Here is a 230686-nt window from a genome sequence, read left to right on the forward strand (position 1 = left end):
GCGCGTATGACCCGCTTCGTCAGTGATCTCTGGGATGCTGAAATCGTCCCGCAACTGATGGATTACATCCGGATTCCCAACCAATCGCCGATGTTCGATAAAGATTGGGTGGCGCATGGTCACATGGATGCGGCCGTGAAGCTGATGGAAACCTGGGTGCGCACCAAGTTGCCGTTGCTGCCCGGTGCCACGCTCGAGGTGGTGCGGCTGGAGGGCCGCACACCGCTGATCTATATGGAAGTGCCGGGTCAGAGCGACGATACGGTGGTGCTTTATGGCCATCTCGACAAGCAGCCTGAAATGACGGGTTGGTCAGAGGGCTTGGGCCCATGGACACCGGTATTGAAGGGCGACAAGCTCTACGGTCGCGGAGGTGCGGACGATGGTTACGCGATCTTCGGTTCGCTGGCCGCACTGCTGGCGCTGCAGGAGCAAGGCATTGCGCACGCGCGCTGCGTGATCATGATTGAAGCCTGTGAGGAATCGGGCAGCTACGACTTGCCGTATTACGTGGATCACCTCGCTTCCCGTATTGGCAATCCATCGCTGGTGGTTTGCCTTGATTCCGGTTGCGGCAACTACGACCAGCTTTGGCTGACCACGTCGTTGCGTGGCCTGACTGGTGGGGAGTTGACGGTGCAGGTGCTGGAAGAGGGTGTGCACTCGGGCGATGCGTCCGGTGTGGTGCCGTCCAGCTTTCGTATCCTGCGTGAGTTGCTCTCGCGCCTGGAAGATCCGGAAACCGGTCGTATCAAGCCGAAAGAGCTGTACGTGGAGATTCCGCCGCAGCGCATCGAGCAGGCCAAGGCGGCGGCTGGCGTACTGGGCAAGGAGATCTACAGCAAATTCCCGCTCGTCAATGGGATGCACCCGGTGACGGACGATCTCCCCGAACTGGTGCTCAACCGCACCTGGCGTCCGCAGCTTGCGGTAACCGGCGTGGAGGGCATTCCGCCGCTGGAAAGCGCTGGCAACGTGCTGCGCCCCCAAACCTCGGTAAAACTCAGCCTGCGTGTGCCGCCGACGCTTGATGGGGCGAAGGCGGGTGAATTCGTGAAGCAGTTGTTAGAGAAAGATCCGCCGTACGGCGCCAAGGTCAGCTTTAAGCTGGAAAAAGATAGCAGTGGCTGGCATGCGCCGCAGTTGTCGCCGTGGTTGGAAAAAGCGGTGTCTGGCGCATCTGAGCAGTATTTCGGCAGGCAGGCAGCCTACATGGGCGAGGGCGGCTCGATTCCGTTCATGGGCATGCTGGGCAGCAAGTTCCCGCAGGCGCAGTTCTTGATCACCGGGGTGCTCGGTCCGCATTCCAACGCGCATGGTCCTAACGAATTCATCCATATTCCCACTGGCAAGAAGGTTTCGATGGTGGTGGCCGATGTGGTGGCTCGCCACTTCGAACAGGGCAAGGGCTGATCTGCTGATGGATGTCGCGCAACTGGCTGCGAACTGGATAGCCGTGCGCCGTCGGGTCGACGAGGCATGCCGCGCCGCCGGACGTGATCCGGCGGCGGTGACCATCCTGCCGGTCAGCAAAACCTTTGGCGTGGACACGATTCGTGCTGCCATGGCCGTGGGACTGCGGCGCTTTGGTGAGAACAAAGTGCAGGAGGTTCGGAACAAGGCTGGGGCACTGGCCGGCGAGCCGGTCGAATGGGTCGTGATCGGCCATCTGCAGACCAACAAGGCCAAGGACGTCGCCCGATTGGCCAGCGAGGTGCAATCGCTGGACCGACTGGAACTGGCCCAGATCCTGGATCGCCGCTTGCAGCTTGAGGGCCGTAGCCTGGATGTGCTGGTGCAGGTGAAGACAGCGCGCGAGGACACTAAGTCTGGCCTGCCGGGCGAGGCGTTGCCAGCCTTCCTGCACCAGTTACGCGCCTACCCCACGCTGCGTGTGCGTGGTTTGATGACGCTGGCGACCCTGTCCGAGGAGATGGACGAGGTGCGGGCCTGCTTCCGAACCCTGCGCGAGCTGCGCGACAGTTGTGTGGCTGAGGGACACGAGTTGCCTCGGTTGTCGATGGGCATGAGCTCTGATTTCGCTCTCGCGATTGCCGAGGGCGCGACTGAGGTGAGGATCGGAACCGCCATTTTTGGTAGCCGTTCCTACACATGAGTGTGATTTTCATCACGCTTTCGGTCTTAAAGATTGCCTGAAAATTTCAGAGGCATTCGCTTAAACTTGTTGTCAGTCATGAATTATTTGTTAATTAATTCATATAGTTAGCCTTTGTCACGACTTTCGCATGTTTTTCGAACGACAGGGTTCAGTTAACGCGATTCGAACATGCTGACGGTTTTGCTTTGATATCGTCACAACTTTGTCATGGTCGCCGCAGGGGGTGGTGACCGGATAAGCAACCGCCCAGAGATCCACGCATGTCTAAAACGCGACTTGTACTCGCCGCGCTTGTCTCTGCTATGTGCTTTTCAAGCTCGGTCTTGGCCGCTACCGTCTATCATGGTGTGCAGGCACAGATTTCCGGAAAGATCTCCAGCTCTTTGCTGAATCCACTGGCAGCTTTCTCCGCAGCCCCCTCGCTGGCCCAGTCCACGATTCCTACCCAGCTTCCGATTGCCGCGCTGGCCCCCGCCAAGGCGGACGATGCAGCCGCTGTGGAAGGCGATGACGCTGCCCAGTTCAGCGACGTCAAAACCTCGGAAGGCCTGCGCGACATACTGGTCGGTTTAGCCATGCAGCTTCGCCATGTTCGCTACGTGCGCGGTGGTCGCGATCCTTCCACCGGTTTCGATTGCAGCGGCTTCGTGCGCTACGTGTTCGAGCATGCACTAGGTCTGCAGTTGCCGACCAATTCCGCTTCCCAGTATCTGATCGGCCACATCGTTCGCCGCAATGACATGCAGCCGGGCGACTTGGTATTCTTCCGCACCGCCGACCGCCATGGCAAGGGCCGCATCTCGCACGTTGGCATCTACCTTAGCGACGGCCAGTTCATCCATTCGCCGCGTCGTGGCGAGTCGGTGCGCGTGGACAACCTTGCTGACAGCTATTGGTCCAAGCGCTTCGCGGGCGCCCGTCGTCCGGATGCGATGGCTCAGATTGATTCGACCACGCATAACGGCTGATCGTCTCGTGCGATCGAAAAAAAGGCCACCTAAAAGGTGGCCTTTTTGTTGGGTGGGGCGTGCCTGATACTGGTGCGGTGTCTCACAAATACCATCCAATCATTCCGGTGTCTTTCGCCACGATCCTGCGATCCTGTGTTGCTCGTCGTCATAGTGCCACTACGACTCCTCTTTGCGCCTTGTCTGGCGGCGAAATCCAAGCGGAATGTCTTCGCGTTACTTGTGAGACACCATACTAGCGCCTGTCCATTGAGGTTGCCCATGCCTACCAACCTGCCGTCCGTTACCCGTAACTTGCTTATCGCTAATGTCGCCGTGTTCCTGTTGCAACAGGTGATGGGCGACTACCTGATAGCGCATTTTGCGTTGTGGCCGCTCGGTCCCGACCAGATGGCGCAGGGTGACGATGGCAGCGTGGTATTCGTGGGTTTTCGCCTGTGGCAACTGGTGACGTATGCCTTCATGCACGGTGGCTTCACGCATATTTTCTTCAATATGTTTGCGCTGTATATGTTTGGCGGCACGATCGAGCGTACGTTCGGTTCGCGCAATTTCACGGTGTACTACTTCGTATGCTTGCTGGGCGCAGCACTCGCGCAATTGATGGTGGTGAAGTACTACACCCATGGTTTCGAGCCGACACTGGGCGCATCCGGTGCCATTTTCGGCTTGCTGTTGGCGTTCGGTATGCTTTATCCGCAGGAAAAACTGATGCTGATCTTTTTGCCGATTCCAATTCCCGCATGGCTTTTCGTGATGGGCTATGGTGCGATCGAGTTGGCGCTGGGCGTGACGGGTCGGCAGGCGGATGTTGCGCATTTCGCCCACCTCGGCGGTATGCTAGGTGGCTTTTTGATGATCGAGTACTGGCGCGGCAAGTTGCCCATCAAACCCAAGCGCCGCTTGATGCGCTGATACAACGACGTTCCATTAACAGGCTAATTCCATGACCGAACATCTGCAGCGCCGACTGACGTCGCGCCTGATCACCTTCATGGCGCTGGGCATGGCCATTGGCACGGGCTTGTTTCTGGGCTCGGCCAGCTCCATCCAGATGGCGGGGCCATCGGTCATCTTCGCTTATCTGTTTGGTGGCCTGATGATCTTCATCATCATGCGCGCACTGGGCGAAATGGCGGTAAACGATCCGGTGGCCGGTTCCTTCAGTAGTTATGCGCATCGTTACCTCGGGCCGTTCGCAGGTTACCTCACTGGCTGGAATTACTGGCTGCTGATGGTGGGCGTAGGTATGGCCGAGAGCACCGGCGTAGGCATCTATATGAAGGAGTGGTTCCCTGATCTGCCGCAATGGATCTGGGTGTTCGGCAGCGTGGTGATGATCGGTACGCTCAACCTGATGGCCGTGCGCGTGTACGGGGAGATGGAATTCTGGTTCACCATGATCAAAGTGGTGACCGTAGTGCTGATGATTATCGGCGGCGCATGCATCATCTGGTTCGGTTGGGGCAATAGCGGTCACCCCATGGGCCTGAGCAATTTGTGGAGCCATGGCGGTTGGTTTCCCAATGGCTTCGAAGGCATGGTGTTGGCGTTGCCGATCGTGGTATTTGCCTTCGGTGGCATTGAGACCATCGGCATGGCGGCGGGCGAGGCGGCCGATCCGGCGAAGAACATTCCCCGTGCCGTGAATTCAGTGCTGTGGCGTATCCTGATTTTCTATGTGGGCGCGCTGATCGTGATCATGGCGATCTACCCGTGGAACCAGCTCGGCACACAAGGCAGTCCGTTTGTCACCACGTTTGCCAAGCTAGGCATCCAGCAGGCGGCGGGCATCATCAACTTTGTAGTGATTACTGCGGCGCTGTCGGGCTTCAACAGCACCACTTTCAGTGGCAGCCGCATGCTATACAGCCTGTCGCACAAGGGGCAGGCACCTGCGTTCCTGGGTAAGGTCAGCGAACAAGGCGTGCCCATACGCAGCGTGCTGGCGTGCATGGCATGCCTGGTGATCAGCGTGCTACTCAACTACATGCTGCCCGGTCGCATCTTCGCCATGATGATGTCGATCCTGTCGTTCAACACCGTGTGGACCTGGATGATGGTGCTGATTGCACACTTCAGCTTCCGCCGCCGTCACGGAGCTACGGCTTTCCCGTTGCGCGTGTGGCCGCTGAGCAGTGTGATCTGCCTGGCGTTCCTCACCTTTGTGCTGGTGATGCTGGGCTATAGCCCGGATACGCGCGTGGCGCTATATGTGGGGGGCGCGTGGGTGGCATTGCTAAGTATTGCGTACGTAGTCTTTGGCATCGGGCGGCGCATGAGTTTGACTGCCGGCGATGCGGATGCGGTGTGATGAGGTGATTTGACGTCGATCGAAACCGCGTAGGGTTATCTGACGGCACACTGTTTTGATCGATTCGAGCGAGGCCCCTTCACGGGCTTCGCTTTTTAATTTGCACTTACTGCTGCTGGTGCACTATATGCAGGTCATGCGTCAATCAGAGCTTTCTAAAGTTTTGTGGGTTGTTTCTTACATGACAGTCTTAGCTTGAGCACATGAGTTTCGAATATGGCCGACTTTCTCTTTTTGAGTTCAGTGCTAGCGTTTATCCATCCGCACAAAAAAGGGGAAGGCGCTAGCACACGGTACGATGGCTGCTGGGGTTGGCCATATCTTCGCTTCGATAGCCAAGTGTCGAGTAAAAGGCATGAAGTTCGGGCGTCGAAGCGAGCGGCTCATGGGGCAGCCCGGCATTAGTTTTCATTTGAACATACCGCCCAGCAAAGATGCTGTTGGCATGGATGTGTTCAAGTCACAGAGCTGGAATCATTCTATGAAAAAAGCCTTGTTGTTTCTCTCGCTGACTCTGGCGGTCTCCACGACAGTAAATGCTGATGAGGTTACGCGATGTTCAACCGTCGACCCTTCTCCGGATGTGATGGCGGCCATCACAGCTAAAGCTTTGGCTACGCCCCATAGCAACCCGCCAGCAGTAATTAAGATTGCTTGGCATGAAATTATAAAAAGCGACGGGACAGGCGCTATCAGTACAGAAAGGATGAGAGAGCAGATCAGTGATCTCAACCGGAGCATGCAGGCAAACGGTATACCTATCACTTTTCAGCTCGCAAGTTGGAGCGAGTACACCTCCGATTCGTGGTTTTCTTCATGCGAAGACAATCAGGATATGCGCGATATCCTTGCGATAGCGCCGCAAAATTACATCAATGTTTACAGTTGCAGTGATGCATCTGGCTCGCTTGGCAAGGCTAGTATTCCCTACTTCCTCCAAGGCGATGAGGGATCAAAGGAAAATTTCGTATACGTCAATTTCAATACACTTCCTGGCGGGGAAGGACCTTATGCGGAAGGCGCTACGCTAGTGCATGAAATCGGTCACTATCTCGGTCTGGTGCATGTATTCGAGATCGGGTACGGAGTGTGCGCAGCGGGTAATAACCCTTTGACGGGTACAGGAAACTGGTCGGGTGACTTCATCATGGATACGCCACCTCAGAGTATGCCTACTGCAGGCTGCCCGATGGTTGCGCCTAGCACATGTCCGGGTTCGCAGAATTCGATCCATAACTACATGGATTACTCCAATGACATTTGCTTGACGACATTTACGCCTGGTCAGCGTGATCTTATGTATGCTGCTACCAGTTTGTTGCGTCCTACACTATGGGCTGGTGGTGGTGGGGCTGCACGCGCGTCTGTTCTGGCACCTATCAAAATTCCCTGACACTCGTAGCATGACTTTTTGCTCGTAGCGCCCCGTAAGGGGCGTTACGAATTTGGGAAGTCCTCACTATTGCCAAGATTGTTCAGCGCAATGCCAGAAAATCCGGACTCACCACAAACCGCACCGCATCCAGTCGCAGCCGTGCTTGCGGCAAGGCATGGAGCAAAGCTGCGCGCTCTTCTTCCACGCGGGTCACTTCCGCTTCGCTGATCGACAGGTTGATGGCTTGCAACGCACGCAGGCGCGCCAATTCTGCATCCAGCAGCTCTCTGGCTTCCGTCACGGCTTCGGCAATGTTGGCCTGCGCACGCAACGCAGCAGCGGCTTCGGCTTTCTCCAGCATTGGCGGTACCAGTTTGGTGAGGAATTTGCGATAACGCGGTACTTCGATGTTGCGATCGCCGGCTTTGCGGATCGATGTATCGCTAGGCTGGAAATTCGCGCGTTCGGTAAGCTTGGTGTCGATGGTGACGACGATGGGTTGGGGGGGCAGGAAGCGTTCTGCATCAAGGCTGCGATCAGCCACGCACTCCAACACGTACACAGCCTGCAGCAGCGCGCTACGTGCGGACAGTCCATCGTCGACCATGAAAGCGGCGTTGCCACGCTCGCTGGAAAGCGCCAGATCCATCGCTCCGACGATCATGGGGTGATCGAGTCGCAGCAACGGTAGGTCTTCACGCGCCAGTGCTACATCGCGCGAGAAGGTGATGGACATCGGGCCCTCGGCGAAACCGGGCAGGGCGTCGGTGGACAGGTATTGCGGATCGAGCAGGACCACCTTGCCGCCGAGTTCTTCCGCCTGAATACCGAAGGACTCGAGCAGGCGCTGCTGGAACGCGTCGCGCGAAGGATTGTCGTCTTCCCGGCGGAAAGCCTGGGCCAGTTCGTCCGCATGCGGATCGCGGCTGGCGGCAAGCTCAAGCAGATGATCGCGGCCGGCGCGGATCAGTTCGGCCATTTGTTCGTGGCTGGCGCGCGTTTCGGTCAGCAGCACATCCAGTTCCTGGTCGCGCTGGTCATCGCCGCGCGCGTGTTCGTCAGCAAGCCTGGCCAGTGGCTCGCCAAAACGGCGCAGCAGTTCACGACCATCGGCGGGGCTGGTGCGGAAAGCATCCACTCCTTCGTGATACCAGCGTGCGAGCACGTGTTGCGCACTGTCGGTGGCAGTGATGATGTGGATGCCGATGTCGTGCTTTTGCCCGATGCGATCCAAGCGGCCGATGCGTTGCTCCAGCAGGTCCGGATCGAGCGGCAGGTCCCACAGCACCAGGCGATGTGCAAATTGGAAGTTACGGCCCTCCGAGCCGATCTCCGAGCAGATCAGCAATCGCGCACCATCCGCCTGCGCGAAATACGCCGCATTGCGATCGCGCTGCACAATGCCCAAGCCTTCGTGGAAGCGGGCAATGCCTGCGCCGGTGCGCGTGCGCAGGGCTTCTTCCAGCGCCAGCACCTTGGCCTGGCTGCGGCAGATCAGCAGGAATTTGTCTTGCGGATGGCGTTCCAGCAACGCGACTAGTGTGTCGACGCGTGGATCGTCGGTGTAGTCCACTTCGATGACCGGCACCGGTTGCTGGATATCGGCGTGGAATTCGGCGAGCAAGGCCTGACGTGTGTTGTCGTCCAATGGGGTGGCGTCGATCAGTTCCCATTCGGGCATGCGCTTGGGGAAACCGCCGATGCTGGCGCGACGATTGCGGAACATCGAACGGCCAGTGCCATGGCGATCAATCAACGCAGCGACCAGGTCGCGGCTGTGCTCAGGCTTGGTGGTATCGGCCAGACAGACTTGCAGCACCGCATCGCCTTCGAAGGCGTTGCGAAGCTGTTCCAGCTCGGCGGGTTCCAGCGGCGTACGCTCCAGCAGTTTGTCTGCGATATGTGAAAGCAACTTGAAGCGTTCGGACTCGGCCAGATAGAGATCCAGGTCGTGATAGCGCTGCGGATCGAGCAGACGCAGGCGCGCGAAGTGGCCGCTGCGACCCAACTGCTCCGGCGTGGCAGTCAGCAGGAGCACGCCTGGTGTGGTCGCGGCGAGCTGCTCTACCAACGTGTAGCGTGGGCTGGCTGCCTCAGGTGTCCAGGCAAGGTGATGGGCCTCGTCCACCACCAGCAGATCCCAGTGCGCGTCCAGCAACTGACTGGCACGCTTGGGGCTGTGTTCGAGGAAGCTGAAATCGGCGATGATCAACTGTTCGTCGTCGAACGGGTTGTGGTCGCCATCGGATGGCTCGACGGCTTCGCAGCGTTCTTCGTCGTAGATCGCAAAGCTCAGGTTGAAGCGCCGCAGCAATTCCACGAACCATTGATAGACCAGCGTATCCGGCAGCAGCACCAGTACGCGCGAGACACGGCCCGTGGCAATCTGGCGGGCGATGATTATGCCGGCCTCGATGGTCTTGCCCAGGCCCACTTCATCGGCGAGCAAGATGCGCGGCGGATGACGCGATGCGGCAATACTGGCCACGCGAAGCTGATGCGGCACCAGCCCGATGCGCGCCGCGCCAAGGCCCCAACTGGGTGAACAGCGCGCTTGGGCACGGCGCTTCAGACCTTCCAGGCGCAGTTCGAAATGGTGCACTGGATCGGTGCGGCCGCCGATCAGCCGATCATCGGCCTGGCTGACGCTCTGTTCGTCATCAAGCTGCCCTTCGTGCAGCTCGCGACCTTCGCCGCGATAGACCAGCAACCCCTCGCGCTCCTCGATCCGTTCCACCAGAAAGGCGATGCCCTTGCCGGCTACCCGCTGCCCGGCGCGGAATTCCGCGCGTACCAACGGGGCGGAATCCACCGCGTAAGGGCGCAACACGCCCGACTTGGCGAACAACACCTGCACCCCACGTCCTTCGACGCGCAGCACAGTACCGAGGCCGAGTTCAGGCTCGGCGGTAGAAATCCAGCGTTGACCGGGTAGGAACATTGCCTGCAGCGTGCGTGGTTTGGAGGGGTGTCGATTATCCGCTCAGCGACAGTGATTGCCTAGGCGGGTCCCTAGAACAAGGTAAGTCAGCGACGCCATGTATCAGTCCGTGGGCTTGTGGTAATCCATGTCCGATCGCAATGATTGACTGGTAAAGCATGCCTTTCAGCGCCTTGGCGTGAGTTCTTCGATCCGCTTGTTTGGGTGCTGGCCGATACGTTGCAGCACGTCAGCCAGGCAGGTGTAGGGATCGACATAGGGAAAACGCCGATACTTATTCAGCATTGCCCTTAAAACGAAACCCCGCAGCTTAAGTCTGCAGGGCTGGTATTCATATGTTCCATACCTGGTGTGGGTGGAGCATCAGCGCCGCTTGACCCTCCTGCGCGTGGCCTTCTTGGAGGCTTTCTTCGCGGGCGCTGCCTTGGTCCTTCTACCGCCAGTAATCAGAAGGCTTTCCGCGGTGACGCCGCGGCGCTTGAGTGCGGCCGCAAACCATAGTGGGCGCTTGCCGCGACCCGTCCAGGTCTGGCTGGGGTCTTCCGGGTTGCGATACTTCGGCGCTACGGCACCACGCTTGCCACCTTTGCCACCTTTGCCACCATGAGCAGGATAGACATCTGCGAGCGTGAGGCCGGAGGTGCTGAGTATTGCGTCAATCTTCTTTCTGACTTCTTGGACCTGGCTAGCCCTCGCTTCCTGCATCTTTGATTCGGCGTTTGCGATGAGTGCCTTGAGTTCTTTGGGAGAAAGGGATGTGAGATCAATCGCCATGGATGGCCTTTGTTGTTGGGATGTCTGGATGCCTAGGTTATAAACAACGGCCACAAAAATGCAATAAAAAGGAGCTTATTTAATGAACATGGTGTTTATTTTTCTGAGCGGATTTGAGAAGTTTTCGAACGTTGAGAAAATATGTCCTGGTTAACCGCCCCATCCGGGTAATCGGGAGTGGACGCTCTTCGCATTATGGGAACGCTATCCGGTGTTAGATTTTTTTTGCGGCAATAGGTGCCGCAACTCGAATAGGAAAGGGGGTTTTATGTTACACATACCAAGCAAATTTGGTTCGCGCCACGCTGTCATTACCACGCTTTTGGCAGCGATGCTATCCACATCTGCCCTGGCTTTTCAGGCGCCGTCTACCGGTCTTGGGCAGGCATGGCCCAATGCTATCGATGTAAGTGCAAGCCCTCATTACCATGTCTACGTGTTTGTTCGTGATGGTATTCGTTATGTCCAGGTCAATGACTTGAATGGAACGGTCCGTGCAGCGGTGGCTATCGGTGATCACGAGGTGTTGGTGTTGCCGGTGGGTGTGGATGCGCAGTATGTCTCCACATCGCAAGTTGGTGACCAAACGGCAAAGATCGCCGGTAATGCGGAGACTATCTACAGCGATGGTTCTACGCAAATTACAGCCGAACCTTCAAGCAATGGCACCGTGCAACTCAACATTGTCAAACCCAATCTGTGCAAGGATCCTAGTGATTGCACCGGAAGTGTGATTAGGCGCATTGGAAGCTGAAAAGTAAAGGGTTGGATGTCAGCGGATATAGAGTTCGAGTGCGGGAGACGTCGCGTGCGAATCCCGCACTTGCTGGCTTGCATCGTGTAGCAGTGCGGTCATCAGGTAGTTGTCCTGTGATGTACGGATGTGCAGTTCGCCGTCATAGAGGCGAACGTGGTCCCGCATGGCAGCTACGCCAAGCCCATTTGCCCCCAGCTTCAATGCCAACTGCTGGTGCTTCGATTTTTTATGCGCGAGGTCGTCCAGGTCATCCGCGCAATCCATGCCTGTCATGCGTAACACGGCCCAGCGCTGTCCATGAGTCAAGCCACCACGCAGGGATATCGTGATGGTTGTCCAGGAACTCTGCTCGCAGATGTAGACCACCGCTTCGCACACCAGGCGGTAAATAGCGGCATGCACGCCTGGTGAGAGCAGGCTCAGTCCGCGCCCTTTCATTTCGAAGCGATACGCCAGGCCGGCTTCATCCAGGCTACGGCCGATCGTTTCACGCAGTGCGGCGGGTAATCCGCGTTCCCGCCAGGCCGTCGGGTGCATGGATTCCGCGAGCCGATACATCTGATGTTGTGTCGCTGCGGCTTGCCGGTAGTAATTTTGCCCTTCGGTCATCGGCAGCATGTGCTTGAAACGGTTGAGTAGGCGCGTTTGTGTCAATTGCACGGTGCCGCCGATCTGCTCCAGTGCCTGGGCAGCCTGTCGCATGCGTACTTCACACTGATACAGGCCTTGTTGCGCTAGCTTCACGGCGGCTTTGGCGTCGAGATGTTCCTGTTCCTCGGCGGCGTTTTGTACCGTGATGCGTGCGCCCAGCGCAAACAGGCATGTCGCGGCGAAAGCAATGAAGGCTTGCGCGCCGATTACGCCGATGACGTTGTGCTCTACGGTCATTTCGACAAAGATGCAAGCCATGACCAGCGTTATGCCTACCGCCGCAGCACGCCAGCCATGCTTCATGGTGAGCCAGGCGACAGGCAGGAACATCGCCATGCGAATGACTTGTTGAGCATCTGCGGAGGCTCGATAGTTGGTCCACACCAGCATGGCCAGCGTAGGAAGCAACAACATGGTTGTTTCCAGGGTCAGGCGACTGTGGGCAAGGCGAAGCAGATGGGCATGCAGCGACGCCGGTTTCTGCAGCTTGATGGCCAGGGCCAGCGGCACGAAGGTGAGGATGCCTGTGTATTTGCCCAGGAATATCTGCACGACATCGAGGGGGCGAAAGGCATAGGGATGAGGCGTATGGACGGGTTGTACGACAGTTATCAATACCGTAAAGGTGGCGATGGTCCACATGGCAGATGCCGCGACGACACAGGTGAGCAATGCATTGACTTTCACGATCCGTTTTGAAGGGAAAAGTGAAAGTTTGTCTTTGCACCACCAAACCACGGGCATGGCGTACAGAATCGGTGGAATCGAGTTGAGCGCCATCCAGGTAGCGCCAAACTGATCCCGGTATTCGTCATTTTGATAGACGAGCGGACCTACTTCCGCGAGGGCCAGCGTCGGCCAATAGCGATATGGCAATAGCAACAGGCTGGCTAGGCGAAGCCCGCAAGTTACCATCCAGAGGCTGTTTGCATATGGTCGAAGGAATGCAAAGGCCACCCCATACCCCACAAAGACTACAACTTGCAGTAGCCATCTGTTCGCAGTGATTGACTTCAGCATCTGCGTTGCCCCCCAAGCCCGATATAACCGCACGCTAACTGTTCGTGGTCGGTCATGACATCCGGCGAAGCATCTAGGTACTGCTGGTAAAGCTAAGACTGTGCCATCGTGGGTTAAAACAGTATTCGATGGGACGTCTTAATGGTGTTATGACTACAAAGATCGGGACCCTGCGCGTTGTAGGTAATCATACTCGTCGCCGCATTTGGAAACGTGAAGATCGAGCCCGACGGTAGTGGGGCATCTTTGGTGCCCTACAACCTTCAGCAGTTCTTGCGCCGGAGACCGAGATGGGCGGCTAAGACCTTGCCGTGTGTGAGATAATTGTTGTTCCAGCAACACCCCATCGTGCCATGACCCTCCCTAAAGATGCCTTTCGTCGCTTCCAGGAAGAACTCGCAGCCCTGGACAAGCAGATCGAACAACGTGCTTCCAAGAAACAGGCCGCAAAACAGGCGGCTGTATCTGCGATGGAAAGGGCGAAGGAAGAGTTCCTGGCGCTCCGTCAGCGTCACAATCTGACCGTGGCGGACGTAGTGTCCTTTTTTCCGGAGGAAGAGGGTATTGCTTACCTGCAGAGCTTGATTACCCAGCAGGCCGAGGCAAAGCCACGCCGTGGCCGCAAGCCCAGGGTAGTCAGCGCAGACTGATCGAATCAGTGTTTCCGGTGGCAGCATTGCCGCGGGTGTGTGGCTTATTTATCTGGTGAAGCACCGCGATATCGATCATTAATATTCGCTAATGGGAATTATTCTCATTAATGCGGCGCTTATGTCAATCCGGAAGGGTGCAAATTTGCGACTGCCCTACCTCTTAGGCTTATCCAAGCGGATGCCGGAGCAGCAGAGGGAGGGCTGAAGTCGCGTAGCGGGTTTCGCGTAAACGGCTGACTTCAGTGGTGCCTGGAGCGGGAATCGAACCCGCATGACCTTTCGGTCGAGAGATTTTAAGCCAGAGCATGGCATCCGCACCGGGCTAACGCCTGACTTGGATGTGGCTTGCTGTAGCAGGTTTTCCTTCGGGCCAGAGCCTTCGATCATATCCCGGTGCGCGATGCAAACCGCCCCGGTTCCCTTTCGCTTGGCTCTTGGCCGGCTCCTGGAAATCGGGCCTTTCAGGAGCAGCACATGGCGAAGATCAAACTCACCAAGACCGTCGTTGACGCGGCGCAACCGCAGACCTGCGACCTCGAACTCCGGGACACGCTCGTTCCGGGCTTCTTGTGCAAGGTTACACCAACCGGCCACAAGGTTTTCATGCTTCAGTACCGCACGAACTCCGGCGTGCGGCGCAAACCCAAGCTCGGACAGTTCGGCGAACTGACCGTCGAGCAGGCCCGGTCGCTGGCGCAGGACTGGCTCGCCGAAATCCGGCGCGGCGGCGACCCCGGACAGGACAAGACCGAGGCCCGCAAGGCGCCAACAGTCAAGGAGCTGTGCGGACGGTTCATGGAGGATCACTCCAAGCTGCACAACAAGCCGAGCACGCAGAAAAGCTACCAGTACCAGATCGACAACTTCATCGTTCCGGCCTTTGGTAGCAAGAAGGCCCACGAGGTCACGCGCCACGACATCACCGCGCTGATGAAGCGCATGGAGAAGTGCCCCACCCAGGCCAACCGCGTGCTGTCGCTCGCCCGCAAGATGTTCAACCTGGCCGAGCTTTGGGGCTATCGGCCTGACGGATCAAATCCTTGCCGCCACGTACCGAAGTACCCGGAGAAAGGCTCGACCCGCCTCATTACCGACGAGCAAATGGTCAGTCTGTTCGCCTACCTGGACAAAGCCGAGGCCGAGAGCCTGGAACATCCCATCCACCTGTTGGCCGTCCGGCTGCAATTCGAGTTCGCCGCGCGCATGTCGGAAGTCCTGCTGTTGCAGTGGGACTGGCTCGACCTGCCGAACGGCCGCGTCGTCTGGCCGGACAGCAAGACAGGCGATATGTCCAAGCCGTTGAGCGCCGAGGCTCGCCGGCTGCTGGAGAACGCGCCGCACTACGGCGATTCGCCTTACGTCTGTCCGGCCATCCTCGACCACAGCAAGCCGCTCAGTTCCGGTTCCTACTACCACGCATGGCGGCGCATCCTCGATCGGGCCGGCGTGCCGAAGGTCGGCACCCACGGCATCCGTCACCGCTCGACGACCGACATTGCCAACTCAGGCATCCCGGTCAAGGTCGGCATGGCGCTGACCGCCCACAAGACCGTGGCGATGTTCATGCGCTACGTCCACACCGAGGACGACCCGGTGCGCAAGGCGGCCGAGCTGGTGGCGACCCGGCGCAAGTCGGTGATCGGCCGCCGCAGGGAACCGGAAAAGGTGGTCGCGTGACCGGCCGCCGGATACCCGCTGCATCCGCCCCGGTGGTCGTGTCGTCGGGACGCCACTTTCAGTCATGGCAAAGTGTACCCGTTTCGGGTATAGTTTGGAGGTCGAGATGACGCCCATCCTCAAGCGGAGGGACTTTGCGAAGTGGCAGGCGCGCGAAAGGTTGCCCGACGCCGCCTTGTGCAAGGCAGTCAAGGAGATGGAAAGCGGTCTGATCGACGCGGACTTGGGCGGCCTGCTCTACAAAAAGCGGGTAGCCCGTCCCGGCGGCGGCAAGAGCGGCGGCTATCGGACGCTTCTGTCGGCCCGGATCGGTAACCGCTACGTGTTCCTGCATGGGTTCGCCAAGAACGACAAGGCGAACATCACGGAGGACGAGAGGAAGGCGCTGCAATTCGCCGGCAAGGTGTTCCTGGACCTGACCGGGGAAGCGTTGACGAAGGCGTTGCAGTCGGGTGTTTTGGTGGAGGTGCATTGTGAGCAAGATCATTGAATCGCTGCGCGGCGACTTGGCTGCGCTCCACGAAGCGGGAGCGATCAGCAAGGTGACGATGCGCGAGTTCGACGCGATCTGCCCGCCGCCGGTGCGGGAGTTCAGCGCCATCGACATCAAGCGTCTGCGCGAAGGCTTGAAGTTCAGCCAGCCGGTGTTCGCGCACCACCTGCACACGTCGGCCTCGACCGTGCGCAAGTGGGAGCAAGGCGAAACCCGCCCCACCGGCCCGGCGCTCAAGCTGCTCAACGTCATCGCCGACAAGGGCCTGCAGGCCATCATCTGATGCCCTGCAACGACGGAGACAGAGGCGGTGGCGACGCGGATTGACCCTTTCAGTTCACAACACCTTGAAGCCGCCTGTCGCGTCCTAGCCGATACCGAACGCGGTCTGAGCGGCACGCAGATCGAGCGGTTGCTGCAAGAGATCCAGGTTGCCGACACGTCGCCCGGCATGACCAAGTGGAAGCGATTGTTCAATGCGCTGGCCGGCGCACAGAACCAGCACCAAGTCGGCAACCATCTCATCATGTTCATCAACCGCGCGATGAACCCGGTGAACTACGCCCGCGAAGCTGCGGCGTTTGCATGGCGACGCGACGAACTCAATGTCGTTCTGGCGTTCTCCGGCTTCTATGTGCGGGAAGATGGCAAGGTCGCGCACGCTGATAAAGCAACGACGCTCGATGCAGCCCGCGCCCGCGCGGGACGGCTCAAGGCGGCGCTGGAAAGCCGCGCCGTCCATGTGGAAGTGCTGAACTACTGCCGCGCCGAGCTGCTTGACGAAAACTATTTCCATGCCGTCTTCGAGGCGACAAAAGGCGTTGCCGAACGGATACGCCTGCTGTCGGGTTTAAGTGGCGATGGCGCCGACTTGGTGAACAAGGCATTTGCGGGTCAGCAGCCAGTCTTGGCCTTGGGGCCGCTCACCACCGAATCCGAAAAGAGCGAGCAAAAAGGCTTTGCCAATCTGCTGATCGGCCTGTTCGGTGCCGTGCGCAATCCGCTGGCCCATGCGCCCAAGACGAATTGGCCCATGTCCGAGCAGGACGCGCTCGACATTCTGACGCTGGTATCGCTGATTCATCGCAAGCTAGATGGTACGCAGAAGACAGCGGATGGCACGGCGTAGCAATAAACGCCCCACACCGCCGGCGTTCAACTAAGTCGGATTGCGTCTGTCGTAGACAAGGCGCTTCTCGGCTTCCGCGGCGACTAGATCGAACTCGTCGTGAAAGCTCAGGTAGCCCGAAATCTTGATCGCCTCGGTCACGGCGTCTTGCTCATCCATGTCTTCGGGTTCGCAATCCTCGGGCAACGGCATTTCGATCAGCAAGTCGATGTCGCCCACCGTTTCGGCACCGGCAAGGTAACTACCGAACACATGGACGCGTTCGATCAGCACGCGCGCGCCCGGCTTCGCATTGACCTGCCTTCCGGCGTCAAGGAACTCGTCGAGGATGTTCTTCGCTTCGTTCCACGGCAATCTATCGCGGTCCTCGGCTTGAGCTAACGCCATACCTTGATAAGTCGGCGTCAACTTTTCTTTGTCGATATAGCCATCAGCAATCAAACCGGCGAGAAGTCTTGCGCCTTCTGCCTCTGCCAAACCTAGTTCTTTGGCGAGGAAATCAGCTTTGAGTGTCTTGCGCTCGATCTTCACCTCGCCGTCCTCGAACGACATTGGCGTTTTCACGTCCAGGAAGGCGCGGAGCGCGTCGCGCACTTGCACGGCATCCAGTCCACATATTTTCTTGCCACGTATTTCCATCGTTTCCCCTCGTTCACTCGGCCAATTCGCCAGGCGATGTCTGGCGAATCTGCCCCAACGCCACTGCCAGTCCGCGCTTCGCGCCTAAAACCGTGTCGCGGTCACGTTATACGAGTTTTGTTGTACCAGCCACGCGAGCGATTGACCACGCGCACGACCAGCAGCATCACCGGCACCTCGATCAGCACGCCGACCACGGTGGCCAGCGCCGCGCCGGAGTGGAAGCCGAACAGGCTGATAGCCGCAGCCACGGCCAACTCGAAGAAGTTGCTCGCGCCGATCAGCGCGGAGGGACAGGCGATGTTGTGCTGTTCGCCGGCGCGGCGGTTGAGCCAGTAGGCAAAGCCGGAATTGAAGAACACTTGAATCAGGATCGGCGCGGCCAGCATGGCGATGACCAGCGGCTGTTGCAGGATGGCCTGGCCCTGGAAGGCGAACAGCAGCACCAGCGTCAGCAGCAGCGCCGCGATCGACAGCGGGCCGATGCGTGCCAGCGCAGCGTCGAACGCGGCCTGGCCGCGGCGCAACAGCGCACGGCGCCAGAGTTGCGCGACGATGACCGGAATGACGATGTAGAGCACCACCGAGGTCAACAGCGTGGCCCACGGCACGGTGATCGACGACAGACCCAACAGCAGGCCGACGATGGGCGCGAAGGCGAACACCATGATGGTGTCGTTCAAGGCCACCTGCGACAGCGTGAAGATCGGATCGCCGCCGGTCAGCCGGCTCCAGACGAACACCATTGCCGTGCAGGGTGCGGCGGCGAGCAGAATCAGGCCCGCCACGTAGCTGTCCAGTTGCTCGGCCGGGAGCCACGCCGCGAAGACGTGGCGAATGAAGACCCACGCCAGCAGCGCCATCGAGAACGGCTTGACCGCCCAATTTACGAATAGCGTCACACCGATGCCGCGCCAATGCTGGCGCACCTGGCCGAGCGCGCTGAAGTCCACCTTGAGCAGCATCGGGATCACCATGACCCAAATCAGCGCGCCGACCGGCAGGTTGACCTGGGCCACTTCCATACGGCCGATGGCTTGGAACCCGCTCGGCGCGAACTGGCCCAACGCGATACCGGCGACGATGCACAACAACACCCAAACCGTCAGGTATCGCTCGAAGGTGCTCATCGCGCCCGCCGGCGCGACGGTTTCCGCCCGTACGGCCATGTGCGATCTCACCGCTGGCCGATGGCGCGCAGCTCACGCTGCAAGGACATGGCATCGAGGCGCGGGAGCGGCAACGACAGGAACAGCTCGATGCGCCGGCGCAGCGTCACCGCGGCGTCCATGAACGCCTTGCGCTGCTGTTCCTCGCTGCCTTCGACGGCCGCCGGATCGGGCACGCCCCAATGCGCCGACACCGGCTTGCCTGGCCAGAACGGACAGGCTTCGCCGGCGGCGTTGTCGCAGACGGTGAAGATGAAGTCGAACACCGGCGCGCCCGGCGCCACGAACTCATCCCAGCTCTTGCTGCGATAGCCCGTCGTCGGCAGATGCAGGCGTTCCAGTGTGGCGAGTGCCAGCGGATGCACTTCGCCCTTCGGGTGACTGCCCGCCGAATAGGCATGGAAGCGGCCCTTGCCTAAGTCGTTGAGGATGCCTTCGGCAAGGATCGAACGGGCCGAGTTGCCCGTACAGATGAACAGCGCGTTATAGGTGGTGTTGGTGGTCACGGAAGGCTCGCGTCAGCAGCAGGAACGGGATGTGGGCGCACAGCAGGCCGTGGCTGGCGCAATCGCTTCGTGGAAGACGGGGATGTTGCCGAGCGTGTGGAAGTGCTCCCAGGCCACGCCCTGAGGATCAGTAATCCAGTGCTTCTCGCTGCGTGCGTAGCAGCAGGTCGTGGTGCCTTCGTCGAGCAGCGTCATGTCGGCGGCCTGCGCCCGCGCCTTCAAGGCCGCCAGCTCGTCGGCGTCATCGGTCTGAATGCCCAGGTGGTCGATACCTGGCTGGCTGCCGCGCGTGGAGATGGCGAAGTTCACCGGCGGGTCTTCGAGCATCCACTTCGCGTAGTCGCTCTCGATGCGCGTCGGCTGCACGGCGAACAGTTGGGAATAGAAGCCGATGCTGCGGTTCAGATCATCGACGTGCAGGTGGACGTGAAAACGCTTCATGGGAAGCTCCTTTCAGCAGGTGGTGCAGGCGCGGGAAGTGGCGTTGACCTCGCACACACCGCCTTGGCAGCAGTGCTCGGTCAGGTAGCCGATCAGGCCGTTCATGTGGCCGTACTCGGCGCGATAGATCAGGTTGCGGCCCTGTTGTTCGACCGTGATGAGGCCGGCGTGGGCCAGTTCTTTCAGGTGGAAGGACAAGGTGTTGCGGGCCACGTCGAGCTGGTCGGCCAGGACGCTCGGCATTAGTCCTTCCGGGCCGGCGACGACTAGGGCGCGGAACACGCGCAGTCGCTGGGTGTGGGCCAAGGCGCTCAAAGCGGAAACGGCTTGATCTTCGTTCATGGTTCGATAATACAACAATTATTGAACCAATGAGCAAGAGGCCAAGGAACAAGACTTCGGGGCGTCCCGGCGTTCCGCCGTCGGGCTCGCGGGCTGCGCCCCGCGCCTCGTGCCGAGTCGCGGCCATCCGGCTTTGATCCCTGACGCCTTCGGCCCTCGCGGGCCTGCGCGCTCCGCTTGCCGCCTGTGCCTACTTTGGAGATGGATTGGCGGTCTTGCTGGTCCCTTCACCGTATCACGGCGGTCTCGCCGTCAAGGGCTGCGCGCGCCATGCGCGCTGGCGTCCTGGCGGCCGGCTTCGCCCCCTGACTGCTGCGCTGCGCCGTGTTGGCGACGGTTCCGGGCAATTCCGCCCGTCAACCGGAGCACGATCATGTCGCAACTGTGCTTTCCCTCGTTCGGGTCCGCGCTGTTGGTACGCGATGCGCACGGGCGCTACTTGCCAGCGTCCGCCGACGACATCCTTGAAGCCGCGCGCCAGGTCATCGACCAGAAGATGCAACGCGGCGCGCTGTTTGATTCGCCGACGACGGTGAAGACGTACCTGCGCACGAAGCTCGCTGGCTTCGAGCACGAGGTCTTCGCGGTGTTGTTCCTCGATACGCACCATCGGCTGATCGACTACATGGAAATGTTCCGCGGCACCATCGACGGCGCTTCGGTGCATCCGCGCGAAGTGGTCAAGGAAGCTCTGCGATGCAACGCGGCGGCGCTAATCCTGTCGCATAACCATCCGAGCGGGAACCCGGAGCCGAGCGCGGCCGATCGGGCGTTAACCACACGGCTTAAAGAGGCGCTGGCCTTGGTGGACGTGCGCGTGCTTGATCACGTCATCGTCGCGGGCGACACCACGACGTCATTTGCCGAACGTGGCCTGCTCTGACATCGGGAACTGCAATCCCGCTCGAACCCTCTTTCAAGATTCGTGGCCGCGGCCACGAATCCAATCGTGATCTGGGACGATCAGTGACCCGACAAGGCCATCTGTCCGTTGCGCCAAGCCTCGCTCGTGTTGCGAGATCGAGAGCGCAAGCATTTGGATAGCCGACCTGGCGACGCGCAAAGCGCGCAACACTTCTTGAGTAAATTGTTCCCGCCGGTGGCGTTCAATTTCAGGCGCCTGTCGGCTATTTGCAGGGTCGCCAATGTCGTGCAATACAACAAAGCGATGCGTGCCTGCATTGCGAAGGTCTTTTTGAGAGCGCAGGATGCCCGCGCTACCGTCGTAGTCGTCGGCAAGTTCTACAAGACCATAGAGAGCACTGACATGCAAACGAATTGTCTTCTCGATTTTCTCGGCAAGCGGGCGCACGCCTGTCACCTTGTCAGGGCTTCCGCGCCATAGCTTTCCAAAATAGACCCTATCCGGCGGTTGCCCGAACTCGAAATAATGATTCGCTGTGACAGCAACCTTATCGAGCAGGTCGAGCGCCGTGCGATGCGCCAAGACGAGCGCAGACGTATCTGGGCCGTAGGTCGCATAGTCAAGCGTGTCTCCAAATCGCCCCGTCGCGGGCCACTTGCTTTCATCGAGCGCGCGCCATGCCAGATCGCGCGCGAGAATAAAATCGCTCTTGAGTACGTTGAACATGGCGAATACCGGCGGCGGCATCCCGCTTGCGCCTGATTCTCGCTCCAGAATCCCCGGAAGCATGAGCCAATCGAGCTTACCCAGGGAAGGATCGACGAGTTCAACGACTGGTGCGAGCGTCAGGCGTTCATGCTCGGCCCATTCGATGAAAGGATCAGTGTGCGGTGATCGTGGTGGTACATCTCCTAACGCACTGGCAAACGCGGCGATCTGTTCCGCGGCCTGCGTGCCAGCGTACTGGATAACTCGGTCCCGATGCCGATGCGCAATCTTGGCCAGCAAGATTGCCTCTACGCGCGTCAGGTCAGAGCAGCCGCCTCGCTCATAGAGCCACAACAAATTACGCGCTGCGGAACCTGCCGCAACGCCATTTTCTGGATCGACTTCCAGTGCGGCAAGCCAAGCATCATGAGCTTCGCCAAGTCGATAACTGCTGTTGAATTGATTGGCGAGGTTCGTCCAGGCTTGGGTTCGCAGTGGCAGGTCGGCGTCCGGGTCTTGAGCGACTTTCCAGAAACATCGCCGTGCTTCGGCGCGAAGCTCTCTGGTGCGTTCCTGGTGATCCAGCCAACTCGGGTCACGGGGCGGAGTACCTACGACAGCGACCAATCCGTTCGCAAGGTTGTAGGTAATGTCCGCAGTTGGAAAGAGGCCATGAAGCTCACGAAACAGCGTGAGACCTTCTTCAATCGCATCCTGCTGCTGGGCCAATGCGCCGCCATCTACCAAGGTGGCTGCCCGCAAGACCATCATGTTATAGCGATCAGGTGTGTCGAGACTGATATTCCGTGCCTGCACCACCGCTTCGGCGGGATTAGTGTTCAACAGAGTCTTCAGGTGAGCGGATCGCTCGTAGAACGCATCCAAGGTTGACGACATAACTGAGAGTTCCTGAGCCCCGGCATATTTGCCCGCACAGGAGCGATTTTCGCCGAATCGACTCTCGAATACCTGCTATCCACACTTTGGGCGTCCCCGGCCTGAAGACCTGGCCGGTCGCGCTGTCGTGCTGCGCATCGAGCCTCGCTGCGCGAGTCTCGCCCCAGACGGGCTTCCATCGTTCCCTCGCTCTGCTCGGCTGACGCCTTCGGCCCGGCTCCAAGATCCGGGCCTGCGCGCTTCGCTTGCGTGGGGTCTGCGCCAACGCAGCGGCCGCTGCCTGTCAATCCGACTTTTCTGACTTCATCACCTTGTCCGCGACTGTAGCCCGCGGCCGTGTGCCGTCAAGGCGCGCAGGGCCGTGTCCTCGGCTGCGCCTGCGGGCCGCACCAACCCTGCGCTTGTCTCCTTGACAGCTCCCGTCCGCGCGCTCCTGACCGTCGCGGGCGATGAACTCAGGAAAGACGGTGGCAACGAGGCCGGCCCAGGTCTCCGCGCCAACCCCACCGGAGAAGCCGAAAGGCGGGCTCCGAATCTAGGAATCCGGTGGTGGCTTTTTCGACAGCAACCCTTGTCAGGAGAACGACCATGCAACTTGCTTCCCGCTTCGCATCCCGCTCCCCGGTGCTGCGCTCGGAACATCCCTTGTCGGATGACCAAATCCGCGCCGTAGCCCCGTCCATCTTCGCGGACGCCCCGCACGAAAGCCGCTCGGAACGGTACAGCTACATCCCCACCGCCACCGTGCTGCGCGAACTGCGCAGCGAAGGCTTCGAGCCTTTCATGGTGACGCAGACCCGCGTGCGGCAGGACGACCGCCGCGACTACACCAAGCACATGATTCGGCTGCGCCACGCCAGCCAGATCAACGGCCGCGAGGCCAACGAAATCATCCTGCTGAACTCCCATGACGGGACGAGCAGCTATCAGATGCTCGCCGGCATGTTCCGGTTCGTTTGCAAGAACGGATTGGTATGCGGCGACACCGTGGCCGACGTGCGCGTGCCGCACAAGGGCGACATAGCCGGACACGTCATCGAAGGCGCTTACGAAGTCTTGCACGGCTTCGACCGGGCGCAGGAATCCCGCGATGCCATGCAGGCCGTCACGCTGGACAGCGGCGAAGCCGAAGTGTTCGCCCGCGCCGCGCTGGCGTTGAAGTACGACGCCCCCGACAAGCCCGCACCCGTCACCGAAACGCAGGTGCTCGCGCCGCGCCGATTCGACGACGACCACCGCGACCTGTGGAGCGTGTTCAACCGCACGCAGGAAAACCTCCTGCGCGGCGGCTTGCACGGTCGCAGCGCCAACGGTCGCCGCCAGACCACCCGCCCCGTGCAGGGCATCGACCAAGACCTGCGCCTGAACCGCGCCCTGTGGCTGCTGGCCGATGGCCTGCGCCAGTTGAAAGCCTGAACCTCACGGCGGCAGGGGCAGGCAGCAGCCCTTGCCGCTTTTCTCCGCGCTGCGTCCCTCAACTGATTGGAGTTATCACCATGAACGCCGTTACCAAAGCCGAAGTCCATGCCATCGAAACCGCCGCGCCGCTGGAAGCCGCCGACCCGACCAAGAACCTGATCTTGGTTGCGCTCTCGCAATTGCAGCCGCGCCGCTCCAAGCGAAACGCCCGCACGACGCCGCGCCTGTCCATCCCCGAACTGGCCGCGAGCATTTCCCGCGTCGGGCTGCTGCAAAACCTCATCGTGATTGCCGCCGCCGATGGCGAGCAGTACGAAGTGGTTGCCGGCGACCGCCGCCTGACCGCGATGAAGCTGCTGGCGAAGAAGAAGCGCATCCCCACCGACTACGAAGTGCCGTGCCTGCTGGTGCCCGATGCCTCGGCACGTACCGTCAGCCTCGCGGAAAACCTGCTGCGCGAGCAGATGCACCCCGCCGACCAGTTCGAGGCATTCGCCGCGCTGGCGAAGGAAGGCCGCCCCATCGAGGACATTGCCGCCGACTTCGGTGTGTCCCCGCTGGTGGTGCACCGTCGCTTGAAACTCGCCAACGTCTCGCCGCGCCTGCTGGCCGACTACCGCGCCGGTAGCGTGACGCTGGAGCAGTTGATGGCCTTGACCATCACCGACGACCACGACGCGCAGGAAGCCGCGTTCTACGCTGCGCCGGACTGGCAACGCGGCGCGTCCGCGCTGCGCGAGCGCCTGACCGAGCGCGAAATCAGCGCCAGTCATCCGCTGGTGCGTTTCGTCGGACTGGACGCCTACACCGAGGCAGGCGGCGGTATTCGCCGCGACCTGTTCGCGGAAGGCGATGCCGGAACCTACCTGACCGACGCCGCGCTGCTGGAATCGCTGGTGCGTGGCAAGCTGGACGCGCAGGCCGAGGAAGTGCGCGCCGAGGGTTGGGCGTGGGTCGAAGCCGTGCCGCAGATGAGCCATGCCGACCGGCAGACGTTCCAGAACGCGCCGCGCCAGCGCCGCGAGCCGACGACGCGCGAAGCCCGCCGCATCGCTTCGCTGCAAGGCCGTCTCGACAAGATCGACACGACGCTGGAAGAAGCCTACGACGCCGAGGACGAGGACAAGGTGGCGACGCTGGAAGAACGGCGCGAGCAGGTGGCCGGGGAACTGCAAGCCATCGAGGACGCCTTGCAGGACTACGCGCCGGACGTGCGTGCCGTGGCCGGTGCCATCGTCACCATCGACCGCGAAGGCGAAACCGTGATCTATCGCGGGCTGCTGCGCGAGGCCGAGGCGAAGGCGCTGCGCACGCTGCACCGGCTGCGGCAGGGTTTCGCGGAAGGCGGAGCCACGAACGAGGACGAAGGCGATGCCGACGAAGCGCCCAAGGCCGCGAACGTCTCCGACCGGCTGGCGCAGCGGTTGACCGCCCACCGCACGGCGGCGCTGCAAATCGAAGTCGCGCAGCATCCGCACGTCGCGCTGGCCGCGCTGGTGCATGTCATGGTGCAGACCGTCTTGCAGCCCAACGCCTACCGCGACGGCCTGTCGCTCGGCGTGCGCCTGACCGTGAAAGACCGGCTGGAAAGCCTTGCCCCGGACGTGTCGGAATCGTCTGCCGCCGTGGCGCTGCGCGCTTTGCAGGAAGTCGCGGGCGAAGCCTTGCCGGAGGACAGCGCCGAACTGTTCGCGGTGCTGTTGGCGAAGTCGCAAGACGAACTGGTGCGGCTGTTGGCCGTCTGCGTCGCGGCCACGGTGGACGTGGTGACGCCGCGCGCCACGCAGCGCCAGCCCGGTGCGGAACTGGCGCAGGCCGTGGGGCTGGACATGGCCGCATGGTGGAAGCCGACTGCGGAAGGCTATTTCCAGCACGTACCGAAGGCCGCGATTCTGGAAGCGGTCGGGCAGTACGCCCCGGATCACGTCACCCGCCTGTCGAAGCTCAAGAAGGGCGACATTGCCAGCGAAGCCGAACGGCTGGCCGAGGGTAGCGGCTGGATGCCTGCCGTGTTCCAGACCGGGCACCACACGGAGCCGGAAGGCGTACCGGATGCGGTGAGCGATGACGACGCGGTGGAAGATGCCGCCGACGAGGTGGAGGACCACGCGCTGGCAGCGTGATTCCTCAGCATGGCCCCGGCGCGCTGCGCCGGGGCTTTTCCCCGAACCAGGCGCGGCACGTCTGCCGCGCCCGGTTTCAACGTCCACAGCAAAATCGCCCCGTCGCCGCCTTCGGCCAGGCGGCGACGGGGCGGGCGCGCAACGGCCTTGCGCACGGCACGGCGATCGGTGCCCGCTGGCGCGCGCGAGGTTTCGATGGCGCCCCGCCGCAGTGGGCGGGGCTTGTGGGGCTACGCCCCGGCTTGCTGCGGGAGGTTGTGCCAAAGCGTGCCGTCCTCGACGCTGGCGGTTCGCCGCCTGTACGTCACGAAGGACGGTTCACCGACACACCGCCAACCTCGCTTATGGAGCTTCCACGCCACGCCTCAAGCACGTTGCCGCAAGCTGCGGCAAGGGGCGTTCTCGCCTGTCGTTGGGGTGTTGGCCTTGCCCGCGTCAGGGCACAAGCCGGTGAAGCCGTCGCGCGGGGATGCCGAGCCGGCCATGTCTCCTTTCGGGACAGGCGGCCTGTGCGTCCTTGGTTTGTTGTGAATCCTGGCGAGGGCATGGCTTCGCCTTGGGCTTCATGGCCGCAACCTTCCAGCGAAAACAATTTCCCCGCCGCTGCGCGGCTTCCTCGCGCAGCAAATTCTTTTCGCTTCCAGGTTCTCCACGCTATTGCGACCGCTGCGCGGTGCGGCCCGCCCATCCCCCGCCGGCCGGATCACAACAAGGACGCACTGGCGCGACCTTGTTCAACCCGAAAGGAGAAACATCATGGCTAACATCGGCACCTTCACCGCAGAGAAAGACGGCTTCACCGGCACGCTCCGCACCCTGACGCTCAACGTCAAGGTCAAGCTGGTTCCCAACGACAAGGGCGACAAGGAGAACGCCCCCGACTTCCGCCTTCAGGCGGCCGGCCACGACATCGGCGCGGCGTGGAAGAAGACCAGCGAGGCCGGGCGGGATTACCTGTCCGTGACCCTCGACGATCCTTCGTTCCCGGCGACGGTCTATGCCCGCCTGATCGAAGGCGAGGAAGGCACGCACGACCTGATCTGGTCGCGCAGCAAGCCGCAGGCGGCCTGACGGCCACCCACCGCGCCCCGCCCACTGCGGAGGGGCGCCGTGCTGCTGACGCAGCATGTCACGCACGCGCCTATGGCGCGTCGCGTTCCTTCAACACTTCCTCAAGCTCCTGGCGCACCTGCGCCAGAAGCTGATCGGCCTTGCGCGTGCTGTCGCCGGCATAGGCCAGCGTCAGCAGCGTGAGCGGATGCACTTCCATGACCTCGCACAGCTCGGTCAGCTTGTGCATAGTCGGGCTTTTCTGGTCGCGCTCCAGCGAACTCATGTAGGTACGGCTGGACACGTCGGAAAACGCTTCCTGGCTCAAGCCGCGCGCTTTCCTGACCGTCCGTATTGCCGTTGCCAGTGAGTGCTTAGCTGCCACCGATGGTTTCCCTTAGAAAACCAAGATGACAGCCGATTGCCCCCTATAGGACTACAATCTATAGTGTTCATTTGGTGATGTTGACTTCCGTATTCGTCCTTTACGGAAATCCGCATCGGCGGATTCCGACAGAATCGGGGAACCGCATTCGTGTCTTTCCTGACCTGCACAATGCCGCTTCTGCGTTTCCGTGCATGTACGGATTCGACGGCTTGTGCCTTCGTGCTTCCGCACGAAAACACGCATCCGCTTCGACGAATCCGCATCTTGGCGGCAAAGCGCATACACGCATCGTCGGTTTAGTGGGAATCCCGGCCATGACCCAGCCGCTCGTCACCGTCGAACAGCGCGCGCAACTGCTCGCCAACGGCGAGGCACGCGCGGCCGGTCAAGGCATCGACCCGTTGCCAGTCGTGCGACTGTTCACCCCGGACGCGCACGCGACCTGGTTGCTGGCCGCGCTCGATCCGGCCGATGGGGACACCGCTTGGGGGCTGATCGACCTCGGCATCGGGATGCCGGCGCTGGGGACGGTCAAGCTGTCCGACCTGGCCGGCATTGTCGGGCCGCAGCAGCGGCCCGTCCTGCGCGACCTGTATTTCCATGCGGCACGGCCGCTATCGGAGTACATGCAACTTGCGCAGCGCGATGGTTCCATCCCCGATTGATCGGGGCAGATTGTGCCGTTCTCGATCTGGGGCCAGACCGTGGCGGTCTGAATTGGCACTCTCGCACCAAACAAGTGCGAGCCAGACCGAAAAAGACATGATGCGCGGCGGGGCTTGCGGCAGGGTGTCCGATGCCACGCGCCATTCGCGTGCCGCGCAGTCGCCGCACTCGGACGACTCATGCAAGGCATCGGAGCTAATCGGTCTTGACAACCCGTTACAGCTTGATTCTACGACTTACTTGATGGCGCTTTGATGTCGCTGACGCCGTAGCTCCTGTGTTTATCGCCCGTGGCGACGTTCCTGTTGAACAGGAGGCTGCGTCATGGCTGATCGAAGTACCGATACTTGGTATCCCACCGCCGCGTATCTCTATGTGCTGTATCTGGACGGCCCGGCGCTGGCATGGGAATACCTGCGCAGGCATCCCGACTACCAGCGCGACTGGCTGCACCGTCGCCGTCAGCCAGAGGCGGCGCGGGCTTGGGGCCTGCGCCTGCTGGAAGACCCGGCGCTGGATGCGCGCGACGCGAATCCGGTCTGGTTTCCCGACCCTGACGCCGTGCTCCAGCTCTACCCGGATGCCGACCCACCGCCGGAGGCGGACGCCTTCGAGTTCTGGCGCATTCCCGGCCACAAGCACCTGATCCACGACGGCAAGCGTTTGGTGCTGGTGTCGCGCTGGCCCGGCTGCTGCGTGCGACTCGCACTGGCGCCGGGCTTGGCCGATGGCATGGCCTACCTGTATGCCATCCGCGCGTGCGCCGCGCCTTGCGCGAGCTACCGCACGATCACGGCCGAGCTGGACAAACTGGCGACGGCGGACGGAACCGCGCCTGCGGCAGCGGCCCGCTCCCGGCCCACGCCGGCCGCGCTGCTGGAGCTGCACACCTTGCAGGCGCTCGACGCAGCCCTTGCGGGCGCGTCCTTGCGCGAAACCGCCGAAGGGATGTTTGGCACCGAAGCCGTGGCCGCCGGCTGGCACGCCGACGGCGGCCTGCGCTCGCGCGTGCGCCGCCTCGTTCGGCGCGGTCGATCGCTGATGCGCGGCGGCTATCGCCGCCTTGCACAGCTCGATTGACCGGCACAGGGTCGTTTTGCCTGCACTGCAAAACGACCCTCCGCACAAAGCATCGCTATCTTGAGACTGCCTCCATCCGGCTGCGCTGGTGCCGCCGGCGCTTCTCACCGATGGAGGTTCACTCGATGCGACCCGCACCCTTGCGGCCTGCTGCCGCTGCCGCCACCACGCCCGCACAACCCCAACGCTACCTCACCAACGACGAAGCCGCCGAGTACCTGCGGCTGTCGCCGCGCACACTCGAAAAGCAGCGCGTGATCGGCGGCGGGCCGAAGTTCCGCAAGTTCGGCCGCCGCGTCATGTACGCGGTGGCCGACCTCGATGCCTGGGCCGACCAGCGCAGTTTCGAGGCTACGTCCGACCCCGAATATGCCGAGCATCACTCGGCCGACAGCCGTGCGCGCTGATCGGTGGCTCGCCGGTGGCCGTCGTCACGTCCAGCCCATCGCGGGAGCGGGAACAGCTCGACCTGTTCCGCGCGCTGCCGGGCGACGGCATGGCGCCGCGCGACAGCCAGGACTTGATGGCCTTTCCGTTCTTCTCGCTGGCGAAGTCGCGGCGCACGGCGCCGATCGACTTCCGCACCGGTGGCGTCACCGTGCGCGTGGAGGGCACGCAAGAGCACGGCATCGCCACGATTTGGGATGCGGACGTGCTGATATGGGCGGCCTCGCAGATCGTCGAAGCGCGCGACGCGGGCCTGCGGCCGTCGCGCCTGATGCAGGCCACGCCCTACGAGATCCTGCGCTTCATCGGGCGCGGTGTGTCGCTACGCGACTACCAGCGCCTCAAGGCCGCGCTCGACCGGCTGCAATCGACCACGGTGGCGACTTCCATCCGCGAAACGACCGGGCGGCGTCTGCATCGCTTCTCGTGGATCAACGAGTGGAAGGAATTGGCCGACGCCCGCGGCACGCCGCTGGGCATCGAGCTGATCCTGCCGGACTGGTTCTATGCCGGCGTGCTCGACGCCGCGCTGGTACTGACCATCGACCCGGCGTATTTCCGGCTGACCGGCGGCATCGAGCGGTGGCTGTACCGCCTGGTGCGCAAGCACGGCGGCAAACAGCCCGGTGGATGGCAATTCGACTTCCGGCACCTGCATCGCAAGTCGGGGAGCACGGCGAAGCCCTACGACTTCGCCTGCGACCTGCGCGCGCTGGTCGCGCGGCAGTCGCTGCCCGGCTATGTGCTCGGCATCGAGCGGATGCCGGACAGCAACGCCGAGCTGCTGACCTTCCGGCCGGTGCCGTTCACGGCACGGGGATAACTCGGGGACAACGTGTGGACGGCCTCGTGCTATCAGGCGTGCCGGGTATCGTGCTATCAGGCGTGTCCCTATCGTGCTATCAGGCGTGCGAAATCGCCGCAAAGCCAATAACGGCGCGGGTTTGCGCTCCCTCTAACTTCTCTAACTTAAAAGCTCTAACTGGTAGTAAGAGCGCGCCGTTCCGGCGGACAACCGAGAAACGGCACCACGCGCAACAGCCAAAGCCCGGCTTTCCGACGCGGAGGGCCGCGCCATGATCGTTGCGCTGCTCAACCAGAAAGGCGGCGTCGGCAAGACCACGCTCGCCACGCACGTCGCCGGCGAACTGGCGATGCGCGGCCAGTCGGTCATCCTACTGGATGCCGACCCGCAAGGCTCGGCGCTGGACTGGACGCAGCGCAGAAGCCAGCAGGGCTTGCCGCGCTTGTTCAGTGCCGTGGGCCTCGCCCGCGAGACGCTGCACCAGGAAGCGCCGGAGCTGGCCCGTCGCGCCGATCACGTCGTCATCGACGGCCCACCGCGCATTGCCGCCTTGGCGCGCTCCGCGCTGCTGGCGGCCGAGCGTGTGCTGATCCCCGTACAACCGAGTCCCTACGACTTGTGGGCGTCGGCCGAGATGGTGTCACTGACCCGCGAGGCACAGGTGTTCCGGCCTGCGCTGCGCGCGGCCTTCGTCGTCAACCGTCGCGTCAGCACCACCGTCATCGGACGCGAGGCGCGCAGCGCGCTCGCCGAGCAGCCGCTGCCGGCGCTGCGCTCGGAAGTGCATCAGCGCATCGTCTTTGCCGATAGCGTGACCGCGGGCCGGCTTGCACGCGAAATGGCGCCTGACAGCACCGCCGCGCGCGAGATCGCCGCGCTCACCGACGAGCTGCTGCGGTGGCCAGCATGAGTGAGCATAACGGCAAGCGCATCGCTATCGGCGCGCGTCCGCCGGCGAATCCACACGCCGAGGCGTGGATTCGCCAGGGCGACGCTGACGGCATCCAGAAAGGCGACCTCTACACCGCGCGCCTGACCCTCGACATCACGCCTGCGATGCGCGCCCGCATCAAGGTATCGGCGTTCACGCAAGGCGTGACTGTCGCCGAACTGCTACGCGCGCTGCTCGAACGCGAGTTCCCGGAGAAGACCTCATGAACGCATCTGCTCTGGCGGCCACGGCCGCCCCGCCGCCATCGCCCGCAGTGCTCGCCGGCCAGGCCGGCGCCGCGCCGCTGACCCGCGTATCGCTCGCCTACGTCGAGCAACGCATCGACCTCTATCTGCGCTTCGGCGAACCCTCGCGCATCGTCCGGCTTGACCGCTGGCGACGTGTCGCGGTGTTCCAGCCGGGCGCGATGTTCTGCCGCATCCGCTGGCACGCCAACGATTACGGCACGATCCGCTGGCAGCTCATGGTCATGCAGGCATGCACGCCGCTGGATGCGGCGCAGCGCATCCCCGGCGTGTTGCCGGGCGCGCGTCTGCTGCTGCACGCCGAGGGTGAACCCGCCGTGCGCGCGGTGCTGGCGCAGCTCGACGCCATCGAGGCACAGAGCATCGCGCCCGCCGACGTGTCGCCCGCGTACTGGCGCACGCTCGGCAACCGGCTCGCTGCTCGCTTGCCGTTGCCCGCATACACCGCCGAACGGCACGCCGCTTGGCTGGCCGGGAGGGCGCTGCCATGACGGCCATTTCTCCAACCGGCAGCACGCCACATCCTCGCTCGCGCCTGCGCGCTCGCCTCGTGTTGGCGGCCGTGTCCGCCTGCGGCTTCGCTGCGCTGGCCTGGGCGTCCTTCGTGTCGCCGCTGCCGCGCCTGACCTACAACCCGTCCGACAGCGTGGCGGTCGGCTGGTATCGCATCGACCCGTTCGATCCGCGCACCGCCTCGCTGCCACGTCCGCTGTCCGTGGACAGCATCGTGCTGGTGCCGCTGCCGGCCAAGGCTGCCGTGCTGGCTGCGCAGCGCGGCTACCTGCCGACGCGGGTGCCGCTGCTCAAACGCATTGGAGCGGTTGCGCCGCAGGAGGTGTGCATCGTCGGTCGCAGCGTGCGCATTGACGGCGTGCCGGTGGCCGCCTTGCTGACCGCCGACCGCGTGGGCCGTCCGCTGCCATCATGGCGGCAATGCCGCCGTCTCGTGCCGGGCGAGCTGTTCCTGTTGAGCGTGACCAACCCGGCGTCGTTCGACAGCCGGTATTTCGGCCCGGTCAGCACATCCACCGTGATCGGTGTCGCGCACCCGGTCTGGCTGGAGACACGTCGATGATGGCCGCCGATTCGCTGCGCTTCATCGTGCCATCCGGGGTGTCGTCCTGCGGGCCGTCGCCGTATCGTCGCGCGTGTCGTGCGGGCGCATCCGCGCCGCACTTCGCGCAACATCCGGCGTGGCGTCCCCACGTGCAGGCATCTTGCCTTGAACGCGCCCGGCCGAGGGCCGTGGCGGCGTTCCCCGGCGCGCTGGCTGCGAGCAGCGCAGCGTCGCCGGGGCGCCGATGCCCGGAGCGTCAGCGCAGGGCGAAGGCGGAAGGCAAGATAAAAGGTCGCGGCACGTGGCCGCTTGAAAACCTTGTCTGCACATGGGGCTGGCGCGGCACGCGCCAAGGAGCGGCAGCGTGCCGCGAAGGTGCGCAACGCCGCATCGGCATGGGCGAAAGCGCGTGCTTCGCGCGCCGGAGTGCGATGGTCTTGGATGGAACCGCCCCATGAGCCAGCGCGACGACGACCACTTCCGTGTCCGCCCTGGTGCGCCGAAACAGCGCGGCGATGCCTTCATCAACAAGGTGCTGCGGCAGACGAACAAAGCCGGCGCGAAGCTCGGCAAGGCGGCTGGCAAGGTCGGTCAGCGACCCGGTTCCCGGTTGGGGCGCGGCCACGTTGCTGCTCGCTTTGCTGGTCGTGAACTTGGGGCGAACGCCCGGCGCGTGACGATCAAGGCCCGGCTAGTGAATCTGGCACAGGCCGGGCCACGCTCGACCTCCGCGCACCTGCGCTACATCGAGCGCGAAGGCGTCGATCGCCAAGGCGGGCCGGGCCACGCCTACGGGCCGACGACCGACAATTCCGACCTCGAAGCGTTCAAGGAGCGCGGCGAAGGCGACCGGCACCAGTTCCGGTTCATCGTCTCACCGGAGGACGCCGAACAGCTCGACGACCTGCGCACCTACACCCGACACCTAATGGCGCGCATGGAGGCCGACCTGGGCACGCGGCTGGAATGGGTGGCCGTCGATCACTGGAACACCGACAACCCACATACGCACGTCGTTCTGCGAGGTAAGGACGACAGCGGCAAAGACCTCATCATTTCGCGTGACTACATCGCCGAAGGGATGCGTCGGCGTGCGTCGGAGCTGGCGACCGAATGGCTGGGGCCGCGCACCGAGTTGGAGATGCAGCAGGCCATGCTGCGCGAAGTCGAACAGGAGCGATGGACAGGTCTGGATCGCATCTTGCAGCGCGAGGCTGGCGACGACGGCCTGGTGCGCGTCGAACGCTTCGCCGAACCCCGACTGCAACGCCAGCGGCAAGCATTGATCGGCCGCCTGCAGCGCTTGCAGCGCATGGGGCTGGCGACCGAGCAGCAGCCGGGCGCATGGGCCGTCCATGCCGAGGCCGAGCCGACCCTGCGGGCAATGGGAGAGCGCGGCGACATCATCCGCACTATGCAGCGAGCCATGAGCGGCAAGCAGCGCGAGCTGGCCGTGTTCCAGCCCGGCGAGGATAGCCGCACCATCGTCGGCCGCGTCGTCGGCAAGGGACTGGCCGATGAGTTGTACGACAAGGGCTATCTGATCGTCGATGGCACGGACGGCAAGGCGCACTACGCCGCACTGCCGCCGCGCGCCGAACTGGAGCAGTATCCAGCCGGTTCCATCGTGGAGGTGAGAAGCACAGCCGAGGTGCGCGCTGCCGACCGCAACATCGCCGCGCTGGCCGTCGATGGTGTGTATCGCACCGATCATCACCTAGCCGTCGCCCGCGGTCAGGCGACGCCCGACCGCGACCCGCGCGAAGTGGTGGCCGCCCATGTGCGCCGGCTCGAAACTCTGCGTCGCGCAGGCATCGTGGAGCGCGAGGCCGAAGGCGTCTGGCGCGTGCCCGGCGACTTGGCCGAGCGTGGCCGCCAATACGACGCGCAGCGGCTCGGCGGCGGCGTGGCGGCAGAACTGAAATCACACATGCCCATCGAGCGGCAGGCCCGCGTGATCGGCGCCACCTGGCTCGACCAGCAATTGATCGGCGGCGGCAAGGGGTTAGGCGACCTGGGCTTTGGGGCCGAGGTCAAGGACGCGCTGCGTCAGCGCGCCGACTTCTTGGTCGAACAGGGGCTGGCCGAGCATCGGGGGCAGCACGTCGTCCTTGCACGGAACCTGTTGGCGACGCTGCGCGCGCGCGAACTGGCCCAGGCCGCGAAGGACATTGCGGCCGCCACTGGCCTTGAGCATCGCCCGGTGGCTGACGGGCAGCGAGTGGCCGGCATCTACCGGCGTTCCGTCATGCTCGCCAGCGGTCGCTACGCGATGCTTGATGACGGCATGGGATTCAGCTTGGTGCCGTGGAAACCGGTGATCGAGCAACGGCTCGGGCAAAGCGTTACTGCCAGCCTCAAGAAACATGAGGTGTCGTGGCAGGTCGACAAAAAGCAAGGCTTGTCAATTGGCTGACTCTTGGCTCTACCTCGCGATAGCGTCCGGAGGCGCGTCCACGGTCAGTTCGATTCCTTGCGGCACAGGCAATAAATGAATTTCTGGACTGTGCCGAAGGGCGTTTGATGCTCTTCGTGCTCCTGCTGCAGGAGGGTGAATGGTGTACCGAACTGCGCATGCAGGCTGTCGGCGCTGTATCGCATGACCGACAACCCGCTGCACTTCTCAGGGCCGTCTTCAGCGAACGTCGCCACGATAACGTGACCACCCGGCTTGACAGCGCGAAGAACTGCATTGACGTAGGCCTCTCGCTTTTCGCGCGCCGTGAGGAAATGGAAAACGGCGCGGTCGTGCCAGATGTCATATGCGTGCCGCGGAAGCTCAAGCATGGTGATGTCGCCCGTAAGCCAACTCACCCCGAGCGCTCGTTCCGCGAGACGAACTCGTGAAGCTTCTAGCGCGGCCTCGGACAAGTCCAGGACGGTGACATGCTGATATCCGTGGACTAGCAGATCATCGACTAACGTCGAGGTGCCGCCACCGACGTCGATGATGCTAGAGCCCTTCGAGATACCCGTACGCTTGATAAGCTCGATCGATTGGCGCGCGTGCTCCTGGAACCAGCTCACGTCTTTCTCGGACTTCGTCGTGTAGATCTGCTCCCAATGTTCCTTGGATTGCATCTGGCCTCCTGAACTCGATGCGCCGCGAACCGGTGCGCCGAACAACTATAGCGGCAAATTCCTTCCGTTGTCGTCAGGAAAAATGGTCGGATGCCTACGCTACGCGTAGCAAACAAACGTTCTTATGATCTATATACCAGGACTCGCGTGCTTGACATGACATCGATATCGAAATACGATATCGTACATAGATATCGTGGCGCAGTAATAGCTCCGCGAAGCTAACCGTTAACTGAGTACATCCATTGAGGGTCGGCCCTTATCCCTTCTCATTAAGGACCGCTTCCTATACGGCAAGTCTCTTTGCATATGACGATTGGATTTACGTATGGACGATCGCGATCTTTACGCCGGGCTCATACGCCTTCACATACTCCATCATGCGGCAGAGATGTCTATCTATGGGCAGGAGATGATTAATGAGCTCGCGCACCATGGATATCAATTAAGCCCCGGGACGCTGTATCCAATATTGCATGGGCTTGAAAAAAAAGGGTACTTGACGTCTAAGCAGGTTCAGCAAGGAAAGATCGGCCGCCGCGTCTATGAGATCACCCCAATGGGAAGGCGAGCGTTGGAGGCCGCCAAGAAAAAAGTTCGAGAGTTGTTTGGTGAACTCTTCCACGAGCACAAGAGGAAATCGTGATGATTGAGTGGAGGCTGTGGTTAAGAACGAATATTGGTGCTTCATCGATATTAATAAGACTTCTGGTTGGCCTGGTGGTTTTCTTTCCAGAGGGTCTTCAAAAATTACTTTTCCCCTCCATCCTCGGGGCCGGCAGATTCGCCAAAATTGGCATTCCTTGGCCCGATGTAATGGGTTCATTCGTCGGCATAGTCGAAACAGTGTGTGGCTTGCTGATCATTTTTGGGCTCCTGACAAGATTGGCGGCAATACCGCTAATCATCGTGATGATCGTGGCATTGGTCTCCACCAAGCTGCCACTGATGCTTGGCCATGATGTCTGGATCTTCCATGCACCGGCTGAGGCCCGCTACGGATTCTGGGGTATGGCGCATGAGGCACGCACCGACTTCTGCATGCTCCTTGGCGCGCTGTTCCTGCTGATCAATGGCGGAGGCAGTTGGTCATTGGATGCGTGGCTGACGCGGCATTTAAATGCTCGTTCGGCTGGACAATTCGAGAAGGCGGAGAACTGATTGTGACAATTGATCGGCGTGAGTTCTTGAAAATCGGTGGCATGGCCGCTTTAACAAGCGCCATCCCCATAGCTTCGTTGGGCGATGCAGTTCAAGCAAATTCAAACTCAATACCCGACGCGGTAAATGGAAATGCGGACTATACCCTTCGCATAGCTCGAAGCCTGGTCGAGTTGGCGCCCGATCATGTGGTTTCTACTACGACTTACAACGATCAGTTTCCCGGCCCCTTGCTTCGCTTCAAGGAGGGCCAAAAAGTTGTTGTTGATATCCACAACGATACGGATATCCCAGAACAGTTGCACTGGCATGGGCAATTCGTCCCCGTCGACGTCGATGGCGCCGCAGAGGAAGGAACCCCCTATATCCCGGCTCGCGGAATGCGTCGCATTGCATTTATACCGGGCCCTTCTGGCTTTCGCTTCTATCACACCCATTTGGTTGCCGGCAGCGACCTTTCCATAGGGCAATACAGCGGCTTAGTTGGGCCTGTGTATATCGAGCCTCGGCATGATCCGGGTGGTTACGATCGGGAAGTCTTTCTCACGCTAAAGGAGTTCGATCCGTTTTTCAGCAAGGGGGGCGATATGGCGATGGATTTCCTCGTTCCCGGAGATCGAGAGCACAGTCTCGAAGAATTTGGTGAGAGCGCGATGATGGCATCGCTGGCGAAAGGGGCGCCACATGGCTATGAGGTGGGATACCAAACGTTCTCGATCAACGGGCGCATGCTGGGACATGGTGATCCCATTCGCGTGAAGGAGGGGGAACGTGTCCTATTTCACATCCTCAACGGGAGCGCAACCGAAATCCGTAGCCTGGCCTTGCCAGGCCATGTCTTCAGAGTTATTGCGCTCGACGGAAATCCCGTTCCGAATCCGGCAGAGGTTCCGGTGCTATGGATTGGGACTGCCGAACGGATTAGTGCAACTGTTGAAATGAAATCCCCCGGAGTTTGGATACTTGGTGACTTGGCCGACGACGATCGGCAACGCGGCATGGGAGTGGTGATCGAATATGCCGGCCATAAAGGGAAGCCAAGATGGATCACGCCAAAGGCATTTCCCTGGGACTATCGCCTATTTTCCGAAAAAGGAACGGCGACACTCGCTCCACCAGAAGAAGTCATTGAAATGACGTTCCGGAAGCTCAATGCGGCCGACAAAGGATTTAATGTTTGGACCATCAATAACGTCGCCTTTGATATGAAGAAGATGGAGCCGATGTATCACCTGAGGCGCGGGAAGCGCTATCGGCTACGCATGCGTAACGCAACAGACGACGTTCATCCAATGCATTTACATCGACATAGTTTCCAAATTTCTAACATCGCTGGCAGGCCAGTCTCCGGCGTCACCAAGGACGTCGCAATGCTGGGCGGCTATCAAACAATGGATATAGATTTTACGGCGGACCAACCAGGGTTATCACTTTTTCACTGCCATATGCAATTGCATATGGATTTTGGCTTCATGGCTCTATTTGACTGCAAATGACAATGCTTCAAAATTCAAGCGACATAACCTCGATTACAAATAAGCCCACAAAAAAACATGGCGGCAGTGCCGCGGAAGTTTTTTTGGTGTTTCTCAAACTAGGGGTGACTTCGTTCGGGGGGCCGATTGCGCACCTTGGATACTTTCGACAGGAGTTCGTGGAAAAACGCCGTTGGCTGGACGATGAGCATTTTGTGCATTTGCTGGCTCTGTGTCAGTTCCTGCCCGGGCCGGCCAGCAGCCAACTCGGCTTTTCGATTGGTCTGCTCAGGGCGGGATGGCGTGGTGCGATTGCGGCGTTCGTGGCGTTCACGATGCCATCGGCACTGATTCTTTTTGCATTGGCCATGCTAAGCGACCAATTGGTAGGACCTTGGGGGCAAGGCGCGCTGCATGGATTGAAGTTGGTCGCCGTAGCCGTCGTAGCCCAAGGCGTCTTGGGCATGGCGCGCACCTTAACTCCAGATCGGCCGCGGGCGTTGATTGCTGCGGTAGCGGCAGGCGTCATCGCTGTCGGCAACAACGCATGGCTTCAGCTTCTCATCGTCATCGCCGGCGGATTATTGGGGCTCGTCCTGTGTCATGGAGTGACGAGGCCGACCCAGAGTTCTTTTGATCTCAGGTATGGGCGTCGCACTGGTATCGCACTATTCGCATTGTTCTCCATCCTCTTGGTGACAACGCTGATGCCGTTGCAAGGATTCCCTCCTCTCGTGCACGTAGCCGGCGCCTTTTATCAAGCAGGCGCTTTGGTCTTCGGCGGTGGACATGTGGTACTGCCGTTACTCAAGCAAACTGTTGTGGATACCGGCTGGATCAGCAACGACACCTTTCTCGCCGGATATGGCGCAGCGCAAGCAGTGCCAGGCCCCATGTTTACTCTTTCGGCATTCCTTGGAGATAGATTGCATGGAGGAGATGGAGGATTTCTTGGTGCAACCACCAGCTTGATATCGATCTTTCTACCTGGCCTGTTGCTGGTTGCCGCTGCGCTTCCCTTCTGGCGTGTCGTTGGTGGAGGGCCGATCGCAGCGAGAGTTCTTGCGGGTGTGAATGCAGCAGTGGTGGGACTGCTGGCTGCTGCACTCTACGACCCTGTATGGATTAGTGCGGTGCTAAATGCAAAGGATTTTGCAATCGCATTGATTGCCTTTGTTCTACTGGTTGCGGGGCGGGCTCCCGTATTGTTGGTCGTTACGTGGTGTGTTGTGGCTGCGACTTTCGCACATGTCGTCGGGTAGATATCGGCTGGAGCATGGCCTATATCGATTCCGAATTAACAGTAGTGGCTTGGAAGAGCGGATATCTGATCAATGGAGCTTCGTCATCTACGTTGTTTTCTAGCCGTGGCGGAGGAGCTTCACTTCGCTCGTGCAGCAGAGCGACTGCATATTGAGCAGTCTCCGCTATCGCGAGCGATTAAAGAACTTGAAGAAGATCTTGGTACCCAGCTTTTTGTGCGAACCACGCGCAGCACACGCTTGACACGTGCAGGACAACTATTTCTGGACCATGTGCAGCGTGTGTTCGCAGCCCTCCAGCAAGCACGAGACAGCGTAAAGGCTGCCACCAATGGCTTTCACAGTCAGTTGCGCGTAGCGCTCTCGGATGGCATCCCGCCGTCGCGCTTCTCGACCTTTCTGGCGTTGTGCCGTCAAGAGGAGCCGGAGATCGAGATACGTCTGACCGAAGTCCCATTGGTACAGCAGATCAAAGGACTGCACGAAGACTTGTACGATGTGGGGTTCGCACGATCGGATGAAGTTGGCGATGGCATCCTTGCCGAAGCCGTCTGGACCGACCCATTGGTGGTAGCGGTTCCTGCTCGCCATCCTCTGCTGACATACAAGCGCATCCCTCTGAAGGAATTGCTGCGCTACCCGTTGGTACTTGGAGATCCGCAGATATGCGAAGGTTATGTGCGACAGATAGAGCGAGTGCTGCGGAAGGCCGACCAAGAGCCATTGATCGCCGAACGGGTAGTTTCCACCGATCTGATGATGGCGCTGGTAGCAGCAGGCTTCGCCTTGGGACTGGCTGGTGCTTCGCAAATCGTCAACAGCCGCGAGTCAGGCGTGGTGGCTCGGCCTCTTGCTGGCTTCCGAATGCCGGTGCTGACCACGTATCTGCTGCGCTTGAACAACAAACCAACTGAGGCACTGGCTCGCTTTGTCGCAAGAATAAGCGCCATCGACTCGCCTCCTGCAATGAACCCTGCTGAACTATCCGACCTCGATGCTTCGGAGGAAATCGAACCGTGAACAGGATCATGTTGTTTACACTTGCCGTAGCGCTGACTGCTTGCGGCAAGTCTCCACCAGCCGAAACGGTGGAGGCTCTTGCAGCCAACCCCACACGGTTGAAGGAATTGCGCGAACAGTGCAAGACGGATCGCGCCAAGGTGGGCGATGAACTCTGCAATCGTGCGGCCGAGGCAACGAATCGGCGCTTCTTCGGGGATGGCAAGACGCCGTACACCCCGCCGAAGGAGCAGCCGAAGTTCTGATCGTTGCCTATTCGTAAGAAACTTCGATCCCCCAACTCGATACGCCGCAATGCGCCGCCGCACGCGGCGTTTCTCCAATATTCGCCACTGCGCGAAATCTTGCTTTTTCCGCGACTTTTCTTCCGATAACGGTCTTTGACCGGCCCTCGACCTGACTCCGATCCTCGCGTGTACGGCACGCCCTTGTGCCGCGTGTCGCACAGGAGAAAACGGAGGCGGAGATGCAAGGTCAAGGCGTGCTGTTCGGGCAGATCGCCGTGGTATTCGGCATTGTGTTCGCCGGCGTGTGGGCCGCCACACAATGGACAGCCGCCGCCTTGGGCTACCAGCTACGCCTTGGCTCGCCCTGGTTCGATTTCTTCCACACGCCGGTCTACCACCCTTGGCGGCTGTTCGAGTGGTGGTTCCTCTACGACGGCTATGCACGGCACGTCTTCGACGTAGGCGGCGCGATCGCTGGGGGCAGCGGCCTCATGTCCGTGCTGGTCGCAATCGCCATGTCAGTGTGGCGGTCGCGGCAATCGAAGCTGGTCACGACCTACGGTTCGGCGCGCTGGGCTGATGCTGCCGATATTCGCAAGGCCAAACTCGACAAGCCCGTCGGCGTTTTTCTCGGCCTACATCGCGGCCAATACCTGCGGCATGAAGGCCCGGAACACGTCCTGACCTTCGCGCCGACGCGCTCCGGCAAGGGTGTCGGCCTGGTGGTGCCGACGCTGTTGAGCTGGCCGGCGTCCGCCGTCATCCACGACATCAAGGGCGAGAACTGGCAGATCACCGCCGGCTGGCGCTCGCGCTTCTCGCACTGCCTGCTGTTCAACCCCACCGATGCCAAATCGGCGGCCTACAACCCGCTGCTCGAAGTCCGGCGCGGCGCGCATGAAGTGCGCGACGTGCAGAACATCGCGGACATCCTGGTCGATCCCGAAGGCGCGCTCGAACGCCGCAATCATTGGGAGAAGACTTCGCACGCGCTGCTGGTCGGCGCCATCCTGCACGTGCTCTACGCCGGCGAGGACAAAACGCTGCGCGGCGTCGCCAACTTCCTCTCCGACCCGGCTTGCCCGTTCGAGCTGACGCTGCATCGGATGATGACGACGTGTCACCTGGGCGACGTGCCGCATCCCGTCGTCGCATCCGCTGCGCGCGAGGTGTTGAACAAGTCGGACAACGAGCGGTCGGGCGTGCTGTCCACCGCCATGTCGTTCCTCGGCCTGTACCGCGATCCCACAGTGGCCGAAGTCACGTCGCGCTGCGACTGGCGCATCGCCGACCTGATCGCATCCAAGTATCCCGTCTCGCTGTACCTCGTCGTGCCGCCGTCGGACATCAGCCGCACGAAGCCGCTGGTGCGCTTGATCCTCAACCAGATCGGTCGGCGCCTCACCGAATCGCTCGATGGCAGCGACGGCATCGCACGCCGCCACAAGTTGCTGCTGATGCTCGACGAGTTCCCGGCGCTGGGCCGCCTCGACTTCTTCGAGACGGCGCTGGCGTTCATGGCTGGCTATGGCATCCGCAGCTTCCTCATCGCGCAGTCGCTCAACCAGATCGACAAAGCCTACGGCCAAAACCATTCCATCCTTGACAACTGCCATGTGCGCGTGACGTTCGCCACCAACGACGAACGCACCGCCAAGCGCATCTCGGAAACGCTCGGCACCGCCACCGAACTGCGCGCGCAGCGCAACTACGCCGGCCATCGTCTCTCGCCGTGGCTGGGCCACCTGATGGTGTCGCGCCAGGAAACCGCGCGTCCGCTGCTGACGCCCGGCGAAGTGATGCAGCTCCCGCCCGACGACGCCGTGGTGATGGTGTCCAGTGTCGCGCCGATCAGAGCCAAGAAGCTGCGCTACTACGCCGACGCGAATTTCAAGCGCCGCGTGCTGCCGCCACCGGCGCTTGCCGCCGGGCGCTATGCCGACGCACCACCGCTGCGGCCGGACGACTGGAGCGGGCTGGCTATTCCTGCCGTTCCAACCGCGCCCGCAGTCGTGGGCCTGGCTGCCATCGACACGGGCTCGACCGATGACGGCGGCCCGCGCCGGCAGCCGGAGCTATCCGAAGTCGCCGCCTATAGCCCCGAGCAGCAGCCGGCCGATAACGACCTGGCGCTGCTCGATGACGACGACCTGCCGTTGCCGCTTCCTCGCCAACTCGATCCGGCCATGCAACGCACGGCTCGGCTCGCGTCCCTCGACCAACAGGACGGGATCGAGCTATGAGCCAGTACCGCCTCAACTTGTTCATTCCGCACGAGCATGCCAAGCGCCTCGACGAACTGGCCGCGAAGAAAGGCGTATCGAAGTCATCCATCGTCGCGGCGGCGCTGGCGTCATGGCTGTCACCCGATGCGGGCGACCAGCGTGAGGCTGCCATCGCCAAGCGGCTCGACCGGCTGACGCGCCAGTTCGAGAAGTTGGAGCGCGACCAGAACATCGAGATCGAGACGCTGGCGCTGTTCGTTCGCTACTTCCTGACGGTCAGCACGCCGATTCCCGAGGCCCACCAGGATGCGGCCCGAGCGCAGGGCAAGGCACGTTTTGAGCAGTTCGTCGAACAGCTCGGCCGCCACTTGATGCGCGGTCGCAGCCTCGTGCGTGACGTGGTGGAGGAACTGAATCCCGACACCGCGCGACTGGACGACGCGGCGGCGCTGGCCACAGCCCAGGAGCGTGCGACATGAGCGCGCAACCGCAGTCCTTCGCCGTTACGTCGCTCGACCGGCGCATCCGCATGTTGCGCACGGCGATGGGGCCGCTGATCGCCGCCGCGTTGGAAGACCCGGACGTGGTGGAAATCATGCTCAACCCCGACCGCACGCTGTGGGTCGATCGCCTGTCGTCGGGTCGAGCACCGATGGGTGCAGAGCTGTCCGAGGAAGATGGCGAACGCATCATCCGCCTGGTCGCCGCGCACGTCGGCGCGGAAGTGCATCGCGGCCAGCCGCTGCTGACCGCCGAGCTGCCCGAAACCGGCGAACGCTTCGAGGGCATCCTGCCACCGGCAGCGCCAGGACCGGCCTTCGCGCTGCGCAAGCGCGCGGTTGGCGTCATTCCGCTGGATCGCTACATCACCGATGGAATGATGAGCGTCGAGCAGGCCGCGTTCCTGCGCGACGCTGTACGCGAGCGCCAGAACATCCTCATCGCCGGCGGCACCAGCACCGGCAAGACCACGCTCGCCAATGCCTTGCTCGCAGAGATCGCCGCTACCGGCGACCGCGTGCTGGTGCTCGAAGACACGGTGGAACTGCAATGCGCGGCACGCGACCACGTACCTCTGCGCACGCGCGCTGGCGTCGTGTCGATGACCGAGCTGGTGCGCGCCACGATGCGTTTGCGCCCTGACCGGGTGATCGTCGGCGAGGTGCGCGGCGGCGAGGCGCTGGATCTCATCAAGGTGTGGGGCACCGGCCATCCCGGAGGCATCGCCACGATCCACGCCGGTTCCGCACCGGGCGCGCTGCTGCGCCTGGAGCAACTGATCCTCGAAGTCGCGGTGAACCCGCCGCGGGCGCTGGTCGCCGAAGCGGTCAACGTCGTCATTCACATCGCCGGCCGCGGCCGGCGCCGTCGCATCGAAAGCATCGCCCGCGTCCTCGGTTTCGACGGCGTGGGCTACCGCCTCGCGGACGCGCTGGAGCCACCGCCGCATCCAGAGCTGCCGCTCCCTTTCCCGAACCCCAACCACCTTGGAGAACTGCCATGACGCAGATGCACGCCGCTGCTTTCCGCTTTTCCGTAAATCCGGCTTCCATCCCCGTGCGTCTGCGCCGCCTAGCGGCACCGGCGCACCGCGGCCTGCTGTCGGCGGCCGTCATGCTGATGACGGCTGGCACGGCGCAGGCCGCCGGCTCCTCGATGCCGTGGGAAGGCCCGCTGCAATCCATCCTCGAATCCATCCAGGGGCCGGTCGCGCGCATCGTCGCCGTCATCATCATCATCGCCACTGGCCTTGCGCTGGCCTTCGGCGACACGTCGGGCGGCTTCCGCAAGCTCATCCAGATCGTGTTCGGCCTGTCCATCGCATTCGCGGCGTCGAGCTTCTTCCTGTCGTTCTTCAGCTTCTCCGGCGGTGCCGTCGTATGAGTACGGCCACCGATCTGCCGGGTTTCGAGGTGCCGCTGCATCGCTCGCTGACCGAGCCGATCCTGCTGGGCGGCGCACCGCGCACCGTGGCGATCGCCAACGGCACGCTCGCCGCCGCCGTGGGCCTGGGCCTGCAACTGTGGATTCCCGGCGTCGTGCTCTGGGTCGTTGGTCATTCGCTGGCCGTGTGGGGCGCGCGTGTCGATCCGCAGTTCATGCAGGTGTTCGCCAAGCACCTCAAGCACAAGCCGCTGCTGGACGTGTGACGGGAGGCCGCCGCGATGCTCAACCTCGCCGAATACCGCCAGCGACCGGCCTTGCTTGCCGACTGGCTGCCGTGGGCTGGCCTTGTCGCGCCCGGCCTCGTGCTGAACAAGGATGGTTCGTTCCAGCGCACGGCACGGTTCCGTGGCCCCGACCTCGACAGCGCGACGCAAGGCGAGCTGATCGCCACCACCGCGCGACTGAACAACGCGCTGCGCCGGCTTGACGCCGGCTGGGCGCTGTTCGTCGAAGCCGAGCGCCGGCCGGCAGCCGACTATCCGCGCTCGGATTTCCCAGAGCCGCTGTCGTGGCTGGTGGACGAGGAACGCCGCGCGACCTTCGAGGAATCGGGAAACCACTTCGAGAGCGGCTATCACCTCACGCTGCAATACCTGCCGCCGGAGGAATCCCGCGCCCGCGCGGCCAAGCTGTTGTACGAGAACACGCCGACCGCTGGCGTGGACTGGCGCGAACGCCTGACCGCATTCGTCGCGGAAACCGGCCGCATCTTCGATCTGCTCGACGGCGTGATGCCGGAAATCGACTGGCTCGACGACGCCGAAACGCTGACCTACCTGCATGCGACCGTTTCGACGCAACGCTATCGCGTCGGCGTGCCGGCAGTGCCGTTCCATCTCGACGCGCTGCTGGCCGACGTGCCGCTGATCGGTGGGCTCGCGCCAATACTCGGTGATGCACACCTGCGCGTCGTGACGGTGCGCGGATTCCCGACCTCGACCTGGCCGGGGATTCTGGACGACCTCAATCGGCTCGGTTTCGCGTATCGCTGGAGCACGCGCTTCCTCTGCATGGACAAGGCCGAAGCCGAAAAGGAACTCGGCCGCCTGCGCCGGCAGTGGTTCGCCAAGCGCAAGAACGTCCTCGCACTGCTGCGCGAAACGATCTTCCAGCAGGAAAGCCCATTGGTCGATACCGACGCGAGCAACAAGGCCACCGACGCCGACGCCGCGATGCAGGAGCTGGGCAGCGATCAAGTCGCCTTCGGTTTCGTCACCGCGACCGTGACGGTGCTTGATACCGACGCCGACACGGCCGACGAGAAGCTGCGCATGGTGGAGCGCGCGATTCAGAGCCGGGGCTTCGTGACCATCCACGAAACCCTTAATTCCGTAGAGGCGTGGCTGTCGTCGATCCCCGGCAACGCTTACGCCAATGTGCGTCAGCCCATCATCTCCACGCTGAACCTCGCGCACCTGACGCCGGTGTCGGCGGTCTGGGCTGGGCCGGAAAAGAATGAGCATCTCGACGGCCCGCCGCTGATCGTTACCCGCACCGATGGCGCGACGCCGTTCCGGCTGGTGACGCACATCGGCGACGTCGGCCACACGCTGATTGCCGGTCCGACCGGCATGGGCAAGTCCGTGCTGCTCGCCACGCTGGCGATGCAGTTCCGGCGTTATCCCGGTTCGCGCATCTTTGCATTCGACATGGGCCGCTCGATGCGCGCAACGGCGCTAGGCCTGGGCGGAGAGTATTACGACCTCGGCGCCGATGGCGCGATCGCGTTCCAGCCGCTCGCGCGCATCGACCACGAGGGTTATCGCACATGGGCCGCCGAATGGGTCGAAGGCCGCCTGTCGCACGAAGGCGTCGCCCTCGGACCCGACGAGAAGGCGGCCGTATGGTCGGCGCTTGGCAGCCTCGCCAGCGCGCCGGTCGAACAGCGCACGCTCACCGGCCTGTCGGTACTGCTGCAATCGAATGCACTGCGTCAGGCGCTCGCGCCGTATGTGCTCGGCGGTGCACACGGCAAGCTGCTCGATGCTGATCACGACCGGCTCGGCGCGGCCGACGTGCAGTGCTTCGAGATGGAGGAGTTGATGCACAGCAAGGCCGCAGTGCTGGCCGTGCTGGGCTACCTGTTCGCGCGCTTCGATGAGCGTTTCGACGGGGCACCGACCCTGCTGATCCTCGACGAGTCGTGGCTGTTCCTCGATGACCCGGTGTTCGCGGCGCGCATTCGCCAGTGGCTCAAGACGCTGCGCAAGAAGAACGTCAGCGTCATCTTCGCCACGCAGTCGCTCGCGGACATCAAGGATTCGACCATCGCGCCGGCGATCATCGAGAGCTGCGCCAGCCGCATCTTCCTGCCGAACCCGCAGGCCACCGAACCGCAGATCCGCACGATCTACGAAGGCTTCGGCCTCAACAGCCGGCAAATCGAGATCGTCGCCACCGCGCAGCCCAAGCGCGACTACTACTACCAATCCCGCGCAGGCAATCGCCTGTTCGACCTCGACCTGGGGCCGGTCGCGCTCGCGTTCGCGGGTGCCTCGACGCCCCAAGACCAGCGCGCCATCGACGACGTGCTGACCGACGCCGGAGCACCGGGGTTCGCCGGCGCCTGGCTGCGTCACCGCGGCCTCGATTGGGCGGCCGACCTGCTGCCGTCCGCGCCATCCGCCGCGTCCTTCCTCGCTCCCCAACCACAGGAGATTTCGCCATGAAGATTCGCCTTCTCGCCCTTGCGGTCGCGGCGTTCGTCGGCGTCATGCCGGCCGCACACGCGCAATGGGCCGTCATCGACGCGACCAACCTCGTGCAGAACACGATGACCGCCGCGCGCACGCTGGAGCAGATCAACAACCAGGTCCGGCAACTCCAGAACCAGGCGCAGTCGCTGATCAATCAGGCGCGCAACTTGGCGAACCTGCCGTTTAACGTGGTCAGCCAGTTGCGCACGAACCTGGCGACTACGCAGCAACTCATCGCGCAGGCGCAAGGACTGGCGTTCCAGGTGCAGAGCATGGACCAGCAGTTCGCGCAGTTGTATCCGCAGCAGTACGCCGCGACCGTGAGCAGCAATCAGATGTATCAGGACGCCCACCAGCGTTGGCAGAACACGCTCAACGGCTTGCAGACCGCGATGCAAATGCAGGCGCAGGTGTCGCAGAACATCAGTGTTGACGCGGGCACCATGTCCGACCTCGTGGGCCAGAGCCAATCGGCCACCGGCGCCCTGCAGGCTATGCAGGCGACCAATCAGCTTTTGGCCCTGCAAGCGAAACAGACCAGCGAGTCGCAGCAACTCCAGCTCACACAGAGCCGCGCGGCGGCGCTGGAACTGGCGCGACAGGCCGCCGCCGTCGAACAAGGCCGCGTCATCACGCAACGCTTCCTCGGCACCGGCACGCCGTACACGCCGCAGTCCGTGAACTTCTACGGCAACTGACGGACACGGCCATGAAACCCGCGCTTGCCCTGTTCGCCTTCGCGTGCTTGCTAGTCGGCTGCGACCGGCCGCAGGCGTTGTCGGTCGATGCACTAGCCGCCGACCCGACGCGGCTGCACGCGCTGCGTGCGCAGTGCCAGCGCGGCGAACTTGACGGCGCTTTCTGCGCGCAGGTCGGCCAGGCCGACTTGCGCCGTTTCCTCTCTGGGGTAGCCGGCCCGGACGAATACCAGACGCTCGCCGACCTGCCGCCGATCCCGGCCAGTTTCGACGGCCCTGATGTGCAGACGGAGCAGCGTCCATGAATGACGTTTCGATCATCGATCATTTCCTCAACGTCTTTTCCGCCTACATCGACTCCGGTTTCGGCCTGCTGCGCGGCGAAGTCGGATTCCTGACCGCAACGCTGGTGGTGATCGACATGACGCTCGCCGGGTTGTATTGGGCGCTCGGCCACGCCACCGGCCAGGGCGAAGACGTAATGGCCAAGCTCATCCGCAAGGTGCTCTACGTCGGCACCTTCGCCTACATCATCGGCAACTTCAACATGCTGGCCGGCATCGTATTCCGGTCGTTCGCGGGCCTCGGCCTCACGGCCACCGGCTCGGCCGTGAGCATGGAAACGTTCCTGCAGCCGGGCCATCTCGCCAAGACCGGCATCGACGCCGGTATGCCGATCCTCGACCAGATCAGCGACATGGCGGGCTTCCCCGAGGTATTCATCAACATCACGCCCATCGTCGTGATGTTCCTCGCGTGGTTCACCGTCATCGTCTGCTTCTTCGTGCTGGCGGTGCAGCTTTTCATCACGCTGATCGAGTTCAAGCTGACCACGCTGGCCGGCTTCGTGCTGGTGCCGTTCGCGCTCTGGAACAAGACCGCGTTCCTCGCCGAAAAGGTGCTCGGCAACGTGGTGTCGTCCGGCATCAAGGTGCTGGTGCTGGCCGTCATCGTCGGCATCGGCACGGGCCTGCTCGCAGAGTTCCAGACGACGCCCACCGAGCCGTCCATCGACCATGCGCTGGTCGTGATGCTGGCTTCGCTCGCCATGCTCGCGCTCGGCATCTACGGGCCGGGCATCGCCACCGGCCTCGTGTCCGGCGCGCCGCAGCTCGGCGCGGGCGCGATGGCTGGTGCGGCGCTGGGCGCCGCCGGAACCGCTGTTGCTATCGGCGCAGCCGCAACCGGCGTGGGTGGTGCCGTGGCCGCTGGTGCACGCATGGCGCCGGCGGCGGCCAGTGCGATCGGCAGCGGCGCGCGGGCCGCCGCTTCGACGGCCAGCAGCGCACGGACGGCATTCCAAGCGGGTTCCGCTGCGGCGGGCGGCGGCTTCAAGGGCGCAGCCGCTGGCGTGGGCAACGTCGCACGGGCGGGCGCGCAGGCCGCCGGGCAGAGAGTCGCCGCCGGCGCGCGCGCATTCGGCGGGCGGGTGGCTGGTGCATTCCGCGGCGAGGGTGGTGCGACTGCCGGCGCGTCCACCGAAGCAGGCGCATCCAGCACTGGTTCGGCCTCGGCCGCCGCCGATCAAAAGCAACCCGCTTGGGCCAAGCGCCTGCATCGGCGCCAGCAGATCGCCCACGCCGCGACCACCACCGCGCACACCTTGCGCGGCGGGGACGGCGGCGGCTCGGCACAAGGCCCAAGCCTGGGCCAATCCGACGAATGAAGCGATTCTTGAGGAGAACGAGCCATGCGATTCAAGCGACCGCAGGTGCGCTACGCCGACACGCCGCAGCCTGCCACTCCGTACCAAGCCGCCGCGCAGGCGTGGGACGAGCGAATCGGCTCGGCCCGCGTGCAGGCGAAGAACTGGCGCTTCATGGCCTTCGGCTGTCTCGCGCTCGCGCTGTTGATGGCTGGCGGCCTGGCGTGGCGTTCGGCGCAGTCCATCGTCACGCCCTACGTCGTGGAGGTGGACAAGACCGGCGAAGTGCGCGCGGTCGGCGAAGCCGCCACGCCGTACCGGCCAGCGGATGCGCAGATCGCTTTCCACCTCGCGCACTTCATCACGCTGGTTCGCTCGCTGTCCATCGACCCGATCGTGGTTCGGCAGAACTGGCTCGACGCCTACGACTACACCACGGACAAGGGCGCCGTCGTGCTCAACGACTACGCCAGCAAGAACGATCCCTTCGCCCGCATCGGCAAAGAATCGGTGACGGTGCAGATCACCAGCGTCACGCGCGCCAGCGATTCGTCGTTCAACGTGCGCTGGACGGAGCAGCGGTTCGCCAACGGCGCGCCCACCGGCACTGAACACTGGAACGCCGTGGTGTCCATCGTCCTGCAAACCCCGCGCACCGAGCAGCGGCTGCGCAAGAACCCGCTGGGCATCTACGTCAACGGCCTGTCGTGGAGCCGCGAACTCGATGCGTCAGAAGGAGCCAAGCCATGAACCAGTCTTTCCGCTTTTACGCTTTCGTGCTGACCGTGGCGGCCCTGTCGGGATGCGCCACGCAGGGCAAGCCACCGCGCATTTCGCTCGACGAGCCGGTGCAGGCGCAGGCGCTGCCCGAACCACCTAAGCCGGTCGAAGTGGTGGAGGTGCCGAAGGTGCTGCCGATGCCGGCGCAGATGAAGCCGTTGCCGGAGGTGGATGATGCGAAGCCCGCGCCTGAGCCTGCCGACGAAACCGTGCGCGTGTCGCGTGCCAACGCCGAGGCACGCATCGCGCCCACGCGCGAGGGCTACGTCAACGCGATCCAGGTCTGGCCCTTCACCGATGGCGCGCTGTATCAGGTCTATGCGGCACCGGGGCGCGTGACCGTGATTTCGCTCCAGCCGGGCGAAGAACTGGTGACGGTCGCCGCCGGCGACACGGTGCGCTGGATCGTCGGAGACACGTCAAGCGGCGCCGGCGACGCGCTGCGCGTCAACGTGCTTGTCAAGCCCATCCGCTCCGGCCTCAAGACGAACGTGGTCATCACCACCAGCCGACGCACTTATCTGATCGAGCTGACCTCGACCGACAAGGCATGGATGGCGTCGGTGTCGTGGGAGTATCCGAAGGACCAGATGCTTGCCTTGCAGCGTCAGGATCGGGCGGCGCAAGCGGCCGCGCCGATCGACGCCGGCCTGTCGCTGGAGAAGATCCGCTTCCGCTACGCGGTCAGCGGCAGCAATCCGCCGTGGAAGCCGCTGCGCGCCTTCGACGATGGCGAGAAGGTCTATATCCAGTTCCCGCCCGGCATCGCCCAAGGCGAACTGCCGCCGCTGTTCGTCATCGGCGCACAGGGTGACGGGCAACTCGTCAACTACCGTTTCCGCTCGCCGTACTACATCGTGGATCGGCTGTTCGGCGCGGCCGAACTGCGCCTGGGCGGCGACAAGGGCGACGTGGTGCGCATCGAGCGCACGGATGGCACGCGGGGGAACTGACCATGAGCCAGGACGAAACCCCGGACGTGCCCATTCCCGAAGCGGTGCCCAAGGTCGCACCGGAGAATGTGGCGCTGCGCGCGCAGCCGCGCCCGGTGACGCGCCTCAACCGTCGCACGCTGGCGTTGTTGACGGGTGGCCTCGGCATCGTCGTGCTGGGCGCAACCCTGTGGTCGTTGCAGCCGAAGCACCCGCGCGGCAACAACGATGCGACCGAGCTTTACAACGTCGATCGCGTGTCGAAGTCCGAAGAACTCAACCGGCTTCCCGCCGACTACTCCAAGCTGCCGCCGAAGGTGCCGGAACTGGGGCCGCCGCTGCCGGGCGACCTCGGCCCGGCCATCGTCAAGTCGCAGCCACCGGTGGTGGCCAGCTACACGCCGCCCGGCCAGGATGCGGCGGCGGCCGAGCGCGACGCACTGCGCAAGGAGGCGGAAGCGGCGGCGGGTTCATCGGTGTTCTTCCGTTCCAGCAACCAGCGCGCTGCGGCTGCACCGGCGCAGACCGCTGCGGTCGCGCCGGCATCCGGCCTGGCGGGCTTCGACCCACAGGCCGCAGGCCCGGCTTCGACGGCGGCACAGCCGGCCGACCCGACCGCCGTGCAGAACCGGCAAGACCAGAAAGAGGCGTTCCAGAAAGCCGGAACCACGGAAACCCGTAATTCCGGCAACCTGCAAATGCCAACCTCGCCGTATCAGGTGATGGCCGGCACGGCGATCGCGGCGGCGCTGGTGACGGGCATCAAGTCCGACCTCCCAGGCGACGTGATCGGCACGGTGACGGAGCCGGTGTACGACACCGCGACCGGCCGCTATCTGCTGATCCCGCAGGGATCGCGCATCTTCGGCAAATACAACAGCCAGGTCGCCTACGGGCAGAGCCGCGTGCAGGTGGTGTGGAATCGCATCATCCTGCCGGACACGTCTTCGCTCACGCTCGACAACCTGGTCGGTGCCGATCCGGCCGGCTATGCCGGCCTGGAGGATGGCGTCGATTGGCATTGGGGACGCATCCTGGCCGGTGCAGCACTGTCCACCGTGTTGGGTGTGGGTTCCGAGTTGGCGGTCTCCAACCAGGGCAACACCAATGGCAACACCGTCATCGCGCTTCGGGACAGCGCGCAGGACACGGCCAATCAGGTCGGCCAGGAGTTCACACGCCGCAACCTCAACATCCAGCCGACGCTGACCGAACGACCGGGCTTGCCGGTCAGCATCATCGTCAACCGCGACTTGGTGCTGCGGCCATACCAGCCGATGTTCTTCAACCGGGGGACTTCGCAATGAGCACGACACGCAAGCTGCGTCTGGGGCCACTGCCCAAGACCGAAAGCATCAAGCTGACGTTCGCGTGCCCGGCCACGCTCAAGGCCGACCTCGACCGCTACGCGGCCATGCACGCGCAGACCTACGGTGAAGCGGTCGATGCGACGACGCTGATCCCGCACATGCTGGAGGCGTTCATTGCGGGGGATCGGGGGTTTCGCAGGAAACGGTCCGGGCAACAGTAGTCCCACTGCTGCGGCTCCAAGACCCTGGTGACGTCGTTCCTAGAGTTGATGCCCTTGCAGTAAGACGGTTGGAGTGAACATATCGCAAAGCATCAGCACATGATGCCTGGCACGGGTGATACCAACTCGCGCCAGTTTGCGACAACGAGGGTGAGGCGCAGCCTCTTGAGTGAAAAGCAGAGGACTGCTGTTCGGGTCATCGAAGATGATTGCTGCGTCGAACTCCTTGCCTTTCGACTTGTGAATGGTCATGACGTGGATGCCCCTCAAGTCATTGCCACCCGACAAGAGCTGATCTTCGGCTATGGCCGCATCAAGTGCGCCACGCGCATTTCGATATGCTCCCTGCGTTTGCCAGAGTTCGGTCAGTGCTGCTGAGATACGGCGGCCACGCTGGAACGCGACAAGCTGTTCGGCATCTTCTGCTATGGCTTGAAACGAGTTGGCACCAGCATTGCGAAGGATGCTGCGCGCATCCAGCCAATCCCGCTTCGGGTCGCCAGTGAACTCGTGGGTGCGCAATAGACGTACCGCAGCTAGGAGCTTGGATGCCACTCCATTAGCGCGTGGGGAAGTACCGCCGCGGCTTTGTACGGCGCTTGCTACCAACCGCTGTGCGGTGGCTAGATTGGTATTTCCGCCGCGTGCTCGGAAAACCGTCGCAGCAAGATCGAGTCCATCGGCCAAGTCCAGCAATTCCTCCGCTACGGGCCTGCGCGGTTCCAGCATAAACGCGACCATGCGACTCGAAAGCAGAACAGATGCTTCGTCGATCATCACCCGATGCGGGATCAAGTTCGTGCCGTCGCCAGTCAGAGCACGGGAGATGACATTGACTCCGCGCCCCCATGTTGCCAGTACCGCAAGACTCTCGATGTCGCCTTGGGCGGCTTCCTTTGCACGTTGAATGGCGATGCCGATTGCTTGGCGGATCGCCCGATCACGGTACTCCCGGTTGGCGCGATAGTTCATCCGTGATACACCCCGGTACGCCGCACCTCTTGGCGTGTTCAATAGCACGTCGTTGGCGAAGGCGACGATTTCCGAATTTGGACTTCGGTGATTCTCGCCGGCCAGATCCACCCGCAGCGGTTGCAACGCGGCCATGATGTGCGTCACTCGGTCTGAGCTAACGCCAGGCCGGAAGTCGTAAATCTGTTGGTCCAAGTCGGCGAGGCACATCATTTGCGTGCCAGCGGATAGCAGTCGAACACATTGCCACTGATCTTCAGCGGTGTCTTGCGCCTCATCTACAACGATCAACGGATAGCACGACGAAAACAACTCGCGCAGGCGTGCGCTTCGAGACAGTAGTTCGTGAGCCTTCGGAGCAAACAGGTCGAATGCGACTCTCCCTGTTTCCTGAAATAACCGTTCGCGCTCGATGTCCCAATCACCGCCATTGCTCTCGAACTCGTGCCGCATTGCCGCCTCGTCGTGGGGCATCAGAAGACGCAACGACCGCGGTGCGCCCAGCAGGTATCCATAAGCCTGCAAGATGCGCCAGAAGAACGAGTGGAAAGTCTGGATTGAGAGCTTTCCTTGCAAGGCGGCAGGCAACTGCGTCTTGCTCGCTTCAGCGACGCGCGCTACAGCGGCACGCGAGAAGCTGAGAAACAGAACAGACTGACCAGGTGACAGGCCCCGTTCGATGACGAGTCTGGCCTTAGCCAAAGCGATGGTCGTCTTGCCGCTGCCTGGGCCACCCGTAACGAGGATCGCGCCGTTCTCGTCGAGAATGCTCTGTCGCTGCGCGCAGATGACCAGGGCCACGGCTTACAGCCCCTCGGGGGCACCGGCCGGGGCTGTGTTGTCACCGGCCGCGTCTGCCCCGGCGTCGGCCTGCGCAGCAGGTGCTTCCTTGCGCTTCGGCTTTGGGTAGCGTTGATAGATGTCAGCGAGGAAGTCGGTAATGGTTTTTGGCAGCTCTGCCACAGCACACAGTTGCAACAGCTTTGCCGCGCCGCCTTCGCCTTTCAGGCCCTTCAACGTGGAAATGGTCAACTTGCGTAATTCGTCGTCAGCAGGGCGGGCTACTGGAATCCCAAACCGGCCATCGGCGTCCTCCGCGCGCAGGGCCTCTAAATACTGCCATTGCCGATCCAAGGGGGCTTCCTCGGCCATCAGCACTTCGGCGCCTTTTTGCTGGATTTCTTTGGCTACCACGTAGTTGCCCTGCAAGGTGGCAATTTCCGCGTCCGTACGCTTCTTGCGATCGAAGAAGGCAAAGGCCGGTGTCCCGATTTCCTTGAAGAAGGCCCCCAACTTTTCCAGATTTCCGTCGCCGTCGGCATTGATGACAGACAGACCGGCTACGTCCAACGCGAACAGGGCCGGGTCACTGTCTTCCATCTTCTGCGCGACCACCAACAAGGCATCCTGTTCGGTGATGCCTTCACCGACGATCACGCCTTGGCCAAGCATGGCTTCGGCGATGGCTCGACGAAAGTTCTGTCGGTAGTTCTTGGCCTTCATACCGGCCGGCAGCTTGATCGCCGTGCCGCTCAGCGTGCCGTGTTCGTCGCGGTTGAGCTTCAGTATCCCGTCAGGCTCGAAACGCTCGATGACGTAGGGAGAATGCGATGTAACGAAGCACTGCGAAGTTTCTTCGAGCAGATAGTTCGCAATCCGCCGCTGTGTATGGGGAGGAAGGGCAATCTCGGGTTCTTCCATCGCAAAGATGACGTTGTCTTTCTTGAGGTCGGCGATGAACGTCAGCAGCGCAAGCAGGAGCGTGTTTAATGTTCCGCTACCGGCCTGTTGGAACGGGACGGCTTCCTCCCCACGCCCCATCGTCAGAAAGAAAGCGATGGTCTTCCGCAGGTGCTCGCGCGTGAGCTGGGAGACGAACAGACGGGTCGAGCGCCCCTCGCTACCGGGCGCGATGTATTCCGCCAGCCGTGTCTCGATTTCATCAAGGATCGGCCCCAGCTCAGTAGCGTCGGCGTCTATGGGTGGATCAAGGGCGGCCAGGCGCTGGCGAATGCTCTCCCACATTCCCTTGCGGGCTTCTTTCATGCGCAGGATGTTGTCGAGCAGCGTGCCGCGCTCCAGGCTCAACGCACGCGAGCCGGTGCGGATGGTACGCAGGTAAAGGAAGCCTATCGCTCGCTTGACCTTGGTGGGAATGGACCTGGGATCAGCGTCGTCATCGTCGTCGCTTCGGCCATAGATCGTCTTGGCGAAAAACTGGTCTTCTTCGATGTCGTATTGGGCGACGGTAATCAAGCGAAGGCAGAGTTCCACGTTGGGATCATCGGCGTTGCCAATCTCGCCTTCGCCGAGAACCCGCTTGTCGGTCTTGTGCCAGAACTCTAGGTTGGCGGCGCAGAGCTTCTTGATATCGTCGGTGAGATCGACGAGGACGACTTCGATGCGGATAGGAACGGGCGTTTCGCCATCTTCGTTCAGATAGCCGGCATTGCGGAAATCGAACTCCTCAACGGGAGGTGTTCGATTCAGGCGGTCCGGTCCAAGAACGAGATCGAGTGCTTCGCAGATCGTGCTCTTGCCGACGTTGTTGCCGCCGATCAGGAGCGTATGCCCTGAGAAGTGAAGTTCCGCTTTCTTGATGCCGCGGAAGTTCTCTATCCCCAACCGTGAGACGCGCATGATGCCCCCAAGAGTCCTTGCTGTTGTTGTTACGGCTACATGGTCGCCTTGCTTCCTTCATCTTCCAGACTGCTGCACGCTCCCGGTAGCTTGTCGAAAGATAAAGCATCGTCGAGCATTCACAACAAAAGCCGCCGCTGCGTGAGCAGCGGCGGCTTGCAAACTGGTGCCCGAGGCCGGAATCGAACCGGCACGCCTTTCGGCGAGGGATTTTCTTCCCACTTCGGCTTTCGCCGCCGTCCTGACAGTCGCAGGACGTTCGTGGTCTGGAGCACGCCTTCACCATAGCCTTGCGGCCGTAGGTGCCCGCCGTCTGCTCTCTACACCTTCCCAAGCGAGAGCTTGGGCTTGGCTCGGCGTTGGCTCGGACACCGAGGCATCCAGGGCTTTCGCCGACTTTGACGGGCTTCACTTCGGGCGTTTCCCCCCGAAGGCTCAAATTGTTCAAGTCCCTTGTGTCTACCGATTTCACCACTCGGGCGTAGTGCGATGCGCTGGAAGCTCCTATCTCAAGTTCTGGTGGCGCCTAGCTGGCCCCTGACCACCAAGCCAAGCCGTGAAGCTGCGCCTTGGATGCCAGCAAGCCGTTGTCACTATTAGCGTTCTGGCAGGTTAGCGCAAGCAGGAAAGACTTGACAAAACTGATTTTAAGTCTCTTGCGTCTACCAATTTCGCCATCCAGGCAAGGCAGCTACCACGGTGACGAGAGCTGCGCGCGTGATCGTAACATGCGTTTAGCTTTTCGCGGAGCAGCACGCACTGCTTTAATGCGGCAAGATCCCGGAATAATGACATCGAAATTAGTACTTTTATGTATGTAATTTCCTATTTTCAGTGTGAGTTTTGGAGCTATATAGAAAATCCTTGCTAATCTGGGGGTTGCGGGCTTGCAATGTGTCGGCTGCCCGCCTACTTTGCAGGTGCACATCACCTAACCAGGGAGGGCGCAAGATGATTGACGTTGTACTCGTGGATGATCACGAGCTAGTCCGCACCGGCTTCAGGATGATCCTACAGCAGCCGGACATTCGTATCTGTGGCGAGGCGGGCACGGCCGAAGAGGGTCTGCGCCTGATCCGGGCTGCCAAACCGCATATTGCATTGGTCGATGTGCACATGCCCGGTATGAGCGGCATCGAGCTGACGGAACGGGTAGCTCGCGCGAATCTGCCTACTCACGTAATCGTTGTAACGGTAGTAGACGATGCCCGTTTTCCGAAGCGGCTATTGGATGCTGGCGCACATGGTTATCTAACTAAGAGTTGCGCTGCCGAAGAATTGCTCAATGCCGTGCGCCAAGTGGCCGGCGGCCGGCGTTATCTGGCTCCTGCAGTAGCACAGCAGTTGGCGCTGGCCACCTTGGATGGCGAAGGTTCGCCATTCGACGTGCTCTCTAGCCGCGAGCTGGAGGTGGCGATGATGTTGGTGCGTGGCAAGGCGCTTACGGCAATCGGCGAGCAGCTCAACCTGAGTCCCAAAACGGTCTCTACCTATAAACAGCGGCTTATGGAAAAGTTGCAGGTAGACCACGTGATCAGCCTTGCGCACTTGATGACAGTGCATGGTCTGCTGGATACGCATAACAACCAGGTCGGAGGCTGAGCAAGTTTCCGCAATAGAAAAGGGCCGGACATTGTCCGGCCCTTTCTGTTTTGGGTTGTTGTGCGCGCCAAGTGCATCAGGACGACTGGTTATTGCGCTGTGTCTGGAGCGTGTCATCTTTATCGGGCGAAGACGGTTCTTTAGCGTCTTCAACGCCATGCTCTGGCGCGGCTGCTGCGTGTTGGCGCATGGGCTGGGAAAGCAGATCACCTTGCTCAGGCTGATGAAACAGCGGTGTTGGTGTGATCACAATTGGAGCGGGTGTTTGCACAGGCACGGCTTGCTCGCTGGCCGGCTCGGTGGACTGCGATGTTACTGTGGCTGCTATTGAGACGGAGTCGATGGGTGCAGCGACATTCGTTTCATTGGTGGCGGGTGCGACGTCATGGGAGACCGTAACCGTCACGGTCTCAGCCGGAGCAACAGGCACTTCGGTTTTTGGCTCATCGACAGCATTGCTTTCAGGAGCGCGGCTGGCTTGGGCAGCTTCGCGCATCGGAATCGGTGGCAACACAGGCAGGTTGAACGATGCCGCCACAGGTGCGGGGGCGATAATCAGCGGTATCGCAGCTTGCTCATCCGCTACGGATACTTGGTGGATTTCACTGGATGCGACATCGGTCCTGGTTATCTCGACCGGAACGACAGGCGGCTTGACTGCTGCCTGCTCTGCCGTTTCATTGGCGCTGGGCGAAACGGCCTCGATCGGGGCGGGTGCTTTGGGCGCCGGCTTCTGTGCTTGCATTTCAGTCGATGGAGCGTGCTGTGTTAGCGCAGCGATGGCTTCGGACTTGGCTTGCGGCGCCTGGGTGAGTTCGGATGCAACGTCTTCGTCGCGATCCTCGTCATCCAATGTCTCGCTCACCTGCTCGTTCGAGACCGCGCCTGTGGCGGTACCGTCATTACGGCGACGACGACGGCCACCGCGGCGACCACGGCGGCGACGCGACTGGTTGCTCTCTGCGGTTTCATTGGCAGCTGCGTCGACCCCTTCAGCGACTACGCCTGCGAGGTTGCTGGCAGGTTTGTTGACTGACTTTGGCGCTTCCACGGGCTTGGCGGCCGTCGGTGCGTCGGCGGCTGGCTGCCGCTGAGGAGGTTCGGTCTGCGGCTGGCGCTGCTGGCGTTCCTGCGACGGCAGTTGCTTGGCGACCGGCGCACTCTGCTGCTTGTTACGCTGTTCATTAGCCACGGCTTCACTGGTTTGAGCTGCCGGCTTGGGTTGGCGTTGTTCCTGCTTGTTACTTTGCTGTTGCGACGGTTGCGGCTGGCGGTTCTGCGCCTGCTGCTGCTCGTTACGTTGCCGTTGCTGCTGATTCGGGTTCTTGCCTTGCTGTTGAGGCTGATTGCTGCGTGTCTCGCGCTGCTGACTCTGGCGCTGTTGGCCGTCTGTGCGATGGCGCTCGTTGCGACGATCTTGCTGCGGCTTGCCGCGCGATGCTTCCTGGCGCGCTGCTGGAGCTGGAGCCGGAGCTGGCTCGGCGGCACTGTTGCCGCGGAAGAAACCGACGATGCGAGAGAAGAAACCAACATTGCTGACCGGCGTAGCCATGGGAGCTGCCATCGGTTGGCGCTTTGCGACCTGGGCTGGAGCCGTCGTGGCGGCAGGTTCTTCCTCCCGCACTGGTGCTGGGCTGGCCGGCACGATACCGCTGACGGCAGGCTGTTCGCTGCTACCCAGCACCTGGCCCATCTTGCGGATGGCGCTGGGTTCTTCGGCGGTGATGCGCTCGTAACTGGGTTTGCTGTGCTCACCCATATCCGCTTCGCGGATGCGCTGGATCTCGATGTGCGGTGTTTCGAGCTTGTCGTCCGCCACAATCACCACGTGCACCTTGTTGCGCAGTTCTATCTCAACCACGCTGGCGCGCTTTTCGTTGAGCATGAAGTTGGCCACGCTGGGCGGGGTCTGCACCAGCACCTGGCCAGTGTTGTCCTTCATAGCGTGCTCTTCGATCAGGCGCAGGGTCGAGAGCGATAGCGATTCTACGCTGCGGATATGGCCGTGGCCTTCACAGCGCGGGCAGACGATCTGGGTGGCTTCGCCCAGTGACGGGCGCAGGCGCTGGCGCGACATCTCCAGTAGGCCGAAGCGTGAAAGGCGACCGATCTGGATGCGTGCGCGGTCTAGCTTGGAGGCATCCTTCAGGCGCTCTTCGACTTCCCGCTGATGCTTGGGGCTGTCCATGTCGATGAAGTCGATCACGATCAGGCCGCCAGCATCGCGGATGCGCAACTGGCGGGCGATCTCGGCCGCTGCTTCCAAGTTGGTGTTGAACGCGGTCTCCTCGATGTCGCCGCCCTTGGTGGCCTTGGAGGAGTTGATGTCGATGGCGGTTAGCGCTTCGGTCTGATCGATCACGATCGAACCGCCGGAGGGCAGGCGCACGCTGCGATCGAAAGCGCTCTCGATCTGGGTTTCGATCTGGTAGCGCGAGAACAGCGGGGTATCGTCTTTATAGAGCTTGAGCTTGCGCAGGGCGTTGGGCATCACCTGCTGCATGAACTCGCGGGCGTCGTGGTAGAGCGACTCCTCGTCGATCAGGATCTCGCCGATGTCGTTGCGCAGGTAGTCGCGCAGGGCACGGATGAACAGCTTCGATTCCTGGTAAATCAGGAACGGCGCCTTCTGCGCCTGGGCCGCACCGGAGATCGCCTTCCATAACTGGATCAGGTAATCGAGGTCCCACTGCAGCTCTTCGGCGTCGCGGCCCATGCCGGCGGTACGCACGATCAGGCCCATGTCGTCCGGAACGGTGAGGTGCTCCAGCGCTTCCTTCAGCGCCTGCCGATCTTCACCCTCGATGCGACGGGACACGCCGCCGGCTTTCGGGTTGTTCGGCATCAGCACCATGTAGCGGCCGGCCAGGCTGATGAAGGTGGTGAGGGCAGCGCCCTTGTTGCCGCGTTCTTCTTTCTCGACCTGGACAACGACTTCTTGGCCTTCCCTCAGCAGTTCGCGAATATTGGACTTGTAAGGATCAAGCCCCGACGTGAAATATTCGCGGGCGATTTCCTTCAGGGGGAGGAAGCCATGGCGTTCGGCGCCATAGTCGACAAAGCAGGCTTCCAGGGATTGCTCAACGCGCGTGATACGGCCTTTGTAGATGTTGGCCTTTTTCTGTTCGCGGGAGGGAATTTCGATATCGAGATCGTAAAGGGTTTGACCATCCACGATAGCCACACGCAACTCTTCACGCTGAGTTGCGTTGATCAACATTCTTTTCATTGTGATTCCTCGGCTTGGCCGTGCGTCGCGCGCCGCGGTGGCGCCTGGTGTGGCGGCCTGTCCTTCGGAGCGCGCCGCTGCGGTAAAGCGGCAAAATAAACGGTAACGTTCCCGATACCGGGATGATTCTTGGGCACGCAAGCCGCGTTGTCTGTCTGCATGTGAGAGCGGACAAGTGGCTGCCCGAACCGTTACGATGACAGGGTGTTTGCAACGGGCTGCCGTGATGGCGACCGAGCCAAACCTCACCAGTGTCACGGGACGGGCACCCGGCCTTCACAAACGTCGGCCGACCGGGTCAAGCGCTGTACGAGTATCCTCTCAACCCAGGTTTTTTTCAATGCAGACGGCAACTTCCCCTGATGCACCTCAAGGGGTGCGTCAACTCGAGATCGGTCCGGAGCGGGACGGTCAGCGCATCGACAATGCCTTGATGACCCTGCTCAAGGGTGTGCCCAAGAGCATGATCTACCGTCTGTTACGTACCGGGCAGGTGCGCGTAAACGGTAAGCGCACCAAGCCCGACACCCGTCTCAGTCAGGGTGACATGCTGCGCATCCCACCGGTTCGGGTAGCGGAAAGGGCGGCAGGGCAGAAGGCATCCCTGGGGGCGATCGAGGCGGCGGCCAACGCCATCCTCTTCGAGGACAAGCACTTCCTAGTGATCGACAAGCCCTCCGGCATGGCCAGCCATGGGGGCAGTGGGGTCAGTCATGGGGCAATCGAGCTGCTGCGCCAGGCCCGCCTCAAGGATCATCTGGAGCTGGCTCATCGACTGGATCGCGACACCAGTGGCGTGCTGGTCTTTGCCCGCACTCGCGCCGGTTTGACTGGTCTGCAAGCGGCGATCCGTGCCGGCGAGGTGACCAAACAATACCTATGTCTGATGGTGGGCCATCCGTCCAAGGCGCGCTTCGACGTCAACGCACCGCTACAAAAGTCGATCCTGCAGGGCGGCGAGCGGATGGTGCGGGTATTGGAAGGTGGCAAACCCTCGCTCACCTTTTTTCGTGAGATGGAGCAGTACCCCGGCGCCCGCCTGATGCAGGCGACCCTGGGCACCGGGCGCACCCATCAGATTCGTGTCCATGCGGCCCATATCGGCCATCCGCTGGCGGGTGACACGAAGTACGGCGATCGTGACGCCAACAAGCGCTTTCGTGACAAGGGGCTGCATCGATTATTCCTGCATGCTTCCCATATGTCCTTCGAGCTGGACGGGAGAGCGTACGGATTCTCTGCGCCGTTGCCCGACGATCTGAAAAGCTTCCTTGATACCCTGGCCGCTAAAGGAAAAAGCGGGCGCTGACTTCCAGCGACCGCACCAGGCCGCCGACCAGTCCTGATTGGACCAGCAGCGCGCAAGTAGCGTGCGCCAGCCCGACTGTCAGCACGCTGCGCGAGCGCAGGAAGCACCATGCCCACCACAGCTCCGCCACCAGGCAAAGCTGCATCAACATGCCATTCGGGGCGTGGAGCAGGGCGAAGATCAGGGCCACGGCCAGGATTGCCAACTTGGGACGATGTCCCGTGATCTGCTCGAGGCGCCGCAACAGCACCACCAGCATCAACCACTGCTGCAGCCATGCCCAGCCGAAATAAGTCAGTACATGGACCGGCGGCAGTGGTTGCAGCTTGTGACCAGCTAGAACAATCAGCCAGAGCGTGACCGGTATGGTGATCAGCGGCCACAGCCAGTCGCGCCCATTCGACGGCCAGCGCCACAGGCACGGCAGATGGTGTCGCTCGATAAACAGCGCGTAGGCCAGGCCACCACTGAAGGCAAGCACCGCAAGCGGTGTCGCGTACAAACCCCAGTGAAGGCCCATCACCAGCCACAACGGCCCCAGCAGGCAGCCTGCCATCTCCAGCCAGGGACGCCATAGACCATGGGGTGGATGCGCTGCAAGCCATGCCAGCGCCATGAGATAAAACATGCAACCAACCCAGTTGGCGATAGTGTGAGACGTCGGTATGGCGGCCTGCGGCGTGGCGCCGGCAGGAACAATCAGCGCGGCGGGCCAGTGCGCACGCAACTCATCGCGCAAGGCCAGCATGGTTTCCGCGCTGATGCCATGGGGCAGCCGGAACTGCGGCATGGCGATGTTTTGCACAGACGCGCTGACTTGCTCGATATCGCTGTTGGGTAGATCAATCAGTACATCATGGGCATGCGAAGTTGGCTCCGTGGTCCATAACGCGATGGAAGACAGATGCAGCACCGCATGGGCAGGAATCTGCACGCGCAACCGTAGCATCTGCGCTACATCAGGTGGCTGGCAGGTGCCGCCATTGACGGATTGCCATGCCAGGCCACGCAAATCGATATGCAAGCTGCGAGTGTCCGGTGTCAGTGCGATGGCCGTGGGGGTCAGGCAGGTTGGCACGTGGCCGGTGCCCCACATCAATCCGAGCGTACCCGCTGCACTGCTTTGCAGTTGCGCTTGCAGGATCGGCCAGTGTGCGAGATCCAGCGCCCCATCTATCGGCAGGCCAAGTTCGAACAGCGTGCCATCCGTGCTGATGATACTTAGTGCTCCAGCATCACGCACCACTGTGGCATGCCCAAACGCGCGTCCGGCGATCAGGTCGCGCGGCTTGCGCAGATGCCATTGCCACAAAGGTTGATGGGATTGGAGCAGGGCGAACTGTTCGTTGGCTTGTTCAAGCAGCCGGATGGCTATCATGCGCGCCGCCACCCAACCCAGTGCGATGCATAGGATCACCGCGGCTAGCACGTAGCCGGCGAGTATTCCTACCCCTTGCAAGCGGCGCCGCTCGTCCAATGGGGGCGTCAGCGGGCGAGCAGGGCGTCGACGCGCGCAGCGCAGATGAAATCGTTCAACGACAGCCCACCCACGTCGTGCGTGGACCAGCGCAGCTTGCAATGGCCGTAGCCCGCCTCGATATCCGGGTGGTGATCTTCGTGATTGGCCATGAAGCCCACTGCATTGATAAAGCCCAGCGTATGGTGGAAGTTCTCAAAGCGGTAATCCTTCACCAAGGCATCACCTTGTCCGCTGACTTTCCAGCCATTCACCATCGACAGCAGTGCGGCAACAGCCGCTTCGTCCAACGCATGTTCCTTGCCTTTGCGCGGTTGGCAGTGTTGGGCGGCGAGCGGTAGGGTGGTCATAGCGATCTCCAAAGTCATTCGCTGAAGCGCCGAAACTGTACGCGAAAAATGCGAAATCGGATATTCAACGCGAAACAGGACTAAAATAGTGCTGTATGGCCCGACCATCCCGGGTCCAAAGAAAGATGATTCCGGAGCAGGCATGATCGAGATTTCCGAGCGCGCGCAGCAGCATTTCCTGCGCCTTCTCTCGCAACAGGGCATCGAAGGATTGGGTATTCGCCTGCGCGTCACCGCGTCGGGCACGCCCGCGGCCGATTGCGAACTGGAATTCTGTGAGCCGCAGGAACTCACCGGCGCTGAATGGACGGTGGAATGCAAGGGTTTTGATTTCCATATCGAAGGCGACAGCGCACCCTGGTTGGAAGGTGCCACCATCGACTTCGAGCCGAACCAGACCGGCGGTCAGTTGAATATTCGCGCTCCAAAGATCAAGGGCGAACTGCCGGGCTTGGAAGCGGGTCTGGTCGAGCGCGTGCGTTATGTGCTAGAGGCCGAAGTGAATCCACGCATCGCCGCACATGGCGGTCGCGTAAGCTTGCTGGAGATCGATGCCAACGGCGTGGTGTTGCTGCAATTTGGCGGTGGTTGCCATGGTTGCGGCATGGTCGACGTCACACTCAAGCATGGTGTGGAAAAAACCTTGCGCGAGCGCGTGCCGGAAATTACCGAAGTGCGTGATGCGACGGACCACAAAGGTGGCAGCCATCCGTATTACCGCAAGAAGGAGGGGCAGTCAGCGATGGGCTGAACGCTAGCGGTGTCGCTGACATGTCTTACCGAGTTGCTGGTCAATGACGGTGGAGGGGCTTTGGGTTTTACGAAAATTTGCCGCTCACCTTTCCAATCATGCAAAAAGCAAAAGCCCGCGACCTATGTCGTGGGCTTTTGTATTTCATCGATGCATGTCAAAGGCGCAATCGCCCTGAATATGCCCCTTCAACGTATCCAGCTTGGTCGGCATGGACGAGAAGTAAGCAGCGATGTCCTCGATATCCTGATCCGAAAGGTTGCTCACGAAACCCTTCATGATCGCATTGTCACGGCGGCCATCCTTGTACTCGTGCAAGGCTTGCTGGATGTATTCGTTGTATTGGCCGGCAAGGCGGGGATATTGCGGATCCACCGAGTTGCCGTCGGCGCCATGGCAGGCCATGCAGGCAGCCGCCCTGGTCTTGCCGTTATCCACGTTGCCGCTGGCTGGCCTTGGCGCCGAAGCCAGCGCAAGGGCCATACCGAACGAGAGCAGCGTAAGCGCGCGTTTCATGCAATGAAGTCCTCGGATCCCTTACTTCGGAGAAATGCTGGAGAGATAGGCGGCGATGTCCTCGATCTCCTGGTCGGAGAGGCTCTGCGCTTGCGCCATCATGGTCGGATGCGTGCGATCGCCTGATTTGTACTCGTGCAGTGCATTGATAAGGTATTGCTGGTTCTGGCCGGCAATCTTCGGCACCGGATATTGTGGATAGGCGTTGTTGGTGCCGGGAACTCCATGGCAACCATTGCAGGTGTAGATCAACGTGCGGCCATTGGCTTTGTCGCCATTGGCGTAGGCGGTGCTCGAGACGAGAACAGCGGCAGCAGTTAGGCCAAACAATTGCAATCGAGTCATCAAGAGGATCCCTACGGTTCCAGCGAATGCGCGCAACGCATTTGGCCGAGTATAGAGGCTGCCCCAGAGCGGTCAATGGGATGCAGCAACGACTGGATCGCGACAAAAAGCCGCGCTCTGTGCGATCACTCGGATGTTGGCGGGGTGTTCCAGGGGTTAGAACAGGCTCTTCAGAATATGAATGCCGGCGGCATATTCGCCAATGATTGTGCCCAGGCAGACCAGGAAGAAATTGAGCAAAGTGCGTGCGACGCGGTTGGTCCACCAGCCGCTCCAATGCACAATGTCATCGCGCAAGGTTTCGAAATCCGCCACGCGTGGGCGACGCACCCAGGCTTCGACCATCGCGCTGATCCCGCCAGAAGGAATGCCGGGGCGGAATGGCTTGATCGGTGCGGCAATAAAGGCCGCCAGGATACTCAGCGGATGCGCACGTGCCGCAAGCGCGCCCAGCGTGGCAAAACCGCCGGTGAACAGCACCCAGTCGCGCAGTGCCTGTGCACCGAGTGCGGTATTGCGATGGAAGGCATAACCAATCGCCGCAAACACCAGCAGCACCAGGCCGATGGCCAGCCATTTCGGCCATTGCGCCTTGGGTGGCGTTTGCGCCAGTTCGGCCACCGTTGCAGTCGGATCGGACTGTTGAATGCGCAGGTGTTCGCACATGCCCTTGAGGTGCCCGGCACCGATCACCACGAGCACCCGACACGGATTGGCAGTGATCGAGCTTCCTGCTTCTGCGCGCAGGCGCGCGGCCATGAAGGAATCGCGTTCGGTGATCAGGCTGCGATACAGCGGCGCCGATTCGCTGGCGAATTCGCTGAAGGCACTTTCCAGCATGTCACCCTGTTTGAGCTTTTCGATTTCTTTTTCGTCGATCGTTTCGCGTTCGAACACGCTGGCCAGCAGGCCACCAAGCAAGCCAAAACGCTGCCAAAAATTGACACTGTGCCAGGCACGCTTGAGCGTGGTGCCGACTTCGCGATCGATCAGCCACAGCGGAATATCGCGCTCGGCTGCACCATCCATCGCCGCTTTCATCTCGGCGCCGGGCTGAATGCCGTATTGGTCGGCCAGCCGTTTCTGGAAGGTGGAAAGGACCAAGCTCGCGGCCACCATGCCGGCCTTGCCCTGGCGGATCACGCGGAACAGATCCATTTGCTTGAAAGCTTCCGGATCGCGCATGCCCTGGGCGCGGCTTTCGCACAGCTCCACCGCGATGGCGTCGAACTTTTCGTTCGCCAGCAGCGCCTGCACTGCCTCCAAGCTACTGCGAGACACATGTGCCGTACCGAGCACCACATATTCCACCCCGTCGCGTTGCACGCGCTCGATCGGCTGGCCGTGCAGGCCGGGGTTAGGAAGAACGTCAGTCTCGGTGACACTCATGCGGTCGATGCAATCAGGGAAGGGGATGAGTCAAGCATGGGGATGCGGGAAACGCGGTGCAAGTCGGACATCTCCGACTTGCCAAACCTAACGCGCTGAAACGTCCTTAACTGCAACGTAATCAATCGCGGAAGCGGCGCAGCAGGTCGTCATAGGCGTCGATCCGGCGATCGCGCAGGAACGGCCAGATCCGGCGGACATGCTCGCTTCGCGCCATATCCACCTCCACCACCAACAGTTGGCGCTGGTCCGTGCCCGCCTGCGCCAGGAACTCGCCCTGCGGGCCGGCCACGAAGCTGCTGCCCCAGAACTGGATGCCAGCGCCCACGCCGGACACGTCCGGCTCATACCCGGTGCGGTTGCAGGACAGCAACGGCACCCCATTGGCGACCGCGTGGCCGCGCTGCACGGTGATCCAGGCATCGCGCTGGCGGTCTTTTTCGGCTTGTTCGTCGTTCGGATCCCAGCCGATGGCCGTGGGGTAGAGCAACAGTTTTGCATCGGCCAGGGCCATCAGACGTGCGGCTTCCGGATACCACTGGTCCCAGCAAACCAGCACGCCAAGACGGCCTACCGAGGTATCGATCGGCTCAAAGCCCAGGTCGCCTGGAGTGAAATAGAACTTCTCGTAGAACGCCGGATCATCCGGAATATGCATCTTGCGATACTTGCCGGCGATGTTGGTCGAGCGATCGAATACCACGGCGGTATTGTGATACAGCCCGGCGGCGCGTTTTTCGAACAGCGAAGCTACCACCACCAACTTCAGTTCTTCAGCCAACTTGCCCAGGCGCGTTGTGCTGTGACCAGGAATGGTTTCAGCCAGATCGAACTCGTTCACGGATTCGTGCTGACAGAAATACGGCCCGTTGTGTAGCTCTTGCAGCAGTACCAGTTCGGCGCCCGCTGCGGCGGCTTCGCGCAGACCGGCTTCAATAGCATCGAGATTCGCATCACGGTTGCCGCGGTGAGTCTCCTGCAGCAGCGCGACCTTGAGTGTCTGGCGGGTCATGCTCGTGTCCTGTTCGCACGCTAGCGAAAGGCCGTAGTGTAGCGGGCCAGGCCGTTACCGTCTTGCGACATGGCTCGAATCCATGCGCGGAAATCTTCAGATGGTAGTCGGTGCTGAGGAGGAGATAGTGCCCCGCATCTGGGTATCCACCACCGTGGCCGTAACGATATCGCTGCCCACGTTCACCGTGGTGCGCAACATGTCCAGGATGCGATCCACGCCCAGCACAATGCCAATGCCTTCCGGTGGCACACCGAACATCGCCAGCAGGCCGGCGATCAAGGGTAGAGAGCCACCAGGAATGCCCGCCACCGCCACCGCGCTCAGCACCGACAACAACATCAACACACATTGCTGGCCCACCGCCAGCTCCACACCGAAGGTTTGTGCCACAAACAGCACCACGCAGCCTTCAAACAGTGCCGTGCCGCTCATATTCATCGTGGCGCCGAGCGGCAACACGAAACCTACCGTGCTCGGTGTTAGCTTCAGGTCATCACGTGCCATGGCAATCGACGCCGGCAGCGAAGCGCTGCTGGAGCTGGTAGAAAATGCAGTGACGAGCAATGGGCGGATCTGGCGGAAATAACTGAACGGCGAACGTTTCGCCAGCAGGCGCAGCCACACCGACATGGTGCCGAACAAGTGCAAAGCCAGCGCAACGGTGCAACCGACCACGAATACGGAAAGCGTCAGCAGGATGCCGGCGCCTACTTTCACAATCACGCTGTAGATCATCGCCGGCACAGCATAGGGTGCGAGTTTCAGGGCGAAACCGACGATGCCGGTCATCACATCGCAGATAAGGTCCAGGCTTGCTTGCAGTTTCTGCCTCTTTTCATCATCCAATTGCGTGCCCGCGGCACCAACCAGAATCGCGAATACGATCAAGGGCAGCACATCGCCCAATACCGCCCGATGGTTGCCGACGAATGCGCCGAACAGATTGCGCGGCATGAACATATCCACCAGCAGAGCAAAGCTCATTGCCGGGCGCTCTTGGGAGCGTTCCACTGTTTGCCCGGCGCTGACGCCGTATTGCTGCATCAGCAGGTCTTTGGATGCAGGGTCAAGATGATGACCTGGCTGCAGTACATTCATCATGATCAGGCCGATGATCACGGCGATCACCATGTTGGCGGCAAACAACGCAAACGTACGCCATGCCAGCGGGCCCAGCCGATTCAGTTGGCCCAGTTGCACCACGCCAGAAGCGAGCGAGGCAAACACTAGCGGGATCACCACGAAGAACAACATGCGCAGAAAGATCTGTCCGAGCGGATCGAATACCGCGATCGATATCGACTGCATAGTCTTCAACACGCCTGGAAAAAATTGCCCCAGTCCCAGGGTGATGATGGCGGCGACCACACCGATGACCAGGCCCCAGAGAATGCGTGTGGCAAGTGAAGCGGATACGCTGCTCATTGGACGAATCCCTAACCAAAGTGGCGTAATGGCAAGTCAGCCTATGGACGGCGCCATTATGAAGGCGTGAACTCTCTTGCGCACGAAACAGCCCCTCTTTGCGGCGTAGGGGAGGGCTGGCGCGGGTCAGGCCATCCTGCCTTATGGCGAGTGCGAGCCGCCTCTCTGAAATGTCGAATCAGCCAGTCAGCCCCGCCGGTAGCTGCATCGTGATGCAATGCAGGCTGCCGTTCTGCCAAATCAGCGGACGGCAGGGTATTTGCACCATCACGCGCCCCGGGTGCGCCTCACCGATAATGCGTGCCGCTTCATTATCCATGGCATCACTGTAGGCTGGCACTAGCACAGCGCCATTGACGATCAGGTAATTCGCATACGACGCGGCCAGGCGACGGCCTTCGTCGATGATCGGTTGGCCCCAGGGCAGCGGATGCAGCGAGTACGGCTTGCCATCCGCCGTGCGCAACGCAGCGAGTTCTTCGCCCATGCGTTGCAATTCGTCATGATGCGTATCGCGGGTATCACTGCAGGCCTGGTAAACGATGCGATCACCCGGCGCAAAACGTGCCAGCGTGTCGATGTGGGCGTCGGTATCGTCACCTTCCAGGTAACCGTAATCGAGCCAGAGCACACGCTGGGCATGCAGGCCACGACGCAGGATCGCGCTCATTTCCTCGCGCGATTGCTCCGGGTGACGCTGCGTCAGGCAACGCCAGGTGGTGAGGATGGTGCCAGCGCCATCGCTTTCGATACCGCCGCCCTCCAGTGCCCAATCGATGCGCAGGTGCGCCGCCAAACCGAACACGCCGGCTTCGACCAGTCCGGCGATCAGTGCATCGTCCTGCGCGGCGTCGAACTTTCCACCCCAGCCGGTGAAGCGGAAATCGGTAAGTTGGAAGCGATTGCCGTCGCGCAAGGTGATCGGGCCGGAATCGCGCAACCAGGTGTCGTCATAAGGCAATTCGACGAAGCGGATGCGTGACAACTCCGCATCGGTACCTTGCAGCTTGGTCGTGACGTGGGCGCGCAGCGTCGCATCGGCCACCACGATGATCAGCGGCTGGAAGCGTGTCACCGCCGCGGCCAGTGCGACATAGGTGATCTCAACCTGATCAAGTCGCTCGGCCCAATCGGTATTGGCATGCGGCCAGGCAATCAGGACGGCAGCCTGCGGCTCCCATTCGGCCGGCAGGCGCAAGGTGGATTCGGTCATGGGGCGCACTCGCATAGGAAGGAATGCCCCGGAGCTGCACCCCGGCAGGCAAGCGCATCAGTTTACAGGCAGGGACGAGAGGCGAGTAGCGAGGGCTCAGTGCTTAACATCGAGGGAACGTCTAGGCTTGCGCCCTCGCAACTGCCCCTGGACTCTTGGGTCGATCAGTTCACCGCGTCAGGATTCCGATTATTGCCGGTCGGCGTATTCAGCACCGAATGGATGATGTGGCTGTTTTCGAAATACACGATGAAAGTGGCGTATTCCCAGCGATTGATCGTCGGATGCTTGGCCGAATCGCCGCCGCGTGGTGAAAGTTTGCGCAACGGGGCGCCGTATTTCTTCTCGACCTGGGCCATGGACAAGCCACGGGCCGGCAGATTCATGCTTTTCTCTTCCTGCACGCGTTGGGTCAGTGTCTGTTCGGCGTAGGCTGCCTGTGTCGCGGCAAGGCCGCTGGCGCTGGCGATCGCGGCCAGCAAGGGCAGGCGGTAACAGTGCTTGAACATGGTCCCCTCTCCGCGAAAAGCGTTGCCGCGTCGTTGTATCAGAACTGTCTGCACCATGCCATGAGCAAAACCGGCAGATGTGACTCAGGCATGCCCAGCAACCGTTATCATGTGTTGCTGCGGGCGCTCAGGCCCGGCCCGAGTCTGTTCCCATGATTGCGTTTCGCCACTTCGCCTTGCGCCGCGGCAGCCGATTGCTGCTTTCCGATATCGACCTGGTGATTCAGAGCGGTTGGCGCCTGGGGGTGATCGGCCGTAACGGTTGTGGCAAATCCAGCCTGTTTGCCGCCTTGCAAGGGCAATTGGAAGCCGATTCCGGCGAGCTCGACATGCCGACCCGGTTGCGTCTGGCCTCGGTGGCACAGGAAACGCCGGCCCTGCCCGATCCTGCTATTGAATATGTGATGGGCGGCGATGTGGAATTGGCCTCAGCCCTGCGCGACGAGCTCGACGCCCAAGCGCGCGGTGACACTGAAACCATGGCGCGTGCGCATCACCGTATCGAAGAACTGCATGGTTATGATGCACGGGCCCGCGCCGGACGCCTGCTGCACGGACTCGGCTTCAGTCCCGACACACACGAACGTGCCGTGTGCGAGTTCTCTGGCGGTTGGCGCGTACGCCTGAACCTGGCGCGTGCGCTGATGGCACCCTCGGACCTGTTGTTGCTCGACGAGCCGACCAACCACTTGGACTTGGATGCCGTACTGTGGCTGGAAGAATGGCTGCGCCGTTACCAGGGCACCTTGCTGGTGATTTCGCATGATCGCGAATTCCTCGACGGCGTGATCACGCATACGCTGCATTTGAACGAGGACAGGGCGAAGCTCTACACCGGCAACTACAGTGCGTTCGAATTGCAACGTTCCGAGCAATTGCGCTTGCAGCAGATAGCTCATGAGCGCGAGCAGTTCGAGCGCGCGCATCTGCAATCCTTTATCGATCGCTTCAAGGCCAAGGCCAGCAAAGCCAAGCAGGCGCAGTCGCGCATGAAACGGTTGGAAAAAATGGCCGGCACCGAGGCGGTGCGTGCGGAGCGTCCATTCCGTTTCCAGTTCGCTGTGCCGGACCGACTGCCCGATTCCATGTTGCAGTTGGAAGAGGTGGTCGCGGGTTACGTTTTGCCCCCTCTCCCCTCCGGGGAGAGGGCTGGGGTGAGGGGACATTCTGGCGATGAGCCGACATCAGCGCACCACAAAAATGTAGATGGCCGCGAGGTTGACCCCTCACCCCAACCCTCTCCCCAAGAGGTAGAGGGAGTAAGTGTGATCCTGCGCAACGTTCGTTTTCGTCTGGAGGCGGGCGAACGCATCGGTCTGCTCGGTCCGAATGGTGCCGGTAAATCGACCATGGTCAAAACCCTGGTGGGTGAACTGGCGGTACTGCGCGGCGAGCGCAAGGCGCACAAAGATCTGAAGATCGGTTACTTCGCCCAGCACACCGTGGAGAGTCTGCGCGAAGGCGCCAGTCCATTCGATCATCTGCAGGACAAGGCGCCAGGTGTGGCGGCGCAGATGCTGCGCGATTTTCTCGGTGGTTGGAATTTCGCTGGTGATCGCGCGTTCGAATCGGTGGACGGTTTTTCCGGTGGCGAACGCGCACGTCTGGCGTTGGCGTTGATCGCGTGGGACAAGCCCAATCTGCTGCTGCTCGACGAGCCCACCAACCATCTTGACCTGGACATGCGCGAAGCGCTGGCCGATGCATTGGCCGATTTCGACGGTGCATTAGTGCTGGTCTCGCATGATCGCCATCTGCTTGGCATGGTTTGCGACAGTTTCTGGCGTGTGGCCGATGGCAAGGTTGAGTCGTTCGACGGCGATTTGAATGATTATGCTCGCTGGCTGCGCGCACGTGGCAACGCACCCAGGAAAAACGTCGAAGCCGAAACCAGGCCGGTCGAATCCGCCGCCGATCGTCGTCGTGCCGCCGCGGCGCAGCGCGAGAATGAGAAGACCGCCCGCCAGCGCGTCAAGAAAATCGAAACGCGCGTCGCCGCGATTGATGCCGACCTCACTGCGCTGGAGCAGAAGCTGGCCGATCCGGAAACCTACAACGGTCCAACGACCGAACTGATGAAGCTCGGTCAGCGCCAGGCCGAACTGCGCAAAGAAAAGGAAACACTCGAAGCCGAATGGCTTGAGCTTTACGAGCTACTCGAAGCCTGAGCCGATGACAAATCTTTCGCCCTGTCCGCTGGAATGCTGGCTGCCCGATTTGCGGCGCTTCGGTCCGGTCCACCCATTGCGTGCGCTCTTGCAACGCGCCGATCGTCTCGAAGATGGCGCGAGCGGTTATCTGGACGGTCTTGCTGCTTATTTTCAATGCCGCGACGGCATGCCTGCTGCCGCACTCACGCGCGAACATCTGGCGGGCGACGCAGGTGATGCCAGTTGGCTCAACGCAGATCCTGCGTGGGTACAACCGGATCTCGGTGGTGCACGGTTGTTGGCCTGCGGCCAATTGCAGCTACACATGGACGAAGCACTAGCACTTGCCGAGCCCTTGAAGCCCGTATTCGACGACGCCGGCATCACGCTCGAAATCTCATCACCGGATCGCTGGCACCTGCGCTTGCCATCATCCATGTCTTTGCCGGATTTCGCTGCGCCGGAACAGGCGCTGGGCGAAGATCTATACGAACATCTACCGCGGGGACAGGAAGGCCGTCGCTGGCGCATTCTATTGAATGAAGTGCAGGTACTGCTGCATCAGCATCCTGTGAATGCAGCACGTCGCGCCCGTGGTTTGCCGCCGGTCAACAGTGTGTGGCTGTGGGGCGGTGGTGCCTTACCCTTGCAGGTAACGACGGCGTTGGCTGGTGTTATCAGCGAAGACCTGTTGCTGCTCGCCTTGGCCAATCGCGCCGGCATTAAGGTACAGCCACGCAGTGCGCATACGGTCAGTGGCGCGCAGGCGGGTTGGTTGATTGATCTTCAAGATCTTGGCGTTGATGACATTGCCATCACCTGGTGGCCGTTGTTACAGATGCAATGCAAACGCCAATCGCTGAGATGCAGCTTCGCCAGTGGCGAGCGCTGGCTCTATCGTTCATGGCACCGTCTGCGTTTCTGGCGGTGGGTCGCAACATGAGCAAACTGCAATTACGCCAGCGCCTTTTGCTGAGTGAACCGGCAGGATGGGGTGATAGCTTGCACCCGTTGCTGCAGCGTATCTATGCCGCGCGTGGCGTCTTCAGCCCCGATCAGGCGGAACACCGTTTGAATCGTATGTTGCCGCCGCGGCAGTTGGGCGGCATGCAGCCTGCGGTCGCATTGCTGGCGCAAGCCATTCGCGACGATGCCTCGATCATGATCACCGGCGATTACGATTGCGACGGTGCCACTGGCACGGCGGTGGCTGTGCGCGGGCTACGCCTGCTCGGCGCGCGCAAGGTGGATTACGCGGTGCCGAACCGCTTTGTCCACGGCTACGGCCTGACGCCGGAATTGGTGGCTTCGCTGCCCGATCACGTACAGCTTGTGGTAACCGTTGATAACGGTGTCGCCAGCGTAGCTGGCGTCGCCGCTGCGCGGGCGCGTGGCATGCGCGTCATCGTTACGGATCATCACTTGCCCGGCGAGCTCCTCCCGGCTGCGGATGCCATCGTCAATCCCAACCTGCATGGCGATGATTTCCCTAGCAAGGCATTGGCTGGTGTAGGTGTCATGTTTTACGTACTGCTCGCACTGCGAGCGCATTTGCGCGAACAGGGGCATTTCAGCGTCGGCGCCGAGCCCGATCTCTCAGTGCTGCTCGATCTGGTTGCGCTGGGTACGGTGGCCGATCTGGTGCCGCTGGATTTCAACAATCGCGTGTTAGTGGAAGCCGGCATGAAACGCTTGCGCAGCCGCCGTGGCTGCGCCGGTATCACGGCGCTGATCGAAGCCAGCCAACGCAGCGTGTTCACGCTGTGCACTAGCGATCTTGGTTATGCCGTCGGGCCACGCCTGAACGCAGCGGGCCGACTGGAAGATATGCGGCTGGGCGTGGAGTGCCTGCTTACTGATGATGCCCGCCAGGCGCGTTATTACGCCGAGATGCTCAGCTCGATCAACCAGGAACGCCGCGACCTGCAAGCGACGATGGTGGCCGAGGCCGAGCTGATGGTGGCGCAGACCACCGGCGTGGATGAAAACAAGGTTGGCGTGAGCTTGTTCGAGCCGAGCTGGCATGCAGGCGTGGTGGGTTTGGTGGCTGCCAAGCTGAAGGAGCGACTGCATCGTCCGGTCATTGCGTTTGCGCCGGCAGGTGAAGACGATCCGGATCACCTACGTGGTTCGGCGCGCTCGATTTCCGGTTTCCACATTCGTGATGCACTGGCGGCCATCGATGCGCGCCATCCGGGATTGATCGAACGCTTCGGCGGGCACGCCATGGCGGCTGGCCTGAGTTTGCGCACGCAGGACTACCTGCGTTTCGCTGCCGCTTTCGATGCTGTGGCCCGCGAGTGGTTGAGCGAAGAGCAACTGCAAGCGGTGCTTTACACCGATGGCGAAATGCCGGCCGGCATGTTCACGTTGGAGATGGCCCGCCTGCTGCGTTTTGCGGGGCCATGGGGCCAGGCATTTCCCGAGCCGGTGTTCGAGAATTGCTTCGAGTGTTTCCGTTGGCGCCAGATGGGCGAAAAACATCTGCGCATGAGCTTACGCGATCCGCGTGACGATGCGCTCTATGATGCCGTGATGTTCAACGCCTACGATGGGCATCCTCCGCCTACCATGTTGCGCGCGGCCTATGAGCTGACTATTAACGATTGGCAGGGGCGCGCATCGCCGCGCCTGCTATTGCGGCACATCGAGGCCACCTGACGCGCCTGAACGATAAGACACTTGCGCGTGCATGCAAATCGCGTTTGGATAAGCAAAACCGCTGCAAGGAGTGATCGCCATGATCGAACAACTCCCCAGTCTGCCTGCCGGTATTCTGGGTTTTCGCCTGCGCGGCATCGTTACTGCGGATGACTACGAGAGCGTGATGGTGCCGGACATCGAAGCGGCCTTTGCGCTCAATCGCAAAGTGCGCTCCATCATCCACCTGGGCGACGATTTCACCGGTTTCGCCCCGGGCGCCATGTGGGACGACGTCAAACTCGGCTTCCGTCACATATCTGGTTGGGAGCGTACCGCCGTGGTCACGGATGTGGGTTGGGTGCGCGTGATGTCTAGCGTATTCGGCTTTGCTATCCCTTCGCATTTCAAACTTTTCAGCAATGCCCAGATGGACGATGCTATGCGCTGGATCGCGGAGCCCAGATAGCCTGTCAGCAGTGTGCGGCAGTATCATGCAGATGGGAGAGGACGCAGCGGGACGGCGATGGCACAAATTTGGCACACACGATGTGCCAAAGCTTGTATCCAAATGCAAAACAACGCACTACATCGCAAGACACAGTGCGTTGTTTTTATTGAAACTAATGGTGGAGCGGAGGAGGATCGAACTCCCGACCTTCGCATTGCGAACGCGACGCTCTCCCAGCTGAGCTACCGCCCCACTCGAACTTTGCATGGTAGCAGTGGACCCTTGATCGAGCCAAGCCCTCGGTCTAGTCCGGCAACAGGCTGCCCAGGCGACCGTAAAGCACGCCGCAGCGCCATCCTTCCAGGGCTTCCGGCCATGCCTGCGTGACCACGTACTCCTCCAGCACCTTGCGCGAGCAGAGCAGGCCGGCGGGCAGGTCAAGTTCGATGGCCAAGGTGTTGACGGCTTCTTTCATCGCATTCAGGGCCTGCTTGGTCTTGCCTTGCGGAAGGGAAGGGATGGCTTGGGTGGTGGCGATTTCTTCGTCTGTTACGGGTTGGGCGAGCAGCTCGAGCAGCTCGGCGCGCTGCTGGGAGCGTAGGGCACGCTGTCCGCTGCTGCGCTGCTCCAGTTCGTCGGAGCGTTTGGGCGGTTGCTGGGCCAGGCTCATGGTGAGTGCATCTTCCAGCAGCCAAGGGCGTGGGCGATCGAGTCGGCGTGCGGCAGCATCGCGCCATAGCAGGATGCGGCGCAGCAATGCCTGTTGCTCGCGCGGCCATTCGGCGGCGCTGCGCAGGGCCAGTTGTGGTTGCTGGTCGCCCAAGCGCTGGCAGCTTTTGCGCTTGAGCCGCGCGCAATCTTCCGCGTGCCACGCGTTGCGGTCGCGTTGCGCAAGGCGCTCGGCCAGTTGTTGGTGGATGGTGTGCAAGTACACCACGTCCAGCGTGGCGTAAGCCCTTTGCGAGGCAGTGAGCGGTCGCTGCATCCAGTCCGAGCGTGTTTCGCCCTTATCGAGTTCGGCGCCAGCGAGTTCGGCGACCAGCGCACGGTAGCTGATCCCCAGGCCCATGCCGATGAATGCCGCGGCAATCTGCGTGTCGAACAATACGCGCGGACCTTCCGGCAGCCAGGGCGCTAGCGTTTCCAGATCTTCGCTGGCGCTGTGCATTAGTGTGATCACGTTCGCGCTTTCGAGTGGTTGCAGTGCCGTGGCGATGTCGAAAGCAAGTGGATCGACCAGCGTATAGCGTCCATCCAAGCCAAGCTGCAGCAAGGCAAGCTGAGGATAGAAGGTATTTCGGCGCATGAACTCAGTGTCTAGCGCCAGTACCGTGCCGGATGCGGGGGCGTCCAGCCACTGTTCAAGTTTGTCGCGTTGATCGATCCAGTCCGCCAGGGGCGGCTGCACAGGAAGAGGCATGCATGTTCCTTGGAGCGACAGGACACGCAATTGGCGATTGCCCCATCAGCGGTGGTGCCATATGTTAAACATTGAACCATAGCAGGACAGCCACGGAACGCCCACCATGCCAAGCAAGGAAACCGTACAACGCCAACGCGCATTCGGCGGGGCGCTTGGCGTGCTTGTGCTGGCCTTTGGCCTCACATATCACTTTTTTCCGGAAATCTTCCACGTCAGCCCTGAGGAAGTGGCTAACCCGCCTTCGCCGGTAGTCGGCGGCCCGATGCGCTCACAGCCTGCCCGTGTGGGCAGCGTGTTGCCCTCGCCGCAGGAGGAATTCAGCGCCGGTCCGCCGTTGACACTGGCGCCGACAGCGGTGATTGCCGCGCGCCTCAGCCGTAGCCATGCGGTACTGCCCGAACAGCTCACGGCGGATCCGCCGGCGGTACGGGCCTTGATCGAGCGTGCGAACAAAGCTTTCCTGGCAGGGCAGGTGGCGGGGAACAAGAACAGCGCGGCAGCCTTGTATGAGCAGGCCGTGAAGCTTAAGCCCGATAGCCGTGCCGCGGTACAGGGCTTGGAGCAGGTGCGCACCCATTTGATTGCAGAGATCACCCAGGACATTGCTATCGGCGATTCCGAAGCGGCGGGTACGCTGCTGGATAACCTCAAGGCCATGCCCAACACGGCCACCGACATCGCTCCGCTGGAAGCCAGCATGAAGACCCTGATGACGGTGCGGCCGATATTGGCCAAAGCGGCGGACTTGTTGCAACAAGGCAAGGGCGACAAACCCAGCGGCGACGATGCACTGGAGTTGTATCGCCTGGTGCAGAAGCTTGATCCGGAGAACGCCGTGGCCGCGCAGGGCATCTTGCGCGTGCAGCGTGTGGTACTCGACCGCGCACTGGCAGCCGTCGCGCAGAACGACTTTGCCGGCGCCGAAACCGAGATTGCCGAGGCGCAGTCGATCCAGCCCGATTCACCACAAATGCAGGATGTGCGCAGCCAGGTCGACAGTATCCGCCAGCAGCGTGCGACGGGCGTGCTGGCGCAGGCACGCTCCGCGCTGGACGCCGGCAATATCGCGCTGGCCAAACAACTGGCGGGACAGGCGCAGTCGATCAGTCCGCAACTGACTGGCATCGCGGAGTTTGAGGAGCAGATCACCAATGCGCGCCTCTACGCCAGCTATCGGCCCGGCCAGGTATTTACCGACCGTTTTGTGGATATGAACGGACAATCGCCCACCATGCTGGTAGTGCCCACCGGCAACTTCATGATGGGTGCGCCGGATGGTGAGCAAGGCCGTACCGATGCGCAGACGCCGCAGCATCGGGTCACCATCAGCAAGGGCTTTGCGCTGTCGCAAACCGATATCACAGTGGGCCAGTTCCGTGAGTTCGTGCGTGCCAGCGGTTACAAGCCCGATTCGGTGACCCATGGCGGTGCCAGCGTCTACGACGAGCGCACCGGCGTGATGCGCGATGATTCCGGCGCCACTTGGGAAGACGATTATGCCGGTCATTCGGCCGCCAACAATCTACCTGTGGTGAATATTTCCTGGAAGGATGCCAACGCCTACGTGCAATGGCTAAGTCAGCGCACGGGCAAGATATTCCGCCTGCCTAGCGAAGCAGAGTTTGAATATGCCCTGCGTGCAGGCAGCGCCGCGCGTTACTGGTGGGGCGCTGGCACACCCAAGAGTAAGGTGGAAAACCTCACGGGTTCGCTCGACCGTTCACCCAGTGGGCGTCGCTGGAGTCATGCATTCCAGGACTACGGCGATGGCTATTGGGGCCCTGCGCCAGTGATGAGTTTTGCGCCCAATGCATTTGGCCTGTACGACATGGATGGCAACGTTTCCGAATGGATGACCGACTGCTGGCACGACAATTACATTCGTGCACCCATGGATGGCAGTGCATGGGTGAACCCCGGATGCTCGATACGCGTGGTGCGTGGCGGCTCCTGGGGCAGTTCGCCGGAGCAGGCGAATTCGGCGTATCGGCAGGGGGCGGATGCGAATGTTCGCAGCGGGCGTGTTGGGTTCCGTATTTTGCGCGAGTTGTGAGTCTTGCCGTGCACGTACGCACCTTGAGATACATCGAGAAGTGGACATCTCCTACGTTTGTCCGTCACAACGGTCTCAGAATAGGACATGGCCGGTTCATGCTACTGTGCGATTGCAAGACAATTCATCGCACTGTCGCGTCTTCGCCGCAGTTTTCCTCTGTTTTTCGATGACGGAGCATCGATCCTGATGTCGTTTGACCGTTTGATCCCTGACATCCTATTCGGCTTTACCGGTTTGATCAGCATCATCAACCCGGTCGGCATGGCGTTTGTCTTCCTGGAGCGCACGCGATCGCTCACGGATGCGGAACGCTCGCAGCTCGCGAAGAAAGTGGCGGCCAATATTTTTTTACGCTGCTTGCGATTTTCTTCGTGGGTGCTCCGGTGCTGAATTTTTTCGGGATATCCATAGAAGCGTTGCGCATCGGTGGTGGTTTTGCGGTTGCGGCGGCCGGCTGGTACATGTTGAACGAGCCTCACGTGCCGGCAAGCGAGGCGCCCCAGCCAGGAGGCGATCTGCCCAGCCTTATGGCCAGTGCTTTCTTCCCGCTTGCCGTGCCGTTGACGGTTGGGCCAGGCACGATTGCAGCCGGCATTGCGCTGTATGCGAATCGCCCAAGTGGAGCGCGTGAGTATGTGCTTACCACCGTCGTTTCTTTTGCCGTCGCTGCACTGGTGGCGTGCGTGATATGGCAAACCTATAGTCGCGCGACGTTGTTGGCTCGCTCTCTGGGCGCGGAAGGCACCAAGGTTGCCGTGCGTATCTCTGCCTTTCTGCTGCTCTGTATTGGCGTGCAGATCATGTTGACTGGATTCTCCGAGTTCCTGCAGTCGATCGCTGCACGGGGCAGGTGAGGCCGTTGCGTATTTGCTTGTCGTCCAAGCGCATCATGGTCCACTGCAGGCTATACCACGGGTCGTTCGTGCCTGCCGTCACCACGCACCTCACCCTGGATCTACGCGAGGCAGGCCATTGAATAATCCGAATAACGAACCTCAGCGCGTCCTGCGGTTTTGGCGCGACCTGGAAATCTTCAACATCCCCAATCCACCCACGACGAAGGACAACACGCCGCAAACCAAGGTCACCACGTTGCGACGTAGCGACGTTCTTTCGACCTTGCCGTGGCACCTGCCCGAATGGGCGGCCACCGAGCACCACACCGCCGTGCACGTGGTGTACATCGGTGTCGCGGACATCGAAGACCTGGCCCGTTTGACGCTGCGGGCACTCCTGCCCGATGAAAGCCTGAGCGAGCGAGAGATCCAGCGCCTCAAAGGCCTAGGCTGGCTGGCCGCGTTCGTGGTCAACGAGCAGGGCATCCCGAAGCCTGACAGCTACCTGCCCGCGAGTTTCGCGCACGGCGTGGACGCCTTCCGAAAAACCGGCACCCTGGACAACATCAACGCCCGCCTGCAAAGCGCCCAGGAGGAATTCGCGCAGCGCTGCCATCGCGCCGCCTCCGCGCCGCCTCCGCGCAGGACAACGCCGATGCACCCGCGGTGTTTGCGGGCCTGCCGATGGACTGGGACACGCTCGATGCCGAGCGCGAGATCGTGCGCGCGCTGATGGGGGATGCGGCCCAAACCGCGAAGCTGCGTTGGCGTGTGGTCGTGCGGTCCAGTCACATCAAGAAAAGTCGAGAGAAGGACGCGCTCGAAGCCGCGGCCGATTACCTCAATTCGTTTTATCTGGACGATCTCGATCGGCTGATCAAGCAGGCGGACCAGCAAAGGCCGTTCGGCAGCGCGCTGACCCGTTATCTGGGCGAGGCGATTCATCCGCAGGGACGGGTCGACATCCTCACCACGCACACCTCGATGGCGGAGCTGGTCAGCGCGCAGCACCTGCCCAGCGCGCGCTGGGCAGCGCCGTCGAAGTACCCGCTGGTACTGGCTCAGCAGGCCGCGGTTGCCTACGTGTTGCGTACCTTGCAGCAAGGCTCGGGCATGATCGGCATCAATGGGCCGCCGGGCACGGGCAAGACCACGTTGCTGTGCGACGTGATCGCCGAGATCGTTACCGAACGCGCCCGGCGCATCGCGGCGCTCGACCGCCCCGTGAGCCTGTTCGACGAAGCCATCACCCTGGCGGGCAAACGCTTTACGCCGCTCAAAGCGTCAGTGATGGAAGGCACCGCCATCGTCGTCACCAGCAACAACAACAACGCGGTCAAGAACATCACGCAAGAGTTGCCCGCCCGCGCCAAGATCAGCCATGACGAATTCCCCTCCGCGGCGTATTTCGAGGAGGTCATCCGCGAGGTCTTCCACTACCAGAAAGTGTTCGACGACGAGAAACAGCCCGTGGACGGCAAGAAGCAGCCGATCGACGCCTGGGGTCTCATTGCCGCCGCACTTGGCAATGTCGGCAATCGCCGTTCCTTCGCAGCGGGATTCTTTCGCGACGAGTATGCGGCCAAGCCTGCGCCCGAACAGACGGAATCGTCCGGCGAAGCGGACGACGTGGATGCGGATGCCGATATCGAAGCCACCCATGATCCCGTCGCGATCAATGCGGGCGATCAAGAGCCCCCCAGCATGAAGCAGTTGCTGGAAGCCGCCACCAACGAGTACAGGCGCTATCAGGACGAGTGGTTACAGGCCAAGCGCAGCTTCCTCGATCTGTACGCGGAGTGGGAGTGCCAGCGCGACGTCCTCATCCAAGCCGAGAACGCGGCTCGCGAACTGGATCGAAGCCAAGCGCAGCTCGACCAGCTCCAAGCCGATTGCCAAGCGGCCGACAAGGCCGCAGCCTCGCAGGAACGAGCACTGACGGCCTGCCGCGAACGACAGGCGGATCAGCGCACCCTCGTCCAGGCGAATCAAGCGGCGCTGGCCCACTGCCAGGCAACACATTTGCCCAACCTATGGGATCGTCTGATGCAATGGCTGGGCCAGGAAACACCGCGCATGGCGACACGGCGGCACGCGTTGGAAGCGCCTACACGCACCCTGCACGAGGCCAGCGCCTTGCTGGCCACCCTGGCACGCGAGGCGGTGGAAGTGGAAGCGGCCTTGCGGCGCGAGCGCGAAAAGCAGCAAACCGCCTCACGCGATCTGGCAACGTTGCAGCGGCAACGCCAGATGCATCAGCAAGCCGTCGACGCCGGGTTTGCCGCGGGCGCGAAACACTTCCCCAATACCGCGTTCGCGTCGCTACCGACCGAACTGCGCCATCGCGCCAGCATCGCGGTCCATCCCGCACTGGACCAGCTCCGTGCGAAGCTGTTTCTACAGGCGGTCGAACTGCATCGCGTGTCCATTCTCGCCAACGCCGGCAAGTTCATTGGCAACCTGTGGGTCGTGAACGGGATGCTCACCAACGGCTTGCAAGACAAGCTGCCCCTCGATCAACGTCACTGGCTGTGGAATGTGTTCTTCTTCGTCGTGCCTGTCGTGTCCACCACGCTGGCCTCGTTCGATCGGCTGTTCGCCGGCATGGAGCAGGACAGTCTCGGCTGGCTGTTAATCGACGAAGCAGGACAGGCTACGCCGCAGTCGGCCGCCGGTGCCATCTGGCGCAGCCGGCGCGCCGTCATCGTGGGCGATCCGTTGCAGATCGAGCCGGTCTTCACCGTGCCCTTGCGCTTGACCGAGCAGTTGCGTCGCCAGCATGAGGTCGATCCCATCTGGTCGCCCGCCGACGAATCCGTGCAGACGCTCGCCGACCGCATCACCCCGTTCGGCTCGTGGGTCGAGCAGGCGGCCGACTGCGACGATGACGCCTCCCGCATCTGGACCGGCATGCCGCTGCGCACGCACCGACGCTGCGACGATCCGATGTTCTCGGTTGCCAATCGCATCGCCTATGCCGATCAGATGGTGCACGGGAACGTCGATGAGGCCGGCGTACCGAAGCCCACGCTGTTTTTCTCCGTCCTGGGCGAGAGTGCCTGGTTTCAGGTGGCGTCGACGCGCGTGAGGCATCCGGTCTCGCAGGATGAATTCGACGTGCTGCGCCAATGCCTCGCCGACCTGCGACGCGAACCCGCCCGACTCGTGAATGACTCAGGCAAGCCCGTTCGCACCTACGTCATCTCGCCATTCCGCAAGGTGAAGAACGCCTGCCAGAAGGTCGTGAACGATGGCGCGTTCAAGGGCGTCGAGTGTGGCACCGTGCACACGTTCCAGGGCAAGGAAGCCGAGATCGTGTTTCTGGTGCTCGGCACGGCCCCCGGAGCGCAAGGCGTCGGCGCGCGCGAGTGGGCCAAGAGTAAGCCCAACTTGCTCAACGTCGCGATCACGCGCGCGAAATACCGGCTGTATGTGATCGGCGATGCGCAACAATGGGGCGGCCTCACTTATTTCCGCGCGTTGCATGCCGCGCTAACGTGCTAGAGCCTGTCGTCATGAGGTGTTGAAATATGGTTAACTACCCGCCATCGAATCTTGCTGGATGGAATCCTCTGTGACTGCAGCCTATCGACGCCATGACATTTCCGATGAAAAATGGGGTTTGCTTGAACCCCATTTGCCGGGTCAAGCGGGCCGATGGGGGCGTGTAGCCAAAGATAATCGGCAATTCATCAACGCAGTGTTCTGGATACTTCGCACCGGAGCGCCGTGGCGAGATTTACCACCCGAGTACGGCGATTGGAAGAATACCCATCGGCGCTTTTGTCGCTGGCGCGATAACGGCACATGGGAAGGTCTGTTGGAACGTGTGATGGATGAGCCGGACTTTGAGTGGCTGATGATCGATGCCAGTCACTGCAAGGTTCATCCTCATGCAGCGGGAGCTCGTGGCGGCAATCAGGGCATAGGTCTCACAAAAGGGGGCGCAACACCAAGATACATTTGGCCGTGGATGCGCATGGTATGCCAGTCCGAATTCTTGTTACAGAGGGTACCCGGGCAGATTGTTCGCAGGCTGCGGAACTGATCAAAGACATTCCTGCTGAGCATCTCATGGCCGACAAAGGTTATGACAGTGATGCCATTGTTGAGCAGGCTCATGAGCAAGGCATGCAGGCGCATATTCCGCCACGTAAAAACCGAAAAGAGCCGCGCGACTACGACACGTACCTGTATCGTCATCGCCACCTGGTTGAGAATGCGTTTTTGTACCTGAAACAGTGGCGTGGTGTGGCGACACGCTACGCGAAGAATCTGTCCTCTTTCCTTGCCGCTGTGCAAATTCGCTGCCTCGTCATGTGGCTCAGAATCTTATGACGACATGCTCTATGGATATCGGCCGGGAAAATCGGCAAGGCAGGCCATTGCTGTCACGCGAAAGCGCTGCTGGCGATATGACTGGGTGGTGGAATTTGACATCAAAGCGGCGTTCGATCAGATCGACCATGCGTTGCTTCTGAAGGCAGTGCGCAAGCACATCAAAGAGGACTGGATGGTGCTGTATATCGAACGGTGGCTACATGCGCCGTTCGAGATGAGCGACGGAACTCAGCTTGTGCGAGATCGCGGTACCCCGCAAAGGGGTGTGCTGACGCCTCGAACAATGTTGCATACTTTTCATTCCGTCGCCCGAATCATTCGAATCCTCGCTGGTGAGCGCTCCCGGCTGCGGATCAACCCTGAACACAACGACGATGTCGTCCTTGTGGATTTCGACGCGCTTGACCAGGCCCAATACGATCCTGCGCTTCGTTTCCAGGTCAAGCGTGCCAAGTTTCTTGCTAAGGGCACCTGCAAATTCCTCAAGCCGATTGATGACCAGAAATAGTTCGCGTTGTACGGCCCCTTGTTGCCTTGACTCAAGGATCTGCTGGTCAATCTGCTCAAGCCGGCCCTTCAGTTGCTGCATCTTCGGCTCAAAGTCGGTCTTATCAATGATCCCATCTGCATAGCTATCGATCAGCCTGGACTTGCCTTTTTCCAGTTGCAACCGCTGCTTTTCAAGGCTGCTCGTATCGAAGCTATTTCTTTCATTGCGCTCCATCATATCCAGTCGACGCTGATATTCGTTCTTCAATCGCTCCGGATGTCTAAGTAATTCCACTACCTGCTGCCATACCAGATCATCGAGTTTGTCCGTTCGAACCTGCAGATTGTCACAGATGCGTTGACCGCCGAAACGATAGGCGTCGGTTCCAACACAGCGATAATAGGCATAGTCTCGCGGATGGCTCTTGGACGCGGCCTTGCTCACCTTTTTCGCATAGTAAGCGTAGTGACATTGACCGCAGACTGTCAGTCCTTGCAGCAGACGCAGCGGCGCACTCTCGCGCCTCTGGCGTGCCAGCTTGCGGTTCTCGACGAGTTGTTCTTGCGCCGATTCAAACAGCGCCGCGCTGATGATGGCTGGCACCGGAATCTCGATCCAGTCTTGTGGGTCGGTACGTGTTGTTGAATGCGGTTTTTTTGGCACGTCAGCACTATGACGCTGGGCACGCACGCGCACCTGCAGGTGATCGCACGACTTCGTCTTGCCGAACGCAGCCCGCCCCATGTACGCGGGATTGCGCAATATGCCCCACACCACGCTTCGATCCCAATAGGGTTTGCCTGACGCCGTCACAGTACCCGACTCGGTGAGGCGGCGTACCACGTCCCCTATGCTCAAGCGGTCCATTCCCACCCACTGGAAAATTGCCCGGACCGTCGCTGCTTGGGGTAGCTCGATCACGTACCGGGCCGGCGTTCCATCGAGCTGCCGGCGAATGTAACGGTAGCCGTAGGGTGCCCCGGACAGGACATTGACGCTGCCACGTTTTGCGCCGTGAAGCTTGCCACGGCGGTGACGTTCGGTGATCTTCGCCCGCTCGTATTCCGCGATCATGCCCTGCATCTGCAGTAGCAGTGATTCTTCCGGTGACGCACCGATGGCGTGATTGAGGAACACGACCTGCATGCCACAAGCTGTGAACTCTTCCATCAGCAATGCCTGGTGCGCATATTTGCGCGCCAGCCGGTCCGGTGACAGGATGTAGAGCTGGTCGATCGTGCTGAGCGCAGCACAGTCCCTGAGTCGCTCTAGCTGTGGCCTGATGAGCGTCGCACCACTCACGCCAGCGTCAACGAAACACATGTCATCGGCGATCTGCGCGCCATCAGCTGAAATACGCTCCTTCAGTGCAGCCAGCTGGCTTTCAATGGTGCCGCGTTTGTTTTGCTGCTCGGAGGATACCCGCGCATAGAGCGCGACCATCGTATCTTTGCTCATCGTCTACCTCGCTTGGTGGTCGCTTGCCTGGTCACTGCAGACGGCTTCGCGGACGGCTTTGCCGTGGACCGTGCTTCGATGGGATTGATTTGCTCGTACGCCTTTTGCAGCTGTTCCTGGGCGTGGCGGTTCGGCTCGAAGGCCAGATGTACCCGCCATTGTTTACGTCCTCGGCGCATCACCGCACCTTCCTATCAATGGGAGTGACCGTCTCAAGGACGAGGTTCACATCAACCTTGGAGCAGCTTCTGGACCACGGCGCCAAACACTCCCTTGAAATGCGCAGGCCCCATTTTAAGCGGCAGTTTGCTCTGTTGTTGGTGGTGTTATAAGCCCACTCTTGATGAACTTGTTCATGCACTATGTATTCGATACCTGGATGCAACGCTTATACCCGCCATGTCCTTTCGCCCGTTATGCCGATGATGCAGTGATTCACTGTCGCAGCGAGAAGCAGGCGCAGGAGGTCATGATGGCCATCGCCCAGAGGCTGGCCGAATGCGGACTGACGATGCATCCGGAGAAATCGAAGTCGTGTACTGCAAGGACAGCAAGCGCACGCAGACCTATGCTGAGAGGTTCACGTACAGTTTTGCGAGAGGCTCCGGGTGAAACTCCTGGGGTCTACTCTCCCCGGTGGATATTTACTTATTGAATATATAGCGTATCAACGACCTGCAAAGCCGTGTGCGCCGGTTCGATTCCGACCTCGGCCTCCATTGCAAACAAAGACTTAGCGCCCTTGTTGCGCTTTTTCTTTATTGGCAGCGCGAGCAGCTATGAGGTGTGCGCAGATGTCAGGCGATCAGGCGAATATCATCGGACGTAAGGGGTCCCGGCGAACGCGGCGTTGACGCCGACGAAGCCGCGTTGCATCACGCTTACGAAAGCCGTTTCAGGCTTCCGCTTCTTGCGAAAGGCGTGGAGTGCCTCGCCGTAAGCAACCACTAGTGTGGCCATCAGCATGGCTGCTGCGAGACGAGCATCAGGGTCGGAGTGTGGTCTACCCACTGCATCGGACAGCACTCCTGCAAGATCATCAGCGAGCGTCACCTGAAGTTCGCGTGCGCGTGCTGTAAGTGCCGGACTCTCCGCGACGGTGCGCCAAAAGCGGATGGGTCGCTGGGTGATCCGAAACAGAGGATGTTGTTTCTCCACCAGCGTACGCATCAGTGCCTGGAACGCAAGGATGGGCGATTGCTTGCCGCGATCGGTGAGTGCTTGACGCACCAAGGCCCGCACTTCCTCTTCGCGATCGAAAACCAGGTCCTCTTTACGAGGGAAGTAATTGAATACGGTCTTTCTGGCGACGGATGCTTCGCGCGCAATGTCGTCGACCGAAACGTTTTCGAAGCCGTGTTCGACGAACAAGCGTGTTGCGACGTTTGAAATCGTCTGACGCGTCATCGCCTTCTTGCGGTCCCTGACGCCAGGTTGATTTGACATGCGGATGCTCATATCGTAAAAATTTACACTGAGTATAATATTTATGCCGTAATGAGGATATTGCCTTGATTTATGACGTTGTTGTTGCGGGAGCGGGCCCTGTCGGCCTGTTTCTAGCCTGTGAACTACGCCTCGCGAACCTTTCCGTGTTGGTGCTGGAGCAAACCGAAGATCCGCGCTCCCCCTTGAAACGGCTTCCGTTCGGCATGCGCGGGCTTTCATCGCCCACCCTTGAAGCTTTCTACCGTCGCGGCTTGCTGGACGATGTCGCGGGTGCAAGCCCGATGCAAGGTGGGAAGGGCTTTGTGGCGCTGCAGGCAAAAGATGGCTCTGGCAGTGGCGCTCCGGCCGCCGCGCATTGGATGAACCAGCCGCATCGTCCGGGCGGGCATTTCGCCGGCATCCAGTTCTATCTGGACAACGTCGATGCTTCGAAATGGCCGTACCGCCTGCCAAGTCCGGCCGGCACCAACATGATGGTCGATATGGAGTCCCTCGAATCCATCCTGGCTGCTCGCGCGCGCGAGATGGGTGTCGACATCAGGCGCGGTTTCGCTGTTGAAGCGTTCGATCAGTCGTATGACGAGGTAACCGTTCGTGCTGATGGCGAGACGTTCCGTGGACGCTGGCTGGTTGGATGCGATGGCGGTCGCAGCACGGTGCGCAAGCTTGGCAGTTTCGAGTTCGTCGGCACCGATCCCGAGTTCACTGGCTATTCCGTTGAAGTCGAGATGGCTGATCCTGACAAGCTCAGCCCGGGTCGCCACTACACTCCAGCGGGCATGTATACCTACTCGCCGCCGGGGACGGTTGGGATGGTTGAGTTCGACGGCGGCGCTTTCCATCGGACTCAACCCATTACGCGTGAACACGTGCAGGCAGTGTTGCGTCGTGTTTCCTGCATGGACGTCACTGTGGCGAATCTTCAGCTTGCAACGACCTGGACGGATCGCGCCTATCAGGCGACCACTTACCACAAAGGACGGGTGCTGCTTGTCGGCGATGCCGCGCATGTTCATTCGCCCTTGGGCGGCCAGGGGCTCAATCTCGGGCTGGGTGATGCGATGAATCTTGGCTGGAAGCTGGCTGCCACGATCCGTGGCGATGCGCCGGACGATTTGCTCAACAGCTATGCGAATGAACGGCATCCAGTGGGGAGGCAGGTTCTTGACTGGTCGCGCGCCCAGGTCGCGCTCATGCGGCCAAGCCCGAGTTCACGCGCGGTTGAGGCCGTCATCCGTGACCTTATCGACACACGCGATGGCGCGACCTACTTCGCTGAGCGTGTATGGGGTGTTTCTCTTCGCCATGACCTTGGCGATAGCCATCCGCTGGTGGGTCGCAGCGTCCCTGATTTCGAGTTAGCCGATGGAACGCGGCTTGGCGAACTGCTCAGAACAGGTGGAGGCTTATTCCTGGACTTTGAGGCGGGTGCGTCGCTTCAGATGCTTGTCACTCGCTGGGGTGGCCGAGTCGCTTATGTCGCAAGCGATGCAAAGGATAGGCTGGGCTTGTGTGCTGTGCTCGTACGACCCGATGGCATGGTTGCCTGGGCCGTTGAAACCACTCCTGATCTGGGTGAAGTTGCTCAAGCCATGTCGCGATGGTTTGGCGAGCCCGGTGAGGTGCGTGAGTTGGACGCTGCAGCATGCGTTTAACGGTGTGCCAATTTGAGCGAAGGAAGCCAGCCGTTCAACACCATCAGGTACCGGTGGTAGCAATGACCTTTGGGAGCTGTGTGGCATAGGTCTCCGATATCGGATTTACGAATATATGGCCACCCGATTAGGCGTTGTTCGGTTGCGCGGGCGATCCCTTGACGACATGACGCAATAACCAAGCCAGAATGGGCGGGGTCACCATCGCGGTCAGCAAGGACATGGCCACAATGATCGCGTACATCTGATCGTTGAAGACCCCGGCAGCCAGTCCAAGGCTGGCAATCACCACGCCCACTTCGCCACGTGGCACCATGCCGAAGCCCACGATGGCGGCACTCATTTTGCCGAGCGACAGCGAGCCAAGGAAGCCGCCCAGCAGCTTGGACACAATGGCGATCAACGTGACCACACCTAGTGCGATCAGTGCATCGACGTTGGCGAGCTGCTGCAGGTCGATCTTGCTGCCGGTCAGCACAAAGAAGAACGGGGTGAGCAAAGCCAGCAAGGGCTGGATCTGTTGTTCCAGCGTGTGTTGCTGGCGGGTTTCGGAAGCGATCATGCCGGCCAGGAAGGCGCCGATAATGGCGGCAAGTCCGAACAACGTGGAGACATAGGCCAGGCCCAGGCACAGCGCCAGCACGATCAGCAGCGGCGAATACACGTTGCGCGGCTTGTCCAGCCAGGTGGAATTCCAGCGCATCACGCGCGTGCCCCCCCAGCCAATCACCGCGATAAAGCCCATGGCACCTGCGAGCACCATCACCAGATGTATGGGATTGAAGCCCTGGCCGCTTTGCAGTGATACCACTACACCGAGCAGCAGCATGGCGAGGATATCATCGATCACTGCCGCCCCCAGGATGACCTTGCTTTCCATCCGTTGCAGCACACCAAGCTCTTGCAATACGCGTGCGGTGATGCCGGCGGAGGTTGCGACGAATGCAGCCGCGACAAACAGTGATTTACCCCACTCATAACCGCTGGCATGGGCCCAGAAACCGCCCATGGTAAAGGGCAGTAGTACGCCTAGCACACCGACCAGAAAGGCCGATTTGCCGACTTTCTTCAGATCTTCCAGGCGGGTTTCCAAACCGACAGAAAACAGCAACAGCACCACACCGATTTCCGACAGTACATCCAGCGGCGTGCCTGCCGCGATCTGATCTGGCGTAATCCAACCAAGCAATGAGGGGCCGATCACACAGCCGGCAGCAATTTCGCCGACCACGCCGGGCAATTTCAACCGTTGCGCGATCTCAGCGCCGATCTGGGCGGCGATGAACACAATAAACAGTGAGAACAGAATTTCGTTGGCATGGTGCATGGTCGGCATCCATCGATCATGAGCATCCTGCTCATCCTACCTGTTCATGAAGCCGATGACACGGTTGCCGGGCTTGGGATTTTGTCTAGTCTGGCGAAAACGCGGCTGGCTATCGCGGTGATCACGGCAAGCACGATTACTGTCCAGCGGAACGCCCCTACATAAGCTTCACTTCCCTGGCCGTGTAGCAAGGTCTGCATCAGTATGGTGGCCAGGGCAATGCCGAAGCTCATTGACAGATATTGCGTGGTGGAGGCCATCGACGACGCCATGGAAGCATGCTTCACGTCCAGATCAGCATAGATCAGTGTGTTCATCACGGTGTATTGCATGCCCATGAAACCGCCGTAAACATAGACCAGCAGCACAATCAGCGCCATGGGTGTATGCGGACTAAGCAAGGCAAACATGGCCAGCAGCACGGCCACGATCAGCGTGTTGCCGAACAGCAGACGGCGATAGCCCATGCGCACCAGCATGCGGTTGACCAGCCACTTGACACTGATCAAGCCAAGTGCCTGCGGCATCATCATCAGGCCTGCCATCAGCGGCGACCAGCCGCAGCCCACCTGCAAAAACAGCACGATCAGCAGGAACATGCCGCTCACGCCCAACCGGGTAAGCAGATTGCCCGACAGCGCCACCCATACGCTGCGCACCTGCAACAGGCTCAGATCTGCCACGGGATGATCAGTGTGACGGCTATGCCAGACGTAGGTGCCGCCGAAGACAATGGCCATGACTATCAGTGAGCCCATCCACACCCAGCGAATGTCCTGCTCCGTGGCGAATTCCGAAGCGGCCAACAGCAAGGCCGAAGAGGCGGCAAACAGCATAAACCCAAACAGGTCGAAACGAGGGGCCTTGTCCAGCCGGTACTCGGGCATCTCGCGCCGGTTGAGCCACAGCCCGACGATACCGACCGGCACATTGAGCAGAAAGATCAGTCGCCAGTTGGTGTATTCCACCAGCGCGCCACCCAGCAACGGCCCAAGCACGGAACCCAGCAGGCCAAAGGTGGCGACGATACTCATTACCTGCACGAACTCACGTTTGTCGATCGTGCGCACCAGCACATAACGACTTACTGGCATCAGCGCCGCGCCACCACAGCCCTGCAACACGCGCGCCAGCACCAGCTCCGGCAGGGTTTGCGAAATGCCGCAAAATAAGGAGCCGATGGCGAACACGCTGATCGCTACGCCAAACACCCGACGGGTACCGAAGCGGTCGCACAGCCAGGGGCTGGCCGGGATCAGTATCGCTAGGGTCAACACATAACTGGTCAGCGCACTGCGCATATTCAGCGGTGTTTCGCCCAAGGCGTTGGCAATGGCCGGTACCGCCGTGTTGACAATGGTGGAATCCAGCGTCTGCATGAAGAACGCTGCGGAAACCAGCCAGATCAGGCCGCGGTAACGCTCACGTGTGGAGAATGTATGTCCGACTGCTGTGGCCGAGTCGCTGGCGGCGGAGGAGGCGGGAGAAGCGGCGGGCATGGGCGCTATGATACTTGTTGCAACAGTTACTTGCTCGGAAAGGGCTGTGCCGGAGTCGGCCCGATTTTATGGAGGTCGACTGCCATCCCTGTATCACGAGTTCTTCCATCCCCTTATCCATAATCCGCGAATCGTTACACTTTTGGCATGAGCAAAACGTCAGTCTCTCCCTTGCCGGCACAACGCATCGACGATCTGCGCAAGCAGATCGAACACGCCAACTACCGCTATCACGTGCTCGATGACCCGGAGATCCCGGATGCCGAATACGACCGCTTGATGCGCGAGCTGGAAACGCTGGAAACCGAACATCCGCAACTGGCCACGCCCGATTCGCCCAGTCGCCGTGTCGGCGCGCGCGCCGTAGGCGGTTTTGCGGAAGTACGCCATGTCTTGCCGATGCTCTCGCTCAGCAATGCTTTCGAGCATGACGCCGACAACGATGGCGCGCGTTATCGTGAAGTGGCTGAATTCGAACGCCGCATCGAGCAGACCTTGGGTCGCAAGCATCCGGTATTTTCGGTGGAACCCAAGCTCGACGGCTTGGCTATCAGCTTGCGCTACGAGAATGGTGTATTCGTGCAGGGCGCCACTCGCGGCGACGGCGAAACTGGTGAGGACGTTACTGCCAACCTGCGCACGGTGCGTGCCATTCCTCTGCGCTTGCGTGGGAAAGATTGGCCGCATGTGCTGGAGGTGCGCGGCGAAGTGATCATGCTGCGCAAGGCTTTCGAAGCCTTCAACGCCTACGCGCGCGAACACGGCGAAAAGCCGCTGGCTAACCCGCGCAATGGCGCAGCGGGTTCGCTGCGGCAGCTTGATCCGGCCATGACGGCCAAGCGCAAGCTCAGCTTTTTCGCCTACGCCGTGGGTGCGGTCGAAGGCGGTGAATTGCCCGACACCCATTCGAAGACTTTGAAAAAACTCCGCGAATGGGGTTTTCCGGTTTCCGCTGAAGTGGATGTTGCCAAAGGTTTCGACGGCCTGATCACCTATTTCAAGCGAATCGGCGCCAAGCGCGACAACCTGCCTTACGACATCGATGGCGTGGTCTACAAGCTTGACGACTACGCCGGTCAGCGCGAGATGGGTTTCGTGGCGCGCGCACCACGCTGGGCGATTGCGCATAAATTTCCTGCGCAGGAGCAGAGCACCACGATTGAAGCCATCGAGATCCAGATCGGCCGCACCGGCGCCGCCACACCGGTTGCGCGATTGACGCCCGTGCAGGTCGCAGGCGTCACGGTGACTAATGCTACCCTGCATAACGCCGATCAGGTCGCGCGTCTGGATGTGCGTGTTGGCGACACCGTCATCGTGCGCCGTGCAGGCGATGTGATCCCCGAAGTGGTGCGCGTTATCGTCGAGCGGCGCCCGCCCAAGACGCATCCCTGGAAAATGCCTACGCATTGCCCGATCTGCGGATCGGTGCTGGTGCGCGAGGAAGGCGAGGCTGCATGGCGATGTTCGGGCGGTTTGGTTTGCGCAGCGCAACGCAAGGAGGCCTTGATCCATTTTGCATCGCGCCGCGCCATGGACATCGAAGGCATTGGCGAGCGTTTTGTCGATGCTTTGGTCGACTTCGGTTATGTGCACACGCCGGCCGATCTGTACAAACTTACGCTCGATCACTTCCTGGACATGAAGCAGTGTGCCGATGAGCGTGATGGCACCGTGCCGGAAACCGTCAAAGCAGGCAAGATCGCGACCAAATGGGCCGAAAACCTGGTGGAGGCGATTGAGGCTAGCAAGAAGACCACGCTGTCGCGCTTTCTCTATGCGCTGGGCATTGTGCATATCGGTGAAAGCACGGCCAAGACGCTGGCAAGCTGGCTCGGCCGCCTGGATTGGGTGCGCAGCATGCCAGCGTTGATTTTGCGCGAGCTGCCCGATATCGGTGCCGAAGTCGCCGGCTCGATCGCGGCCTTCTTTCGGCAGGACGGCAATCGCACCGTGGTGGATGCCTTGCTTGTTGCCGGCATTGTCTTGAGCGACGAGGCTGATCCTTCACCACGTCTTCATCAGAAACTGAGTTTTGCCACGTTGCTGGAAGATGCGGGCATCCATGGCATCGGCCGTCGCAATGCCAATTTGCTGGCCATGCATTTCCCCAGCATCAGCAAGCTGCATGCGGGTGGCAGCGCCCACTGGATCACGGCAGGTTTGCCGCAAAACGCAGCAGTCAGCCTGGACGAGTTTCTTGCCGACAAGGACCGACGCGCTACGCTTCAGGAAGCGGAAGCCGCCATGCATCGGTTACTCACCGCCACACCGCAAACGGGCATAGCCGAAGCACTCCCGCTGGCAGGCCAGACCGCTGTGCTCACCGGCACGCTGTCCGCGATGGGGCGTGATGAAGTCAAGGAAAAATTGGAAGCACTCGGCGCGAAAGTGGCGGGCAGCGTTTCCAAGAAAACCCATTTTGTGGTGGCAGGAGAAACAGCTGGTTCCAAACTCGACAAAGCCCAGGAGCTGGGGGTGGAGGTATGGGACGAGGCACGTTTGCTTGAACTGTTCAAGAAACACGGAAGCTGAATCCCATGGTTGCCCATACCGTTACGCCTTTCCACCAGCGCCTGCAGGGACGTGCCCAGCTCTACGCATTGATTCGGGCTTTTTTTGCCGAGCGCAGCGTGCTGGAAGTGGAAACGCCGATCCTGTCCGCGGCCGGCAACACCGACCCGAATATCGAAAGCTTCAGTGCGCCGTTCAGCGGTCATGTCGACGCTGGCGCACGCGAACGCTGGCTGCGTACCTCACCGGAATATCCGCTCAAGCGACTGCTCGCCGATGGGGTGGGTGACTGCTATGAACTCGGCCGCGTGTTTCGCAATGGTGAGGCAGGGGAACGGCACAACCCCGAGTTCACCATGCTGGAGTGGTATCGCGTCGGTTGGACGCATCGTCAGTTGATGGAAGAAACCATCACCTTGGTTGAAGCCGCACTCGCCACGGTAGGACGCCGTGCCGAAGTGCTGATTGAAGGGTATCGCCAGTTTTTTATCGACGAACTGGGCATCGATCCGTTGCATGCGGCCATCGACGAACTACGCGAGCCGCTGGCGCCATACCGCATCGACCCGGAAGGGCTGACACGCGACGATTGGTTGGATCTGTTGATCACCCACAAGCTGCAACCTCATTTCCCGCGTGGCCGTATCACAGTGATTCACGATTATCCGGCTAGCCAGTCGGCGCTTGCACGCATTCGTCCAGGCGAGCCGCCGTTGGCCGAACGCTTCGAGCTTTATCTGGGGCCTCATGAGCTGGCCAACGGCTATCACGAACTCAACGATGCAGCCGAACAACGAGCGCGGTTCAAACACGACAATGCGCGTCGGCGCGAGCGTGGTCTGCGTGAAATGCCTATTGATGAGCAATTGCTCGCCGTGCTTGGCCAGATGCCCGATTGCGCGGGTGTAGCGCTTGGGATCGAACGCCTGTTGATGTGTCTTGCAGACACCGACCGCATCGGCGACGTGCTTACTTTCCCTTTCTCACAAGCTTGACCCGCCGAAAGTTCTCTCTTTTCCTAACCTGGCTTTTGCGTCAATCCAAGCTCAATGGCGTACTTGAACAGATCCGCATCCGTCTCGATGCCGAGCTTGCGCATCGCGCTGACTTTCTGCGTGCTGATGGTCTGCTTGCTGCGTTCAAGCTTCTCCGCGATGTCATTGATGGTGGTGCCGCTCACATACAGCTTGATCACCTCAAGCTCTCGCGGGGAAAGTCGTGAAGAATTCGTGGAGGGAAGTGCCTTGATCATCTTGGTGATGCGTGGCGAGTAATACTTGCGCTTGCTATGCACGGCCTGCACGGCGCTGCGCAGGTGCGACATGTCGTCGCCCTTACTCAGGATGCCATCCACGCCACACACCAGGAGGCTGCGGATCAGCACGGCCTTGTCCATGCTCGTAATGATGACGATGCCCAAGTCCGGGTAGCGTTCGCGCAAAAAGCCTATCAGCTCAAGCCCATCACCGTACTGGCCGCCCGGCATGGCGTAGTCGGTGATGAGTATGTCGCAGGCTTGCGAATCGAGCAGCGCGACCAACTGGGTGGAGTCAACCGCAGCCCCGATCCGCTTCACCATGGGGATGTCATCGAGCGTCGCTTCAATACCTAGGCGGATGACCGGATGGTCGTCGGCCAAGGCGACACGAATATGGTTATCCATCCTGGTCCGTGCCTATTGCAAAGTCGAGAGGAAGTTGCACCTGACTGCCCAAATTATCGTAATACAACTCGTCAGGTTGAACACTTATGGCGTGTGCTAGCTTAAGCACTGTATGAAGGGTCGCGAACCCAAGGAGCCTGCTTTGACGATACGGGTAGCCATAGCCGATGACCATCCTACCTTGTTGGCGGGAATGGAGCACCTGTTATCCAAAGTGGAAGGGATCACCCTGATCGGGCTGGTCACCAACTCGACGGAGCTGGTGGAACTGCTGGGCCGCTCAAGCTGTGACGTCGTCGTGACGGATTTTTCCATGCCAGGCGGTCGCTATGGTGATGGTCTTACATTATTGCGCTTTCTCAAGCGTCGCTTCCCTAACGTACGGCTGGTGGTGCTGACCAGCATCGAAAACAGCGCAGTCATGAAAGGCATTATGGACGTGGGCGCGCTAGGGCTGGTCAGTAAATCAGATGACCTTAGCCACCTTGAGGTCGCCATTCGCATGGCCCAGCTTGGCAATCGCTACATGTCGCCGGCAAAGAGCGAACAATTGCTGGAACAGTCCCCGGAGATACGGGCCATCGATGATCACGCCGTGCACCTCAGCAAGCGCGAAACCGAAGTGTTGCGCATGTATGCGGAAGGTCTGACCGTATCGGAAATTGGGCAGCGAGCCGGTCGCAGCAGCAAGACCATCAGTGCGCAGAAGATGGCTGCCATGAAAAAGCTTGGCCTTCGGCACGATGCTGACATCTTCAAGTATGCGCAGGCTCATGGTCTGGTTCAGGCATCACAAACATCACAGAAAAATGCACATCGCGGTGACAATGATGTCTGAATAATCTTACGTGTTGTGGGTTTTGCTGTGGTGTTCGATAGGTATCGTCCGATAGCGCGTCGCTGTGCGTGCAGGTAGCCTCTGTTCAGTCGAGGCCGATCTGTAATTGGCCTTTCACGTACAAAGGGCCTTATGGACGAGTCGTACGACGCCGCCGTCTCTGCCGTGCTGCTTGGGTACAGCGCACTTAGCAAAACACAGCGTGCAGTCTTCATGGACCTCCTTAATCAATTCACGTTCGTGTCGCCACAACAGCAACGGCGCATCGCGAACGACTGGTTGCGCTCTTGTCAGACGTCTGCGAACCCCGCTGTCCGCATGATTGCTGAATCGGCTGCTGTGTACGTCATCGATAGCAAAAAGTCCCGCACGGCCAGAAAAAGCAAGGTCTGACTGGAGAGCGACGATTTCTCCATACCTGCTTTACCCGCGCAGCATGAGCTTGCCAATGCGCGTGCTGGTTTCCATTAAGACAACGCTGAATAAGTATCACCGTCGATCAATTTCAAGGTGTGGCGTCGACGAGCCCCATTCCGCATCTTCGAGCGCCTTGATCGTCTCCCACGCTCAGTGATCGCCGGTGCGATGGCGATGCCCGCTTAGTTCATGCCCGGCATCATGCGCAAAGGCACGGTGCCAGTAGGTCGAGCTGAGCGAGACCAGGGCGACGATCAGAAAGGCGGCGGAAAAATTGAGCCGACTGGGTTCGACGTTATGGCTGACCGCCATGGCGATCTTGAGGATCAGCGCGCCGCTGCACACACCGATCGATAGCATCAGTTGCTGCAGCGTGGAATAGAAACTGTTGGCTGCACTCATGCGCTCGGTCGGCACGGCCTCGTACGCGATAGTGTTGTAAGCGGTGAATTGCACCGACATGGTGATGCCGCAGCAAACCAGCAGGCCGAACATCAGCCAGAACGGCCAGTCCGCGCGGAAGAACGCGCACACGGCATAGCTCAACGCCGCCATCACGCCGTTGTAAACCATCACGCGACGAAAGCCGATCCCGCGCAACAGGCGCGTCATCAACACGCGTGCCAACAGCGCACCCACGGAAATGGCCAGGATCAACTGGCCACTGCGCAGCGCGGAGAAACCCAGCCCGATCTGCAGCAGCAGCGGGAGCAGAAACGGTTGCGCGCCTGTGGTAATACGCATCAGCGAGCCGGAGATCACCGACAGCCGGAATGAATCGATGCGCAGCAGGGTCAGGTCCACCGCTGGATGAGTGTGCTGCCTTGCATGTCGGACATAGGCCACGCAGGCCGCCGCGCCGACCGTCACGAGCAGGAATGCGTTGCGAGGGTCGGTGTTTTCGCCAAAGCTCTCCATCCCGAACAGCAGGCAGCCCAGACCTACGCTGCAGAGCATGAACCCGAGCCAATCGAACGGTGCGGGCTGGCCAGTGTTGTGAATGATCGGAATGTAGCGCCGTACCAGCCAGAAGCCGAGCACGCCGATGGGCAAGTTGATGTAGAAAATCCAGCGCCAGTCGAGGTATTGCACGATAAAACCGCCTAACGGCGGCCCTGCCATGGTGCCTAGCACGGCTGGGATTAGCGTCCACATCATTGACGACACCAGATGGCGGCGCTCCACCGTACGCAGGATCACCAACCTTCCTACCGGCGCCATCATCGCGCCGCCCGCGCCCTGCAGCAGCCGCGCCGCTACCATCGCGGACAGACTGTGCGTGAGCGAGCACAGGATTGAGCCGATGATGAACACCACCATCGAACTGTTGAACACCCGCTTGGTGCCGAAGCGGTCCGCGATTGCACCGCTCACCGGGATCAGAATCGCTAACGCCAGTAGATAGCTGGTAACCGCCACGCTCATGGCGGGTGCGGTGACGCTGAAATCACGCGCCATGGTGGGCAGGGCGGTGGCGAGCACCGTGCCATCCATCTGTTCGAGGAAGATGGCGCAACCGACGATCAAGGAAATAATGCGGTAATCGGGATACGCCGGCTGACGTGCGGCCGTGGAATCCAGCTTTTCCTCACTTAACGCGCTCACTGTGATTCCTGCAAAGAGCGCAGTGATGAGATTGGGCGCGCTCGGAAAGCGGGCGCATTGGTGAGTGCACCGCAGATTGCGGTTATTATTGGCCGGCTAGGGGATCAGGACAAGGGTGGCGTTGTAGGCTGGGATGGAATTCTAGCTTTCTTGGTTTCTGATGCTGGGGTTTGCACCCCAGCCTACACCGTTTGAGTTCGCAGCGAGGTGTGCCCCTCACCTCATCCCTCTCCCCGAAAGGGAGAGGGATCGCCAAACATCAAACCGCTTCAAAAATACCGGCCGCACCCATGCCTGTGCCGATACACATCGTCACCATGCCGTACTTCTGCTTGCGACGACGCAGACCGTGCAGCAGGGTGGCGACGCGAACCGCACCGGTGGCGCCGAGCGGGTGACCGAGGGCAATGGCGCCGCCCAGCGGATTGACCTTGCTCGGGTCCAGGCCCAGATCGCCAATCACCGCGAGCGCCTGTGCAGCAAACGCTTCGTTGAGTTCGATCCAGTCCAGTTGATCCTGCGTGACACCGGTTTGCTTGAGCACCTTCGGGATCGCTTCCTTCGGACCGATGCCCATGATGTCCGGGCGCACGCCGGCCACCGAGTAGCCGACGAAGCGGGCGATGGGGGTGAGGTTGTAATCCTTGATCGCCTGCTCGCTGGCCAGCAGCACGGCGCCGGCGCCGTCGGAGGTTTGCGAGGAGTTGCCGGCGGTGACGCTGCCGCCGAACTGGCCATTGCGGAACACGGTCTTGAGCTTGCCTAGCACATCCGGCGTGCTGCCGGCGCGCGGGCCTTCGTCGGTGTCGATCACGCGGTTGTCGGTCTTGATGCCACGGGTGGCCAGATCGGGGTAATGGTCGTCGAGCTTGAAGGGGGTGATTTCATCCTTGAATTCGCCGGCTTTGATGGCGGCCAATGCACGGTCGTGACTCTGCGCGGCGAACGTATCTTGGGCCTCGCGCGACACCTTCCACTGCTTGGCCACGTTCTCGGCGGTGATGCCCATGCCGTAGGCGATGCCGATGTTTTCGTCGCTGAAGATCGCCGGGTTCATCGCAATCTTGTGGCCCATCATCGGCACCATGCTCATGCTTTCGGTGCCGCCGGCCAGCATCAGGTCGGCTTCGCCCAGACGAATGCGGTCGGCTGCCATGGCCACGGCTTGCAGGCCGGACGAGCAGAAGCGGTTCACGGTGACCGCCGGTACGGTATCCGGCAGGCCGGCGAGCAGCACGGCGATGCGCGCCACGTTCATGCCTTGCTCGGCTTCCGGCATGGCGCAGCCGATGATGGCGTCGCTGATGCGGTGTGGGTCGATACCCGGCGCCTGCGCCATCACGCCGCGGATCACGTGGGCGAGCAGGTCGTCGGGACGGGTGTTGCGGAATACGCCGCGTGGCGCCTTGCCTACGGGTGTGCGGGTGGCGGCGACGATGTAGGCGTCTTGGATTTGCTTGGTCATATGCTGTTCCTCGGTCGGGAATCGTAAATCGGGAATCGTTAGAAGCGGTTGGCGCTTCGACGCGAAATGAGAGGGAACAGAATCGAGGCGTGGTCGGTCATGCGAAGCCAGAGCTGCTTTGACGATTTACGATTCCCGATTCTCGATTCCCGCTCCCATCAATTCCGCAGCGGCTTGCCGGTCGTCATCGTGTGAGCAATGCGCGCCTGCGTCTTTTCCGTCTGCGCCAATGCCACAAAGTGTTTGCGCTCCAGCTCTAGCAACCATTCCTCATCCACCAGCGAGCCGCGTTCAATCGCACCACCACACAGCGCATCGGCGATGCCGGTGGCGATCAAAATGTCGTGCTCGGAAGCGAAGTAGCCGGCCTGCAGATTGGCAAGCGACGCCTTGAAGGTGGCGGTGCCGACATCGCCGGCCACCGGGATATTGCGCTGGTACATCGGGGGGCGATAACCGCTTTCGGCCAGTGACAGCGCCACTTGCTTGGCCACATGCAGCAGTTCGTAGACGTTGAAGACCACCACGTCGCTCTCGCGCAGCAGACCAAGCTGCTGGGCTTCCAGTGCACTGGCGGAGACTTTCGCCATCGCCACCGTTTCGAACACTTTCTTGAGCGATTCGAACGGATCGCCCGGGTTGCTCCGCGCCGCGCGCACAGCCAGTTCATGCAGACCGCCGCCGGCCGGCAGCAGGCCGACGCCGGCTTCGACCAGGCCGATATAGCTTTCCAGCGCTGCTACGGTGCGGGCCGAATGCATCTGGAATTCGCAACCGCCGCCCAGGCACAAGCCGCGCACGGCGGAAACCACCGGTACCAGCGAGTGTTTGATGCGCATGCTGGTGCGCTGGAAGTTCTCGACCATGGCAGTGAACTGATCGATCTTGCCGGCTTGCAGCAGACCCAGTGCACCCTTCAGGTCCGCACCGGCGGAGAACGGTTCGGCGCTCTGCCAGATCACCACAGCCTTGAGCTTTTCTTCGGCAACGCCGATGGCGTGCTGGATGCCGTCGAGCACGTGGTCGTTGACCGTGTTCATCTTGGTTTTGAAGGAGAGGATGCCCACGCCGTCGTCACCCAGGGTCCACAGGCGAACGCCGTCGTTTTCCCACACGGTGTTACCCAGATCGAACTTCTCGCCCAGGATCGGATCGGGGAACAACTGACGCTTATAAACCAGATGCTGCGAACGCGGCTTGTCAGCATGGGCGGCGGCGGAGTAGGAGCCCTGCTTGCCGTGCACGCCGGTGCGGCCGTCGGTTACCCATGCCGGCAGCGGCGCCTTGCTCATGGCCTTGCCGGCAGCGATGTCTTCGGCGATCCAGCCGGCGACCTGCTGCCAGCCGGCAGCCTGCCAGGTTTCGAACGGGCCGAGCTTCCAGCCGTAACCCCAGCGGATGGCGAAGTCGACATCGCGGGCGGTATCGGCGATATCGGCCAGGTGATAGGCGGTGTAGTGGAACAGGTCGCGGAACATGGCCCACAGGAACTGCGCCTGCGCGTCGCTGGACGCACGCAGTTTGGCGAATTTCTCGGCGGGGTCCTTGATGGCGAGAATCGCCGATACTTCATCCGAAGCCTTCTGTTCGGAGGGGGTGTAGTCGCGCTTGGCAACGTCCAATACAGCGATGTCCTTGCCGACCTTCTTATAGAAGCCGGCACCGGTCTTCTGGCCCAGTGCACCCCGTTCGACCAGGCTGCTCAGCGCGGCCGGTGTTTTGAAGTAACTGTGCCAGGGATCGTTGGGCAAGGTATCGGCCATGGTCTTGATCACGTGTGCCATGGTGTCCAGGCCGACCACGTCCGCCGTGCGATAGGTGGCGCTCTTGGGGCGGCCGAGCGACGGGCCGGTCAACGCATCGACGGTGTCGAAGCCGAGCTTGAATTGCTCGGTGTGGTACATGGTGGCCAGCATCGAAAACACGCCGATGCGATTGCCAATAAAGTTCGGGGTGTCCTTGGCGTAGACCACGCCTTTGCCGGTGGTGGTGGCGAGGAAGGCTTCCAGGCCCTCAAGCACGCGGGCATCGGTGAGCCGGGTCGGGATCAGTTCGACCAGGTGCATGTAGCGCGGCGGATTGAAGAAGTGCACGCCGGTGAAGCGGTGGCGCATTTCCTCCGGCAGGGCTTCGGCCAGGCTGTTGATCGACAGGCCGGAAGTGTTGCTCGCCAGCACGGCGGTCTTGGATACGTGCGGTGCGATCTTCTTATAGAGATCCAGCTTCCAGTCCATCCGTTCGGCGATCGCTTCGATCACCAGGTCGACATCCTTGAGCAGGTCCAGATGCTCGTCATAGTTGGCCGGAATGATGGCGGCGGCACGGGTGCTGTCCGCCAGCGGGGCGGGGGAGAGCTTCTTGAGGTTCTCGATGGCCTTCAGGGCAATGCCACTCTTGGGGCCTTCTTTTGCAGGAAGATCGAACAAGACGGTCTCGACGTTGGCGTTGGTCAGGTGCGCGGCGATTTGCGCGCCCATGACGCCGGCGCCGAGTACCGCAGCCTTGCGGATGCGTAGCGCTGACGGGGATGAAAATGGAGCGGTCATTGGCTTCTCCGGAATACGAACAAAACGGGTAGAAAAACATGAAGGTGGAGGACGACCGTGGCCGGCCGGTGACAGAAATTCAGGATGTATCAGGTGGCGCTCAGGCCGGCGGCGGCAAAGCGGATCAGATGCGCAGCCGTCTGTTCGCGATGAATGGTTTCGCTGACATCACTCTTGCGCTGGATGATGCCGAAGCCGGACATGGCATGAGTCAGTGCGCCGGTGACCAGGTCGATGCGCCAATACAACTCTTCTTTGCTGAGGTTGGGCAGCAGGCGGGCAAACTCGGCGGTGAACTGGCGCATGACGTGTCCGTAATTGTCGGACAGGAACTTGCGCAGGCTGTCGTCGTGCTCTGCAAAGGCGCGGGCCAGCACACGCATGAACAGGTCACCGCCGCCATCGTGCGACAAATCTAGGGCGGGGTGGATAAAGGCTGCCAGTACGTTCTCCAGGGTCGAATCAGGCTGCCCCGCAACCTGCTTCAGGGCCGCCAGACGGCGCACATTGAGCTGGTCCAGGCGGCGTTTGAACACCTCTTCGACCAGATGGTCCTTGGAGCCGAAGTGGTAATTGACTGCGGCCAGATTGACACCGGCGGCGGTAGTCAACTGGCGAAGCGAAGCCCCTTCGAAGCCACGTTGAGCGAACAGTGCCTCGGCGGCAGTGAGAATGCGTTCCTTGGTGGAAGCGGAGCTATTCACGGGTATCGCCTATCCGATCGAATCAAACGATCGTTTGAGCATACGCGCGAGAATCGAAGGGAGTCAAACGATCGTTTTGTTTGCCCCCGTCATCCGGTGCCTGAATGCTTCCGAGGGGTGCCCCCAGGCCATCGGGCGGGTTGCTTATGGGCTAGAATCTGTCAAACTTTCGTGCGCTAAATCCGCATTTCGCAGCGCTTTTAGTTCTAAATTCCGCTGACGTCGTGTCGTCAGGCCGCCCATTAAAATAATCTGAATACCCGGAGCAGACCGTATGGCGCTGGAGCGCACCCTTTCCATCATCAAACCCGATGCCGTTGCCAAGAATGTCGTCGGTGAAATCTACGCTCGTTTCGAGCAGGCCGGGCTGAAAGTTGTTGCTGCCAAGATGAAGCATCTGTCGCGCAAAGAGGCCGAAGGCTTCTACGCGGTGCATCGCGAGCGCCCGTTCTTCGGCGCGCTGGTCGAGTTCATGATTTCCGGTCCGGTCATGATCCAGGTGCTGCAAGGTGATAATGCGGTTCTGAAGAATCGCGAGTTGATGGGCGCTACCAATCCGAAGGATGCTGCCAAGGGTACGATCCGCGCCGATTTCGCCGATTCGATCGACGCCAATGCCGTGCACGGTTCGGACGCTACGGAAACGGCCGCCGTCGAAATTGGCTACTTCTTCGCAGAAACCGAAGTTTTTCCGCGCTGAGATAGAAAGCAAGTGAACCAGGTGGAAAAAGTCAATTTGCTCGATTTCGATCGTCAAGGGTTGCGCGAGTTTTTTGCGTGGCTTGGCGAGAAGCCGTATCGCGCCGAGCAGGTGATGAAATGGATGTATCACCACCTGGAAGACAACTTCGAAAACATGACCGATGTCGGCAAGGCCTTGCGCGCCAAACTTGAGGCCGCTTGCTACATCGGTCCGCCCAAGACGATGTTCGACAAGGGCGCCGCAGACGGCACGCACAAGTGGCTGCTGGGCATGGACGGCGGCAACGCCGTGGAAGCGGTTTACATCCCCGAGCCCACCCGTGGCACGTTGTGCGTGTCCTCGCAGGTGGGTTGCGGCTTGAACTGCCAGTTCTGTTCCACTGCCACGCAAGGTTTCAATCGCAACCTGGCCGCCTCTGAAATCATCGGCCAGATGTGGGTGGCCGCGAAATACCTAGGCAATGTCACACACCAGAACCGCCGCATCACCAATGTAGTGATGATGGGCATGGGCGAGCCGCTGCTGAACTTCGACAACGTCGTGAAGGCGATGAGCCTGATGCGCGATGATCTGGGCTTTGGCCTGGCCTCCAAGCGCGTCACGCTATCCACCGCCGGCCTGGTGCCGATGATCGACAAACTGTCCGAAACGATCGACGTTTCGCTGGCCGTGTCGTTGCACGCCGCCAACGACGAATTGCGCACCGAGTTGGTGCCGCTCAACAAGCGTTATCCGATCGCCGAGCTGATCGCCTCCTGCCAGCGCTGGATTGCGCGCAAGCCGCGCACGTCGATCACTTTCGAATACACGCTGATGAAGGGCGTGAACGATCAACCCGAGCATGCGCGCCAGCTGATCAAGCTGATGCGTCGCCTGCCGACATGCAAGGTCAATCTGATCCCGTTCAATCCGTTCCCGGGCACGCGCTTCGAGCGCTCGGAGCCGGACGTTATCCGCGCCTTCCAGACGCAATTGCTCAACGCCAACATCCTGACCATGTTGCGTCGCACCCGCGGCGACGATATCGATGCAGCCTGTGGCCAGCTCAAGGGCCAGGTGCTCGATCGCACGCGTCGTCAGGCCGAATTCCAGAAACGTCTGGCCGAGGATGCAGCTGATGCGGCGTGATCGTGTTTTACTCGGTATCTGTCTTGCCCTCGCATTGACAGGGTGTCACCGCTCCGCTGTGATCCAGCCGCCGCTGGCCAATCCCGATCCCCAATTGCCCAAGCAAACCAAGGCGGAGAAAGCACAGAGCGCTGCGGATGTGCATACACGCCTGGCGCAGCACTACATTGAGATCGGCAAGATGGAGGGCGCGCTGGAGAAGGTGAAGATTGCGGTCAGCGAAGATCCCACCTTTGTTCCGGCACAGACGGTGATGGCGTATATCTATGAGCGCATCAACGACATGCCGAATGCGGAAATTCACTACCGTCGCGCGGTCGAACTGCAACCGGACAAGGGCGATACCAATAACAACCTTGGCCAGTTCCTGTGCCATGAGGGCAAGGTGCGGGAAGCGCTGCCTTATTTCGACAAGGCTATTGCCGATCCGTTCTACCAGACACCGGATGTGGCGTTTGCCAACAAGGGCGGATGTCAGCTCCAGATCAATGACCGCGTGGGGGCAGAAGCCAGCCTGCGTGAAGCGGTGAAGCGCAACCCGGGCAATCCCTTGGCGCTGCTGCAGCTCACCAATCTGCTTTACCTCAACGGGCGCTACTTCGATGCCAGTGCCTTCCTGCAGCGCTTTGACGCGCTAGGCCAGTCCAACCCCGACTCGCTGAAGCTTGGCTACGAAATCGAATCTCATTTGGGCAACACGGACGCTGCCCATCATTACAGCAAACGGCTACTCAGTCAGTTCCCGGATTCGGAACAGGCGCAAGCCCTCAATCAAACCGTACGCCCATGATTTCCAAGCAGTCCAATCCGGCCGGCCAGGAGGAAACCACCTCCGAGACACCCGCCGTGACCGCAGCGAACATGGATCAGAACGCTGCCGAATTTCGTTTCAACGTAGCCTCCGGCTTTGGTTCGCACCTGCGTGCCGTTCGTGAGGTGCGGGGTCTAGATCTGGAAACCTGCGGCCACGCTCTACGCCTGCCGGTACGTGTGCTGCGTCAGCTCGAAAACAATGAGTTCGACGGTATTGACTACCAGATCTATCTGGAGGGTTACATCCGCAAGTACGCGCGTTACCTGGATATCGACGAGGCGGAAACCGAGACAGCCATAGCCGGGCTAAAGCCAAGCCAGCCTCCGCTGGTGGCTACCGGTGGCGTGTCGCATTCGCGTTACCTGCTGGATCGCTATGCCACGGCGGCCACCTATATGGTGCTGACCCTGGTCATTGCCGTACCCATCGTGTGGCTCGGCATGCGCGGCACCCTCACGCATGATGTGAGCCATCTGGCGCCGTTGGATGCCGCACCCGTTGCACAGCAGGATGCGCCACCACCGATTCCGGCATCGCCCGGCAGCACGGCGAAGGTTCCTGTGGGCAATGTCGACGCGTTGGCCCAGGCGACTCCGGCGGCACCGATTTCCGCCGCCTCGGTGGTGCATCCGGCCGAGCAGCAGCCGTTGCTGGCGTCGATGGTGCCGGTGCCGAACTTGGACAGCGATGTCAACATCACGCCGCCGTCGGGCAATGCCGGCGATCCGACCAGCGTGGGTAGCGGCAATCACAGCCTCACACTCAGTCTCCCCAACAGCAGTTGGGTGGAAGTGATCGGCAAGGATGGTTCACGGCTGGAATATGGTTTGCTTCCGGCGGGCACCGCCAAGACCTATCACAGCGACCAGCCGCTTGAAGTGCGCATCGGCAACGCAACAGGCGCGCAGGTCAATGTCGATGACCAGCCAGTGACGCTGGATGCGTACCGCAGGGCCAACGTGGCCCACTTCCGCGTCGATATCCAGGATGGTAAAGCCGCCCCTACGGGAGCCTGAAGACGAGGGCGCCTGGCGCCCCTCGATCATCCTCGATCGGTTATGCTTGCGCATTGTCCGTTCCTAGGACGGCAATGCCGGCTGTCGCCGGACCGCGGCGGCTTAAAGAACACCCTTTCTGGCGCCTGATGGCGTCTCTTGCGATACGGTGATTGCATGGCATTTGATGCATACGACGACCACGAACAAAGCGAACGCGTACAAAAATGGCTACGACAGAATGGTCTGTCGATCGTTGTGGGTGTCGTCATCGGCTTGATTGCCATCTTTGGTTACCAGCAGTGGCGCAACCATCGTGTTGGGTACCAGACGGTCGCTTCCGGCCTCTACCAGCAACTCCAGTCCGTCATCGACACCGGCAACACCCATGCCACCGATGTATTGATCCAGCAGTTGATGAACGATTACGCCGATACGCCTTATGCGATGTTCGCGGTCAGCGACCGTGCACGTCGCCAGGTTGAGGCCAAACAGTACGACAAGGCGCTCGATTCACTTTCGTGGGCCGAGCAGCATGCCCCCAGCCCGGAACTCAAGGCCCTGGTGGAACTGCGTATCGCTCACGTGCAATTGGCTAAGGGCAATGCCAAGGATGCTCTGAACGCACTGGATCTCATGCCGACCGACAGTTATGCGATCGCGAGCCAGGAACTGCGCGGCGATGTGCTGGTCAAGCTTGGACGGCGCGAGGATGCGCTCAAGGCGTACCAGGCCGCGGTGAAGGCCATGGGTCCGAATGCGCAGCAGAACAATGAAGTGCAATTGAAAATCGACGATCTGGCCACGGCCGGGAAGCAGGGTGCATGAAACGTTTTGGGCTGATCGTACTGACCGCTTCGCTGTTGGCGCTCGCGGGCTGTCATTCCTTCAAAAAAGAAAACATCCAGCCACCCACCCCGCTGGATAAGGATTTCAAACCCACGGTGCAGGTAACGCGGGTGTGGAAAACGCGCGTTGGTCACGGCGCTGGTGTTAGCGGTGTGCGCATGGAGCCGACCGTAGTGGGTGATGTGCTCTACGCAGCTAGCACGGATGGCGTGGTGGGTGCTTACGACGCAGCCACCGGCAAAACCATCTGGGAACACAAGTCACGCACCCATGGTTGGTTCGGCTGGGGCGACAAGCATCGCAAGGATGCTTTCTATTCCGGCGGCCCCGCGGTATCGGGCGATTTGTTGGTGATCGGCACCCTGGATGGCCATGTCTATGGCCTCAATGTGAAAGACGGCAGCGAGCGCTGGACCAGTACCCTACCTTCGGAAGTGATTGACTCACCAGCGATTGCCAGCCCGCTCACCATCGTGCGCACCCAGGATGGTCGCGTGTACGGCCTGGACAGCAACACCGGCGAGCGCCGTTGGGTGAATGACCAGGGCAACGTGCCTCTGCTCAGCTTGCGCGGCAATGGTCCGCTGCTGGTTGCCAACGGCGTGGTGTTCTTCGGCAGCGACGACGGGAAGCTCACGGCGCTGCGCCTGGACAACGGCGAAAAGCTGTGGGAGCAAAAGCTGGCGAGCGGCGAAGGCCGTACGGATATCGACCGCATGAACGACGCCGACGGCAGCGTTCTGCTCGATGGCAGCACGCTCTATGCCGCCGCTTACCATGGCAACCTCACGGCGATCGATGGTCCCAGTGGCCGTCCGCTGTGGACGCGTCCGTTCCCCACCTATACCTCGCTGGCTGCGAGCGGCAACAGTCTGTTTGGCGCCAACACCGATTCGCAGGTGTGGGCCTTCGACAAGAGCAGCGGTGCTGATATGTGGAAAAACGACAACCTCAAGTATCGCTGGATAACAGCACCGGCCGTGCAAGGCAATTACGTGGTGGTTGGCGACATCGAAGGCTACGTGCACTGGTTGCAGGTGGGTGACGGCGCGCTGGCCGGTCGTGAGCGCCTTTCCAAGAAGGCCGTCCGTGCGCAGCCGGTAGTCGCTGGCGATCTGGTCTACGTCGAGGATGTCGAAGGTCACCTCGCCGCTTATCGCATCGGCGCTAAGTAATCCCTGGAACCATGATTCGTGCTACCCGTTATCGCTCTGGTTGGTCGTCCCAACGTTGGTAAATCGACCCTTTTCAACGCGCTGACGCGTAGCCGCGACGCCCTGGTGGCTGATATGCCGGGCGTCACTCGCGATCGTCACTATGGCGTCTGCCGTACTAGCGAGCGTGCTTTTGTCGTCGTCGATACCGGTGGTTTGTCCGGTGTCGACGAAGGCCTCGACGCACTCACCGCACAGCAGGTGCGCCTCGCTATCGACGAGGCGCACCTGCTCGTGTTCGTGGTCGATGCGCGCGATGGCCTGCTGCCGCAGGATCGCAGCATCCTCCACGAGTTGCGCCGCAGCGGCAAGCCGATCATCGTCGCGGTCAACAAGACCGATGGCCTTGACCTGCAGGACGCACTGGCCGATTTCACCGTTTTCGGCATCGCTCAGACCTTGCCGCTTTCCGCCGCGCATAACCGCGGTACGGAAGAACTGATTGCCGCCGTCCTGCCGCTGTTGCCGGAAGATGCGCATGAAGAGTTGGGGCTCGAAAACGACGACAGTATTCGTGTTGCTATCGTCGGCCGACCCAATGCCGGCAAGTCGACCCTGATCAATCGCCTGCTTGGCGAAGATCGCTTGATCGTTTCCGACGTAGCGGGTACTACGCGCGATCCGATCCGCGTGCCTTTGGAGCGCGACGGCAAACGCTACACCCTGATCGATACCGCCGGCGTGCGACGCAAGTCGCGTGTCGAAGAAGCTATCGAGAAGTTCAGCGTCATCAAGACGCTGCAATCGATGGCGGCCGCGCAGGTCGTGGTGGTGATGATCGATGCGCGCGAAAACCTGTCCGACCAAGATCTCACGCTCATCGGCCATGTGCTGGACGAGGGCCGGGCGCTGGTGATTGCCATCAACAAGTGGGATGGCATGGATGCCTACCAGCGCGAACAATGCCAGCGCGCACTCGAACGTCGCCTGGTGTTTGTCGACTGGGCCAAGCAAGTGTTCATTTCCGCCTTGCATGGCTCTGGCTTGCGAGAGTTGATGCGCGTCATTGTGCGCGCGCACACCGCGGCCACGCGGGAGCTGGGTTCCTCGGATCTCACCTGCACACTCGAGCGCGCCTACGAAAGCTACCAGCCGCCGCTGGTGCGTGGCCACGCACCCAAGCTGCGCTTTGCCCATCCGGGTGGCAACAATCCGCCCACTATCGTGATCCATGGCAGCCGCACCAAGCACATCGCCCCGGCTTATCGGCGCTACCTGGAAAACTTCTTCCGCCAGCGCTACAAGCTGGAAGGCACGCCGATCCGCATCGATTTCCGCGATGGTGACAACCCCTATGCCGGCAAAAGAAACGCGCTTACCGAGGCGCAGCAGCGCAAGCGGCAGCGCATGATTCGCGAGATGAAGAAGCGCAAGCGCTGAATGGCGTATCGTAGGGACAGGCACAGGGTGGCTACCCGTGTGGTCACAACCTGAGGGCTATAACTGGACGGCCATGAGGGGCGCCTCTACTAGACTGTCGGTATGAACTTTCCTCTCGACCGCGACACTTGGCTAACCGCTCTCCGCCAGCGGGTAGTCGAAATTTCTCCCGCAGAAGCCTTCGCCTGGCAGGCACAAGGCGCTTTGCTGATCGACGTACGTGAAGACGGCGAACGCGCCGCCGGTTCGCCCACAGGTGCCCTGGGCTTATCACGCGGCTTCCTCGAATTGCGCATCGAAGACAACGAACCCAACCGCGATCGCCCGATCCTCGCTGTGTGCGCCAGCGGTCGCCGCTCGCTGCTTGCAGCCGAAGCCCTGCAGCGCATGGGCTACCACAACGTAGCTTCCGTCGTCGGCGGCTTCGAACGTTGGAAAAGCGAAGGCTTGCCGGTGACGGCTGGCAGCCATCTTGATGCGGATGCAACGGAGCGTTACGCACGCCAACTGTGTTTGCCGCAGGTGGGTGAAGCAGGGCAACTGAAGCTCCAGCAGGCGAAGGTCGTGGTGCTTGGGGCAGGTGGCTTGGGTGCACCCGCTGCGCTCTATCTCGCGGCGGCAGGAATAGGGCAGCTCACGCTGATCGACGATGACCGTGTCGAGCGTTCGAATCTGCATCGCCAAGTCATTCATGCCGACGCACGCGTCGGCATGGCCAAAACCGAATCGGCGCGCATGACATTGGCAGCACTTAATCCGCGCATCCGGGTGGAACCTCGCAACGAACACCTGCGCGCCGACAACGTCGAAAATTTGTTGGATGGGCACGATCTGGTGATCGACGGTGCGGACAATTTTCCTGCTCGTTACTTGCTCGCCGCGGCAACACGTCGCTTGAATATGCCGATGGTCTACGGTGCGGTTGAGCGCTTCACCGGACAGGTCAGCGTGTTCGATCCGCAGTGTGCAGATTCGCCGTGCTATCGCTGTCTCTTTCCCGAACCACCCTCGGCGGCGGATGCGCCCAACTGCAGCGAAGCAGGTGTGCTCGGCGTGCTGCCCGGCATCGTCGGTTTGCTGCAAGCGACAGAGGCGCTGAAGTTGATTCTTGGTATCGGCAAACCTTTGATCGGCCGCTTGTTGTCCATCGACACGTTAGGCATGCATTTTCGCGAAACACGCTTGCCGCGCGATCCCGAATGCCCAGGTTGCAGCCAGAACGCTGTGTTCAGGGGTTACGAAGATCAGTCATCGATTTGTGCGGGCAAGAGGTAGTCGGGATAATGTCTCGCTTTGCGGGACAGGAAAACACCTATGAGCGCACGTGTCCTCGACGGCAAACGCATCGCGCAGGAACTGCTGGAGCGCATCGGCAAGCGCGTCAGCGAGCGCACGGCCCAGGGTGAGATCGAGCCCGGACTGGCCGTGGTGCTGGTCGGTGATGATGCGGCATCGTCAGTTTACGTGCGCAACAAACGCAAGGCCTGCCATCAGGTAGGGTTTCGTTCTTTCGATTACGACTTGCCATCGCGCACCACTCAGGAAGAGCTGTTCGCGCTCATCGACCGATTGAATGCCGACCCAGTCGTGCACGGCATTCTGGTGCAGTCGCCGCTGCCGGAACATATCGACGAGGATGCGTTGGTCGACCGCATTGATCCGAACAAAGACGTGGATGGCTTCCAGGCGGTCAATGTCGGCCGTCTTGCGTTGCGCCGCTTTGGTCTGCGCCCGTGTACGCCCAAGGGTGTGATGACCTTGCTCGGCCATACCGATCGTCCGGTGCGTGGACAGCATGCGGTGGTCGTTGGTGTTTCCAACCATGTGGGACGCCCGCTTGCGCTGGAACTGTTGATTGCCGGCTGCACCACCACCTGTTGCCATCGTTTCACTCGCCATCTGGAAAGCTATGTACGGCAGGCCGATATTCTCGTCGTTGCCGTGGGTAAGCCTGGGCTGGTGAAGGGCGAATGGATTAAGCCGGGTGCTGTGGTGGTGGATGTGGGCATCAATCGTCTCGACGACGGACGACTGGTGGGCGATGTCGATTTTGACATGGCATCGCAGCGGGCAAGCTGGATTACCCCAGTGCCTGGCGGCGTTGGTCCGATGACGGTGGCCACCTTGATGGAAAATACGCTGGAAGCCGCAGAGGCGCGCGAACCCTGATTTTCTCCCTCTTTCCAGCGGAAAGTAGGGAGAAAATCGTCGCATCATCAGCCACTACTGCGTATAATTTCCTCTTTGGAGCGAGACTTTTCGCATGCGTATCCTCGCCGAAGCCCTCACCTACGACGACGTCTACCTTGTCCCGGCCAACTCCCAGATTTTGCCACGTGACGTGGACACTTCCACACGATTCACGCGAAACCTTCGACTGAATATCCCCATCGTGTCTGCCGCCATGGACACCGTTACCGAAGCCCGCCTTGCCATCACCATGGCGCAGAACGGTGGCATCGGCATCATCCACAAGAACATGACCGCCGACCAGCAGGCTGCCGAAGTGCGCCTGGTGAAGAAGTTCGAAGCCGGCGTTATCCGCAGCCCGATCACCGTCGGTCCACACACTTCCATCCGCGACGTACTCAAGCTCACTCGCGCGCACAACATCTCTGGCGTGCCGGTGGTGGAAGGCGAGCAACTGGTTGGCATCGTCACCAGCCGCGATCTGCGCTTCGAACGCAAGCACGATGATCCGGTGCGCAATATCATGACGCGCCAGGAAAAGCTGGTCACCGTGCGCGAAGGCGCCGGCCAGGATGAAGTGCTGCAACTGCTGCACAAAAACCGCATCGAAAAAGTGCTGGTGGTGAACGACGCGTTCCAGTTGCGCGGCCTGATCACCGTCAAGGACATCCAGAAAGCCCGCGACAATCCCAACGCCGCCAAGGATACGCACGAGCGCCTCGTGGTGGGCGCCGCCGTCGGCGTCGGTGGCGATACCGAACAGCGTGTCGAAGCATTGGTCGATGCCGGCGTGGACGTGATCGTGGTGGATACCGCACACGGTCATTCGCAAGGCGTGATCGAGCGCGCCGCCTGGGTGAAGAAGCATTACCCGCAAGTGCAGCTGATCGCCGGCAACATCGTCACCGGCGAAGCCGCACGTGCCTTGCTTGATGCCGGCGTGGATGCGGTGAAAGTGGGCGTAGGCCCCGGCTCCATCTGCACCACGCGTGTGGTCGCGGGTGTGGGTGTGCCGCAGATCACCGCCATCGATATGGTTGCCACCGCGCTGAAGGACGAGATCCCGCTGATCGCCGATGGCGGTATCCGCTACTCCGGCGATATCCCGAAGGCGCTCGCTGCCGGTGCTTCCACCGTCATGCTCGGTTCCATGTTTGCCGGCACCGAAGAATCCCCGGGCGAGGTCGAGTTGTTCCAGGGCCGTTCCTACAAGAGCTACCGCGGCATGGGTTCGCTTGGCGCGATGGCGCTCGGTTCCAAGGATCGCTACTTCCAGGACGAAGCCGACGCCGACAAGCTCGTGCCGGAGGGCATCGAAGGGCGCGTGCCGTATCGTGGCCCGCTGCGCAACATCATTCACCAGTTGATCGGTGGGCTGCGTGCATCGATGGGCTATCTCGGTGCAGTCACCATTGATGACGTTCGCACCAAGGCGCAATTCGTCAAGGTGACCTCGGCCGGCGTGACCGAAGCCCATCCGCACGACATCCAGATTACGAAGGAAGCGCCGAATTATCGGCTGAATTCCTGATCGAGGGAATCGTCAATCGGGAGTCGTAAATAGCGAAGAGCGATAATCGGCAAGCTCGTCGTTGCTGTGCTCTTACGATTTCCGATTCTCGATTTCCGATTCACGGCTATTGACGAGTCCCGAGTCCCGCATGACACACAACATCCACAGCGACAAAATCCTCATCCTCGATTTCGGCGCGCAGTACACGCAACTGATCGCGCGGCGCATCCGCGAGATCGGCGTCTACTGCGAAATTTGGGCCTGGGATCACAATCCGGCCGACATCGCTGCATTCGGCGCCAAGGGCATCATCCTTTCCGGTGGACCGGAATCCACCACCGTGCATGGCGCACCCAAGGCGCCGCAGGAGGTGTTCGATGCGGGCTTGCCGATTCTCGGCATTTGCTACGGCATGCAGACCATGGCCGCGCAACTAGGCGGCGCAACGGAAGCGGCCGATGTGCGCGAGTTCGGGCATGCACGTGTTGATGTGGTTGCCGTGGACCAGTTCTTCGCCGGCCTTAGCGATCACGATTCCAGCCACACGCTGGATGTATGGATGAGCCACGGTGATCACGTTGCCAAGGCGCCGCCCGGCTTCACCGTCACGGCTGTCACCGATCGCATTCCGGTGGCAGCCATGTCCAACGAAACCAAGCGCTGGTACGGTGTGCAATTCCATCCGGAAGTGACACACACCAAGCAGGGCAATGCTTTGCTCAAGCGTTTCGTGACCGAAATCTGTGCTTGCCAGACACTATGGACCGCAGCGCACATCATCGACGACCAGATCGCACGCGTACACGAGCAAGTCGGCAAGGATCATGTGTTGCTCGGCCTGTCCGGCGGGGTGGATTCGTCCGTCGTCGCCGCACTGTTGCATCGTGCCATCGGCGACCAGCTGACCTGCGTCTTCGTTGACACCGGCCTGCTGCGTTGGCAGGAAGGCGATCAGGTGATGGCCACCATGGCCGAGCACATGGGCGTGAAGGTGATCCGCGTCAACGCCGCCGAACGTTATTTCAAGGCGCTGGAAGGCGTGGCCGATCCGGAAGCCAAGCGCAAGATCATCGGCCGCTTGTTCGTGGAAATCTTCGACGAAGAATCGTCCAAGATCACCGAAGCCGGTCACGGCCAGGTGAAGTGGCTAGCACAGGGCACCATCTATCCTGACGTGATCGAATCGGCTGGTAGCAAGACCGGCAAAGCGCACGTGATTAAAAGCCACCACAACGTAGGTGGTTTGCCGGAGCATATGAAGCTCAAGCTGGTCGAGCCGTTGCGCGAACTGTTCAAAGATGAAGTGCGCCACATCGGTGTGGAGCTTGGCCTGCCGCGCGAAATGGTCTACCGCCATCCGTTCCCGGGCCCAGGTCTAGGCGTACGCATCCTCGGCGAAGTGAAAGCCGAATACGCCGAACTGCTCGCGCGTGCCGATGCCATCTTCATCGAAGAGCTACGCAAAGCCGATCTTTACGACAGCACCAGTCAAGCCTTCGCGGTGTTCCTGCCGGTGAAGTCGGTAGGCGTGGTGGGTGACGCCCGTGCGTACGAATGGGTGATCGCATTGCGCGCAGTCGAAACCATCGACTTCATGACCGCCCACTGGGCACACCTGCCGCATGAGTTCCTTGGCAAAGTATCAAATAGAATTATCAATGAGTTACATGGTATATCTCGTGTTGTTTATGACATAAGTGGCAAGCCACCCGCTACCATTGAGTGGGAGTGAATTTACGTCCTTCGAGGACTATCGCTAGCTATCGAAAAAGTGCCGTAACGTATTGATTTTAAAATAAATACGTTGCGGCAGCTATCGGTGACTATCGCCGGCCAGCAGAAAAAGTTGGCGGTAGAGCTGACGGTAAAAATCGAGGCCGGATTAAGACATTCTCGTTCACTATTCAGACTTTTACCGTCTTTGACGGTAAAAGCCTTCTCGGGAAAGCTTGTTTTATACGGCTTTCCGGGCATCAGCAGGTCTCCAGGTCCTTGACGGTAAAGCCTGACGGTAAAGCCGTCAAAAGCCGGAGGAAACCTCGATGCTCACTGACGCTGCACTACGAAATCTGAAGCCTAAGTCCAAGATTTATAAGGCTTCTGACCGGGACGGAATGTACGTGACGGTATCGCCTGGCGGCACTGTCACCTTCCGCTACGACTACCGCCTCAACGGCCGCCGCGAGACGCTGACCCTCGGGCGCTACGGCCCCGGCGGCATCTCACTGGCGATGGCACGCGAACTGCTCCTGGACGCGCGCAAAGCCGTGCTCAAGGGCATCTCGCCTGCGCTCGAAAAGCAGCGCGAGAAGCGCCGGGTGGTCGCCATCAAGACCTTCGGCACGGCGATGGAGACGTGGCTGGCCAATGCACGATTGGCCGACAGCACGCGCGTCATGCGCAAGCACATCATCGACCGGGACATCCTGCCGGTCTTCCAGAACCGCCTACTGACCGAGATCCAGGCCGAAGACCTGCGAGCCTTGTGCAACAAGGTCAAGGAACGCGGGGAGCCCGCCACGGCGGTCCAGATTCGGGACATCGTGAAGCAGGTCTATGTCTACGCCATCGCCCACGGCGAAAAGGTGGACAACCCCGCCGACAGCGTGGGAGCGGCCTCGATCGCCACCTTCGTACCGAAGGATCGGGCCTTGTCGCCTCTGGAAATCCGACTGTTTGTGCAACAGATGGAATCAGTGGCGACCTATCCGACCATCAAGCTGGCGCTGCGCCTGATCCTGCTGACGTTGGTGCGCAAGAGCGAACTGATTCAGGCCACTTGGGATGAGGTCGATTTCGAGAGCAAAACTTGGACGATCCCGAAACAGCGGATGAAAGGGCGCAACCCACACGTGGTCTACCTGTCGCGTCAGGCGCTCGACATCTTCGTGACGTTGCACGCCTGCGCGGCCGGCTCAAGGTTCGTTTTTCCTTCTCGTTACGATGCCGAGCGGTTCATGTCCAATGCGACCTTGAATCGCGTCACGCAACTCGTGGCAGAAGCTGCAAAGACCAAGGGGCTGCCGCTACAACCGTTCACCGTCCACGATCTGCGCCGTACCGGCTCGACGCTGTTGAACGAAATCGGCTTCAACCGCGACTGGATCGAGAAGTGCTTGGCGCACGAGGACGGACGTTCCTCGCGCTCGGTCTACAACAAGGCCGAGTACGCGGAGCAACGGCGTCACATGCTGCAAGAGTGGGCCAACCTGGTCGATGCCTGGGGCGGCGGGCAGACCTACGTGCCGAAGCTGTTGCCGAAGAACGTGGTCGTGCCGGCGTTGAGCGCAATTGCCTGAAATAGCGACAAGGTTGTCATTTGACAACCTTGTCGACTATCCCCATACTGGAGATCACTGATGGCTCGTTCCCCTCATCCGAAGAAAGAGGTCGAGGAAGCTCTCAGGTACGCCGAAGGGCAGGGCTGGCGCGTCGAAGTTGGCGGCAGCCATGCTTGGGGGCGGATGTATTGCCCGTACAACGATGAAGAATGCCGCTGCGGCGAGTTCTGCATCACCAGCGTATGGAGCACGCCGAAGAACCCAGGCAACCACGCACGTGCCTTGCGGCGTGTCGTGGACAACTGCACCACGCATCGCAAGCAGCGCGAGGCTGACGGCGGTGCCAAGGAGTAGAGCGATGGAATACACCTTCACCCTGAAGTACCAACTCGCCGACGACGATAGCGACCCGGGAGCGCTGGTTGAGCGCTTGGGCGAAGCTGGCTGCGACGATGCTTTGGTCGGCATCGGGCAGCCGGGGCGCCTGGCGCTGGAGTTCACCCGCGAAGCGGCCGACGCCGGCGCCGCCGTGCGCAGCGCATTGGCGGACGTGCGCCGCGCGGTACCGTCGGCAAAGCTGATCGAGGTGGCGCCGGATTTGGTCGGCCTGACCGACGTGGCCGAGATCGTCGGCGTGTCGCGGCAGAACATGCGCAAGCTGATGCTGGCGCATCCGAGCAGCTTTCCGGCGCCGGTGCATGAGGGCAGCGCGTCGATCTGGCACCTGGCGGACGTGCTGACCTGGTTGCAGGCCAAGGGCAGCTACGCGCTGGCCAAGGACGTGCTCGATGTATCGCGGGTGGCCCTACAGGTCAACGTGGCGAAGGAAGGCCAGCGCTTGCCGCGCTCGGCGTCCAAGGAACTGCAAGCCTTGGTTGGATGAGCGCTGTAGCTCGGTTTCATCCCTCACTCGAACCCGCCCGGACAGGGCGAGTTTTTCGTAGATGGACATCCGGCTTCGAGACGCTACCGCGACGAGTTTGCTTGCGCTGCTCGATCCAGGCTTCCACTTCGGCCAAGTCCCACACGACGCAGCGTGGTGTCAGGTTGAAGCGGCGCGGGAACTCTCCCCGGCGTTCCATTTCGTAGATCGTCGTCTCGGCTAAGGGGACGATTTGCCGCAATTCTTGGCGCCGGATGGTGCGGCGGAAGGGCAAAACACAGTGCTTTGGAAACTGCGGGATATCGTCGTAGGCGTCAGAACCGGGCAACGGGGCGGATACGGGGTTCGCGTGCTCCGTGGCATCGTTGCCTCGGCTAATGAGTGGTGACGGGTTATTCTCCATATTGCCCTCCGTGAGTGCTCGGCGCTGCTAAGTTCGTTGCCGCACGAAGTAATGGTGGCTTTCATTGGCTATCGCGGAAACTCATTGGGGCGTAGTGGAGCGTATTGAGGAATAGATAGCTACGGAAAGGGTGGGGACATGGCGACGGTGACGGTTTCTCCGATTCATTTCGAGGACTACAGCGGAATCCAGTTCGAGCGCCTTGTCTTTGCGTACCACGTGCGCGCAGGCTGGCGTGATTTGGCTTGGCGCGGCCAATCGGGAGGCGACCAGGGGCGGGACATCTCCGGCGTCGAACCTTTTGATGGCCGACCGTCACGTAAGACCATCATCCAATGCGCCAACCGGGATACGTTGACGCTGGCGAAGGCCAAGGCAGACATGGGAAAGGCGGTGAAGGCTTTTGGTGGAACGCCAGATGCCTTCAAGTTCGTCTCTCGTGGCGCTGTTTCGGACACCAGCCGCACCCGGATCGAGCAAGCTGCAGCGGATTTGGGTGTTGCGTATGTAACGATATGGTCTGGCGTTGAGTTCGAGGAAAACCTGCGGCTTCGCGCTGAATACCTGTTACACCGATTCGTCCAAGGCATCGAGTTTCCGGATGCCGGGGTAGAGATCCGCAAGTTTGTAGATGATTTTCCCGATCTCTCAGATGCCGAGACGCTGCAACTCATGGCGGCTGTGTTCGATCGGCCGGTCTTCTATACACCGTTTCATCAGGAAAGCTCCCTGCCTGCTTTTCAGCAGGCGATCGAGGACACTATCGGCGCCCTCAATACCGGTGTATGGCGCACTCGTGAGGGTGACGAGATCAGGCGTATCCCGTCGATCCATCATCTCCGAGATCAACGCATCCGAGGAGTGCTCGAAAAAGTAGTTCGTCAGGTCGACGAGCTGCGTCGCATCTTCGTGACTCGCCTTAGGGAGGGGGAGATCAGACACTGTGGATGCGGCCAGCCGGATTGCCCCACGTACATGCTCTCGCAAGGTGTTGCGGACGAACTGGATAAGGCCAGACGAGAAATCCTGACGGCATTTCGATCAGTGCATGCGCCCTTCGGCGTGAGCCTTCGTTAGCCCATTGGTATTTGACTAGATGCGAGCACGGCAATGGCACTGTCCGCCGAACAAATTCAATATCTCAACCGGCATGCACCGGGTGAGGCTGTGGCGCGTGTGCTGTCCGAACTACTCCTCAATGACCGTGACTTACTCGGCATCGACGCTAACGAACGTTCCATCACCTTTCGATTCGCGATGTATCTCCAACGTCGGTGCGCTGACTGGACCGTGGACTGCGAATACAACAGGGATGGCACAGAACCCAAGAGGCTCGGGCATCTAGAGCTTTACCCCGACTGCGAGGACGATGAGGCGAAGACAGTATTTCCGGATGTGATCGTGCATCGGCGGGGTACAAGACAGAATCATCTCGTTTTGGAGTTCAAGAAATCGACGAGCCGCGTTGACCGACAGATCGACCTACGAAAACTTCGGGGCTACAAGCAGCAGCTCGGCTACGAGCACGCGTTGTTTGTGGAGGTTGGTACGGAGGGGCGCGCAATTATCACCGCGCTCGAATGGGCTTGATAGGCGATAAAGAGATAGATCATGACACGCATCCCGCCGTTCAACTCGCAGCACCTTGAAGCTGCATGCCGAGTTCTTGCCGATACCGATCGGGGCTTGAGCGGTACGCAGATCGAGAGGCTGCTGCAAGAGATAGAGGTAGCTGACCCGTCGCCAGGCATTACTAAATGGAAGCGACTGTTCAATGCATTGGCCGGCGTACAGAACCAACATCAGGTCGGCAATCACCTCATCATGTTCATCAACCGTGCGATGAATCCGGTGAGCTACGCACGAGACCCAGGCTCGTTCGCTTGGCGGCGCGATGAACTCAACGTTGTGTTGGCGTTTTCGGGTTTCTACGTTCGAGAGGATGGCAAGGTCGGACATGCCGATAAGGCAACGACCTTGGATGCGGCGCGTGCGCGTGCGGGTCGGCTGAAGGTGGCACTGGAAAGCCGAAGCGTACATGCAGAAGTTCTGAGCTATTGTCGAGCTGAACTACTGGATGAAAACTATTTTCATGCCGTCTTCGAGGCCAGCAAGGGTGTCGCGGAGCGTATTCGATTGCTCTCCGGCCTCACCGGCGACGGTGCTGACCTGGTGAACAAGGCATTCGCCGGTCAGCAGCCCACTCTGGCCTTGGGGCCACTCACCACTGATTCCGAAAAAAGCGAGCAGAAAGGTTTTGCGAATCTGCTGATCGGCCTGTTCGGTGCCGTGCGTAACCCGCTTGCTCACGCGCCCAAGACGAACTGGCCGATGTCTGAGCAAGATGCGCTCGATATTCTCACGCTCGTCTCCCTAATCCATCGTAAGTTGGACCGCGCACAGAAGGCACCGACTGTATCGCCGTAAGCATCCCAATTCGGGGAGAACATGACTTATCCAGATTGGCGAGCCTATCAAGAGGCCGCAGCAGAAGTCTTTCGACGCCTTGGGTGCAACGCTCAGGTTGACTACCGAGCGAAAGGTGTCCGTGCGGCACACGACATTGACGTGTACGTAACTTTTGTCCGTTCGGGCATCCTTTGTACTTGGGTAATCGAATGCAAGCTATGGACAAGTCGCGTGCCCAAGGAAAAGGTTCTCGCGCTCAAGAGCATCATCGACGATCTTGGTGCCGATCGCGGCATCATGATCAGCGAAGCAGGGTTTCAGCCTGGCGCCCAGGATGTTGCGCGCGGAACGAATATCACACTGGTAACTTCGCTGGAAGATTTCGCTCGCACAGCAATAGCTGCTGCGTCGGAGATTCCGCTCGCGCTAGACGGCCAGGACGAAGGGACGGCTATCTATCAGTTTCCGGAAAGAGCTGAACCACAGGATTTACTCTTGCACGGCGAATTCATTGTCACCGCAAACTGGGCGGGACGAAGCATTTCGATTGTCAATCCGTCTTCCAAGACGATTGTCCGTACCATCGACTTGGATAAATACGAAACGATTTCTCCACAGAGCGGGGCGTGCGAGATTCAAGGTCATCCCCCGGGAAGTTTAGCTATTGCGGACGGCCGCCTGTTTGTGGGTCAGGTTTTCTCCGACGTGATTCTCGTCATTGATCTAGCAACGCATGCCATCGTCAAGAGAATTGCTGTGCCCGGCGGTGGCGAGGGACAGCTCGCGGTGTCACCTGACGAAAAGGCAGTCTATTTTGCTAGCAATCGTCTGAATCAGTTCTACATCATCGATAGTGCGACATATACGTTCACGATTGTTGCATATCCAACCGGTGGCAGGGGCTGTATGTCGCTGCTAAGGCATCCTGTACGCCCCCTCCTTTATGTCGGCATCCAGCGGGGCGGGCATATCGAAGGAAGAGGGTATCCACACGCCAACTGTTATTTGGCCATTTACGATCTCAGTCAGAACGCATACGTCGGGAATTCGCAGCTTGCCGAGATTATTGATGGCAGAGCCGACGATGCTACCCCTGCGTGTCTCACCTATGATGATCGTTACAATCGCCTCTATGCCGGCATGTTTCAGTCCATGCGAGGTATCTGCGTACTGGAGGCCGACTCCGGTGAGCTGATTCAAGACATTCGCTTTGCACGGAGTCCTTGGAATAATTCGTTTCGGTGGGCAGACCCTTTGTCACAGGCCCTCACGGGTCACTCGCTCCTGTCGGTAAACAGAAATAATCGCGAACTTGTAGCGCTGGATCGGACCTCGCTGCAAGTAAAGAAAAGCCTATTCTTAGGTGATGCGCCAAATGGCCCGAGGGCCGTTTTAGTATGGAGAGAGCACGCGGTGGTCAGCTATCCAGGGAGAAATGGACTGATCTTCATCCCACTCGAAGCATTAGCCTGAAGAGGTGTTTGTTGGTTGTTCGCCAGTGGTTTCTCAATTAGATGTATGTCCCGGCGTAGGGCCGCGCGCCGCAACTCGTGCCGAGTTGCGGTCGTCAGGCTTTGATCCCTTGACTTCCTATCAAGTGGGCGCGGGGCATTCAAATATCTTCAGCGCGCCCGCGAATCCAGTCGTGGTCGGGGACGACCAGTGACCCAACAATGCCGGTTGTCCGTCGCGCCAAAACTTGTTCGTGCTGCGAAATTGAAAGGGCGAGCATTTGGATCGCTGACCTGGCAACACGTAGAGCGCGCAGTGCTTCCTGCATAAACAGCTCCCGTTGGTGACGTTCGATTTCAGGTGCCTGTCTGCTGTGTGCTGGGTCCCCAAAATCATGCAGCACCACGAATCGGTGAGTGCCCGCATTGCGGAGGTCCTTTTGAGAACGCAGAATGCCCGCGCTGCTGTCGTAATCTTCGGCAAGCTCCACGAGGCCATAGAGCGCACTGACACCCCCACGAATCGTCTTTTCAACCTTCTCGGCGAGGGGGCGCACGCCAGTCACTTTGTCGAGGTCCCGGCGCCATAGCTTGCCGAAATAGATCTTATTTGGTGGTTGTCCAAGCTCGAAATAATGGTTCGCCGTTACGGCGATCTTGTCGAGCAGATCAAGGGCTGTCCGATGCGCCAAGATAAGCGCAGATGCATCCGGGCCATAGGTCGCATAATCTAGGGTATCGCCAAATCGCCCCGTCGCTGGCCATGCGCTCTCATCGAGCGCTCGCCATGCAAGATCACGAGCGAGAATGAAGTCGCTCTTGAGCACATTGAACATAGCGAATACGGGCGGCGGCATTGCGATCGCACCCGCTTCACGCTCCCGAATCCCAGGGAGCATGAGCCAGTCCAGCTTGCCTAGGGTGGCGTCGATGAGTTCGACGGCTGGTGCAAGCGTCAGGCGCTCGTGCTCGACCCATTCAATGAATGGATCTGTGTGAGGTGATCGCGGTAGCGGATCTTCCAATTCGCTGGCGAAGGCAGCGATCTGCTCTGCGGCCTGCGTACCAGCGTATTGGATAACGCGATCCTGATGCCGATGTGCAATCTTGGCCAACATGATTGCTTCGACGCGGGTGAGTTCTGAACAGCCACCTTGCTCATAAAGCCAGAGGGATTACGCTGACTTCAGCGGCCTGTTGCGTGCCCTGCCGGGTGTGCTGGCCAAAGCGGGCAGCACTCCAGAGGTTTTCGAAAAGACCTTCATGCAGAACTTGGTCGAGTTTGTCACCAGGCAGGTGCCCAATCGCTTCGTCATCCGCTATCGCGGCAAAGAGCTGAAGCACCACTCGCTCGGGCAGCGCGCTTCCGCGCTGCTGCTGTACGTGCTCAGCCAGCGACAGAACGACGTGATCATCATCGACCAGCCGGAAGACGATCTGGACAACCAGACCATCTACGACGATGTGATCAAGCTGTTGCGCGAGATGAGGCCGCATGCCCAATTCATCTTCGCCACCCACAACGCCAATTTCCCGGTGCTGGGTGATGCGGAGCAAGTGCACGCTTGCCGCTATCAGGACGAGAAAGTTGCAGTGCAAAGCGGCAGCATCGACGCCCGCCCAATACAGGACGCCATCATCAACATCATGGAGGGAGGCCAGGAAGCCTTCAGTCGACGTAAAGAGGTTTACAACCTATGGAAACTCGACCTGCTTAGCCAGGGAGAAGACAGTCGCCATCAGTTCAAGGAAAACTTCACCAATGCCGATGCGCTGGCGGCGGAGATCGTCGCCTTCAGCAACACAGCAGGGGGGAAGTTTTTCATTGGCGTACAGAACGATGGCTCGGTACTGGGCTTGTCTGGCGTGGATATAGACCGCCTGAATCAGCTCATCTCAAACAGCGCATCGCAAAATGTGCGGCCTGCTGTGAACCCGCTCACCGAAAACGTGCCGCACCCGAATGGCACCGTGATGGTGGTCACCATTGCCGAAGGCGTCAGCAAACCCTACATGGATAAGAACGGCGCCATCTGGGTGAAGAACGGCTCGGACAAACGCCGCGCCACCTCGCGCGAAGAAATCCAGCGCCTGTTCCAGCAGGCGGGCTTGGTGCACGCCGACGAAACGCCCGTGGCGGGCTTGGGCGTGGGCGATGTGGACATGCCCTATTTCGAAGCCTTTTTCGAACAGCAGTTCGGCGAGCCGCTCGTCCAGCACAATCAGCCCCTGCCGCTGTTGCTGACCAATATGAATCTGATTAACCAGGGACAGCTCAACGTGGCTGGTAGCCTGCTGTTCGCTAGGGCACCGCAGTACGCGCTACCTGCTTTCATCGTCAAGGCGGTCGCATTCGTCGGCATTTTTCATGGCATCGAAGATGTGCGTATGTGCAAATCAATGATTTTTTTGAGCAAAATTTGACTATCAACAATGTGGGGGTGATTCGGCGTCTGGCAGAAGCCGAAATTCGGTAACCAGAAACGGGTAGAGATTACTCACGAGGACTTGTGGGCGCTGACCGATGCCATCGTGGAGCGCGGCGCGCCGGCAACCGCAGTGCCACCCTTAACCAGGTGCTGACGGTGATTGGCAAAAAACGCCAGCACCTGACCACGCTTTAGCTGCTTGCTCCATACCTTACGACCACGCTCATCCGCGCTGTGCCGTTGAAACACGTGCTCTTTGCCAGATCGATTCCAATGGCTGTAAGGTTCATAGCGGTCGCCCTTTCCGGTTGAAGTGGTTGTCACACCACTCTGGCACATGGATGCCGTTTCAGGAGGGGGCGACCATCCCATTAACCTACGTGTGCAACGGCTTCGTCCCAAAAATCTTGTCTCCCGCATCCCCTAGCCCCGGCAAGATGTAGCCATGCTCATTAAGCCGCTCATCAACCGATGCGGCGTAGATCTCGATGTCCGGATGACTTTCCTCAATGCGTTGGAGTCCTTCTGGAGCAGCGACCAGGAATAGTCCTTTGATGCGCTTGCAGCCCGCCGCTTTCAACATGTCGACGGTGGCAACCAGCGTTCCGGCGGTGGCGAGCATGGGATCTACGATCAGCGCGATGCGCTCGTCCAGGCGGCCGGTAAGCTTTTCGTAATAGGCAATGGGCTTGAGCGTCTGTTCGTCACGCTGCAGGCCGACCACGCTGACCTTGGCGGCTGGAATCAGCTCCAGCACACCCGGCAACATGCCTAGTCCAGCGCGCAGGATCGGCACGATGGTGATCTTCTTGCCCTTGATCTGTTGCACGCGCACGGGTCCGGCCCAGCCTTCGATCTGCGCTTCGATGGTTTCCAGATCTTTGGTCGCTTCGTAAGTCAGCAACGAGCCGACTTCCGAGGCTAGTTCGCGAAATTCCTTGGTGCTGATGCCGGCACGGCGCATCAGTCCGAGTTTGTGTTGGATCAGGGGATGACAGACTTCAACGATCTTCATGTCGCGAGCGTTTTCGAGGGAGATATCCAAAGCATAGCGGCAAATGAAAAGGGCGCCGCCCGTTGGCGCCGCCCTCATTGATACGCGTTTTCACCAAGGTTTGGTGTGCTCAGGAACCCTTCAAGCAGGCTGCTTCCGCAGCCTTGTAGTCGGCGCCCCTCTTGCCCGCATTCTCCTTGCTGCACCTGGCCATTTTCTGCTGCTGCGTCTCTTTGACCGCGGAGGCGGCGCTGTTGTTGCCCTTCATGCAGGCGTCGACGGCGCTCTTGTAGTCGGCGCCGGTCTTGCCGGTATTGGCATGGCTGCATTGCCCCAACTTGGTGGAATGCCCCTCCGTGCTGGACGAGCTTTGCGGTGTGGCGAAGGCGGTAGTGGTCGCTAGGGCCAGAACTGCACTGGCGGCGAGCAGGCTGAAACGCATGGACATGATGCTTCCTCCTGAAGTTATGACCGGCGATTGTGCCGGCTGGGGCAGTCTATGCTGGAGTGTGATCAAGGGGAAGGCACGTCGGTAAAAGCCTTTTATGCTTTTGGTTAGACAGTGCCGGAAGCTGGCATAAGGCGCACATCATCCCGGTCTGCACCGGGATGATGTGCGTATTTTGATTGGCCCTTACGCCGCCCGTGCCTCGCTCTTGCGCGGTCCTTCCAGTAATGCATGGCGCACATGGGCAATCACCATATCCACCTCTGCGCTGGTGACTTTGAAGTGCGGAGTGAAGCGCAATGAGTTCGCGCCGCCGTGGATCACGCCAAGGCCGCGTTCGCGTAGGTATTCCTCGGTGGAACCCGCGCCGTAGCACTTGAACTGCGGAGCCAGTTCGCAGGAGAACAGCAGGCCGGTGCCCTGCACCTTGGTGATCAGGCCGCCCAGTTCGTCCTTCAGCGTGTTGAGCTTGTCGACGAATTCCTTGCCACGCACGCGGATGTTGATGCGTACTTCGTCCGTAAGCTGGTCGAGCGTTGCCAGTGCTACATCGAGTGCGCGCGGGTTGGCGGTCATCGTGTTGCCGTAGATACCCTTGCGATACAGGTTGGCGGTGCGTTCGGTCACCGCCAGGATCGACAGCGGATATTGACCGGCGTTGAGCGCCTTGGAGAAGGTTTCCATATCCGGCGGCGCGAGCTTTTCAAAACCAGGGTAGTCAGTGATCGATAGCACGCCGTGCGCACGCAGTCCTGCCTGGATCGAATCGACCAGCAGCAACGAACCGTGTGATTCGGTGAGTTCGCGCGCCGCCTGATAGAACGCTGGCGTCACGGCGCGCCCCGGGTCACCTTCGCCCATCACCGGTTCCAGGAACATCGCTTCGATGAACCAGCCGTGGCGATCAGCGTCCGCAAAGATGGCTTCCAGTTGCGCCAGGTCATACGGCGCAACGGTGAGCAGCGTGTCTTCGTGGCGATAGCTCGCCAAATGCTGCTGATACGTGCGACGCGACGAATCGGAGTACAGCGCGGGCTTGTCGGTGCGACCGTGGAAGGCGCCTTTCACAGCGGCGCGCTTGATGGTGCGGCCAGCATAACGGCCACCCGCATCCGTCATCAGCTTGGCGTTGACGTCGGCAATACGGCAGGCTAGGCCCACCGATTCCGAACCGGAGTTCAATGCAAGGTATTGCGTATAGGGATTAGCCCCACGGTTGCGGCCGAGTTCGCGATTCATCGCCTGGGTGAAGCGCATCTGCGACACGCTCGGTGTCATCACGTTGGCCATGATCTGCGGACGTGCCAGTGCGGCGTCGATCGCTGCGTTGTTGTGACCGAAACCGAGCATGCCGTAGCCGCCGTTGTCGTGCACTACCGCGCCTTTCAATGTGACGATCCAAGGGCCGCGTGCGGCTGCGGACAAATAAGGATTGATGGCGTCATCCGGGTAGAAGTTGACGAAACCGGCTTGCGTCTGCGCGAGCTGTGCGGCTTCATCCAACTTCAGGAAATCGCTCAGTTCAGTGCGCAGTTCATGGTGGCGCGTAACGGCTTCGGTAATGGCCTTGCCCAGTTGCGGATCTAGCGCGGCCATGCGCTCTATGGTGGCGTCATCCAGGCCAGTGGTTCTCGGCTTGCCGCCAAATTCGCGCAGTTCGCGCAATTGATCGATCACACCCATGACTACTCTCCTTGAATCTTGTCAGCGCCTCGCACACCCAGCGCAAAGCAGGCCGACTTTGATGTGTTGCGTGCGTGAATGGCATCGGAAGCCTCGTGGGCCATGCGCCCATTCGCACCCGCCGCGTGTGGGGAACCGCTGGCGTACACCTATCAGGATAACCTGCGGGCAAGGGCGCCGGTACCCCTGGATGACGTCTGTCATCTGCGTTGGCTGACGTCGGCAACTGGGTTCCGGCCCTTGTCCTGCCTACGCTGCAGTGCAAGGAGGAATGCCCATGAATGCCACGCCTCATGTCGTTGCTCGACTATCCGGCGCTGTGAAGCGTTACGGTCAACTTACCGCACTTCACGGCGTCGATCTTGTGTTGCACCGCGGCGAGTTGCTCGCCGTCCTGGGACCTAATGGGGCCGGCAAAAGCACCAGTATCGGCTTATTGCTGGGCTTGATTCGTCCTGACGGTGGCAAGGCCGAACTATTTGGCTGCGATCCGCAGGAGATCTCTGCGCGTCGCCGCATTGGCGTCATGCTGCAATCGCCCATGTTGCCCCTTACCCTGCGGGTGGGCGAATTGCTGCGCTTGGTAGCCAGCTACTACCCCGATCCCCGCCCGCTGGAAGAAACCGCAGCGCTGGCCGGGATCAGCGATTTGTTGCAACGGCCTTACGGCAAGCTGTCGGGCGGGCAGCAGCGCAGCGTGCAATTTGCGTTGGCACTATGCGGGCGGCCCGAGCTGATATTTCTGGATGAACCGACTGTCGGCATGGATATTGATGCGCGCCGCAAGCTGTGGATCGCGATGCGTGCCCTGATCGCCGAAGGTTGCTCGGTCGTGCTCACTACGCATTACCTGGAGGAGGCCGAAGCCTTGGCCCAGCGCGTGGTGGTGATGGGCAAGGGACGTGTGTTGAGCGAAGGCAACGTCGATGCTCTGCGCGCACGGGTACCGCTGACGCGCATTCGCTGTGTTAGCGATCTGGATGCCGCCATGATTGCGGGTTGGTCACAGGTGACGATGACTGAACGCGAAGGTGCACGTTTGCGCATCAGCACCAGTGCGGCGGAAAACGTATTGCGTCGCCTGTTCGACGCCGACCCGGTACTGAGCGAATTGGAAGTGCAGCGCGCCGGCCTGGCCGAAGCTTTTACCGAGCTGACCCGTGAAGAAAGCTTCACCGAACAGGAGACCGCGTCATGAACGCCGTATCGATGACAGCAACACCTGCGCAAGCGCAGGCAGGCAGCATGGGTTTTCGCCGTGTGCTCGGTGCTTATCTGATGGAAGCGCGCAGTGAGTGCTTGCGTTACATGCGCAATCCCGGCTTCATGCTGCCTATCACTTTCCTCCCCACGCTGCTCTATCTGCTGTTCGCCATTGTGATGAATCGTTCCGCCGGTGCCGACGTGGGATGCTATCTTTTGGTCAGTTATAGCGTGTTCGGCGTGATGAGTCCGGGATTGTTCGGCTTCGGTGTATCGCTGGCGTTGGAACGTGACGGTGGCTTGCTGATCTACAAGCGCGCCCTGCCCATGCCGCCTGGGGCCTATTTGCTGGGCAAGATGTTGATGGCCATGCTCGTTGCGCCCATGGTGGTTTTGCTGCTGCTTGCAATGGGTCTTGGCATGGACCATGTGGCGATAACGGCCGGACAGGTTGGCCTGCTGTTGCTAATGGGCGTGTTGGGCGTGTTGCCGTTCTGCGCGCTTGGCATGCTGATGGGCACGCTGATCAAGGGACAGGCCGCGCCAGGCATGCTCAACCTGATCTATCTGCCGATGTCGTTTCTTTCCGGCTTGTGGGTGCCAATAAATCAATTGCCCAAAACGCTGCAGCAGATCGCACCGATCTGGCCGAGTTACCACCTGCATGAGCTGGGGCTTGCGGCACTGGGCATGGCGCACGGTGGGATGTCCGGGCACCTGCTAGCTTTGCTGGGTTTTACGGTGGCATTCTTTGTCATCGCGGCCCGTCGCCTGCGCCGCTACGGTTGACGTAGGATGCGGGTTGTCTTACGGGAGCTGCCAACGATGTCCTTTTCCTTGCCAGTGCCAGCATGGATGTGGCCGACGCCGGATTCGGAGGCGGCCGAGAACATTCGTAAGGGTCACAACCCCTGGATGGATGCTGTTCACCTGCTCTGGTCGATCTGGATTTTCTTCGGCCCGTTGATGGACGGTAGGGGCTTCACGTTCAAGTGGCTGATCACCACGGCAGTGACTTATCCGATCTTCGCGTCGCTGTATGGGCTGTGCATCATCCGTCCGCGCCGATCGGTGTATCGCTACGCATGGGGCATCGCCTTGCTTGGCCTTCTCACCCTGAAATTCAATGACAGCTCGGGCGGCTGCTACTTCATCTATGGCTGCGTGATGCTGCGTACCTGTGAGTGGAGCTGGCGCAAGTACCTTCTGCAGGTATTCGCCATGTGCGTGGCGTTCGCACTGGTTTCATCGGTGGATGGAATGCCGTGGCAAGTCATTGCCTATCTGATTGCGATGGTAGGCATTATCACTACGGTGATTAATGTCAGCATCAATGCGTCAAAGAAAAATGCCGCGTTGAAGCTATCGCAGGATGAAGTGCGTCGACTGGCGGCGACGGCCGAGCGAGAGCGCATAGGGCGTGACCTGCACGACCTGCTTGGTCATACCTTGTCGCTGATCACACTCAAGCTGGAGCTGTCGCGCAAACTGTTCGATCGGGATCCCGTTGCGTCGCGCCGCGAGCTGGAAGAAGCGGAAAACGTGGCGCGTCATGCGCTGGGTGAAGTGCGTGCCGCCGTCACCGGCATTCGCGCCACTGACCTGGCCGCCGAACTGGCTTCCGCGCGCCTGTTGCTGGAATCCTCCGCCGTGCATCTTGATTACGATGCGTTGCCACCCTCCTTGCCGACCGACGTCGAGCGAGGTCTGGCGTTGGTCATACGCGAAGCAGTCACCAACATCCATCGGCACGCAGGCGCCACCGAGGCAAGCGTGCGATTTGAATCCACGGCGGAAAAACTCGATATGCAGATTTGCGACAATGGACGCGGCGGCCAAAGTGTGGAAGGCAACGGCATCAACGGCATGCGCGAGCGTGTGCGTGCGATGGGTGGCGCGCTCTTGATTGAATCGCCGCCCAAGCGTGGTACTTGCCTCACCGTTTACGTTCCGCTGGGTGCCAAGCGTCGTTCCGTGCAAAGTCTGGCCTCGCCTTCGGACAACGAGTCAACCGATCTCGCACAGGGGGCGGCATGATCCGCGTGCTGCTGGCCGAAGACCAGGCGATGGTACGTGGGGCGCTGTCGGCCTTGCTCAATCTCGAATCGGATATCGAAGTGCTCGGTTCCGTTCCCGATGGCGAAGCGGCATGGCGTGAGGTACAGCGGTTGAAGCCCGATGTGCTGGTGACGGATATCGAAATGCCAGGCATCACCGGTCTTGAGCTGGTGCAACGTATCCAGCGGCACGAATTGCCGGTGAAGTCGATCATCGTCACCACCTTTGCGCGGCCGGGTTTTTTGCGGCGTGCGCTGGACGCCGGTGTATTGGGCTATCTGCTGAAAGATGCACCGGCGGAAAACCTAGCCGAAGCGTTGCGTGCCGTGCACCGCGGTGGGCGCTCGATCGACCCGCAGCTTGCACTGGAGGCGTGGTCGGAAGCAGATCCGCTCAACGACCGCGAACGCCAGGTGCTGCGTTTGGCCGGCGAGGGGCAATCGGCCGCCGATATCGCCACCAAACTCAACCTCTCGCACGGCACGGTGCGCAATTATCTTTCCGAGGCGATCGGCAAATTGGGGGCGGCCAACCGGATCGAGGCGTACCGGTTGGCGCGGCAGAAGGGCTGGCTGTAGTGCCCGTTACCTAACGCCGCGTCGGTCCAGCGTGGTGTGCGAACGTGTGGGAATGAGTTCAACGTGGGCGTCTGCCCAGGCAGGGACACGCGGAGTGCCTTGCGGGATAATGCCTCGCTGTCACCCAGAATCGCCGATGTGAAAAAGTCCGACTTCAACTTCGACCTGCCAACCGAGCTGATTGCGCAATCTCCACTGCCCCAGCGCAGCGCTAGCCGGCTGTTGCTGCTGGATGTGCCGGTGCGTACCTGGCAGGACCGGATGTTTCGCGAGTTGCCATCGTTCCTGCGCAAGAATGATCTGCTGGTTTTCAACGACACCCGGGTGCTGCCAGCGCGCCTGTATGGCCACAAGCCCAGTGGCGGGGCGGTGGAGATCTTGATCGAGCGTGTCACGGGTACGCATGACGCGATCGTGCAGCTAGGCGTGAGCAAAAAGCCGCGGCCAGGTACGGCGATCATTCTGGCGGATGGTAGCCAGGCTACCGTGCAGGGGCGTGAGGAGAGTTTTTTTCGCTTGCGTTTTGAATCACCCGAGCCTTTGGAGCGCCTGCTGATGAGGTTGGGCGAGATGCCGTTGCCGCCGTATATCTCGCGGCATGCCGATGCCAGCGACCTGGAGCGGTACCAGACCGTTTATGCGCGTGAGCCTGGGGCTGTCGCCGCACCCACGGCCGGCCTGCATTTCGATGAAGGCTTGCTGACCCAGATACGCGACAAGGGTGTGCACTTTGGCTATGTAACCTTGCATGTCGGCGCGGGTACCTTTCAGCCTGTGCGTACGGATGATCTGGCACATCACCAGATGCATCGCGAGTGGCTCAATGTCGGCGCTGGATTGGTCGATCAGATTCACCGCACGCGCCGGGCGGGTGGTCGCGTGATTGCCGTGGGCACCACGGTGGTGCGTGCACTGGAAAGCGCGACCGTGGATAGCGTGTTGCGTCCATTTGCTGGGGAAACGCAGATCTTTATTTTTCCTGGGTATCGCATTACCAGCATCGATGGGTTGATCACCAATTTCCATTTACCCCAATCGACCTTGCTGATGTTGGTGTCCGCGCTTGCGGGGCGGGAGTACATCCTTGGGGCTTATGAGCATGCGGTGAAGCAGCGATATCGTTTCTTTTCGTATGGCGACGCAATGCTGATTTTTCCGCAGGGCGCCACGTAGGTTGGAGTGCAAACTCCAACGTCGCCATCTCTCACGGACCACAATGTTGGGGTTTTCACCCCGACTTACGCAGCCATTCCTTTCATGTCCATGCATTTCGACCTTCTCACTACCGACGGCGCCGCGCGTCGCGGACGACTTACCTTTGACCGCGGCACCGTGGAAACCCCGGCTTTCATGCCTGTGGGCACCTACGGCTCGGTCAAGGCCATGACCCCGCGCGACCTGCTCGACGTGGGCGCCGAGATCATCCTCGGCAATACCTTCCATCTGTTTCTGCGGCCGGGTCTAGACATCGTCGGCGAGTTCGGCGGGTTGCATCGCTTTATCGGCTGGAACAAACCCATCCTGACCGACTCCGGCGGTTTTCAGGTTTTTTCGCTGGCGCACAAGCGCAAGATCACCGAGCAGGGCGTCACCTTTGCCTCGCCAGTGGACGGTTCCAAGGTGTTTTTATCGCCGGAAGAATCGATGCGGATCCAGACGGCACTGGATTCGGATATCGCTATGATTTTCGACGAGTGCACGCCGTATCCGGCTACCGAAAAAGTGGCATCCGAATCGATGGAGCTGAGCCTGTGCTGGGCCGAGCGCTCGCGCCGTGCGTTTGACGATTTGAAAAATCCCAATGCTTTGTTCGGCATCGTGCAGGGCAGCGTCTATGAAAACCTGCGTCGTCGTTCGGCCGAGTGCCTGGTGCGGATCGGGTTCGATGGCTATGCGGTAGGTGGCCTGGCCGTGGGTGAGCCGGAAGCCGAGCGTAATCACACGCTGGATTTTACCCTGCCGCTACTGCCGCGGGATCGTCCGCGTTACTTGATGGGGGTGGGGCGCCCGGAAGATATCGTCGAGGCCGTGCGACGCGGCATCGACATGTTCGATTGTGTGATGCCGACCCGCAATGCGCGCAATGGGTTCCTGTTTACCGCCCAAGGCACGCTGCGCATCCGCAATGCCAAGTTCGCCGACGATACGCGGGTGATCGAAGAAGGCTGCGAATGCTATACCTGCAGCCATGGCTTCAGTCGCGCCTACCTACGCCATTTGGATCGCTGCAACGAAATCCTCGGCAGCCAACTCGCCACCATCCACAATCTGCATCACTACCAGCGACTGATGACGGGCTTACGCCAGGCGATCGCAGCAGGGGTATTGGAGGATTTCGCTGCCGAGTTTTATGCCCGGCGGCAACATCACGTGTCGTAGGGCGAGCCCCGTGCCCGTCCGTTCCAGCCAGCCCCTCCATGCCTACCCGGAGCGCCCGGCCACAAACCGCTGTCACTCATGGCATAATTCAAGGTCTTTTATTGGGTACGTGGCAAAAACTCCTGCTGCGACCATAACTTACGGAACAAGATGATGAGCCTTTCGACGAATTTCGTGCTGGCGCAGGCAGCGCCGGGTGCCGCTGGCGGTAGCCTCTCCATGCTGATCATGATGATCGTGCTGTTCGGCCTGATGTATTTCATGATGATCCGCCCGCAGATGAAGCGGCAGAAGGAACATCGCCAGTTGGTGTCCAGTCTGGCCAAGGGGGACGAAGTGGTCACCAACGGAGGCATCGCTGGCCGGGTCGACGATGTGGGCGAGACCTTCATCACCGTGGAGATCGCGCCGAACGTGAAGATCAAGCTGCAGAAGAGTGCGGTGCAGCAGGTGTTGCCCAAGGGCACGCTGAAGTCGTCCTGACCGCCGCGCAGCGCGGATCGGTTTCTTTTTAATTCACGCTATCCGCGGCCTGGTGCCGCGGCATTTATGGATACCAGGCATGAGTGATTTCCCACGCTGGAGATACTTTTTGGTGGCTGTCGTACTGGTGCTGGGCACCTTGTATGCACTGCCCAATCTGTATCTGCCAAAGCCCGCAGTGCAGGTTTCGGCTAACCATAATGCCCCGGTGGACCAGGGCTTGCAGCAGAAGGTCATGGCCGCCTTGCAGGCTGCCAAAATTCCTTACCTTGATGCGAACATCAAGCACGATGTCAGCCGTGGTGATTCCATCCTGGTCGGTTTCGCCAACCAGGATCAGCAAAAGGTCGCGGCCGATGCGCTGAAGCCAGTGCTGGGCGATGACTACACCGCCGCGTTCAACTTGCAGTCGACCGTGCCGGGATGGTTGAGTGCGATAGGTGGTCGCCCGATGCCGCTGGGCTTGGACCTGCAAGGCGGTGTGCGTTTCCTGATGGCGGTCGATCAAAATGATGTGGTCGACAAGCAGGAAATTCGCTACACGCAAGACATCGCCGCGCTGCTCAAGGACAAGAAGATTCCGTTTATCTCGGTGGCGCGTGGTCCCACTCGCGGCAATGGCGTGAATATCGTGTTGAATTCCTCGGTGGATCGTTCCGCCGCCAGCGATGCGATCGCCACCGAATACACCGATCTCAACGTGACGGACGGCGCCAGCACCGGCAACCGTTTCGTGCTCAATGCGGTGATCAAGCCGAACAAGCTGCACGAGCTGTCGACCAGCGCCATCCGCCAGAACCTTGCCACGTTGAGCAACCGTATCAATGCGCTGGGCGTGTCCGAGCCAGTGATTCAGGCCCAGGGCGAGGACCATATCTCAGTGGAGCTGGCGGGTGTGCAAGATCCGGCCGAAGCGAAGAAAGTGATCGGCGCTACCGCCACACTGGAATATGTGGCCGGCCTGGGCGATGCACGCGACCCTGCCGTGCAGGATGCGGTGAAGACCGGCAATATCCCACCGGATGCACATCTCTATTACAACCGTCAAGGCGCGCCTTTCCTGGTCAGCAAGAACATCATCGCCACGGGTGATGAGCTGGTGGATGCTTCGTCCGGTAACGATTCGCAAAACGGTTCGCCGAGCGTGAATGTAACACTGAATTCGGCCGGTGCAGCGAAGATGCTCGACTTCACCCGTGACAACGTTGGCAAGCCGATGGCGGTGGTGTACGTGGAGCGCACCACCGACACCAAGATCGTCGATGGCAAGGAAGTGCGCACACCGAAGACCACCTATCAGGTGATCAACTACGCCACTATCAACGGTGTTTTCAGCAACAAGTTCCAGACCACCGGCCTGGGCAGCGCCAAGGAAGCTTCCGAGCTGGCCCTGTTGCTCAAGGGTGGTTCGCTGGCCGCATCGATGGATATCGTGCAGGAAGGCGTGATCGGCCCAAGCCTTGGTCAGGACAATATCGCCAAGGGCCTGAAGGCTGTGCTACTGGGCCTGAGCCTGGTGCTGCTGGCTGCTGCGATCTACTACAAGCTGTTCGGTCTGGTGGCGGACGTCGCGCTGTTCTTCAACCTGGTGATCCTGGTGGCGGTGATGTCGGCAATCGGCGTGACCCTGACCATGCCGGGCATCGCTGGTATCGTGCTGACCCTGGGTATGGCGATCGACGCCAATGTGTTGATCTGCGAGCGCGTGCGCGAGGAACTGCGCAACGGCTCCACGCCGCTGGCAGCGATCCGCGCCGGCTACGAGAAAGCCTGGGCGACCATTCTCGACGCCAACGTTACCCACCTCATCGCCGCGCTGGCGTTGACCACGATGGGTTCGGGCCCGATCAAGGGCTTCGGCGTCACGCTGCTGATCGGTATTCTGACTTCGATGTTCACCTCGGTCACGGTCACGCACGCGATCACTGCGCTGATCCATCACGGGCGCAAGCTCAAGACGCTGTCGGTGTAATTCGGAGTCGCCCATGGAAATTTTCAGCCACAACAGCAACGTTCACTTCCTCGGCCTGCGCAAGGTCAGCATCGGCATCGCCATCCTGCTGATGCTTGCCTCGATTGCGCTGCTCGCCACGCGCAGCTTGAACTACGGACTGGATTTCACCGGGGGCGTCCAGGTCGAGGCCACCTACGACAACCCCATCTCGGTGGAGGATGTGCGTAGCGCCCTGGACAAGGGCGGCATCGAGAACGCCACGGTGCAAAGTGTGGGCGGCACCCGTCAGGTGTCGATCCGTTTTCAGCCCAAGGACGACAAGCACTACACGCTGCAGGAAGGTAGCTCACCCAACCTCGACCTGATTTCCAACGATGTCGCCAAGGCGCTGCAAGCCACGCGTTCTGATGCCAAGATCGCCAGCAAAAATTACGTTGGCCCGCAGGTTGGTGAACAGTTGCGCAGCGATGGCGTGACCGCGGCGATTTTCGTCATCATTTTTATCGGTCTGTATCTGTGGGTGCGCTTCGAGCGTCGGTTCGCTATCGCTGCGTTGTTGACGGAAGCGCACGACGTGTTGGTGACGCTGGGTGTCATTTCGCTGGTGCAGCGCGAGTTCGATCTCACCGTGCTCGCTTCCGTGTTGGCAGTGATCGGCTATTCGATCAACGACAAAGTGGTGGTGTTCGATCGTATCCGCGAACTGTTCCGCTCCTCGCGCAAGGGTGATGCGGAAGAGATCCTCAATCGCTCGATCAACAGCACGCTGTCGCGAACCATCATCACCTCGCTGTTCACGAGTATTGCGATGGCCGCGCTCTATTTCTTCGGCGGCCCGTCGGTGCACGGTTTCGCGATCACCATGCTGATCGGCATCCTGGTCGGTACGCTATCCTCGATCTTTGTCGCCAGCCCGATCCTGCTATGGCTGGGTGTGTCGAAGAAGGATCTGATGCCAGTGACCAAGGAGAATCCGGAGTTGGCACGCCGTCCGTAATAAGGATTCCTCATGGGCTTCGGGTGCGCCATCCATCAAGGATTGAGCGAAGTCAGTCGCTCGGGCGTGCCGACATCGGTCCAGCGACCAGGATGGCGGCTTCCGGTTACTGCGTTTCGCGCCATTGCAGCTTCCAGTAGTGGCCTGATCTTGAAACGTGGCGGCTTGTCGTTCGGATCCGGAAGGTAGTCGGCCAGCGACTGCCATCCATCCAGGAACTCTCGGCGATATACACCGATGCCGCTGTATGTCATCCGTGGCGTGCCCTCGATGTGCAGTACGCCATGCTGGTCCAGCGCGAAATCGCCCCGGGGATGGTGCGGCGGGTTATCTACCAGCAGCAAATGTGCCACGCCCGTAGGTTCTGCCGGCAGCGCGCCCAGATCCGCATCCGTCCACACATCGCCACTTACGACGATAAACGGTTCCGGTCCCAATAAGGGTAGGGCATTGAGCATGCCGCCGCCGGTTTCCAGTGGCGTGGGCCCTTCGTAGGCGTAACGAATACGCAAGCCCCAGCGTGAGCCGTTGCCGAGTGCGTCGGGAAACTGATCAGCCAGGTGCGAGGTGTTGATCACTACGTAGTGCACACCGATCGCCGCGAGCTTTTCCAGATGCCACACGATCAGTGGTTTGCCCTGAACCTCCAGCAGCGGTTTTGGCGTGTGATCGGTCAACGGGCGCATGCGCTCGCCCAATCCAGCGGCGAAAATCAGTGCGTGCCTCATGCGTTTGACACTTTGGCTAGATCGCGGCCTGTCGCGTGGCGTTCAATCAATGCAACGAAATCGGCCAGTTCCGGATAGCTGCGAGCAACAGAAACCACATAGTGATAGACGCGTGGCACATCGGCGAGGTACCCCCGTTTGCCATCGCGATACCACAGCCGATAGAACTGACCGAGTACGCGTACATGTCGGTGCAGGCCGGTCAGGTCGAACCAACGCAGGAATTGTTTTTGATCGATCTCCGCGCCGATCAATCTCGTGTCGATCAACGTGTGCCGGTACCCGTCAACCCAGGTCTCGACGCGTTCGCGCGGCCAGGCGATGTAGCCATCGCGCAATAGTGAAGCAAGATCGTAGGTGATGGGCCCAGCCAGAGCACCCTGGAAATCAATGATGCCGGGTGAATGGTGATCGACGATCAACAGATTGCGGCTGTGGTAATCGCGATGCACGAAACAACGCGGTTGCTCCTGCGCGTTGCGAATGATCACGTCGAATGCCGCTTCCAGTACCTTCCGCTCGCCGCCATCTGGCTTGTGCCCAAGATGCCGGTCCAGGAACCACTCTGGCATGAGCTCCAGTCCGCGAATCATCAGGTCGCGATCGAAGGGCGGCAGGCCGTGGTGGTCCATTCGGCTTTGCATGCGTAGCAAGGCGCTCATCGCATCGCCGTAGAGCGCATCTGCCGTGGCGTCGTTCAAGGCGGGGAGGTACAGGCGCGAGCCCAAATCCTCGATCAGCAGGAAGCCTTGTTGGAGATCCTTGTCGTAGACCGCCGGCACATGCAGGCCCGCCGCGGCGAGCTGTTCACCGATGGACAGCCACGGACGCGGATCTTCCTGTGCAGGCGGGGAATCCATCACGATCCAGCTACGGCCATCGTGGTGGGTGCGCCAGTAGCTGCGAAAACTCGCGTCGGAGGAGGCGGGTTCCAGGGTGAGAGAGGAATTGCGGAGGCTGGCTCGCGTCCAGGCGAGACGGGTGGAGGTGCGGTCGTTGATGCTTTGCATGTGGGCGTTCGAGGTGGGCACATGAATAGCTTAGTGCCAGTCCGCGCTGTTCACTCAAGTCCCGCCTCATCGTCGTTCCGGCTTGCATTGAGACGACGGCGATCAATTTGATGCATGTAATTTTCCAAGATGGTGCAAATTCAAATCGCGGGTCATGCCTTTGCATTGACCCCGGTCAGCCTAATCTGTACCATTTTAGTCTGAATTAAGGCGGTGCCTCCCCATGTTCCGTGTCAGCCGACTGACGGATTACGCCACCGTGGTGATGACCTGCATCGCCGCGCACCCTGCCGACGTTCTCAGCACCGCGCAGATTGCTGAAGAAACCCATCTGGAATTGCCTACCGTCAGCAAGCTGCTGAAGTCGCTGGGGCATGCTGGATTGGTCGATTCCTTTCGTGGCGTCAACGGCGGTTACCGCCTGGCACGCTCGGCCGAAAAAATCAGCGTCGCCGAGATCGTGGAGGCGATGGAGGGGCCGCTAGGGATGACTGAGTGCAGCATGAGCGACGGCCATTGCGAACGCGAATCGCAATGTGGCGTACGTGGAAGTTGGCAACGCATCAACAACGTACTGGATAACGCGCTGCGCACGATGAGTTTGGCCGACATGCTGGGCCCCGCTGCGCACACCACGGTCGCCACCGTGGCGCTTACCGATTTGAAAGGCAGGACCGCACCATGACTATTGAAAGCACGACGATCGACACGGATAGCTCCACCACGTTGCGCGACAACGCCGAAGTTGCCGCCGCGCTGGGCCGCCGCTACGAAGCCGGCTTTGTTACGGATATCGAAACCGACAGCCTGCCGCCGGGCTTGTCCGAAGATATGGTGCGCCAGCTTTCCGCACTGAAAGGCGAGCCCGAGTGGATGATCGAGTGGCGCCTGAAAGCCTATCGTCATTGGCTGACCATGCCGACGCCGCATTGGGCCAAGCTCAACATCGGCCCGATCGACTTCCAGGCCATCAGTTACTACGCCTCGCCGAAGAATCGGCCGAAGTCGCTGGATGAAGTCGATCCCAAGCTGTTGGAAACCTACGACAAGCTCGGCGTGCCGCTGCATGAGCGCGCCAAGCTAGCGGGTGTGGCGGTGGACGCGGTATTCGATTCTGTGTCCGTCGGCACCACCTTCCGCAAGGAATTGGCCGAAGCCGGTGTGATCTTCTGCTCGATGAGCGAAGCGATCAAGGAGCATCCGGGGCTGGTGAAGACATACCTCGGCAGCGTGGTGCCGGTCGGTGACAACTACTTCGCCGCATTGAACTCGGCGGTGTTCTCCGATGGCTCCTTCGTGTTCATTCCCAAAGGTGTGCGCTGCCCGATGGAGCTGTCCACCTATTTCCGCATCAACGCCGGCCACACCGGCCAGTTCGAGCGCACCTTGATCATCGTGGAAGAGGGCGCCTATGTGTCCTACCTCGAAGGCTGCACCGCGCCGATGCGCGACGAGAACCAGTTGCATGCTGCCGTGGTGGAACTGGTCGCTCTGGAAAAGGCCAACATCAAGTACTCGACCGTGCAGAACTGGTACCCGGGCGACGAAGAAGGTCGTGGCGGCATCTACAATTTCGTCACCAAGCGCGGCGATTGCCGCGGCGACGATTCCAAGATTTCCTGGACCCAGGTGGAAACCGGTTCGGCCATTACCTGGAAGTATCCGAGCTGCGTGCTGCGCGGCGACCGGTCGGTGGGCGAATTCTACTCGGTGGCGCTCACGCATCATCGTCAACAGGCTGACACCGGCACCAAGATGATCCATATCGGCAAAGGCACCAAGTCCAAGATTGTGTCCAAGGGCATCAGCGCCGGCAAGAGTTCCAACAGCTATCGCGGCTTGGTGAAAGTGGAGAAGGGCGCCGAAGGCGCGCGCAACTACACCCAGTGCGACTCACTGCTGATCGGCAAGAAGTGCGGTGCGCACACGTTCCCGTATATGGAAGTGAAGAACCCCAGCGCCATCGTCGAACACGAAGCCACTACCTCGAAGATCTCCGACGACCAGCTCTTCTACTGCCGTTCGCGTGGCATCGGCGAAGAAGACGCAGTGTCGATGATCGTGGACGGTTTCTGTAAGCAGGTATTCCGCGAATTGCCGATGGAGTTTGCGGTGGAGGCGAAGAAGTTGCTGGAAATCTCGCTGGAAGGAGCGGTGGGCTAAGCATGCCGACAATCAGCAGTTTTTACGGCATCTTGATAAAGATGTACTTCGCTGATCATGCTCCACCGCATTTCCATGCCATTTACGGTGAGGCGGAAGTTTTGATCGATATCCGTACATTGGAAATCATGGATGGCGGGCTACCTCGTCGTGCAATGGCCTTTGTACTCGAATGGGCTGCAATGCATCGCGCCGAATTGCAAGAGGACTGGGACCTATGTGCAGCACGCAAGTCTCCACATCCGATCGAGCCGCTGGATTGAACGGTAATGTGCCATGGCGGGTTGTAGCGGTGGCGGCGATGCCGGGATACCGGGTGGACGTGCGTTTCCATGACGGCACATGTGGCGTCCTCGATATGGCCGCTCTGGTGGAAAGCGAGTCAGCCGGCGTCTTTGCTTCCTTGCGAGATCAAGCAGTATTTGATGCCGTTCATATCGAGTTTGGTGCAGTGGCCTGGCCTGGTGAGATCGATCTTGCTCCGGATGCGCTGCATGCGGTCATAAAGGCGCGCGGCGGATGCGTGCTTTTACCAGATGGATTGTTTAGTTGATCACGGGAAGTTCTTTTGGTCCCAAAGCACGCCGCCCGATGCTTGACCTGCTGGCGGGCGAAAACATTCCGGCCTGATCGGCCGATTACGGAACCACTTTTATGCTGAAGATCGAAAACCTGCACGCCCGCGTCGAGGGCAAGGACATCCTCAAGGGGCTCACGCTCAGCGTGAACCCAGGCGAGGTGCATGCCATCATGGGCCCGAACGGCGCCGGCAAGTCGACGCTTGGCAATGTGCTATCCGGGCGCGATGGCTATGAAGTCACCGAAGGCTCGGTGACCTTCGAGGGCCGCGATCTGCTGGCGCTGGAGCCGGAAGAGCGCGCCGCTGTCGGGGTGTTCCTGGCCTTCCAGTATCCGGTGGAAATTCCCGGTGTGAACAATACCTACTTCCTGCGTGCCGCACTCAACGCCCAGCGCAAGCAGCGTGGGGAGCCGGAACTCGACTCCATGCAATTCCTGAAGCTGGTGCGTGAAAAGTTGAAAATCATGCAGATCTCCGATGAGCTGCTGCACCGCGCCGTCAACGAAGGTTTCTCGGGCGGGGAAAAGAAGCGCAACGAGATCTTCCAGATGGCGGTGCTCGAACCCAAGCTCGCCATTCTCGATGAGACCGATTCCGGCCTCGACATCGACGCGCTCAAACAGGTGGCTCAGGGTGTGAACGCGCTGCGCTCGCCGGACCGCGCCTTCCTGGTCATTACCCACTACCAGCGTCTGTTGGATTACATAGAACCGGATTTCGTGCACGTGCTGGCGGATGGCCGCATTGTGGAAAGCGGCGACAAGACATTGGCGTTGAAGCTGGAAGAACACGGTTATGCCTGGGTTGCCGACCGCGATCCGGCTTTGGCATCCGAGGCGCGTGCATGAGCCAGTCGCCGGCCTCCGTACCCTTTATCGACGGCTTGCGCGATGCCGGTAGCCTGCGCTTGCCTGGCAGTGGGCGTGCGTGGCTGGATGCGGCGCGCCGTGAAAATCTCGAAGCCTTCGTCGCAGCCGGTTTACCCGACACGCGTTCGGAAGCATGGAGGTACACGGCGCTGCGTGCGCTCGGCCAGCGGCGCTTTGCCCTGGGTGATCCGGCAGCGGCCATGCATGCCGTTGATCCGCATACGCTGATCCTGCCCGGTATCGAAGATCCCCGGCTGGTATTCGTCAATGGTGTGTTCCGGGCGGATTTGTCGCGACTCGAGACGCTGCCCGCTGGCTTGACCTTGCAGCCGCTTTCGCACGTGCTGGATCAAGACCCCGAGCCGCTGCGCTTCGCACTCAGCCGCCATTACCACGAAACCGGCGATACGTTTGCCCGCCTCAACGCGGCGCTTGCGGGCGACGGCGTGGTGTTGCGGGTGGCTGCTGGTGTGCGGATCAACAAGCCCTTGCAGCTCTGCTTCGTCGGTGCGGCGGCGCAGGGTGATCTGGCCTGGCATGCGCGCAACGTGATCGAGCTGGGCGAGGGCGCCAAGATCGATCTGGTCGAGCATCATCTCCACACTACGCCGCACAAGCATCTAGGAACGCTGGTCAGCGATATCGTGTTGCAGAACGGCGCCATCCTGCAGCATGCGTTGCTGCAGAACGCGGCCGAAGAAAGCACGCTGATCCGGCACGCTAGCATGCATCTGGGAGCCAGGTCGCAGGCCACCTTGCATGTGCTGGAACTTGGCGGCGGCCTGGTTCGCCATGACCTGCACGTTGAATTGCGCGGTGACGAAGCACGCTTGGACACGTGTGGGGTATTCGTATTGCGTGGACGCCAGCACATTGATACGCAGCTTTCGATTCGCCATCAGGCACTGAATACGGCCTCCGAATCCACCTGGCGTGGCGTGGCCGACGAGCGTTCGCGCGGCGTGTTCCGAGGTGCGATCGTGGTGGCTGAAGGCGCTGATGGCAGCGATGCCCGTCTCAGCAACAAGAATCTGCTGCTGTCCTCGCTGGCCGAGATTGACACCAAGCCGGAACTGGAAATCTATGCCGATGAAGTGAAAGCAGCGCACGGCGCCACCGTCGGCCAGCTCGATGAACGCGCTTTGTTCTACCTGCGCTCGCGTGGCTTGCCACACGCCGAGGCGCGTGCCTTGCTCACGGCGGCGTTCTGTCGTGTGGTGTTCGCGTCCCTGCCGAACGAAACCCTGCGCGATCATTTCTCCGAAGCGCTGCTCGCGCATCTACCCTTTTCATCATGAACGCCAAGCCCAGCCATCCCTCTGTCGATTTTGATGTGCAGCGCGTGCGCGCAGATTTTCCGCTGTTGGCGCGCACGGTGCACGGCAAACCGCTGGTGTATTTCGATAACGCCAATACCAGCCAGAAGCCGGCGCAGGTGATCGAAGCGGTCGATCGTCACTATCGCGAACACAACGCGAACGTGGCGCGTGCCGTGCACCAGCTTGGTGAGGAAGCGACGGCTGCTTACGAAAGCGCGCGCGACAAACTGGCGGCATTCATGAACGCCAGTTCGCGCAATGACGTGGTGCTGACCTCTGGCACCACCCAGTCGATCAACCTGGTGGCCTACAGTTACGCGCTACCGCGCCTGCAGCCGGGCGATGCGATCGTCACTACGGTGATGGAGCATCACGCCAACATCGTGCCATGGCAGCTTGTGGCTGCGCGCAGCGGTGGCAAGGTCAAGCCGGCCCCGATCGATGAGCGTGGCGAGCTGATCCTGGAGAAGTACTTCGAGTTGCTGACGCCGGAAGTGAAGCTGGCCTGTGTGGCGCATGTGTCCAATGTGCTGGGCACGGTGAACCCAGTGCGGGAGATTGCCCGCGAATGCCGCCGCCGTGGCATCCCGCTGTTGGTAGATGGGTCGCAGGCCATGCCGCATCGCCCGGTCGACGTGCAGGCACTGGGTTGCGACTTCTACGCCATCACCGGCCACAAGATGCTGGCGCCGACCGGCACCGGTGCCCTATGGGCGAAGCGTGAGCATCTGCAATCCATGCCACCTTTCTTCGGTGGTGGCGAGATGATCCGCGAAGTGCGTTTTGACGGCAGTACTTTTGCCGAACCGCCGCACAAGTTCGAAGCAGGCACGCCGAATATCGCCGGTTTTTCAGGCGTGGGCGCAGCTATCGATTATGTGCAATCGATAGGTTTTGAAGCCATCCGAGCCTGGGAACATGAATTGCTGACCTACGCCATCGAGCGCCTGTGCGAAATTCCGGGTCTTCGCATCTTTGGCGAGGCGGCGGAGAAAGAGCCGGTCATCTCCTTCCTGATCGATGGCGCACAAGCGACCGACATGGCGACCTTGCTGGATCTGGAAGGTATCGCCGTACGTTCGGGCCATCACTGCGCGCATCCGCTGATGCAGTACTACGGCGTACCCGCCACGTTGCGTGCTTCACTCGCGTTTTACAACACGCACGAGGAAATCGATGCTTTTATCGCTGCCTTGCTCAAGGTGCGCAAGCTTTTGATGTAAGAAGCGCTTACGTAACCATCACGGTGTGTCTCGCTGTGGTGGCGAGAGGGACGACTAACCAGTAAAAGTCCGGAACCCACCTGGCAAGGGAAGGGTCTAGCCGAACAGCAAGGGAATCCTCCGCGAGGAGGCGTCTGAAGGAAGCTGCAGGCGGCTAGGGAAGCCTAGCGCCCTATCCGGTCGGGCGCTGGGTTGGCGTTCTTGTGCTGATGTGCGTCGCGGCGAGGGTCAGTCGTGATGACGATGTTTATGGTACGGCTTGACCGACGCTGCGTTGCCCGGGGACGGGTCGCTATCCACGCCGGCCCAGTCGATATGTGGCAAACCCAGCATGCTGTCGAACACCATTGGCATGAGATCGGTGCCAACCGAACCGGGTGAGTTCCACATCGATACCATGCCTAGGCGATACTTTGGGAGGAAGGCGATCATCGTGCGATAACCTTCCACTTCACCGGCGTGAAAGATCATGGTTTCACCGGCATAGGTGAAGACACGCCAGCCGAGTCCGTAACTTGCCGACGTCAGGCGGGCACGGCGCCAGGGCGTTGCGCGTATTTCGGTCGGTGTCGGTATGCCGGGTGCATGCAGATAATCCAGAAGTGGTTGCGGCAGTATGTCGGGACGTCCACCCATCTGCGCGATCAGCCATTGTTCCATGTCATGCAGGCTGGCGTTGACGCCAGCGGCCGGTGCCACGCGGTAATAGGCTTCCTTGGGATCGAAGGACTCCCAGGCGTGCACACCCTTAGGACGATGTGGACGCGCCCAGCTCTTGCTGCCCTCCAGCGCGTCGCGCCCATAGCTGGCCGACGCCATGCCCAGGGGAAAGAATAGGCGCTTGTCCACCTGGTGATAGAAGAAGTCGCCGGTCTCGGCGTAGATGAGGTCGCCAATCAGACTGAAGGCAACGTTCTGGTAGCCATAGCATTCGCCCACATTGCAAGTAAGCGAGACTTCATCAAGCTTGCGCACCAGTTCCTCATAAGGGACGTTGTCCTCCAGCAATGCATCGTAGGTATTGTGTGGCAATCCCAAGCGCTGTCCCAGGATGTCCTTGACCGTGGCTTCGTTGGAGGCTTCCGCATCCCTCAATTGGAAAAACGGCAGCGCGTCGGTGAGTTTGGTATCCCAACTGAAACGCCCGTCGTCGATCAGTAGCCCGGTTACCGCCGTGGCAAAGGCTTTTGAGAGCGATGCCAGACGAAACACGGTATCGGCCGTTACCGGCTCCTGCGTGTTGGCATCGGCGTAACCGATCTCGCGCTCAAACGCGACCTTGTTATCGATCACGACGGCTGTGGCCATACCCGCTACTTTGTTGCGTTGCGTCACCACATCCAGCCACTGCGAATAGGCGTCGAGCGTGGCCTTGATGCGTTCTGGGGGAATGCTCGCGGCGTTCAGATCGGTGGCGTCGTGCTGTGCCGGATGAGCAATCGGCACGGGCTCTCCGTCCGCGGTGGCAGCATGGACCACTGATGTTGCGACCAGTGAGGCAGTGATGCCGAGTGCGCCTGCGATCAACAAAGGGAGCTTACGAAACGGCATGCTACTCCGGGTACTATGGGGCCATGACGACGGTGATACTTATTCAACGTTGCCTTAATGAGGTTTCCATGGGAGTGAATGGTGATTGTCCTGCACTTCGCACAGGGCCACAACGCTAATGGCCTAGACAAGCTCGGTGTCGGCTTGACCAGCATTGCCCTTGTGGGTGCCGGGGCATACGCGCTCGCGACCTAGGTGGCACGCAAATCTGCCACCTCGCCCGATCTGGCGCTGGAACTGGAAAACAGGCAATCGGGGGCGGGGGACGAGAGCCTTGCCTAGCTTGCCTAATACCTCAGGTTCCCTTTTCGCCGCTTAGCTGGTGATGTAGCGCTGCAATTGGTCGATCTGCTCGGCCTGCGCGCTGATCACTTCCTTGACCAGGTCGCCGATTGAAATCACGCCCAGCACGCGGTTGCCATGGACCACTGGCAGATGGCGGACGCGGCTGTCGGTGCACATACGCATGCAATCGAACACGTCCGTCTCAGGCTCCACGGTGAGCACCGGGCTGCTCATGATCTCGGATACGGCGGTCTGCGCGGACGAGCGTCCCTGCAGGATCACCTTTCGCGCGTAATCGCGTTCGGAAACAATGCCTACCAGTTGCTCGCCACGCATCACCAGCAATGCGCCAACACATCGTTCGGCCATGTGTTTGATCGCTTCCAGTACGGGTGCTTCTGGCGCAATAGCGAAAATGTCACTGCCTTTTGTAGCCAGCAAATGCTTGACCTGACGCATGCCAAACCTCCCGAGCGGCCGCAGTCTGGCCACAGGGAGACAGTTTAGCGCCGCTGCGTGGCGTTGGTGTGAATGGCGCCCTGGGCGGCTGGAAGATGTTCCTCTTCAATGAAGTACAGCGGCCGCTGCTTGCTCTCGGCGTAGTTGCGACCGAGGTATTCGCCGATAACGCCAAGCGCCAGCAACTGGATGCCACCCAGGAAAAGCACCACCACCATCAGGCTTGGGTAACCGGGAACTGGATCACCATGCAGCAATGCTTTGATTAGTACTTTCAAGCCGAGCAGAAAGGCTAGTAGCGCTGCCGCCAGACCTGTCCACGTGGCCAGCTTCAGTGGCGCGCTGGAAAACGAGGTGATGCCTTCTATGGCGAGCTGGCTGAGGTGCGAATAGTTCCATTTCGTCTTGCCGGCCAGGCGCGGATCGCGCAAATACTTGACCGAGGTCTGTCGATAGCCGATCCAGGCGAACAGTCCCTTCATGAACCGTTGCCGCTCACGCAATTGTGACAATGCGCCGAGGGCGCGACGCGAAAGCAGGCGAAAATCGCCTGTATCACGCGGTACGGCAACATCCGACATCACTTCCATGGTGCGATAGAACGCTGCCGCAGTGAAACGCTTGAAGCCGGTTTCCCCGGCACGAGCGCTACGCGTGGCATAAACCACGTCGTAACCTGCTTGCCATTGTTCAACCAGTTGCGGAATCAGTTCGGGCGGATCTTGCAAGTCGGCGTCGATGATCACCGCTGCATCGGCATCCACATGATCGAGCCCTGCCGTCAGAGCCGCCTCCTTGCCAAAGTTCCGTGACAGCTTGAGCGCGCCGACGCGCGGATCAGCCGTGGCCAGCGATTGCATGATCGGCCAGGTGTCGTCACGACTGCCGTCGTCGACATACAAGACATCGCTATGCAGCGGAAGCGGGTCCAGCACCTTGAGCAGGCGTTCGTGAAATGCCGTGAGGACGGCCGATTCGTTATAGGCGGGAACGACAACGGTAAGTCGCAGCATGCATGGAATCCGGAAGGTGGCGCCGAAATGCTAACGAAGTGCATGCATCACGGCGAGCCGTGGTGCGTCAGTGCCGCTGGGAACGTTCGGTATCGCGTGGTGCTTGGGTGCCTTGCAGGTAGGCTGGGCCGCCAAGTTGGTCCATCTGCTGCTCGATCCAGTGGCTGCGTTCCATGACGTAGGAGCTGGGGTGGTCTACGCGGAAGCGATCCGGATTGGGCAGCACGGCGGCGAGACGAGCGGCCTGGGCGGGGCCAAGCTGCGCGGGTGACGTGCGGAAGAAGGCATCGCTGGCCGCACCCACTCCGTAGATGCCATCACCGAGCTGGGCAATGTTCATATATACCTCCAAGATGCGGCGTTTCGGCCAAGTGATTTCCAGCAGTACAGTGAAGTACGCCTCCAGCCCCTTGCGTGCGAAGCTGCGGCCGTTCCACAGGAACAAGTTCTTGGCAGTCTGCTGGCTGATCGTGCTGGCGCCGCGGAGGCGTTTGCCGTCATCCGCGGCATCGATGGCGTTCTGGATGGAGTCGAAGTCGAAGCCGTGGTGGAACGGGAATTTCTGGTCCTCGCCGGCCACCATTGCCATCGGCACCCATGGCGAGACGCGCGACCAGGGCACCCAGTGGTGCTGCAGGTGGAAATCCTTCTCGCCGTGGATCAGGGCGTCGAGCTGGCGTTCCATCATCATCGCCGATGTCCAGGGCGGCACGAAACGTAGCACCAGCACGATAAACCAGCTCAGTGCGACCCATGACAGGATCACGAGGCCGGCATAACGTAGCAGTCGGCGGATTGGAGGAGGATGCAGCATGGCTCACCACGATGGAATGGATCAGAGCATTTAAGGCAGCGCTGCCTTAAAGCCCGGCGGATTATTAAGAGGGCATGATGAATGGGCTATTGTTCGCCGCAGGGCGAGTCCCCATCTATCGCCCCTTGAGTGTTTAAGAGGTGCCTCACGTGGAAACCGTGCTTGTCGAGGATGTGCTCCATCGTTTTTTGCTTGAGTGCGCCGGCGTTCGGGGCGTGATCGTGCGCCTCGGGTCGGCTTGGCGCGAGGTGGCCAGTCGGATGGACTATCCCACACCGTTGCGGGATCTGCTGGGCCAATCGCTGGCGGCGAGCGCGCTGCTTACGGGCAATATCAAGCTCGAAGGGGCTCTGTCCATCGAGTTGAAGAGCACGGGTGCCCTGCGGCTATTGTTCGCTGAATGCTCCGATACAGGGCGTTTGCGTGGGCTGGCGCGCTGGAATGATGCGCTGCCAAAAGCCTTGGTGTTGAGTGACATGCCCGAAGCAATCATGGCCATCACCATCGGTCATGCCGAGCGCGGCCAGCGCTATCAGGGCCTGGTCGATCTCCATCATCCCGAGTTGGCCGCCGCGCTGGAGAACTACTTCCAGCAATCAGAGCAGTTGCCAGCGCGCATTGTGTTGGCCGCCAACGATCAACACGCGGTAGGCCTGATGCTGCAGAAGCTGCCTGGCGAAGGTGGACGCGATGCAGTCCAGGATGAGGATGCGTGGCTCCGCATCGAGCACCTCACGGCCACGCTAGGCAGCGAGGAGTTGCTCGCCACGCCACCGGAAGAGTTGCTTTATCGTCTCTATCATGAAGAAACAGTGCGATTGTTCCAGCCGCGCCCGCTGGCGTTCGGTTGCAGTTGCTCGCGGGAGCGCGTGGAATCCATGTTGCGTTCGTTGGGGCGCGAGGAAATCGAAGCAACGCTGGAGGCACAGCATGGCATCATCGAGGTGACATGCGAATTTTGCGCGCGCAGCTACACTTTCGATCGCGTGGATGCGCAACATTTGCTGAGTGGCGGCAACGCGACCAGCGTCACCGTGCAGTAAGTCGTCAGCCGACAGTGCTGACGTTCCCCAGCCACACTTCTGCCGTCTGTGGTCGGGCAAACAGGAAGCCTTGGCCGTAGCGGCAACCGATCTGCTGCAGCGCGTGCTGTTGGGCCTCCTCCTCGATACCTTCAGCAATCACCTGCATCTGCAGCGAGTCGGCCAGCACCTGGATGGCGCGCACTACGGGCAGGCTGTGGCTGCCCGCTTTGGCCAGTTCGGTAATGAAGATGCGATCGATCTTTAGCGTTTCGATCGGGTATTGGTGCAGATAGCTCAGTGATGAATAGCCGGTACCGAAATCATCCAGGGCAATGCTCACGCCGTGCCGGCGCAGGTTGTTGAGAATGCGTTTCACCTGCGCCGGATTTTCCAGTAGCGTGCGTTCGGTTACTTCAATACGCAGCGAACGTGGATTCACGTGATACGTGCGCAGCAGGGTGAGCAGGCGCTCATCGAGATCGAGCAGACGAAAGTGCCGGCCAGATACATTGAGGCTCACAAAACCATCGCTACCGGCGAGCATGCTCGCCTGCGAAGCCACTTGCTCGAAGATCTGCCAATCGATGTTTTCCGCGCTGCCATTTTCCTCGGCAACGGCCAGGAAATCACCCGGACACAGCAGGCCGCGATCAGGGTGGCGCCAGCGCAGCAGCGCTTCGTAACCGACCGTACGGCGGTCATCCAGGCAAACAATCGGTTGGTAGAACGGCACGAATTCGTGGCGGTTCAACGCGCGCCGCAGGTCACCTTCCATTTCCAGCAGCGACAGTACTTCCCGGCGCAGGCGATCATCGAATAGCGCGGCACGATGACGACCTTCGTCCTTGGCGCGATACATCGCGGCATCGGCGTCGCGCAGCAATTCTTCGGGTTGCTGGTAATGCGCGCCAGGCAAGGCGATACCGATCGAAGCCGAGGTGAAAATTTCCTTGACACCTAAACGGAAAGGTACATGCAGTTTGGCAATGATCCGCTCGGCAATCACGTTCGCCTTGCGGGTGTTGTTGATGCCTTCCAGCAGCACGGCGAATTCGTCACCGCCCAGACGTGCCACCAGGTCGCGGGTTTTCAGGCAGGCACGGATGCGGCTGCCTGCCTGGAACAGTAGATCGTCACCGATCAGGTGACCCACCGAGTCGTTGATGACTTTGAAGCGGTCAAGGTCGATGAACAGTACCGCGAACAGTTTGTTCGAATCGGCGTGGTAAGCCTGCAACGCCTGGCCTAGGCGTTGTAGCAGCAGAGTACGGTTGGGCAAGCCGGTCAGCGAATCGTGCAGGGTTGCGTACATCAGCCTGCGTTCGACGCGTTCGCGCTCGGCAATCTGTTCACGCAGATCGCGATTGGCCAGCGCCAGCGCGCGCGTGCGCTCGGTAACGCGTCGTTCCAGGTTGACATAAGCTTGTTTCAACGATTCGCTGGTCTGCTTGCGTTGCAAGGCATTGGCGATGTGGTAGCTCACGAATGTGAGCAGCTCCTGGTCGCGTGTGTCGTAGATATGCTTGGGTGAATAACTCTGCACAGCGAGGACGCCCATGACCTTGTCGTCCCACACGAGTGGCACGCCGAGCCAGCACACGGATTTGGCCCCGACCTCCAGGCAATCGCCGGTAGTGGCGAGATGTTCGAAGGTGTGGCGATCGGCCAGCAGCGGTTTGCCGTGCTTGAGTACGTATTCGGTGGCGCCATTGCCGATACGGCGTGGGACGCGTGCGGTTTCGATCTCGTCGATCGAATAGGGGAAAGTAATGTTCTCCGCGCTTTCGTCGAGCAGGGCGATGTAGAAGTTTTCCGCATACATCAGCATGCCGACGATGGCGTGCAGGGACCGCATCATCTCGACCATATTGTGCGCGGTGCCAGCCAGCTCGGCGATGGCATACAAGGACCGTTGCAGGCGCTCGGCCATGGCCAGGCGGGAAATAGCTTCGTAAAGCCGACCTGTTTCGCTCAATTGGCGCAGGCGAGTGCCGGCGAGCCGGCCCAGCCAGCTTAACTCTGCGCTGGCGATGTCGTTCAGCAGGGCCAAGTCACCGCTGAAGACCAGGGTTTGCAGGCTCTGCGGATCATTGGTTAGGCACAACTTGCCGGGCACGGCCGGTTTTTCGACGTCCGGAGCTATCCAGTAGAGTTCGCCGTGGATGCCAAGATGGTCCAAGGCAGTCCGGCAGGTGTTCAGTACGCTATCCGCATCCACTGCCTGAAAGAGCCGCTCCATGGTGTCACGCAGCTCCGCCGGGATAGTTCCTGGGGTTGTGGGTGGGAGATTGGGGTTGTCAGGCACTGAACTCATGACCAGTGAGCAGGTCCATGCGCTGTATACGGAATGACTATATCTCGTGATGATTGTGTCATGTTGCCATTGCTCAGGTCTGCGAGAGTGGGGTGCGTGCGGACCTAAGCATCTGCCGTGCCAGCAAGTGCTTGTTCAGTTGGTTGTTTTCGCAGGATGATGCACAGAAAAATTGTTCGTCCGAGGTGTTAGTAAAAAGTAAAATATGGTATGATGACTTTTGGGAGTCCGCCCACGGAAAGGGTCGGGTGAGGTCCGTTGTTTCCATTTCAAATGCTTATGCGCCGACTGTTGCTGACATTGCTGCTGCTCTGCGTGCCGCTTCTCTCGGCAGGGCAGACCACGGGCGCTGATCAGGCTAGTAATGCGGTGTGGTTGCAACAGCAGACCTTGTTAAAAACAGGTCAGACTGCTCAAGGTTCCATGTTGGTGCAGTCGGCAAATGGTCCGACGGGCGGGGCTCAAAACGCGTCCAGCCTGTCGCTGAATCCGCTCTCGGGCGGCACAGTAAGCTCTAGCACCTTGCAGTATGGGGTTGCACCGAACGTCACCGCACAGGCAGGTGTCACGCAGCGCTCTTGGGTGACGCAACCGCGCATTGTCGGCACGGAAGTGGGCGCTACCTATAACGCGGGTCGCTACAGTCTCGGCGTGAGCGTTGCACAGGACCAGATGCCTACCACCACACCGTTGCCCCGCGTACTGCCGGGTGCGGTCACAGGCGTCAACGGCTTGCCGGATTTCGACAGCAGCATGCAGGTGAACGCGCGAGGCCGTTTTGCCTTCAACAGCAACAGCAGCGTGCTGCTTGGCGCGAGCATGGGCCGCATCCGCCTGTTGCCGGGCAATGCGTTGGGCTTGAGCACGCTGGATCAGAAAGCGCTGAGTTTCGGCATTGACCATGGTCCCATCAGTGGCAGCATCATTGGTCGCACCATACAGCCGGAGCCGGGCCTTGGCCTGCCAGGCAGTTTCGCTGCGGATCGTCGTTGGAACAGCATTGACCTGGGTGTTACCTGGCGCCTGCCGTGGCAGGGTTCGTTGAGTTTCGGTGCGCAGAACCTGTGGTCCTCCGGTGGCAACAGCAACGCGAATACGCCGATTGGCCCGGCTGAGCCGGATCAGTCGCGTACGCCTTACGTGCAGTATCACCAGGATCTCTGATCTGCTTTTCCGCATGTGAAAACGCCTCCGGCTCGGAGGCGTTTTGGTTTAGACGGTTACTTCCTCTCCCCTTCGGGGTGCGGGTGGCGACCCGAAGGGGAGATGAATCAGAACTTCAAGCGTTAATCGCCTTGCGTGGTGTTTCCAGCGCGCGGGCGACGCGTTGCTGTTCCTGTCGTAGGCGAGCGGGCAGGCGCTCGGCGAAGCTGTCGAGGTATTTGCTGATGGCATGCAGTTCGGTCTGCCAGCCGTCGTTGTTGACGTCGAGAAGCTCGACCAATGTTTCGCACGGCAAGTTCAGGCCATCCAGTTTCAATTCGCCATTGGCGGGCACGGTGCCGATGGCGGTTTCCGCGCCGCGTACCTTGCCTTCCACGCGGGCGATCATCCACTCCAGTACACGCAGATTATCGCCGAAGCCCGGCCACAGGAACTTGCCATCCTTGCCTTTGCGGAACCAATTCACGTGGAAGATCTTCGGCAACTTGGCGCCCGGCTTGTCGAACGACAGCCAGTGTGTGAAGTAATCGCCGTAGTGATAGCCGCAAAACGGCTTCATGGCCATCGAGTCCCTACGCAACACACCCACGGCACCGGTCGCTGCAGCTGTCGTTTCCGAACCCATCGCCGCACCCATCAGCACGCCGTGCGTCCAGTCGCGCGCCTCCATCACCAACGGTACTAATGACGGACGGCGGCCACCGAATACGATGGCGCTGATCGGCACACCTTGCGCATCTTCGGCCTTCGATGACCAAGTGGGGCATTGCTTGGCGCTGACGGTAAAACGCGAATTCGGGTGCGCGGCAGGACCCTTGGCTGGGTCATAAGGACGACCCTGCCAGTCGGTGACTGGCGTGCCAGGCAGGCCCTCCCACCAGGGCTGGTTGTCGGCCGTGACCGCCACGTTGGTAAAGATGGTGTCCTGAGCGATGGTGGTCAGTGCGTTAGGGTTGCTGTTGTCGCTGGTGCCCGGTGCCACGCCAAAGAAGCCGGCCTCGGGGTTGATGGCGTACAGACGCCCATCCGCCCCTGGGCGCATCCAGCAGATGTCGTCGCCGATGGTCCACACGCGCCAACCGTCCTTGCGATAACCTGCCGGTGGAATCAACATCGCGAGATTGGTTTTTCCACATGCCGACGGGAAGGCCGCAGCGATGTAGTGTGTTTGGCCGTGCGGATTTTCGACGCCGACGATAAGCATGTGCTCGGCCAGCCAGCCTTCAGCGCGTGCCTGATAGCTGGCGATACGAAGCGCGTGGCACTTCTTGCCGAGTAGCGCGTTGCCACCGTAGCCGGAACCATACGACTGGATCGACAGCTCTTCCGGAAAATGCATGATAAAACGGCGCTCCGGATCCAGTTCGCCGGTAGAGTGCAGACCCTTTACGAATGTGCCTTCCTGCTCGATGCGAGCAAGGGCTGCGGCACCCATGCGCGTCATGGTGCGCATGTTCACCACCACATACGGACTATCAGTGATTTCCACGCCGCAACGTGACAGCGGCGAATCGATCGGCCCCATGCAGTACGGAATGACGTACATGGTGCGGCCTTCCATGCAGCCCTGGAACAACGCATTCATCTTGGCGTGCGCATCGGCCGGGGCCATCCAATGATTGTTGGGGCCTGCATCGGTTTCGTCCTTCGTGCAGACGAAGGTCAGATGCTCCACGCGCGCCACATCCGATGGGCTGGAGCGATGCAGGTAGCAGCCTGGATGGGTCTGCTGATTGAGTTCGATCAGATCTCCGCTGCGCAGCATGTGCTGTACCAGCGTCCGATATTCGGTATCGGAGCCATCGCACCAATGGATTGTCGCGGGGCGGGTTGTGGCCGCCACGTCTTTCACCCATTGATCGAGCGAATCCAGCTTGCTCGTCATGTTTCCCCTCGCTTTGGTCTACCTATAAAAAAGAGGCACGACGCTAAGTTACGGGAACTGGCATTGCAAGGTTGCATGCAGCAAGGCCGGGAATGGGAATCGTAAATGAGGCATAGCTAAAAGCTGAAAGCAGAATCATGCTCGCTCTGCTCTTGTGATTCTCGAATCCCTATTCTCGATTCCCGGCTCTTAATCCGGAATCAGGGTCGCGATCATATGTTCGACGTAGGCGTCGAACTCTTCATGGGACAACCTTGGCAGACCAAGTGTGAAATTGAGCTGCAGAAAGCCGACATAGGCGGCGTAGGTCAAACGGGCGCGGTTGAGCGCTTCATCGATCTCCAGCCCGGCCTCGATGTACGCCTCATGAAGAAATTCCGTACGCCGCTTTGAGACGCGTGCCATCACCGGCACCACCAGTGGGTGGTCCAATGCGTTCAACAAGGCGGCGTAAACGCGGTGCGGGTGCAGCTCATGGGCGACGCGGCGGAACAGTTCGGGCAGGCGCTCGCGCGGATCGGGGATTGCTTCGATCTGGCTGATGATTTCGCGCTCGCCGTACTGCTCCCAGCGTTCCAGTGCGGCCTGAAGCAGGGCTTCGCGCGTGCGGAAATGCCAGTAAAAACTGCCTTTGGTAACGCCGAGCTGGCGAGCCAACGCCTCGACGGCCAGCGCGCCGACACCTTGTTCGGCGATCAGGTTGAGGGCGGCATCTTCCCAATCTTCGGCGGAAAGACGCGTGCGTTCTGGTTTTTGGCGGACATTCATTTACGTATGGTAGCCCAGGCCGAAATGGAACTGTGGGCGTCTTCCCGCCGCAGGGATGCCCGAAACGGCGCACCTGGCGGCCGGTTGACGACAACCCTGAAGCAACCAATACTCATGCGTATGGAATCTCATTCGCCCGTTCGAACGTCTTGCCGCACTGCCGATGGCTTGTCCCTGGCGGTGGATCTGTATAACGCCTCGGGACAGCCAACACTGTTGTTCGCGCATGGCTTTGGCCAAACTCGCGGTGCATGGAACGCGGCGGCTGCGACCATGGCTGCACAGGGTTGCCGTTGCGTGAGTTTCGACAGCCGAGGTCACGGCGAAAGCGATCGTGTTCCCGGTGGCGAATACCACATGGAGCAGTTTGTCGAAGATCTGCTCGGCCTGGCTCGAGCCCAGCCGAAGCCGCCCATCCTGGTCGGTGCTTCGATGGGCGGTCTGCTGGGTCTGGTGGTGGCCGGAGAGATGCGGCCGATACCATTCCGTGCACTGGTACTGGTCGATATCACGCCACGCTGGGAAACTTCCGGCGTCGAGCGCATTCTTGCCTTCATGCAAGCGCATCCCGACGGATTCGCCAGTTATGTAGAAGCTGCCGAGCAGATTGCGGCATACCTGCCGCAGCGGCGCGAGCGCAAGAGCGAGCAGCAACTGCGCCCGCTGTTGCGCGAAGGCACAGATGGTCGCCTGCGTTGGCATTGGGACCCGGATTTGCTGGCAGGAGGCCTGGTCAGCGAGAGCGAGCGCTATCAACCGCGCCTGCTTGCCGCGGCATCCACGGTTGAAGTGCCGGTGTTGTTGCTTTCTGGTGAGTGCAGCGATGTCGTGTCACGCCACACCGTAGATGAATTCCTGTCCCTGGCGCCGCATGCCCGCCATGCCGAGGTACCAGGGGCTACCCATATGTTGGCCGGTGACGCGAACGATGCATTCACGGCCCAAATAGCAGGCTTTATCGCGAGCCTGGAATCCGTCGACGCCGACGAGGCGATCGAGCAACCTGCAACGAGGTGTTGAGATGTCTGTACTACTAACCGTGTTGGCGGCACTTTTCGCGACCGGCGCCTGTGCCTATCACCGCAGCAGTTTGCGGGCATGGGTCATCACCACGATCGTGGTGACGCTAGTGGTCGGCTTGTTGGTCGCTGCACCCAAGACCATGGTCTTGCTGCTGCTCATCGTGCTGCTCGTTGCCGTGCCGCTGTTGATGACTGACTTCCGCCGCAAGAACATCAGCGCGCCGCTGCTGAAGATGTTTGCCAAGGTGACGCCAAAACTGTCAGACACTGAACAGACCGCACTGGAAGCCGGCACGGTCGGCTTCGAAGGCGAACTGTTTTCTGGCAAGCCCGATTGGCATGAATTGCTCAAGCAGCCCAAGCCCGAACTGAGTGTGGAGGAGAAAGCCTTTCTCGACGGCCCGGTCGAGCAACTGTGCGGCATGATCGACGATTGGCAGATCACGCACGAACTGGCCGACCTGCCGCCGGAGGTTTGGGACTTCGTCAAGAAGCACAAATTCTTCGGCATGATCATTCCGAAGGCATACGGCGGCCTGGGTTTCTCGGCGCTGGCGCACTCGGCCGTGCTGCAAAAGCTGGCCACCATGTCGGCCACGGTGGCGTCGACCGTGGCGGTGCCGAACTCGCTCGGACCGGCCGAACTGCTGCTGCACTACGGCAGCGACGAGCAGAAGAACTACTACCTGCCGCGTCTGGCGGTAGGCGAAGAAATCCCATGCTTTGCGCTGACCGGCCCATATGCCGGTTCGGATGCCACCTCGATTCCCGACTACGGCATCGTCTGCAAGCAGATCGTCGATGGTGTGGAAACCATCGGCATGAAACTCAACTTCGACAAGCGCTACATCACGCTGGCGCCGGTCGCCACGGTGGTGGGCCTGGCGTTCCGCTTGTATGACCCGGAACATTTGCTTGGCGACAAGGAAGACCTCGGCATCACGCTGGCGCTGTTGCCGCGTAGCACGCCGGGTCTGGAAATCGGCCGCCGCCATATGCCGCTCAATATTCCGTTCCAGAACGGACCGGTGCGCGGCAAAGATATCTTTGCACCACTGTCGACTCTGATCGGTGGCCCGCATATGGCCGGTCACGGTTGGCGCATGCTGGTGGAATGCCTTTCGGTAGGTCGCGCTATTTCGCTGCCCTCCAATGCAACCGGCGGCGTGCGCATGGCGGTCGCCGGCACCGGTGCGTATGCGCGCATGCGCAAGCAGTTCGGTCTGGCCGTCGCGCGTTTCGAAGGTGTGGAAGAGGCGCTGGCGCGCATCGGCGGTCTGACTTATGCCACGGCGGCGCTGTCGCGCGCGACGGCCGCTGCGGTGGACCGTGGTGAGAAGCCGGCCGTGCCTTCCGCCATTGCCAAATACCACGCCACCGAATGGGGCCGTACTGTCGCTGGCGATGCGCTGGACGTACACGGCGGCAAGGGCGTGCAGTTGGGACCGAAGAACTACGCCGGTCGTGCCTGGCAAGGCGTGCCCATCGCCATCACGGTGGAAGGCGCGAACATCATGACGCGCAGCCTGATGATCTTCGGTCAGGGCGCGATTCGCTGTCATCCTTATGTGTTGAAGGAAATGCAGGCGCTGTCGATTGCCGATTACAGCGAGCGCCTGAAGACCTTCGATCGTGCGCTGTTTGGACATCTTGGTTTCGGCATTTCCAACGCCGTGCGCAGCTTTGTGCTTGGCGTGACTGCTGCACGTATCGGCGACACTGCGGGCGATGCCTACACGCGCCGTTACTACCGCAAACTCAATCGTTATTCCGCTGCATTGGCACTGTGCGCAGACACCTTCATGGGCGTCCTCGGCGGCAAGCTGAAGTTCAAGGAAAAACTCTCCGCTCGCCTTGGCGACGTACTCAGTTATCTGTATATCGCCAGCGCCATGCTGAAGCGTTACGAGGATACCGGCCGGCCGGAAGCGGATCGCCCACTGCTCGCCTGGGCCTTCCACGAATGCATGTGGCGCACGCAGATGGCGCTGGACGGCGCCATTCGCAACTTCCCGGTGCGTCCGATCGGCTGGCTGCTGCACGTGCTGGTGTTCCCGTTCGGCCGCCGCGAAGTGCCACCGTCGGATCGCCTGGGCCGACGCGTCGCTGCCATCATCACGGCGCCGGGCGAGGCGCGCGACCGTCTGCTGGAATGGGCGTATCTCACCCCGACACCCAACAACACCGTCGGCCGCATGAACAAGCTGCTGCCGGATGTGATCGCCGCCGAACCGATCGAGCGTAAGTTCGCCAAGGTGCAGAAAGCTGGCCAGTTCAGCTCGCACGATTATCTGGGGCAACTCGATGAAGCCGTCAAAGCCGGCGTGATCGATACCAGCGAAGCAGCCTTGCTCAAACGCGTCCGTGAAGGCGTGTTCGAGTTCATCTCGGTGGATGATTTCGATCCGATCGAGCTGCGCTCGGCGGTGACGCGCAAGGATGCGAAGAAGTTGGCGGACGCGGCGTAACGAGTACCCGCTGTATGACCGATCATTCTCCCCGCGTTCCGCGGGGAGATAGCCTCAGCTGAATCGATTGCTTCATACTCGTCGTCCCGGCGCAGGCACACTGCTGTCTGGGGAAGATCGCACCAATCGATGGAGTGTCGCTTTTACCAGAGCTTTCACCGCATCAGCGGATGTGGTGACTTGCGAAATATCTGATGAGTGAGCCCCTCTCCCTTCGGGAGAGGGTGCCGGCAGGCGGGTGAGGGTTCGGCCAGCGCGCGAAAACAAAGTCTTGCGAAAGAACTGAATCGCGCGCTTCGCCCGGACCCTCACTCCATGCTCGTCTTTCGCCACTCGCACTCGACACAATGTTCCCCAGACAGCAATGGGCATAGGCCGGGACCCAGTGTCTTTCGCCATCAAGTCGCGGGGTTCCGGGCGCTGATTGCTTCCGATGTCTTCCTGCGCCAACACGGCGGCACGATCGAGCCGCGGCGCACGGCCACCACGATCAACACCACGGTGCAAACCGAGCAGAGCGACAACATCACCACCGATGCTTCGGCGCCAAACGCGCCGCCGCTGAGCCAATCCGGCCCGGTGCGTTGTGAAACCAGCCAACCGTCGGCGTGGGTTCCGGAAACAGGGATACCGTAAACCGTACCTTGCGTGAAATTCCACGCTGCGTGCAAGCCAATGCATGGCCAGAGTGAACGCGTGAGGTGATAGATCATGCCCAGCAGCAAGCCGGCCTCGACGGTGATGGCGGCGGCACTCCAAAGCGTAGCGCCGGGATTCATGATGTGTGCCGCACCAAAGAACAGTGCCGAGATCAGCAGTGCACCCCAGGTGCCCAAGCCTTCTTCGACGATGCGAAACAGCACGCCGCGGAACAGGATTTCTTCGCCGATGCCAGCGCCCAGCGCAACCATCAACAAGGCGAGCAGCCAGTCTGCGTGGGGATTGGTGCCGGTCACGTGATAACTGCCCACCAGCCACAGCGCGCCGACTGCGACGGTAAAGAGGAGAACACCGCCGATGATGCCTGCCCACACGCCGGTCCAGTTTCGTGGCGACCATTCGACCATGCGGCGGCGTTCCACCAGCTTTACCAGCCCCAGGTAAATCAGGAACGATGACAGCACGAAGATGGAGAGATAGGCCAGTCCATTGTTCCAAGGCGTCCGGGCCGCGTTATGTAGCCACGTGGCGTGGTCGAGCCGGCCAATGGCCTGGCTCAGCAGATAAAAGCCCAGGGCAAACATCACGATACGTGCGAGCGGCGAGTACAGCAGCCAGCGCTTCCATGCCGATATGCCCGCAGGCGTGGTGAAGGCGAGTGATGTGTCGATCATGCGAGCTGCTTCCCCCTGACTATGAGAAAAGCACTCTAACGATGATTCCCGCTGCCGTCAGCGTGACTCAAGTCATGGTGGCGATGGCCGAACTTTTACATCGCCACCGACGTCGCATGCTCGCGTGTGGTCGCGAAGCGCACTGCAGGCGAACGTTCCTGCGCCAATTGCAGGTTCACGCGTGACGGCGCCAGATACACCAGTTCACCGGCAGCATCGATGCCAAGATTCATGATGTTCTTCTCGCGGAATTCTTCCAGCTTTTTCTCATCGTCGCAGTGAATCCAACGCGCGGTGACCACGGTGACCGGTTCGAAGCTGGCATCCACGCCGTATTCGTCTTTCAGACGGTAAGCCACCACGTCGAACTGCAGCACACCGACGGCGCCCAGAATCAAGTCGTTGCTCATTAGCGGCCGGAAGAACTGCGTGGCGCCTTCTTCCGAAAGCTGCGCCAGACCTTTCTGCAACGCCTTCATCTTCAGCGGATCGCGCAAGCGCGCACGGCGGAACAATTCCGGCGCAAAGTTGGGGATGCCGGTGAAGCTCACCAGCTCACCTTCGGTGAAGGTGTCGCCGATGCTGATCGTGCCGTGGTTGTGCAGGCCGATCACGTCGCCCGGATAGGCGCTTTCCACGATTTCGCGATCGCTGGCCATAAAGGTCAGCGCGTTGGCGATGCGTACTTCCTTGTTGGTGCGCGTTTGCAGCATCTTCATGCCGGCACTGTAGGTACCCGAGCAGACGCGCATGAAGGCGACACGGTCGCGGTGCGCCGGGTCCATGTTCGCCTGGATCTTGAAGACGAAGCCGGTGAGTTTTTCTTCTTCCGGCTTGACCTCGCGGCTCAGCGTGTTGCGAGAGCGTGGTGGGGGTGCATGCTCCACGAAGAAATCCAGTAGTAATTGCACGCCGAAGTTGTTCACCGCCGAGCCGAAGAACACCGGTGTCAGCTTACCGGCCAGATACTTGTCCAGGTCGAACGGGTGCGAGGCGCCCTGGATAAGCTCCAGTTCCTCGCGCAACTCTTTCAGCGCCTCGCTACCGATGGTGGCTTCCAGCCCTGGCGCATCCAGCCCCTTGAAGATGGTCGAGTTCTGGCGGGTGAAGTTCTTGCCCGCTTCAAAAACGTGCACTTCGTCCAGTAGCAGGTGATACACGCCCTTCAGGCGCTTGCCCATGCCGATGGGCCAAGTGACGGGGGCGCAGGCAATCCCGAGCACCGATTCCACTTCGTCCAGCAACTCGATCGGCGAGCGGCCTTCGCGGTCCAGCTTGTTGATGAAGGTCATGATCGGCGTGTCGCGCAGCCGGCACACCTCCATCAACTTGATGGTGCGTTCTTCCACGCCCTTGGCGCAGTCGATCACCATCAACGCCGAGTCCACCGCGGTCAGTACGCGGTAGGTATCCTCGGAGAAATCCGCGTGGCCGGGGGTGTCGAGCAAGTTGACGATCTTGCCCTCGTAGGGGAACTGCATCACCGACGAGGTCACCGAAATGCCGCGCTCCTTTTCCAGCGCCATCCAGTCGGACGTCGCATGCCGCGCAGCCTTGCGGCCCTTCACCGAGCCGGCCATCTGGATCGCGCCGCCGAACAGCAACAGCTTTTCCGTCAGGGTGGTCTTGCCTGCGTCAGGGTGGCTGACGATGGCGAAGGTGCGGCGGCGGTGGGTTTCTTGGAGGTGGGCGGACATGGGCGGATCGGCTGGGGTGCTAACCGCTTATTGTAGCGTGGAACGGCAAGGTTCCTCAGGTTGCCCCTCGCCCGATTTTTCGGGTGGGTGTCGCTGAGCTTCGCCTGTCCAGCTTATTGGAAAGAAGCCGCTTTTTGCTGCGCATGACATAGAGGATGAAAACTTGATCCCCGTCGATACGGTAGAAGATTCTGCATGGTGGCTCGATGATTTGCCGATAACGCCATCCCTTCAGCTCCTGCGGCTTGGAGCCGCTCTCAGGATGGTCAGCAAGCTGCCCTATGTGTGCGAAAACGCGTTGAACGAGCTCGTTTGCCGCGAGGGGATTTTCGAGCGCGATGTAATCGGCGATTTCTTCCAGCTTACTGAGCGCCGGATCGGTCCAAATCACTTCAGCCATCGTTTGAGGCGTTCCTTTGCCTGTTCATGCGTCAAGGTGCGGCCTTCTTCCACCGCACGTTCACCGCGCGCAATGCCTTCCAGCAGCTTCATGCGCCGCTGCATGGCTTCGTAAGACACAACATCGACAAGATAAGCGCTAGGCAAGCCATGCTGGGTTATCAGGATTGGCTCGCGGTGGCGCTCCAGGTCAGCCAACAGTTCAGTGGCCTGGCGTTTGAGGGTGGTGACCAATTCGGTGCGCATGCGAGTGATACTAAAGTATCACTTTAGGAGATGCCAGTGCCTTACGTTCCTGGTGACTCTGCTCGGGGTCAGAGGGGCGGTGGCGCAAGACAATTCGACCCCAGAGGTCATCACGAAAGCGTTTTATTCGTGGTACATACGGATTGACTCTCAAGGAAAGTTTCCGTTGCTCGACGACCGAATCTTTCTGTACGTCGAAAAGAAGACGATCAATGCCCTACGGGGTGACTATCGACGTGGGACGCTTCCGGGTGATGGGGACTACTTCACCAAAGTGCAGGACTACGACGAGAAAGATTGGGAAAACAGCATGGCGGTCCATCCCGCCATCATGCTGGAAGGGGTTGCTGTTGTGCCAATAACGTTTGGGTCTAACGAAAAAGTGAGCGTGCTGGTTTTTCTGCGGAAGTAGGACCATAGGTGGAGGATCATGAAGGTAGAGGATATGCTGGATTACTTCTGACCTTCGCCTTTTTGGCTCGTTGCGCAGTTCTACCCTAGGTCGTACCGACGATCTGGATCGTGTCGGCCCGTGCCTATCAATATTGTTTCGAGCATCCCTATCGATTGGCCGTCCAATTGGCATCCGGCAGGCAATGGTCGACATCCAGCACCATGTTGTTGGGATCTCGCGTGTCGTTCGGAATAAAGACCTGCAAGTCCGCCGATTGCGCATAACTGAGATGGCTGGCGCATTGCGCACTTTGCCCGGTCCCCAGCACGATTTTTTGCCCGGCCTTCAAGCGGCATTGCTTGATCTTGTCCAGACGACTCCATTCCGGACAAATTTCGTACGCGCTGCGAAAAGTGTCGAGTGGCCCCGTGGGCGGATTGAATGTCCACCAGCGGCCGAATTGCGCGTTCGGATTACCGCTATCCCACACGCGGTAGACCGTTAAAGGCTGATCCACGCGATACACCTTGCCGGCGCATAAGCCGCCTTTGCCAGCCATCCCCAAGGCTGACTTCAGCAGGTCCGGATCGCTAACCTCGCTCAATCCGAAAGGCGCCATCACGGTGCCGGCGCATGGCGCGCCGCTAGTCATGGCCACAGCCGATGCGGTGTTGTCCGCGCGCGAGGCATTCGTAGGAAGGGTGCCGCTGCATCCGCTCAGGGCAATAAGCATAAGAAGCGGGGCGGCGCCGATAGGATGAGCCGAGAGCTTCGAGCCTGGAACACGCAGATATTTCATACGACACATCTCATGCCATCGAGTAGTGCGAAATATCGAGGGAGGCGCGTCATTGCTTAGTGAATGGGCCTCCCGTGCAAAAAAAGCCCGGGCTCTCGCCCGGGCTTTTTTGTCCTTACTTCGCTTCCTTCTCCATCAACTTCGCCACCATGCTCGCCGGCACTTCTTCGTAATGATCGAAGATCATCGTGAAGGTGCCGCGGCCACTGGTGGCCGAGCGCAGGAAGTTGATGTAGCCGAACATTTCGGACAGCGGCACGAAGCCCTGCACGAAGGCGTTGGTGCCCTTCTGGCCCTGTTCGCTGATCGAGCCGCGGCGGCGGTTGATGTCGCCGATCACGTCGCCGAGGTAGTCGGCTTCGGTGACTACTTCGAGCTTCATGATCGGCTCGAGCAGCTTCGGCTTGGACATGCGCTGTGCTTCGCGGAAGCAGGCGCGGCCGGCGATTTCGAAGGCCAGCGCCGAGGAGTCCACGTCGTGGTACTTGCCGTCGATCAGGCGTGCCTTGAAGTCCAGTACTTCGTAACCGGCCACCTGGCCCTGGCGCGATTCCACCGTGATGGCGTGCTCAACGGCCGGGATGTATTCGCGCGGCACGCGGCCGCCGACGATTTCGTCGGAGAACACCACGCCGCTGCCCGGTTCGCCCGGCTCGAAGATCATCTTCACTTCAGCGAACTGCCCCGAGCCGCCGGACTGCTTCTTGTGCGTGTAAGTGTGTTCGACGGTCTGGCCGAAGGCTTCGCGGAAGCTGACCTTGGGCTTGCCCATGTTCGCGTCCACGCCGAGCTCCGTGCGCATACGGTCAATGGTGATTTCCAGGTGCAGTTCGCCCATGCCCTTGAGCACGGTTTGTCCGGTTTCCTTGTCCACTTCCATGCGTAGCGACGGGTCGGCCTTCACCATCTTGTAGAGCGCGGTGGAAAGCTTGTCGATGTCGTTGCGGCTCTTCGGTTCCACCGCCACGCTGATCACCGGGTCGGGGAAGCGCATGCGCTCCAGCAGCACCGGATGGGCCGGATCGGTGAGCGAGTCGCCGGTCTCGGTTTCCTTCATCGAGACGAAGGCGCAGATGTCGCCGGCGCGCACTTCTTCGATGTCCTTGGTGGCGTTGGCCTGCACTTCCACGATGCGGCCGATGCGCTCTTTCTTGCCGCGTGTGACGTTTTGCAGGGTATCGCCCTTCTTGATCACACCCGAATAGATGCGGCAGAAGGTGAGCGTGCCGAACTGGTCGTTGATCACCTTGAAGGCCAGTGCGCGGGCCGGGGCTTCGTCCACCACGCCCTGTTCGCCGACCACGTTACCGTCTTCGTCCACCAGGCCGATGCCGCCGTTCTCACCCGGGAACGGCATGTAGTCAACCACGCCGTCGAGCAGCTGCTGCACGCCCTTGTTGCGGTAGGAGGAGCCGCAAAACACCGGCACCAGCTTGCCCTGCACGCAACCGGTACGGATGGACTTCTTCAGCAGTTCCAGGCTGAAGTCGCCGCTCTTGACGAAGGTTTCGACGTCACCCGCATTGAGCAGCTTGTCGAAGGCTTCATCGTCCATTTCCAGCGCTTTTTCGATGGTTTCTTCGCGCAGTGCGGCGAGTTGGGATACCCATTCCTTGTCCGCGGCGGTGGTGAAAGCCTGCACCTTCGGGTGGTTGGCAATTTGGTCCAGCGGGATGATTTCCCACTTGCTGTCCTTGTCGTGGCCTTCCCAGATGTAGCCCTGGCCGGTGATCAGGTCGGCCATGCCGATGAAATCGTCGTGGCTGCCCAGTGGTACCTGGCAGAGCACGGCGTTGGCGCCGAGACGGTTCTTGATGCCTTCCACGGCGTGTTTGAAGTTCGCACCGATGCGGTCCATCTTGTTGACGTAGCACATGCGCGGCACGTTGTACTGGTCGGCCAGACGCCAGTTGGTTTCGGTCTGCGGTTCCACGCCGGCCACGCCGTCGAACACCACCACGGCGCCGTCGAGCACGCGCAAGCTGCGGTTCACTTCGATGGTGAAGTCCACGTGGCCTGGGGTGTCGATCACGTTGATCTGGTGGCCCTTCCACTCGGTGGATACAGCGGCGGACTGAATGGTGATGCCGCGCTTGCGTTCCTGCTCGAGGTAGTCGGTGGTGGTCGAACCCTTGCCGTCTTTCGTGTCATGCACGTCGACGATCTGGTGCTTCTTGCCCGTGTAGTACAACACGCGCTCGGTGGTGGTGGTCTTGCCGGCGTCGATGTGGGCAATGATGCCGATGTTGCGATACAGGTTTAGAGGTTTTTGACGAGCCACAGTCTTGATTCCATGAGTAGAAGCGGTTTAGCGATGGAGGCGGGCGCCTTGGTACAGCCCGCAGCGTACGTTTTCAATGTGTATTCGGCGTTTCCGAATGATCGTGACGACGATGTTGGCAAGGACCGACATGCTGCTCTCCGGGATCAGGTCAGCGCGTAGCCGAACTGTTCCTTGAACTCGGCAGCAAATTGGTCGTAGTTGAAGTGCTGGTTCTGCGTGCCGGGATGTTCCACTTTCAATGCCCCCATCAACGAGGCTACCCGGCCGATGGTGGGCCACTCCCAGCCTTTCATAATGCCGAAGATCAGGCCGGCGCGATAAGCGTCGCCGCAGCCGGTGGGGTCAATCACCTGACGCTCGCGTGCCGGAGGGATGTCATGCGTGGTGCCGTCCGCATGGATCAGCGAGCCGCGTGGGCCAAGCGTCACGATGTACGCTTGCACGCGCGAGGTGATATCGACGGCGCTCCAGCCAGTGCGTTGCTGCAGCAACTGCGACTCGTAATCGTTGGCGATCACGTAGGTAGCTTTTTCGATCATGGCGCGGAACTCCTCGCCATTGAACAGTGGCATCGCTTGGCCGGGATCGAACACGAAGGGCACGCCGCGCGCGGCGAATTCGTCCACGTGCTGCAGCATTGCCTCGCGGCCATCCGGAGCGACGATGCCGAAGCTGATGTTCGGAATGTTGCGCACATGATTTTCGTGCGCGCTGGACATGGCGCCCGGGTGGAAGGCGGTGATCTGATTATTGTCGAGGTCGGTGGTAATGAAACACTGTGATGTAAATTGATCGTCAAACACGCGGATGCATTCCATGCGGATGCCGCATTTTTCCAGATGGTCGCGATAGGGTGCAAAATCCTGGCCCACCGCGGCCACTGGCAGCGGATCGCCACCCAGCAGCTTCAGGTTATAAGCGATGTTGCCGGCGCAGCCGCCGAATTCACGGCGCATCCGCGGAACGAGGAAGGACACGTTCAGAATGTGCACCTGATCGGGAATGATGTGATTCTTGAACTGGTCCTGGAACACCATGATGGTGTCGTAGGCGAGTGATCCGCAGATGACGGCAGACATGGGCGTGGTGATCCCCGAAGTTAGCTGTATGGCGCAGCCGCGTGGCGGCAAACACATTATCGTAGCGTGAGATCGGGGAACGGGAAACAGGGGATTGGGGGCTTGAAGGTGTCAGCGCTCTAGCATCTGCTCCCACCCCGTCTCTAGAGGGCAAGGAAGGGGCGAAAATCGGGCATTCGCATGATCAGCACGTTTCTCGTTCCTCACGCCGCGTTCCGTCGTCAAAACAAGCCTTTCTTAACGAGAATATCCTTGCGGCCAAGGGGTTTGCTGACTAGACTGGCGCGCTTGCTTTTTAGCCAGAGTCGACACGCGGCGGACCCATGTTCAAGAAGTTTCGCGGGATGTTTTCGAACGATGTTTCCATCGACCTAGGCACAGCCAATACGCTTATTTACGTAAGGGGCCAGGGCATCGTCCTAAACGAACCATCCGTCGTAGCCATCCGCCAGGATCGAGGGCCGGGTGGTCCCCGCGCCGTTGCTGCCGTGGGTGGCGACGCCAAGCGCATGCTGGGTCGTACCCCTGGAAATATCGCCACTGTGCGTCCCATGAAGGACGGCGTGATCGCCGACTTCACCATGACCGAGGCGATGCTGCAGCACTTCATCCGTCAGGTACACCGCTCGCGCCTGCTGCGTCCCAGCCCTCGCGTGCTGGTGTGCGTGCCATGCGGCTCCACCCAGGTGGAGCGCCGCGCCATCAAGGAATCGGCCGAAGGCGCCGGTGCCCGCGATGTGTTCCTGATCGAAGAGCCAATGGCTGCGGCGATCGGCGCCGGTATCCCGGTGCACGAGGCGCGCGGCTCGATGGTGCTGGATATCGGCGGCGGTACCTCCGAAGTGGCGGTGATCTCGCTGAACGGCATTGTCTATTCGCAATCCGTACGCGTGGGCGGCGACCGCTTCGACGAAGCCATCATCAACTACGTGCGCCGCAATCACGGCACGCTGATCGGTGAATCGACTGCCGAGCGCATCAAATTGGAAATCGGCTGTGCCTTCCCGCAGAGCCAGGTCAAGGAGATCGAAATCTCCGGCCGTAACCTGGCCGAAGGCGTGCCGCGCATGTTTACGATCAACTCCAACGAAATCCTGGAAGCCCTGCACGAGCCGCTCGCCGGCATTGTGGCCGCGGTGAAGGCGGCTCTGGAGCAGACGCCGCCGGAACTGTGCTCCGATGTGGCCGAGCGTGGCATCGTGCTCACCGGCGGTGGTGCGTTGCTGCGCGATCTGGATCGTCTGCTATCGGAAGAGACCGGTTTGCATGTGCAGGTGGCGGACGATCCGCTGACCTGCGTGGCCCGTGGTGGCGGCAAGGCGCTGGAGCTGATTGATCAGCACGGCAGCGACTTCTTCGCACCTGAGTAACTGTCCTCGCTGGCGAGGGCTCATTATTCCCTCTCCCCGTCGGGGAGAGGGTAGGGTGAGGGGCCAAGGCTTGCGTCCATGCTGATTCGAAGCGCATCTAAAAAGGCACTCGTCGCAAAGTCTCTCGCGAGATGGTCCCCTCACCCCAGTCCTCTCCCCGGCGGTGAGAGGGAGTGGATTTACGGTGGGCGTGGAGTTCACGTATGGCCCTGACACGCGACGAACCCTCGCCTCTGTTTGCCGGCACTGCTGCCGGAACGCTGCGGTTGATCTTCTATCTCGCCATCGCGGTGGTCTTGATGGTGCTCGATCATCGTAACGGATGGTTGTGGCGCATGCGTTATGCGACGGCGATCGTGGTGGAACCTGTCTACCGGCTGGCGAGCCTGCCGGCCGAGGGCATGCACGCGCTTAGCGTAGCCTTTGCGGATCGCCGCATGCTGACCGAGCAGAACCAGCGCTTACGCGAAGATCTGCTGCTGGCCAACGCCAAACTCAATCGCATGGCGGCTGTGGCCCAGCAGAACGAACGTCTCAAGGAGTTGCTCGATACCCAGCACAGCCTGAAGTTGCATGTGCAGATGGCGCGCGTGATCGGCATGGACCTTGGCGCATATCGCCACCGCATGATGATCAGCCTCGGTACGCGCGATGGCATTAAGTCAGGCCAGCCAGTGATCGACGCCCATGGCGTAATGGGCCAGATTATCGATGTCCTGCCGAACTCCGCGGCGGTGATGCTGGTCACCGATCCCGATCATGCATTGCCGGTCGTGATTGAACGCACCGGGCTGCGCACGATTGCCTACGGCTCCCGTACGGGTGAGCAACTTACGCTGCCGACGATACCGATGGCCGCCGATATCCGGCCCGGCGACAAGCTGCTTACCTCCGGCCTGGGTGGTCGTTTTCCCGAGGGTTTCCCGGTGGGCGAGGTCACCCGTGTCGGGCCGGCGGCCAGCGGCATGTTCCTCGAAGCGAAGGCCAATCCCGGCGCGGACCTGGATCGCAGCGATGAAGTGCTGGTACTGCATGATCTGGCCGAGCCAGCCGGTCCGCCACCGCCGCCGTCCCCCGCGGGGCCGCCCGCGGATGAAGCAGCACCTGCTCCGACGCCAGCGAGTACGGCAGTGGCTCCGCGTCCATCGATACCTGTGCCGTCCGCCAAGCCCGCTTCGGCGCAGGCCGATGCAACCCCGGTGGGAGCGTTGCAGACATGAGCCGCCAGCGTTTCTCCTTCTGGTGGTTTGTCGGCACGCTGGCCGCCTCGCTGTTGCTGATGCTGATCCCATTGCCGCATGTGCTTGATCCGTTCAAACCCTACTGGCCCGCATTGGTGTTGTTGTATTGGGCGATGGAGTCGGGTGATCAGCGTGTGACGCTGGGCCTGGCCTTCGTGCTGGGTGTATGCGCCGATATGTTCAACGGGGTGTTGTTGGGCGAGCAAGCGTTGCGTCTGTGCGTGCTGGTGTTTATCGCGCTACGCTTCCGCGCGCGCTTGCGCTTCTTTCCGATGTGGCAGCAAACGCTTGCGGTGCTGGCGTTGTTGCTCAACGATCGCTTCCTGCTTTTGATCGTGCGTGCGTTTGCTGGTGAATCCACGCCGCCAGCCTTGTGGTGGGCATCCCCCTTCGTCAGTGCGTTGCTGTGGCCGTTCCTGTTCCTGCTGCTGGACGATCTGCGGATGCGGTTGAGGGTGCAATGAATAGCGGGACTTGGGATTTTTATAGCGGGACTCGGGACTCGGGACTCGGGACTCGGGAAAGTCCGCAAGTCCATGGCTTATCGCATGACATGCAGATGCCGTCACTGGATGAGCGCGCAAAAGCAAAGCGCTGCGCAGTACCCGCTTTTTCCGAGTCCCGAGTCCCGAGTCCCGAGTCCCACACCAGTGAGGCATTCCCGTGCCCAAGCTGATCCGCCGCCGTTTCAAAGACACGCGTGGCGAAGGCGAGCTGTTCCGCCGGCGTGCGATCACTGGCTTTGCCCTGATCCTGCTGGGCTTGTGCGCGCTGGTCGGGCGCTATGTGTTCCTGCAGGTGCTGCATCACGATGAATTCGCGCTGCGCTCCGTCAACAACAGTGTGAAGCCGCGTGCCATTCCGCCTGCACGAGGATTGATCTACGACCGCAACGGCATCTTGCTGGCCGACAACGTGCCCGCGTTCCGGCTTGAAGTTCGTCCGGATCAAGTGCAGCACATGAACGATATGCTGGCCGATCTGGGCAAAGTCGTGCCGCTTGACAAGGACGATATCGACACCTTCCGCAAGCAACTCAAGCAATCGCGCCGTTTCGATAGCGTGCCCCTGAAGATGCGCCTCACGGAAGACGATATTGCGCGCTTCGCGGTGAATCGCTGGCGGTTCCCAGGTGTGGATGTGGTGCCTTACCTCACCCGCTACTACCCGCTGGGGCCACTGTTTGCGCATGTGGTGGGTTACGTTAGCCGTATCGATGCGGACGATCAGATCAGCCTCGATCCGGATCGCTACAAGGGCACCACGCACATCGGACGCACTGGTCTGGAGCGTTCTTACGAGGACATGCTGCACGGCTTGCCAGGCTATGAACTTGATGAAGTAAATGCCGATGGACGCATTCAGCAGGTGTTGGAAACACATCCGCCGATACCTGGCAAAAACCTTTACCTGAGCATCGATGCACGCATCCAAAAAGCAGCCCAGGATGCTTTCGAAGGTCGCCTGGGTGCGGCCGTCGCCATCGATCCGCGGAACGGACAGGTGTTGGCGATGGTCAGTGTGCCGCAGTTTGATTCGAATTTGTTCATCAATGGCATCAGCAATGCGGATTACAAAACGCTGATTACGGATACCAACAAGCCGTTGCTCAACCGTGCGCTGAAGGGCGCTTATCCGCCGGGCTCGACGGTGAAGCCATTCATGGGGTTGGCCGGTTTGGAATACGGTGTGCGCACGCCGCAGGATTCGGTGTTTTCCAACGGCACGTTCTACATTCCCGGACAATCGCGGGGCTATCGCGACGACCAGCGCTACGGCGCCGGCACGACGAACCTCTATAAGGCGATCTACGCGTCGGTCAATACGTACTTCTACCGGCTCGCCCTAGATCTTGGCATCGATCGCCTTAGTGAATTCATGGGCTCCTATGGATTCGGGCATCCCAGCGGCGTGGATCTTCCCAGCGAATCATCCGGCGTGTTGCCGTCGCGCGAGTGGAAGGCTAAACATTCACCCAAGCAACCCGCTTGGTATCCCGGTGAAACGGTGATCACGGGTATCGGCCAGGGGTATTGGTCGGTCACCGCCATGCAGTTGGCCCATGCCTTGGCAACCTTTGCAGGACGCGGCGTGCCTTACGCGCCGCGCGTGGTGATGTCGACCGCTGATGTCGGCAAGTTGCCCTCGCCGCTGCCCAATCCTCCGTCAGGGCCGTCCCTGATCAAAAACATGAAAGACTGGGAGGCCGTGAACGAGGGCATGCAGTTGGTGATCTACAGCAATGACCCGTTGTCCACCGGTTATCGGGTCAAGCTGGGCGAAGGTTTTCCGTATCGCATCGCGGGCAAAAGCGGTACTGCCGAGCGTTTCTCGCGCACCAGCGATACCTACAATGAAAATCGCAATTCAACCTATCTTGCCGCGCGCCATCGTGCCTGGTTTGAAGCATTCACGCCGGCGGAGAACCCCCGCATCGCGGTTGCCGTGGTGCTGGAGGCGGGGGTGTGGGGCGCGGATGACGCCGGTCCCATCGCCCGCAAGATTCTCGACGCTTGGCTTGCGACACAAGGCGGTGCGGTTCCGCCCAACAAGCCACTGCCGGAATCCAGCGTGGCGTCCGTCCCCGCGCCTGGCATAAGCACCGCCGGATCGGTAGAAGTGATGCCCGAAGACACCCCGCAGAGCGACACGCCCGCACCCTACAGCTCCAGCGCAGGAGACGATTCGCAATGATCGATACTTGGCGCACGCGTCTGCATCGTTTCTTTCGCCGCGTATGGACGCGTCCACGCATCGATCTGCCGCTGGCATTTGCGCTGATGATCTTGTGTGGCGTAGGGCTGGTAACGCTCTATAGCGCGGGCGATGCCAGCATATCGTTGGTGGGCGGGCAGGCTGCGCGCTTTGTGCTGGGCGGTATCTTCATTCTGTTGATGTCGCGCATTCCGCCATCAACATTGCGCAATTGGACGCCCTGGCTCTACGCAGGTAGTACGGTGTTGCTGGTCGTCGTGGCGGTATTGGGCGAAGGGCGTGGCGCAGATCGCTGGCTCAATCTCGGCGTCATGCGTTTCCAACCGTCAGAGCTGATGAAGCTCACTATGCCGATGATGGTGGCCTGGTATCTGCATCCGCGTCAGTTGCCGCCGGGCTGGAAGGATATTGCGGTGGTCGGCGCGTTGATCGCCATTCCAGCTGGGCTGATCGCCAAACAGCCCGACCTAGGTACAGCATTGCTGGTCACGGCGGCCGGGGCATTCGCCTTGTTCCTCTCGGGCATGGCATGGTGGCGTATCGGTTTGCTGCTTGCCGCCGTCGGTGGCATGGTGCCGATTGCCTGGCACTTCATGCACCAATACCAGCGTGACCGCGTACTCACCATGTTGAATCCGGAATCCGATCCGCTCGGCAACGGCTGGCACATCATCCAGTCGCAAATCGCAGTAGGTTCCGGTGGCGTGTTCGGCAAGGGCTTCGAACAGGGTACGCAATCACGCTTGGACTTCCTGCCTGAGCACACCACCGACTTCATTTTCGCGGTGTTCTCCGAGGAGTTCGGTTTGATTGGCGTTTGCGCGATCCTAGTGCTGTACGCCTTCATCATCGGGCGCTGCCTGTGGATTGCGATGGAAGCCCGCGATACCTATTCGCGTCTGCTGGCTGGCGCGATCGGCATGAGCTTCTTCGTCTACGTGTTCGTCAACGGCGGCATGGTGGCGGGGTTGCTGCCGGTGGTAGGCGTGCCGATGCCGATGGTGAGTTACGGTGGCACTTCGGCGGTGTCGTTGTTGGTGGGCTTCGGTGTGCTGATGTCGATTCACGCCAATCGCAAAGTGCATGATTGAGTCGGAATCAACCTACGTTGTTGGTCATTTCGCACCTCGCCTAAGATTGGCAAATCTGGAGCGGGCCAAACCAATGTCGCGCTGACTGGTTGTTCGCGTTTTCAAGAGCAACACGACACCTGACCGACAGGGATCTGCACCGTCATTATTGCGGATGTTGTTTCAGCGGGAGCATTAAGGTCATTGGGTGCATTGGCGATGGCCGAAAACCATAGTGCTCATAAAACTGCTTCGCACGCTCGTTCAACGCATGAACGAACAATGCCCGGACACCAGCATTTTCTGCGACAGATCGCACGCGCGTTACGGCGTCTTGGAGCAAGGCCGCGCCAAGCTTGATGCCTTGAGTGCGAGCATCCACCGCGAGCCTTGCGAGCACCATCATTGGCACCGGATCAGGCATGTTGCGCCGGACGGCACCGGTGGCTTCCTGGTGCGCGACAGCCCCGGCTGCCAAAGCGTAATACCCACGCACGCATTGGTCTGCATCGATCACAACGAAGGTGCGGCTGGCCCCGTTGAGGTGGTTGGTCAGTGCGCGCCGTTTCAGCCAATCGTCCAGCGATGGCTCGCCGCAATTGAGCTCGTCGAGTCGATGCGTCGCGGCGAGCGACTGCGGTGCTGAAAGCGGCATGTTCACGGCTTGTTCGTACTCCACGGAGCCTTGATAGCCATCAGGCGCTCAAGGCCAGGATTGGCGTCTTGTGGCGCATCGAGCAATGCAGTGAACTGCCGGAACCTGTTTTCGTCCAGGGCGAAAAAGACCTGATCCAACACAATCGCTTTCGCACGCTCGCACGCAGCTTCGAGCATGAAGTCTGAGCGATTCTTGCCCAGCAGATTAGCGGCGTGGTCGATCAGGTCGCGCTGCTCGGGTAGCGCACGCAAGTTGATGGAGGCGTCACGCATGGCCTTCTCCTTAGTGTGTATACAACAGATACACATGGTAGGTTAATGTGTATTTGTTGTCAATACATTCAGCTCACGGCGGACCTGGCTGGTGATCCGGCCCGCGCGGTGCGCCAGCTTGCGGCGCTGAGGACCAAGGTTGGCGGGCACATTGTGAGCCTGGATCGGCTATTTGCTTCAATCGGCGACGAGACGGCGAAGAAGACCTTGGTGACAAGTTGGCCACCGGCTGGTGGTTGCCCGCATGACCGGTGGCATACACGCAATGCGCAAGAGCATCGTCGGCTGCGAAATCTTTTGGAGTCGACTGCTGACCGAGGTCGGCCGGTATCGGCACCTGCACGCTCTACATCTACTTCACCAACAGGCAGGCATTGTTCAATGATGTTTTCCGCTGCGCCAAACACGAGGTGATATTCCCACAGCGACAGATCGACCCTGCTGCGCCGCTCAAGGCTCAGGTGTGTGGTGTCTAGCATAGAATGCTTGATCATCCCCGTGTCGGCGTGATCAGGTTGGCTTTATGGACTAATTTGTTGGTTCGCCTTTCATAAGCGATGAGCGCCGCATTCGTTAAACCGCGCGGCTGATTCGTGCCGTGTCGACTACCGATATCCAGGAAAGCCGTTCAGTTGCCTTCCGACTCTGCGGGGATGCGATCCGCTTCGGGAGTGTTTGTTGTCGTTTCACCGGATATTTTTTCTTCAAAGGAAACGTAATATGCCTATCAAAACTGCCCCTGTTGCTTTGATTACTGGTGCTTCATCTGGAATCGGCTTAGCCGCCGCGAATTTGTTTGTCGAACGCGGCTGGCGCGTCGCCGCTACCATGCGAAATACGACGGATGGCGCGGCGCTGGCCGAACACGAGCAAGTCGTGGTGTTGCCACTTGACGTGACCGACACTGCTTCGGTCGAAAGGGCGGTCGCAGCAACGCTAGAGCATTTCGGCAGGATTGATGCAGTCATCAACAACGCTGGCTATGGCCTATTCGGTCCTTTCGAAACAGCGACCGATGAGCAGGTCCGCCGTCAATTCGCCACCAATGTGGATGGCACCTTTTCCGTGATCCGCGCGGTCCTGCCAAGCATGCGCAAGCAAGGCAGCGGTACGATCGTCAATGTCGCCTCGCTTGGTGGTTTGATGACTCTTCCTTTTTTCTCTCTGTACCACGCAACCAAGTTTGCAGTGGTCGGTTTTACCGAGTCCCTGTCTTTCGAACTTGCGCCACTTGGTATTCGCGCCAAATTCGTGGCGCCGGGCGTAGTGGCTACCGATTTTTCCGGACGATCACTCGCGCGCACGTTCTCGGACGGTGAGCATGCTTATGGCGGCACCCTACCCAAGGTTATGTCGGCGATGGATATGCGACGCGGTAATTATTCCAGTGCCGAGTCGATTGCCGAGATTATTTTCACGGCGGCGACCGATGGCTCAGACCAGGTGATGTATCTGGCTGGTCAGGATGCCGAACAGATATTCGTGCTCCGCCAAACCTTATCAGAAGCACAAAGACTAGAAATGGTGAGGCAACATTCCGGACTCTGATAGGCATTGCCGGTCGTTCCGTACCAATGCGCGTCAGACCGAACGGGACCGATCCTGACCCACGGCGTCATGCTGAGGCAACGTAATGGTCGTTTCACCTCAGCGTGACGCTGCCGTATTCAGGTGGCTGCCCGATGCTCTTTGTCCTCGGTGGTGATTTTCAGCAGGCTTGCTGCCGCTTCCGAGGCCACGCGCCTGGGCCAACTGTCTTGAATATGCTCGGCAACCAGGCACGGCTCGCCTGCCTGACACTGGGAGCAGGTGAGATTGTGCAGCATCAGTTCTTCAACGAGTGATTCAGTCATGGCTGGGTTCCCCCGTGAAAGGACCGACATGAAGGGTCGGATGCCGGCTTACGTTTGCTAAGAGGGCTATCGGCAGGTGGCACTCTTACTTGAGTAAGAAGCAAGAGGCGTTCCAAAACCACTTCATGTCACGGCATCGGAATCGCACAGGGCCTGAATACCATTGAGGTATAAGATCCTTTTTTACCCACGAAATGGGAGTCCTGATATGACCAGGCTATGGTTTGCAACGGTGGCGGCGGCGTTCTGTCTGTCGCTTGCGGCGTGTGGTGGCTCAAGGGCCATCGCCCAGAACAACGACACGTGCGGTAAACAGCTCATTGACTTGCAGGCAGCGCTCAACTCCGGCGCCATGACGCAGGCTGAATACGATAGGGCGCGTGCTGAAGCTATCCGGCGTTGCGATGAGGACTAATCGTTGCGGTGATTCAATTTGGCGCAGGGCATCATGGAGTTAGGCCATGTCTGGATGACTGGCCTGATCCCACTGCGGCGATCGTTAATTTGTGCAATCTCCACGCGTTCCCGGAACCTCCATGCCCCGTGTCCCTTACGCTGTTCGCCCGCATGCTGTGCCTTGCATGTTTTTTCGTCTGGCTTTTGCTGTCGCCATGGCACTCGCTGCGGGTACTGCCGGTGCTCAGCAAACGCATACCGACGACGTGCCGCTGCCGCAGGACACGCCATACCTGGGGCCAGTCGCGATTCATATCGATGCCAACGATACCATCCATGGCATCTTTCGCATCCATGAAACCATTCCGGTGAGGTCAGGCGCGTTGACGTTGCTGTATCCGCAGTGGATTCCCGGCGACCATTCGCCGACCGGTCCGATCAACATGCTTGCGGGCCTGAAGGTTACCGTCGACGGCAGGCCGCTTGTGTGGAAGCGTGACGAATACAACGTGTACGCGTTCCATCTCGATGTCCCCGCAGGCGTCTCCAGCGTCGATGTGGCGTTCCAATATATGTCGGGCCGCACCGACAGCGAGGGTTTCGAGATCACCGATCGCATGATGGATATGGAGTGGAGCAAGGTGCTGCTCTATCCGGCGGGCTATTTTTCCCGCGGTATCACTTTCGTCCCCAGCTTGACGCTGGCGCGCGGCTGGCAGTTTGGTACGGCGCTGGATACGGCCTCACAGTCAGGTGACACCGTCACCTTCAAGCCGATCACACTCAACCATTTGGTCGATTCACCGGTCTATGCCGGTCAATATTTCAAGCGGGTGGATCTCAATCCGGGCGGTGATGTGCCGGTACATCTGGACGTGGTCGCGGATGCGCCGAAGTACCTGGAGATGACGTCCGAGCAATTGAGGGTGCACCGTGCCCTGGTCACCCAGGCGATGAAGCTGTTCGGCTCTCACCATTACGACCATTACGACTTCCTGTTCTCACTGTCAGGCGTACTGGAGGGCAACGGCACCGAACACCATCAGTCCAGCGAGAATGGCATGGATGCCGATTATTTCACCGCATGGGACGACGCAGCGCCCGGCCGCGACCTGCTGCCCCACGAATACACCCATTCGTGGAACGGCAAGTTCCGCCGTCCCGTCGACTTGTGGACGCCCAATTTCAACGTGCCGATGGGCGATTCGCTATTGTGGGTGTACGAGGGGCAGACGCAATACTGGGGCTACGTGCTGACCGCGCGTTCCGGCATGTGGACGGCGCAGCAGTTCCTCGATGCGTTAGCGATGGAGGCCGCCAATTACCAGATCAACCGGCCGGGTTTCCAGTGGCGTACGCTCGAAGACACCACCAATGACCCCACCGTCGCTCGCCGTTCCAGCCTGCCGTACCGTAGTTGGCAAATGAGCGAGGATTACTACAGCGGTGGCCAGATGATGTGGCTTGAAGTGGATGCGAAGTTGCGCGCGCTCACGCACGACAGGAAATCGCTGGATGATTTCGCCAAGGCGTTCTTTGGTGTCGACAACGGTAGCTACGTCACTAAAACCTACACGTTTGACGACGTGGTGGCAGCGTTGAACAGCGTGGCTCCTTATGACTGGGTCAGCTTCCTGCATGAGCGTGTCGACGCACTCAACCCGCCACTGGAGAATGGTATTGCGGCAACGGGCTGGAAGATGGTCTATACCGACAAGGAAAGCGCGTACGAGAAGCAGTACAACGAGCGGCCGCAATCGCCTCGGCACTTGTACAACTTCGCCTGGTCGATCGGCCTGACCATGAACGACAAGGGTGAGGTGAATGACGTACGTTGGGACGGCCCGGCCTTCAAGGCCGGTGTCAGCACGGGCGCCACCTTAGTGGCGGTGAACGGCCAGAACTATTCGACCGACGTGCTGAAGAATGCGATTGCCACGGCCAAAGACAGCAAGGCGCCGATCCAGTTGCTGCTGAAGTATCAGGGCGGTTACCGCACCGTGCCGGTGGATTATCACGATGGCCTGCGATATCCGCATCTGGTGCGCGTGAAAGGCACGCCCGATTATCTGAGCGAGATCATCGCGCCACGCAAGTAAGTGCTTCTTGTAAGGTCACAAGGCTTTAGTTTTTGCGCTGATCTTGCTCGGCATGCGCACCAGCAACGTGGTCTTCCGGGTCGCCATTGAGAACACGCACGATATCGTCCACCCGCTGCGCTAGGTGATCGAAACAGTGCGCCAGCGTGTTGCGGCAGATCAACACCTCCGGATCATGGGTGGCCCGCCGTGCGGTGACGGCGGCAAAGAGTCGAAGTTCGTCGCGGACGACGCACAAGTCCTGGAACGCCCCGGCTGGCAGGGCGTAATGGGCGGGAAGGGAGGTGCCGCGAGGAACAAAGGGCTTGCCTGTCATGCCGTATCTCCTTGATGAAAAAGGAATGCTTGCTTGCCGTTGCGGACTGTCAATGGCTTCAAGTCTAGTTCTTTTTGTAATCGTAATACAGGTAAAAAACTGACTTTCGCGTAACCGTAATACGAGTAATAACGTCGTCGCCGACCTCAAAAAAAGGAAGGTTATGAAGCGAAAGGGCATCCATTCAGCAGAACATCGCGAGCTGGTGAGCCTGCTGTTTGATCTCCGACGTCAGGCTGACCTGACGCAGGCGGAGGCAGCGGATGCCCTGGGCCGGCCGCAGACGTATGTTTCGGCGGTGGAAGTAGGGCGACGTGGCGTGGACCTGTTGCAGATCCGGGAATTTTGCGCCATCTATGACGTGAGCTTCCCCGAATTCGCCGAACACTACGAGAAGCGCCTGATGACAGCGACCAGCCAGGAGCGGCCACCCAGGCTTTCCACCCGCAAACGGGGCGCGGCCAAGAAAGTGTCGCGGTCGAAAACAGCCAAAGGCACGCCGAAAGGGAAATAGCCGCGGTGCGGCCTGTGCTTTCCGCATGACACGCCGTCTTTCATCGAAGTCGACAGAATCACTGCGTCTTTGATGGCACTCGTGATCCTTTGGGCCGCTTCGTGCTCCGCGTCGCCTTAACCAGCCCTCAGTCGCTTCGTTACATCGCGCTAACAATCGCTAGCGCACATTGACTATCCAGGCAGCGAAAATGGGCGCCGCCCAATGCTGTCATGCGGTCGAGACCATTCATGAACACTCAAGGCACACCACATATTCGTTCACCATGGCGTCTGAGCACATGGTTTGATTATTTCATCCGCTTTATGCATCCCCGCCAGACGGTGCCCGTGCGGATGACAAAGCGGCAGGAACTGCTTGCGGCGCAGGACAAGAAGCGGCAGGAACAGCGGGCGCACGTGCTGGAGTTGCTGCGCGAAGTGAAGGAAAAGCATCATCAAGAGCCGATGCATCCGAAGGGGCTCTAGAAGCCGCAGTTTCGGGATTGTAGCGCACGATACTTATTCAGCGTTGCCATAAAGAAAGCCGCCATTGCGGCGGCTTGGTCGGAAGAGTCGAGGGGCAGGGGAACCCCGTCGCACCTTGTTACCCGACAGACAATTTTTCTCATATCTCATGTGATGATTTTGAAAAGATGCAGACCGTTGCAATCAGTCATGTGTATCGCCGGGTCCTTATACAAACGCTTCCCTCGCGCATAAGGGAAGTGCTTGCATAGTCGCGCCACTCAGGTATGGAACTGTAAGGCGTTGGTCAGATCGCCCATGGATGTCTGTCCGCGTGCAGTCATCGCGCTGTCGCGATCGCGAATGCCATCGAGTGTTTCCAGGTCGAACACACGGGTGATCAGGCGCAAGATCGACGCGGTGTCGTATACCGTGTGATCGACATGTCCCTTTTTGGCGAACGGTGAAACGACCAGTGTGGGTATGCGCGTGCCCGGTCCCCAGCGATCGCCTTGCGGTGGTGGGACGTGATCCCACCAGCCGCCGTTTTCGTCGACAGTGACGATCACCACCATGTTTTCCCATTGCGTGCTGCTGCGCAGCATTTTAACGGCGTGCATGATGTGGCGGTCGCCGGATGAGACATCGGCGTAGCCCGCATGCATGTTCAGATTGCCTTGCGGCTTGTAGAACGTGACTGCCGGCAACTTACCAGCCTTGGCATCGGCGAGAAAGCGGTTGGTACTTTCATCGTCGCCCAGTCCGCCATCGCGCAGGCGTTTGGCGCGCGCGGACGTACCCGGTGCAAGGTTTTTGAAATAGTTGAACGGCTGGTGGTGATACTGGAAATTCGGTACGACTGGCGTGCCGTTCGAAAGATTCGTGCCGTGCGTATCCAGCGTTTCCTGGAAGGCGCCGGCATACCAAGCCCACTCGATGTTGCGCTTGTCGAGCTTGTCGCCAATGTGTTCGTGTGTTTGCGGCACCAGCGCCATGGCATTGGAAAGCTGGGTGAAGTCCACCACGCCGTCCGCGCCCAGTTTCATCGGCGTGGGTGCATACGGCGGCAGCATGGTATTGACGGCGTAGCTCAGGCGCTGGCCGTTGGGCAGCGTTTCGGTCGGTGTCAAAGCACTGGGTCCGAACTGCGGCGGGCCATCCATCGCACTGCCTGGCGAATGTTTCTTCGGCTTGAGGTTGGGATCGTCCGGCCGTCCGCTGACGGTTTCGGCGATCTGCGACTGCGCGATGCTGGTGTCCGCATCGGGATAGCGCGGTACGGTGGCGCAAATCAGGTACTGATGATTGAGGAAGGAGCTGCCGAATGCGCCCTGGAAGAAGTTGTCGCACAGGGTGAATTCGCTGGCGAGATCCCACAGGCGCAAACCATAGTGCGCGTTGGCATAGTGGCCCATGGTAAACGCCGACGAATCGGCCCAGGCGACGAACATGTTGTTCTTGCCGCCGTTGATTTGCATTTGGTTTTGGTAGAACACGTGCCACAGGTCACGCGTGACCAGCGACAGCGGCAGATGCTCGCCCTTGGGGCCTTTCAGTGCAAAAGGTCCGTTCGGCAGTTTGGTCTGGTATTGCTGGCCGGCGGGGTAGCTGATGCCGTCGATGACCTGGTCGCGGAGCAGCCAGCCGTGCGGTACTTCCGGTAAATGCGGCAGCACGCTCTTGCCATCGCGATCGAGTTGCAGGTAATCCTCCGGCTTGAGCGACGACAGCGGGTTCTCCAGGCCGGGAAACTCCGCGAACAGATTGTTGAAGCTGCGATTCTCCGCAAAGATCACCACGACATTCTTGATTTTGTCGCGTAGTACGCGATCCAGTTCGGCGCTGCCGACGGGCGCAGGCATACCCTGGTCGTGTTCGCCGGAAGTGCTGCAACCACCCAGTCCACCGCCGATGGCAACGGCGGCAACACCGAGTCCTGTCAGGAACGAACGCCGGCCCAGGTCGGGGGTTTCATCGGGTGTTGCATGGGTATCGGAGGGTGACTCGGGCGATGAAGGTGATTGCTGTTTCATGTGTGTTTTCTTGCCGTATCCAAAGCGCGCTAGTGTAGCGGCCGGCATCCGTGGTGACTTGTGGCAAGCTCACGTGTTTTTCATGTCCACTGAGTACGATCAGCAACGCATCTGTCGCCCCATGGTTTTTATTGAAAAGGAGAGTCGTATGTATAGCGCGCGAAGGATCACTTCAATCATCACGCTTGCACTGTTTTTATCAGCGTCGGCCGTGGCGCAAGATCACTCCGCGGCATCCGTGATTGAAGTCGCTAAGCCACCCGGCTTGCTCATGCGGCACGATGATCCGTGCCTGCCAAATTCGCCGAATGAAGTGTGTGCTGGTCCGATCGAGTCTTCACCCGAGGCTGTTGTGAAATTTTGGACCGCTGAGAAAATGCGGGACGCTGTAATCGGCGGTGGTTTTTATTCCTGCCGTGTAGATCCCCAACACATCATTACCCCAGGCGGAGACTCGTGTAACTATGCACAACTACCACTCCCCTATGATGGGCTCGATTCGACAACGCGGGTTAATGGAATCTTGTTCTATAGACGTCCATATACCGCACCCGATGGGGTATACACCTGCTCGGCCTCTGTCATAACGTCGACGAGTGGTCAATTGATTCTTACGGCGGCACATTGCTTGATGGATGGGGTCGATGGATTTGCTGACATGGTCATGTTTGTTCCAGCCTATTCACAAGACCCATTCGGTCGCGTGCACACACCGCTTGGACGCTGGCCCATTCAACAATCCTTTGCTCCGCAAGGCTGGCTTGATCGGGAAAATATCCGCGATTATCAAAACTATGATGTGGCGATTGGGTATGTGTACTCGGCACCGGGCACACCTTGGCACAATCGCCTGGAAGGCGTTGTAGGCGCAGGACTCATTCCAAAACTTATCCCACTCGATGATTTTCCTGATCTCGTAACGACGCATGGATACCCTGGTAGAACTACAACCGCGGAGGGTCCTCGCTATGGTAACGGCAGGCAATATATATGCCGCAGTCACACACAATCGGCGGAATTCGCAGCGCGAATTTTGCTGAACGAATGCCCTGGTGCAAATGGCAATAGTGGCGGGCCGGTTGTCTTATACCAGGGTCACGTTTTCGATAATGAATTAATAGCGATATTCACCAATTCTTATAGGTCTACGCGGTTGACGGAGAGCAACTTCGTTCCCTTGTACAACTTCGCCAATGGATTGCTCTACTCCCTAGGGCAGTGAGTGGTGATGGCTTTGCCTTGTCTCTCGATCATACTTCCGCGAACGCGAAATGCTTGCTTAAAGAAAAACCATGTGTGCTCACGACCTGCCGGAACGGCAGGGTTAGAAAGGTGTCGGCGGGTGCGTTTTATAAAGCATCAAGCTGCGTGGTTCGAGCGTGACTTTTTGACGATCGGCGGACGTTGATTTGCGCGATCCGGATGCGCTGCTGAGCAACAGTCGCCATTCGCATCGCGCCGGCGGCTTGGGCAGCGCGAAGGGTATCGGCTCATGATGCGCATTGATCAACAACAGTAGTGTGCTCTCAACACCGGTTTTTTTTAGGCGGGTGGGTTTAGCGCGTCCATCTAGCAGCATGCCGAGACAGCGCGACTGAGGATCATTCCAGCGCTCTTCGGTGAATTCCTGGCCTTCTGGGGTCAGCCAGGTGACGTCCTTGATACCGGAATCCTCATCAGCGCTGCCCTGCAGGAACCGAGTACGTCTTAGCAAGGCGTGGTGAGACCGAAGGCGGGTAAGCTGGCGCACGAAATCCGTCAGGGAGCGGTACCCGGACGCTGATTGCCAGTCCAGCCAGGTCGTGGGGTTGTCCTGGCAATAGGCATTGTTGTTACCGTTCTGGCTTTGCGCGAATTCATCGCCGGCCAGCAACATGGGCGTGCCTTGGGCCAGCAGCAAGCTAGCGAGCAGGTTGCGCATTTGCCGGTTGCGCAGTGCCAAGATATCGGGATTTTCCGTCGCGCCTTCTTCGCCATGGTTCCAGCTCAGGTTGTTGTTGGAGCCGTCGTGGTTCGCTTCACCGTTGGCTTCGTTGTGCTTGTCGTTGTAGCTGACTAGATCGTGCAAGGTGAAGCCATCATGCGCGGTCACGAAGTTGATGGACGCGTATGGCCGTCGTCCGCGCATGTTGAAAATATCCGCGGAGCCGGTCAGGCGGGTGGCGAATTCAGCAAGCTGACCTTCGTCGCCACGCCAGAAGGCTCGTGTGACATCGCGGAAACGGTCATTCCATTCGGCCCAGCCGGGTGAAAATTTGCCGGATTGATAACCGCCGGGCCCGATATCCCATGGTTCGGCAATCAGCTTGACTTGTCCTAGCACCGGATCTTGCCGGCAGGCATCGAGAAATCCGCCGCTCTGATCGAAGCCATGGGATTCCCTTCCAAGAATGGTGGCGAGGTCGAAGCGAAAGCCATCCACGCGCATCTCCGTCGCCCAGTAGCGCAGCGAATCCATCACGGTTTGCAGCACGCGTGAGTGACTGAGATCAAGCGTGTTGCCCGTGCCGGTATCGTTGATATAAAGCCGCGGATCGTCAGCGAGGCGATAATAAGTGGCGTTGTCGATGCCGCGCAGCGACAGTGTGGGGCCCAGGTGGTTGCCTTCGGCGGTGTGGTTGTAAACCACGTCGAGGATCACTTCCAGTCCAGCATCGTGGAGATGCGCCACCATTTCCTTGAATTCGGTGATCGTGTTGCTGGCCATGTAGCGCGGATGCGGCGCGAAGAAGGCCAGTGTGTTGTAGCCCCAGTAATCGCGCAGCCCCGTGTGGAGCAGATGTTTTTCATCGATGAAAGCATGCACGGGCAGAAGCTCGACCGAGCTGACGCCAAGCGAACGGATGTAATCGACCACGTCCTGGTGCGCCAATCCCGCGAACGTGCCGCGCAGCGCCTCCGGCACCGTCAGGTGTCGCATGGTGTAGCCGCGTACGTGCATTTCATAAAGGATCGTGCGATCCCACGCCACTCCGGGCCAGTAGTGATCACCCCAGGTAAAGGCCGAATCGATGACACGCGATTTCGGCATGTAAGGCGCACTGTCCCGTTCGTCGTAACTGAGATCCTCATCGGGATGGCCTATCGTGTAGCCGAACAAGGCGTCGTGCCAGATGAATGGACCCACGATCTGTTTCGCATAAGGATCGAGCAGCAGCTTGTTGGGGTTGAAACGGTGTCCCGCACCGGGTTCGTAAGGCCCGTAGACGCGATATCCGTAGAGTTGTCCTGGACGCGCATCTGGCAGGTAGCCATGCCAGACTTCATCGGTATATTCGGGCAGCGTCACCCTTTCGGTTTCGTTGCCTTCGTCGTTGAACAGGCACAACTCCACCCGAGTGGCGTGTGCGGAGAACAGCGCGAAGTTCACGCCCAGGCCATCCCAGGTTGCACCCAGCGGAAAGGGAAGCCCTTCCTTCAGGCTGGAGGCATGCGTCGTTGCTGATCTCATTCCACGGCTTGCACGCATGAGTTTGGTCATCGTTCAGGGGTCTTGCTCCGGGGGATGTGCCGGTGGTTTTTCATCGTGGTTGTTTCTTAACTCGGCCTGCCGTTCTTCCGCAAGCACCAGTTTTTCGGCCATCTGCCAATGGCGTTGCGCCTGACCCTGCGGACGCCCCTCCGACTCCCAGATGCGATAGGCGATTTCGCTGATCCGGTGCTGCCGTTCAGCCGGTGAGCGTGGGGCATTCATGTGCTTGACTGGCAGGAATCAATATGGCGACCGGCGCGTCGGCGAACAGCTCGCCGGCCCGCCAGCCGGATGGTTTCACGCGGTGCTTTCGATGGGTGAAGACATCGACGAAAACGCAGGCGTGATCGTCGCTGAAAGCTTCGACGCGCGTATCCGTCCAGAAGTCGGGATCGGCCATGGGTAGGTCTGCGCGGGCCATGTGCCTGGCGCATAGGCGCGGCACCGCCACGAACAGTTGATGGCTGCCGTGTCGGCGCACAAACGCGACGACATGCTTTTGCCGCGCGCCATCTACAACAACCGGCTGGTATGAGCCGTTGGCAAAAAGCTCAGGCCATGCCTTGCGCAATTGTAGAAGGCCATGAATAAGATGCTGCTTGATGACGCCGTCGCGATACTGCGGCACGAGCGTCCTGAAATCCAGCCGCTGCTCCAAGGTTTCCGCGCGTGTGCGGTAATCAACGGCGCACCGATTGTCCGGGTCCACCAAAGACAGGTCCCAGTATTCGGTACCTTGATACAGGTCGGGGACGCCGGGTACGGTGAAATGAAGCGTGGCTGCGGCCAGTCCGTTCAGGGCGCCCGCCGCATCGAGCTTGCCGGCAGCGTGGCAAAGATCGTGGCATACGCTCGCAAACTCGCCGGAGATGAACAAATCATCGACCAGCGTGCCGCATGCCGTTTCATAGTCGTGGTCGGGTGCTGTCCAGCAGGTATGCAACTTTGCCTCGCGTTCCGCTTTCAGCAGCCATGCTTTGATGCGTTCCGCGAACATCTGCATCACCAGCGTGTCATCCGCGTGCGTGCCCAACGGCCATGCGGCAAGCAATGTTTGCAACAGCATCCACAGGGTGGAAGGGTGGAGCGGCATGCGATGGTCGACTGCCTTGGAGAAGGCGTTGAACGTCTCCAGGAATGTCTGCGCGCGTTCGCCGAGTACGTCGAGCCGGGCACGTGTATCCTCGCCGCGTTTGTGATCGTGCGTGGCAGTGGCCAACAGCGAGCGCGGCCATCGCGAAGCGCGCCATGGCATGGCGGCGTGAAAGCTCTCCGGCTCAGGTTGCACGTGAGCAGGAGCGCCGCCGACTTCGTTGTGCGATAGTAGCGCGCCGTATCGGTAAAACGCCGTATCCTCCACTGCCTTGGCGCTGAGGGCACTGGAAAGCTGTTCAAACCGGTAGCGCACGGTTTGCAGTCGCTGCGCCTGTTCTGCCGGAAGCTGTGCGGCGTCGATGCTGAGCAAGCATCGGCGGATCATGGCCCGAACAGGTGCGCGATCCGCCGCGCCATCCTGCTTGGCATGCGCAAAGGCATGTTCGAGCGTCTGTCGATCTGCCTTGGTGATCTTTCCATCGCCCAGATAGCTGCGATACACCGGCATGTTCGCAAGCACATCGCACAGCGCATCCCGTAATACATCCAGGGCTACATCCCGTTCGGCTTTGCTGGCAAGAAACTGCTGAAAGGCGCGTGCGCAGCGCGAAAGCTCGGCACCAAGAAGGGTATTGAGCATGTAAAGCCGGGCAGTGCGTTCCTCCTGTGCGAATTCGGCACAGCCGCCAGTCAACGTTGCCCAGGCATGTCTGAGTTCGGCATAACCCACCGGATCGTGCAGCAGCGCGCTCACTTCCCGCATGAAATCGTAACCGGTGGCTCCATCGACCGGCCAGTCCGCAGGCAGTGTTTCGCCTGGGGCAAGAATCTTTTCGACATGCAAAGTCACGTGCCGCTGCAGATCCCGTTGCGAGCTTCGGTCCATGCGCTCGCGCAAGCGGCGCAGGTAATGGCCCGGTTGGCTGAGTCCATCGATATGGTCGATACGCAGACCATCGATCGTCCCGTTTTCGATCAGGCGCAGCGGCAGCGCATGGACCGCTTCGAAAACAGCATCGCGGTCCATGCGCAAGGCGGCCAGCGTGTGGATATCGAAGAAGCGGCGGTAATTCAGCCGCTCGCCACTGTCCGACCAGCGGCCTAGGCAGTAATGTTGCAGCTCCAGGAAGCGACTCATCAGCGCGGTGTCGGCGTTGACTGTGGCAATGGCTTGGTCAAGCGCCGCATGTGTTTGCCGATCTTGCATGCAACGCCTGGCTGCGTCGAAAACACGCCCCGCCACGGCATGTGGGGGGAGTGCAACCTCCGCTCGCTCGAACAACCACTGCAAGCTGCGCTCTGAAGCTGGCAACATGCTGTCATCCAGCCACAGGCCGATGCCGGTGCCGCCGGTGTGCCGCTCCAGCATGCAACGCCGGTTATGCAAGACGCGTTCGAGTGGAGCGTCCAGCCAGGGCAGCCACACTTTTCGCTGTGCTCCTGGTGCATCCCACTCGATGTCGAAATAGCTGGCGTAAGCGCTTGCTTCGCCTTGGGTGAGAACATCGCCCCACCATGTGTTGGCCAGGTCGGCGGCCATGTGGTTGGGCACGATGTCCAGGATCGCGCCCATGTCGTTGGCGTGCAGTACGTCGGCCAATGCGGCCAGCCCTGCTTCGCCACCCAGCTCGGGATTGACGATCATCGGATCGACGACGTCGTAGCCATGCGTGGAGCCGGGGCGAGCCATGGCAATGGGCGACATATAAATGTGACTGAGGCCCATGGCGGCAAAATAGGGCACCTGGGCCGCAGCGGCAGCGAAATCGAAGTCGCGGTTCAACTGCAGACGTACGGTGGCGCGCAAGGTGGTCATGGCGCTGTTGCTCGTTGTCGCCGCTGACCCATCCGCTGCAGGATCGCTTGCAAAGCGTCATGGCTCGCTGGCGGCAGACGGTGTTGCCAGTTCGGATAGCCGTGCACGGTGCCGGGCAGATTAGGTTGTTCGGTTCTGTCCAGCACGTCTTCCATGGGAATAAGGGCAAGCTGGGCGGGGGTGTCGAGCACATAATCCACGCATGCCTGATTGGCCATCTGCAATGAATCCACCCCACGGCCTTGCCGCCATTGCGAAAGCGCGTGGTCGAGCTTGTCCACACTGGCTCGGCGTTCTTTCCGCTGCTTCAGGCGCATGCGGTCGGACCAGCCTTGCATGTTGGTGCGTTGCTCGATATCCAGCGCGGCCCGCCAGCCGAGCAAAGGTGGAAGATCGTGCGTGGTGGTGGTCGCGATGGCTTGTCGCCGCCATTGCGAGGGCGGCAAGAATTCGCCTTCGTCATTGCGCATGAACAACAGCACGTCGGTGCCGAGTACGCCACGGGCAGCCAATGCTTCGCGCAAGTTTGCGGGAAGCGTGCCCAAGTCTTCGCCAATCACGACACATCGGTGGCGCCACGATTCCAATGCGAGCAAGCGCAACATGTCTTCAAAAGGATATTTCAGATAACCGCCTTGCTCGGCAAGCTGGCCTTGCGGTACCACCCAAAGGCGGCAGAGGCTGCTCACGTGATCGATGCGCAAGCCGCCGCCACGACACATGTTGGCGCGCAACAGTTCGATGAACGGTTGGAAGCCTGATGCTTTCAGCCCCCAGGGCGAATACGTGGTGATGCCCCAACACTGGCCCTCGGCATTGAACGCATCGGGTGGCGCGCCCAGCTCCACGCCTTTCAGCAGCGCATTCTGGTACGCGCAGGCTTCGCTGCCCGTCGGATCGCAACCCACGGCAAGATCCCAGATCAGGCCGATGCGCTGTCCAGCATCCAAGGCTGCATGCTGTGTCTTCTGCCAGCATCGCTCGGCCAGCCATTGCGCAAAGATTTCGAACTCCCATTCTGCGCGTAACGCTTCGGGGATGGCACTGGCCGAGTATGTCGCAGGATCGCTTGTCTGTGCTGCGTGCAAGACTTCGCGCGCAACCATTCGTGCATGCGCGCGCAAGGATTCGCCGCCACGGGCAGCGAATCCCTCAAGCTCGCCATGCAAGGGGTCGGGCTCTTGCTTGAACTGGATGTGCAACTGCTGCCAGAGCATGCGCCGCAGTGCATAGACCACCGGCCAATCGACCAGGCGCGCGCCCTCTGCGCGTGCCCACTGTTCGGATATGCCGACACGTTCTAGTGCAGCCTGAAAAGCATTTTCGCCCAGGATTTGTGCCGGGTCGGCGTAAATCCAGTCGAGGAACTGGCGGTGCGATGGTGTGTAAGGGCTATATATCGCAGCCGTCCGTTTCACCGCGTGCATGGGACTCAGCGCCAGGGCATCGCCGCCAGCCTCACCCACGTAGCGCGCCAGTTGCGCCACCGCGCGACTGTCACCAAGCCCGCCGTCGTCATCGTGGCGCAATGAATACACCTGCGCACCAAGCCCCCAACCGCGAGATCGATGTGAAGCGAGGCGGTCGGCGACACCAAAGCATCGCGGCGGCGCTACCGCCAATTGCAAGCGAGTAGCGCCGTAATGAAGTTCGTAATAACCATGCCGGCGAGGTACCTGGAAATGGCCCTGCGCATCCATGCGCAAGGCGTGCTCGGTACCGGTTTCATCACGCAGGATGGCTGGCGTGGCATGCCTGGGAGTGATCGGAACACAGGTCGTGCCGCCGATATCGGCGGTCAGCATGGTCGATAGGGTGGCTGGGTATGGTTGTCGTCGATGCGGCGCGTTCAGCGATGCGGCTGCATCAGGCCAAGACCCATGCATGGCGTCGAGCAACCTTTCCAGGGTGATGTCCGCAAGTTGTCGCGATCGGCCGTAGGCGTCGATCCAGTCAACTTCGATGCCGGTAGCCAATGCGTGCGCTTCAAGTGTCAGGCTCGTCATCGCGCCTCTCGCTTGCCAATACCATGGCCGAATGGGCGGGCAAGACATCCGGATGCCGGATGGCATTCGGTGGCTCGCACCAGATCGTTTGCGCGCCATCGCTGCGATGCCACGTGACATCGCGTGGCGATACGTTCAGCGCGATCTCCCAGATGCATCCGTCGATCAATCGCCAGCGAACGAGCAGGGCACGTTCGGCCAGCACAGTGCTTCCCACTGGGCAACTGTGTTCCAGGCGGCGACAAAGATGTTCCCGACGCACATGAAGCAGATGGCCAAACCAGTGTTTCCACATCCTGGCGAGCGTGGGGTTGTCCAAGCGCGGCACGGATGCCTCGAACGTACTTTTGGCATTGGGGTCGGGAATGCGTTGGCGGCTGGCCGGATCGGTGAATCCGAAAAAATGCGCAAATTCCTTGCGGCGGCCGACGCGCACTTGTTCGGCCAGCTCACCCTGGTAATCGGTGAAGTAGAAAAACGGCGTATCGCATCCCCATTCCTCGCCCATGAAGAACAGGGGCACCATCGGGCTGAGCGCCACCAGTACGGTCGCCGCGCGCAGATTGCTCTCGGCGACCAGGCGGGTCAGCCGTTCGCCCATGGGCCGGTTGCCGATCTGGTCGTGATTCTGCAGGAACAGCACGAAGGATGTCGGCGCCAGGCCGCGACTGGGTTCGCCGCGTCGCACACCTCTGTGATCGGGTTGGCCCTGGAACACGAAGCCCTCGGTCAGTGCGCGGGCGACGCTGTCGGTGGGATCGGGATGGAAGTTGGCGTAATAACCTTCGTGCTCGCCGGTAAGCATCACATGCAAGGCGTTGTGCCCGTCATCGTTCCATTGTGCGTCGTAGTCCGCGCGCAGCAGGCCGGCGCGATTGTCTTCGTTCTCGACGATCAGGAATACCTGGCGCCCTGGTGGGCACGATTTGCGTATCGCCGCGCCCAGTTCGTCGAGGAACGCTTTCGGCTTGATGGTGTGCACGGCATCGAGGCGCAGGCCGTCGAAGCGGTATTCGTGAATCCACATCCGTGCGTTGTCGATGAAATACCGGACGACTTGCGGCTTGCGAAAATCGATGGCGGCGCCCCACGGCGTCTGCAGGTCATGGCGGAAGAAACTGGCGGCATACAAAGGTAGGTAATTGCCGGCCGGGCCGAAATGATTGTACACCACATCGAGTATCACCGCGATGCCCAGTCGATGGGCTTCGTCGATCATGGCTTTCAGGGATGCCGGGGTACCGTAGCTGGCATCCGGCGCATAGGGCAGCACGCCGTCGTAGCCCCAGTTGCGTTCGCCTTCGAACGAGCCGATCGGCATCAGTTCGATCGCCGTGTAACCGCAGGCTGCCAAGCGCGGCAAAGCTTCGCGGATGCCGTCGAAGCCGCCCATGACGCCGGCATGAAGTTCGCAGATGACGGCGGTATGCCATGGTATGCCTTGCCACCCATGCTGCTGCCAGACGTAATCGGATGGATCGATCACCAGGCTGGGACAATGCACGCCGGCCGGCTGCGAACGCGATGCCGGATCAGGCACGTGGTGTTCGCCATTGATGAGGTAGTTGTAGCAGGTGCCGGCTTTCGCCTTGATGGTCAAGGCGTAGTTACCGGCACTGTCGGGAATCATCGGGTGGAACGCATGGCCAATCACCAGATCGACACGCTCAGCATCCGGCGCCCACAGGCAAAACCGCACATGCTCCTCATCGAGCGTCCTGGCGCCATACATGCCATCGTAATCGGTGCCGGTGTCCGTCTCGCATGGAATGCCCATCACGGGTTGCCCTCCGCTCTCAGCATCAGTGTGGCCAGCGGCGGAAGGCGTAAGTTGAGCGAATACGCATACCCGCGGCAAGGGATGTTCTGGGCACGGACTTCGCCGCCATTACCCACGTTGGAGCCACCGTAGTAACGGCTGTCGGTGTTGCACACCTCGCGCCACAGACCGGCTTCCGGCACGCCAATGCGGTAATCGTCACGAATCTGCGGCGTGAAGTTGCATACCACCAGCAATGGCGCCGCACCTTCGCTTCCATAACGCAGAAAAGCGTATACGGAGCTATGCGTGTCATCGCCGACCACCCAGGCAAAACCACCCGGGTCGTGATCGCGCTGATGCAGGGCGGGTTCCTGATGAAGTAGGCGGTTGAGATCGCTAACCAATTGCTGCATGCCCTGATGAAGGGGATCTTCAAGCAGTTGCCAGTCGAGCGCGCGATCGTGCTGCCACTCGTTCCACTGGGCGAATTCCCCGCCCATGAACAGCAGTTTTTTCCCGGGATGCCCCCACATAAAGCCAAAGAACGCACGCAGGTTCGCGAACTTCTGCCAGCGATCCCCCGGCATGCGCGCAATCAGGGAACCCTTGCCGTGCACGACCTCGTCATGCGATAGCGGCAAGATGAATTTTTCGGCATAGGCGTAGACCATACCGAAGGTGAGTTTGTTGTGGTGATAGCGTCGGAACAACGGATCTTGCCGGATATAACCAAGACCATCGTGCATCCAGCCCATGTTCCATTTGAACGCGAAACCCAGGCCACCTTGCTCGACTTTCCGCGTAACGCCCGGCCAAGCCGTGGACTCTTCCGCGAACATCATCACGCCAGGATGTTCGTTCGCGATCAGGTTATTCAGGTCACGCAGGAAGGCAGCGGCCTCCAGGTTTTCGCGGCCGCCATGTTCGTTGGGAATCCATTCACCTTCGGCGCGACTGTAGTCGCGATAAAGCATGCTCGCCACTGCATCGACGCGAAGTCCGTCGACATGAAAGCGATCGATCCATGCCAGCGCGCTGCCAATCAGGTACTGGCGGACCTGAGGCTTGCCGTAGTTGTAGATCAGGGTATGCCAATCCTGATGGTAGCCTTCGCGCGGATCACCGTGCTCATACAAGGGCGTCCCGTCGAAAGCGCGAAGTCCATGCGCATCGGCGGGAAAGTGAGCACTGACCCAATCGACGATGACGCCAATGCCTGCCACGTGACAGGAATCGACAAATCGCGCAAACGCACCCGGACTTCCCAAACGAGCCGTCGGTGCATACATGGCTGTGGGCTGATAGCCCCATGAGCCCCCAAATGGATATTCGTTGACCGGCAAAAACTCGATGTGCGTGAAGTTCTGGTCTTGCACATAGGGAATCAGCCGCGCGGCCAGGGCATCCCAGTCTAGCCATCCGCCTTCGGCATCGCGTTGCCAGGAGGGTGCGTGGACTTCATAGATGGATAACGGTGCCGCGTCGAAGGGCAACGTTCGGCGACGCGCCAGCCACGATGCGTCGTGCCATGCGCGCCACAGCGGTGGCGCCACGATCGATGCGGATGCCGGCGGACACTCCGTTTGCTTGGCGTACGGATCAGCCTTGAGCGGAAGCACGTGGCCGTGCTGGTCGAGCATTTCGAATTTGTAGGCCGCGCCGGCTGCCACGTGCGGAATGAAAATTTCCCAGATGCCGGCTTTGTCATGCCGGCGCATGACGTGGCGCCGGCCATCCCAGCGATTAAAGTCACCCACGACGGCGACGCGTTTCGCATGCGGTGCCCAGACCGAAAAATGCACGCCTTCGACATCGCCGACATCCCAGAGCTGCGCGCCAAGTACGTCAGCAGGTTTGCGCAATACGCCGCGACTGAATGCATCCAGTGTTTCTTTCGACAACAAGGGGTCGTATTCGTCTATGGCAAGCCTCATGCGACTGCCTTTTGCGTGCAAAGCCGTCGGTAGAGATGGGTGTACTGCCGGCCGGAGCGGCTCCAGCCGTGCTTCTCCAGCATGGCGGCTCCGCGCATGGCCTCAAGCAACAGCGGTTCTGCAAAAATCCGGAAAGCACGTTGCAGGCAGTTACGCAAATCGCTGACGCGCGCGTTCTGGAACAGCAGTCCGGATACGCCATCTTCGATCGTGTCATTCAGACCGCCGGTAGCATGCGCAATCGGCAGGCAACCGTAGGCCTGCGCATACATCTGGCTAAGGCCGCAAGGCTCGTAACGCGATGGCATCAAAAGAAAATCGGCGCCGGCAAACATGCGGTGCGCGACGGCCTCGTTAAAACCGATGTGGGTTGCGACGCGGCCGGTAAAGCGTTTCGCCAGCATCGTCGCCATGCGCTCGTACATCGGTTCGCCGCGACCGATCAAGGCGAGCTGACCGCCCGCCGCAATGATTTGCGGCGCCGCTTCACACACCAGGTCGAGACCTTTCTGGTGAACCATCCGCGAAACGAACACAAACAGCGGGCCAGGTATCGTGTGCAATCCAAGTTCCCCACGCAGGTCAGCGGTGTTCTGCCGACGCTTGTCCCACTGGCCGATCGAGAAAGGTTCGGGCAGGGCGTCGTCGTAAAGCGGATTCCAACTTTGATCGATGCCATTGAGTATGCCGATCAAGCGGCCTTCGTTCCGGCACCGCGCCAACAGCCTGTCCATGCCGCAGCCGTAGATGGGATCGATGATCTGTCGCGCATAGCTGTCGCTGACGGTAGTCAGGCAGTCCGCACGCATCATGCCGCCGCGGAGAAACGATACGCCGCCGTGGAAATCCAGCTCTGTCGCCTTCTTTGGCGCACCGATCCGCTGCGTGGAGGATTCGGGAAAAACGCCTTGATAGGCGAGATTGTGAATGGTCAGGACGCTGGGTGTGGCCTGGTGACGCCAGTCGAGATAACAGGCTGCCAGCGCACAGGTCCAGTCATTGAGGTGTAGCAAGTCGGGCTGCCAGTCCAGGCCGGCGTGGCCGCTGGCGATGTCTGCCGCGACCGAAGAGAGTGCTGCGAAGCGCACATCGTTGTCCTCCCAGCCTTCGCCACGTGCGTCCGCATAGGGCGAGCCCTCGCGATTGAAAAGTGCGTCATGACAGACCACCAGAATACGTAGGCCATCGCGGGTGACGAGTTCGCCGATATCGCACGCAGGCAAACCGTCACGCATGCGGGTATGGCCCACGATCTTCAGTGCCGATCCTGATTTGAGCACCGCCCGATAAGCTGGCAGCAGCACGCGGATGTCGTGTTCGTGCGACAGCACGCGGGGTAGTGCCGCCGAGACATCGCCCAACCCGCCTGCCTTGATGAAATCCCTCATCTCGGAAGTCACAAACAACACCTTTTCCGCCGTGTCGCGATCGACCTCTGGCGATGGTTTTGGCGGTGACGCTGCGTGATGGTGCTCGCGCCTGGCGCCCGGATACGCGGATTGAGATGTCTGATGGATTTCGTGCAAGGATTTGGCCTGATTCGTCTAGATCTTCCTGTGATGGATTCCGCATGACGTTCTTACGTCTTCCGGATATGCCGCAGTGGCTTACAGGCAAGATAGATTCACAAGCATCAAACTTGTGTACATCTAACGATGCGAGAAAGTGAAATAAGCTTTAAATCCATGTCCGCACAACTTTCCATCTACATAACTTTTACAATGCTTGGGGCAGGTTGATAAGGCGGTATTGGCCGAATGAATCCGTATTGAACCGATTGCCCGACAGACTCATGAACGTATCTATGGCGCCAGGCAAGTATTGCGCCACTGCGTGGTCAAGTGCGTCGTGTCCGTCATTTTCCGTCCAGACAACCGGCTCGTCGGCAAGGTCCGTTGGCTGTCGTGACATCAGCCGTCACGGCAAAAAAACACGCAGACATCTTCCGGCAAGCTTGAGTGGAGGATCATCCGTTCACAAACAGGAGAGTACGTCATGAGCACGCTGGAAGTTGAAGTCGATACACTCGGTCGATCGATCGAACTGTTTTACGAAGATGCAGGCTACGGCTTTCCGGTCGTGCTAAGTCATGGCTGGCCGCTCGATCACACCATGTGGGAAGAGCAGCGCGCGGCATTGCTTGATAACGGGTGCCGTGTCATCACCTATGACCGGCGCGGATTCGGGTCGTCCTCCCGACCGCAGGGTTCATACGATTACAACCGGTTTGCCGATGACCTGGCCGCGCTGCTTCAACACCTGGATCTGCGCGATGTGACCCTGGTCGGTTTTTCCATGGGTGCGGGCGAAGTCGTTCGCTACATGGTGCGCCATCTTGGCCAGCGTGTTGCCCGGCTTGCCCTTGTCAGCGGCATCGTTCCTTCGCTGCGACCATCGCCAGGTGATGCCGAAGAAGGCATCGATGAGCGGGTCTTCCTGCGCATGGCGGCCGACATTCGTGCCGACCGCTTCGCGTTTGCGAAATGGTTTACCCAGCAATTGTTCGAGGCCGATCGCGAGTTCATGGTCAGCCAAGCCAGGAAGGACTGGATCCAGTCACAGATTCATCGCGCATCGACGGAAGCCATGCTGGCGTGCGTCCAGTTGTTCAAAGAGGCTGATTTCAGCGATGAGCTGCAAGCCATCATCAACGTTCCCACCTTGATCGTACACGGCAGTGGGGATCGCATCGCGCCGGTGTCGACAACCGCCGCACCGCTGGCGCGATTGTTGCAAGTGTCCGTTTACAAGACCTATGAAGATGCACCGCACGGATTGTTTGCCACGCATGCCGAGGAGCTGAGCGCCAACCTGCTGGAGCTGGTGCGCACGCCGCCAAGCGTGACGTTGCCGGTAGCTACCTCTTTTATCTAGGTCTGGCGGCAGCTTTGGCGTGATGGGCTGCGTGCCTGGGCCGTTCATGCAGAAGCCGACGCGTTACGCCATTGGTCCAGCCAAAGCCATCCTGCAGCGGATACTCGCCGCCGCCGCCACCGATGGCGCCATGGGGCAGCAAGTCGATCACATATTTTTCGACCAGTTTGCTTTCGCGCTGGTAGAGGCTGCTTACCGTACACAGCCAGCGATGCGCGATGTCTTCGGAAAAATCGATGTATCCATAGTGCTGCAGGCCGCGGATCGCAAGCCACTGCAAGGGTGCCCAGCCATTGGGCTGGTCCCACTGTTGCCCGCTTTGTATTTCCGTCGTATCGATACCTCCGCCGTGAAACAGCCGCGTGTGCAGGGCATGACTGACCTGTATGGCCTGTCGCCGGCTTGCCAGATGAACATACAGCGGCGTAACCGTTGCCGCATTTAGCCTCTTGCGCGGTACCTTGCGTTGCCAGTCGTAATCCAGATAAGCGCCAGCTTGCTTATTCCACAACAGGCGATCGATGGCTTCGTGGCGAATCTGCTCGCGCTGCTCGAACAATGCGGCCTGATCGAACATCCCGGCACGATGACTGAGATAGGCAATCTGTTGTTCCAGCTTCCACAGGAAGCTGTTGAGGTCGACCGGAAGCACCGACGTGGTCCGTATGCTGGGCAAGCCGTCGTCGCACCAACGCGAACTGAAATCCCAGCCTGATGCGGCCGCTGCCCGAAGATCGCGATAAACATCGGTAGCCGGGCGACCCACGGCTTGCCTGGCGGTGATGATGTCCTCTCGGTACGCCTCTTCGCGTGGCGTGTCCCGATCGTCCCAATAGCGATTCAAAAGGCTACCGTCGTCCAGACGCACGGCATGTCGAAAGGCACGGCCAGGCTGGAGCGCATCCGCGCCATCCATCCACCACGCGTATTCCCTGCACAATTGCGGCAAGTAGCGGATGGCGGCACACACATCATGTTTTTCGAACAACTCGATCATCAGCGCGAAGACGGGCGGTTGCGATCGGCTCAGGTAGTAAGTCCGGTTTCCGTTGGGAATGTGGCCATAGGTGTCGATCAGGTAGGCAAAGTTGCCCGCCATCGACTTAAGCAGATCGCACCGACCGCTCTCGGCGAGGCCGAGCATCGTGAAATAGGAATCCCAGTAATAAAGCTCCGAAAAACGCCCGCCGGGCACGACATAGTCATAAGGGAGCGGCAGCAACGATGAGTCGGGCGGATGCCGATGCGGTTGTCGCGTCAACACATCCCAAAGCCCGTCGATGTGATCACACAAGGGTTGGCCCGGCACGGAAACATAGTGGCTCGCGTAGACCTGCGGTGCCGCAAAATGAGCATGTACAAACGCACAAAGACTGAATCCCGCCTTGGTTTGTAGATGACGATATTCATCCAGGATCTGCTCCGGGGTATCCCGCGGGGCGCCATCGACGAACGTCTTGCTGTCCGGAAAGACACGACCAAGCTGCACGGCTTCAAAAAGTTCCTGATAACGATCGGCGGGCGTCAGCGTATCTGCGGTGCGCTCCGCATTCGGGGTGGCCACGGCGTCTTCGGGGCTCATCGATCCGTCCTCCAAACGAGTTCACTCAAGCTTCGAGCATGGGGCCATAAGCGTTAAGACACGCTAAAAATCAGGGTGTGTCATGCGTGTGAACGACTGATTCGCATCCCGTTAATGGAGCACGAACGTGGTCATGGAGCAGGACGGAAGCATGCCATGGCTCTAACCGCAACACATAAAGCCAAAACCTGCAGGCAATAGTTACCTCGGATGCTTGTCATCAAGCAATAACGCCGACAAGCAAGTCAGCCGATTCAACGTTTCAGCCAATCTAATATGTTCACGAAAAGTCGCGGCTGGAATTGACAAGTCTCTAGCACCAGCGGCTCTCAGTACGGCATTTTTTTCGGAAAGTACTTTCAGTGCCGGCAAAATTCCAGCATTACGCGTGTCACCATCGAATAATGCATCGATATCGGTCAATATATGTTGTAAATGTAATTTTATTTCGTTCAACTGTTGATTCTCGATATCCTTGGGAAAACCAAGTTCCAAGAGCAGCAGCTCTTGATAAACTTGATCAAGCGCTTGATATTCATTCAGCGCTGGCTCAATATCAAAATGAAACCACCATGCCTCATCCGAAGCTTCTTTTAGGCCAACCCTTGCTCTTTGCAATCCCTCAAATAAAATGGCCTTGGAAGCCGGATCAACGGAATCACGAATAATGCTTTGATAATAGTTTCTCAAAGCTTTGCGGACTTCACGAATTCGCTCGCTTAAAGTATCGCTGGCGCGGCTTGGCAATATCAAATAGCTTGCAAGCAAGGCAAGCGCGCATCCGAGCAAGGTCATTTGCATCCGCGTGAGTGCAATATGCCAGTTTCCAGGAGCAATCAAGCACACCAAGGCAACCGAGATAATCGTGTTAAATAAGGCGTAGAAGACGTAGTTAAACGCCTTGAGATAAACAGTAAAAAATACAAATAACGGGATTAATATATCCAGATACAACCAGTGATTTCCAGCCGCGATCGCGACGAAAATTCCGAGAATCATGCCAAAGAAAGTTCCAGCGATGCGTTGCTTTATGCGACGAAAAGATTGGCCGGAAGTAGGAAAAATGCAACCCAGCACGCTAAACGCGGCCCAGTAGCCATTATGCAATTGAAATATCTGGTAAATGGCCACCACTATCGTACAGGTAATTGCCAAACGTAATGCATAGCGCAAGGAAAGGCGATCAATGCTAAAGCTCATGATTCATCCCGTGCATCAATGCCAACGATGACTCGCGCTGGCGTTGCCAACGAACTTAATAAATTCCAGATTTGAATGGTGTGAAATAAATAGCTTGAATAGGCCAAGATTCCACTCAGATCGGGGTCGTGTTTTTGGCATTCGGCAGCTTGTGCCGCTTTAACCGCATCGCGGCATTCTTGAGTTACGCCGTCCGATACGGGAAAGGGATAAATTTTCCCGCGCAATAAATCGATAAGCGCTTGAATTAATATCTGCGTGTGTTCGTGCATCTTCGGAAGTTGTGACTCCGCGAAATCGATATGAAGCATCGCTTCCATCTTAAGTGTTTTCAGGTGCTTTTCCGATAAATGCAATTGATAAAGGACCTTATGGCACTCCCAATAAGCGGCTTGCTGTTCTTTCGCCACCAGATGATGCTTCAAGTAAGTTTGAAATAGCGCGTTTTGCGAATTAAGAAGCAGCTCCACGTCACCGTTATCGATGCGGCATCTTTCTAAAATTCTAATGCAGGACTTACGCATCCGCTGTACCGGCTTTTCAGGAAAGAAGAGCAGAGAAACAATCATGCATAAGATGCCAACACCCACAAATGTAATGGCAACATGCCAAGCAAAAAAGCGATCACCCAAAACACTTCCAAATGCAACATACAAAAAAGCCGCCCATGCTCCGGGATTGAAATAGCGATTGCCGTAAGCAATGGTGTAGCCGCAGGCGAAAATGACAAATGGAATGCTCAGCAAAAACCAGCGCTGGTAATGACCCAGAGTAATGCCAACCCATGCCAGCGCGGAAAAAACAACGATGTTAAGCGCCAAATAGGGAATTCTTTTGGCTGGCACTTCGAGCGTGTCGATTTGTGAGTAGGCCAGCGCGGCAAATGCCGCCCATCCCAGTAGCGTTGTTTGATGCAAATACTGGAAAAACGTAATGCTGAGCAAACAGCAAATCGCGGTTAGCGTTGCCGCGCGCAGAGTTAGGTGCTCCGGGTCAACCTGTCTGCCATATGTTAGAAGACGAACCCTATTTATTCTGGAATGCATATTGCCTTTTTCCTTGCGATAGCGCATGCGCTGATTATGCCAACGGTTCTGATCCTGTCTCTAGATCACATTTTCGTGCGTACGAAATGCGCGCTTTTTTGCTCGTCGTCCCGGCCTGCGCTGGGACGACGAGCAAAGGCGTTTGGCGTTGAGATGTCGACTAAAAATGTGATCAAGAGACAGGGCCTTTGCCGGGGCGACGAGAGTGAGGCGAGTTTCATCATGATGGGCGCAGCGGAGCCGCATGACTGTTGGGGTGAGGGTGCAGCCAGGGCGCGAAACAAAGACTTGTGCGAGAACTGAATCGCTCTCTTCGCCCGGACCTGCATCCGTCTGCCGATACCCTCTCCCAGAGGGAGAGGGGCTTACCCATCAGATGTTTCGGATGTGTGTCATCGGATGCGTCAAACCTTCACTCATACCCACCCCGGGCTGAGTAATTACGATGCCGTTAACTTGCCAACACCGGTTACTGAAAATGAATCATGCACCTAACTTTCACCTAACTTTCACCGAGTGAGAATGGCCATGCCGGTTGCATTGGGGCTTTTTGCTTTAAGGGTCAGTCGCTGTTCTCAACGTAACGGCCCAGCCTCGGCTGCAAGACGTACATGAGGTACACGCCATGTCAAAGTTCTATCGAGCATTAAAGTTGAGCGTCATGGCCGGATTCACTTGGCCGCTTATCATGTGCCACGCGGGTGAAGCAGCCATGTCGAACAGTAACTCGGCTCATGCCCTTTCCACTGTTCAGATTTCCCCTCAAGTCGGTGTCGAGAATCATGACAGTGTCAATAGCAACCCACAGTTGGAAGGTGCAGTTAACCGTGACGGTAGCAACCCGCAGGCCGGTCTGATCCAGGGGCAATACGGCAATTTCTATGGCACGACGGTGAATGGCGGGGTCTATGGCAAGGGGACAGTGTTCAAGGTGACGCCACAGTCCGGCAACACCTTCAAGGAGACGGTGGTGCATTCCTTTGGTGAGGGGGAAGACGGCGCCAATCCTAAGGCCGGCTTGATCCAGGTGGCGAATGGCGATTTGTATGGCACGACTTACAACGGCGGGAGGTATGGCAAGGGAACGGTGTTCATGATTCCACACGAAAACCACCGCAAAATTGTGATTTTGCATTCCTTTAACGGCTTCACTAACTCCGTCTTCAGTAACGGTGACAGTGCCGACGGCGCCTATCCGCAAGCTGGGCTGATCCTGGGGAAGGATGGCAATTTCTATGGCACGACTTACTACGGCGGAGCCAGTGGCTATGGAACGGTGTTCAAGATGGTGGACCACGGCGTGGAAGGCACGGTGACGGTGCTGCATTCCTTCGGCTTAGACGATGGCATGTATCCGGAGGCCGACTTGATCCTGACAGCGAATGGCGATTTGTATGGCACGACTTACGAAAGCTGGGATGCGTATGGAACGGCGTTCAAGTTGGCGCGACAATCCGATGACTCCTTCAAGGAGGAGACGGTGTTGCATCCCTTTTATGGCGATTCACCAGCTCAGGCTTACGACGACGGCAGCTATCCGGAGGCCAGCCTGATCCAAGGGAAAGACAACAACGAATTCTTTGGCACGACTGAGTCCGGCGGCAATCGCGAGGAGTGCGGGTGTGGAGTGATATTCAAAATATCGACCTCCGGCTTTTATGAACAGATTGTGCTTTTAAGCCAAAAGGACGGCGGCCATCCACAAGCTGGGCTGATCGTGGGGAAGGACGGCGATCTTTATGGCACGGCTTCCGCCTTCGGGGCCTATAACAAGGGAACGGTGTTCAAGATCATGCACGACGACGACGGCATACCCAAGGACTACCATTTGTACTACAAAACAATAGTGCTGCATTCCTTCTTTGGCGGCAGTGACGGTGACACCCCGCGTGCCGGGTTGATCCAGGGGACGGATGGCTATTTCTATGGCACGACTTACTACGGTGGGACACTTAACCGCGGGACGGTGTTCCAGATAAAGCCCGATGGCACGGAGGGCGTGGTGTATGCCTTTGGTTCGGGAAGGTGAGCGTTTGATTTCAGGGCGTGGTTCCAATGTCGGAGCCCTATTTCGGGGCCACCCATGAATGAGTCTTTCGCCGATATGCTCATGCGCCACGAGCGGCTAACGGAAGCGTGGGATGTCGCCAGCCCCTGGCCTTACGCCGACTATCGATAATCCTTGACGATATCCAGCAGCGGCCCAAGCTGCGCTTCGAAATGCTTCCAGCGCGCCACGGAGGATTTGTACACGGGACGGCGCACCTGTGCGGCACTTGCGGTCCTGACAATGCGCTTGTTCTCATGGAAGTTCAGGCAGCGCGGATCCCAGGGCAGGCCAAGGTAGTCAAACAGGCGGCGGGCCTGGCCTTCGGTGTCGGCCACCATGTGTTCGTAACGCAACTCAAGCATGGCATCGGCGGGAAGCACTTGCTTCCAATGTTGCATAAGCTGGATGTAGCGCACGTAGTAACGGCCCACGGTGCCAAGGTCGTAGGTGAAGTCCAGGTTGTCCTTGGCGAACAGCGTTGCGTAGCAGGAGAAGCATGAATCCATCGGATCGCGCATGGCGTGGATGATGCGTGCGTGGGGAAACATCCGGTGGATCATGCCAATGTGCACGAAGTTGGACATCATCTTGTCGCTGATGTGCGTGGCCTGCGGCGCCAGCTTCCAGACTTGTTCGGTATACGCGTCGCCGAGGCGAAGTAACTCGGCAGCGGACAATTGTGAAGCTATTCCAGGATAAGCCTCCGCTAGCTTCCCTGCTTTCTTGGCGAGCGCAAAAATAAAATTTTCCAGGTCGGGTAATTCCCCCGCGCCATGGATATCCGGATGGGTGGACAGGATCTGTTCGATCAATGAGGTGCCTGAGCGCGGCATGCCGACAATAAAAATGGGCAACTTGCCGCGTGACACAGCCGGTGCGGGATGGTCGGCAAAGAATGGTTCGTCAAACACCGTGCGTACATTCTCGACCAGCGCGACCTTGCTTGCCTCATGGGGTGAGATTTGCGCGTACTTCAGGCGGTTGCCTTGTGCGTAGGCGGCAAATGCCTGGTCATAGCGGCCAAGGTCCTCATGCATCTTGCCCATCGCGAACCAGTAGCGGATGCGTGAATTTTCCGGCAGGCGAGGAAGCCGGTGAACCAGCTTCTCCAGGCGTGCTGGCTCGGGATCTTCCGGCTTGAAGCGGCGCAGCGACGCGATGTTGTAGTAGGCCTCGACCGAATCCGGGTCGATCGCCATGGCTGCTTGAAAGAAATCTTGCGCTTCGTCCAGCCGACCTTGCCGGCGAATGCTTCGGCCCAGGTTGTTGCATGCTTGCAGGTAGTCGGGCTTAAGTTGCAATGCACGGCGATAACCTTGCTCGGCTTCGGCGAAACGCTCCTGCGTATAGTGAAGGCCGGCAAGATCGAAATGCGCCCTGGCGAACTGATCATTGAGCGCAATGGCACGCCGATAATGCGATTCGGCTTCCGCATGAACGCCGGCTTCGCGCAACGCATTGCCAAGGTTGGCGTATCCCTCGGCTTCGTTCGGCATCAGCGCCACAACCTGCCGAAAGCTCGCCGCCGCATCCGTCATGCGCCCCTGGCCGTACAACACGACACCCAGGGCATTATGGATGGGCGCACCATGTGGGTGCTTGAGCAGGGCCGCGCGCAGAGGCGACTCGGCTTCGGCATACTGCCCCGCGCTCATGCAAGTGAAGCCAAGGTTGGCATGTGCCTCGGCAAAATCCGGTCGAAGAGACAACGTACGCTGATAGGCTTCTATCGCTTCGCTCAGACGGTTCTGCATGGCCAGCGCATTGCCCAGCTTGAAATGCGCATCAACAAAGTCGGGCTTGATGCTGCAGGCGCAGTGATAGCTTTCCGCTGCCTTGGCCGGCTGCTGCATGGCCATCAGGCTTTCGCCCAGTACATAGTGGCTGACTGCGTCCCATGGCGATAAAGTCACCGCACGATGTTGCGCATCGACCGCTTCAGCCAGACGGCCCTGTGATCGGAGCGAGGTGCCAAGCGCCTGCCAGGCAACTCCATGGGACGGATATTGATCGGTCAGCTTACGTGCCAGCACTTCGGCCTGCGTGTGTTGCTTTTGCTGGATCAGGCTGGCCAGTGTTTCGATATCGCGCTTGTCAGGCGTGTTGCCTGTGCTTGGCATTGCATTCTGTGACATGGATATCGACACCGTCTTGGCAAGGGAATGGTGTGCTCTAGGGATGCTCTGATCTATTCCACGTACCCGGCAGACGTCCAGAAGGCCCGCAGGCTGTGCTGCGTGTCGCAAGGCAGACTGGCCCCGTCTGTGCAAGACGCGCGGCACAGTCTGCGGGCCTTCTGGACGTCACCCCGTCCTTTAAATTCAAGATGCGGTGACGGATACGTGGAATAAATCAGAGCATCCCTAGTACGACGAACATGAAGCAAGTGAATATCTCTATTCCTTACTACATTCATTGAAGTCGCGCAACAGGTGTGCCTAGCATACCTGTCGTTGTGCCACGTCGACACTTACAATTCACCGTTTCGGAGAACCAAGATGACCCAGCTCCACTCTGCCGGCAGCCGCTTCCGCGCCGCGCTGGCCGCCGAAAGTCCGCTACAGGTGATGGGGGCCATCACCGCCTATGCGGGGCTGATGGCCAAGCAAGTCGGCTACAAGGCGCTTTATCTATCCGGTGGCGGTGTGGCCGCCAACTCGCTGGGTATGCCGGATCTTGGCATCAGCACCATGGAAGACGTGCTTACCGACGCGCGCCGTATCGTAGACGCCACGCAGATGCCATTGCTGGTTGACATCGATACCGGCTGGGGCGGCGCCTTCAACATCGCGCGTACTATTCGCTCCTTCATCAACGTCGGCGTCGCCGCCGTACATATGGAAGACCAGGTCGGCCAGAAGCGTTGTGGGCACCGTCCCGGCAAGGAAGTGGTGCCGAAGGAAGAAATGGTCGATCGCATCAAGGCTGCGGTGGATGCGCGTACGGATGCTGGTTTCGTGATCATGGCGCGTACCGATGCTGCTGCGGTCGAAGGCATGGATATGGCGATCGACCGCGCCTGCGCTTACGTGGAAGCGGGCGCGGACATGGTCTTCCCGGAGGCGATGAAGACACTGGACGATTACCGCCGCTTCAAGACGGCGGTGAAGGTGCCGATTCTCGCCAACCTCACCGAATTCGGTTCCACGCCTTTCTTCGCCATCGATGAACTGCGCAGCGCTCATGTCGACATCGCGCTGTATTGCTGCGGCGCCTACCGCGCCATGAACAAGGCCGCGCTGCATTTCTACGAAACCGTGCGCCGCGAAGGCACACAGAAGAACATTATCGACACTTTGCAGACGCGCGAAGAGCTGTATGACTTCCTTGGTTACCACACGTACGAAGACAAGCTCGACCGGTTGTTTGCCGGCAAAAAATAAACACGGTTTCTTTCCGGCTGTGGCACCCTGCGCAGCCTTGAGTTCAAGTACCGCACCAGGAGCATGATCCGATGAGCGAGCAATCCACCGCCCCCAAGCCGAAGAAATCCGTTGCGCTATCCGGCGTGGCAGCGGGCAACACCGCACTGTGCACGGTTGGCCGCAGCGGCAACGACCTGCATTATCGCGGTTATGACATCCATGATCTGGCAGCCAAGGGCTGCTTCGAGGAAGTGGCTTACCTACTGGTGCACGGCGTGCTGCCGAACTGGGCCGAACTGAATGCCTACAAGGCCAAGCTCAAGCGCCTGCGCGGCCTGCCGGCGCCGGTAAAGAGCGCGTTGGAACTACTGCCGGCCGCCACGCACCCGATGGACGTGATGCGTACCGGCTGCTCCGTGCTGGGCACCGTGCTGCCGGAGAAGGAAGATCATAACGTCACCGGCGCACGCGATATTGCCGATCGGCTGATGGCCAGCTTCGGTTCCATTTTGTTGTACTGGTATCACTTCAGCCACAACGGCAAGCGCATTGAAACCGAGACGGACGACGAGTCGATCGCTGCGCACTTCCTGCATCTGCTGCAGGGCAAGAGGCCAAGCGATCTGCACACGCATTCGTTGGACAAATCGCTGATCCTGTACGCCGAGCATGAATTCAATGCCTCGACCTTCACCGCCCGCGTGATCGCCGGCACCGGTTCGGACATGTATTCCGCGATCACCGGCGCCATCGGTGCCCTGCGTGGTCCCAAGCACGGAGGCGCCAACGAAGTGGCGATGGAGATCATTGCCCGTTACCGCAGTGCCGCCGATGCGGAAGCGGATATCCGTGCCCGCGTGGAACGCAAGGAAATCATCATCGGCTTTGGCCATCCGGTTTACACTGTGTCTGATCCGCGCAACGAGATCATCAAGGAAATCTCGCGCAAGCTCTGCACGGAAGGCGGCAACCCAAACCTGTTCGAGGTGTCAGAGCGCATCGAAAAGCTGATGTGGGAGCTGAAGAAGATGTTCCCTAACCTCGACTGGTTCTCGGCCAGCGCATACCACATGATGGGCGTGCCCACGGCGATGTTCACCCCGCTGTTTGTGATCTCGCGGACCTCCGGCTGGAGCGCGCATGTGATTGAACAGCGCGAGGATGGCAAGATCATTCGTCCTAGCGCCAACTACACCGGCCCGGAAGACCGCACCTACGCGCCGATCGAAAAGCGCTGACTGTGTGTTTAGAGAAACAGATAAAGAACAAGGGAGCCATGCTCCCTTGAAATCTCATGCACCCGTCACGAAGAAATCGATTGCGATGCACTTTTACTATAAGGGCAATGGCACTGACTTAAGCTTGTCTCGCCATCACTCGCCGCAGGTGAGAACGCGTAGGTTGGGGTGCAAACCCCAACATCGGGATGCATGTACACATGGCAATGTTGGGGTTTGCACCCATAGGCATTAACCTAAATTTGCAAGAATCACGCGCTTGCCGGTGCGCTCTTGCCAACTCGTTTGGCGGGAGGTTGGTTATGAAACCGGTAGCGAGGGATGAGTGGAACGTCATTGAATCACTGCTTCCACCAGGTTGGCGGGATGCGGCGCGCGAGCAAGGGGCATTTCGACGGGCCCGTTATATAGCGGACCCCGGGACGCTGCTACGGCTGCTGCTGTTCCATGCGGTCAATGACAGTGGTTTACGGGAGACAGTTGCCCAGGCTGAGGTAAGCGGCATTGCTTCGATGTCCCAAGTGGCGCTCCTTAAACGCCTGCGGACTGCAAGCAAGTGGTTGGCGTGGCTGTGCGCAAAGATGTGTCAATCGCTCAGAGAGACGCCTCGTTTACCGGATGCGTTGTTCATGGCTCCATCTTCTCAAGAGTGGAAGCCTCCACCAATCCCGGGGCGGTTCACCATCGCCTTAGTTAGCCACGCCATGAAGCAAACCACGTTCGCGTCACTGAGCTACAGCACCAAAAAGCGGCAGACACGCTGAGAGAAGTTTCTGTCGCAGATGGATCAGGTGGTGCCATGGAAGTGGCATTTTGGCATGAAGGCGCACATTGGCGTGGACATGCAATCGGGTTTGGTGCACACGGTGACGTGCACAGCAGCGAACGAGGCCGACATCAACGAGGCCGGCAAACTGCTGCATGGCAAGGAAGAGATGGCGTTTGCCGATGCGGGTTACACCGGCGTAGAGAAGCGCGAGGACGTGAAGGACAGGGACGTAGAGTGGCAGGTCGCGGCCAAGCGCGGCACGGTGACTGGGTTGCCGGAAGGCAAGCTCAAGAAAGCGACCAAGTGGTTGGAATACCTCAAGGCGGCGATTCGCTCAAAGGTCGAGCATCCTTTCCGTATAGTGAAGCGGCAGTTTGGCTAGGTGAAGGTTCGCTACCGGGGACTAGCGAAGAACACCGCCCAAGTGAAGACACTGTTTGCGCTGTCGAATCTGTGGATGGCGCGACACAAGCTTATGGCGATGACAGGGAAGGTGCGTCCGGTGGTTGGGTAATAAGGGGTAAAGACCCCTGCATGGGGCACTTTTTAGCCCATTCTGTCGAAAATAAGGCAATTTTCGTTAAAAATTCACTCATTTGTTTGATAGTGGACGTTTAGACGGCTGAACACTAATTGTTCAGAGCATCCCTAAGTGGCGGCATTCGATGTCTCTCTGTGGTGCGCCGGCTGGTGCGGGAAAGGTGGCGGCGCAGTTTAAGCTCGCTGGCGGGTACGCGTTCTTTTTAGTTTTAGACAGATACGGCACGCTTTTATCAAACGGAAAATCCTCTCGTTGCACCTCATTGTTATAGACAGGGAACGCCGCATGGTGTCCAGGAGAGGCGCCACCCTCGAAAGGATCATGGCCGAGTGTCTGGCGCACATAGACCAGTAGACGATCCATGCCACTGCGTAAGTCCATCGGCGTCGTGATGAGCCACCAGCCACTTGGACTCAGCATGACGCCAATGCCTGAAGTGAAGTAGCGACACCATGTCATCGCTGCGCACACCAAGAGGCAGTTTCACCGACCAGCCGTTGGGAAGGCGAACCTCTACCCGCGCGTCTGATCTTTGTCCCGACACGACGATAGGAAGAATCTTCGCGACCGCGACCGATTCACCGCGACGATGTAGCCAATAGCCAAAGCTGGATAACGATAGCTTCTGCTGGTTGCAATAGGCCGACTGGCTCAGGCCGCTCTTGCGCCAGGCTTCGATATGGCTCTGCCAGAACTGCTGTTTCTTACCCATCGAATAACTCCCTTGAATTCGGTGGCGCTATGAACATGGATGCAATCGTGGCGAGGTGAGCTGAGGCGACGCTTACCTTCATGCGGTCATTTATACGTATACGCATCGACTACGGATGTATTGTCCGTTGGCCAATAATGTGTGCATTTTTTACGTGTCACTACACTGATTAATGAAATTTCTCTATCAGGTAAATACCTGAACTGAGATCTTTGGGATAGTCGGGTCGCACTGTTTCAGTTGTTCATCAGGTGACGCGATGAAGTTGCTTTATGATAGCCTCTGGATTGAAATGATCGAAGTCTACGCGGTGCATTTCCTCCAATCGTGGTTTAATTAGTTCTAAAAAATCAGAATCATTGATGAATTCCGAAAATACGTGAGTATCGTTAAATACCGCCGTCTTATCTGAGCAGTATTTACTCTCATTTTTCGAATAGAATTGTCTAATATCTGATTTTTCCACCACCGATCCATCCATTAACGGGTCAATCAGAAATTCCTCGTCCACACCCCCTATTGTCATCTTTACAGAGCCCACTGAGTGATCACCGCCAGCGGCATTATTCGTTAGTATAGCTATGCGTATGTTTGCATTATCAATTTCGTGTTTCGAGAAGCCATGATTTATGAGATATTTCTCAAAGGCTAATCGAAACATGATAGTAGCCACCAAAGCCTTCTCGAGGCAGTTTCCGGTGTTTGATTTCAATGAAAGCATAACGTATTCAGCTAAATCATTAATAAAGTTCTTTTTTGCAGCCTCATACCCAGGTTGATCAATATCTCCACTTCCTATTTGCATTCTCGGTACGCCGTCAAAGATAGGAGTGGCCGAGCGATTACGCGCTATTAGTTGATTATGACAATTATGCCTAGCTGCAATAGCCGACTGATCTTTGCCAGTTAGTTCTTTGCTATTTTTTTTGCAAATTTTATCAATATCAATGCTCTCCCTTGTGGCGGATACTGGAATCATAATGTGGGTTAATTCGGAGCAATATTTAGAAAGATTGTTAACGGCAACTTTAATGGGTGGAATCATTTCACTTTTTACGCTACTGTTTTCAACGGGATGAATTGTAGAAGAGTAGCCACCATAGACGCATACAGATGCCAAGGGCTTGGTATTATTCATAATATAATTATTAAATTAGTTGACGGTTGATCGGATGAGCTGAAATATACAGCCCGGCGACAAAGAAAAAATAGGGCGAATACCTGATCTCCCGTAACTATTCACCTGATTCCGCACCCCTTCCTCGGCACGATTCCGCTTGGCCGTTGATGATGCTGCACTCGGCTATCCGATGCCAGGAAACGAACGACTCCCCATAGCACGCAAGCTTATGCGCAGGTGCTTGCAGGTATCGCTGGGAGCATTTCCATGCTTGCGTGCCGTTGCATGCCTCGCGATCGTTCGCGCGAAGAGGTGGTTGATGGGATGCGGCTTATGCTCGGACTAGGTGCGGCGTCGCGTGTTCCGGGCGTTTGCCTCAAGTCGCGCGTGCGCTATTGCGCGTGCGGCGATTGAGCAGCCAGCGTCCGCCACAGATGACAATGATCAGGCCCACTTCCAGCACGTGCTTCATCCAGCCGTGCGAGTCGAACCAGTCCAGCCACAGTGTTTCGTGGCTGATCATGCGACCCGCCGTCCACGCGATGGCGGCAGCGCCGGCATAGACGATGACGGGGAAGCGTTCGATCAGTTTCAGGATCAGGGTCGATCCCCAAACGACCAGCGGAATGCTGATCAGCAAGCCTGCCACCACCAGGCCGGTATGGCCTTTCGCCGCGCCGGCGATGGCCAGCACGTTGTCTAGCCCCATCAGCGCATCGGCAAGCACGATCGTGCGTATCGCTGACCAGAAGTTCGCGGTAGGCGTGATGTCAGGTGCATCGTCGTGATCGGGCTTCAGCAACTTCCAGGCGATCGGCAGCAACAGCAAGCCACCCGCCAACATCAGGCCGGGCAGCTCCAGCAGATAAACCACCAGCACGGTCAGCACGATGCGCACCGTGACCGCGCCAAATGTGCCCCAAAACACGGCTTGCTTCTGCAAGTGCTGCGGCAGGCTGCGTGCGGCAAGGGCGATGACAATGGCGTTATCGCCAGCCAGCACCAAGTCCAGCAGGACGATGGTGAGCAGATCGGATAGCAGATGGGTGGGGAGGGCCATGCGGATTCCTTTACGCGCCGGACTCAAGTGACGACGGCGGACGGCGCAAGCCTGCTGTCATCGCATTCGACAGTAACAGGATTGGCGATCAAGTCGGCGAGCCGTGCTTAGAGCCAGGCTGGCCAGATACAATGGCTGTTTTCCTACATCGCGAGACCCCGCCATGAGCGCGCACGATATCCGTTCCGCCAAGCGTCCCGACCCCGATCAGCCGCTGGTCGACATTGCTAACTACGTTGCCGACTACTCGATCGACTCGACCGAGGCGTACGACACGGCGCGCTACATGCTGCTGGATTCGCTGGCAACGGCGATGATGGCGATGAAGTTTCCGGAATGCGTGAAGCACCTCGGACCGGTGGTGCCAGGTGCCACCTTGCCGGGCGGTGCACGCGTGCCAGGCACCAGCCACGAGCTGGATCCGGTGCAGGCCGCTTTCGCCATCGGCACCCAGATCCGCTGGTTGGATTTCAATGACACCTGGTTGGCCGCTGAATGGGGCCATCCGTCGGACAACCTCGGTGCGATTCTTGCCGTGGCCGATTATCTGAGCCGCCAGGCCGAGCGCGAAGGCGGCAAGCCGCTGAGCGTGCATGATGTACTCACTTATGCCATCAAGGCGCACGAAATCCAGGGTTGCTACGCGCTGCTCAACAGCTTCAACCGCGTTGGCCAGGATCATGTGATCCTGGTCCGTCTGGCCTCCACCGCTGTCGCCACGGCCATGCTGGGCGGCAACAAGGAACAGATCATCACGGCTGTTTCGCATAGCTGGATCGATAACGGCGCACTGCGCACCTACCGCCATGCGCCGAACACCGGGCCACGCAAGAGCTGGGCCGCGGGCGACGCCTGCCGTCGCGCAGTCACGCACGCCATCCATGCGGTTTACCGTGGCGTGGTGGGCTATCCGTCGGCGCTGAGCGCCAAGACCTGGGGCTATTACGACGTGGCGTTCAAGGGCAATGCGTTCCAGTTCGAGCGTCCGTTCGGCAGCTACGTGATGGAGAACGTGCTGTTCAAGATCAGCTTCCCGGCCGAGTTCCACGCCCAGACCGCGGTGGAGTGCGCCATGAAGCTGCATACGCAGATTGCCGGCAAGCTCGACCAGATCGAGAAGGTGGTGATCGAAACCCAGGAAGCGGGCTGCCGCATCATCGACAAGACCGGCCCGCTGGCCAACTACGCTGACCGCGATCATTGCATCCAGTACATGGTGGCCGTGCCGCTGATCTTCGGCCGGCTTACCGCGGAGGACTACAACGACGATGTCGCCGCCGATCCGCGCATCGACGCACTGCGCGAGAAGATGGTGGTCAGCGAGAACCCGCAGTTCACCAAGGACTACTTCGATCCGGAGAAGCGCTACATCGGTAACTCCGTACAGGTGTTCTTCAAGGACGGCAGCAGCACCGAGAAGGTCGCTATCGATTACCCGATCGGCCACCGCAAGCGTCGCGCTGAAGGTATCCCAGTGCTGCTGAAGAAATTCGAGGCGGCCATGCGCGGCCATTTGCCCTCACATCGCGTCAAAGCGATTCTGGACGCCACCGCCGATCCAGCGAAGCTGGATGCGATGCCGATCCAGACCTTCCTGGGTTTGTTTGCACTGTAAGCCGGCAGGCTGGGCAGGGCTCTATCAAGTCCTTGCCTGGCCGCTGTCCGAAGCAGATGCGGAGACTTGCGAAACATCGGATGGGTGAGCCCTCTCCCTGCGGGAGAGGGTGTCGGCAGGCGGGTGAGGGTCCGGGCGAAGCGAGCGATTCAGTTCTCGCGTGTACTGCCCAACACAAAAAATGACAACAAGCAGCGCATAGGGAAAAACATAGTGGTACTTGTTTATCCAAACTAGTTTGGATTTGACTCTTCTCGGCACAACGGAAGACCAGCGCATGCTCGGGCGGATTCAGATACAGACCCACGACATCGCGCAGCTTGTCGATGAAGTGCGGATCACGCGATAGCTTGAAGGTGTGCTGCAGATGCGGCTTGAGCCCGTTGCGCTGCCACACGCGCCGAATGGTTGTGGCGCTCAGACGCAAGTGCGCCGCTAGCGTCCGCGTACTCCAGTGTGTGGACGCAGCTGGCTTCTCGTGCAGCGTCGTATGAACAATGCGCGATTCGATCTCCCTCGTCACATGGGGTGTGCGTCCCCGGCGTGGGGCGTCGTGCTGCAAGGCCTGCTCACCCCCTCAAGAAAGCGCCGTCGCCACAGCGCCACTTGGCGCCGATCGAGCTTGACCTCGGTGGCGATGTCCTTGTTCTGCCATCTTTGTGCTGCCAGTAGGATCACCCGCGCGCGTTGTTGCACCCGCGCTTCGACTCGCCGGCGCTTGGCTTGGCAACTCGCATTGATCCCTCCTCCTCACCGGAGGAAGTGGGATTATCATGATAAGTTCAATTATTTCTAGCGTGACACACTAGCGCGCGGAGAAGCCAAAGGACTGGATTTGCCGATGCTGCGGGTGACGTATGCGCATCTGAAGGCGTATGAGGCGCGGCGGGCGCATCCGCAAATGGGATGAGCAAGATCAAGCAGGGCTGAAAACCCTCTGGGTAAAGGTCGTAGCGAGTATCGTGCTTTGGCAAAAGTGGGCTGAGAAAGCGGCGCCTACGAGGTTATGTTGAAACATCAAAGCCAAACACCTCTGCCGCCACACCGAGCGCATTGTTGACCGCGGCGCCGCCCGCATAGAACAGCGTCTGCAATATCGTCTCGACGATCTGCTCGCGCGATGAGCCGGCGACGACAGCCGCCTCGATATGCGCGCGCAACTGCGGCAACGCGTAGCCTAGCGTGACGCAACTCGCGATGACCACTAGTTCGCGCGTTGCCAAGTCCAGACCAGGCCGATTGAGCACACCGGCGAATGCCCATTGCATGGTCATCGTCATGAAGTCAGGACAAAGCTCCTCGCGCGACTGTGCGAGTCGTTCGCCGCTGTGCCCGCCATGCAAGCGTTCGAACAAAGCCAGGCCGCGCGCGTAAGTTTCTGCATCGCGCGGCAATACTTGCTGGGGGGTCATAGTTGTCTCCGCTCATCCGCTCGTTATTGAGTACGCAGCAGTCTGCGCGGGAAGATCGTTGGGATAAACGGCGCTATAGTTCGCTGACTACGAACCAATAGTTGATAATCGTTATGGATCGACTTACCAGCATGTCGGTATTCGTGCGCGTCGCCGAACTTGGCAGCTTCACCGACGTAGCTGATGAATTCGAAATCTCCGCGACGATGGTCGGTAAACACATCAAAGAGCTCGAAGCTCGCCTTGGCGCACGCCTAATCCATCGCACGACACGGCGTCAGCAACTCACCGACGTCGGCCGGCTCTACTACGATCGTTGCAAGGCAGTGCTCGATGAGGTCGCCGCAGCCGATGCGTCGATCGATACTCTGCGCGGAGTGGCTCGCGGCATGCTCCGTGTCACCGCGTCGGTAACCTACGGCGCGCGCAAGATTGCGCCGGCGCTGATTGATTTCCTGCGCGAGCATCCCGAAGTGCGGGTCGAACTCGTGCTCAACGACCGCGTCGCTGACTTGATCGAAGAGGGCTTCGACGCGGCGATCCGCATCGGCCGGCTCAGCGACTCAGGCCTAATCGCGCGTCCGCTTGCGCCGTACCGCATGATGATCTGCGCTGCGCCGAGTTATCTGGCTGCGCATCCGATGCCGCGGCGACCGCAGGACCTGGAGAAACACTCATGCCTCGCCTACTGGTCACAACAAGGCCGCTGGAAACTGATCGATCGCCATGGCCGCGAGTACACAGTGCGAGCGGACAGCCACCTGCGCACGAATAACGGCGAAGCGCTGCGCCAGGCGGCACTGGCCGGTTTCGGTATCGTGTATCAGCCGCAGGTGCTGCTCGAGAACGACATACGCACCGGTCGTCTGATCCAACTGCTGAAAACCTATCAAGCGCCCGCAGCACCGGTGCATCTGGTCTACTTGCCGGACCGCAGGCCAACTCCAAAACTGCAGCGCTTCATCGATTTCATCCTCTCGCGCTTCGAAAAACCCGAACCTTTACCTGTAGTCCAGCGCCTACCCCGTAAGGGCAAGGCATGAACACCCGAGCGGCTGTATTTTGACAACAGTGCTAATGATTCGGCCAAGGAAATTCTCCAAGCCTGTGTCCGCCTCAACATCTATCTCTCCCACGCCCATCCGCGATGGCGCGGCCAAGGGCAAGATCGAGCGCTTCTTTCGCGGCTTTCGCGACCGCTTCCTGACCCTGTGTATTTCGCTTGAGCAGTAATAGGACTGCATGTGTTAACGAAAAGCCCGACATCTGTCGGGCTTACGTTTTTCTGGCGTTCCCGTTGCGAAAGTCGGGCTAGCCTCGCAGGTGGGGTAGGGACATTACGTCGTGATGGAAGCGAGCAAGGTTTCGGCTTCTTCGTGCGTATGTGCGCGAATCAGGCGTGGTGCGTGACTGCGTAACCTTGCATGATCGAGCGAGGCGAGGCGGTCGCGCACGAGCAGGATCTTGCTAGGGTGCATGCTGAATTCGTTCAGCCCAAGGGCGAGCAGCAGCGCAGTGAAGTTCACATCGCCGCCGATTTCGCCGCACAGGCTCACCGGTTTGCCGGCACGTCGGCCGGCTGAGATGACGTGCGAGATTAGGCGCAGCAGCGCGGGCTGCAGCGGGTTATAGATATTTTCCAGAGCATCGTTACCGCGGTCGGCCGCAAGTACGTATTGCGCAAGGTCGTTGGTGCCGATGGCGAGAAAGTCGGAATGCTCCAGCAGCGCACGCACGTTGATGGCGGCAGCAGGTACTTCGATCATGGCGCCAAGCGCGAGCTTTTCCGGCAGGTCGATGTTTTCGCGCTTCAGCTCCTGGCGTGCGAGCTTGAACAGGGTGCGCACGGCGATCAATTCGTCGGGCTGGGTGACCATCGGTACAAGTACGCGGACGGGCCCGTAGCACGCGGCGCGCAAGATCGCGCGGATCTGCGTGCTGAATACGGCGGGGTGGCGCAGCGAAAGGCGTACTCCGCGCACACCGAGTGCGGGGTTTTCTTCGCCGTGAATCACCAACCCGGCGGCATCCGCTTTGTCCGCGCCAAGGTCGAGCGTGCGAATGGTGACCGGTGCGCCGCCCATGCCCAATACTACGTCGCGGTAGGCAATGAACTGCTCGTCTTCCGAAGGTAGGCCCTTGTGGCGCAGGAACAGGAATTCGGTGCGGTAAAGACCCACGCCATCGGCGCCGCGTGCGCGTGCCAGGGCGACGTCGCTGGTGGATTCGGCATTCGCCAGCAGGTGTACATCGACACCGTCGCGGGTGCGCGTAGGTGCATTGGCAAGACTGGCGAGCCGGCGGCCTTCGATTGCGGCTTCGCGTTGCCATGCGCGATAGCGGGCAAGGTCTTGCGCGGTGGGGTGGACTACTGCTTCGCCGTGCTCGGTATCGAGCAATATCAGGTCGTCATCATGGATGGTGGCCAGCGCATCGCGCGTGCCCACGAGCATGGGCAGGTTGAGGCTACGCGCCAGAATCGCGCTGTGCGAATACGGGCTGCCGGAGCTGGTGATGACGCCGAGCAAGCCTTTGTCGGCCAGGTGTGCCATGTCGGCGGGCGCCAGGGTATCGGCGACCAGGATTTCGCCAACTCGTGCGGCTAGCTTGCGTTCCTCGGCGCTGGTCTGCCGTTGCAGAGCGGAGATGACGCGGCTGATGACCTGATCGACATCTTCCATGCGACTACGCAGATACGGGTCGTCCATGGCGGCGAACACGCTTGCCAGGCGATCGCGCTGTTTCTTCAACGCGGCACCGGCGCGGTAGCGGCCGATGGTGATCATTTCGTCCAGGCCTCGCAGCAGTTCGGCGTCGTCGAGCAGCAAACTATGCGCGTCGATGAATTCGTTGACTTCGCGTGCCAGCGCGCCATGCAGTTTGCCGCGCAGTTCGCGCAGTTCCTGCCGCGCGGTTTCAAGCGCGGTGTGCAGGTGTTCCAGCTCGGAAGCGACTTCATCTTCCGCCAACGGGCGTGTGTCGACCAGATAGCGACTGGGCTGAACCAGCCGTGCGCGGCCCAGAGTCATGCCACGCGATGCCATTGTGCCGGACAGGATTTGCCTCATGGGCGCCTCCTGTGGACGGGAATCGTCAATCGTGAATCGTGAATCGTGGTCGCAGTGATTGGGTTGGGGTGTGCTGCTCTTACGATTCCCGATTCCCGATTCCCAATTCCCGACTTCATTGAAGCGGCGTGAATCGTAAATCGTAAATCGTGGCCGCAGCACTTCGTTCGGCGCGGGATGCCGCTTTGACGATTCCCGATTCCCGATTCCCGATTCCCGATTCCCGGCTCCATTCACGCCCCTTCGTCGAATTTGCGATTGAACAGATCCACCACCGCATCCAGCGCAACGGTTTCGTCCGGTCCTTCGGCGCGCACGGTAAGCGCTGTGCCAATGCCCGCGGCCAACATCATTACGCCCATGATGCTTTGTGCATTCACTTCGCGCCCTTTGCTGATCAACCAGACGGTGGATTTGAAACTTTGCACGAGTTGCACCAGTTTGGCTGATGCACGGGCATGCAAGCCCAGTTTGTTGGAAACAACAATTTCTTTTTCAAGCATGATCTATGAAGATTCCTCCGCGACCGCCGCTGACCGCGATTTCCGCAAGCTCATCCAGCGGCTTGTCGGCGTAGTTGAGTACGCGCAGCAACATAGGCAAGTTCAAACCCGATACGCAGCGCAGCCTTACGCCAACCGTACTCAGCGACAGGCCGATGTTGCAGGGGGTGGCGCCATACAAATCCGCTAACACCAGCACGCCATCGCCGTGATCCAGTTCACGCGCATGCTTGGCCGTCAGCGTGCGCGTCACATCCGGATCGGCCCGGGCCGGCACTTCCACGGTGGCGACGCGCAGCGGCAATTTCGGCAACACGTGACGTGCTGCTTTCACCAACGCTTGACCGACCGACTCGTGGGTCATCAGGAGCACGCCGACGCTCATGGCTGCTGAGCCTGGCGGGAATCGTAAATCGGGAATCGTAAATCGTAAATCGTAAAAAAGCGCGGCGCACAACGCGGCGCCCATTCCCTGCTCCTTGTTCCCTGTTCCTCTGGTTGGAATCGGGAAATGCACTGCTTTTCCGATTCCCGATTCCCGATTCCCGATTCCCGATTCCAGTACTCAGACAACATAATCATCACTCTAATTCCCGATGGAAAGTCAGCACGCTTTCGCGGCTGGGTCGGTAGTGCGCAGCAAGCTTTTCGACCAGGTACACCGAACGGTGGCGACCGCCGGTGCAACCGATGGAGAGGGTGACGTAGCTGCGGTCATCCGCTTCGAAACGCGGCAGCCATGCGTCCAACCAGCGGGTGGTGTCGGCGAGGTATTCGCCCACCATCGGCTGTTGATCCAAGAAGTCGCGCACCGGGCCGTCCTTGCCGGACAGCGGGCGCAGGGTAGGCTCCCAATGCGGGTTGGGCAGGCAGCGTGCGTCGAACACGAAATCCGAATCCAGTGGCAGGCCGCGGCGGAATGCGAACGACTGGAACATCAGCGTGAGGCCGGATGTGGTCTGGGCATAACCGGTGGCGATCAGCCGGCGCAGTTGATGCACGTTCAAGTCGCTGGAATCGATCACACGTTCGGCAATCGCCATCAGCGGACGCAGCAGGCGGCGTTCTTCGGCGATCGCATCGGCCAGCGACAGGTTGCGCATGGCGAGCGGATGCCGGCGGCGCGTTTCGGAATAGCGCTTGATCAGCACCGCATCGTTGCAATCGAGAAAGATCAGGTGTACATGCACGGTGGCCGCCAGGGTGGATAATACCTTGGGCATGTGCTGGAAATCTTCGTCGCGATTGCGTACGTCCACACCGACAGCGATGCGCCGGCGATGATTATCACGGGTCGCTGCGTCAACCAATTCCGACAGCAATGCGCTGGGAAGGTTGTCGACGCAGTAGAACTCCAGATCTTCCAGTGCGCGCAAGGCGATGGTCTTGCCGCCGCCGGACATGCCGGTGAGCACCACCAGATGAATGGCGCTGGGGTCGTCAGCCGGAAGGATACTGTCTTGCAGACCCATGGGATGCTCTGATCAATTCTGCGCAGGTGTCACCGGTTCTGTCTGTTCGCAGGCCACAGGACCATTGACGAAGGCAGACGGGCCGTCTGTCGAGACGATGGGCCGAAGGCATGCGGGCGGACAGAACCGGCCCCAACGCATTAATTTTAAATGATGGGGTGATGTCCAGAAGGCTCTCAGGCTGCGCCGCGCGGCTTGAAAAGGGCCTTCCCGGTGCCACGCAACACACCCTGAGAGTCTTCTGGACATCATGCCACCTACGCAGAATTGATCAGAGCATCCCATATGATTACCAGGGAGGAAGGCGGCGCATCTGGTGGGCTTGGCGATCCATGAAACTCATGGCCGGGTCGATGCCCTTGCTCTTGAGCATATGGCTGCGCACCGCGGCTTCGACCAGCACGGCGAGGTTGCGGCCGGGCGCGACGGGAATGGTGATCATCGGCATTCGCACATCGAAAATTTCCCGATGACCCACGTCGCCGGTGATGCGTGTCATGCCGTCGGTTTGTTCGCCATCGCGCAGCGGCTTGAGGTGGATGACCAGGCGCAGGTACTTCGATGTTTTCACCGAGGTGTGACCGAACATCTCGCGTACGTTGAGCACGCCCAGGCCGCGCACTTCGAGCAGATCCTGCAACAGTTCCGGGCAGGCGCCATCGATCACGTCCGGTGCAATCAGCGTGAATTCCGGTGCATCGTCGGCCACCAGTCGATGGCCGCGGCTGATCAGTTCCAGCGCCAGCTCGCTTTTGCCCGAGCCCGCCTCGCCGGTGATTAGTACACCGATCGAAAACACTTCCAGCAGCACGCCGTGCAAGGTGAGGCGCGGCGCCATGGTGCGCGCCAAGTGGTATTGCATCCAGGTGAGTAACTCATGGCCGCGTTTGGCGCTGATCCACAGTGGCGTGTTGGTTTCCTCTGCTACTTCGCGCAGGTCGGAGGGGATCGCCTGATCCTTGGTCACGATGAAGGCCGCCGGGTGGGTGGCGGCGGCCTTGTGGATTACTTCCCAGCGTTGACGCGAATCCAGGCCGTCGAGGTAGCTCAGCTCCTCGGTGCCGATGATCTGGATCTTGTTGGGGTAGATGACATTGAGGTAACCCACCAGCGATGGGCGCCGGGCGGGTGTGGAGCCGTATTCGAGCACGCGTGTTTCGCCGCGCACGCCTGCAATCCATCGTAGCGCCATGCGCTCGTGGATGTCATCGTAAAGTTGTCGAGCGGTAAGCCGATCCAAGAATGTTCCTTTTTGCCCAGGGCATCCCCTGTTGCCTGGTCAGGGGCGGCGGCAGGAACATTGTGCCAGTTTGGGCCGGCAGGTTGTAATCGGGGAAGGGAGAATGGTACGTAGGGAAGTAGCGATACCGTGTTTTTGTTGCGGTTCGGCCCGCCTCTCGTAGGGAGAGGCGGGCTTGGCAAACGTCAGATGACAGCCTGGCGGGCCTCGTAGACTTCGCGCTGGTGCTTGTCACACAGCTTTTCACGGTAACGGCGCAACTGGGTGACCAACGTATCAAACAGCTTGTCGATGGAGACGTACATGTCGTTCTCGTTGGCCTCGGCGTGTAGCGACTTGCCTGCAACAGTGAGTGTTCCTTCGGCGCGTTGCTGGAGCTTGTTCACCGAAAGCACGATGTTCAGGCTGACTATGCGGTCGTCGAGGCGGGTCAATCGATCGAGCTTGGCTTCCGCATGACTGCGCAGCGCCGGGGTGACTTCGATTTTTTGACCACTGAGTTGGAATTGCATGGTGCGCCTCCTTACTAGAGCTGGCCGCGCGGGGCGGCATTGGATGGTGCGCGAATCGCCGTGAAACGATCGATGGCACCGTGAAGCGAAACCTTGTTGTTGAATATGGGATCGTTACCTTGAGTGGCAAGTTCCCCATCGTGACAAAAACGGGGCCAGCATGGTTCAGCTATTGCGCTGTCGTTCGCTGGAACTTGGAATACGCAGGATTTCCCGGTATTTCGCGATGGTGCGGCGGGCAACCTGGATGCCTTTGCCGTGCAACTCTTCGGCGAGCGCTTGATCGGACAGGGGTTTGCGCGGATCTTCACCGTCGACAAGTTTGCGCAGCATGGCCTGGATGGCGGTAGCCGATGCGCTGCCGCCATCTTCGGTGGAAACGCCGCTGGAGAAGAAATATTTCAGTTCGTAAGTGCCGCGTGGCGTGTGAATGTACTTGCGGGTGGTGACACGTGAAATGGTCGACTCATGCATACCCACCTCCTCAGCCACTTCGCGCAGCACCAGCGGTTGCATCGCTTCCGGGCCGTAATCCAGGAAGGCGCTTTGCCGGCGCACGATGGCATCTGCCACCTTTAGCAGTGTTTCGGCACGGGACTCCAGACTCTTGATAAGCCACCGGGCTTCCTGTAACTGCCCACGCATCCAGCTTGCATCATCACTGCGCGCCTGCGCAATAAGACTGCAGTAACGCTGGTTAAGACTTAGTTTTGGCTGGCTGTCGGGGTTAAGCAGCACCTGCCAGTGGGTGCCGTCTTTGCGCGCGTAGACGTCGGGGGCGACGTATTCCACTGGCGTGGTGTCCAAGGCCGCGCCGGGGCGCGGGTCCAGGCTGCGGATCAGGATGGCCGCGGCGGCGGTGTCTTCCTCGCTGGCGTGCAAGCGGCGTGCCAGCTTGGCCATGTCGTTGCGGGCCAGCAGTTCCAGTTCGTCCTGGACGATACGCACAGCCAGGTCGCGGTGCGGGGTGCCGGGGTCGAACTGTTCAAGTTGTGCGCGCAGGCAATCCTGCAGGTCGATGCTGCCTACGCCGGCAGGATCGAAGCGCTGCAACTGGCGGCGTACGGCCTCCACTTCGCCCAGCGTGGCTTTCAGATGCAGCGGCAGAGCGGCGAGCACGACATCCAGGCCTTCACCCACATAGCCATCCGTGTTCAAGGCATCGATCAATACCGTGGCGATAGCTTTGGAACGCCCGTCCATGGGGGTGAGGTTGAGCTGCCACAGCAGGTGCTCCTGCAGCGATTCGGGTGCTGTGTTCTGTGGCTCGAGCCCCTCGTCGTCGCGATTGTTCTTTCGGCTGCCACTGCCGTTGCTGGACGAAAAATCGATCGGCTCGTCCGTGCTGATATCCGGCTCTGTCCAGTCCGGTGCTTCATCGTTATTGTCGCTGCCGGATGCCTCGGGGCTGCTTGCCGGCAGTAGTGTTTCGAAATCCGTTTCGAATTCGTCGCCGGCTTCGTTTTCATTCTGCTCGCCTTCTGCGTCTTCGGCGAATTCGAGCAGCGGATTGCTTTCCGCAAGCTGGCGCAGTTCAACGGCCAGCTCCAGTTGCGACAACTGCAAAAGACGAATGGCCTGTTGCAACTGCGGCGTAAGAGCCAGTTGTTGATTAAGACGGAACTGAAGCCCTGTTTTCATGCCTGTCGGAACGGTGAATATGGCTGCATCCTAACCCTTCGGCGGAGCCCCGGCCATACTTGTCACGGCTGGAATAGCCGGCCGTGCATGCGGATGTGAGACTGAGCAAGTTTGCTCTTGTAGAGTCTCCAAAGTTGCGCTATTACAAGCGGAATTCCCGACCCAGATAGACTTCGCGTACTTTCTCATCGGCCAGGATATGCGCCGGTGTGCCGCGCGAGAGCACCTCACCCTCGTTCATGATGTATGCACGGTCACAAATGCCCAGCGTCTCGCGCACGTTGTGATCGGTAATCAGCACGCCAATGCCGCGTTCTTTCAGATGTCGCACGATGCGCTGGATTTCACCGACCGAGATCGGATCCACGCCGGCGAAAGGCTCATCCAGCAGCATGTAACGCGGTTCGGCGGCCAGGGCGCGGGCGATTTCCACACGGCGGCGCTCGCCACCGGAAAGGCTGATGCCTTTTTGGCCTGCGATATGCGAAATCTTCAGTTCGTCCAGCAGGCTTTCAAGCTGCGCATCGCGCTTGCGTTGATCCGGCTCGCGCAATTCCAGCACGGCCATGATGTTGTCGGATACGCTGAGTCGGCGAAACACCGAAGCTTCTTGCGGTAGGTAGCCGATGCCGAGCTTGGCGCGCGCATGCATGGGCAGGCCAGTGATGTTCTGCTTGTCGAGCTTGATCGCGCCGCCATCGGCTTCAATCAGGCCCACAATCATGTAGAAGCAGGTGGTTTTGCCCGCGCCATTGGGGCCGAGCAGGCCGACCACTTCACCCTGACGGATCGAGAACGCGAAATCGCGCACGACCTTGCGTGCGCGGAAACTTTTTTGCAGGCCTTCTGCGGAAAGCATGTAACGGTTATTCCTTGGTGGACGCGCTGCTGGCCGAAGCCGGCTTGGCCGCACCCGTTGCCGGGGAGCCGGCGGCTGGTTTGGCTGGTGTCGGGGCAGGCGTTGCCGGCTTGCCATTCTTCGGCGATGGCAGCGGCTTCTGTTTCGGCAGGAAGGTCATGGTGACTGGACCGTTGTTGCCGCTTTCGCCGACCATGTAGCCGGTCTGCGTGTTGTAAGTAAGCTTGGCGCCGTGCGCATCACCCTTGTTCTGCTGATGCACGAAAGCGTTGCCGGTAAGGATCGCGATGCCGTTGACGTTGTCGTAATAAAGTTGATCGGCATCACCCGTCATCAGGTTGCCGTTGTCGTCGGTCTGCTCGATGTGCGGACGTTTCGGCGCAATGCTGGTTACGATGATGTGGTCGACCGAGGTGTCTTCCTTGGCCGTCCAGATCCGGGCAAGCTCGCCCGTGAGCTTCATGGTGCCCTGAGTGATCAGGACGTTGCCCTTGAAGGTGCTCATGGAGTTGGGTTCGTTATAGCCGTCCATACTGTCGGCGTGCACCACGTGGATCGGCTGATTACGGTCATCCGTCCTTGCCAAGGCGGGTTGTTGCAGCAGCAACAGACCGACAGTCAACAGGCTTAGCCGTAGCATTGTTCTGGCTTGAATACAGCACGCCGTGCACGTCATTGAGCAACTCCAGATGGTTATCGTTTAGGCTGGCGCGCATGCCAATACCGTTCATTACGGTGGCTCCCTGCGTCATCGTGGCCGGGTCCGCGGTTTGCATACGGTTTTCCTTCGGCCAGCCGGTGACATTGGAGGTACATAATGTTGCCACGGGACTCAACGCTCCCGTGAGGGCTTGCACGTACGCGGGGCGCTGCATGTACACCGCGCCATCCAGCCGCATCAGCGTGCCGCTCTTGTTCACCCAGCCGAATGGTGCATGGCCGCGCCAATCCGGTACGCCCGGTTTTTTCGCCGTGATATCGAATACAGGCGCGTTGATGTACATCGATTCGTCACTACCACGGCGATCCATGCGCGGTGCCGTCATGGTGAAGTTGAGTAAGCCATCCGTGTCGTAGCTCCATACTTTGGAGTTGTAGAGCACGTAGTCGGAAATGGGGGGGCCGATGAAGTCGTTAGCCTCGGGCGCGCCCACCATCCAGCTTCGCAACATCCAACTTGCCGGCGCGGCAATGGCCAGCAGCACGATGGTGGCCATGGTGCGGTTGTCACGCAGGTATTGGCGAACATTCACCGCCAGTGCTCCTGTTCCGCGGCGGTCTTGCCCCGTGCGTGCAGGATCAGGTCGCACACTTCGCGTACGGCGCCTTTGCCACCGCTAAGTTGCGTGCGCCAGTGCGCGCGTTCGGCCACCCACGGGTGTGCATTGGCTATCGCGACGGCCAATCCACAGATGCTCATCGCCGGCAGATCGGGCAGGTCGTCACCGACGAATGCGGCTTCTTCGGGTTGGATGTTGAGTGCTTCAAGAATCTGCCGCAGGCATTCGCGCTTGTCGCCCTGGCCCTGATAAACGTGAGTGATATCCAGCTCTTCCGCGCGCAACGCTACCGGATGGCTGATGCGCGCGCTGATGATGGCCACGTGAATGCCATGTGCCTGCAGGCGCTTCAGGCCAAGGCCATCGTGCACATGGAAAACCTTGGTTTCGTGGCCGCTTTCGCTATACCAGAGCTGGCCATCGGTGAGTGTGCCGTCCACATCGAACGCCGCCAAGCGAATGTTGGCGGCGCGAGCAAGTAGATCGGCGGGGAGGTCGGCGAGATAAGCCATGTTGTGGGGATGTCCGTCAGACCACGCGTGCGCGCAGCAGATCGTGAATGTTGAGGGCGCCGACCACGCGTTGCGCATCGTCGACCACCAGCAGGGCGTGAATCTGGTACTTCTCCATCAGTTGCGCCGCTTCAATGGCGAGCTTGTCGGCGCCTATCACCTTGGGGCCGTGCGTCATCAGGTCGCTGACTTTGGCGTTGCGCAAGTCGACGTCGTCGTCGTCCAACGCACGGCGCAAGTCACCGTCGGTGAACACGCCCAGCAGATGCTGGTCGGGGTCGACCACGGCGGTCATGCCCAAGTGCTTGCGGGTCATTTCCATCAGGGCTTCGGTCAAGCTGGCGTCCGGGGCGATCGTGGGTATGCCGGGGCCCGTGTGCATGACGTCGCTGATATGCAGCAGCAGACGGCGACCCAGGCTTCCGGCTGGGTGAGAACGCGCGAAGTCGTCAGAGGTGAACCCGCGTGCTTCCAAAAGTGCGATGGCCAGGGCATCGCCCATCACCAGCGCAGCGGAGGTGCTGGCGGTAGGGGCCAAGCCCAGCGGGCAGGCTTCGGCGGAAATGCCCGCATCCAGATGCACGTCGGACTGGCCGGCGAGCGAGGATTCCGGGTTGCCGGTAATGGAGATCAACGGGATACCCTGGCGCTTGATCACCGGCAGGATGAACAGAATCTCGTCTGTCTCGCCCGAGTTGGACAAGGCTAGCACCACGTCCTGCGGCAGGATCATGCCCAGATCGCCATGGCTGGCCTCGCCCGGATGGACGAAGAAGGCCGGCGTGCCAGTGGAGGCCAGGGTCGCAGCGATCTTGCGCCCTATGTGGCCGGACTTGCCCATGCCGGTGACCACCAGCCGGCCCTTGCAGCCCAGGATAAGCCGGCAGGCGTCCACGAAGTTCTGGTCGATGCGTGGCTCCAGCGCCCGGATCGCGGCGGCCTCGGTGACAATCACCGTGCGCGCGCTGTGCATGATGGCAGCGGCATCTACCCGGGTGGACTTGGGCTTTATGGTGG

The 230686-nt window shown here is 60.0% G+C and carries 209 protein-coding genes, 1 tRNA gene and 5 pseudogenes (2 of these 215 only partly in view); 124 read left to right on the forward strand and 91 right to left on the reverse strand.

Features of this window, described 5'->3' with window-relative positions:
* The 6 genes from EO087_RS00415 to EO087_RS00440 form a co-directional block, all read left to right on the forward strand.
* Positions 1-1413 carry the 3' portion of a M20 family metallopeptidase gene (locus EO087_RS00415; protein ID WP_128897126.1) on the forward strand. It extends 9 nt beyond the left edge of the window, so only the last 1413 of its 1422 coding nucleotides appear in the window; the start codon falls outside the window, past its left edge; the stop codon is at positions 1411-1413.
* A 7-nt stretch (positions 1414-1420) separates the two neighbouring features.
* Positions 1421-2116, forward strand: a complete 696-nt coding sequence (locus tag EO087_RS00420; protein WP_205744396.1) for a YggS family pyridoxal phosphate-dependent enzyme — start codon at positions 1421-1423, stop codon at positions 2114-2116.
* Positions 2117-2379: 263 nt separating this feature from the next.
* Complete coding sequence (locus tag EO087_RS00425; protein ID WP_128897127.1) at positions 2380-3087, forward strand: C40 family peptidase; 708 nt, start codon at positions 2380-2382, stop codon at positions 3085-3087.
* A gap of 261 nt (positions 3088-3348) precedes the next feature.
* The gene (locus EO087_RS00430; protein WP_128897128.1) at positions 3349-4002 is read left to right on the forward strand and encodes a rhomboid family intramembrane serine protease; all 654 of its coding nucleotides are present in this window, start codon (positions 3349-3351) and stop codon (positions 4000-4002) included.
* Positions 4003-4033: 31 nt separating this feature from the next.
* Entirely contained in the window at positions 4034-5401 is a 1368-nt protein-coding gene (locus EO087_RS00435; protein WP_128897129.1) for an amino acid permease, read from the forward strand.
* Positions 5402-5756: 355 nt separating this feature from the next.
* Positions 5757-6794 (forward strand): M43 family zinc metalloprotease, encoded by a 1038-nt coding sequence (locus EO087_RS00440; RefSeq protein WP_164931723.1) that lies wholly within the window; start codon positions 5757-5759, stop codon positions 6792-6794.
* A gap of 82 nt (positions 6795-6876) precedes the next feature.
* Here EO087_RS00440 and rapA read toward each other — a convergent pair whose 3' ends face one another.
* From rapA to EO087_RS00455, 3 genes are all read right to left on the reverse strand, one after another.
* Positions 6877-9717, reverse strand: coding sequence for an RNA polymerase-associated protein RapA (rapA, locus tag EO087_RS00445; protein WP_128897131.1), 2841 nt, complete (start codon positions 9715-9717; stop codon positions 6877-6879).
* Positions 9718-9882: 165 nt separating this feature from the next.
* Positions 9883-10002 (reverse strand): transposase domain-containing protein, encoded by a 120-nt coding sequence (locus EO087_RS00450; protein WP_128897132.1) that lies wholly within the window; start codon positions 10000-10002, stop codon positions 9883-9885.
* Between the two features lie 78 nt (positions 10003-10080).
* Positions 10081-10491, reverse strand: a complete 411-nt coding sequence (locus tag EO087_RS00455) for an H-NS histone family protein (RefSeq protein ID WP_128897133.1) — start codon at positions 10489-10491, stop codon at positions 10081-10083.
* A 268-nt stretch (positions 10492-10759) separates the two neighbouring features.
* Between EO087_RS00455 and EO087_RS00460 the strand changes: the two genes are divergently transcribed.
* Positions 10760-11245, forward strand: coding sequence for a hypothetical protein (locus tag EO087_RS00460; protein WP_205744397.1), 486 nt, complete (start codon positions 10760-10762; stop codon positions 11243-11245).
* Between the two features lie 18 nt (positions 11246-11263).
* On the opposite strand, the gene EO087_RS00465 is transcribed toward EO087_RS00460, so the two are convergent.
* A complete protein-coding gene (locus EO087_RS00465; RefSeq protein ID WP_128897134.1) occupies positions 11264-12919 on the reverse strand; it encodes an MASE1 domain-containing protein in 1656 nt (551 codons plus the stop codon).
* Positions 12920-13272: 353 nt separating this feature from the next.
* Here EO087_RS00465 and EO087_RS00470 point away from each other — a divergent pair, with 353 nt between their 5' ends.
* The 5 genes from EO087_RS00470 to EO087_RS00490 all read left to right on the forward strand — a co-directional run bounded on the left by EO087_RS00470 (position 13273) and on the right by EO087_RS00490 (position 16871).
* Positions 13273-13569 (forward strand): 2-hydroxyacyl-CoA dehydratase, encoded by a 297-nt coding sequence (locus EO087_RS00470; RefSeq protein WP_128897135.1) that lies wholly within the window; start codon positions 13273-13275, stop codon positions 13567-13569.
* A gap of 477 nt (positions 13570-14046) precedes the next feature.
* Complete coding sequence (locus tag EO087_RS00475; RefSeq protein WP_128897136.1) at positions 14047-15249, forward strand: tyrosine-type recombinase/integrase; 1203 nt, start codon at positions 14047-14049, stop codon at positions 15247-15249.
* Between the two features lie 106 nt (positions 15250-15355).
* Entirely contained in the window at positions 15356-15739 is a 384-nt protein-coding gene (locus tag EO087_RS00480; RefSeq protein WP_128897137.1) for a type II toxin-antitoxin system RelE/ParE family toxin, read from the forward strand.
* On the forward strand, positions 15723-16025 hold the full coding sequence (locus tag EO087_RS00485; RefSeq protein ID WP_128897138.1) for a DNA-binding transcriptional regulator: 303 nt from the start codon (positions 15723-15725) through the stop codon (positions 16023-16025). Before EO087_RS00480 ends, EO087_RS00485 begins: the two co-directional genes overlap by 17 nt.
* Before the next feature lie 27 nt (positions 16026-16052).
* A complete protein-coding gene (locus EO087_RS00490; protein WP_128897139.1) occupies positions 16053-16871 on the forward strand; it encodes a TIGR02391 family protein in 819 nt (272 codons plus the stop codon).
* A gap of 30 nt (positions 16872-16901) precedes the next feature.
* Here the strand turns inward: EO087_RS00490 and EO087_RS00495 are convergent, their stop codons facing one another.
* From EO087_RS00495 to EO087_RS00515, 5 genes are all read right to left on the reverse strand, one after another.
* Positions 16902-17510 (reverse strand): hypothetical protein, encoded by a 609-nt coding sequence (locus EO087_RS00495; protein WP_128897140.1) that lies wholly within the window; start codon positions 17508-17510, stop codon positions 16902-16904.
* A gap of 101 nt (positions 17511-17611) precedes the next feature.
* Entirely contained in the window at positions 17612-18679 is a 1068-nt protein-coding gene (gene arsB, locus EO087_RS00500) for an ACR3 family arsenite efflux transporter (RefSeq protein ID WP_128897141.1), read from the reverse strand.
* Positions 18680-18687: 8 nt separating this feature from the next.
* Positions 18688-19185, reverse strand: coding sequence for an arsenate reductase ArsC (locus tag EO087_RS00505; protein WP_128897142.1), 498 nt, complete (start codon positions 19183-19185; stop codon positions 18688-18690).
* A gap of 12 nt (positions 19186-19197) precedes the next feature.
* Positions 19198-19626 carry an ArsI/CadI family heavy metal resistance metalloenzyme gene (locus tag EO087_RS00510; protein ID WP_128897143.1) on the reverse strand — a complete coding sequence of 143 codons (429 nt, stop codon included), beginning with the start codon at positions 19624-19626 and terminating at the stop codon, positions 19198-19200.
* 12 nt (positions 19627-19638) lie between these two features.
* A complete protein-coding gene (locus tag EO087_RS00515; RefSeq protein WP_205744398.1) occupies positions 19639-19968 on the reverse strand; it encodes a helix-turn-helix domain-containing protein in 330 nt (109 codons plus the stop codon).
* 373 nt (positions 19969-20341) lie between these two features.
* Here EO087_RS00515 and radC point away from each other — a divergent pair, with 373 nt between their 5' ends.
* A complete protein-coding gene (gene radC / locus EO087_RS00520; protein WP_128897145.1) occupies positions 20342-20851 on the forward strand; it encodes a DNA repair protein RadC in 510 nt (169 codons plus the stop codon).
* A 33-nt stretch (positions 20852-20884) separates the two neighbouring features.
* On the opposite strand, the gene EO087_RS00525 is transcribed toward radC, so the two are convergent.
* Positions 20885-22438, reverse strand: coding sequence for an LA2681 family HEPN domain-containing protein (locus tag EO087_RS00525; RefSeq protein ID WP_128897146.1), 1554 nt, complete (start codon positions 22436-22438; stop codon positions 20885-20887).
* 588 nt (positions 22439-23026) lie between these two features.
* Here EO087_RS00525 and EO087_RS00530 point away from each other — a divergent pair.
* From EO087_RS00530 to EO087_RS00540, 3 genes are all read left to right on the forward strand, one after another.
* Complete coding sequence (locus EO087_RS00530) at positions 23027-23854, forward strand: DUF932 domain-containing protein (protein ID WP_128897147.1); 828 nt, start codon at positions 23027-23029, stop codon at positions 23852-23854.
* Positions 23855-23934: 80 nt separating this feature from the next.
* Positions 23935-25980: a ParB/RepB/Spo0J family partition protein gene (locus EO087_RS00535; protein WP_128897148.1), complete on the forward strand. Its 2046-nt coding sequence runs from the start codon at positions 23935-23937 to the stop codon at positions 25978-25980.
* A 756-nt stretch (positions 25981-26736) separates the two neighbouring features.
* A complete protein-coding gene (locus EO087_RS00540) occupies positions 26737-27051 on the forward strand; it encodes a DUF736 domain-containing protein (RefSeq protein ID WP_128897149.1) in 315 nt (104 codons plus the stop codon).
* 70 nt (positions 27052-27121) lie between these two features.
* Here EO087_RS00540 and EO087_RS00545 read toward each other — a convergent pair whose 3' ends face one another.
* Complete coding sequence (locus EO087_RS00545) at positions 27122-27415, reverse strand: helix-turn-helix transcriptional regulator (RefSeq protein WP_128897150.1); 294 nt, start codon at positions 27413-27415, stop codon at positions 27122-27124.
* Positions 27416-27732: 317 nt separating this feature from the next.
* Here EO087_RS00545 and EO087_RS00555 point away from each other — a divergent pair, with 317 nt between their 5' ends.
* The 9 genes from EO087_RS00555 (at position 27733) to EO087_RS00605 (ending at position 35086) form a co-directional block, all read left to right on the forward strand.
* Positions 27733-28083, forward strand: coding sequence for a DUF2958 domain-containing protein (locus EO087_RS00555; RefSeq protein ID WP_128897152.1), 351 nt, complete (start codon positions 27733-27735; stop codon positions 28081-28083).
* Between the two features lie 325 nt (positions 28084-28408).
* Positions 28409-29164 (forward strand): DUF2285 domain-containing protein, encoded by a 756-nt coding sequence (locus EO087_RS00560; protein WP_128897153.1) that lies wholly within the window; start codon positions 28409-28411, stop codon positions 29162-29164.
* Positions 29165-29289: 125 nt separating this feature from the next.
* On the forward strand, positions 29290-29571 hold the full coding sequence (locus EO087_RS00565) for a helix-turn-helix domain-containing protein (protein ID WP_205744399.1): 282 nt from the start codon (positions 29290-29292) through the stop codon (positions 29569-29571).
* Positions 29572-29585: 14 nt separating this feature from the next.
* Positions 29586-30434: a replication initiator protein A gene (locus tag EO087_RS00570; RefSeq protein ID WP_128897154.1), complete on the forward strand. Its 849-nt coding sequence runs from the start codon at positions 29586-29588 to the stop codon at positions 30432-30434.
* A gap of 253 nt (positions 30435-30687) precedes the next feature.
* Positions 30688-31326 carry a ParA family partition ATPase gene (gene parA, locus EO087_RS00580; protein ID WP_128897156.1) on the forward strand — a complete coding sequence of 213 codons (639 nt, stop codon included), beginning with the start codon at positions 30688-30690 and terminating at the stop codon, positions 31324-31326.
* The gene (locus EO087_RS00585; RefSeq protein WP_128897157.1) at positions 31323-31574 is read left to right on the forward strand and encodes a chromosome partitioning protein ParB; all 252 of its coding nucleotides are present in this window, start codon (positions 31323-31325) and stop codon (positions 31572-31574) included. The genes parA and EO087_RS00585 overlap by 4 nt, the downstream gene beginning before the upstream one ends.
* On the forward strand, positions 31571-32104 hold the full coding sequence (locus EO087_RS00590) for a DUF2840 domain-containing protein (protein ID WP_128897158.1): 534 nt from the start codon (positions 31571-31573) through the stop codon (positions 32102-32104). Before EO087_RS00585 ends, EO087_RS00590 begins: the two co-directional genes overlap by 4 nt.
* Complete coding sequence (locus tag EO087_RS00595) at positions 32101-32688, forward strand: S26 family signal peptidase (protein WP_128897159.1); 588 nt, start codon at positions 32101-32103, stop codon at positions 32686-32688. Before EO087_RS00590 ends, EO087_RS00595 begins: the two co-directional genes overlap by 4 nt.
* Before the next feature lie 436 nt (positions 32689-33124).
* Positions 33125-35086, forward strand: coding sequence for a relaxase/mobilization nuclease and DUF3363 domain-containing protein (locus tag EO087_RS00605; RefSeq protein ID WP_128897161.1), 1962 nt, complete (start codon positions 33125-33127; stop codon positions 35084-35086).
* Between the two features lie 44 nt (positions 35087-35130).
* Here the strand turns inward: EO087_RS00605 and EO087_RS00610 are convergent, their stop codons facing one another.
* Positions 35131-35751 (reverse strand): class I SAM-dependent methyltransferase, encoded by a 621-nt coding sequence (locus EO087_RS00610; RefSeq protein ID WP_128897162.1) that lies wholly within the window; start codon positions 35749-35751, stop codon positions 35131-35133.
* Positions 35752-36079: 328 nt separating this feature from the next.
* Here EO087_RS00610 and EO087_RS00615 point away from each other — a divergent pair, with 328 nt between their 5' ends.
* The 19 genes from EO087_RS00615 (at position 36080) to EO087_RS00705 (ending at position 53350) form a co-directional block, all read left to right on the forward strand.
* Positions 36080-36397: a PadR family transcriptional regulator gene (locus tag EO087_RS00615; protein ID WP_128897163.1), complete on the forward strand. Its 318-nt coding sequence runs from the start codon at positions 36080-36082 to the stop codon at positions 36395-36397.
* Positions 36397-36912: a DoxX family protein gene (locus EO087_RS00620; protein ID WP_128899752.1), complete on the forward strand. Its 516-nt coding sequence runs from the start codon at positions 36397-36399 to the stop codon at positions 36910-36912. The genes EO087_RS00615 and EO087_RS00620 overlap by 1 nt, the downstream gene beginning before the upstream one ends.
* Positions 36913-36914: 2 nt before the next feature.
* A complete protein-coding gene (locus tag EO087_RS00625; RefSeq protein WP_205744401.1) occupies positions 36915-38408 on the forward strand; it encodes a multicopper oxidase domain-containing protein in 1494 nt (497 codons plus the stop codon).
* A 2-nt stretch (positions 38409-38410) separates the two neighbouring features.
* A complete protein-coding gene (chrA, locus tag EO087_RS00630; protein ID WP_128899754.1) occupies positions 38411-39649 on the forward strand; it encodes a chromate efflux transporter in 1239 nt (412 codons plus the stop codon).
* A gap of 72 nt (positions 39650-39721) precedes the next feature.
* Entirely contained in the window at positions 39722-40669 is a 948-nt protein-coding gene (locus EO087_RS00635) for a LysR family transcriptional regulator (RefSeq protein ID WP_128897164.1), read from the forward strand.
* The gene (locus EO087_RS00640; RefSeq protein ID WP_128897165.1) at positions 40666-40914 is read left to right on the forward strand and encodes an EexN family lipoprotein; all 249 of its coding nucleotides are present in this window, start codon (positions 40666-40668) and stop codon (positions 40912-40914) included. Before EO087_RS00635 ends, EO087_RS00640 begins: the two co-directional genes overlap by 4 nt.
* Before the next feature lie 221 nt (positions 40915-41135).
* Positions 41136-43139 carry a conjugal transfer protein TraG gene (locus EO087_RS00645; RefSeq protein ID WP_128897166.1) on the forward strand — a complete coding sequence of 668 codons (2004 nt, stop codon included), beginning with the start codon at positions 41136-41138 and terminating at the stop codon, positions 43137-43139.
* Positions 43136-43600, forward strand: a complete 465-nt coding sequence (locus tag EO087_RS00650; RefSeq protein ID WP_128897167.1) for a ribbon-helix-helix protein, CopG family — start codon at positions 43136-43138, stop codon at positions 43598-43600. Before EO087_RS00645 ends, EO087_RS00650 begins: the two co-directional genes overlap by 4 nt.
* Entirely contained in the window at positions 43597-44625 is a 1029-nt protein-coding gene (trbB, locus tag EO087_RS00655) for a P-type conjugative transfer ATPase TrbB (RefSeq protein ID WP_128897168.1), read from the forward strand. Before EO087_RS00650 ends, trbB begins: the two co-directional genes overlap by 4 nt.
* The gene (locus EO087_RS00660; RefSeq protein WP_128897169.1) at positions 44622-45005 is read left to right on the forward strand and encodes a TrbC/VirB2 family protein; all 384 of its coding nucleotides are present in this window, start codon (positions 44622-44624) and stop codon (positions 45003-45005) included. Before trbB ends, EO087_RS00660 begins: the two co-directional genes overlap by 4 nt.
* The gene (locus EO087_RS00665) at positions 45002-45271 is read left to right on the forward strand and encodes a VirB3 family type IV secretion system protein (RefSeq protein WP_128897170.1); all 270 of its coding nucleotides are present in this window, start codon (positions 45002-45004) and stop codon (positions 45269-45271) included. Before EO087_RS00660 ends, EO087_RS00665 begins: the two co-directional genes overlap by 4 nt.
* 15 nt (positions 45272-45286) lie before the next feature.
* Positions 45287-47737, forward strand: a complete 2451-nt coding sequence (trbE, locus tag EO087_RS00670) for a conjugal transfer protein TrbE (protein WP_128897171.1) — start codon at positions 45287-45289, stop codon at positions 47735-47737.
* Positions 47734-48462 (forward strand): P-type conjugative transfer protein TrbJ, encoded by a 729-nt coding sequence (gene trbJ, locus EO087_RS00675; protein WP_128897172.1) that lies wholly within the window; start codon positions 47734-47736, stop codon positions 48460-48462. Before trbE ends, trbJ begins: the two co-directional genes overlap by 4 nt.
* A gap of 11 nt (positions 48463-48473) precedes the next feature.
* Positions 48474-48767 (forward strand): hypothetical protein, encoded by a 294-nt coding sequence (locus EO087_RS00680; protein WP_128897173.1) that lies wholly within the window; start codon positions 48474-48476, stop codon positions 48765-48767.
* Entirely contained in the window at positions 48764-50128 is a 1365-nt protein-coding gene (gene trbL / locus EO087_RS00685; RefSeq protein WP_128897174.1) for a P-type conjugative transfer protein TrbL, read from the forward strand. The genes EO087_RS00680 and trbL overlap by 4 nt, the downstream gene beginning before the upstream one ends.
* A gap of 24 nt (positions 50129-50152) precedes the next feature.
* Positions 50153-50857, forward strand: coding sequence for a conjugal transfer protein TrbF (trbF, locus tag EO087_RS00690; RefSeq protein ID WP_128897175.1), 705 nt, complete (start codon positions 50153-50155; stop codon positions 50855-50857).
* Entirely contained in the window at positions 50854-51840 is a 987-nt protein-coding gene (gene trbG / locus EO087_RS00695; RefSeq protein ID WP_128897176.1) for a P-type conjugative transfer protein TrbG, read from the forward strand. Before trbF ends, trbG begins: the two co-directional genes overlap by 4 nt.
* Positions 51841-51842: 2 nt before the next feature.
* Entirely contained in the window at positions 51843-53126 is a 1284-nt protein-coding gene (locus EO087_RS00700) for a TrbI/VirB10 family protein (protein WP_128897177.1), read from the forward strand.
* Positions 53123-53350: a DUF2274 domain-containing protein gene (locus EO087_RS00705; RefSeq protein WP_128897178.1), complete on the forward strand. Its 228-nt coding sequence runs from the start codon at positions 53123-53125 to the stop codon at positions 53348-53350. The genes EO087_RS00700 and EO087_RS00705 overlap by 4 nt, the downstream gene beginning before the upstream one ends.
* Positions 53351-53389: 39 nt before the next feature.
* On the opposite strand, the gene EO087_RS00710 is transcribed toward EO087_RS00705, so the two are convergent.
* Positions 53390-55123 carry an ATP-dependent helicase gene (locus EO087_RS00710; RefSeq protein ID WP_128897179.1) on the reverse strand — a complete coding sequence of 578 codons (1734 nt, stop codon included), beginning with the start codon at positions 55121-55123 and terminating at the stop codon, positions 53390-53392.
* Between the two features lie 3 nt (positions 55124-55126).
* A complete protein-coding gene (locus tag EO087_RS00715; protein WP_128897180.1) occupies positions 55127-56962 on the reverse strand; it encodes an AAA family ATPase in 1836 nt (611 codons plus the stop codon).
* A 951-nt stretch (positions 56963-57913) separates the two neighbouring features.
* Here EO087_RS00715 and EO087_RS00720 point away from each other — a divergent pair.
* A complete protein-coding gene (locus EO087_RS00720) occupies positions 57914-58564 on the forward strand; it encodes a response regulator (protein WP_128897181.1) in 651 nt (216 codons plus the stop codon).
* Positions 58565-58640: 76 nt separating this feature from the next.
* Here the strand turns inward: EO087_RS00720 and rne are convergent, their stop codons facing one another.
* The gene (gene rne / locus EO087_RS00725) at positions 58641-61793 is read right to left on the reverse strand and encodes a ribonuclease E (protein ID WP_128897182.1); all 3153 of its coding nucleotides are present in this window, start codon (positions 61791-61793) and stop codon (positions 58641-58643) included.
* Between the two features lie 433 nt (positions 61794-62226).
* On the opposite strand from rne, the gene EO087_RS00730 reads away from it, so the two are divergent.
* Positions 62227-63102 carry an RluA family pseudouridine synthase gene (locus EO087_RS00730; protein WP_240669218.1) on the forward strand — a complete coding sequence of 292 codons (876 nt, stop codon included), beginning with the start codon at positions 62227-62229 and terminating at the stop codon, positions 63100-63102.
* Here EO087_RS00730 and EO087_RS00735 read toward each other — a convergent pair.
* Together EO087_RS00735 and EO087_RS00740 are read right to left on the reverse strand one after the other, a co-directional pair.
* Positions 63080-64561 (reverse strand): CPBP family intramembrane glutamic endopeptidase, encoded by a 1482-nt coding sequence (locus EO087_RS00735; RefSeq protein ID WP_128897184.1) that lies wholly within the window; start codon positions 64559-64561, stop codon positions 63080-63082. The two genes, EO087_RS00730 and EO087_RS00735, sit on opposite strands and share 23 nt — an antisense overlap.
* A gap of 26 nt (positions 64562-64587) precedes the next feature.
* Positions 64588-64929 carry a 4a-hydroxytetrahydrobiopterin dehydratase gene (locus EO087_RS00740; RefSeq protein WP_128897185.1) on the reverse strand — a complete coding sequence of 114 codons (342 nt, stop codon included), beginning with the start codon at positions 64927-64929 and terminating at the stop codon, positions 64588-64590.
* 142 nt (positions 64930-65071) lie between these two features.
* Here EO087_RS00740 and EO087_RS00745 point away from each other — a divergent pair, with 142 nt between their 5' ends.
* Positions 65072-65680: an NfuA family Fe-S biogenesis protein gene (locus tag EO087_RS00745; RefSeq protein ID WP_128897186.1), complete on the forward strand. Its 609-nt coding sequence runs from the start codon at positions 65072-65074 to the stop codon at positions 65678-65680.
* A gap of 144 nt (positions 65681-65824) precedes the next feature.
* Here the strand turns inward: EO087_RS00745 and EO087_RS00750 are convergent, their stop codons facing one another.
* The 7 genes from EO087_RS00750 to EO087_RS00780 all read right to left on the reverse strand — a co-directional run bounded on the left by EO087_RS00750 (position 65825) and on the right by EO087_RS00780 (position 72092).
* Entirely contained in the window at positions 65825-66196 is a 372-nt protein-coding gene (locus EO087_RS00750) for a cytochrome c (RefSeq protein WP_128897187.1), read from the reverse strand.
* Positions 66197-66217: 21 nt separating this feature from the next.
* Positions 66218-66541 carry a cytochrome c gene (locus EO087_RS00755; RefSeq protein ID WP_128897188.1) on the reverse strand — a complete coding sequence of 108 codons (324 nt, stop codon included), beginning with the start codon at positions 66539-66541 and terminating at the stop codon, positions 66218-66220.
* Positions 66542-66697: 156 nt separating this feature from the next.
* Entirely contained in the window at positions 66698-67930 is a 1233-nt protein-coding gene (locus EO087_RS00760) for a TraB/GumN family protein (protein WP_128897189.1), read from the reverse strand.
* 121 nt (positions 67931-68051) lie between these two features.
* Positions 68052-68942 carry a carbon-nitrogen hydrolase gene (locus EO087_RS00765; RefSeq protein WP_128897190.1) on the reverse strand — a complete coding sequence of 297 codons (891 nt, stop codon included), beginning with the start codon at positions 68940-68942 and terminating at the stop codon, positions 68052-68054.
* Positions 68943-69038: 96 nt separating this feature from the next.
* Positions 69039-70370 (reverse strand): dicarboxylate/amino acid:cation symporter, encoded by a 1332-nt coding sequence (locus EO087_RS00770; protein ID WP_128897191.1) that lies wholly within the window; start codon positions 70368-70370, stop codon positions 69039-69041.
* 178 nt (positions 70371-70548) lie between these two features.
* The gene (locus EO087_RS00775; protein ID WP_128897192.1) at positions 70549-71583 is read right to left on the reverse strand and encodes an agmatine deiminase family protein; all 1035 of its coding nucleotides are present in this window, start codon (positions 71581-71583) and stop codon (positions 70549-70551) included.
* Between the two features lie 164 nt (positions 71584-71747).
* Positions 71748-72092: a hypothetical protein gene (locus tag EO087_RS00780; protein WP_128897193.1), complete on the reverse strand. Its 345-nt coding sequence runs from the start codon at positions 72090-72092 to the stop codon at positions 71748-71750.
* Between the two features lie 152 nt (positions 72093-72244).
* Between EO087_RS00780 and EO087_RS00785 the strand changes: the two genes are divergently transcribed.
* The 4 genes from EO087_RS00785 to EO087_RS00800 all read left to right on the forward strand — a co-directional run bounded on the left by EO087_RS00785 (position 72245) and on the right by EO087_RS00800 (position 77351).
* On the forward strand, positions 72245-74260 hold the full coding sequence (locus EO087_RS00785) for an ATP-binding cassette domain-containing protein (RefSeq protein WP_128897194.1): 2016 nt from the start codon (positions 72245-72247) through the stop codon (positions 74258-74260).
* Between the two features lie 4 nt (positions 74261-74264).
* Positions 74265-75185, forward strand: a complete 921-nt coding sequence (locus EO087_RS00790) for a phosphoglycerate mutase (protein ID WP_128897195.1) — start codon at positions 74265-74267, stop codon at positions 75183-75185.
* Complete coding sequence (gene recJ, locus EO087_RS00795; protein WP_128897196.1) at positions 75182-76903, forward strand: single-stranded-DNA-specific exonuclease RecJ; 1722 nt, start codon at positions 75182-75184, stop codon at positions 76901-76903. Before EO087_RS00790 ends, recJ begins: the two co-directional genes overlap by 4 nt.
* A 79-nt stretch (positions 76904-76982) precedes the next feature.
* Positions 76983-77351 (forward strand): STAS/SEC14 domain-containing protein, encoded by a 369-nt coding sequence (locus EO087_RS00800; protein WP_128897197.1) that lies wholly within the window; start codon positions 76983-76985, stop codon positions 77349-77351.
* Positions 77352-77509: 158 nt separating this feature from the next.
* Here the strand turns inward: EO087_RS00800 and EO087_RS00805 are convergent.
* Positions 77510-77585, reverse strand: a tRNA-Ala gene (locus EO087_RS00805).
* Positions 77586-77637: 52 nt separating this feature from the next.
* Complete coding sequence (locus tag EO087_RS00810) at positions 77638-78753, reverse strand: HRDC domain-containing protein (protein ID WP_128897198.1); 1116 nt, start codon at positions 78751-78753, stop codon at positions 77638-77640.
* Positions 78754-78859: 106 nt separating this feature from the next.
* On the opposite strand from EO087_RS00810, the gene EO087_RS00815 reads away from it, so the two are divergent.
* The 7 genes and pseudogenes from EO087_RS00815 to EO087_RS16525 all read left to right on the forward strand — a co-directional run bounded on the left by EO087_RS00815 (position 78860) and on the right by EO087_RS16525 (position 86497).
* Positions 78860-80809: a formylglycine-generating enzyme family protein gene (locus EO087_RS00815; protein WP_128897199.1), complete on the forward strand. Its 1950-nt coding sequence runs from the start codon at positions 78860-78862 to the stop codon at positions 80807-80809.
* An 87-nt stretch (positions 80810-80896) separates the two neighbouring features.
* On the forward strand, positions 80897-81202 hold the full coding sequence (locus tag EO087_RS16345) for a hypothetical protein (protein WP_205744402.1): 306 nt from the start codon (positions 80897-80899) through the stop codon (positions 81200-81202).
* The gene (locus EO087_RS00820; RefSeq protein WP_205744403.1) at positions 81196-81666 is read left to right on the forward strand and encodes a MarC family protein; all 471 of its coding nucleotides are present in this window, start codon (positions 81196-81198) and stop codon (positions 81664-81666) included. Before EO087_RS16345 ends, EO087_RS00820 begins: the two co-directional genes overlap by 7 nt.
* A 118-nt stretch (positions 81667-81784) precedes the next feature.
* The gene (locus tag EO087_RS16520; RefSeq protein WP_240669089.1) at positions 81785-82381 is read left to right on the forward strand and encodes a hypothetical protein; all 597 of its coding nucleotides are present in this window, start codon (positions 81785-81787) and stop codon (positions 82379-82381) included.
* A complete protein-coding gene (locus EO087_RS00825) occupies positions 82315-85152 on the forward strand; it encodes an AAA domain-containing protein (RefSeq protein WP_240669090.1) in 2838 nt (945 codons plus the stop codon). The genes EO087_RS16520 and EO087_RS00825 overlap by 67 nt, the downstream gene beginning before the upstream one ends.
* Before the next feature lie 58 nt (positions 85153-85210).
* Positions 85211-85986 (forward strand): annotated as a pseudogene (locus EO087_RS00830) (IS5 family transposase).
* A gap of 4 nt (positions 85987-85990) precedes the next feature.
* Complete coding sequence (locus EO087_RS16525; RefSeq protein ID WP_128897201.1) at positions 85991-86497, forward strand: reverse transcriptase domain-containing protein; 507 nt, start codon at positions 85991-85993, stop codon at positions 86495-86497.
* A gap of 336 nt (positions 86498-86833) precedes the next feature.
* On the opposite strand, the pseudogene EO087_RS16530 reads toward EO087_RS16525, so the two are convergent.
* Positions 86834-87937, reverse strand: a pseudogene (locus tag EO087_RS16530) (recombinase family protein); the annotation flags it as partial.
* 355 nt (positions 87938-88292) lie between these two features.
* On the opposite strand from EO087_RS16530, the gene EO087_RS00845 reads away from it, so the two are divergent.
* Positions 88293-88592: a reverse transcriptase domain-containing protein gene (locus EO087_RS00845; protein ID WP_240669091.1), complete on the forward strand. Its 300-nt coding sequence runs from the start codon at positions 88293-88295 to the stop codon at positions 88590-88592.
* A 161-nt stretch (positions 88593-88753) separates the two neighbouring features.
* Here EO087_RS00845 and EO087_RS00850 read toward each other — a convergent pair whose 3' ends face one another.
* Positions 88754-89395 carry a TetR/AcrR family transcriptional regulator gene (locus EO087_RS00850; protein ID WP_240669092.1) on the reverse strand — a complete coding sequence of 214 codons (642 nt, stop codon included), beginning with the start codon at positions 89393-89395 and terminating at the stop codon, positions 88754-88756.
* Positions 89396-89448: 53 nt separating this feature from the next.
* Between EO087_RS00850 and EO087_RS00855 the strand changes: the two genes are divergently transcribed.
* Positions 89449-91041, forward strand: a complete 1593-nt coding sequence (locus EO087_RS00855; RefSeq protein WP_128897203.1) for an FAD-dependent monooxygenase — start codon at positions 89449-89451, stop codon at positions 91039-91041.
* 127 nt (positions 91042-91168) lie between these two features.
* Here EO087_RS00855 and EO087_RS00860 read toward each other — a convergent pair whose 3' ends face one another.
* Entirely contained in the window at positions 91169-92368 is a 1200-nt protein-coding gene (locus tag EO087_RS00860) for a cation:proton antiporter (RefSeq protein WP_128897204.1), read from the reverse strand.
* A gap of 44 nt (positions 92369-92412) precedes the next feature.
* Positions 92413-93867, reverse strand: coding sequence for an MFS transporter (locus tag EO087_RS00865; RefSeq protein WP_128897205.1), 1455 nt, complete (start codon positions 93865-93867; stop codon positions 92413-92415).
* A gap of 147 nt (positions 93868-94014) precedes the next feature.
* Here EO087_RS00865 and ligA point away from each other — a divergent pair, with 147 nt between their 5' ends.
* Positions 94015-96402, forward strand: a complete 2388-nt coding sequence (ligA, locus tag EO087_RS00870; RefSeq protein ID WP_128897206.1) for an NAD-dependent DNA ligase LigA — start codon at positions 94015-94017, stop codon at positions 96400-96402.
* A gap of 5 nt (positions 96403-96407) precedes the next feature.
* On the forward strand, positions 96408-97376 hold the full coding sequence (epmA, locus tag EO087_RS00875) for an EF-P lysine aminoacylase EpmA (RefSeq protein ID WP_128897208.1): 969 nt from the start codon (positions 96408-96410) through the stop codon (positions 97374-97376).
* 23 nt (positions 97377-97399) lie between these two features.
* Here epmA and EO087_RS00880 read toward each other — a convergent pair whose 3' ends face one another.
* A complete protein-coding gene (locus tag EO087_RS00880; RefSeq protein ID WP_128897209.1) occupies positions 97400-98044 on the reverse strand; it encodes a response regulator transcription factor in 645 nt (214 codons plus the stop codon).
* Between the two features lie 142 nt (positions 98045-98186).
* On the opposite strand from EO087_RS00880, the gene EO087_RS00885 reads away from it, so the two are divergent.
* Together EO087_RS00885 and EO087_RS00890 are read left to right on the forward strand one after the other, a co-directional pair.
* A complete protein-coding gene (locus EO087_RS00885) occupies positions 98187-98882 on the forward strand; it encodes a response regulator transcription factor (RefSeq protein WP_164931725.1) in 696 nt (231 codons plus the stop codon).
* A 132-nt stretch (positions 98883-99014) separates the two neighbouring features.
* Positions 99015-99275: a hypothetical protein gene (locus EO087_RS00890; RefSeq protein ID WP_128897211.1), complete on the forward strand. Its 261-nt coding sequence runs from the start codon at positions 99015-99017 to the stop codon at positions 99273-99275.
* A gap of 174 nt (positions 99276-99449) precedes the next feature.
* On the opposite strand, the gene EO087_RS00895 is transcribed toward EO087_RS00890, so the two are convergent.
* From EO087_RS00895 to EO087_RS00910, 4 genes are all read right to left on the reverse strand, one after another.
* Positions 99450-100880 carry a DHA2 family efflux MFS transporter permease subunit gene (locus EO087_RS00895; protein WP_240669219.1) on the reverse strand — a complete coding sequence of 477 codons (1431 nt, stop codon included), beginning with the start codon at positions 100878-100880 and terminating at the stop codon, positions 99450-99452.
* A gap of 283 nt (positions 100881-101163) precedes the next feature.
* Positions 101164-102369, reverse strand: a complete 1206-nt coding sequence (locus EO087_RS00900) for an acetyl-CoA C-acyltransferase (protein ID WP_128897214.1) — start codon at positions 102367-102369, stop codon at positions 101164-101166.
* 158 nt (positions 102370-102527) lie between these two features.
* Complete coding sequence (locus tag EO087_RS00905) at positions 102528-104915, reverse strand: 3-hydroxyacyl-CoA dehydrogenase/enoyl-CoA hydratase family protein (RefSeq protein WP_128897215.1); 2388 nt, start codon at positions 104913-104915, stop codon at positions 102528-102530.
* 89 nt (positions 104916-105004) lie between these two features.
* Positions 105005-105619: a TetR/AcrR family transcriptional regulator gene (locus EO087_RS00910; protein ID WP_128897216.1), complete on the reverse strand. Its 615-nt coding sequence runs from the start codon at positions 105617-105619 to the stop codon at positions 105005-105007.
* A 274-nt stretch (positions 105620-105893) separates the two neighbouring features.
* On the opposite strand from EO087_RS00910, the gene ndk reads away from it, so the two are divergent.
* The 14 genes from ndk to EO087_RS00980 all read left to right on the forward strand — a co-directional run bounded on the left by ndk (position 105894) and on the right by EO087_RS00980 (position 120569).
* Entirely contained in the window at positions 105894-106319 is a 426-nt protein-coding gene (ndk, locus tag EO087_RS00915) for a nucleoside-diphosphate kinase (RefSeq protein ID WP_128897217.1), read from the forward strand.
* Positions 106320-106331: 12 nt separating this feature from the next.
* Positions 106332-107450, forward strand: a complete 1119-nt coding sequence (rlmN, locus tag EO087_RS00920) for a 23S rRNA (adenine(2503)-C(2))-methyltransferase RlmN (RefSeq protein ID WP_128897218.1) — start codon at positions 106332-106334, stop codon at positions 107448-107450.
* Positions 107440-108240 (forward strand): type IV pilus biogenesis/stability protein PilW, encoded by an 801-nt coding sequence (pilW, locus tag EO087_RS00925; protein ID WP_128897219.1) that lies wholly within the window; start codon positions 107440-107442, stop codon positions 108238-108240. Before rlmN ends, pilW begins: the two co-directional genes overlap by 11 nt.
* Positions 108237-109280: a helix-turn-helix domain-containing protein gene (locus EO087_RS00930; protein WP_128897220.1), complete on the forward strand. Its 1044-nt coding sequence runs from the start codon at positions 108237-108239 to the stop codon at positions 109278-109280. The genes pilW and EO087_RS00930 overlap by 4 nt, the downstream gene beginning before the upstream one ends.
* 156 nt (positions 109281-109436) lie before the next feature.
* Positions 109437-110087 carry a tetratricopeptide repeat protein gene (locus EO087_RS00935; RefSeq protein WP_128897222.1) on the forward strand — a complete coding sequence of 217 codons (651 nt, stop codon included), beginning with the start codon at positions 109437-109439 and terminating at the stop codon, positions 110085-110087.
* Positions 110084-111283 (forward strand): outer membrane protein assembly factor BamB, encoded by a 1200-nt coding sequence (gene bamB, locus EO087_RS00940; RefSeq protein ID WP_128897223.1) that lies wholly within the window; start codon positions 110084-110086, stop codon positions 111281-111283. The genes EO087_RS00935 and bamB overlap by 4 nt, the downstream gene beginning before the upstream one ends.
* Before the next feature lie 18 nt (positions 111284-111301).
* Entirely contained in the window at positions 111302-112702 is a 1401-nt protein-coding gene (der, locus tag EO087_RS00945; RefSeq protein WP_128897224.1) for a ribosome biogenesis GTPase Der, read from the forward strand.
* Positions 112703-112804: 102 nt separating this feature from the next.
* Positions 112805-113977, forward strand: coding sequence for a molybdopterin-synthase adenylyltransferase MoeB (moeB, locus tag EO087_RS00950; RefSeq protein WP_128897225.1), 1173 nt, complete (start codon positions 112805-112807; stop codon positions 113975-113977).
* 39 nt (positions 113978-114016) lie between these two features.
* A complete protein-coding gene (gene folD, locus EO087_RS00955; protein ID WP_128897227.1) occupies positions 114017-114871 on the forward strand; it encodes a bifunctional methylenetetrahydrofolate dehydrogenase/methenyltetrahydrofolate cyclohydrolase FolD in 855 nt (284 codons plus the stop codon).
* Positions 114872-114965: 94 nt separating this feature from the next.
* Positions 114966-116423, forward strand: a complete 1458-nt coding sequence (guaB, locus tag EO087_RS00960) for an IMP dehydrogenase (RefSeq protein ID WP_128897228.1) — start codon at positions 114966-114968, stop codon at positions 116421-116423.
* 130 nt (positions 116424-116553) lie between these two features.
* Positions 116554-118137 carry a glutamine-hydrolyzing GMP synthase gene (guaA, locus tag EO087_RS00965; protein WP_128897229.1) on the forward strand — a complete coding sequence of 528 codons (1584 nt, stop codon included), beginning with the start codon at positions 116554-116556 and terminating at the stop codon, positions 118135-118137.
* Between the two features lie 310 nt (positions 118138-118447).
* Positions 118448-119704, forward strand: coding sequence for a tyrosine-type recombinase/integrase (locus tag EO087_RS00970; protein WP_128897230.1), 1257 nt, complete (start codon positions 118448-118450; stop codon positions 119702-119704).
* Between the two features lie 60 nt (positions 119705-119764).
* Positions 119765-120040: a hypothetical protein gene (locus EO087_RS00975; protein ID WP_128897231.1), complete on the forward strand. Its 276-nt coding sequence runs from the start codon at positions 119765-119767 to the stop codon at positions 120038-120040.
* A 4-nt stretch (positions 120041-120044) separates the two neighbouring features.
* Positions 120045-120569: a DNA-binding protein gene (locus EO087_RS00980; protein ID WP_128897232.1), complete on the forward strand. Its 525-nt coding sequence runs from the start codon at positions 120045-120047 to the stop codon at positions 120567-120569.
* Between the two features lie 16 nt (positions 120570-120585).
* Here the strand turns inward: EO087_RS00980 and EO087_RS00985 are convergent, their stop codons facing one another.
* Positions 120586-120972, reverse strand: a complete 387-nt coding sequence (locus tag EO087_RS00985) for an AlpA family phage regulatory protein (protein WP_128897233.1) — start codon at positions 120970-120972, stop codon at positions 120586-120588.
* A 138-nt stretch (positions 120973-121110) separates the two neighbouring features.
* Here EO087_RS00985 and EO087_RS00990 point away from each other — a divergent pair, with 138 nt between their 5' ends.
* The 4 genes from EO087_RS00990 to EO087_RS01005 are packed head-to-tail and all read left to right on the forward strand — an operon-like array spanning position 121111 to position 124854.
* On the forward strand, positions 121111-122049 hold the full coding sequence (locus tag EO087_RS00990) for a hypothetical protein (protein ID WP_128897234.1): 939 nt from the start codon (positions 121111-121113) through the stop codon (positions 122047-122049).
* Between the two features lie 33 nt (positions 122050-122082).
* On the forward strand, positions 122083-122562 hold the full coding sequence (locus EO087_RS00995; RefSeq protein WP_128897235.1) for a hypothetical protein: 480 nt from the start codon (positions 122083-122085) through the stop codon (positions 122560-122562).
* A gap of 21 nt (positions 122563-122583) precedes the next feature.
* Positions 122584-123399 (forward strand): TIGR02391 family protein, encoded by an 816-nt coding sequence (locus tag EO087_RS01000; RefSeq protein ID WP_128897236.1) that lies wholly within the window; start codon positions 122584-122586, stop codon positions 123397-123399.
* Between the two features lie 21 nt (positions 123400-123420).
* Complete coding sequence (locus tag EO087_RS01005; protein WP_128897237.1) at positions 123421-124854, forward strand: restriction endonuclease; 1434 nt, start codon at positions 123421-123423, stop codon at positions 124852-124854.
* A gap of 139 nt (positions 124855-124993) precedes the next feature.
* Here EO087_RS01005 and EO087_RS01010 read toward each other — a convergent pair whose 3' ends face one another.
* Positions 124994-125950, reverse strand: a complete 957-nt coding sequence (locus EO087_RS01010; protein WP_205744404.1) for an LA2681 family HEPN domain-containing protein — start codon at positions 125948-125950, stop codon at positions 124994-124996.
* 79 nt (positions 125951-126029) lie between these two features.
* On the opposite strand from EO087_RS01010, the gene EO087_RS16535 reads away from it, so the two are divergent.
* A complete protein-coding gene (locus tag EO087_RS16535; protein WP_240669093.1) occupies positions 126030-127256 on the forward strand; it encodes an RNA-binding domain-containing protein in 1227 nt (408 codons plus the stop codon).
* A 164-nt stretch (positions 127257-127420) separates the two neighbouring features.
* Here EO087_RS16535 and EO087_RS16540 read toward each other — a convergent pair.
* The 4 genes and pseudogenes from EO087_RS16540 to EO087_RS01035 all read right to left on the reverse strand — a co-directional run.
* A pseudogene (locus tag EO087_RS16540) lies at positions 127421-127551 on the reverse strand (IS110 family transposase); the annotation flags it as partial.
* Positions 127552-127637: 86 nt separating this feature from the next.
* Positions 127638-128276, reverse strand: a complete 639-nt coding sequence (upp, locus tag EO087_RS01025; protein ID WP_128897239.1) for a uracil phosphoribosyltransferase — start codon at positions 128274-128276, stop codon at positions 127638-127640.
* Positions 128277-128385: 109 nt separating this feature from the next.
* Entirely contained in the window at positions 128386-128703 is a 318-nt protein-coding gene (locus EO087_RS01030) for a PsiF family protein (RefSeq protein ID WP_128897240.1), read from the reverse strand.
* A gap of 186 nt (positions 128704-128889) precedes the next feature.
* A complete protein-coding gene (locus tag EO087_RS01035; protein WP_128897241.1) occupies positions 128890-130386 on the reverse strand; it encodes an aminotransferase class III-fold pyridoxal phosphate-dependent enzyme in 1497 nt (498 codons plus the stop codon).
* Between the two features lie 277 nt (positions 130387-130663).
* Between EO087_RS01035 and EO087_RS01040 the strand changes: the two genes are divergently transcribed.
* The 9 genes from EO087_RS01040 to secF all read left to right on the forward strand — a co-directional run bounded on the left by EO087_RS01040 (position 130664) and on the right by secF (position 140038).
* Positions 130664-131584, forward strand: a complete 921-nt coding sequence (locus EO087_RS01040; protein WP_205744405.1) for an ABC transporter ATP-binding protein — start codon at positions 130664-130666, stop codon at positions 131582-131584.
* Entirely contained in the window at positions 131581-132378 is a 798-nt protein-coding gene (locus EO087_RS01045; RefSeq protein WP_128897243.1) for an ABC transporter permease, read from the forward strand. The genes EO087_RS01040 and EO087_RS01045 overlap by 4 nt, the downstream gene beginning before the upstream one ends.
* 36 nt (positions 132379-132414) lie before the next feature.
* The gene (locus tag EO087_RS01050; protein WP_240669094.1) at positions 132415-133626 is read left to right on the forward strand and encodes a sensor histidine kinase; all 1212 of its coding nucleotides are present in this window, start codon (positions 132415-132417) and stop codon (positions 133624-133626) included.
* On the forward strand, positions 133623-134225 hold the full coding sequence (locus tag EO087_RS01055; protein WP_128897245.1) for a response regulator transcription factor: 603 nt from the start codon (positions 133623-133625) through the stop codon (positions 134223-134225). Before EO087_RS01050 ends, EO087_RS01055 begins: the two co-directional genes overlap by 4 nt.
* Before the next feature lie 138 nt (positions 134226-134363).
* Positions 134364-135398: a tRNA preQ1(34) S-adenosylmethionine ribosyltransferase-isomerase QueA gene (queA, locus tag EO087_RS01060; protein ID WP_128897246.1), complete on the forward strand. Its 1035-nt coding sequence runs from the start codon at positions 134364-134366 to the stop codon at positions 135396-135398.
* Between the two features lie 90 nt (positions 135399-135488).
* Positions 135489-136604: a tRNA guanosine(34) transglycosylase Tgt gene (gene tgt, locus EO087_RS01065; RefSeq protein ID WP_205744459.1), complete on the forward strand. Its 1116-nt coding sequence runs from the start codon at positions 135489-135491 to the stop codon at positions 136602-136604.
* A gap of 153 nt (positions 136605-136757) precedes the next feature.
* Positions 136758-137087 carry a preprotein translocase subunit YajC gene (gene yajC, locus EO087_RS01070; protein WP_128899756.1) on the forward strand — a complete coding sequence of 110 codons (330 nt, stop codon included), beginning with the start codon at positions 136758-136760 and terminating at the stop codon, positions 137085-137087.
* Between the two features lie 79 nt (positions 137088-137166).
* The gene (gene secD / locus EO087_RS01075) at positions 137167-139059 is read left to right on the forward strand and encodes a protein translocase subunit SecD (protein WP_128897248.1); all 1893 of its coding nucleotides are present in this window, start codon (positions 137167-137169) and stop codon (positions 139057-139059) included.
* Positions 139060-139072: 13 nt separating this feature from the next.
* Complete coding sequence (gene secF / locus EO087_RS01080; protein ID WP_128897249.1) at positions 139073-140038, forward strand: protein translocase subunit SecF; 966 nt, start codon at positions 139073-139075, stop codon at positions 140036-140038.
* A 35-nt stretch (positions 140039-140073) separates the two neighbouring features.
* Here the strand turns inward: secF and murU are convergent, their stop codons facing one another.
* Both murU and EO087_RS01090 read right to left on the reverse strand, forming a co-directional pair.
* Positions 140074-140766 carry an N-acetylmuramate alpha-1-phosphate uridylyltransferase MurU gene (gene murU / locus EO087_RS01085; protein ID WP_128897250.1) on the reverse strand — a complete coding sequence of 231 codons (693 nt, stop codon included), beginning with the start codon at positions 140764-140766 and terminating at the stop codon, positions 140074-140076.
* Positions 140763-141776 carry a phosphotransferase gene (locus EO087_RS01090; protein ID WP_128897251.1) on the reverse strand — a complete coding sequence of 338 codons (1014 nt, stop codon included), beginning with the start codon at positions 141774-141776 and terminating at the stop codon, positions 140763-140765. The genes murU and EO087_RS01090 overlap by 4 nt, the downstream gene beginning before the upstream one ends.
* A gap of 223 nt (positions 141777-141999) precedes the next feature.
* On the opposite strand from EO087_RS01090, the gene EO087_RS01095 reads away from it, so the two are divergent.
* The 7 genes from EO087_RS01095 to EO087_RS01125 all read left to right on the forward strand — a co-directional run bounded on the left by EO087_RS01095 (position 142000) and on the right by EO087_RS01125 (position 147930).
* Positions 142000-142461 (forward strand): SUF system Fe-S cluster assembly regulator, encoded by a 462-nt coding sequence (locus tag EO087_RS01095; RefSeq protein WP_128897252.1) that lies wholly within the window; start codon positions 142000-142002, stop codon positions 142459-142461.
* Positions 142458-143939: a Fe-S cluster assembly protein SufB gene (sufB, locus tag EO087_RS01100; protein WP_128897253.1), complete on the forward strand. Its 1482-nt coding sequence runs from the start codon at positions 142458-142460 to the stop codon at positions 143937-143939. The genes EO087_RS01095 and sufB overlap by 4 nt, the downstream gene beginning before the upstream one ends.
* A 2-nt stretch (positions 143940-143941) precedes the next feature.
* Complete coding sequence (locus EO087_RS01105; RefSeq protein ID WP_128897254.1) at positions 143942-144202, forward strand: DUF4160 domain-containing protein; 261 nt, start codon at positions 143942-143944, stop codon at positions 144200-144202.
* Complete coding sequence (locus tag EO087_RS01110; protein ID WP_205744406.1) at positions 144199-144492, forward strand: DUF2442 domain-containing protein; 294 nt, start codon at positions 144199-144201, stop codon at positions 144490-144492. The genes EO087_RS01105 and EO087_RS01110 overlap by 4 nt, the downstream gene beginning before the upstream one ends.
* A 101-nt stretch (positions 144493-144593) precedes the next feature.
* Complete coding sequence (gene sufC / locus EO087_RS01115) at positions 144594-145367, forward strand: Fe-S cluster assembly ATPase SufC (protein WP_128897256.1); 774 nt, start codon at positions 144594-144596, stop codon at positions 145365-145367.
* On the forward strand, positions 145364-146686 hold the full coding sequence (gene sufD, locus EO087_RS01120) for a Fe-S cluster assembly protein SufD (RefSeq protein WP_128897257.1): 1323 nt from the start codon (positions 145364-145366) through the stop codon (positions 146684-146686). Before sufC ends, sufD begins: the two co-directional genes overlap by 4 nt.
* Positions 146683-147930 carry a cysteine desulfurase gene (locus EO087_RS01125; RefSeq protein ID WP_128897258.1) on the forward strand — a complete coding sequence of 416 codons (1248 nt, stop codon included), beginning with the start codon at positions 146683-146685 and terminating at the stop codon, positions 147928-147930. Before sufD ends, EO087_RS01125 begins: the two co-directional genes overlap by 4 nt.
* A gap of 228 nt (positions 147931-148158) precedes the next feature.
* On the opposite strand, the gene EO087_RS01130 is transcribed toward EO087_RS01125, so the two are convergent.
* From EO087_RS01130 to mtgA, 4 genes are all read right to left on the reverse strand, one after another.
* A complete protein-coding gene (locus EO087_RS01130; protein WP_128897259.1) occupies positions 148159-149481 on the reverse strand; it encodes a serine hydrolase domain-containing protein in 1323 nt (440 codons plus the stop codon).
* Positions 149482-149796: 315 nt separating this feature from the next.
* Entirely contained in the window at positions 149797-150225 is a 429-nt protein-coding gene (locus tag EO087_RS01135; protein WP_128897260.1) for a CBS domain-containing protein, read from the reverse strand.
* A 44-nt stretch (positions 150226-150269) separates the two neighbouring features.
* Entirely contained in the window at positions 150270-151238 is a 969-nt protein-coding gene (locus EO087_RS01140; RefSeq protein WP_128897261.1) for a glycosyltransferase family 2 protein, read from the reverse strand.
* A gap of 67 nt (positions 151239-151305) precedes the next feature.
* The gene (gene mtgA / locus EO087_RS01145) at positions 151306-152052 is read right to left on the reverse strand and encodes a monofunctional biosynthetic peptidoglycan transglycosylase (RefSeq protein WP_128897262.1); all 747 of its coding nucleotides are present in this window, start codon (positions 152050-152052) and stop codon (positions 151306-151308) included.
* A 149-nt stretch (positions 152053-152201) separates the two neighbouring features.
* Here mtgA and EO087_RS01150 point away from each other — a divergent pair, with 149 nt between their 5' ends.
* Positions 152202-153095 carry an Hsp33 family molecular chaperone HslO gene (locus EO087_RS01150; protein WP_128897263.1) on the forward strand — a complete coding sequence of 298 codons (894 nt, stop codon included), beginning with the start codon at positions 152202-152204 and terminating at the stop codon, positions 153093-153095.
* A 4-nt stretch (positions 153096-153099) separates the two neighbouring features.
* Here the strand turns inward: EO087_RS01150 and EO087_RS01155 are convergent, their stop codons facing one another.
* The gene (locus EO087_RS01155; protein ID WP_240669095.1) at positions 153100-155316 is read right to left on the reverse strand and encodes an EAL domain-containing protein; all 2217 of its coding nucleotides are present in this window, start codon (positions 155314-155316) and stop codon (positions 153100-153102) included.
* 354 nt (positions 155317-155670) lie between these two features.
* On the opposite strand from EO087_RS01155, the gene EO087_RS01160 reads away from it, so the two are divergent.
* Positions 155671-156555 carry a hypothetical protein gene (locus EO087_RS01160; protein WP_128897265.1) on the forward strand — a complete coding sequence of 295 codons (885 nt, stop codon included), beginning with the start codon at positions 155671-155673 and terminating at the stop codon, positions 156553-156555.
* A gap of 115 nt (positions 156556-156670) precedes the next feature.
* Here EO087_RS01160 and EO087_RS01165 read toward each other — a convergent pair whose 3' ends face one another.
* Positions 156671-158440, reverse strand: a complete 1770-nt coding sequence (locus tag EO087_RS01165) for a phosphoenolpyruvate carboxykinase (GTP) (RefSeq protein ID WP_128897266.1) — start codon at positions 158438-158440, stop codon at positions 156671-156673.
* A gap of 189 nt (positions 158441-158629) precedes the next feature.
* Complete coding sequence (locus EO087_RS01170; protein WP_128897267.1) at positions 158630-159208, reverse strand: TetR/AcrR family transcriptional regulator; 579 nt, start codon at positions 159206-159208, stop codon at positions 158630-158632.
* Positions 159209-159328: 120 nt separating this feature from the next.
* Here EO087_RS01170 and EO087_RS01175 point away from each other — a divergent pair, with 120 nt between their 5' ends.
* Positions 159329-160228: an alpha/beta hydrolase gene (locus EO087_RS01175; protein ID WP_128899757.1), complete on the forward strand. Its 900-nt coding sequence runs from the start codon at positions 159329-159331 to the stop codon at positions 160226-160228.
* Between the two features lies 1 nt (position 160229).
* A complete protein-coding gene (locus tag EO087_RS01180; RefSeq protein ID WP_128897268.1) occupies positions 160230-162698 on the forward strand; it encodes an acyl-CoA dehydrogenase in 2469 nt (822 codons plus the stop codon).
* 398 nt (positions 162699-163096) lie between these two features.
* Here the strand turns inward: EO087_RS01180 and EO087_RS01185 are convergent, their stop codons facing one another.
* From EO087_RS01185 to EO087_RS01200, 4 genes are all read right to left on the reverse strand, one after another.
* A complete protein-coding gene (locus EO087_RS01185) occupies positions 163097-164032 on the reverse strand; it encodes a type II CAAX endopeptidase family protein (protein ID WP_128897269.1) in 936 nt (311 codons plus the stop codon).
* Between the two features lie 95 nt (positions 164033-164127).
* Positions 164128-165729, reverse strand: coding sequence for a peptide chain release factor 3 (locus EO087_RS01190; RefSeq protein WP_128897270.1), 1602 nt, complete (start codon positions 165727-165729; stop codon positions 164128-164130).
* 55 nt (positions 165730-165784) lie between these two features.
* Positions 165785-166129 carry a type II toxin-antitoxin system RelE/ParE family toxin gene (locus EO087_RS01195; RefSeq protein ID WP_128897271.1) on the reverse strand — a complete coding sequence of 115 codons (345 nt, stop codon included), beginning with the start codon at positions 166127-166129 and terminating at the stop codon, positions 165785-165787.
* Positions 166117-166374, reverse strand: a complete 258-nt coding sequence (locus EO087_RS01200; protein WP_128897272.1) for a type II toxin-antitoxin system Phd/YefM family antitoxin — start codon at positions 166372-166374, stop codon at positions 166117-166119. The genes EO087_RS01195 and EO087_RS01200 overlap by 13 nt, the downstream gene beginning before the upstream one ends.
* A 52-nt stretch (positions 166375-166426) precedes the next feature.
* Here EO087_RS01200 and EO087_RS01205 point away from each other — a divergent pair, with 52 nt between their 5' ends.
* Positions 166427-166786 (forward strand): DUF3828 domain-containing protein, encoded by a 360-nt coding sequence (locus EO087_RS01205; RefSeq protein ID WP_205744407.1) that lies wholly within the window; start codon positions 166427-166429, stop codon positions 166784-166786.
* 148 nt (positions 166787-166934) lie between these two features.
* On the opposite strand, the gene EO087_RS01210 is transcribed toward EO087_RS01205, so the two are convergent.
* From EO087_RS01210 to EO087_RS01220, 3 genes are all read right to left on the reverse strand, one after another.
* A complete protein-coding gene (locus EO087_RS01210) occupies positions 166935-167567 on the reverse strand; it encodes a hypothetical protein (RefSeq protein WP_205744408.1) in 633 nt (210 codons plus the stop codon).
* Positions 167568-167682: 115 nt separating this feature from the next.
* Entirely contained in the window at positions 167683-169848 is a 2166-nt protein-coding gene (gene fusA / locus EO087_RS01215; RefSeq protein ID WP_128897273.1) for an elongation factor G, read from the reverse strand.
* A 146-nt stretch (positions 169849-169994) separates the two neighbouring features.
* On the reverse strand, positions 169995-170930 hold the full coding sequence (locus tag EO087_RS01220) for a carbohydrate kinase family protein (protein WP_128897274.1): 936 nt from the start codon (positions 170928-170930) through the stop codon (positions 169995-169997).
* A 323-nt stretch (positions 170931-171253) separates the two neighbouring features.
* On the opposite strand from EO087_RS01220, the gene EO087_RS01225 reads away from it, so the two are divergent.
* From EO087_RS01225 to rodA, 5 genes are all read left to right on the forward strand, one after another.
* Positions 171254-172300, forward strand: a complete 1047-nt coding sequence (locus tag EO087_RS01225; RefSeq protein ID WP_128897275.1) for a rod shape-determining protein — start codon at positions 171254-171256, stop codon at positions 172298-172300.
* 203 nt (positions 172301-172503) lie between these two features.
* A complete protein-coding gene (gene mreC / locus EO087_RS01230) occupies positions 172504-173520 on the forward strand; it encodes a rod shape-determining protein MreC (RefSeq protein ID WP_128897276.1) in 1017 nt (338 codons plus the stop codon).
* Positions 173517-174005, forward strand: coding sequence for a rod shape-determining protein MreD (gene mreD, locus EO087_RS01235; RefSeq protein ID WP_128897277.1), 489 nt, complete (start codon positions 173517-173519; stop codon positions 174003-174005). Before mreC ends, mreD begins: the two co-directional genes overlap by 4 nt.
* Positions 174006-174213: 208 nt before the next feature.
* On the forward strand, positions 174214-176235 hold the full coding sequence (gene mrdA / locus EO087_RS01240) for a penicillin-binding protein 2 (RefSeq protein WP_128899759.1): 2022 nt from the start codon (positions 174214-174216) through the stop codon (positions 176233-176235).
* Entirely contained in the window at positions 176232-177347 is a 1116-nt protein-coding gene (rodA, locus tag EO087_RS01245; protein WP_128897278.1) for a rod shape-determining protein RodA, read from the forward strand. The genes mrdA and rodA overlap by 4 nt, the downstream gene beginning before the upstream one ends.
* Before the next feature lie 145 nt (positions 177348-177492).
* Here the strand turns inward: rodA and EO087_RS01250 are convergent, their stop codons facing one another.
* Together EO087_RS01250 and EO087_RS01255 are read right to left on the reverse strand one after the other, a co-directional pair.
* Positions 177493-177981, reverse strand: a complete 489-nt coding sequence (locus EO087_RS01250; RefSeq protein ID WP_205744460.1) for a GNAT family N-acetyltransferase — start codon at positions 177979-177981, stop codon at positions 177493-177495.
* Between the two features lie 2 nt (positions 177982-177983).
* The gene (locus tag EO087_RS01255; RefSeq protein ID WP_128897280.1) at positions 177984-178256 is read right to left on the reverse strand and encodes a DUF1778 domain-containing protein; all 273 of its coding nucleotides are present in this window, start codon (positions 178254-178256) and stop codon (positions 177984-177986) included.
* A gap of 720 nt (positions 178257-178976) precedes the next feature.
* On the opposite strand from EO087_RS01255, the gene EO087_RS01265 reads away from it, so the two are divergent.
* Positions 178977-179804: an SDR family oxidoreductase gene (locus EO087_RS01265; protein ID WP_128897282.1), complete on the forward strand. Its 828-nt coding sequence runs from the start codon at positions 178977-178979 to the stop codon at positions 179802-179804.
* A gap of 119 nt (positions 179805-179923) precedes the next feature.
* Here EO087_RS01265 and EO087_RS01270 read toward each other — a convergent pair whose 3' ends face one another.
* The gene (locus EO087_RS01270; RefSeq protein ID WP_128897283.1) at positions 179924-180109 is read right to left on the reverse strand and encodes a hypothetical protein; all 186 of its coding nucleotides are present in this window, start codon (positions 180107-180109) and stop codon (positions 179924-179926) included.
* Positions 180110-180317: 208 nt separating this feature from the next.
* On the opposite strand from EO087_RS01270, the gene EO087_RS01275 reads away from it, so the two are divergent.
* Complete coding sequence (locus EO087_RS01275) at positions 180318-180524, forward strand: hypothetical protein (protein WP_128897284.1); 207 nt, start codon at positions 180318-180320, stop codon at positions 180522-180524.
* Positions 180525-180720: 196 nt separating this feature from the next.
* Positions 180721-182604 carry a peptidase M61 gene (locus EO087_RS01280; protein WP_240669220.1) on the forward strand — a complete coding sequence of 628 codons (1884 nt, stop codon included), beginning with the start codon at positions 180721-180723 and terminating at the stop codon, positions 182602-182604.
* 25 nt (positions 182605-182629) lie between these two features.
* On the opposite strand, the gene EO087_RS01285 is transcribed toward EO087_RS01280, so the two are convergent.
* Positions 182630-182920, reverse strand: a complete 291-nt coding sequence (locus tag EO087_RS01285; protein WP_128897285.1) for a hypothetical protein — start codon at positions 182918-182920, stop codon at positions 182630-182632.
* 163 nt (positions 182921-183083) lie between these two features.
* Between EO087_RS01285 and EO087_RS01290 the strand changes: the two genes are divergently transcribed.
* Together EO087_RS01290 and EO087_RS01295 are read left to right on the forward strand one after the other, a co-directional pair.
* Positions 183084-183434, forward strand: coding sequence for a helix-turn-helix transcriptional regulator (locus EO087_RS01290; RefSeq protein ID WP_128897286.1), 351 nt, complete (start codon positions 183084-183086; stop codon positions 183432-183434).
* A gap of 230 nt (positions 183435-183664) precedes the next feature.
* Complete coding sequence (locus EO087_RS01295; protein ID WP_128897287.1) at positions 183665-183901, forward strand: hypothetical protein; 237 nt, start codon at positions 183665-183667, stop codon at positions 183899-183901.
* 260 nt (positions 183902-184161) lie between these two features.
* On the opposite strand, the gene acpA is transcribed toward EO087_RS01295, so the two are convergent.
* Entirely contained in the window at positions 184162-185913 is a 1752-nt protein-coding gene (gene acpA / locus EO087_RS01300; RefSeq protein ID WP_128897288.1) for an acid phosphatase, read from the reverse strand.
* An 82-nt stretch (positions 185914-185995) separates the two neighbouring features.
* Between acpA and EO087_RS01305 the strand changes: the two genes are divergently transcribed.
* Entirely contained in the window at positions 185996-187135 is a 1140-nt protein-coding gene (locus tag EO087_RS01305; protein WP_128897289.1) for a hypothetical protein, read from the forward strand.
* A 102-nt stretch (positions 187136-187237) separates the two neighbouring features.
* Here the strand turns inward: EO087_RS01305 and glgX are convergent, their stop codons facing one another.
* The 8 genes from glgX to EO087_RS01345 form a co-directional block, all read right to left on the reverse strand.
* Positions 187238-189394 carry a glycogen debranching protein GlgX gene (gene glgX, locus EO087_RS01310; protein ID WP_343133203.1) on the reverse strand — a complete coding sequence of 719 codons (2157 nt, stop codon included), beginning with the start codon at positions 189392-189394 and terminating at the stop codon, positions 187238-187240.
* A gap of 3 nt (positions 189395-189397) precedes the next feature.
* On the reverse strand, positions 189398-189607 hold the full coding sequence (locus tag EO087_RS01315; RefSeq protein WP_128897290.1) for a DUF2934 domain-containing protein: 210 nt from the start codon (positions 189605-189607) through the stop codon (positions 189398-189400).
* Positions 189582-192296, reverse strand: coding sequence for a malto-oligosyltrehalose synthase (gene treY / locus EO087_RS01320; RefSeq protein ID WP_128897291.1), 2715 nt, complete (start codon positions 192294-192296; stop codon positions 189582-189584). Before treY ends, EO087_RS01315 begins: the two co-directional genes overlap by 26 nt.
* On the reverse strand, positions 192293-194302 hold the full coding sequence (gene malQ, locus EO087_RS01325) for a 4-alpha-glucanotransferase (protein ID WP_164931726.1): 2010 nt from the start codon (positions 194300-194302) through the stop codon (positions 192293-192295). Before malQ ends, treY begins: the two co-directional genes overlap by 4 nt.
* A complete protein-coding gene (gene treZ / locus EO087_RS01330; protein ID WP_240669221.1) occupies positions 194283-196079 on the reverse strand; it encodes a malto-oligosyltrehalose trehalohydrolase in 1797 nt (598 codons plus the stop codon). The genes malQ and treZ overlap by 20 nt, the downstream gene beginning before the upstream one ends.
* Complete coding sequence (gene glgB / locus EO087_RS01335; RefSeq protein WP_128897293.1) at positions 196079-197998, reverse strand: 1,4-alpha-glucan branching protein GlgB; 1920 nt, start codon at positions 197996-197998, stop codon at positions 196079-196081. The genes treZ and glgB overlap by 1 nt, the downstream gene beginning before the upstream one ends.
* Positions 197995-199398 (reverse strand): glycogen synthase GlgA, encoded by a 1404-nt coding sequence (glgA, locus tag EO087_RS01340; protein WP_240669096.1) that lies wholly within the window; start codon positions 199396-199398, stop codon positions 197995-197997. The genes glgB and glgA overlap by 4 nt, the downstream gene beginning before the upstream one ends.
* 316 nt (positions 199399-199714) lie before the next feature.
* Positions 199715-199909, reverse strand: a complete 195-nt coding sequence (locus EO087_RS01345) for a hypothetical protein (protein ID WP_128897294.1) — start codon at positions 199907-199909, stop codon at positions 199715-199717.
* Positions 199910-199993: 84 nt separating this feature from the next.
* Between EO087_RS01345 and EO087_RS01350 the strand changes: the two genes are divergently transcribed.
* Complete coding sequence (locus EO087_RS01350; RefSeq protein ID WP_128897295.1) at positions 199994-200872, forward strand: alpha/beta hydrolase; 879 nt, start codon at positions 199994-199996, stop codon at positions 200870-200872.
* Here EO087_RS01350 and treF read toward each other — a convergent pair.
* The 3 genes from treF to EO087_RS01365 all read right to left on the reverse strand — a co-directional run bounded on the left by treF (position 200865) and on the right by EO087_RS01365 (position 204727).
* Positions 200865-202454 (reverse strand): alpha,alpha-trehalase TreF, encoded by a 1590-nt coding sequence (gene treF / locus EO087_RS01355; protein WP_128897296.1) that lies wholly within the window; start codon positions 202452-202454, stop codon positions 200865-200867. The two genes, EO087_RS01350 and treF, sit on opposite strands and share 8 nt — an antisense overlap.
* A gap of 201 nt (positions 202455-202655) precedes the next feature.
* Positions 202656-203654, reverse strand: a complete 999-nt coding sequence (locus tag EO087_RS01360; protein WP_128897297.1) for an FUSC family protein — start codon at positions 203652-203654, stop codon at positions 202656-202658.
* Positions 203651-204727, reverse strand: coding sequence for a hypothetical protein (locus EO087_RS01365; protein ID WP_128897298.1), 1077 nt, complete (start codon positions 204725-204727; stop codon positions 203651-203653). The genes EO087_RS01360 and EO087_RS01365 overlap by 4 nt, the downstream gene beginning before the upstream one ends.
* A 598-nt stretch (positions 204728-205325) precedes the next feature.
* Between EO087_RS01365 and EO087_RS01370 the strand changes: the two genes are divergently transcribed.
* On the forward strand, positions 205326-206729 hold the full coding sequence (locus tag EO087_RS01370; RefSeq protein WP_128897299.1) for a choice-of-anchor tandem repeat GloVer-containing protein: 1404 nt from the start codon (positions 205326-205328) through the stop codon (positions 206727-206729).
* A gap of 140 nt (positions 206730-206869) precedes the next feature.
* Here EO087_RS01370 and EO087_RS01375 read toward each other — a convergent pair whose 3' ends face one another.
* Positions 206870-208885, reverse strand: a complete 2016-nt coding sequence (locus tag EO087_RS01375; protein ID WP_128897300.1) for a tetratricopeptide repeat-containing sulfotransferase family protein — start codon at positions 208883-208885, stop codon at positions 206870-206872.
* 363 nt (positions 208886-209248) lie between these two features.
* Here EO087_RS01375 and prpB point away from each other — a divergent pair, with 363 nt between their 5' ends.
* The 4 genes and pseudogenes from prpB to EO087_RS01395 form a co-directional block, all read left to right on the forward strand.
* Positions 209249-210133, forward strand: coding sequence for a methylisocitrate lyase (prpB, locus tag EO087_RS01380; protein ID WP_128897301.1), 885 nt, complete (start codon positions 209249-209251; stop codon positions 210131-210133).
* A gap of 71 nt (positions 210134-210204) precedes the next feature.
* On the forward strand, positions 210205-211353 hold the full coding sequence (prpC, locus tag EO087_RS01385) for a 2-methylcitrate synthase (RefSeq protein WP_128897302.1): 1149 nt from the start codon (positions 210205-210207) through the stop codon (positions 211351-211353).
* A 302-nt stretch (positions 211354-211655) separates the two neighbouring features.
* On the forward strand, positions 211656-212117 hold the full coding sequence (locus tag EO087_RS01390) for a hypothetical protein (RefSeq protein WP_128897303.1): 462 nt from the start codon (positions 211656-211658) through the stop codon (positions 212115-212117).
* Between the two features lie 39 nt (positions 212118-212156).
* Positions 212157-212636: pseudogene (locus EO087_RS01395) on the forward strand (IS5 family transposase); the annotation flags it as partial.
* A gap of 346 nt (positions 212637-212982) precedes the next feature.
* Here the strand turns inward: EO087_RS01395 and EO087_RS01400 are convergent.
* The 3 genes from EO087_RS01400 to EO087_RS01410 form a co-directional block, all read right to left on the reverse strand.
* A complete protein-coding gene (locus EO087_RS01400; protein WP_128897305.1) occupies positions 212983-213375 on the reverse strand; it encodes a hypothetical protein in 393 nt (130 codons plus the stop codon).
* Between the two features lie 247 nt (positions 213376-213622).
* Positions 213623-214513: a hypothetical protein gene (locus EO087_RS01405; RefSeq protein WP_128897306.1), complete on the reverse strand. Its 891-nt coding sequence runs from the start codon at positions 214511-214513 to the stop codon at positions 213623-213625.
* A 358-nt stretch (positions 214514-214871) separates the two neighbouring features.
* A complete protein-coding gene (locus tag EO087_RS01410; protein WP_128897307.1) occupies positions 214872-215555 on the reverse strand; it encodes a TerC family protein in 684 nt (227 codons plus the stop codon).
* Positions 215556-215718: 163 nt separating this feature from the next.
* Between EO087_RS01410 and EO087_RS01415 the strand changes: the two genes are divergently transcribed.
* Positions 215719-217170 carry a bifunctional 2-methylcitrate dehydratase/aconitate hydratase gene (locus EO087_RS01415; protein WP_128897308.1) on the forward strand — a complete coding sequence of 484 codons (1452 nt, stop codon included), beginning with the start codon at positions 215719-215721 and terminating at the stop codon, positions 217168-217170.
* 223 nt (positions 217171-217393) lie between these two features.
* On the opposite strand, the pseudogene EO087_RS16545 reads toward EO087_RS01415, so the two are convergent.
* Positions 217394-217693: pseudogene (locus EO087_RS16545) on the reverse strand (IS630 family transposase); the annotation flags it as partial.
* 481 nt (positions 217694-218174) lie between these two features.
* Entirely contained in the window at positions 218175-218582 is a 408-nt protein-coding gene (locus EO087_RS01425; RefSeq protein ID WP_128897309.1) for a carboxymuconolactone decarboxylase family protein, read from the reverse strand.
* Positions 218583-218695: 113 nt separating this feature from the next.
* Between EO087_RS01425 and EO087_RS01430 the strand changes: the two genes are divergently transcribed.
* Positions 218696-219625, forward strand: a complete 930-nt coding sequence (locus tag EO087_RS01430; RefSeq protein WP_128897310.1) for a LysR family transcriptional regulator — start codon at positions 218696-218698, stop codon at positions 219623-219625.
* A 64-nt stretch (positions 219626-219689) separates the two neighbouring features.
* On the forward strand, positions 219690-219815 hold the full coding sequence (locus EO087_RS16865) for a hypothetical protein (RefSeq protein WP_255417036.1): 126 nt from the start codon (positions 219690-219692) through the stop codon (positions 219813-219815).
* Positions 219816-219919: 104 nt separating this feature from the next.
* On the opposite strand, the gene ptsP is transcribed toward EO087_RS16865, so the two are convergent.
* From ptsP to EO087_RS01490, 12 genes are all read right to left on the reverse strand, one after another.
* Positions 219920-221650, reverse strand: a complete 1731-nt coding sequence (gene ptsP, locus EO087_RS01435; protein ID WP_128897311.1) for a phosphoenolpyruvate--protein phosphotransferase — start codon at positions 221648-221650, stop codon at positions 219920-219922.
* A 233-nt stretch (positions 221651-221883) separates the two neighbouring features.
* Complete coding sequence (locus EO087_RS01440) at positions 221884-222153, reverse strand: HPr family phosphocarrier protein (protein ID WP_128897312.1); 270 nt, start codon at positions 222151-222153, stop codon at positions 221884-221886.
* Positions 222146-222538, reverse strand: coding sequence for a PTS fructose IIA subunit family protein (locus EO087_RS01445; RefSeq protein ID WP_128897313.1), 393 nt, complete (start codon positions 222536-222538; stop codon positions 222146-222148). The genes EO087_RS01440 and EO087_RS01445 overlap by 8 nt, the downstream gene beginning before the upstream one ends.
* Before the next feature lie 196 nt (positions 222539-222734).
* Entirely contained in the window at positions 222735-223625 is an 891-nt protein-coding gene (rapZ, locus tag EO087_RS01450; RefSeq protein WP_128897314.1) for an RNase adapter RapZ, read from the reverse strand.
* A gap of 289 nt (positions 223626-223914) precedes the next feature.
* Entirely contained in the window at positions 223915-224817 is a 903-nt protein-coding gene (hprK, locus tag EO087_RS01455; RefSeq protein ID WP_240669222.1) for an HPr(Ser) kinase/phosphatase, read from the reverse strand.
* Between the two features lie 233 nt (positions 224818-225050).
* Positions 225051-225377: a ribosome-associated translation inhibitor RaiA gene (raiA, locus tag EO087_RS01460; RefSeq protein ID WP_128897316.1), complete on the reverse strand. Its 327-nt coding sequence runs from the start codon at positions 225375-225377 to the stop codon at positions 225051-225053.
* Between the two features lie 165 nt (positions 225378-225542).
* Positions 225543-227018 carry an RNA polymerase factor sigma-54 gene (locus tag EO087_RS01465; protein WP_128897317.1) on the reverse strand — a complete coding sequence of 492 codons (1476 nt, stop codon included), beginning with the start codon at positions 227016-227018 and terminating at the stop codon, positions 225543-225545.
* Positions 227019-227160: 142 nt separating this feature from the next.
* Positions 227161-227877 carry an LPS export ABC transporter ATP-binding protein gene (lptB, locus tag EO087_RS01470; protein ID WP_128897318.1) on the reverse strand — a complete coding sequence of 239 codons (717 nt, stop codon included), beginning with the start codon at positions 227875-227877 and terminating at the stop codon, positions 227161-227163.
* A gap of 7 nt (positions 227878-227884) precedes the next feature.
* Positions 227885-228499 carry a lipopolysaccharide transport periplasmic protein LptA gene (gene lptA / locus EO087_RS01475; protein ID WP_240669097.1) on the reverse strand — a complete coding sequence of 205 codons (615 nt, stop codon included), beginning with the start codon at positions 228497-228499 and terminating at the stop codon, positions 227885-227887.
* Complete coding sequence (lptC, locus tag EO087_RS01480) at positions 228447-229130, reverse strand: LPS export ABC transporter periplasmic protein LptC (RefSeq protein WP_128897320.1); 684 nt, start codon at positions 229128-229130, stop codon at positions 228447-228449. Before lptC ends, lptA begins: the two co-directional genes overlap by 53 nt.
* Positions 229127-229669 (reverse strand): HAD family hydrolase, encoded by a 543-nt coding sequence (locus EO087_RS01485; RefSeq protein WP_128897321.1) that lies wholly within the window; start codon positions 229667-229669, stop codon positions 229127-229129. Before EO087_RS01485 ends, lptC begins: the two co-directional genes overlap by 4 nt.
* A 16-nt stretch (positions 229670-229685) precedes the next feature.
* Positions 229686-230686, reverse strand: the 3' portion of a protein-coding gene (locus EO087_RS01490) for a KpsF/GutQ family sugar-phosphate isomerase (protein ID WP_128897322.1). Its footprint extends 10 nt past the window's final position; 1001 of the gene's 1011 nt are visible here — the last part of the coding sequence; its start codon lies off the right edge, out of view — the gene reads right to left on this strand; its stop codon occupies positions 229686-229688.

Origin of the sequence: Dyella sp. M7H15-1, assembly GCF_004114615.1 — a bacterium.
Taxonomy (GTDB): Bacteria; Pseudomonadota; Gammaproteobacteria; order Xanthomonadales; family Rhodanobacteraceae; genus Dyella_B.

What these genes read in the sequence shown, in the direction of transcription:
- mreC (WP_128897276.1), top strand. Translation starts at nt 172,504, where the DNA reads ATGGCCCTGACACGCGACGAACCCTCGCCTCTGTTTGCCGGCACTGCT.
- EO087_RS01365 (WP_128897298.1), bottom strand. Translation starts at nt 204,727, where the DNA reads ATGCGCTATCGCAAGGAAAAAGGCAATATGCATTCCAGAATAAATAGG.
- guaA (WP_128897229.1), top strand. Translation starts at nt 116,554, where the DNA reads ATGACACACAACATCCACAGCGACAAAATCCTCATCCTCGATTTCGGC.
- EO087_RS01405 (WP_128897306.1), bottom strand. Translation starts at nt 214,513, where the DNA reads ATGAATAATACCAAGCCCTTGGCATCTGTATGCGTCTATGGTGGCTAC.
- EO087_RS01040 (WP_205744405.1), top strand. Translation starts at nt 130,664, where the DNA reads ATGAATGCCACGCCTCATGTCGTTGCTCGACTATCCGGCGCTGTGAAG.
- hprK (WP_240669222.1), bottom strand. Translation starts at nt 224,817, where the DNA reads ATGGCGCTACGATGGATTGCAGGCGTGCGCGGCGAAACACGCGTGCTC.
- EO087_RS00930 (WP_128897220.1), top strand. Translation starts at nt 108,237, where the DNA reads ATGATTTCCAAGCAGTCCAATCCGGCCGGCCAGGAGGAAACCACCTCC.
- EO087_RS01430 (WP_128897310.1), top strand. Translation starts at nt 218,696, where the DNA reads ATGGATCGACTTACCAGCATGTCGGTATTCGTGCGCGTCGCCGAACTT.
- EO087_RS00460 (WP_205744397.1), top strand. Translation starts at nt 10,760, where the DNA reads ATGTTACACATACCAAGCAAATTTGGTTCGCGCCACGCTGTCATTACC.
- treF (WP_128897296.1), bottom strand. Translation starts at nt 202,454, where the DNA reads ATGAGCCCCGAAGACGCCGTGGCCACCCCGAATGCGGAGCGCACCGCA.
- recJ (WP_128897196.1), top strand. Translation starts at nt 75,182, where the DNA reads ATGAGCAAACTGCAATTACGCCAGCGCCTTTTGCTGAGTGAACCGGCA.
- EO087_RS01135 (WP_128897260.1), bottom strand. Translation starts at nt 150,225, where the DNA reads ATGCGTCAGGTCAAGCATTTGCTGGCTACAAAAGGCAGTGACATTTTC.
- EO087_RS00585 (WP_128897157.1), top strand. Translation starts at nt 31,323, where the DNA reads ATGAGTGAGCATAACGGCAAGCGCATCGCTATCGGCGCGCGTCCGCCG.
- EO087_RS00815 (WP_128897199.1), top strand. Translation starts at nt 78,860, where the DNA reads ATGCCAAGCAAGGAAACCGTACAACGCCAACGCGCATTCGGCGGGGCG.
- EO087_RS00880 (WP_128897209.1), bottom strand. Translation starts at nt 98,044, where the DNA reads ATGGATAACCATATTCGTGTCGCCTTGGCCGACGACCATCCGGTCATC.
- EO087_RS00660 (WP_128897169.1), top strand. Translation starts at nt 44,622, where the DNA reads ATGACGCAGATGCACGCCGCTGCTTTCCGCTTTTCCGTAAATCCGGCT.
- EO087_RS01155 (WP_240669095.1), bottom strand. Translation starts at nt 155,316, where the DNA reads ATGGAGCGGCTCTTTCAGGCAGTGGATGCGGATAGCGTACTGAACACC.
- EO087_RS01125 (WP_128897258.1), top strand. Translation starts at nt 146,683, where the DNA reads ATGAACGCCAAGCCCAGCCATCCCTCTGTCGATTTTGATGTGCAGCGC.
- trbE (WP_128897171.1), top strand. Translation starts at nt 45,287, where the DNA reads ATGCTCAACCTCGCCGAATACCGCCAGCGACCGGCCTTGCTTGCCGAC.
- EO087_RS00495 (WP_128897140.1), bottom strand. Translation starts at nt 17,510, where the DNA reads ATGGAAATACGTGGCAAGAAAATATGTGGACTGGATGCCGTGCAAGTG.
- EO087_RS01410 (WP_128897307.1), bottom strand. Translation starts at nt 215,555, where the DNA reads ATGGCCCTCCCCACCCATCTGCTATCCGATCTGCTCACCATCGTCCTG.
- EO087_RS01445 (WP_128897313.1), bottom strand. Translation starts at nt 222,538, where the DNA reads ATGAGCGTCGGCGTGCTCCTGATGACCCACGAGTCGGTCGGTCAAGCG.
- mreD (WP_128897277.1), top strand. Translation starts at nt 173,517, where the DNA reads ATGAGCCGCCAGCGTTTCTCCTTCTGGTGGTTTGTCGGCACGCTGGCC.
- EO087_RS00515 (WP_205744398.1), bottom strand. Translation starts at nt 19,968, where the DNA reads ATGAACGAAGATCAAGCCGTTTCCGCTTTGAGCGCCTTGGCCCACACC.
- EO087_RS00525 (WP_128897146.1), bottom strand. Translation starts at nt 22,438, where the DNA reads ATGTCGTCAACCTTGGATGCGTTCTACGAGCGATCCGCTCACCTGAAG.
- EO087_RS00990 (WP_128897234.1), top strand. Translation starts at nt 121,111, where the DNA reads ATGGCGACGGTGACGGTTTCTCCGATTCATTTCGAGGACTACAGCGGA.
- rapA (WP_128897131.1), bottom strand. Translation starts at nt 9,717, where the DNA reads ATGTTCCTACCCGGTCAACGCTGGATTTCTACCGCCGAGCCTGAACTC.
- prpB (WP_128897301.1), top strand. Translation starts at nt 209,249, where the DNA reads ATGACCCAGCTCCACTCTGCCGGCAGCCGCTTCCGCGCCGCGCTGGCC.
- folD (WP_128897227.1), top strand. Translation starts at nt 114,017, where the DNA reads ATGAGCGCACGTGTCCTCGACGGCAAACGCATCGCGCAGGAACTGCTG.
- EO087_RS00680 (WP_128897173.1), top strand. Translation starts at nt 48,474, where the DNA reads ATGAAACCCGCGCTTGCCCTGTTCGCCTTCGCGTGCTTGCTAGTCGGC.
- EO087_RS00980 (WP_128897232.1), top strand. Translation starts at nt 120,045, where the DNA reads ATGGAATACACCTTCACCCTGAAGTACCAACTCGCCGACGACGATAGC.
- EO087_RS00785 (WP_128897194.1), top strand. Translation starts at nt 72,245, where the DNA reads ATGATTGCGTTTCGCCACTTCGCCTTGCGCCGCGGCAGCCGATTGCTG.
- EO087_RS00465 (WP_128897134.1), bottom strand. Translation starts at nt 12,919, where the DNA reads ATGCTGAAGTCAATCACTGCGAACAGATGGCTACTGCAAGTTGTAGTC.
- EO087_RS00635 (WP_128897164.1), top strand. Translation starts at nt 39,722, where the DNA reads ATGGAGCTTCGTCATCTACGTTGTTTTCTAGCCGTGGCGGAGGAGCTT.
- EO087_RS00555 (WP_128897152.1), top strand. Translation starts at nt 27,733, where the DNA reads ATGACCCAGCCGCTCGTCACCGTCGAACAGCGCGCGCAACTGCTCGCC.
- sufD (WP_128897257.1), top strand. Translation starts at nt 145,364, where the DNA reads ATGAGCCAGTCGCCGGCCTCCGTACCCTTTATCGACGGCTTGCGCGAT.
- EO087_RS01050 (WP_240669094.1), top strand. Translation starts at nt 132,415, where the DNA reads ATGTCCTTTTCCTTGCCAGTGCCAGCATGGATGTGGCCGACGCCGGAT.
- EO087_RS00845 (WP_240669091.1), top strand. Translation starts at nt 88,293, where the DNA reads ATGCACTATGTATTCGATACCTGGATGCAACGCTTATACCCGCCATGT.
- EO087_RS01220 (WP_128897274.1), bottom strand. Translation starts at nt 170,930, where the DNA reads ATGTCTGCCGTCATCTGCGGATCACTCGCCTACGACACCATCATGGTG.
- EO087_RS01360 (WP_128897297.1), bottom strand. Translation starts at nt 203,654, where the DNA reads ATGAGCTTTAGCATTGATCGCCTTTCCTTGCGCTATGCATTACGTTTG.
- EO087_RS01045 (WP_128897243.1), top strand. Translation starts at nt 131,581, where the DNA reads ATGAACGCCGTATCGATGACAGCAACACCTGCGCAAGCGCAGGCAGGC.
- EO087_RS00995 (WP_128897235.1), top strand. Translation starts at nt 122,083, where the DNA reads ATGGCACTGTCCGCCGAACAAATTCAATATCTCAACCGGCATGCACCG.
- EO087_RS01375 (WP_128897300.1), bottom strand. Translation starts at nt 208,885, where the DNA reads ATGTCACAGAATGCAATGCCAAGCACAGGCAACACGCCTGACAAGCGC.
- EO087_RS01185 (WP_128897269.1), bottom strand. Translation starts at nt 164,032, where the DNA reads ATGATCGACACATCACTCGCCTTCACCACGCCTGCGGGCATATCGGCA.
- EO087_RS00430 (WP_128897128.1), top strand. Translation starts at nt 3,349, where the DNA reads ATGCCTACCAACCTGCCGTCCGTTACCCGTAACTTGCTTATCGCTAAT.
- rapZ (WP_128897314.1), bottom strand. Translation starts at nt 223,625, where the DNA reads ATGGGTCTGCAAGACAGTATCCTTCCGGCTGACGACCCCAGCGCCATT.
- glgX (WP_343133203.1), bottom strand. Translation starts at nt 189,394, where the DNA reads ATGACCAAACTCATGCGTGCAAGCCGTGGAATGAGATCAGCAACGACG.
- trbF (WP_128897175.1), top strand. Translation starts at nt 50,153, where the DNA reads ATGCGATTCAAGCGACCGCAGGTGCGCTACGCCGACACGCCGCAGCCT.
- tgt (WP_205744459.1), top strand. Translation starts at nt 135,489, where the DNA reads ATGCATTTCGACCTTCTCACTACCGACGGCGCCGCGCGTCGCGGACGA.
- EO087_RS01250 (WP_205744460.1), bottom strand. Translation starts at nt 177,981, where the DNA reads ATGCCGCTTTCAGCACCGCAGTCGCTCGCCGCGACGCATCGACTCGAC.
- malQ (WP_164931726.1), bottom strand. Translation starts at nt 194,302, where the DNA reads ATGACGAGCCTGACACTTGAAGCGCACGCATTGGCTACCGGCATCGAA.
- EO087_RS00800 (WP_128897197.1), top strand. Translation starts at nt 76,983, where the DNA reads ATGATCGAACAACTCCCCAGTCTGCCTGCCGGTATTCTGGGTTTTCGC.
- EO087_RS16525 (WP_128897201.1), top strand. Translation starts at nt 85,991, where the DNA reads ATGCTCTATGGATATCGGCCGGGAAAATCGGCAAGGCAGGCCATTGCT.
- moeB (WP_128897225.1), top strand. Translation starts at nt 112,805, where the DNA reads ATGAACTTTCCTCTCGACCGCGACACTTGGCTAACCGCTCTCCGCCAG.
- arsB (WP_128897141.1), bottom strand. Translation starts at nt 18,679, where the DNA reads ATGGCCGTACGGGCGGAAACCGTCGCGCCGGCGGGCGCGATGAGCACC.
- EO087_RS00610 (WP_128897162.1), bottom strand. Translation starts at nt 35,751, where the DNA reads ATGCAATCCAAGGAACATTGGGAGCAGATCTACACGACGAAGTCCGAG.
- EO087_RS00975 (WP_128897231.1), top strand. Translation starts at nt 119,765, where the DNA reads ATGGCTCGTTCCCCTCATCCGAAGAAAGAGGTCGAGGAAGCTCTCAGG.
- radC (WP_128897145.1), top strand. Translation starts at nt 20,342, where the DNA reads ATGTCGCAACTGTGCTTTCCCTCGTTCGGGTCCGCGCTGTTGGTACGC.
- EO087_RS00590 (WP_128897158.1), top strand. Translation starts at nt 31,571, where the DNA reads ATGAACGCATCTGCTCTGGCGGCCACGGCCGCCCCGCCGCCATCGCCC.
- secF (WP_128897249.1), top strand. Translation starts at nt 139,073, where the DNA reads ATGGAAATTTTCAGCCACAACAGCAACGTTCACTTCCTCGGCCTGCGC.
- EO087_RS00595 (WP_128897159.1), top strand. Translation starts at nt 32,101, where the DNA reads ATGACGGCCATTTCTCCAACCGGCAGCACGCCACATCCTCGCTCGCGC.
- ndk (WP_128897217.1), top strand. Translation starts at nt 105,894, where the DNA reads ATGGCGCTGGAGCGCACCCTTTCCATCATCAAACCCGATGCCGTTGCC.
- EO087_RS00535 (WP_128897148.1), top strand. Translation starts at nt 23,935, where the DNA reads ATGAACGCCGTTACCAAAGCCGAAGTCCATGCCATCGAAACCGCCGCG.
- acpA (WP_128897288.1), bottom strand. Translation starts at nt 185,913, where the DNA reads ATGAAACAGCAATCACCTTCATCGCCCGAGTCACCCTCCGATACCCAT.
- EO087_RS01485 (WP_128897321.1), bottom strand. Translation starts at nt 229,669, where the DNA reads ATGGCTTATCTCGCCGACCTCCCCGCCGATCTACTTGCTCGCGCCGCC.
- EO087_RS01290 (WP_128897286.1), top strand. Translation starts at nt 183,084, where the DNA reads ATGAAGCGAAAGGGCATCCATTCAGCAGAACATCGCGAGCTGGTGAGC.
- EO087_RS00475 (WP_128897136.1), top strand. Translation starts at nt 14,047, where the DNA reads ATGGCGAAGATCAAACTCACCAAGACCGTCGTTGACGCGGCGCAACCG.
- EO087_RS01195 (WP_128897271.1), bottom strand. Translation starts at nt 166,129, where the DNA reads ATGGCTGAAGTGATTTGGACCGATCCGGCGCTCAGTAAGCTGGAAGAA.
- treZ (WP_240669221.1), bottom strand. Translation starts at nt 196,079, where the DNA reads ATGGGCATTCCATGCGAGACGGACACCGGCACCGATTACGATGGCATG.
- EO087_RS00935 (WP_128897222.1), top strand. Translation starts at nt 109,437, where the DNA reads ATGGCATTTGATGCATACGACGACCACGAACAAAGCGAACGCGTACAA.
- EO087_RS01315 (WP_128897290.1), bottom strand. Translation starts at nt 189,607, where the DNA reads ATGAATGCCCCACGCTCACCGGCTGAACGGCAGCACCGGATCAGCGAA.
- upp (WP_128897239.1), bottom strand. Translation starts at nt 128,276, where the DNA reads ATGAAGATCGTTGAAGTCTGTCATCCCCTGATCCAACACAAACTCGGA.
- trbB (WP_128897168.1), top strand. Translation starts at nt 43,597, where the DNA reads ATGAGCGCGCAACCGCAGTCCTTCGCCGTTACGTCGCTCGACCGGCGC.
- EO087_RS01200 (WP_128897272.1), bottom strand. Translation starts at nt 166,374, where the DNA reads ATGCGCACCGAATTGGTCACCACCCTCAAACGCCAGGCCACTGAACTG.
- EO087_RS00530 (WP_128897147.1), top strand. Translation starts at nt 23,027, where the DNA reads ATGCAACTTGCTTCCCGCTTCGCATCCCGCTCCCCGGTGCTGCGCTCG.
- EO087_RS00440 (WP_164931723.1), top strand. Translation starts at nt 5,757, where the DNA reads ATGAAGTTCGGGCGTCGAAGCGAGCGGCTCATGGGGCAGCCCGGCATT.
- yajC (WP_128899756.1), top strand. Translation starts at nt 136,758, where the DNA reads ATGAGCCTTTCGACGAATTTCGTGCTGGCGCAGGCAGCGCCGGGTGCC.
- EO087_RS00780 (WP_128897193.1), bottom strand. Translation starts at nt 72,092, where the DNA reads ATGTTCAAGCACTGTTACCGCCTGCCCTTGCTGGCCGCGATCGCCAGC.
- EO087_RS00480 (WP_128897137.1), top strand. Translation starts at nt 15,356, where the DNA reads ATGACGCCCATCCTCAAGCGGAGGGACTTTGCGAAGTGGCAGGCGCGC.
- EO087_RS00850 (WP_240669092.1), bottom strand. Translation starts at nt 89,395, where the DNA reads ATGAGCATCCGCATGTCAAATCAACCTGGCGTCAGGGACCGCAAGAAG.
- EO087_RS01415 (WP_128897308.1), top strand. Translation starts at nt 215,719, where the DNA reads ATGAGCGCGCACGATATCCGTTCCGCCAAGCGTCCCGACCCCGATCAG.
- EO087_RS01055 (WP_128897245.1), top strand. Translation starts at nt 133,623, where the DNA reads ATGATCCGCGTGCTGCTGGCCGAAGACCAGGCGATGGTACGTGGGGCG.
- EO087_RS00860 (WP_128897204.1), bottom strand. Translation starts at nt 92,368, where the DNA reads ATGCACCATGCCAACGAAATTCTGTTCTCACTGTTTATTGTGTTCATC.
- EO087_RS00720 (WP_128897181.1), top strand. Translation starts at nt 57,914, where the DNA reads ATGATTGACGTTGTACTCGTGGATGATCACGAGCTAGTCCGCACCGGC.
- EO087_RS01165 (WP_128897266.1), bottom strand. Translation starts at nt 158,440, where the DNA reads ATGACGAGCAAGCTGGATTCGCTCGATCAATGGGTGAAAGACGTGGCG.
- EO087_RS01425 (WP_128897309.1), bottom strand. Translation starts at nt 218,582, where the DNA reads ATGACCCCCCAGCAAGTATTGCCGCGCGATGCAGAAACTTACGCGCGC.
- EO087_RS01370 (WP_128897299.1), top strand. Translation starts at nt 205,326, where the DNA reads ATGTCAAAGTTCTATCGAGCATTAAAGTTGAGCGTCATGGCCGGATTC.
- EO087_RS00985 (WP_128897233.1), bottom strand. Translation starts at nt 120,972, where the DNA reads ATGGAGAATAACCCGTCACCACTCATTAGCCGAGGCAACGATGCCACG.
- EO087_RS00765 (WP_128897190.1), bottom strand. Translation starts at nt 68,942, where the DNA reads ATGACCCGCCAGACACTCAAGGTCGCGCTGCTGCAGGAGACTCACCGC.
- EO087_RS00700 (WP_128897177.1), top strand. Translation starts at nt 51,843, where the DNA reads ATGAGCCAGGACGAAACCCCGGACGTGCCCATTCCCGAAGCGGTGCCC.
- EO087_RS00750 (WP_128897187.1), bottom strand. Translation starts at nt 66,196, where the DNA reads ATGAAACGCGCGCTTACGCTGCTCTCGTTCGGTATGGCCCTTGCGCTG.
- EO087_RS00565 (WP_205744399.1), top strand. Translation starts at nt 29,290, where the DNA reads ATGCGACCCGCACCCTTGCGGCCTGCTGCCGCTGCCGCCACCACGCCC.
- EO087_RS01210 (WP_205744408.1), bottom strand. Translation starts at nt 167,567, where the DNA reads ATGAAATATCTGCGTGTTCCAGGCTCGAAGCTCTCGGCTCATCCTATC.
- EO087_RS00620 (WP_128899752.1), top strand. Translation starts at nt 36,397, where the DNA reads ATGATTGAGTGGAGGCTGTGGTTAAGAACGAATATTGGTGCTTCATCG.
- EO087_RS00560 (WP_128897153.1), top strand. Translation starts at nt 28,409, where the DNA reads ATGGCTGATCGAAGTACCGATACTTGGTATCCCACCGCCGCGTATCTC.
- secD (WP_128897248.1), top strand. Translation starts at nt 137,167, where the DNA reads ATGAGTGATTTCCCACGCTGGAGATACTTTTTGGTGGCTGTCGTACTG.
- EO087_RS00435 (WP_128897129.1), top strand. Translation starts at nt 4,034, where the DNA reads ATGACCGAACATCTGCAGCGCCGACTGACGTCGCGCCTGATCACCTTC.
- EO087_RS01285 (WP_128897285.1), bottom strand. Translation starts at nt 182,920, where the DNA reads ATGACAGGCAAGCCCTTTGTTCCTCGCGGCACCTCCCTTCCCGCCCAT.
- EO087_RS00470 (WP_128897135.1), top strand. Translation starts at nt 13,273, where the DNA reads ATGACCCTCCCTAAAGATGCCTTTCGTCGCTTCCAGGAAGAACTCGCA.
- glgB (WP_128897293.1), bottom strand. Translation starts at nt 197,998, where the DNA reads ATGAGGCTTGCCATAGACGAATACGACCCCTTGTTGTCGAAAGAAACA.
- EO087_RS00645 (WP_128897166.1), top strand. Translation starts at nt 41,136, where the DNA reads ATGCAAGGTCAAGGCGTGCTGTTCGGGCAGATCGCCGTGGTATTCGGC.
- bamB (WP_128897223.1), top strand. Translation starts at nt 110,084, where the DNA reads ATGAAACGTTTTGGGCTGATCGTACTGACCGCTTCGCTGTTGGCGCTC.
- EO087_RS01180 (WP_128897268.1), top strand. Translation starts at nt 160,230, where the DNA reads ATGTCTGTACTACTAACCGTGTTGGCGGCACTTTTCGCGACCGGCGCC.
- EO087_RS01280 (WP_240669220.1), top strand. Translation starts at nt 180,721, where the DNA reads ATGGCACTCGCTGCGGGTACTGCCGGTGCTCAGCAAACGCATACCGAC.
- EO087_RS01000 (WP_128897236.1), top strand. Translation starts at nt 122,584, where the DNA reads ATGACACGCATCCCGCCGTTCAACTCGCAGCACCTTGAAGCTGCATGC.
- EO087_RS00540 (WP_128897149.1), top strand. Translation starts at nt 26,737, where the DNA reads ATGGCTAACATCGGCACCTTCACCGCAGAGAAAGACGGCTTCACCGGC.
- epmA (WP_128897208.1), top strand. Translation starts at nt 96,408, where the DNA reads ATGGTTGCCCATACCGTTACGCCTTTCCACCAGCGCCTGCAGGGACGT.
- EO087_RS00755 (WP_128897188.1), bottom strand. Translation starts at nt 66,541, where the DNA reads ATGACTCGATTGCAATTGTTTGGCCTAACTGCTGCCGCTGTTCTCGTC.
- EO087_RS01275 (WP_128897284.1), top strand. Translation starts at nt 180,318, where the DNA reads ATGACCAGGCTATGGTTTGCAACGGTGGCGGCGGCGTTCTGTCTGTCG.
- EO087_RS00775 (WP_128897192.1), bottom strand. Translation starts at nt 71,583, where the DNA reads ATGACCGAATCCACCTTGCGCCTGCCGGCCGAATGGGAGCCGCAGGCT.
- EO087_RS01095 (WP_128897252.1), top strand. Translation starts at nt 142,000, where the DNA reads ATGTTCCGTGTCAGCCGACTGACGGATTACGCCACCGTGGTGATGACC.
- EO087_RS00970 (WP_128897230.1), top strand. Translation starts at nt 118,448, where the DNA reads ATGCTCACTGACGCTGCACTACGAAATCTGAAGCCTAAGTCCAAGATT.
- EO087_RS01305 (WP_128897289.1), top strand. Translation starts at nt 185,996, where the DNA reads ATGTCCACTGAGTACGATCAGCAACGCATCTGTCGCCCCATGGTTTTT.
- EO087_RS00650 (WP_128897167.1), top strand. Translation starts at nt 43,136, where the DNA reads ATGAGCCAGTACCGCCTCAACTTGTTCATTCCGCACGAGCATGCCAAG.
- EO087_RS01465 (WP_128897317.1), bottom strand. Translation starts at nt 227,018, where the DNA reads ATGAAAACAGGGCTTCAGTTCCGTCTTAATCAACAACTGGCTCTTACG.
- treY (WP_128897291.1), bottom strand. Translation starts at nt 192,296, where the DNA reads ATGACCACCTTGCGCGCCACCGTACGTCTGCAGTTGAACCGCGACTTC.
- sufC (WP_128897256.1), top strand. Translation starts at nt 144,594, where the DNA reads ATGCTGAAGATCGAAAACCTGCACGCCCGCGTCGAGGGCAAGGACATC.
- EO087_RS00760 (WP_128897189.1), bottom strand. Translation starts at nt 67,930, where the DNA reads ATGAGTGTCACCGAGACTGACGTTCTTCCTAACCCCGGCCTGCACGGC.
- EO087_RS00905 (WP_128897215.1), bottom strand. Translation starts at nt 104,915, where the DNA reads ATGACCGCTCCATTTTCATCCCCGTCAGCGCTACGCATCCGCAAGGCT.
- EO087_RS01350 (WP_128897295.1), top strand. Translation starts at nt 199,994, where the DNA reads ATGAGCACGCTGGAAGTTGAAGTCGATACACTCGGTCGATCGATCGAA.
- EO087_RS01160 (WP_128897265.1), top strand. Translation starts at nt 155,671, where the DNA reads ATGCGCCGACTGTTGCTGACATTGCTGCTGCTCTGCGTGCCGCTTCTC.
- trbL (WP_128897174.1), top strand. Translation starts at nt 48,764, where the DNA reads ATGAATGACGTTTCGATCATCGATCATTTCCTCAACGTCTTTTCCGCC.
- trbJ (WP_128897172.1), top strand. Translation starts at nt 47,734, where the DNA reads ATGAAGATTCGCCTTCTCGCCCTTGCGGTCGCGGCGTTCGTCGGCGTC.
- EO087_RS01090 (WP_128897251.1), bottom strand. Translation starts at nt 141,776, where the DNA reads ATGCAAAGCATCAACGACCGCACCTCCACCCGTCTCGCCTGGACGCGA.
- EO087_RS00450 (WP_128897132.1), bottom strand. Translation starts at nt 10,002, where the DNA reads ATGCTGAATAAGTATCGGCGTTTTCCCTATGTCGATCCCTACACCTGC.
- EO087_RS01265 (WP_128897282.1), top strand. Translation starts at nt 178,977, where the DNA reads ATGCCTATCAAAACTGCCCCTGTTGCTTTGATTACTGGTGCTTCATCT.
- EO087_RS00810 (WP_128897198.1), bottom strand. Translation starts at nt 78,753, where the DNA reads ATGCCTCTTCCTGTGCAGCCGCCCCTGGCGGACTGGATCGATCAACGC.
- rodA (WP_128897278.1), top strand. Translation starts at nt 176,232, where the DNA reads ATGATCGATACTTGGCGCACGCGTCTGCATCGTTTCTTTCGCCGCGTA.
- EO087_RS01190 (WP_128897270.1), bottom strand. Translation starts at nt 165,729, where the DNA reads ATGTCCGCCCACCTCCAAGAAACCCACCGCCGCCGCACCTTCGCCATC.
- EO087_RS01170 (WP_128897267.1), bottom strand. Translation starts at nt 159,208, where the DNA reads ATGAATGTCCGCCAAAAACCAGAACGCACGCGTCTTTCCGCCGAAGAT.
- pilW (WP_128897219.1), top strand. Translation starts at nt 107,440, where the DNA reads ATGCGGCGTGATCGTGTTTTACTCGGTATCTGTCTTGCCCTCGCATTG.
- EO087_RS01440 (WP_128897312.1), bottom strand. Translation starts at nt 222,153, where the DNA reads ATGCTTGAAAAAGAAATTGTTGTTTCCAACAAACTGGGCTTGCATGCC.
- EO087_RS00730 (WP_240669218.1), top strand. Translation starts at nt 62,227, where the DNA reads ATGACCCTGCTCAAGGGTGTGCCCAAGAGCATGATCTACCGTCTGTTA.
- EO087_RS00615 (WP_128897163.1), top strand. Translation starts at nt 36,080, where the DNA reads ATGGACGATCGCGATCTTTACGCCGGGCTCATACGCCTTCACATACTC.
- EO087_RS00455 (WP_128897133.1), bottom strand. Translation starts at nt 10,491, where the DNA reads ATGGCGATTGATCTCACATCCCTTTCTCCCAAAGAACTCAAGGCACTC.
- EO087_RS00705 (WP_128897178.1), top strand. Translation starts at nt 53,123, where the DNA reads ATGAGCACGACACGCAAGCTGCGTCTGGGGCCACTGCCCAAGACCGAA.
- EO087_RS01030 (WP_128897240.1), bottom strand. Translation starts at nt 128,703, where the DNA reads ATGTCCATGCGTTTCAGCCTGCTCGCCGCCAGTGCAGTTCTGGCCCTA.
- chrA (WP_128899754.1), top strand. Translation starts at nt 38,411, where the DNA reads ATGCTTCAAAATTCAAGCGACATAACCTCGATTACAAATAAGCCCACA.
- EO087_RS16345 (WP_205744402.1), top strand. Translation starts at nt 80,897, where the DNA reads ATGGCCGGTTCATGCTACTGTGCGATTGCAAGACAATTCATCGCACTG.
- EO087_RS00740 (WP_128897185.1), bottom strand. Translation starts at nt 64,929, where the DNA reads ATGACCACCCTACCGCTCGCCGCCCAACACTGCCAACCGCGCAAAGGC.
- EO087_RS00890 (WP_128897211.1), top strand. Translation starts at nt 99,015, where the DNA reads ATGGACGAGTCGTACGACGCCGCCGTCTCTGCCGTGCTGCTTGGGTAC.
- parA (WP_128897156.1), top strand. Translation starts at nt 30,688, where the DNA reads ATGATCGTTGCGCTGCTCAACCAGAAAGGCGGCGTCGGCAAGACCACG.
- prpC (WP_128897302.1), top strand. Translation starts at nt 210,205, where the DNA reads ATGAGCGAGCAATCCACCGCCCCCAAGCCGAAGAAATCCGTTGCGCTA.
- ligA (WP_128897206.1), top strand. Translation starts at nt 94,015, where the DNA reads ATGAGCAAAACGTCAGTCTCTCCCTTGCCGGCACAACGCATCGACGAT.
- raiA (WP_128897316.1), bottom strand. Translation starts at nt 225,377, where the DNA reads ATGCAATTCCAACTCAGTGGTCAAAAAATCGAAGTCACCCCGGCGCTG.
- EO087_RS01255 (WP_128897280.1), bottom strand. Translation starts at nt 178,256, where the DNA reads ATGCGTGACGCCTCCATCAACTTGCGTGCGCTACCCGAGCAGCGCGAC.
- EO087_RS01130 (WP_128897259.1), bottom strand. Translation starts at nt 149,481, where the DNA reads ATGCCGTTTCGTAAGCTCCCTTTGTTGATCGCAGGCGCACTCGGCATC.
- trbG (WP_128897176.1), top strand. Translation starts at nt 50,854, where the DNA reads ATGAACCAGTCTTTCCGCTTTTACGCTTTCGTGCTGACCGTGGCGGCC.
- EO087_RS00715 (WP_128897180.1), bottom strand. Translation starts at nt 56,962, where the DNA reads ATGCGCGTCTCACGGTTGGGGATAGAGAACTTCCGCGGCATCAAGAAA.
- EO087_RS01105 (WP_128897254.1), top strand. Translation starts at nt 143,942, where the DNA reads ATGCCGACAATCAGCAGTTTTTACGGCATCTTGATAAAGATGTACTTC.
- EO087_RS00665 (WP_128897170.1), top strand. Translation starts at nt 45,002, where the DNA reads ATGAGTACGGCCACCGATCTGCCGGGTTTCGAGGTGCCGCTGCATCGC.
- EO087_RS01390 (WP_128897303.1), top strand. Translation starts at nt 211,656, where the DNA reads ATGAAACCGGTAGCGAGGGATGAGTGGAACGTCATTGAATCACTGCTT.
- EO087_RS00425 (WP_128897127.1), top strand. Translation starts at nt 2,380, where the DNA reads ATGTCTAAAACGCGACTTGTACTCGCCGCGCTTGTCTCTGCTATGTGC.
- EO087_RS00745 (WP_128897186.1), top strand. Translation starts at nt 65,072, where the DNA reads ATGATCGAGATTTCCGAGCGCGCGCAGCAGCATTTCCTGCGCCTTCTC.
- EO087_RS01225 (WP_128897275.1), top strand. Translation starts at nt 171,254, where the DNA reads ATGTTCAAGAAGTTTCGCGGGATGTTTTCGAACGATGTTTCCATCGAC.
- EO087_RS00900 (WP_128897214.1), bottom strand. Translation starts at nt 102,369, where the DNA reads ATGACCAAGCAAATCCAAGACGCCTACATCGTCGCCGCCACCCGCACA.
- murU (WP_128897250.1), bottom strand. Translation starts at nt 140,766, where the DNA reads ATGAGGCACGCACTGATTTTCGCCGCTGGATTGGGCGAGCGCATGCGC.
- EO087_RS01270 (WP_128897283.1), bottom strand. Translation starts at nt 180,109, where the DNA reads ATGACTGAATCACTCGTTGAAGAACTGATGCTGCACAATCTCACCTGC.
- EO087_RS01345 (WP_128897294.1), bottom strand. Translation starts at nt 199,909, where the DNA reads ATGTCACGACAGCCAACGGACCTTGCCGACGAGCCGGTTGTCTGGACG.
- sufB (WP_128897253.1), top strand. Translation starts at nt 142,458, where the DNA reads ATGACTATTGAAAGCACGACGATCGACACGGATAGCTCCACCACGTTG.
- EO087_RS01010 (WP_205744404.1), bottom strand. Translation starts at nt 125,950, where the DNA reads ATGTTGGCCAAGATTGCACATCGGCATCAGGATCGCGTTATCCAATAC.
- lptB (WP_128897318.1), bottom strand. Translation starts at nt 227,877, where the DNA reads ATGCTTTCCGCAGAAGGCCTGCAAAAAAGTTTCCGCGCACGCAAGGTC.
- guaB (WP_128897228.1), top strand. Translation starts at nt 114,966, where the DNA reads ATGCGTATCCTCGCCGAAGCCCTCACCTACGACGACGTCTACCTTGTC.
- EO087_RS01005 (WP_128897237.1), top strand. Translation starts at nt 123,421, where the DNA reads ATGACTTATCCAGATTGGCGAGCCTATCAAGAGGCCGCAGCAGAAGTC.
- EO087_RS01035 (WP_128897241.1), bottom strand. Translation starts at nt 130,386, where the DNA reads ATGGGTGTGATCGATCAATTGCGCGAACTGCGCGAATTTGGCGGCAAG.
- rne (WP_128897182.1), bottom strand. Translation starts at nt 61,793, where the DNA reads ATGAAAAGAATGTTGATCAACGCAACTCAGCGTGAAGAGTTGCGTGTG.
- EO087_RS00510 (WP_128897143.1), bottom strand. Translation starts at nt 19,626, where the DNA reads ATGAAGCGTTTTCACGTCCACCTGCACGTCGATGATCTGAACCGCAGC.
- EO087_RS00790 (WP_128897195.1), top strand. Translation starts at nt 74,265, where the DNA reads ATGACAAATCTTTCGCCCTGTCCGCTGGAATGCTGGCTGCCCGATTTG.
- EO087_RS00770 (WP_128897191.1), bottom strand. Translation starts at nt 70,370, where the DNA reads ATGAGCAGCGTATCCGCTTCACTTGCCACACGCATTCTCTGGGGCCTG.
- EO087_RS00420 (WP_205744396.1), top strand. Translation starts at nt 1,421, where the DNA reads ATGGATGTCGCGCAACTGGCTGCGAACTGGATAGCCGTGCGCCGTCGG.
- EO087_RS00605 (WP_128897161.1), top strand. Translation starts at nt 33,125, where the DNA reads ATGAGCCAGCGCGACGACGACCACTTCCGTGTCCGCCCTGGTGCGCCG.
- EO087_RS01400 (WP_128897305.1), bottom strand. Translation starts at nt 213,375, where the DNA reads ATGGGTAAGAAACAGCAGTTCTGGCAGAGCCATATCGAAGCCTGGCGC.
- mtgA (WP_128897262.1), bottom strand. Translation starts at nt 152,052, where the DNA reads ATGCTGCATCCTCCTCCAATCCGCCGACTGCTACGTTATGCCGGCCTC.
- EO087_RS00865 (WP_128897205.1), bottom strand. Translation starts at nt 93,867, where the DNA reads ATGCCCGCCGCTTCTCCCGCCTCCTCCGCCGCCAGCGACTCGGCCACA.
- EO087_RS01140 (WP_128897261.1), bottom strand. Translation starts at nt 151,238, where the DNA reads ATGCTGCGACTTACCGTTGTCGTTCCCGCCTATAACGAATCGGCCGTC.
- EO087_RS01175 (WP_128899757.1), top strand. Translation starts at nt 159,329, where the DNA reads ATGGAATCTCATTCGCCCGTTCGAACGTCTTGCCGCACTGCCGATGGC.
- ptsP (WP_128897311.1), bottom strand. Translation starts at nt 221,650, where the DNA reads ATGAGGCAAATCCTGTCCGGCACAATGGCATCGCGTGGCATGACTCTG.
- EO087_RS01295 (WP_128897287.1), top strand. Translation starts at nt 183,665, where the DNA reads ATGAACACTCAAGGCACACCACATATTCGTTCACCATGGCGTCTGAGC.